Genomic DNA, 230,686 nt, shown 5'->3' with positions numbered 1-230,686 from the left:
AGAAGCCCAGGTTAGGTAGGAAGCCGCCCGCACTGCTGGAATACATAATGTAATAGCCGACCAACAGATACATGGTGCAGGCAATGGCAAACAGCGCAATATTTTTGGTTAGAATTTCAGCGGTGTTTTTCGAGCGGACCAAGCCTGCTTCTAACATCGAGAATCCGGCGGCCATCCACATGACGAGCACGCCGCAGATTAGAAAGTAGAACGTATCGAGCGCATAGCTCACATCAGCTAACTCATTCATAAGGTGTTCCCCGTTATACTATGAGAATTAGTCGTACCAGCCACCTTTACCACTCTTAAGCATTTGTCTTAATTAACTTTTAAATCATTATTTTATGTAATTAAGCTAACCACTTACGGTAGGTACTTGTGGCTGAACGTAAAACAAAGCCTGATAAGCCGTGGTTACACGGCATCCGCGCCGCGCTCACCAGTACGAATGCGGATCACGTCTTCTAATGGCGTAACAAACACTTTACCGTCACCAATCTTGCCGCTATTGGCCGCGCTGCAAATGGCATCCAGCACGCCTTCTAGGCGATCATCGTCGACGGCCACTTCAACTTTGACCTTGGGTAAAAAGTCGACCACGTACTCCGCGCCTCGATACAATTCGGTATGTCCTTTCTGGCGACCAAAGCCTTTCACTTCAGTCACCGTAATGCCCTGAACACCGTTGTCGGCTAATGCTTCACGGACATCGTCGAGCTTAAATGGCTTGATGATAGCGGTGATGAGTTTCATCCCGGATCTCCCCTGCTGGATAAGTCCTGCTAGATTAGTAGCGGCACAGCCGCCAGAATAAGCACCTGAACCGATAATGCGCATACTGTGCCAGATGCCTTTTTTTTACTAAAAATCAGCAATATAAACAGCCTCACTAAAGATTTATAAGGCTAGTTTTCTACAAATGTCTTCTCTGACCTCAGTCAACGCACCAAAAAAGAGCGTAAGCAAATATTGCCTGCTCTATTTCGATGCAAGACGGTGTTGAACAGGAAACGTATTCAACGCATGCGAATTCGCCCACTGTTGCGTATCCTTATGGGTAAGCCGTTTTTTATATGTGTTTATTACGTTAGTTATTAAGGAGAGAGCAGCTATGGCGCCTCAAGACCGCATCAGCCGACTGGCCCAGCAGATTGGTGACCGCTTACAGAATGCCTCCCAGGCACCTGAGGATATTCAAAAGGGCGTACAACAGGTGGTACGTGGTGCCTTTGATCGCCTGGAACTTGTCTCGCGAGAGGACTTCGATATTTTGATGGATGTACTGCAGCGCACGCGGTCACGCGTAGAGGCGTTGGAGCGTCAAGTCGCCCAACTTGAGGCCACTGTAGAGGCGTCCGCTGCTCCTACCAATACACCAGTAGAAGCAGAAGTGCCGCCGGTTCCGGCCCCTGAGCCAGAGGCCGATCCATCCACAGAGCAGAAAAACAAGCCTGTTTAACGCATAAGCCTCGTTAGCAGCAACAGCATAATGGCCTGTTGCTGCGTTTATAAGTCATTACTGTCCACTCTTATAAATACGAATCACTATCGTTGACTTTGTATTTCCCGGTGATACTCTCCGCCTTCTATCTCCTTATTGTTCGCGGATTATTCACCATGCAAGCTTTGTCTTCATCAACGCCTCCTTTTGCAATACGTGGGCTTATTAGTACCGGCCTGCTACTAAGTTTCTCCAATGGCGTATTCGCTCAAAACACAACGTCTGCACTAGCACCAAATACAAACAGCGATGAGACCATGGTGGTCGTGGGATCCCGCACTCCCACTCAGATCAGTCAAATTCCCGGTGCTGTTTGGGTAATCGACAAAGAGATGCTTCAACAACAGACCCGCAATGGTGCAGACCTAAAAACGGCACTTGGTCGACTAGTACCGGGGCTGGATCTGGCGCCGCAAGGACGCACCAATTATGGGCAAAATATGCGCGGCCGGGGTGTGCAGGTGCTTATTGATGGCGTTTCACTCAACAGCTCCCGCGGGCTATCACGTCAATTTGATGCCATTGATCCTTTCAATATTGAGCGAGTAGAAGTCCTTTCCGGCGCCAGCAGCCTCTATGGCGGCGGTGACCAGGAAATCTTTCCCGATATCGCCCAAACCGATCTGCAGGACAATCGCAGCATCGATGTAATGGGCAACCTCTCCTTCCAATTGACCGATGCACAGCGCTTGCAGCTCGTTCGCTATTGCTGATCACCATTCAAGGGTAAAGGAATGGCCATGGCGACACTTGGCGCTATAACACCCTATTGCGTTCCACTGACCACCCATGACCTGCTAGCCCTTGGTCAGCGCTTCGGGATTGATTATCGCTTTCCCGAAGCGTCTGGCCACTCATCTTACGTTGCCCGCGGGCGAGTGATGGAGGTCGAGGTAGCCCCCACACTACGGGTGACACACTCGGAACTTGACGTCTTACAACCTTACGCTTCCACCTCCCGGCGTGCTTCGCCGTGGTTTCTCAGTGTGATACTGGAGGGGTGCATTCAAGTAAGGCTTGGTCATCAATCGTTTCAGCTGCAGGCTGGCAACGCTTTCAGTGCGCACTTCAACGAGCAGAGCGGTCTTGACGTTTTCCAACCTGCGCCACAACGTTTACGTATCCTAAATGTGTCGTTTCTAGCACCTACCGCACCTTGCACTTTCTCCCCTATCAACGTTGCACTTCCAGCAAAACCAATGCTGCATACCTGGCAGGTACCTCAGCCGCTTCACCAAAGTCTAGAGGCGGCACTGGCTTCAAACGAATCAGCAGAGCGGCAGCGCCTGTTATGGCAAGGACTTGCATTTCAGTTGTTAGCCCATGGACTGCCTGATGAGTGTCTTGAGCGACACAGCGAAGAGAAAGCCGTCAGTTGCCCATCGGGCATTTCACATCGCGACCACCAATGCCTAGAACGCTTACGCCAGCAGTTAGCGGATTCCCCTCATCAGGATTATCGCCTGGCGCAGTTAGCCAAAGAGGCCGCCATGAGCTCCAGCAGTCTGCGCACTAAGTTCCAGCGCTGTTATGGCTGCTCAATATTTGACTATCTACGACGCTGCCGCCTGGAACACGCTAAGGCGTACTTACGCAACGGTTATAGCGTGCAGCAAGCCGCCCACGCCTGTGGTTACGGACATGCCACCAACTTTGCCACCGCTTTTAAGCGCGCCTTTGGCATCGCCCCTCATCAGCTTATTAAGAACCGCTAACAGCGCTGCGTTTAATACGTTTATAGCAAGTTCCCCTAATGCTGGCATGTTTGGCATTGCGCATATCTCTTTTGTCATTCGACATACCTTTCAATCGGCATTAAGCGCAATAATTCTCATTACACAACTAGCCCACTGTTTTTCCTTAGGTACTCTCGCCATGCTCGCTTTGAATCCCCGTTTCTTGCCCTCTACGCTCAGCATCGCTGTCCTCACGGTCATGGCAATACCATCGGCATACGCTCAACCAAGTACGCCGTTAGGCACGGTCACGGTGACGGCTCAACAGGCTGCAACCAAGATTGAAACGCCATTTATCGAAACGCCCCAGAGCGTATCCACGATTACCCGCGAGCAGATGGATAACCGCGGCGTGAGCACCGTGCAGCGAGCCACGGACTACACCCCGGGCGTCTACAGTAACCAAATTGGTGCCTCGAACCGCTTTGACTACTTGGTTTTACGCGGCTTTTCAGACGGCAGCTTAAGTAACACGTTCCTGGACGGCCTCAAAGTGATGGGCGATGCCAATTCGCATAGTTCGATGCGCATCGACCCGTGGTTTCTGGAAAGTATTGAAGTCGTCCGTGGCCCCGCCTCGGTTCTTTATGGGCGCGCCTCACCAGGCGGTGTAGCGGCCTTAAACAGTAAACGCCCCGAGTTTGAACCGGGCGGCGAGCTGCGCGTCAGGATAGGCAATAATAACCAGCGCAGTGCCGCGTTTGACCTCACCGGGCCGCTTGGCGCCGAGCAGCGGGTGGCCTTCCGCCTAACCGGTATTGCCAGCGCCGCGGATACCCAATTTGGTCCAGCAGAGGAAGAACGCTACGCCATTGCCCCGCGCCTCACCTGGGACATCACTGATGACACCAGTCTCACCATGGAGGCCTACCTTCAGGATGAACCGGAAGGCGGCTATCACTCCGGCGTTCCCTACGAAGGGGCAGTAGTCGCCCATAATGGGCGTAAAATCAGCAATAACTTCTTTGATGGCGAAGAGGATTACGATGCTTATGAGCGTACCCAACGCATGCTCGGATACGTCATTGAACATCGCTTTAACGATCAAGTAACCGGCCGTCAACGACTGCGCTATCTCAATTCGGACGTGGTACTTAATCAGGTCTACGGCTATGGCTGGACCTCACCGGCATCAGATGAACTTACCCGTTACTACTCGGGTAGCGAAGAGTCGCTTGACGCCTGGACCGTCGATAATCAGTTGGAAGCCCGGTTAAATAACGGTTTTATGGATCACACACTGCTGTTTGGGGTGGATTACCAGCAGCGGGAAAATGACGTATCGTGGCCATCAGGCGCCTTCCCAGCCATTGACGCCTTTGAGCCTGTTTATGGCAGCGCCCCCATTGCATTTTACGCGCCCGTACGTGAACGCCATGAGATCGACCAGACTGGGGTCTACCTGCAAGATCAGATAGCCCTCAATAACTGGCGTTTCACGCTAGGCGGCCGCTACGACTGGGTGAATATTGATAATACCAACCGCGATAGCGGTGACATTAGCTCTCTCAGCGATACTCAGTTCAGCGGTCGTGCGGGGGTGGTGTATTTATTCAATAACGGCATAGCACCCTACCTAAGCTACTCCACCGCCTTCACCCCCACCAGCTTTGTGGATGAGAGTGGCGACCTACTTCGTCCCATGGAAGGTGAGCAGTGGGAAACCGGCGTTAAATACCAGCCTAACGACAGCGACAGCCAATACAGCGCAGCCCTTTTCCACATAAGCCAGGAGAACGTGGCCACGAAAGAACAGCCCACCGACCCTTACCTCGCAGTGGGAGAAATCGAGTCCCAAGGGCTGGAGCTGGAAGCACAAACACGGTTGTCCGACACCCTGTCGCTGCAGGCAGGCTACAGCTTTACCGATATCACCTACGCCAAAAGCGACGACGGCAATCAGGGCAACAATGCGATTTATTCACCTCGCCATCAAGTGCAGCTATGGGGCCACTATGAGGCCAACGATGGCTGGCTAAACGGCGTGGATATGGGGGTCGGCGTACGCTACTACGGGGATATCGCTGCTGACCGCGCCAACACCGAAAGCGTGCCCGACTACACCCTGGTGGATGCCACCATCGGTTACGATCTAAGCCACCTCGGTGTTGAAGGCGTCGAAACACGCTTAAACGTGAACAACCTATTGGATAAAGACTACGTCGCCTCCTGCAACTCGCTGGAGTATTGCTACTTCGGTGCCGAACGCGGCGTGACCGCCAGCGTGCACTATCGCTTCTAAGCATCAACCCATGCTAACGCGCCCGGACAACCATGCCGGGCGTGTTTTACGTTATTCAGGTTTGCAAACAATAAATATTATCGTTTAAATACAGCTCTTATTTTCCTGGATGGCCTCTCATCAACATGCGCCACACCAATCTTATCTGTTTGCTCGCTCGCTGCGGGCTGCTCGTCGCTTGCTTGCTGCCTTTTAGCACGGCTCACGCCCAGTGGGCCACGGTGGACTGGACGATCGCCGAAACATTGCTGGCCATCGACGCACCGGTTAGCAGCGTTGCTCAACAGAGTGACTACCGCGCCTGGGTAGGCGAGCCACGCATCCCTGACCATACCGCCGACATGGGATTGCGCACCCAGCCGAATATGGAGCTGCTGGCCCAAGTATCCCCGGAACAAACGCTTATTTCACCGATGTTCATGAGCCTAATCCCCCGCCTTGAACAAATTGCTCCGGTGAGCACCTTTGCGCTCTATTCACAGGGCGCCGATACCTGGCAGGAAATGCTGAGCATAACGCGCCAACTGGGAGAGCTAACCCACCGTGAAGCCAAGGCCGAGGAATTAATCGACGAGACGCAGTCGCTAATGGCCGAACTACGCGGCCAATTTAGCCAAACCTCACCACTATTAATGGTGCAGTTTATGGATGCTCGCCACGTGCGTGTTTTTGGCGATAATAGCCTTTATAACGCCGTATTAGAGCAGCTTGAAGTTCCCAATGCCTGGGATCAACCCACAAACGCATGGGGGTTTTCTCTTGTGGGCATTGAAGCGTTAGCGCGCTATCCCGAGGCCACGCTGGTAATCGTAGACCCAATGCCCGCCGGCGTTGCAGAGCAGTTAGACACAAGCGGTTTATGGCAGCATTTACCCAGCGTTAAACATAATAATATGCTGCGCCTGCCCCCCGTATGGAGCTTTGGCGCCCTTCCTTCCGCCCAGCGCTTTGCCAGAGAACTGAGCGCAGCGCTTAAAAACGCCTCAACGGAGCGCATCCAGGCCAGTGACTAATGGTCATTAAAGCTACCAAAGCATTCTTAACTCAGGTAGGTTATTATCTTCGGTAAAGTAGCCTTAACTTATATTGGGCGCTAGGTTATTCCCATTAAGACAAGGGAGCGTAATGACGTTAGCTATTGTCGCCACGCGTGCAGGCGTAGGTTTAGATGCCCCGGCAGTGCATGTTGAGGTGCATCTGGCCAACGGTTTGCCTGGCCTAACGCTGGTTGGGTTGCCGGAAATGGCCGTGAAAGAGAGCCGCGAACGGGTACGCAGTGCCCTCGTCAATGCGGGCTTTGATTTTCCTAATACGCGACGAATTACCTTAAACCTTGCCCCCGCTGATCTGCCCAAAGAGGGCGGCCGTTTTGATCTTCCCATTGCCCTGGGGATTCTCGCGGCTTCTGGTCAAATCCCAGTCGACGCGCTGGAAGGTATGGAATGCGCCGGCGAGCTGGCGCTGGATGGTAAGCTTCGCGCGGTGCCAGGCATTCTCCCCTTTGCCCTGGCGACACGACGGGCCAAAAATTCTCTAATCATTCCCCGTGAGTGCGCCGATGAGGCCGCATTGGCGGGTGACTTACCGGTACTGCCTGCCGACACTCTTTGGCAAGTCGTCGCTCATCTGCTCGGTCAAGAAAAGATCCCCCCGCATAAGCTGAGCGCTTCGGTAAAAGCCGCCGCTCCGGTAGATGATCTCGCCGATGTCCGCGGTCAGCAGCAGGCACGGCGCGCGCTGGAAGTCGCGGCGGCTGGCGGGCATAACCTGATTTTTGCTGGACCGCCTGGCACGGGCAAAACCATGCTGGCTAGTCGTCTGGCAGGGATTTTACCCCCATTATCCGAAGAAGAGGCGTTGGAGGTAGCGGCCGTACGCTCCGTTTGCGGGCTACCGCTAGAAGCTGACTGGGGCAAGCGACCATTTCGCCATCCTCATCACAGCGCCAGCGCTGCTGCCTTGGTAGGCGGGGGTTCAAAACCCAAACCCGGCGAGATATCGCTTGCTCACCACGGCGTCCTTTTTTTAGATGAACTTCCTGAGTTCTCACGGCATGTGCTGGAGGTATTGCGCCAACCGCTTGAAACGGGAGAAATACATTTAGCCCGCGCCAGTCATGAGCGCCGCTATCCTGCTCGATTTCAATTGGTCGCGGCAATGAACCCATGCCCTTGCGGCCACTTGGGAGACCCGCGCCAGCGTTGTCAATGTACTGCTAGTCAAATCCAGCGTTATCAAGCACGGCTATCAGGGCCTCTGTTAGACCGCATTGATTTGCAGGTGGAAGTCCCGGCCCTGCCGCCAGAGCAGCTTACCGCGCAAACCCAGGGTGAGTCATCAGAGGCCGTACGCAAGCGCGTGATGGCCGCACGGGAGCGTCAGATGAGAAGGGGCGCACTCAACAGCCAATTGAGCGGTAAAGCGTTGGAAACCGCCTGTGCGCTTGATGATGAAGAGCGAGCCTGGTTGGCAGGTGTGCTCGAAAAACTCAAACTGTCCGCTCGCGCCTACCACCGTGTGCTGCGCGTAGCGCTGACGTTAGCCGACCTGCAGGGTGAGCCCAAGCCCACCCAGCCACACCTTATTGAAGCAATTGGCTATCGGCAGTTGGATCGGATGCTGAAGGGCGGGTAGAGGACAGCACTCGCGCCTTAGAGGATGTTTGAGAGGAGTAGCCCAGGCACGCCCACAGCGCAACACTCAACCCTAAAAAGCCACTAAAGCCTCGTAAATCCCTAAACATGGCCTGAGACAAACCAAAGTCGAAAAAGGCAATAACGACCATCAAGCCACCAATCGCCAAGAGGCGAACAGATATATCATCCGACATCTGCCATGCTTTTTTGGCAAATGCTGTAGCAAAGGCTACATACAGCAATAACAAACTGACCACGCCGAGCAAACCTCTTCGAGCGAGGGTGTCAATAATATCGCTATGCAGCTGGGGAACAATCATGCCTCGATCATAAGCTATCTCATAAGTTACCAGAGACTCCAACCTTTCTTGAACACCGCCCTCACCAATACCCAATAGAGGGTTCTCGATGAACATAACCCACCCTGCACGCCAAAACTCAAAGCGTGTGCCCAATGAGGTATCGGCATCATTATTGATAAAATATTGATAGATATCATCGAATATAGCCACCAAACGTACCCAGATGCCTGATGGGGGATAAGCGATAATCGCAATAACAAATAAAGCGATCAGCAACAGAGTTATATTACGCACTTTAGGGGCAATTAAATTGGTGGTAACCGATAACAGCAACGCCGTAAGAAATGGAATCGCTACCCAACCGCCGCGTGAGCCAGACAATAAAGATGCTAAAAAACCGAAAAAGGCAGCGCACACAGCTAACAGAACCAACCCATAAAAGTAATTTCTTCGTTGTTGTAAAAAATAAATTCCCGCCACTAGAGACAGTGCCCCCATCAGGAGAGATAAATTGCCAAATGGAATCGCATTGATGCCATTACTGGCTCTCCCTACACCAAGGACGACTCGCTCATATATTGCAATAATGCCCGAACTTAGCGCGCCACAGCATACTCCCCACCAAAGCCAATCAGGAGAAGGTGTAAATATACGCAAGGCCAGTAAAAAAAACGCTGCTAAAAAAGGCCAGAGATAAAGAGGATGAAAGCCATCGCGAGCCAGTAAGGGCAAACTGCCATCTGCCAGCACACTCCACCACCACACGCCCCCAAAAAACAGTAGCGCAGCCACCAGCTTGTAATCATCTCTAGTGAATACGCTAGGCGATAACTTATAGCTAACAAAAACGACGCATCCCATTAGCGCCGATATAAAGGCGGCTAACCCCCACCACCAATATGCTTCTGGAATGAGAATAAGCGTGGCAGTAAAGCCAAAAATAATCACGCCGTTCAAAAGCGAGAGAGTTCGACTGGCTCTCCCTTTCTGGATTATTTGAAGTTTATTCATTTACGATAAATCATGCTGATAGTACTTAGCCTGACGGCTAAACAAGTCATGATAGATGCCCTTTTGCTCAAATAGTGACTCATGAGTACCTGACTCTTTAATTTCACCATCATCCATCACGTAGATGTAGTCGGCTAAACGAATGGTCGACAGCCGGTGGCTAATGACCAAGGCAGAACGATGGTTGATGCGTTCACGAAAGTTTTCAAACAATTCAGATTCTGCCACCGGATCCATGGCACTGGTGGGTTCATCCAATATAACGATGTTAGACTTCAGCATAAACGCGCGAGCGAGCGCTATCTTCTGCCACTGACCGACACTAAGCTCTTTTCCATTATCAAATAGCCGTGTTAGCAGCGTGTCGTATTTATCGTCCATCTCTTCAATAAACGCCGCGGCGCCCGCATTTTCGGCTGCATGAGGCACCGTATGTTCGGCATCGGTGCCGTTGATATGACCAAAGCGAATATTTTCGTGCACTGACTCCGCATAGTGCGAGTAATCTTGAAAAATCACACTAAACAGCTGTCGATATTCGTCAATATCACAGTCTTGAGCATTAATACCATTAATCTGGACACTCCCTTGCGTCGGGTCGTAAAGCCGTGTCATTAGCTTTATCAGCGACGTCTTACCCGAACCATTAGCCCCGACCAAGGCGACTATTTGCCCAGGCTTTATTTCCATATTCACATGGTTAATAACGTTCTTTTGGGTGCCTGGATAGGCAAAACAGACGTTATCAAGCTTTAAATTGACCTCCTCAGAGTGAGCGATTTTTACAGGCTGCGTCGACCGAGGTACGGTGTGTCGCATATCCATAAACTCAAACAGCATGCCCATATATAAATGGTCTTCATACAGCTTGGAGAGCTGCTGAACAAGCTCTTGGCCCATGCTTTGTGCGCGCTGGAAGATCAATAGAAAGAGCACTAAATCGCCGACACTATTCTCACCTTGCGCGGTATTCCAGGCCAGATAACCAAGAGAGGTAAAGAATATGATTGATGCCAGCGCAGCAACGATGGATTCGACGGCAGTGCGCTTACGACTAATAGCCAGCTTTTCACCACGAATATCGTCTCGAATGTGCTTGTACTTATTTCTTAAAAAATTACCTAATTGATTAAGACGCAGCTCTTTAGCATGTATATCGGACGTCATGAGCCAGTCCAGATACCCGGCTCGCCGTTCCATTTGTGTTCGTCTACGCTGCCAGTCGTAAAGAATACGCGTAAAGTAAATTCTGGCGATAAGCGCAGGGATTATCGCAAACAAAATGATGGGTAGTAACAGCCAGTTAATCGTGGCTATCAAAACCACGATCGCTGCCAGCATCAAGGCATTTTTGCCCAGTAGCATTAAATTGCTGGCCACCTGTGCAGGGCGCTGGCTGCCGGACTGGCGAGCACGTTCTAGGGTATCGTGATAAAGCGGACTTTCGTAAAATGCCAAATCAACACTAATCGCGGTTTTTTGAACAATGTTATCGACATAGTCGGCTACCATCATCCCTTGTGTTTCCCGCGCAAAACCTGCAAGCGCCCTTGAAATCACATAGGCCAATGTCCCCAAGCCCGTCAGCACCACGTAATAAATGACCGAACTGACGTTCTCGGCTGCCTCTGGTTCAGCCAGCACGTTCGTGACGACATCGACCATGTGCTTTAAAAGATACAGCACCCCTAGCCCCGAAATAATTTCCAGCGCAATAAAAAAGGTACTTAACAGTGTCCACTTGCGGCTACTTTTCCAAGAGATGGATAGAATGCGCATCAGGGAAGAAAAAGATGCAAAAAACTTATCGGCGATCGCCATAAAATTAAAAACACTCCATTAATTAATGGTCTTTTTATGACCTAATCGAGCATACGCCTCATGAAAGGGGCGTATGCAGCAATAAATCCACTGCCATTGCCTTGTCAGTGGCCAAGCCGCGTAATTTTCATAAGTAGGGCGAAAGATACGTTTCCAACCCAGTAATCGCCATTGCCATATACGACCATTGGTTGTTTGCCAAGCGAATGAAAAATCAGGGGTGGGCTTCTTTCGACTCAGAGAGTGTTCAAACGCGACATCGCCATGCATGGCCAAGATCGACGTACGTACTAATTCTCGAGTATTGGGCGACAACGTCTCAATATCGCCGCGCATAGGAGCACTGAAATACGCCACCATTTCCAGACACGACCGAACCGTACTTCCCAAATGGTAACGATCAGCGCAAGCCAACGCCTCATCAAGATCAAACGAGGGATGGTTCATTATCGCGGTTATATCGACGATCCAGTGAAGGCGTGACCAGTAATGCTTGGTATGATGCCAGCATAAGTAGACAAAAAGTTCACTGATCGGCATTACCCACGTCTCGACTTGACTAACAGTCACAGGCTGACGTTTTTCAAGCATTCGCGTCGCTTTAAACACCGATCCGGTATTATCAATTTTGGTATGAAACTCGACAGCGACGTTACGAGGCGATAGCAGTGTAACTACTTTTTGGTGACTGGCTACAAACGCGACACTTTCATCGCTCGGCGTTAATGCTTTCGGATCGTGGGGTTGATAGCCATTATTTAAGGCATGTTGAAGAATTTTTGGTAAATCTTGCGGGGCAACCAGAATATCCACATCTCGACAAAGACGCTGGGCAGGCTCTGGATAGTATTGATACGCGAGCGAAGGCCCTTTAAAACAGAGGTGAGGGACATTGAGTGGTGATAACACATCCCTGACCACGTGCTTAAACTCAGCCGATATATTCAGATTATGTTGCAAAGCACGCAATGAGTAGAGCTTCATGACGTCGAGATAAGGGTCAGGAATACGATCTTTCCAATGGCGGCTAAGATGGCTGTGCACAATGGGCAATACAAAGCGCTCGGAAGCCTGGCGAGTAAATGTATCCCAGTTTTCAACGCGTGGGATCAATTCATCAATCGCCTGAATTTGCTCTTGGTTGAGCACCAATCTCGATAGAAGCAACAGTAGCTGGAAGCTCGGGTCCGCCATGAGGTGTTCAGGAGACTCAGACATCGTACGCTCATTTATAAGGTGAAATTTTACCGCCAAAGGAAGCAGTCAACGGTTTTACTACTGGCAACCACTAAGACAAAGGGCTAGCGGTGATGAGCCAGTTCGCTTCAACTGACACCTAACCATCAGTGATTTCATCTACTGATATCGATAGTATGCCTCGCCTATATCGCCTTTATGACAGCTTCCGTAACAATACAGGCTTAAATAGGTGATAGGCATAGTGCTGTTTCTCACCTAATTTGACTATTATCTTTACATTTAATGTTACCTTATGTAAACAGAATTCACATTTAGGTAAGGTACACCTCTACTTTCATTACCTTTGAATGAAAATAAGCACTGCTGAGCATCTCAACTGATCTGCTCTGGATGAGATCTTATAAAGGACGGCTAATTAATACTATGACGACATACACCCATCATCCCGATACACATTGCAATGCTGACGATATGTTTCATGTCGCGATGCCCTGGGAGATCCCTGCTTTTTCGCAGTCAGATGAACATGTGCCGGAAAAGGACCCCCACTTTCAGTTTGTTGACAGTGCCACCCGCGCCATACTGATGGGATTCGCCAAAAATCGTCGTGTTTATCTTTATGGCCCCCACGGAAGCGGCAAGTCATCGCATATTGAGCAAGTCGCCGCTAGGCTGAATTGGCCATGTATCCGTATCAATCTTGATGGTCATATTACCCGCGCGGACCTAATTGGCCGCGATATGGTGGTGATGCGTGATGGTAAGCAAGTGACAGAATTTGTTCCGGGCATGCTGGTATGGGCCATGCAACGACCCATCGCGCTAATTCTTGATGAGTACGACGCCGGGCGCCCCGATGTTATGTTTGTCATTCAACGGGTGCTTGAAACGCAAGGAAAGCTAACCTTGCTGGATCAAAATCAAGTCATTACTCCCCACCCCAGCTTCCGTCTCTTTGCAACGGCTAATACTGCGGGCCAAGGAGATGCATCAGGTCTCTATGTCGGCACTCAAGCCCTCAACCAGGCGCAGCTTGATCGCTGGCATGTCACGACTGAGCTTGGCTACATGGCCACTGAGGCAGAAACCCAGTTATTACAACGAAAATTTGACTCATTACCCGAACAGCAAGTTCAGCGCATGGTCACCTGTGCCAGCCTATTACGTCAGGCTTTTGAACAGGGCGACCTGACGACACTTATCTCACTGCGCACGTTGATTTCATGGGCAGAGAACAGCTTACTTTTGAACGACCCTCATGAAGCTATGCGTCTAAGCTTCTTTAACCGTTGTGACGAGGTAGAGCGTTCATTGGTTTCTGAAATCTATCAGCGCTGTTTTGATGTTGAGTTGGCATAAGGACACTGTCATGTCATCGCCCGCTAACAAGGAGCAAGCGCTTATTGAAGCGTGGACACGGACCTACGCCGCTGGCCGCATGACGTCATGGCCTTCGGCCAGCATTTTGCCGGTTTCCTCAACCGTCCGCGGCGGCGCGGATGCAATGGCCGCTTGGCGGCGCTGGCACGATCCCCGCCCGCTGGCTAACTTTACCCATGAAGAGCAAGCATGGTTCAGCCTGCTTGAACGTGCCCGAGTGGAAACGCTGGCCAGTCATGAACTACCGGGTATTGCGCACAATTTATCGAATCCTTTATCGATAGCGCCACCACGACAAGATATGGCGGCGCTTTATCACGCCGCCCGTCTTGCTTTTCAAGCTCGGCCTCTGCCCGACAATATGCTGTTGTCTTCGCCACAGGAACACTCGTCAAAAAGCGTATTAAAACGGGCCTGGGGTCAGTTATTAGGTCGTCAAGCAACACCTGCTCCCTCCCCTCCCCCCGTTAGCGACCATCAGCTTCGTGAGGTGCTGCAAAAAGCAGCTGAGTGTTTGCACGATAGCGGCGCCTTTGCATCCACCGTTGCCCCTCTGGTTGAGCAACTCGCGCTTTTCTATCAGACCAACCAACCTTCGCGGCCTCAAGCAAACGATCATATTCGCCTGCAGGACGAGGATATTGAAGAAGAAGAGTCTGATGATGCAAGTGAGACAAACACGGGCTTAGCGGAGGAGCTTGCAGAGCGTGATGATAAGAAACAGCAGTATGCGGTATTCTCCCGTCAATGGGATGAAACCCAGCCGGCCAGCTATTGGTTAAAAGAGGCAGATAAGGAAGCGTTTAAGCAGCTTCATCAGCTAGATCAACGGCGCATCAAACAACTGGCGCATCGCCTGCAACGCCGCCTCTTAGCTGCGAGCCAACGTCGCTGGCTATTCGATCAAGAAGACGGGCGGTTAGATAATCGGCGTTTGGCAAGGCTATTGGATGATAAACCTACCCAGCGTGTGTTTCGTATCGAACAGGCAGCCCCCATGCCCGCAGCCTGCGTCACATTGCTGGTTGACCAATCAGGCTCCATGGACATAAAACGCCGACAGATGGCGGCCATGGCAATCGAATTTGCTGTCCACACCTTGGAAATGTGCAAGATTCGTTGTGAAGTGCTGGGCTTCACCACCCGCTATACCGCTGACAATCCAGTGTTTAGGCGCTGGCAACAGCGCGGGCAACCCGAGCACCCAGGGCGCTTAAATGCATTGCAGCACATTATTTATAAAACCCCTGAGCAGCCATGGCGTCGAACCAGACACCATTTAAGCTTACTGCTACGTCAGATGCCGGGGCACGAAAACATTGATGGAGAAGCCCTCCACTGGGCAGCCAGTCGTCTCAGCCGTCAACCTGAACCACGCAAAATAATGTTGGTGATATCGGATGGCGCGCCCTACGACAAGGCTACCGCCCAGGCAAACGGGCGTGACTTCTTAGAACATCATCTACGACATATTATTGGTGATATTGAGAAAAGCCCGATCAGTCTAGCCGCGATTGGCACCGGCCAGAATGTCGCCCGTTTCTATCAAAACTCCGTCACCGTTCGTCGGCCTGACGCAGTGGCAGAAACGTTATTTGAACAGCTAGGTAACCTACTTGTGCCAGCGCAAATCAATGAGGGTTCATCATGAGTGCGATTGCAGGTCTTATCCATCTTGATGCTAGCGCCGTTGATCGTGACACGCTGCAGCGCATGCAGTCATTGTTAACACCCTATGGTCGCGATGCTCAGCATAGTTGGCACCAAAAAAATGCGGGTCTAACTCGCACGCTATTACGCACTACCCCCGAGGACAGCCTTGATCAGCAGCCGCTTTGGCGCGGGTCTGAAAAGCTGGCAATGGTATTCGATGGGCGTATTGATAATCGCGAAGAGCTTTTTGAAAAGCTCGGGATCAACGACGCGCAAGCAGCATTGATGCCGGATAGCGAACTGGTCTACCAAGCCTGCCAGCGCTGGGAGACAGACGCTCCGCAACAGCTACTCGGCGACTTCGCCCTCGCTTGCTGGCAGCCTCACAAGCAGCGTCTGTGGCTTTCCCGCGACCCCCTCGGCATGCGTCCCTTATATTGGTATCAGCGCCAGGATCTGTTGGCGTTTGCGACGATGCCCAAAGCGCTTTTTGCCATTCCTGGCTTTACAAAAGCGATCAGTGAAGAGCAACTGCACGACTATATATGCTTGATACCCCGTTCAGACTCAAAAACATTTTATAAAGATGTGTATCACGTTGAACCGGGTCAGGTCATTGTGTTTGAAAACGGTGAAAGGAGAACGCATTTTTACCATCGTTTTGATCCAAAACATGAGCTTCATCTTGATTCTGACGAAGCGTATGTTGAAGCGTTCCGGGAACAGCTCGACCAAGCGGTAAAGCGCCGTTTGCGTTCAAACGGTGCTATTGGCGCTGAACTTAGTTCCGGCTTAGACAGTTCAACCGTCACTGCTACTGCAGCATCACTCCTGGCTAAGCGTCAGCAGTCATTAGTGGCCTACACGGCAGTACCGCGCGAAGCCTTCAATGGACCGGTCCCTCGCGGCCGCCATGCCGATGAGTCAATAGGCGCCAAAGCGGTTGCTGATCGCTTTGCGAATATTGAGCATATTTTAGTGAGAACAGGCGATAAAACGCCGCTTGATGATTTGCAAGAGGTGGTAGAGCTACTTGATCGTGCGCCGCTCAACACTTGCAATATGGCGTGGTGGATAGCCATCCGACAAGAGGCCGAACAGCGAGGAGTCAAGGTGCTGTTAACCGGATCGATGGGGAATTTCAGTATCTCCTATGACGGCTACCCTTATTTGGCGCGGCTAGCTCGAACAGGCCGCTGGAAAACATTGTATAACGTCTATAAAGGACTGAAACAGCGTCAACGAAATATGCGCTGGCAAAACATGGTTCGGCCATGCCTTGCACCGCTCGTGCCCAATGTGGTCTGGAGGTTAAGGGAAGCCGCCCGTGGCAGGGCCTTTCGATTAAAAAATTACTCAGCGATCAAGCCAGACTGGTCAAAACAGATGGGCACCCAACAACGAGCCAAGCAGGCAGGTTACGACACCAGCTTTCAACCGGCGTGGCAAGGTCGCCAGCAGCGGATCCAAGCCATGCAAACAATGGAAAATGGTGACTATAACGCGTTGGCGAATACTTACGGTCTTGAAATGCGAGACCCTACTGCCGACGTGCGTTTGATTGAGTTTTGTTTAGCCGTTCCCGAATCCCAGTATGTAGGGGATGGGCACTTTAAATGGTTGCTCAGACGCCTTATGCAAGACAGCTTGCCACCGGAAATTCTGGAGGCCAAGACGCGGGGGTTACAGTCAGCCGACTGGTATGAACAAATAGATCGTTCACTTCCCCAAATAAGAGAAGAGCTGGAAAAGCTAAAAGCACACGACAGCGCTAATGACTATTTAGATATTGAGAGTTTGGAGAAAGCGCTGGACGAATGGCCTACTAATAGCGCGCGGGGCAGCCAAGAAGTAGAGCTTCGTTATCGTATTCGTATGCTACGCGGTTTATCAGTGGGACGTTTCATACGCTATGCTGATGAGCAAAATCAGTAATAAAAAGCAACAAACGACTATGGACGAGAAACAAACTATTACCTATATTGGATATGATTGCCAAAATCCGGCAATCTTTCAACTTAAGGAGATCAACATGTTACATATGGATCGCAAGCCCTATGACGCACCGGCACTACAAGAACTGGGTGCAATGAACGAAATTACTGAAAACGGCAGCCAGAACTTTGCTGATACTTTTCAAGGCCAAGATGGTACTGCGTTCGATATCGTTTCCTAATTCATTAGGAATGCTATATCGACAATAGCGAGCCGCATGTCACTTTAGTGACATGCGGTTAATTGACGCCACTCATTAGTCTAATCTCGCCATATAACGAATAATTGATCCTTGGTTACTTTAATGAACGCTGTTCATACGCTGCTTTCTGCTTAATTTATTTTCCCTCTCTCCCATCTGCCAGACCACCCCGCTTGCCCCACTTCACCTGTATTTTTCCAAAATGATACCTTGTAGGGCTCAATGCCGTTGCCCTAGAAAACCTTCCCCTCCCCCCCATGCCTCCCATTACTCTACAACCGGGCAACCGACCCGTTAATTCTTACCACTGATTCAGGATGTTATATCAGCTCAAGCTATTCAAGCTCAGCCGAATTGGTAGTAGCAGAATTCCCATAAAGATTAAAGTAAATGAAAGTAAACAAAAGGTGTGGACGTGTAACTAAACAGTTACTATAGTGTTGGTGTTGCCAAGGGTCTGGCAACCCTGCCATTAAAGGAGAGCTACATGTTACAAACAGAACGCAAATCATATGAAGCTCCTACTCTTCAAGAGCTAGGTGCCATGAACGACATTACCGAAGCTGGTGGTTTGCCCAATTCCGATACAGTTAACGGTAGAGACGGCACCGCATTTGCTCCAGGCTCTTGATTCAGGGTGCTGGTAATAACGACACCACGCCGCATGCCACTCTGTGGCATGCGGTGTTTTTGCGCTTATAAGAAAATTGCCAGAATGTTGTTTTCTAGCTGTTTGAAAGCGTGATTTTTGGTTACAATCATATACATAGTTCTTCATTCTAAAATTTGAAACCATTGCGATGACAACGATGACTCTCTCTTCCTCTACTTTGTTACAGCGCAACCCGGATATGGTCGCCGCTAACCTTGACGGCGACCTAGTCATGATGAATGAGAAATTAGGCCGCTATTACGGTATTTCCGGTGTAGGTGCCCGCGCCTGGGAATTGCTGGAAACACCAGCCAGTATTGATGATTTAGTGTCGTCAATTTGCCAGGAATATGACATTGATAGCGCTACTTGCCATCAAGATATCACTCGGTTTGCCCATGATCTGATGAAGGTCAACTTGATTGAGCCAGTCAACAAGGGCTAATGTGTTTAGCCGCTTGAAATCGTCTAACAACAAGGCGATGAGTTTTTTCCGCAAACCAGCTTTTACCAAAAGGTGGTTTGTACCTGTATGGCTACTGCTAGGTATTAGCCGACTGATGATTGTCACCCTTACCTTTCGGCGCTTGGCGCCCTATCTGGGTAAACCGGTCGGCCTATGCGCCTATACACATCTCTTGTCTTCTCAGCAAGAAGCTCAGGCGCTTCGTATTGCACGCGTTATTCGCGTAACAGCACGTTACTGTCCCTGGGTTGCCAATTGCTTTCCTCAAGCGATGACTGCGCGCCTGCTATTAGGCTTTTATCGTATCCCCTACTCTCTCTACTTTGGGCTTTGCCGAGACCCAGACACCAACGAGTTTAAAGCTCACGCCTGGGTAACGGCAGGCCGTATACCGGTGTCAGGTGGCCAAAGCTTTCATCTCTATACTATCGTCGGTTGCTATCTATAACCTTACTGCAAAGTAGCGAATATTAATAAATCTTGCCCATAAAAAAAGGCAGGCGAATCGTGCCTACCTTTAATGCCGATGAATGTTTATTTTAGCCTGTTACCTAACAAGAGAAAGAGGCATCAGCCTGGGCGTGTATTTCATCAAGCAACGGTTTTAAATTTTGATCCATATCGTCTAACGACCATGGCCGCCGAAAGCGGTAAACACGAATCTGCTGAGCCAAGCGAATGCATTCACGCATAAGCTGTTCATCAGTGTTGAACTCACTGCCCAGCTCAGGTCGGTAAATAGCCCCCATCACCGTTTTAAACGCCTCTACGCCCGATAGCTTCGTTAAACTAGCCGGCTCACCCTCTTCACAACGCTCCAATTGCACTAATGCATTTAAGCGATGAGCATCGTAGCGAACGCCCTTATTCATCATTAAGTGAAACTTATCTGCTCGCATCAAGTCACGTACGAGACCTTCTGTCCCTATACCCAACGCGGTTAACGCATCACGCCAGAGTTTTGCCCGAGCGGGGCCTGGATGAAGCAGCGGTTCCGCTTCGTCAGGCTTGATAACAGCCACATCATCCGTAATTAACGGCCATTGCTGAGTGTAGTGTAACCAAGCGCTCATGGTAGATTTACCCGCGCCTGAATGGCCAGTAAACGCCCATGCCCCTGCAGGTGTCTTGAGCGCGCTGACATGAAGGGGCAACCAATGGCGTTGATGCAACAGCGCCCCGAGCGCGCTACCTAGTAAAAACAGGCGGACATCGCCAGGATCAGCTACTGAATCAGCGCCTTGGGGCATACGGCGGTCAAGTAAAATGCGTTGCCCTTCTTCAACCCGATAGCGGGCAATGCCTTCGACGGTAATCTGACAGCGGTCATCACCAACTTCTAACCATTGCCTAAGCGACTTACCCTCTTCCAGCTTATCGACAACACCAGGCGTCGTGACGAATACATCGGGCTGTTCGCATGGTTCAATCTCAGGAAGTTCGGGCAACTCGAGCGTAGAGCAGATTTTAAGCCCATACGTCAGATAATAGTAACGCTGATTAATAGCGGGAAGGTTGCCCCTTCTTTCGCCTTGATCTGACAGACTATCATCCATGGTGTGGTTAGCACGTCTCTCAGCCATTATGTTTCCCTTGGTATGTCCTGATAAAACATTGTTACTACACTAATAAAGCATTGTTTTATATAAGAAGCCTACGATAAAACTATTTAAGCTCTAAAACAGTCGTTTATCAATGCAGTGCTTAATTTTAAATTAATGAGCAATAAAAAGCCTGCAGTTCCCTGAAAACCTGCAGGCTTTGAAAGCTTACGCTAAACTTTCCAAGCTGAGAAACATCAGCTCGGCAACTAATATCCAAAAAGTATGATTAGGAAAACTCAGGCTCAGGATGATGCCCCCAATCAGGCCTGCCGCCATGTTTTTTATAGAAATAGTGCTTCTTAATAGCAAAAAGCTTCTCAAAAAAATCAGGTGAAAAGAAAAACTCCGTTTTTTCTGCCATTGAGCCGATCTCTACTAACGCAGGACGCTCATATACTTTTCGCACTTGGATCTTTGCCATGTCTACGCTCCTTTTTGCTTTTTATTGCCTGGTTTGCTCAAAGTGCCAAGTAATGATGAGAAAACCATGCTACGTATAAAGTGACTGACTATTCAGCAAAGACAATTTTACATTTGGTTACCAAAAATTACTATAGAGAAAATAACAATTGCTATCCTAGTTCAGCTTTTTTCAGGATAGGCGCTAAATGATTATCCATATCCTCCAGGCTCCATGGGCGACAAAAACAATAGACGTGCATGGTCATGGCGAGCTTTTCGCATGCTTGCACTATCTGCTCAGGCGCCATGAACTCACGACCAAATTCGGAACGGTAAAGCGTATCCAGAAGTAAAATGACGGCCTCATCACCAAACACCTCGGTAAGCCGGGACCGACTACCGTCACCCCGTTCCAGCACAACTAAATGCTTAAGAGGGGCTAAAGGGGGCACTTCACTCGAGCCTGGTACAGGGATATGAAATTTATCGACACGGCTTAAATCTCGCTGCGCTCCGCTCATATCAATCTGCAGCGCTTCTAATGTCTCTTTCCACAGCTTGATTTTACGTGGGCCGGCATAGAGAAAGGGCTGGCTATCCTCAGGTTTTACCACCGCGACATCATCGGTCACTTGGGGCCATCCTCGACGGGTATTTAGCCATACTCCTAACGTTGATTTACCGGCACCTGAAGGGCCGGTAAACGCCCATAACTCTCCTGATGGTGCTTGAACAGCATTGATATGTAGAGGTAACCAGCCACGCTGATACGCCAAAACGCCAAGTGCACTGCCCAAGAGGTAAACACGAATGTCGGCTGGAGAAGCAGCAGACGCTATTGATTCGTTCACCCGGCGGTCAATAACAATACGCTGCCCTTGCTCTACGCGATAATTAGCAATGCCTTCAATCCACATCTGGCACTGGTCGTCTGCCATTTGTAGCCACCGATTTACCTGACGCCCCCCCGCCAAAGTATCATCGACATGCCCAGCGATAATTTCGATATCGGGATGGTCACAGGGAGCGATAGCAACCAGTTCGGGCAAGGGAATATGCGACACCAGCGAAAAACCATAAGTACTGTAAAAAAAACGCTCACGGGGATGTCCCTGTGTGCCTTGGCGTTGATCTTTTGGAGAGCCTGTAGAAGACATATCCAGTGCCGTTGCAGCAGGTGAAGGAGTACGGTCATCGCTCATTCAAATGACTACCTTATTTCAGTGAAACAGCGGAATATTTGAAGCAGCATTTCCGTTTTATTTCTAAAGTTTGGATTGCAAACATGGAAACTACGTATTAGCTAATAAGAGGCATCATTATCGAGATGATCAATAATATGTCGTAAATCCAGCAGTAGTGATATAAAAAGGCCTGCAGCTCGAACAACGCTGCAGACCTTAGGGTGCCTAAACTAGTTGGTTTCTCAGATATACTTAAAACAACCAGCTAGGATCGCCAAGCATCATTACTCGGCTTATGAATCAGGGCTAAATGGAGCGCCCCCTGGATTTGCATTTATGTTGGCATTGGGATTTGCTCTACCACCGCTTCGAGGGCCAAACGGGCCATTAAAACGATTGGTACCATTTTCAGTGATTTCAGATAATGAACCAATTTCTACCAGTATAGGACTTTCATACGCTTTACGCGTTTCGTTGACTGTCATGACTACGCTCCCTATTTTTTATTGATTGGTTTGCTCGAGAAGCCTAGCAAAAGCGCTGAAAAAATATGCCTGGTACTCGTGCTCAATTTGACACGTCTTTCTTTATACTTTGTTACTAAAAATCATACTACGACGCATGAAAAAAAGCATTATCTGAACACCGGGATTAAAGCCTCAAATCAGCCTGGCCATTGGGCAACACGTATTTTAAGTCATAAAGTACGTGTAGTGGTTTACCCCACTCACGCATGTCAGCAGCAGAAAGCTCTTTAAACTCGTCATGTGCCACCGCTAGAATCATCGCGTCATAGGCGCCAGCATCCGGCGCTTCTATGGGTGAAATACCATAGGCTTGTTCAGCTTCCTGCTTATCAACATGCGGATCATAAACATCTGTTTGTATGTCATATTCAGCCAGCTCAGCCAGAATATCGACTACTCGGGTATTACGCAGATCAGGGCAGTTTTCTTTAAACGTTAATCCCATTACCAAGACACGTGCTTTTTCAACGTGAATACGCTTTTTAATCATTTGCTTAATAAGCTGACTCGCCACATAGGCACCCATCCCATCATTGATCCGGCGCCCTGACAGAATCACTTCAGGGTGGTAACCCACCTGTTGCGCTTTATGGGTTAGGTAATAAGGGTCGACTCCAATACAATGCCCGCCTACCAGCCCTGGTCGGAAAGGAAGGAAATTCCACTTTGTTCCAGCTGCCGCCAATACCTCTTCGGTGTCGATACCAAGCCGATTAAAGATAACCGCCAGTTCATTAATCAGGGCAATATTGACATCACGCTGGGTATTTTCGATAACCTTAGCCGCTTCCGCGACACGGATACTGCTCGCTAAATGCGTGCCCGCGGTGATAACACGACGATAAAGAGCATCAACAAATTCAGCTGCTTCCTTGGTTGAACCAGACGTCACCTTTTTAATGGTGGTCACACGGTGCTCTTTATCACCTGGATTAATACGCTCTGGGCTGTAGCCTGCGTAGAAATCCTGGTTGTAAACCAACCCAGAAATACGTTCAATCACAGGAATACAGTCTTCTTCCGTCGCGCCGGGATAAACGGTGGATTCATAAATGACCACATCCCCTTGGCTTATTACCTGGCCTAGCGTCTCGCTAGCCTTAATGAGCGGGGTTAAATCGGGGCGGCGACTTTCATCAATCGGTGTAGGTACGGTAACAATGTAAACTGTGCACGCTCGAAGCGCTTCAAGATCACTGGAAAAACTAAGCTGAGTAGACTCTGCCAATAACGATGGCTCTACTTCCAAGGTTCGGTCAATTCCATCGTTCAATTCTGCAATGCGCTTTGCATTGATATCAAAACCGACGGTAGGCATCACCTTACCAAACTCCACCGCTAGCGGAAGACCTACATACCCTAGTCCGATGATTCCCAAACGAACGTTGTCCATGCTCAGCATTACGATGTCCCTTCTGATGTAGTGTTAATGTTAGTGCGATACCCGTTGGGATTTTGGCGTTGCCAACGCCACGTATCGGCCATCATGTCGTCTAATCCCCGCCGGGCCTGCCAACCAAGCTCAGCGTCGGCCTTGTTTGAATCCGCCCAGAAAGCATCCAGGTCACCTTCTCGACGCGGGGCAAACTGGTAAGGAATAGAACATTCGCTAATACGTTCAAAAGCTTCCACCATCTGAATGACGGAGAGCCCCTGCCCAGTGCCCAGGTTGTAAATGTGCGCACCCGACAACGTTAGGCGGTCCAATGCGCTGACGTGCCCCTCCGCCAGATCCATCACATGAAGATAATCCCTGATACACGTCCCATCGGTAGTGGCGTAGTCATTGCCGAAAATGGTCAATGATTCACGACGTCCTACCGCCACTTGGGCAATGTAAGGCATTAAATTATTGGGAATACCCTGCGGATCTTCTCCCAACCTACCCGATGGATGCGCTCCAATCGGGTTGAAGTAACGAAGCAGTGCCACCGACCAGCTTTGATCGCTTCGAACTACATCCTCAAGGATCTGCTCCACCATCGATTTAGAGGTTCCATAAGGATTAGCAGTACGACCACGCGGCATATTCTCTTGATAAGGCACTGGTGCGTCGGGGCCATACACTGTTGCCGATGAGCTGAATACCAAGCGAAACACCCCAGCCTGCTGCATGGCTTGGCATAGCGTCACGGTACCCGCTACGTTAGTGGCATAATAAGCTAATGGCTGTTCAACACTTTCACCGACCGCTTTTAGACCCGCGAAATGAATCACTGCGTGAATACTGTGCTCATTAAACAGCTGGTCAAGACAGGCGCGGTCACGGATATCGCCTTCGATAAAGGTTAAAGAGCGATCAGCAATTTCTTCTACACGGCGTAGGGACTCTTGCGAGGCGTTGCAGAGATTATCGAGCACCACCACATCGTGACCGGCTTCAAGCAGAGAGAGAGCCGTATGCGATCCAATATAGCCAGCGCCACCGGTAACCAAAACGTTCATAGTAACTTCCCGCTTACAGCATTATTTATTTAAAATCTGTTAACCCTGAAAAATACATTTTCAACTAGCACTTTAACCCTACCTTTAGCAGACGTACGCTGAGAGGTTGGAATAGCAAGCACACCAGGCCACAGCTTTTCGCATACAGCCAAGTGCATTTTGTCTTGAAGCCGGTCTTCAAAACTGGGGGTAAGAAAGTTATTCATGAGAATACGGTTATTCATGATAGCGGTAGCATCATGATAAATATCGTGATCTTGCATTCCTAAAGAGGCACAGCAGGCAGTCCTATGCTCCCAAAAGAACAGGTCGTAGTCATCATACCCTAAAGATGAAAACCCAAATTCCCCTTTACGCTTAAACTCCTCAAAATAATCATCAACCCGCTTTAGTAGATGACGAGGATAAAATGCTTTTTTATACAGGTTACTCATAGCGCGTGCGTCAAGCTCCGGAAAATTCTTGATACCAGAGCGCTTTGTGTACGTAGCTCGTCCCACTTCCGACGCCTCTCCCTTAACTTCCAGAGCGTCCTTGGGAAACCAATGTAGCAAGGCAACCAGCTTTTTAAACTCGGTTGCTTTATGCTTGCGTAGATAAGCCGAGCTTCTATCCAACACGCCAGCTAACTGATTAACCTCCTCAGAGGGCACGTTTTCAGTGTCTAACACATGGTGCTTAACACCGATTTTCTTAGCAAATTCGTGTACTTTATTGGCTTCAGCAGTTTCAACCTGATTGCCACAATAGGAGTAGGCCTCGATTTGCTGTCGCCAATCATGAAAAGCTGACAAACTGATACGGCTATCTTGTCCAAGAGAAAGGCTGACGCGTACGGGGCGACTAGCAACATAAAGTTCAGCCGTTTTCTTGAGGATATTGGCAGACTCAAGCACCACTTCTGTAAAAGTTCTACTGTCTTTATCCAGAGGTTCACGCGGGAATATTCGAACTCTTTTTTTCAACAAGGAACTTATATATACGTTCGCGCCTAATAACTCTATACCTATGAAAGGGCTCTTATAACCAGGCAAATGCTTTCGGCCTACGCTATAGAACCCAGAATCAATGATTTCTTGTACCTCACTATCCCTTTCACTTCCCACCGTCTCGGCCAATAGCTGAGAGTGAGAAGATAAATAGATAGAGTCATCCTGCTGGTAGAAATAAAGTGAAGCCAAGGCAGTTGCATCACACAGAGCACAAACAGCACCATTTTCAATAAACATCAGTCGAAAACGGCCTGTCAGCTGGTCTACGTAGTCAATTAACTCGGGTCGTAACCTGCCGTCTTCCAACATACCGACTTCGTTTGCAAGGAAGTGGTCGACGATGTCTTGCTCAAGCTCGCCCGTAAACGGATTAACAGCATTGCCTACCAACACAACAGCCCCAGTTTTATGAACGCTAGAGAAAACCGCTGCCTGGGGATGGTGCCGCAATATATAACCGTTGATTTCTTTTGTTGCCCACGTCTCAAGCTCATTCCATACAGGTGCTGATACATCGGCATGGCGGGGATATAGGGCAAAACCACGCGCAAAAAGCATATCGTTGATATTAAAAACGTTATTCATAGTCATCGTATATCCCTATCCATTAATAACCCGCCACTTGATCAACTAACGTGACCATGCGCTGCCCTTTTGAAAATGCATTATAATTATCAAGAAATACATGCAGTGCCCGCTCAAGGTAGTGCGGCGTGGTTCCGGACACATGCGGTGTAATCAACACATCGGTGCGATTCCACAAAGGGGATGTTGAAGGCAGCGGCTGTTGCTCAAATACATCTAACGCGGCGCCTTTTAGTATCCCAGCCTCAAGCGCCCTTAGCACTGCATTACCTTTCACTACTCCGCCACGTGAGATATCAATCAGTACCGCCCCAGGCTTAAGCTGATTCAAGAAGACATCGTCGACTAAGCCGCGGGTCGCTTCTGTGAGCGGCAGGCAACACACCAAAAAGTCGGTTTGCGTTAGTTCTGAAGCGATATGTTCGGGCTTTACCACTCGATCAATGCCGGCTACCGGACGTGGGGTGCGTTGAGTCCCCACCACCTGCATATCAAAAGCCTTCGCTCGTTTTGCAAGGCACTGTCCAATATGCCCAAGCCCTAATACTGTCAGTTGGCTACCGGTTAACTCCCCAAGCCAAGTACGCTCCCAACGTGCTTGCTTGGACTGGTCATGGAAGCGGCCGAACTGCTTGGAGAAGTGAAGCATTGCGCCAATAGCGTACTCGCTCATCGGCGCACCGTGGACGCCACTGCTCTTGGTCATCACTATGGAGGTTTTATCAAACTCCATTTCCCATATCTTTTCGACACCCGCCGAAAGGAAATGAATCCAGCGATAGTCGGCAAGCCGTGCTAAAGCATCAGGTAGCCACGGCAAGGTGGGCGTAATCACTACATCAAAGCTAGCATTACCGGGCACGGCCTCGATGCTATCGGCAAACACGATTTCCACCGACGGTAACGCCACCTGCAACGTATGGCTGACCAACGCTTGCTGCTGGGCAAGCACGTCAGGTTTCTGAAGATAGAGAATGCGTCGGATTGGCTCAGAAGATAGCAACATTAGGCACCTCCTTCGCGACGTCCCAATCGATAGGCACAGTCAGCAAGTTGTTCCTGGTTGGCCAGTAAAGAGGCCTCGTCAGCGCTATGCCAATACGCTTCGGCCTGGCGCAACTTGGCGATTTCCGCAGGAAAGTCGAGGGTTTCAAGCAAGGCCGACGATGTAGCAGCACCGGAATGAAAAGCCCGTGACAGGATGATCCACTGCGACCCCAGGCGCACATGTTCGCCCAGTACCGTTTCAGCGGGCAGCTCACCTTGCCCAATACGTGCAACGCCGCCAACTCCCCATGTCATCCCTGCTTGATTGAGCACGGCAGCAGTTGGATCTAATAAGCGCGCGGCCATGGGCTCGAATAAAAAGTTAAGCCCCAGACTAAGAGACAAGTCATTAAGGCCTATGTGTACTTCGTCATAGCCCGGCGTCAGCAAGTCCAACCAATCAGGTAATCGAACCAAGGAGGGGGCTGTTTCAGCAAGAAAAGTAACGGGCACCCGAACATTAACGATATCCAAAAACTTACCAACCTCTGCTCGAGAGGAAAACATTGGCAACATCAGCCGTTGCGCGCCATGCGCGATAGCACTGTCGACTTCTTGATGGGTCGAACCATGCAGGGGGTTAAGCCGCACCATTAACTCGGCTTGTTTCAAACGGCTAGCAACGGCGGCAATCTGTTCAAGTGAATGAGCCGCTTTATGCGTATCCAGGTGCCCCTGGCGTTCTGCCTTGCCCATCACCTCCTGGTCCATAAAGATACGGGATACACCTTGCTGCTCAATAAACGACGCAACGTCAGGGCTGGCGGTGATCATCATAAAGTTGAGCTTGCTCATCGCATCGCCTCCTCGACGTCACTATCACGGGGTGACTGTCCATTAAGACGGTCGCGATAGGTACGCCAGTTCAAGCCCGGTTCGCCGTAAATTCCGCTACCTGTCAACACGACCTTTACCGTCAACAACAAAATCTTGATATCAAACACCAGGCTTTGCCTATCCACATATTCAGCGTCATGAGCTAATTGCTGAAGCCAGCCCAGGCTACGCCGCCCTCTTACCTGGGCAAGCCCTGTTAATCCGGGGCGCACACTGAAGCGTTTTTTGTAACCAGGCGGTACCACTTCCGTCTGCTCCATGAGCACGGGACGAGGGCCAACGACGCTCATATCGCCTTTAAATATGTTGATCAATTGAGGGAGTTCATCAAGACTAGTAGCACGTATGAAGCGACCAGCACGCGTAATTCGCGGATCGTGACCGGCACTGACCACCTGTTCTTGATGCTGATCGACAGTACCAGGTTCACGATGTCCCATGGTGCGAAACTTGAATATTTGAAAAGGCTGTTGGCCACGTCCAGCACGCTGTTGCATAAAAAAGACCGGCCCCTTGCTATCCAGTTTTATCCACACCGCTACCAATAACAGCAAGGGCGACAATACGATCAAGCCGACACCGCTGGAGGCCATATCGAAAAGCCGTTTAATAGCGTTCTTCATACCAACTCCATTGCCTCAAGAATCACTTTATTCACCTTATGAACGTCGTAATGGCGCTCAACCAAGGTTCTGGATGCCTCGGCCATCTGCGGTATTAATTCGGGTTGATCGATAAATTTGCGCATCGCCTCAAGTAACGGCGCACTAGCACGCGGTTCTACCAAAAACCCGTTAACGCCCTCCTCCACTGTTTCCCGACAGCCAGGTGCATCACTGGTTATAATAGGGCGCCCCATGCTCATCGCTTCGAGCACTGAGCGTGGCGTACCCTCACGGTAGGAAGGCAACACAAACACCGAACACTGAGATATCCATGGGCGAACATCCGATACGCCACCAATAAACTCCACGCCGCCCTCTTGTTTCCAACGCTGCAGGTCAGCAGCAGAGCACGAGTGAGGTAAGCTGGCGTCATGCGGCCCTACCGCCATAAAACGCACCGACGGGTACTCCGTACGCAGTTGGCCAGCCGCCTCACAGAACTCAGCCACTCCCTTTTCGGTCAACAGACGCCCGATGAAAAGAAACGTTAATTCGTTTTCAGGCAGTGGCGTGGGGGGAAAGCGCTGTATATCCACACCAGAACCATAGGTGCGCACAGCCTTATCAGCATTATGTAGTATCCCTCGATCAGTGAACTCCTTTAGATCGTCAGGATTCTGGAAAAAGACTTTATGATTACAAGCAAGGCCAGTACGGTAGAGTAGCGACACCACCTTTTGTAGCCGGCGATTCCTGGCACTGTCAGTGGTAAATACATGGCCAAGACCAGTGATCATTGAATAAATACGCGGCACACCGGCGGCCTTGGCAGCGAGGCTGCCATAGACAACAGGCTTGATGGTATAACCGAAAACGACCTTAGGCTTAACCTGACGAATAAGACGATAAAATGCCCATAGCGTTTTCAGATCATGCACCGGATTAATACCGGTACGCCCCATTTCAATGGGATAAATAGTGATGTCTAACTCTTCCACTTCAGGAAGATAATCCGCTGTAGGTACGGCGGCAGCTACCGTTAATCCAGCACTCCGCATATCGTGTATCAAATCACCACGGTTGGCGATCAACGAGCGAGCATTGCCAGCAAGTATCAAGACGTCCAAGATTATTTCCTTGTTAAGCGAATTCGTAGACTTTTAAAAGATGAGGCGGCAAGAATAACGAATAAACCAAGCAACTTGGTCTTATGTCGAATCGCTGTGCCAATATTGTTAACACCCAGCGCAAACACAAATGTAATGGCGCCGAAGATGAACAACATTGCTAAGCATTCCTCTCTCTGTTTCAGCTCATTCCAGCCGCGATAGACACGCCAAGCCAAAAACCAGTAAAGGACCGATGAAATTAGACCTGTTACTTGTAGTGGACTTCTGATATCCCAAGGGAACGGGGAGAAGTGAAAATAAATGATACGGGCGGGTATCAACCAGGGTTGCGTAAAAGGGTTGCCTTGAGCAACAAAGCTCGGATAAGCAGAGCCCCCTGTGGCCTCTCCAGCAAATCGTTCCTCAATCGTATCAGTAATTCCTTCGTCAGACTCGCCGCCTAGTTCGACCCCCTTACCCAAGGAAATTCCGCCGCTAAATGCGATTATCCCTACTGAAAAAAATAGCATGCCGACAGCTAATAGCACTTTGCTTGCGTGTAATTTAGTGACAAAACGCTGACGATCTCTAACAAGGCTACGATAAAGAAAGTAAGCCAGATAAGCGGCGACGCCAAAAAAAGCAGCGACCCATCCAGGATGGAAAAGAACAGACACACCAAAGAGCAAACCGCCCCACACGAGGCCAAGGGGCGATTTTCCAGCGACCCAATGGATATAAAAATAAAGGCCCATTAGGAAAAACATGATGGCTATTTCTTCTCGCATAGCGAGAATTGAGTTGAACGCACCAAAGGGATAAAGCGCCATGATCATGGCGGCCCATATGGCGGTACGCTTACCCCAAAGTTGATAGCAGATAATAGCGGTTATCACGACAACCACATGGCCAAAAAAGAAACTGGTAGCAATTAAAAATAGTGATGATTCCCCTACCACCTTCTGGAAAAGCCCCCCGAGCCACGCATAATAACTGGAACTAAATAAAGGAATACTGTTAAAAATTTCATGCCACTCCATATTGGCATAATGCTGGGCATGACTAATAAATCGGGAACTATCAGCAGTGGCACCAGGAGGGCGAAAGACTCTCGTATAGTCTAGAACAAATAAAAACACACGAAACAAGTAGGCAAAGACTAAAGGCCATATTAACCAACGGTGTCGGTAACCCATCCAGAGGCAATAAACCGCACTAAGAACAAATAGAATTAAAACAAAGGAGATTTCAAACATGAGAGGACAACTGATTGGTCAAGCTTTTGTAAAGGTCAAGATGATTATCGACCGCATTATTTACTGTGTAATGAGCAGCATTATCAATAGCATTTTTATGAAATTTTATACGTAGCAACTCGCTCTCAATAAGTTGCTTAAGTTTCATTGTATAATCCTCGACCTCTACCTGAGCGACAAGGCCATTACCTACGCGTTCAACGATTTCCGAGCATCCGCCAACATCCGTAACGAGTACCGGCAAACCTGTTAGCGTTGCCTCGATCTGGACAATGGGCAAGCCCTCCCAAGCGGACGACATGATAAAAAGGTCGGAATCATGGAGCAATTGTTTAACGTTATTACTATTACCAATAAAATCTATTTTATTAGCAATATTTAGCTCCTCAACCATATGCTTTAATTTAGCACTTTGAGAACCTTCACCCGCGACAGTAAGTAAAAAGTCCATATTTCTAAGCTTAGAAACAGCATGAAAAAGCAACTGGTGATTTTTCTGAACTGACAGCGTACCCACAGATACTAATTTGAGAGGCTTATTAGAACTGTATTCTTGTTTGGGAATGATTCTGGCACTGTCTACGCCATTATCAATATGAACGACTCTTTTAGATGTCACCGTCTTCAAAAGCGTTACACAAGCATGACATATACCAACATAAGCTGATGTGCGTATATCTAAAAACTTATAAAAAAAAGGCTTAGCTTTTAGTTTAATATTATGATGAGTATAAACATGAGGGATACCAAATTGAAATAAAGCGAAAACAGCCCCATAGTAAAGGTGAGAGTGTATTATATCAGGTTTAAAACTACGGCAATAATGTAAAAGGCTAATTATTCCTTTCAAGAAATTTTTTCGACATGCATCCCCTAGAAAGCCATATTCAACTCCGTATTGGTCAAGCTCGGCAAGAAAAGATCTCTCAAACTCAGCATCACGACCAGATTCAGAGGCACGATCAAGTAGCACAACAAAAAGCGAATTTCCTTTTTCCGACATAGACTTGGACAGATCTTTTACATATATTTCCGCACCTCCAGCCGCTGCGGAAGAAATGATATGCATGATTCTCATCAATTACTCCAAAATTAAAACCTATTATGGTAAATATAGATGTCTTCTCATTCTATCTTCAATTAAAGCTATTTCCTTAGAATATTCAGTACAATTATACATTTTTACCTTAGAAGAAGCCTCAGAAAAGTTAAAACTATTAAAAGCGCTAGGCCTGCTTTTTAAACCAATAAAAGACTCCAGCCTTATCAACACCTCTTCAAAATTAAAGAATATATCTTCAAACCATACATCAACAATCTTACAATCACTGTCTTTATCTAGCATAGACAACATACGATCATACCTTGGTAAATACTCATTTATAAACGCTATGGAAGCTTCTTCAGGCTTCATAAGATGATAATTTTTCTTTTTCTTTCTTAAAAGATCAATAAACTGATCTCTTGGATCTCGCCTAACTACTATAAACTTCATATGATCAAATATTTCCGCTATTACATAACCATATTTTTCATCAAAAAGTAACCTTGGAGATACTAGTTGATCAATAATAATTTGATCGTCAGCATAACAGCAGCTTTCCAAGGATTTGATATATTTATTCATTATTTTTTTTATTTTTATTCTTCGTGAAGATGAATCAAGGCTATTCATATTAATAATAAGCCACTCTAGTTCTTTTAGCATATAACTAGAATATAAAGTAAAACCAGGCAACAACTTTTCATATGATCTTTTTCTTTGACGATTAACAGGAATTAAAGCACTGACGCCAAAAGGCAAACGTCTTAAGAAAGCTAAAAAAAATCGGCTTGTAACCGGGCTGCTTTCGCCAAATTCTATAAGGGACTTACTTACCTTTACAAATTCTTCTTTTTCAGGTGTTTCACCAAAATACAATTTAGAAGCAATATTATAAAGACCAGACTCACCTATGCGCAGCTCACCTTTTACTACTTTTACCTCATCTTCATAAGAAGAAAAAATATCAATCCATGGTGTAGAGCCAGTCGACACTGACCCTCCTATTGAAATAACCATTATTATTATCTCTCAAATTGACCATATAGCACCTTATATAAATATTACAATAAAAAGACAAATTAACCTTAGTAAATATTTATGAATCAAAATAGTAAAAAAGAATTAAAAAATAAAAATATTTGCAACACTAATCCCGTAGAAAAGTATTATTAAATTTGCGGTGTTATTAAAGCTTAAGAATTTGACCAAAACCACAGTGAGTCAAACATTGCAACTTTTACTAGAAAACAACTTTTTCATATAAGTCTTCTAGCTTTTTGATTTCCCTATTAGTAGAAAAACCTGCTGTTTCTATTTTTTCCCATGCATTACCTCTTTGTGAATTCATATGAGCATAATCAATTAATTCATTTTTAACGTAAAACAAGATAGCACTTACCCATTCATAGTAATTACTATTAGATACAGAAAATTGCTTGACGCTATTTTCATCAATTACTACTTCTTTTGTGATTTTATTCGAAATAAAACACGGTAGCCCACAAGCTTGAGCCTCCAACACGGCGTTGGGAAACCCTTCATAAAAACTAGGAAATATAAACATATCCATTGCTGAATATAGAGCTGGCATGTCTTCACGCTTACCAAGAAATAATACGTTATTCACCAAGCCTAATCTAGCAACTAAATTTATAACATTCTCCTTAAGACCACCATCACCAATTAAAAGTAGCTTTGTGTCTTCACCTGAATCTATCATTTTTTTCAATACATTTACTGCAAACTCTTGATTTTTTGCTGGTACAAAGGCACCGACGTTACCAAGTAAAAAAGTAGTATCATTAATGCCTAATTCTTCACGAAGAAGCCGTCTATTTTCACTTGAAAAACGAAATCTATTTAAATCGATACCGTTATTATAGACTATGAAATCGTCACCTTTACCAAATAGCCACTCCCCAGCAAGTTGACTTACAGAAATTTTAGTAACTCTATACCTTAATCGTTGAATGCGAATTTTATTGATTCTGTGTAGCCACTGTGTTAAATGTGAGCCAGCGGCTCCAGCATTCCTACTGTGGATAATCACTTTTACATTATTTCTTAAAGCAACTAGAACAGGCTCAATATAACTTAACGTATTCACATGAAAATGTAGCACATCAAAGTCATGCTCTTTAAATAACGCCTCAAGGTCCCTCTTATTTTTTTTAAAATTAATCCTTCGAGGTGTTATATTGTGAAAAACACACCCCATATCCGACAATTCTTTATAAAAGCAAGGCAATGACGTTGTAGAATTAATAAAAGAAAACTCGAATTTATCGGCATTGACACCAGTGGCTATTTTATGCAAGTAAGTCTCTATGCCTCCACGATTTAAACTTAATCCGAAATGTAAAACTTTAATTTTATGCTTATTCATAATAGCCAAATTAACCTATATAAATTTAGTGGAACCGACGAATTGCATCCTTAAATAAAATAAAAAACTATTACTTATGAATAACACTCTTTAACAGTATATTGAACCTAAAGTGCATCAAAATATGATTAATAATTTTCATTTATCTTATAAATAGGCTCATGCATTTATAAAATTATTTAGATATGACTTTTTTAACCAAGCCACGAGAAAAAGAAATATATTTTTGGACTTTGAACCAAGCGTGTTGCTTATAAAAGCTTACAGTAGATTCAGGAGTGAGATTGCTATAAAAATCAATAAGCTTACAAACTCCTTTTTGGACCTCATGATTTTCATTAAATAAGCTAACTACCCAATCACTATAAAGGCTCGGATTTTCCTTATGGTCTAAATAATTAAAGAAATCCTGTAACGCAGTTTCTGCATTAATACCATCAAAAACACTTAGTCTTGGAGAAAAATTTTTATAAAATGCCTTGTCATAGCTTTTAGGTGTTGTAAAACATGGAATTTCAGAACCTTTAAGAGGGAAGAAAACAAACTTACCATATGACATCCCCTCCATAAAACTTCTGCCCGTTCCGATCACCACATCTGAATAAGATATTAACTCAGCCGCTTCAATATAATATTCAGGAGTTACATATAGCTCTACACTTTTAATATCATCAACTAAAGACTTAATCTCATGGAAGACATCCTGGTCCTCCACATTGCCTACAATCGCTAAAAAAACACTCTTATCACCATATTTATCTTTAATCCTCTTAAGCAGTGTGATGCTTTGCTTAATACTTTCTTTATAAGCTTTCCCTATTCTTGCAATTCTTATTAACTTAATACAACTTTCACTACACTCTTCAAACGGATTTGTTCTTTTATTATGTTGTGATGGAGAAGGTGCTGTAACCCGATTTGCTATTAATGCAATTTTTTGAGGTTTGGCGATAACCCTCTTACGCAGTAAATCATAATCTTCCCCATGAAATACAACCATGTTTTTATACACTGGAGAATATGCTTTAAAACCAGAACCACCTGGCTTTGTAACCACCAAGGGAATATTAAATTCAGCAGCCATCTTGTTAGCAAATATTGCTGAATTATTATCATACGCATGAATGGTATCTGGCTGCGTTATTCCTGATATCTGTTTCGGCTTAAACTGATCAAGCTCATTAATGCTAAGCTTAATAAATATTATTTCCTTCTGATTTTTATATGCTTCCGGAAAAAAATCACCTATAACCAAAATCTTAAAGGGGAGAGGCATCTCTTTTGCTATATTCAAAAGAGAATAATAGTGTCCGCCACTACCTGTGTTAATTCCAGAAAAACATCCGATAATAAAAACTATCATATGCTCACATTTCACTCATTTGTTTTATCTATCTAAGATACTATCTATAGATACAACTTTCCCATCAGGGGTAACATAAAGGGCTTCAGGCTCCATATAATAGCCAGTACTGAGTTTAACCTTCTTACTGATCTCAGCGATTAGCTTTAAAACATCACTTGCGGTAGCGCCACCTGTATTTACTATAAAATTAGCATGCTGTGGTGAGACTTGTGCCCCCCCCTTCCTGATACCTTTAAAACCCAATTTTTCAATAGCCATACCAGGGGGGCCTATCTCAGAATACATGGCAGGGTTACTTTTAAACACCGAACCACAATTAGGTAGCTTACGTGGAAATTTCTGTCTCCGACTTGCTAGTATGCCAAGCATATTATGACGGATATCTGCACCTCTTCCTTTATCAAACATAAGCGTTACAGAAGTAATCGTTTCATCGTTTGATTGATATACCGAATGACGATAGGCAAAACGACATTCAACCGCCATTCGAAGCGTTATGTCGCCAGTAGGGCCTACGCTTTCGACACTTATAACATTACTGCCGATCCCTTTCCTCTGGCTGCCACCGTTCATGCACACTAGGCCGCCCAGCGTTCCTGGAATGCCACAAATATGTTCTCCACCAGTTAAGTCTGCCATCATCAACTGTCGCGCTAATATAGGCACCCATACACCCGCTTGCGCATATACCATATCGTTATCGATAGTGATGCGAGAGAGGTGATTACCTAGTTGAATACAAGGCGCGCGCAGTCCATCATCAGCAAACAGCAAATTGCTAGTTGAGCCAATAGTAAGGTGGTGAACATCATTACGATAGAACCAGCGACGTAAATCAGATAGCTGGCACGTAGAAGAAGGACGTATAATTAAATCTGCAATACCTCCAATACCCCATTGGCTCATTTGTGCGAGCGAAACCTTTTGATGCACTCCACCTGGGCAAATTTCATTTAACTCGGCAAGTCCAGCAGCACTTATTCGCTCCATTGCGCAATTACACCTAGTGATGCTAGTTTCTCTGGTAAATTATTATAACCCCTTAAAGCAAGTTCAACATCATTAACTTGACTTTCCCCTTTGGCACAAATTGCAGCCATGATTTGAGCCATACTACCCCGTAGATCAGTAGACTCAGCATTTGCTCCCTGAAGCTTATTAGGCCCGTGTACTATAATTTTACCCGACTGCGCGTTTATCGCATTAGGTGCGAATTTTTTAAGCTCTAACGCATATGCAACGCGTTCAGGGTAACGGTAATCAAATACAGTAGAGCGGCCATTAGCAAAGAGCCCTAAAAACGCATAAAACGACTGCATGTCAGATATAACACCAGGGTGAGTACCCGTTGCTAATTCAAAAGGCTGGATGCCATGCGGTCCAATACAGTTAGGAGACACCATTACAGTATTACTGTTTCTAAATAAATCTAAACCAGCATCACGCAAGTGGATTAGAGGTACTTCCATAGTTTCAAATGGCACGTTTTGTACTAAAACAGTGCCTCCTGTTACTGCAGCTAAAATAATCCATGTTAATGCTTCAATTCGGTCTGGCATAATATTGAATGAGGCACCACGCAGTAAACCTCCAGCACCCTGTACACGTATGTGACTACTACCTTCTTGTACTATATCCGCTCCCATTTCCCGTAAAAATAAAATTAAATCATTAACTTCGGGAGTTATATAAGCATTGCGAATTAACGTTTCTCCCTTAGCAACTGATGCACACATTAAAGCATTTTCAGTACCACCTACTGTAGAAATAGGAAAGTCAATTACTCCTCCTTTAAGCTCTCCTTCAACTAAAATATAATCAGCACACTCTTCTACTTTACAACCAAGCTGTTTCCACACCATCATATGCAGGTCATAACCGCGACTCCCTATTTTACAACCGCCAGGATAGGGTATTTTTACACTGTTTTTATGTATTAATGCACCTGCAGCAAGTAGGTAAGTTGTACGAATAGGAAGATCAAAATCTTTAATGCTATCTGTAGAAATTGTAGCAGCTGTAATTTCTAATTCAGAATTAGCAAAATCTTCTTTAATTTCAGCTCCCATCATCCGCATAAAACTAATTTTAGCTTTTACATCTTCCAACAACAAAGGGAAGTTACGCAATGTAACATTGCCTGATGATAGTAGTGCTGCAGCAAGCACACGTGTTGCACTGTTTTTTGCACCACTGACAGTAACCGTTCCATTAAGTACCTGTGGTCCTGATATAGCTACTTTCATTATCGGCAATCTCCTATATTAAAGTATTAAATTCGAATTAACGCCATCTTAAATATTAACTATATAGCCGTTTTATATATTTTAAAACACTAAAAATCATTAAATATTTGTTAAATAAAAATTAGTGCTTTATGCCTGTAGTATAATAGTTACTAAAACCTAACCTTCATATACCCATTTTTTGCCGAGCTCAAAATCAAATTCTTCCGGCTCAAAGCGCGCATATCCGTTATTTGGACATTCTGTAATTTCTCCAAAATAAATTTTTCCTTCTAACTCGTAGAGATCGACTCTAGAAAAATCAAAATGCTGACCAATTTTTTCTGCAACTTTAATCATTTCTTCAATTATGGGGTTTAATATATATGTATTATCGAGTTCCCCTTTATTATGCCTTCTTACTGGTAGCCTATTAAGGTCCCTATCAAAATGAGCATAAAGAGGCTCCTCATCTCGACCAGTTATTATTTGTACTAATTCAACCTGTCCATGAAAAACATAAAACTTATAATCTTCTAGAAGAGCATTGGCCTTTGTCGAATACATTTTTTCTACAATATACTCTCTATCCATTTGAGTAGCTGGCCAGACTAACCTTGCAGGAGCATAGGGCTGATTTTGCCATTTCATTAATTTATCTTTAACTAACTTCCAATTTTCTAACTGAGGATTTTTTATAAAAATATTCATACCGGAAGCCCATGCTGCCTTGATAACAACTGGTTCCTTTATTTTTTCAAAAACGAAATTTTCTACATCTTTTATAACATATAAAATAGGTATTAGATTCATCTCCTGATGTAAATTATTTTCGACTAACCAATCTCTTACTTTTAATTTATTAGTTACAATAGGCCAAACTGGGGATCTACAAAAAAGACGCCGATGTATTGACTTCTCATTAAATCGAATTGGGTTATTTAGATTTGGAACGTAACCTAATTGTACTGCCCCCTTTAGCTTAGTATATTTAAAATTACTTTCCTCCTCTTTTTCCAAAAATTTACTATAACTTTTATACCTCCCTGTCTTTTGTAAATAAGTTCTATACATTTTGAAGTATAATTTATATAAAATTTCCATCATATATTCTCTTGTTTAATTAATTACTGAATTCAACTTCAGCCTTTAGAATTTTTGCCACTCGTGCTATTACTCCTGTTTGAAAAATTAACATGGAAACCCCATATAATAGTACAAAGCTCTCAGGCGTGATATCAATTTGTTTTGCCATACTAATCAGTAAAATTATCATAGCAATTCTCAATACATTCCATAATAAAAATTCTTTTTGCCTATTAAAAACATTTACAAAAGCAGGCATAGGGACTGCGATAATAGTTGCTACTAAATAAACAGAAAGATATGAAGCAAATGTACCAGCTTGTACCCATTCAGAACCTAATATTGCAGGCAATAAGATAGGAGCCAACGTAAATACTGATATGCATGCTATCGTTGAAACCAAGAGGAGCTTTTTCGTTATGTCATTAAATACTTTTTGTATTTCTGTAGGATTATTTTTGCTAATACTTGCCAGCTCGCCGTAAGCTGCTTTTGTAAGTGCACCGCTAATAAAAGTGACAGGCATACTTACCAGCATCTTCGCGATTGCTAGTTGGCCAGCAACTGCCACACCAAAAAACGAAGCTACAAATAATAATGGCGCTTGTTGAGCAGCAATAAGAAGAAATTGAGAAGGCACACGAAAAAAAGGAAAACCACGATAATGCCATGCGCCTTTGCGCATACGTGACCAGCTTAAGTGTGTCCAGTTAGTCCTGAAGTCAGAGTGAAAATTACTAAATAATCTTGTAGATCCACCACCTTGAGCTAAGACTTGCCCTAAAAGTAAACCATAAGGTTTAAACGCTAATAAACCTAACAGTACTTTTGTTATGGAGCCTGTTAGACTCTGCAACACGTTTGTCTTCGCTATAATACGATAGTTTCTTTTTCTTGTAGCCCATAAGCTTAACATTTCGTAAATTGAAGCTCCCAAAACGCCAACTACAATTAGCCACCATAAAGTTGAAATCTCTTCCATAGAAAAATAGGATAAAATTTCTTCTCCAAATAACCACATTACTATTGAAGTTATCGATATGTTCAATAACATAAGCCCAACAGAAACAATAAGCATATTAAATGCAATACCATCATGGCGAGGCAATGGAAGCGATAAGCTATAGCGCAAAGTCATAATAGGGGTGAGCATAGCGACTACAGCAGTAAAAATGGCCAAGATACCAAAGTCTTCTGGCGCATATATTCTTGTTAAAATAGGAACGGCAATGATGCCAATCACTTTAGCAATACCACTGCCAAGTGCCATTGTTGCCATACCTCTAAAAACATTACTGGCTGAACCGCCGAAGCTTTTCTTAAGATATTTACGAGCTTTTTTAATAGGTTTAGACATTGTCTTATCTAACATTTTATTTGGCCAATAATGTTGCTGAAGACATTTCAGCTTGAGCACTTTAGTTTAATCAAAAATCATAAGTTTATTCTTAATCAAACTTGACGGAGATTGACTTAACTTCTAGTTAACACATCAAACTTAAAGAGCTGCTAATGTTTATTGTCAGATTTAAAAAAAACAATCTTAACTGTTAGCAGTATATATCTTATCCAGTGATACAACTCTCGTAGAGAACCTGGTTTTTTTGATAAAGCGTCTTGCCAAACATTTTTTGCTGAAGCTTCGTCGCCTTGTTCCATTAAGCGCTTTGCATAGGAAAGTTGAGCTCCTCGTTTTCTTATTTCAAGCTCATTGGCTGAAAAGTAGCCAAGCCTTTCCGCTTTTCGTAAAAATTTTAAATTATTTTCAAATGCTTTAGCCGGTTGCTGAGGTCGGGTTAACGAGCCAAGTCTGCTATTTTTTTCAAAACAGATAGTGACCTTTCCTTTACATTTTAATCCTTGTCGTAAAAGGCGGATGATAAGATCATAATCCTCATTATTAACAAGATTTTCATCAAATCCTTCAATAGCAACCAAGTGATGGGTTCGAAATAAAAAAGTATGCACTCCCCCTGCTACGCCGCGTTTACGACCTACTTTGCTAGTAGCGACACATCCATCTAAATTGCCGTAAGGATAAAGCTTACCAGTCGCGCGATCACGATGGGTTCCATATACTCCAAAATAATCATCCGTTAACGCATCCAGCGATCGCCACATGTTTTTTAAGTTATCGGATACCATATAATCGTCAGCGTCTAAAAATGTCACATACGGAGTTCTTACTAGCCTTAATCCTGTGTTTCGGGCAGATGAAGGACCTTTATTAATTTGTTTTAAATAGAGAATACGGGTAGAAAATTGATTACTTTTTTCAAATTCTCGGGCTATGTTCGAAGCATCACTGTTATGTGATCCATCATCTACAACAATTAGCACTTCAGGCGGAGCGGACTGTATCAATATAGAGGTCAGTGCTTCTCTCAGATAGTTACTATCATTATAGGTTGGAACAATAACTGTGATAGGTAAGCATTGTTCTGCTGTCATTTGATAAAACTTATAAGTTATTACATGAGTAATGTCAAAAGCTTAGGAAGTTTTAATGCTTTTGCTACTTTAGAAACATTCGTTCTTACCGTCTCGAATGCCACAAGCCCCATCACCTTAAACAACCAATCCTCAAAGTGAGTAAAATAACATGGTTGAATGCCTTTAGGCAGTTTTAGTAAAGTTTGACGGTAAGTGGTTAGTGCTTCATCTTTCAAGCCCAAACGCCATAGCTGTTGGCTGATTCTAACCTTATGATGAGCGATGGCTTCTATATGTGAGGCAGATAATGCATAGTCCTCTTCAATGCGCTCCAAAATTCTAATGATATTGTAGTACATATCAGCGCCCGCCTGTCGGCTTAGACTTTCATCATGGGTTCGGATATCCACGCCCACTTGACCGGTTGAAATAAATTCACGGGACCTATTTGCCAGTAATCTTAGATGTAAATCATACTCTTGCGCACAAGATAAATCTTCGCGGAAGCCACCGATAGCGAGCAGGTCAAAGCGATAGTGAAGTGGCCCAGGCGTTGGCGGCGAGCCATAAGCCAAGGCAGTGATGAAATCAAAACTAGGTTTATTCCAGAAGGCCGCTAGCTTTCCACCTGGCATTGCTGCGACATCACTAACAGGAATCGAGTGGCGGTTATTGACTAAATTGAGCTTACTTTCTATGCAATTGGGTCGCAGCACATCATCGGCATCCAACCATTGCACTCTTTCACCCTTGGCCACGTAGAGCCCTACGTTTCTGGCATGACAGGCGCCACGGTTATCCGTCTTTAGATAACGAATGCTATTCTTGTAGCATTCAATAACCTTACCGCTGGCATCAAGTGATCCATCATTGACGACGATCACTTCACAGTGTGGATACGTTTGTGCCAGGGCGCTTTCAATTGCTTCTGCTACGTATTTTTCTGCGTTGTAACAAGGAATTATTATCGAGACGAGTGGCAGCTTATGGCTCATTATATCCATTAAAGAGCTACTTGATCCATGTATGTCGAAGAACGCTTGGCAACCTGTAATACAATTAAAGTCAGCACGCTATAGGATACAATATTGACGATACTGAATAATGCAATGGCCACGATGGCACTGTCCCAAAGCAAAGCTCCAACCAACAAGGCTGAGAGTCTAACCACTGCACTGATAACCTCATGTAGCAGGAAGAAGCGTTCTAACCCCAGTACTGGAATGGCTGCCACGCTCGGTCTAGCGGCAAAACTCACTATTGTCCAGAGCGCTAGCCATTGAGTAAAGTTACCGGCTTGACGCCATTCACTCCCAAATGCCCATCCAAACAAACTAGGAGCTACTATGATCAAGCTGCCGAATAGCAAGACACCAATCGCCAGCAGAGCGAGTGTCGCATTGAATACCAGTCGCGGTATGCTTTCCCTCTCCATAGCGGCCTCATTAATGCGAGGATAAAGCACCGTGACGACAGAATGACCCACTAGCTTTGCTGGAGCTTCCAACACCATTCTACTAAGCGCATAAAAGCCCGCTGTTGACGCCCCGAATGACGCGGTAAGGATTACCAACGGCAAACCCTGCGAGGCGGCATTCAGTATCGATTGGGGAGTACGAAAAAAAACAAAATCTTTGTATCGAAAAGCTAGTTTTTGGTAGGTACTGAACGGTTTCAGTAAACGCACAGATCTAGTGCTAAAGGCAAAAGATGATACTTGTCTACTAAGCATGAATGCATGGAGACCACTGCCAAATGTAGTCACCAGAATCAGTACGCCTGCTTGTGGTATTACCATCCCTATTGCTACTTTAGCGCCGTTGACCAGAAGTGCCTGGACAACTCCAATTTTAGCTTTAAAAACAAATTTTTTTTTGCGAATTACCCATTGCATCATAGACGTTAAAAATGCGGATAAACCTATCGCAACCGGCAAGGCAAACATATAGGGAGCCATTGCTTCTAAGCCTATTAGAGCGACAAATGCCCCCCCCCAAAGCCATAACAAGCCAGCAATAAGAATGGCGTTTATTAATCCCAGTAAAATGGACAGCTGTACAAGACAGATTGCCTCATCGTCGTGCTTGGGTAGTACGATTGCCATCGGATAATTCAAAGCCGCTAGCGGTGCCGTGACTGCCAAAATAGCTAAAAATGTTCCTAAAATACCAAAGGCTTCAGGAGTATATAATCGTGTCACTAGTGGAGAAAAAACTAGGGAGATAGCCTGTGCTCCTGCAGTCCCCGATACCACTATCGCGACATTTCGAATAACACGATTATTGGTGAGTCGCTTAATGCTTCTCCACATGGCAGCCTTGCTTGACAATGTTTATACCTTAAACAACGCGTCTACCCACTGAATAGTAGGTGAATCCCTTACGTTGCATACGGCCAGGCTCATAGAGATTGCGCCCATCAAAAACAACGGGTTTGTTTAACTGTTGTTTAATCAGATCAAAATCCGGTGCGCGAAAGCTCTGCCATTCGGTCACGATAACGAGTGCATCTGCTTCTTTTAAGGCAGCTTCTTTGGTACCACACAATGACAGGTCGTCTCGGGTACCGTAAATGCGCTGGGTTTCTTCCATCGCTTCAGGGTCATATGCTTTGACCTGAGCTCCTGCACTCCATAATGCTTCCATTAGCACGCGACTCGGCGCTTCTCGCATATCATCGGTATTAGGCTTAAATGACAGTCCCCACAGCGCAAACGTTTTTCCTTCGAGCTGGCCTTCGAAGTGCTGGTGAATTTTCGCAAACAACGTCGTTTTCTGTTCCTGGTTACGTGCTTCAACAGCTTTAAGTAACGTGGCATCAAAATCAATGTTCCCTGCGGTACGGATCAGTGCTTGTACGTCTTTAGGGAAACATGAGCCGCCGTACCCTACGCCAGGATAAATGAAGTGATAGCCAATGCGTGGATCAGAACCGATTCCTTGGCGTACCATTTCAATATCTGCACCAAGCCGCTCGGCAAGATTGGCTATTTCATTCATAAAGCTAATCTTGGTGGCCAACATACAGTTAGCCGCATACTTGGTTAGCTCAGCGCTTCGTACGTCCATGACGATAACTTTGTCATGGTTACGATTAAATGGCGCATAGAGCTCACGCATCACTTCTATAGTGTCATTGTTCTCGGTGCCAATGATGATTCGATCTGGCCTTTGACAGTCAGCAACTGCGCTACCTTCTTTTAAGAACTCAGGATTAGACACCACATCAAATTTTAGCTCCTCTCGACCACGCTTGGCGAGGATTTCTGCAACTTTAGCTTTCACCTTATCGGCAGTCCCTACGGGCACTGTCGATTTATCAATGATAATCTGCTCACTCTGCATATGCTCGGCAATGGTTTGGGCTACCGACAGCACATATTTGAGATCAGCTGAGCCATCCTCATCTGGTGGTGTACCTACTGCAATAAACTGCACTTGGCTATGCTTGACGCCAGCTTCGGCGTCAGTAGTGAACTCTAGCCGACCCGCCGCATAGTTCTCTCGAACCAACGTTTCAAGGCCAGGTTCATAAATAGGAATTTCTCCCTGATTGAGACGCTCGACCTTCTTGGCATCCACATCAACACATACGACATGGTGACCCACATCAGCCAAAATGGCCCCCTGCACCAAACCTACATACCCTGTTCCAAACACAGTGACGTTCATGCCGCTCCTTACCTATTTCTTGTCTATCTCACTACTGCAACGATGCAGTATCTGGTCGCAATGGTCGTTACACCTGATAATAATCTCGATACCAAGCGACAAAGTTCGCTACGCCTTCTTTAACCGGTGTGGCGGGTTGGTAATCAACAGCACGTTTAAGCTCACTGCTATCAGCGTAGGTATCCGGCACATCCCCAGGCTGAAGCGGCAGTAAATCCTGCTTGGCAGGCTTATCTAGTGCTTCTTCAAGTGCTTCGATATAAGCACTCAACTTAACCGGGTTATTATTGCCAATATTGAAAAGGCGATAAGGAGCATTACTCGTTGCCGGATCGGGGTCATCGCTATTCCAGTCAGTATTAGACTCAGCGACTTGGTCGCTTGCTCGAATCACGCCTTCCACGATATCAGCTACATAGGTGAAATCACGAGTATGATTTCCATGGTTGAACACTGTAATCGGCTCATCCGCCAATATGCTTTTGGTAAACTTAAACAGCGCCATATCCGGGCGGCCCCAAGGGCCGTATACCGTAAAAAAGCGAAGACCGGTGGTGGGTAGTCCAAACAAGTGACTATAACTATGCGCCATCATTTCGTTGGCTTTTTTCGTGGCTGCGTAAAACTGAAGCGGGTGGTTAGCGCCATCATGCTCAGAGAAAGGCATGCGCGTATTAGCACCGTATACCGAGCTGGTGCTGGCATACGTTAAATGCGGCGTCTTAGCGTAACGGCAGGCTTCTAATATATTGGTAAAAGCAACAATATTGCTTTCCACATAGCTGTGCGGGTTTTCGATGGAATAGCGCACGCCAGCTTGCGCGGCCAAATGGATAACGCGATCAAACGAGTGTTCATTAAAACAAGCCGTAACCGCTGCTTGATTGGCCAGATTATCGCGGATAAAGTGAAACGATGAGCCTGTTTTTTGCGCAATGCTCTCTAACTGTTCAAGACGCCGCTCTTTAATATCAACATCGTAATAATCATTGACGCTATCGAAACCGACGACATCATCGCCTCTTTCTAATAAACGACTAACGGTGTGAAAACCAATAAATCCTGCGGCGCCGGTTACAAGAACCTTCATATCTATCTCCCTTTAAAAAGTGACTGATCTACTGATATTTGTAAGTACCGTAACCGTAGTAGCCCGACGCGCCACGTGAGGATATTTTCACGCCGTTCAAAATGGCACCTTGGATTTCAAGCCCGCTACCCTCCAGGCGCTTCTTAGCCATGCGTATTTCACGTACCGAGTTTTTATTAAACCTTGTAACCATTAGTGTGGTACCACAATGTTTTCCGGCGACACAGGCATCCGTCACTGCCAACACTGGTGGTGTATCAACAATCACCATATCGTACATTTCGCTTAGATCCTGGAGTGCTTGCTCAAACCCAGGTCGCATTAGCAGTTCAGAAGGGTTATTGGCGATGACCCCGCGTGTAATAACATCGTAGTGAGGGATGCCCGTTGGTTTGATAACGTCCTCAAGCGTGAGTTCTTCACTAAGAAGCTCGACCATACCGCCAGCACTCGGCTGACCGAAGGCGTGATGTAAATTACCTTTACGCAGATCCGCATCAATGATGAGGACTTTTTTGCCAGCCATCGCAGAGATAGCGCCAAGATTAACGCTGACAAAGCTTTTTCCCACTCCAGGGCTAGGGCCTGTCAACATAACGCGATTATTGCGACCGTCCATCATGGTAAAGTGAAGGCTAGTGCGTAAGCCCCTTAATGATTCAAGGGATAAATCCATTGGATCGCGTTGCGCTAACACCCCCCCGACCACACTTTTTGCTGTTTTTTTGCCACGCCGCTTGAGTAGCCGGTTGAGTTTATGCTGGGCCGAAGACTCAGGCACACTGGCATAGACGGTGAGGCCAACGCTTTCTACTTGCTCAGAAGATTCAATACCTCTTTTTAGCAGCTCTTTTAATAAGATATATCCGACAACCAGCAACAAACCTAAAATCGTATACAAGATAAAAATACGCGCTACATTTGGCGCAACTTTACCGCTGAGCACCGCATCATCAATAATTCGTATATTGCCGATGGTACCCGCACGAGCGACTTCTAACTCTTGTACTTTGTTGAGAATATTCACGTAGATTGCCTGCGTCACTTCTACTTCACGCGTACGTCTTAACACCTCTTGCTGGGCCGCCGGCAGCTCATTCACTCGGGCATTAAGCTCTTGCAGATCATTTTCAATCTGGCGCCGTTGGCGTAAGAGCGCTTGATAGTTAGGGTGGCTAGGCGTGAAGCGCTGTGCTAGTTCTGCTTCTTGAAACTCCAACTCATCAAGGCGAGTATCAAGCTCAATATAACGTTGGATAGCAGCTTGAGCCTCGCTACTAAGGTCAACACTGTCTAAGTTCGATCGATAGTCGTTTAAGTTTTGCTCCGCCAGATCCAATTGTTCCCGTAACTCAGGGGCTTGTTTTTGGAGAAACTCAAGACTTTGTTGTGCTTGTTCCGATTGACGCTCGATATTCTGCGTTAAGAAGGTTTGTGCTACGGCATCTAAGCTGCGGGTAATCTCACTTGGATTTTCCCCGTACATAAGAAGCCTGATCATGCCCGTGGTGGTGCCTGCCCCACCCACTTCCGCTACCTGTAATCGACTGCCTATACTGCGAATTGCCGATGGCATGCTTTGTCGAGTTAGCACGTACTGCGCACCTTCGGCGGCATCAAAACTTTCGATAGTAAGCTCAAGCTCTCCATCATAAAACACTTCAGGACGCCCTAACGTTCCGGTGAACACACGGTTATCGTCTTGCATTACGTAATAGGTGTCTTCAGGCCCTCTTTCAACAACGAAACTTTGGCCTCGAAGACTATCATCAGTGCTAAAACGAGCGACACTGATACTTTCATTGCCCCATACATGAGGATATCCCTCCATAAAGCCAGGGCGCGAAATACCTTTTCGCAAGACAAAGTCACCGATAAAAGGCAGCTCCACTGGTGACACAATAAAGTCACTGCCTACCCGCTCGACCACTTGGCCAAGTACCATGCGTGACTGCAGAATTTGCAACTCTGCCGACGTATTAAATTCACCGGTTCCTGTATTGGTGACATTTTCAACATTGCCCAATGGGCTAACGGTGTTGCGTCGTTCAACCTGCACCAAGGCATCGGCACGATAAATGGGAGTTGCCAACATACCGTGCAGAATACCAATTAAGGCAAACACTAATGTTATGCCGATAATGAGCCACTTTTTACGGAAAAGCGCACCAAACAGTCGGCTCAGGTCAATGGTGTCTTCCTGCGTACTATTTTGTGATGAGTCTGACATTGGCTCTATCGCTACACTCTCAGTCACACGCTATTTAAGCGTATGAATATGGTTAATTAAAAAGCTTTAAGTCGCCTACCACATGCTGTTTTTGCCGGTATTCGTAAGCTTTTCCCGCCAGGCTACACTCGCCGATTTAATCGTGTCGTATACAAGCTGACACACCTCATCGCTTCGCTGATAAGGGTCAGGTATGTCACGATCATTACTGGGCTTATCTGTTCGCCACATCCCAAACAGTAATGTTTTCCCTAACATTTCGGGCCATTTGCGAGCAATGACTTGTCTCTGCTTAGCGCTCATCACTAATACAAGATCGGCGTTAGCTAGTAAGTCGCGATCTATCGGCCGTGCCTGATGCTCGCTAAGATCATATCCATCTGCTTTTGCAAGCGCCGCGATACGTGGATCAGCACCACCTTTCCCAGCAGCGAGACCTGCCGACATCACTTCGATGTCGGCCAAACCCTGCTGCAATATAGCGGCGGCCACCGGGCTTCTGCAGATATTGCCGGTACACACTACCAGGATACGTTTGGTCATATTAAAGCAAGTCGTTTAGGCCATCACTGCTGCTGCCTAAGTCACCAGGGAGGTTAATAGAGGGCAAGAGAAGACTAATAACACGGTTCCAGCGGGCTATCGGAGCAGTCGTTACATAAACAATATCTTTAGGTTCTAGCTCAAAATTACTCGCCATTACCAAGGCAATTGCATTACTCACATCTAGCTGATACACCGTCGCGATTTTTTCAGCACTTGGCGCATTGCGGCGTAGTACAAAGATGCCGGAGGGCTCAGCGGTTTGTTCATTGATGCCGCCCGCGCGCGCTAGTGCATCGGTAAGTGATAAACGCTCACGATTCATACGCAGATTGCCGGGTGAGCGTACTTGGCCCAACATAGCGACACCTTGGTTATCAGCACTCGGCAGGTGTAATAAATCACCATCACGCAATAACCGATTTTGGCGCTGATCACCTTCACTTAGTAGCGAGAAAAGGGAAAGCTGCTCTTCTGTACCGTTGTGGAATAAATACATTTCATGCCAAAACGCATTTTCTGTCGGCCCACCGACTTCATTAATAGCATCCAAAACGGTCATCGGTACGTTAGTCACCGGGACTGAACCTGGCGAGGAAACGGCGCCAGTGACATGAAAGCGTTTAGAATTGAAAGCTGCGATAAACACATCTATTTGCGGTTCGGTAAGAAAGTCGGACAGCCCCCTAGTTAGCTGAACGCGAACCTCTTCGGTGGTTTTTCCTAATACATTCACGCGCCCGACAAACGGGTAAAAGATAGTGCCGTCAGAGCGAACGATGTTGCCAGCTTCCACAGCACTACGCTCACCACCGGTAGGAATGGTGAGCTCAGGGTGGTCGTAAACGACAACACTCAGCACGTCACCCACTCCTAACCTATATTCATAGTCGGTGATTTCGTTGCGCAACTCATCGGTAACAGGATGAACCCCTCGCGTTTGATCTTGCTGAGACGCCAATGACCTTATTAATTCAGGCGTAATAGGCTTGATATCGACAACTTGCATCAAGTCAGGTGATTCGGGAGCCTCGTAATCAATATCGCCTCCCGGCGCTAAGGAGCACCCTGTCATCAGCAGGGCAATTGAGGCCACAACCAGTAAGCGATAAATAGTTTGTTTTCTCATAATAGCGTCTACCTGAGCATGAGTTGAGCGGATGACCAAACCTGTTCATATCTCCTATGAATCAACTTTTAGTCCATTTTCTTACCGTGAGTGTTGAGCATTAAAGAAAGCTATTGCTTTTAGGCACGCTACCGCCCCGAGGTTTGAATGGCGCATCCTCGAGGCCAGTAGATTTAGTTCAATTTTTAATACCGCATGGGAGTGAAGCCCAGCGTCCACCGTTAACGTTTTATATTCAGATGAGGCATCACTCATCTAACGTGGCTTGATCACTTAGCCTACCGCCGGGGATAAACACCAACGGATTAACTCATTAAACATCCACTTAAAAGCACTAATGTTGTCGAGTGTTAGCACTGTCTATCAGTAGACTTGTGTTCTGAGCATTTCTCATGCTTTCCAATGGCGACGACGTCCTGGCATAAGAGTGTTGATGATCTTTTAAATGATTATCGCTTTTAGCCCCAGGTGACGCCGAGACATCAGGATGTGAAGCAACATGACTGAAAGGCTGAGTGACATGAGATTGCGTGGACTCGGAAAGCCAAAAGTGGTCCACAATATCGGACTGGGGGTGATAAGCCGTTGGTGCTGAAATGAGCAGGTCACGGATTTTTTTGGCATCCTGTTCTTTACAGGCTGCTTCCAGTTGCACCAGCAAAGGCTCAAGCGCCACCCAAGGCAGAAAGTCCTCTGAGGCGGTCATTATTCTGGGATGTCGGGTTTTCTCTGCACTATCCGTGGCGAGCAATTCTTCATAAAGCTTTTCACCGGGACGCAAACCAGTAAACCGGATGGCTATTTCGCCTTTTTTATCACCTGATATTTCGTTTTCACGAACCGCAGCTGTTTGCGCATCGTCCGGCACGGACATAAAGCGATAGCTCAGTCCGGAGAGCTTCACCATTCGAGTAGCAAGCTCTACTATCTTGACCGGTTTGCCCATATCTAAAACAAATACATCACCACCTGTTGCCATGCCGCTAGCTTGGATAACCAACTGTGCCGCTTCTGGGATGGTCATGAAATAACGAGTGATATCGGGATGGGTCACCGTAATAGGACCACCCTTTTCGATTTGGCGACGAAATAGCGGAACAACAGAGCCTGACGAACCCAGCACATTGCCAAATCGAACCATTGAAAAACGTGTATCTGTCTGTTCATCAGCGTATGCCTGACAGACTAGCTCCGCCATTCGCTTACTAGCCCCCATCACATTGGTAGGGCGAACAGCTTTGTCCGTAGAGACGAGCACAAAGGACTCGACTTGTTCCTTGATAGCGGCCTTGGCAACCTCCATCGTGCCAAACACATTATTTAGCACCCCTTCTGCCGGATTAAACTCAACCAGAGGCACATGCTTATAGGCAGCAGCATGATAAATAGTATCGATTTCAAACGTGCGAATCAGGCGCTCAATGACGTCGCCGTTGCGTACAGAGGCTAATGCAGGTTTCACTTCAACGCTGAGATGATCTTTCTCAATCAGTTGGGCAAGGTCCTGATCGATTTTATATAGCGAGTATTCGGAGGAGTCGACGATGATGAGCCGCTCTGGAAGCAGTCGAACAATTTGACGACACAGTTCACTGCCAATGGAGCCACCAGCTCCCGTCACCATGACTGATTTATGGGTAATATTGGCACCCATCAATGTCGGGTCAGGCGGCACCGGATCGCGTCCTAGCAGGTCTTCAACACGAACATCGCGTAGCTCATTGAACTTGGCCTTGCCAGACACCACATCGGCCATATCCGGTATGGTTTGCACCGGTATCGACAAAGGCTCGATAGATTCAATAATTTCCTGGCGGCGTGCTCGGGTGGCTTCAGGGATAGCCAATAAAAACTTTTCTACCCCAAAATTCTCGATCAACGTGGGTGTTGATTCGGGGCTATAAACCCTCAGCCCCTGTACGTGCGTCCCTTGCAGCAAAGGGGCATAATCCACAAACCCTACCGGCTCGTAGTCGCGCCCATGGCGTAGAGAAACCACCAATTGACGCCCTGCCGCACCCGCGCCATAGATAAGCACCCGTGTTTTTTGCAGCTGCTGACCGCGCTGATACATTAGTCGCAGCGCCAAGCGGATGCCGCCAATGGTAATAAACGCCAGCATGGTATAAATAAAAGGAACTGATCGAGGTACCGGCAGGTTAAGCGCCATGCTTACCACATATAGCGTTAACGCAGAGGCCAGCACCCCCGCACATAGCGCCTGCAATGCTTTAATGCCCATAAACCGCACAATTGAGTGATAAAACCCAAGGCGAATAAAAATAAACAGGCTAACAGGCACCATGACGGGCAACGCCAGCCACACTGAGTCGTTGGATAAAAACGCCAGGGAATCCAGCCGCAACAGCATTGCCAGCAAAAAACTGGCGACAATCAAGAAGGTATCAACCAAAAGCTGAATAAGTTGCTTCCGGCGTCTCGTGAGCCCGAATAGCGTTTTGATGACGAACATCATAGTGATTTCCCTGTCCCTGTATTGAACTCACCCGCAGCCTGCCAACGCATCATTGATGAACACTCATCACTGGCAAACACTCATAACACCATCAACCGGCCCTACGGTGCTTTCGTGTACAGGCAAGCCCTCCATCAACTGCACCGCTTAGCTGTTGCCTTCGTAAACATTCTTGACATCAGTTAACCGGTGAATTGTTGCAAAGCAATGATACGTAATCCCTACTTACATTACTAATTCGAAAAAAACCGTCCCGACATTTTCTCAATTTTAAAAATAGCCACAAAATCAAATAAAAACACTCACAATAACGTTATAATTGGCCTACTTTTATAATTCACTAAGCTGATGTACCTACTCTTTCAGTTACTTTTCTACACGTTTCTATCACGTTTCGCAACAATTCGTTTTTCTTTAGTATGAGAATGGGGGATAGCTACGCCCAAGCTGAGAAGCGTTCTTAAGCCTAAATCACCATCGCCCCTGTCTATCTCTCCGCGCAAAAAAAACCATAACTAATTGTATTAAAAACATTTATTAATCATGAGAGCGTTTCTCATCTTGTTTTAATGCCCTGTTAGGGCGCCAATGCAGGTACCTGCCTCTGCCGCAAGCATATCGAGACCTGCTTGCGACCATGAGAGAGTAACGATTCAACCATGAACCAACAGCGCCGCCCCGTGACATGTTTTTAATCACAGCTTATTTGGTGGAGCCACTATGCGATCAATAAAGGTATCTAAAGCGCTAAACAACACCTTACGGATTGGCTCAGCCTCATTGACCAAGTGGTGTCGCGCATCGGGATGGCGATGAATATCGGCATTAGGAAACTTTTCCGCCAGTACTACCAGATTCCACTCCCAGTCCACGGTTAAATCCTGCTCGCCCTGCAAAATCAAGGTGGGTACTTGGCTTGGGGGCTGGGCCAGTAAACGCGGCATCCAACGACGCATGGCAGTAATCCAGAGTACGCTTAAGCGTTCAGGCTGCAGCGGGTCATGTTCGCGTAAAAACTCAGTGAACTGCTCGTCGGTCGAGTTGGGCCGGTAATTGCGGGGTAATGCTTTTACAAAAGGGCTGGCAATTAAATGTAGCCAACTCGCCTGACTCCAGCGCCAGGGCCGCACTAACGGCGCCAACAGCACCAAGCCTGACCAACCAGCATCCTCGCGGCGTATGAGTGCGTCAGTGGCCAAAATAGCGCCGCCGGTACTTTGCCCTACTCCAAGCCATGGCTTTGGTGCCATGCCTTGACGCTCAAGGAGCGTCTGTAAATGGGTCAAACAATGCTGATAATCGTCAAAATCCTCTATTTCCGCCCGCGCTCCGCTTGAAAGCCCATGGCCGGGCAAGTCCCACAGCACAACCCGCCACCCCCTGGCCAGCATGTGTTGTAGCAAATGACGATATAACCCCATATGGTCAAAGTAACCATGGACGACAAAAGCAGTGCCTACCGGCAGAGGAGGACTCCACACTTGGCACCACAACGCAAAGCGTCCAGTATCAATAAAGCCTGCATACACTTCACTGGTATCGAGCAATAGCGTTGTTAAACCATAATGCTGAAAATACGCCTGCATAGCATCCGTTAGACTATCGCCGGGCAGCAGGCGGGTAAGGTAAGTCTCGTCGGAAGCGTGGCGAAACAAGCCTTCCAGATGTTGGAAATCACGCATCGTTGTTTCTCCATAACGCCATTTTCCGTTGGCCTAGACGCGACAGGTGAGCCGCGCCTCCATAATCCACTTCACAGCCATTCACATAGCTATTTACTTAGTCATTCACATAGTCATTTGGTCGAGCATTTTATCTCGATAAGGTCTACGCTGTTTACATGCCCGAGCAGGTGTGGAATTATTTTCCATAAATATATTTCAACCTGTCCGGGGCAACCATACCGCCTACGGGCAACCTCACAGGAGAATCTTTATGAGTGAGCGTATCACGCGCCACCGTTTGCAGGTGGCAGCCGACCTAGATCGTTTCATAAATGAGCAGGCGCTACCGGGCACTGGTGTTGATGAAAAGGCCTTTTGGGCCGGTGTGGATGCTTTATTTCATGATCTAGCGCCAAAAAATCGCCGCTTATTGGAAGAGCGCGATACATTGCAAGAACAGCTTGACAGCTGGCACCGAGAAAATCCTGGTCCTGTCACTGATATGCCTAAGTATCGCGCTTTCTTAAAGGAAGTAGGTTACTTAGCGCAAGCGCCGGCCAATGTGAAAGCAACGACCGCCAACGTAGACCGCGAAGTGGCTGTGCAGGCGGGACCGCAGCTGGTAGTCCCGGTTAGCAATGCCCGCTACGCCCTTAATGCCGCCAATGCACGCTGGGGCAGCCTGTATGACGCGCTGTACGGCACCGATGCGATCTCAGAAGAAGATGGCGCCGATAAAGGGACTAGTTTTAACCCCAAGCGCGGCGAAAAGGTCATTGCCTACGCGCGTGGCGTACTGGACCGCGCGGCCCCATTGGCTACCGGCTCCCACCGCGATGCAGTTAAATACGCGATTCGCGATGAGCACCTGGTGGTGACGCTTGATGGCGGCCGGGAAACCGGACTCAAGGATTCAGGCAAGCTCATTGGCTTTACTGGCGACACCTCTGCGCCTGAAACCATCCTGCTAGCTAATAACGGCTTGCACCTGGAAATCCAGATTGATGCCAGCCACGCCATTGGCAAGACTGATCCGGCAGGCGTGAAAGACGTAGTCGTGGAAGCCGCTCTCACCACCATTATGGACTGCGAAGACTCCGTCGCCGCGGTAGATGCCGAAGACAAGGTCGGTGTTTACAGCAACTGGCTTGGACTGATGAAAGGCGACCTGGAAGAAAGTATCGAGAAAGGCGACAAGACCTTTACCCGTAAGCTCAACGCTGACCGCACTTGGCAGACCACCGAAGGTGGCAAGATCACCCTGCCCGGCCGTTCGCTGATGTTCGTGCGCAACGTGGGGCACCTGATGACCACCCCGGCCATTCTGGATGCTGAGGGTAACGAGCTGCCTGAAGGAATTCTGGACGCCGTAGTGACGTCATTGCTTGCCCTGCATGACCTGAAAAAAGATGCCGACCAGCCTCGCAACTCGCGAACTGGCTCTGTGTATATCGTCAAGCCCAAAATGCACGGCCCTGCCGAAGTCGCCTTCGCCAACGAATTGTTTGGTCGCGTTGAGGATATTCTCGGCATGAGCCGCGACACGATTAAAATGGGCATCATGGACGAAGAGCGCCGTACTACCGTCAACCTCAAGGCATGTATTGCCGAGGCCTCTTCGCGTGTGGCATTTATTAATACCGGCTTCCTGGATCGTACGGGTGATGAAATGCATACCGCCATGGAAGCGGGTCCCATGGTGCGTAAAGGTGATATGAAAAGCGCTGACTGGATTCAGGCGTACGAGAAGAGCAATGTGCAGGTAGGCCTTGCTTGCGGCCTGCGTGGGCGCGCCCAGATTGGTAAAGGCATGTGGGCCATGCCTGACCTAATGCACAATATGTTGGAGCAGAAGATAGGGCATCCTAAAGCCGGTGCCAATACCGCCTGGGTTCCTTCACCCACAGCAGCAGCCCTACACGCGTTGCACTATCATCAGGTAGATGTCAGCGATGTTCAGCGCGAACTGGAAGCCCAGGGCGAACCGGACTTCCTAGATGACCTGTTAAGCGTGCCGGTGGCGGAAAACGCTAATTGGTCTGATGAAGAAATCCAGCAAGAATTGGACAACAATTGCCAGGGCATTCTCGGCTACGTAGTCCGCTGGGTAGAGCACGGCGTTGGCTGCTCCAAAGTGCCGGATATTCACGATGTAGGCCTGATGGAAGACCGCGCCACGCTGCGTATCTCCAGCCAGCACATCGCCAACTGGCTGCATCACGGCATTGTTGATGCACCACGCGTTGAAGAAACCCTCAAACGCATGGCCAAGGTGGTTGACGAACAAAACGCAGGCGATCCCACTTACACTGCGATGAGCAGTCACTTTGAGGACTCTACCGCGTTCAAGGCTGCCTCTGACCTGATCTTCAAAGGTCGCGTACAGCCCTCAGGCTACACCGAGCCGCTACTTCACGAGTGGCGTCAGGTGCATAAAGCCAAGTAAATTCGTTTCATGGTACAACTAGCCCCAAGGCATATGCCTTGGGGCTTTTTTATGAAGGATAACAACAATGACCGTCATGACTGTCGAACAGATCGAGCACTTCTTGGATGAAGTATTTCCCCAGCGAATGGGCAGAATTGAAAGCGTAGGTGAGATGTGTGCCACGATGCGCTTAACCGTAGGTTATGAGCACCTGCGCCCTGGCCCTAGGGTTTCCGGCCCCACGATGATGGGCTTTGCCGACGTGGCGCTATATGTGGCGATCCTGGCCCAGATAGGCCCTGAACCCATGGCGGTCACCAGCGATTTCAACTGCCACTTCCTACGCGCCGCCTCAGGCGATCACGATATTATCGCCCACGCCAAGCTGATTAAACTGGGCCGCCGGTTGGGCGTCGGTGAAGTGCAGGTGTTTTCCGCCGCTGATGATATCCGCCCGGTCGTTCACGTAACCGCTGGCTATGCGTTGCCGGCTGTTTAGCGACAGCTTGGCTAGTGTCAGAGAGCAACGATCCCCCCGCCTCTTGAACAGCAGGGGGGCTTCCTGCACCACCCGGTTGTCCTTAGTTATTGAGCGAGCACCCTAAGGCGGATTTAAATATGGCTCTCAATATCATTAACCCAGCTACCTTTAACCTAGCAGATGCCTTGGATCAGCCCGGCATGGCGTCGGGCTGGGTTGCTGGTGACGTTTGCCTAGGCTGCTTTGTCGTCATTTAAAAATGCAGCTTTAAGTAGCGCCTGGGTATAGGCGCTCTGTGGCTGGTCGAAAATCGCCTCGGTGCTGCCATCTTCCACGACACGGCCCTCTTTCATCACCAAAACGTGATCGGCCAGCGCGCGTACCACTGCGAGGTCGTGACTGATAAACAGGTAGGTGAGCCCATACTTTTGCTGCAGATCGCGCAGCAGGCGAATGACGCTCATCTGCACCGACCGGTCGAGCGCCGAGGTCGGCTCGTCGAGAAGCAAAAAGTCCGGCTTCAAGATCAACGCCCGGGCAATCGCGATACGCTGGCGTTGGCCGCCGGAAAACTCATGGGGGTAGCGCTTGCGCATCGCGGGATCAAGCGAGACTTCCTCGAGGGATTCGATCACCCGCTCCTCGCGCTCTTGGCGGCCAAGCTCGGGGAAATGAACCTTGAGCCCTTCGCTAATGATCTCGCCTACCGTCAAACGTGGCGACAGCGAGCCGAAGGGGTCCTGAAACACCACCTGCATACGTGAGCGCAGTGGACGCATCTGCGATTTATCAAAGCCAGTGATATCAGTATCTTCAAAGCGCAGCTGGCCCTCGCTTTTCAACAGCCGCAGCAACGCACGTCCCAGCGTGGACTTGCCGGACCCCGACTCGCCGACAATGCCTACAGTCTGACCACGACGCACATCGAGGCTGATACCGTGCACCGCCTGAAAGTATTCGTTTTTACCGAACAGGCGTTTGCGCACCGTAAAGCGCACCTTCATGTCGTCGGCCTGCAGGATCACCGGCGCGTCGTCGGCCACCGGCGCCTTGCGCCCGCTGGGCTCGGCGTCGAGCAGCATGCGCGTGTAGTCATGCTGGGGTGCTGTAAAAACCTCTTCGGTCGCCCCGCTCTCGACCAGTTCCCCCTGGCACATTACGCAGACCCGTTCGGCAAAACGGCGCACCAGACCCAAATCGTGGGTGATGAACAGAATCGCCATGCCGTACTGCTTTTGCAGGTCGCGCAGCAGATCAAGGATCTGCGCCTGAACGGTGACGTCGAGCGCCGTGGTGGGCTCATCGGCAATCAACAACCGCGGCTCGCAGGCCAGCGCCATGGCGATCATCACCCGCTGGCGCTGCCCGCCGGAAAGCTCGTGAGGATAGCTCGCTACACGCTTGGCCGGTTCAGGAATGCCCACCTGCTCCAGCAGTTCGACCACCCGGCTGCGCACGGCACTGCCGCTCATCTTGCGGTGTTTCTTGAGTACCTCGGCGATCTGGCGGCCAATCGGGTGGAGCGGATTGAGTGAAGTCATCGGCTCCTGAAAGATCATCGAGATATCATTGCCCAGCAGGGTGCGCATCCGCGCATTGGAGACCTCGACAAGGTTCTCCCCCTCAAAACGGATCGCCCCGGAGACCTTGGCCAGGCTCGGCAACAGCCGCATCAGCGCGGTGGAGGTAACCGACTTGCCCGAGCCCGACTCACCCACAAGCGCCAGGGTTTCGTTTTCGGCAATACTGAAGCTGACCCCTTTCACCGCCGAGACCGTGCCGTTGGGCAGTTCAAAATCCACTTTTAGATTATCGACTTCCAGTAGGACTTTCGACATTCTGGCCTCCTAGCGGGTGCGTGGGTCGAGGGCGTCGCGCAGCCCATCACCCAGAAAATTGAGACAAAACAGCGTCACGGCCAAGAAAAGCGCAGGAACGACCAGCATCCAGGGGGCACCTTGCATGTTGGACGTACCTTCACTGATCAGCACACCCCAACTGGTCAGCGGCTCCTGAACCCCCAGTCCCAAGAAGGACAAGAAGCTCTCGAGCAGAATCACCTTGGGCACCGTGAGCGTGACATAGATGATCACCGGGCCAATCGAGTTGGGAATCAAGTGGCGGGTAACGATCTTCGAGTCTTTCACCCCAAGTGCCTGGGAGGCCTCGACGAATTCGCGCCGCTTGAGCGCCAGGGTCTGTCCACGCACGATACGCGCCATGTCTAGCCACTCGACAGCGCCGATGGCAGCGTAGATCAGCAAAATATTGCGCCCCAGCACCACCATGAGCAGAATGACCAGAAACATGAAGGGCAGTGAATACATGATGTCCACAAAGCGCATCATGTAGTTATCCACGCGTCCGCCCAGGTAGCCAGCAATGGCGCCATAAAGCACTCCAATCACCAGGCTGACAAAGGTCGCTACCAGCGCGACCGAGAGCGAAATACGCCCGCCGTAAAGTGTTCGGGTCAACAGGTCGCGGCCGTTGGCGTCGGTGCCCAGCAGGTGAAAACCTTCGGTGGTGGGCGGCACGCCAAAGGCGCTCCAGTCCACTTCAGCAAGCCCCCAGGGCAGCAAAAACGGGCCTACGATACAGACCAGCGCAATCAGCGCCAGCAAAATGATACTGGCCATGGCGGCACGGTTCTGGCGCAGCCGACGCCAGGCTTCCTGCCCCAGGCTCTCGCCCTTGAGCGGCGCTTTGGGCGGGTTGGGGCCTTCGCCGCCAACACCATTCTCCGCCTGCTCTTCAGTGGCGTGATAAGTAGAAGTCATAACGCGCTCCGTTCAATCGTCATAGCGGATCTGGGGGTCAAATAGCGAATAGAGGAGATCGACGATCAGGTTCATCAAGACGATCAGTACCCCGTAGAACACCACCGTTCCCATCACCAGGGTGTAGTCCCGGTTGAGCGCGCCCTGAACAAAGTAGCGACCAATCCCTGGCAGGCCGAAGATCTGCTCGATCACCACCGAGCCGGTGATAATGCCGGCGATGGCAGGCCCGAGATAAGAAAGGATCGGCAGCATCGCCGGGCGCAGGGCATGGCGCATAATCACTTCGCGCTCGGTAAGTCCCTTGGCCCTGGCGGTGCGGATAAAGTGACTGCCCAGCACCTCGATCATCGAGGCGCGCATCATGCGGGCAATATAGGCAATCTGCTGGATCGCCAGCGCCACCACCGGAAGCACCAGGTTGGGCAAGGCACCGCCATTCCACCCCCCCACCGGCAGCCAGCCGAGAACGATGCCGAAAAACAGCGCCATCAGTGGCGCGATCACGAAGTTGGGCACCGCGATGCCGCCCAGCGCCACCCCCATGAGGGTGTAATCTAGCGCAGTATTGCGCTTCAAGGCAGCAAAGACCCCCATGGGAATACCCAGCAGCAACGCCAGCACGATCGCTAGCGCCCCAAGTTGAAGGCTGACCGGAAAGCCCTGGAGCAGCAGGTCGCTGACCGAAAAATCCTTGTAGACGAACGAAGGGCCGAAATCGCCCTGGGCCAGATTGCCCATATAGCGCAGGTACTGCTGCCACAGCGGCTCGTCCATGTGATAGGCGGCCATCAGGTTGGCCTCGATCTCGGGCGGCAGCTGGCGCTCGCCGTCGAAAGGTCCGCCCGGGGCCATGCGCATCAAGAAAAACGACAGCGTAATGACGATCAAAAGCGTCGGGATCGCCATGGCAAGGCGTTTGGCGATATAGGTCAGCATGCGTCTGCCTCTGCCCGTCCATAATGGCCAGCGAACGGCTGGTCAGGCTTAGCGTGTTGTGCCATCTCGGTGTCTACTCCTCGAGCGTGATATAACGAAGCGGGTGAACGTCCAGCGGCGTGTTGTGCCAACCGGAAACGCTAGGCGAGACCAGCGCCAAATTGACGTAGTCGTAAAGCGGCAGCAGCGCGTAGTCGTCGAGCAGCTGCTGCTGGGCATCAGTCAGCACGTCGGCGCGCTCTTCGACATCGAGAATAGCGTCGCTACGTGCAACCAGGGCGTCGTACTCGGCGTTCTCATAGCCTGTGCTGCGCGCCGCTGTACCGCCATTGCTAAACGCATTCAAAAAGTCGTAGGGGTCGTCGATGGTCGCGACCATGCCGTAGCGGGCCAGCTCAAAGTTACCCTCGTTAACGTTGGCATAGTGAGTGGCGGCTTCACTATTGTTGAGCGTTACCTCGACCCCCAGCGGTTGCCACATCGCGGCTATCGCCACGGCAATTCGACGGTGGTCATCCAGCGTATTGTAGCGCAGCTCGACCTCGAGCGGGTTATCCGGTCCATATCCCGCCTCAGTCAACAGTTGCCGGGCGCGCTCGAGGCGCTCATCCATGGGCATATCGGCAAAGGTCATTTCGCCTTGGGTACCGCCGGTGGTGGCCCGCGGCACGAACCAGTAGGAAGGAATCTGGCCCATCCCCAGCAACTGCTCGGTAATCACTTCGCGGCGGCTGGCGAGATTCAGCGCCTCGCGTACGCGCACGTCGCTGAAGGGGCTATCATCGGCCATGTTGAACATGTAGAAGTAGCTGGCCACCATCGGGCCTACCTGCAGCGCATCCGCCAGGTTCTCCTCGATCCACGCGAACTGCTGGCCGGGCACCCCGCTGTAGCTGATATCCAGCCCGCCCGCGCGGTAGCGGGTCAGCGCCGTATTGGCGTCCTCCAAGGGGTAGAAGATCGCCTCATCGAGGGCCACGCTATCAGCGGCGTAGTAGGCGGGATTTTTCGCCAGGGTGATATGGTCCTGGGGCTGCCACTGTGCAAGCATGAAGGGCCCGCTCACCGGCGTTTGCCCAGGCTCTATCCAGCGCTCGCCCTGCTCGGTCAGGTAGTGCTCGGGGAGCGGGGCGGCCTCGGGCATCGCCAGCGCCTGCATGAACCAGGCGGTGGGCTTTTCGAAATGGATGCGCAGGGTATGTTCATCCAGCACTTCAACGCCCAGACTCTCGGGCTCGGCCTCGCCGATATTGACAGCGCGCGCGCCTTCGATGGGGTAGTAGAGCTGGGCGTTATGAGCGGCTATTTCAGGCCGGAGCAGGCGACGCAGGCTATAAAGCGCATCATCGGCGGTAATCGGCTCTCCGTCGGACCACTGCGCCTCTTCGCGCAGATAGAGCGTCAGTGCATCGCCTGCCCCGCTCATTTCCCAGCGCTCAGCAAGGCCGGGTACCAGTTCACCTTCGGGGCCATAGCTTACCAGGGTTTCGAACATCTCACGGATGATGCGCGTCTCCCAGACGCCGCTGGAGCGCTGCGGGTCGAGCGTACCCGGCTCCGCGCCGTTATCGATACGCAGCGTCGCTGCCTGAGCGCCGAGGCTGGTAAGCGTCAACGCAGCGACACCGATGGCCACCGCCAAACGGGTTAAATGGGGCATAAGTCCTCCTACTTTCTGTTAGCGGCTCATCCTTTGGAACAAGCACGGCTTCGCCGCCCTTGTGGGGCATGGGCGATTAACATCGGAGTAATAGGGAGCTAAGCGCAAGGCTGGCCGCACCAGCCTTGCGCAGTGCGGTTACTCGTCGAAGCTGATCCAGCGCGACGGGTGATCGTCCTGGATATTGTTTTCCCAGCCGGAGATCGCCGGGTTCACCAGATTACGGCTGACGTAGAACATCAGCGGCGCCAGAGCGTTGTCTTCAAGGGCCAACTGCTCGGCCTGCTCGAGAATCGCCTGACGCTCATCAAGGTCCTGGGTCTGTGCCGCTTCATCCATCATGGCGTCGAACTCAGGATTGCTGTAGGCGCCGTAGTTGTTACCCACGCCACTTTGCAGCAGCACCAGGAAGTTCTCGGCGTCGTTATAGTCGGCAATCCAGCCGGCCCGGGCGATGTCGAAATCCCCCTCAGCGATGGACTGGTAGTGCACCGTCGCCTCGGAGTTGACCATCTCGACGTTGACGCCAAGCGGGCGCCACATGGCGGCAACCGCCACGGCAATGCGCTGGTGCTCATCGTTGGAGTTGTAGCGCAGGCGCAGGTTGAGCGGGTTATCCTGACTATAACCCGCCTCTTCCATCAGCTCTTTGGCTCGGGCCATGCGGTCATCAAAGGACTCGTCGGCAATCGCCATCGGCTGCTGCTCATAGTGGCTGGTGCCGGGCGGCACGAGCGAATACGCCGTTTCGAAGGTGCCCTTCATCAGCTGTTCGGTGATTACGTCGCGGCGAATAGCGAGGTTGAGCGCCTCGCGTACTCGTGCGTCGGTCGTCGGGTGGCCGTCGCGGTGATTGAACACGTAGTAGTAGGATCCCTGGTACGCGGCCATCTGGGTGGCATCGGGCAGGTTCTCCATGAGCCACTCATAGCGCTCGGAATTGTAATCTCGAATGATATCCAGTTCGCCGGCGCGAAAGCGCGAGATCGCCGCATTGCGGTCTTCAGTGGTGTGGAACACCACGCCATCCAGGCTTACGTCGTCCGCGTCGTAGTAGGTCGGGCTCTTCTCGGTGGTGATGGTGGACTGCGAAATCCACTCGACCGGATGGAAGGCGCCGTTGGAGGCGATATGATCCAGGTCGATCCAGCGTCGACCGTACTCCTCCACCAGGTGCGCGGGCTGCGGGTAGGCGGTGTAGTGGGTCAACAGCTGGGTGAAGTAGGGTGTCGGATGATTGAGTTCGACTTTCAGCGTGCGCCCATCATCAAGCGATTCCACCCCAAGCGCATCCAGCGGCGCTTCACCCTTGTTAACGGCCTCAGCATTGGCGATCGGGTAGAGCATGTAGGCGTATTTGGAAGCGTTGGCGGGGTTTAGTAACTGGCGCCAACCCACCACGAAGTCCTCAGCGGTGACCGGCTCGCCATCCGACCAAACCGCGCCTTCGCGCATCTGGAAGGTGTAAGTCAGGCCATCGTCGGAGATCTCGTAATCGGTTGCCATGCCCGGCAGAAGCTCGCCATCCGGTCCTTCTTTGAAGAGGCCTTCAAACACGTCCCTGAGCACCTGAGATTCCCAGACGCCCCCAGAGACTTGCGAGGTATCAAACGAGGCAAGCTCTCCCATAACGCCAATATCCAGTGTTTCAGCCTGTACCGACTGGCTTGCGAGTGCAGCAGACGCAATGAACACCGCTGTGGATAGTGCACGTTTGTGCACGCCGCTTACAAGACGCATAGTGATCTCCTAAAGATCTGATAAATAAGATTATCTGGTTGTTGTGATATCGATAGGCGTGCAATTGGAACAATTTATCAGTTGTTTTCACTGACTTTGTTTCTCTAAGATAGTATTTTTTTTTGTTAGCTGTCTAGCAATCAACTTAAAATAATTAAATGCGAATCTTAACAACATAGGTTAAATACGTAGCCATTAAACAACAAACAGGCTTTTTAAACTAAATCCCATTTTTTAAACGGGAAGATCCATGCCCCGCGATATTGGAAGGTGTATCAATGCCAGTCTCAAGCAGCATCTGAGGTAATACATGCTGTCCGCGCAGCTATCGGGCTACATTGAGCGGCTATTGCACGAGGGGTACCGGATGCATAAAGCCAAATAAAACCGCTTTATCGATGAGCAGTTTCAGACGATCACGATATTATCGCCCACGCCAAGCTGATTAAACTGGGCCGCCGGTTGGGTGTCGGTGAAGTGCAGGTGTTTTCAGTTGCTGATGACATGCGCCTACTGGCACACGTTACCGCAAGCTACACGCTGTCAGCCGCCTGGCGGCGGCTGACTTATAGTTTCGGTGGGGCGGTGAGCCGACCAACGGGATGCCTAGTAGGCTGCTTCTGGCTCGTAGTACTCTTCTACATTGTCGATGGTGATCAGATCAGCGTTAAGAATAAGTCGTGACGGCACGCCGTGGTACATATCGCCCAGATGCTCGCCTTTAACACCGTGTACCGCTAGCGCCATGGCAGAGGCAATCATGTTCGGCGGATAGGTAACAGTGCCTTTGACCATCGGGTGCTCATCACGAATCATTTCGATAACACGCTGCGAACCGCCACCGCCCACAATCAGTTGAATATCATCGCGGTTGTTTTCATCAACCGCCTGAAGGGCCGAGATCAATACGTCATCGTCACCCGCCCAAATGGCATCCACGTCGGGATTACTGCCCAGCAGGTCTTCCGTTACGCTAAGTGCCTGCTGTGGGTTCCAGTTGGTCGTTTGGGAGGCCAGAATATTGATGTCGGGGTAGTTTTCCATCACCCGGTTAAAGGCATCAACACGCTGGGTATTGATGGGAATGGGCGGACCTTCCAACACCAGAATATTACCCTCGCCACCCAACTCTTCAGCGATATAACGCGCGGCGTGATCGCCCAAGCCTGGATTATCCCCCGCAATAAAGACGTTTTGCGCAGGCGTTTCAAGCTCGCGGTCCACCACCACCGTATAGATGCCTTCATCGTAGGCTTCAGAAATAACCGCCTGAAGCGTGGCCGGGTCATGTGGAAGAATAACCAACGCATCCAGATCGCGAATCATCAAGTCTTCCACGTTAGAGACTTGGGCTGTCCCGGAGTTGGCGGAAAGGACGGTAAAGCTCACCTCCGGGTGCTTTTCACTGAGGTCGTCGGCGGCGAGCTGTGCCCACCATAACAGGCCTGCGGTCCAGCCGTGGTCAGCGGACGGCACGGTGACGCCAATATGGTAGTCGTCGGCCAGTGCCAGGCTGGACGTGCCCGCCATGGCCGTTACCAGCGCGGCAGTCTTGAAAAGGCGTGATAGTGTCATTGTTATTGCTCCCTTTCTTGCATCGTGGATGGACGAGCCAATCCCGCCCAATGTGATCGTCGGCCCTGTTTGGGCATAGCGACCGAAAAGACCGTTTTTAACGTCCGTTTTTACGAATCAGGCACGCTTGTACTGCAGCAGCACCGCCAGCAAAATGACGCCACCTTTGACCAGCCCCTGTAAATAAGGGGAAACACCGGTCAGGTTAAGCATATTGTTAATAATGCCTAGTATCAGCGCACCGATGACCGTGCCCCATATTGAGCCGCGCCCACCGGAAAGCGCCGTGCCTCCGATCACCACGGCGGCGATAGCATCCAGTTCATAAAAGTAACCTGCATCGCTCGGGCTGACCGAGTTGAGCCGCGAGGTCAGCATGATGGCGGAAAGCCCCACGCAAATGCCCGCAATCACAAAGGTGGAGAGCACAATGCGCTCAACCCGAATGCCCGAGTAGCGTGCTACCTGAGGATTAGCGCCCACCGCGCACACATGGCGCCCGTAAGGGGTATGAAACAGCAGCACATGAGCAATGATCGCTAGGCCAAAGAACACCAGTACGGGAATTGGAATGCCCAGAAAGTAACCACCGCCCACGCTTGAGAAGTGCGGATTGGGAGTAGAAACCACTGCCGCATCAGTGAAGTAAAGCGCCAGCGAGCGAAAGATCGACATACTGGCAAGCGTTACCACAAAAGCCGCTATGCGCCCCCGGGTGACTAACAAACCGTTGAATAGCCCTAACAGCCCGCCCGCAGCAATAGCAGCCAACAGGCCAAGCAGCACCGCCTGGACAGGGTCACTAATGCTATTAATGATGTACAGGATAACCACGCCCACGAGCGCCACCATCGACCCCACCGACAAGTCAATCCCGCCGGCGATAATCACGAAGGTCATGCCGATGGCGATAATGCCGGTATAGGAAACCTGGCGCATCACGTTGGAGATATTGCGGGTATCGAGAAAATACTCACTGGCGATGGATGACACCACGAACAGCAATATCAGCGCCACCAGCGGGGCCAGAATCGTCGCGTTAAGGGGCAGCCTGCGCAGACCTTGGCGTGCAACGCTTCCCATTGTCTTGGTATTAGGCGGTTGAGCCATCTTTATTCCCCACTTGTTCACGGTTGGCGTGCTGTCGTGCGCCAGCGGCATACAGCATTATTTGTTCTTCGTTGATATCGTCACCGTTAAGCTCGACGGCTATTTGCCCCTCGCGAATCACTAACACCCGATCCGCGATACCAATGACCTCTTCAAGCTCGGAGGAGATCACGATAACGGCTTTATTTTGTTCGGTAAGGTCGCGAATCAGGCGATAGATCTGCTGCTTGGCACTAATGTCGATGCCACGTGTAGGCTCATCGAGAATCAAAATATCGGGCTCAATATCCAGTAGCTTTGAGAAGTAGACTTTCTGCTGGTTGCCACCACTCAACAAGCTAACCGGTGCCGCCAGGTTGGACGCCTTGATCGATAGGCGTTGCTGATAGTGCTCTGCACGTCGACGCTCAGCGCGATGCTGAATAAAACCGCGTACATAGCGTTTCAGGCTAAGGGCGGTAATGTTCTGCATGACGTTAAACGAGAGAATCAGCCCTTTGCCCTGGCGGTCTTCCGACAGATACGCCAAGCCATGGGCGTGGGCTTCGTTGGGTGATCGAACATCTACAAGCTCACCATCGATAAATATCTCGCCCTGCTCTTTGCGGTGCAGCCCCATGATGGTTTCAGCAATTTCGGTGCGCCCCGCACCTACCAGCCCGGCAAGCCCCAGCACTTCGCCACGGCGCACTTCAAGGTTGATGTCCTTGAGCTGGTCTTTAAGGCTTAAGCCCCGCACCCGCAGCGCGGGTGGCGTATTGTCAGCACGTTGCGCGAGCTTCTCAGGATAAATTTGTGACAGCTCACGCCCGACCATTTTGCGCGCCATGTCCTCTTCATCAAGCGTCGCGGTCTCGCACAGCTCTACCTGCTGGCCGTCCCGTAAAATCAGCAGCCGGTCACACAGGTCTTTGACCTCTTTCAGCTTGTGAGAAATAAATAAAATCGTGACGCCCTTGGCGACCAGCGCACGCACCACCCTGAACAATACGGCTACTTCACGGTCGGTCAGCACCGTCGTTGGCTCATCCAGAATCAGCACTCGCGCGTCGTTAACCAGTACCCTGGCCACTTCTACCATCTGCTTTTGGGCAACGCTTAGCCGCTCAATGGGAAGCTCTGGGTCCAGGTCCACTTCTAATGAGCTGAGCAGTTCCTGGGTGCGCTTCCGCATCCCGGCGTGGTCAAGGAATCCGTTACGGCGTACTTCCTGCCCCAAGAAGACATTTTCATAGACGCGCAGCGTGGGGATTAAATTGAATTCCTGGGGGATCATCGCCACGCCGTGAAAACGCGCCGTGATCGGGTCTAACGCGCTGAATAGCTGGCCATTCAGGTGGATCGTGCCCACCGTTGGCGTGTAAATACCGCTGATGATCTTTAACAGCGTGGATTTTCCAGCGCCATTTTCCCCCAGAATGCCCAGCACCTCGCCCGGCATCACGGAAAGGGAAATATCATCCAGTACCTGAACGGGGCCGAATGTTTTACCTATTCGCTCAAGCTTTAAAATAGGCTCACTCATGGAGCGCCCCGGAAGTGGCTGACGCGTTACCCAGATGCAGCGGCGTCCAGCTGCCGGCCGTCTGGCTCGAGGTAATGGCGGCCGCAATAAAACGCATGCCATCCACGCCGTCTTCAATGCCGGGTAGCCAGGCGGGATACTCACCAGCCGTGTGCCCATCGGCTAACGCCTGGTACAGGTTGGCAAAGGCTTCAATGTAGCCCTCCGGATGCCCGCCCGGTACGCGAACGCCTTGACCAACACCTGCGCTTAGCCAGTCATCGCGCCGCGTTAAACGCTGGCTTGGTCCGTTAAGCGGCTTCAACCACAGCTCATTGGGCTGCTCCTGGGCCCATTGCAGGCTGGCCTTCTCGCCGATAACGCGAATGGTTAACGCGTTTTCGTAACCGGCGGCCGTTTGGCTTGCCCACAACATGCCTCGCGCCCCGCCGTTGAAGCGCAGCAGTGCCTGAACGTTATCGTCAAGCGCCCGGCCCGGTACGGCAGTCACCAACTCAGCGCTGACCTCACTGACACGTTGGCCGCTAATAAATTGAGCCAACTGAAAAGCATGTACGCCGATATCTCCCAGGCAGCCAGCAGCGCCCGCTTGTGCGGGATCCAGCCGCCAAGCGGCCTGGCGATTATCGGCTTCTGGAGGTTCGCTTAACCACTCCTGAATATATTCAACCTGCACGTGGCGAAGCTGCCCTAGCACGCCGCCTGCAATCAATTCACGGGCATGTTGCACCAGTGGATAACCCGCGTAGTTATGCATTAATACAAAGTGGCGAGCGCTTTTCTCAGCCGCTTGGGCCAACTGTTCGGCTTCCGCAACGCTGAGCGTCATGGGTTTTTCACACACCACGTGAAAGCCCGCTTCCAGGCTTGCCAGCGCCGCCGAGTGATGCAGGTGGTTGGGGGTCACAATCGCCACGACCTGAGCGCCATCTTCGCGGGCAGCTTCGCCTGCCAACAGCGCTGCGTAGTCGGCATAGCAGCGCTGCTCATCAATGCCTAGCTCGTTGGCAGTCGCCAGGTTGCGCTCGGCCTGGGATGAAAAAGCCCCGGCCACCAGCTCAAAGCGGTCGTCCAGGCGCGCCGCCATACGGTGCACACCACCAATAAAGGCGCCTTGGCCGCCGCCTATCATGGCGAGGCGAAGTCTGCGTGGCGTGTCGTTGGTTGTTGTCATTATCTAACCCCTGAGCGTGGTTTAGCCGAGACCCAGCAGCGTGCGATTAGCCTCACGATCCGTCCCGGCATCGGCAAAGTCATCAAACGCGCGGTCGGTCACCTGGATAATGTGCTCATTCACGAACGTGACGCCTTCCGCCGCGCCCTGCTCAGGATGCTTGAGCGCACACTCCCACTCGATGACCGCCCAGCCGTCAAAATCGTACTGGGCCAGTTTCGAGAACACCGCTTTGAAATCGACCTGCCCATCGCCCAGGGAGCGAAAGCGGCCTGCCCGCTCGACCCAAGAGGTGTAGCCGCCGTAAACGCCCTGCTGGGCGGTAGGATGAAACTCGGCATCCTTAACATGAAACATGCGGATATACGGGTGATAACGATCAAGAAAGGCAAGGTGATCAAGCTGTTGAAGCACCAAATGCGAAGGGTCATACAGCATGCAGCAGCGCGGGTGATGGTCCACGGCGGCTAAAAAACGCTCAAAGGTCGCGCCATCGTGCAGGTCTTCACCGGGATGAATTTCAAAACATAAATCCACGCCAGCGGCATCAAAGGCGTCCAGAATGGGCTGCCAGCGCTTGGCAAGCTCGGCGAACCCGTCTTCAACCAGCCCGGCCGGGCGCTGCGGCCAAGGATAAAGGAACGGCCAGAGCAGCGAGCCAGAGAACGTGGCATGCGCTTTCAAACCCAGATTGGCGCTGGCTTGGGCAGCAAGCTTTAGCTGCTCGACAGCCCAGGCCTGACGTGCGATAGGGTCGCCGTGCAGTTCAGGTGGGGCGAATCCATCAAACAGCCTGTCATAAACCGGATGCACGGCCACCAATTGGCCCTGCAGGTGAGTGGACAGTTCACAAATCTCTAGGCCATAACCCGCTAAAAGGGTCTGAATGTCCTGACAATACGCCTGGCTTTCCGCTGCCCGTTCAAGATCAAAAAACCGCTTATCCAGCGTGGGCATTTGAACCGCTTTAAAACCCAGGGTTGACGCCCAGCGGGCGATACTCTCCAAGCTATCAAAAGGGGGTTGATCGCCAATATACTGGGCGAGAAAGAGCGCAGGCCCTTTAAGGGTCTTCATCATCCACCTCATTTGTCTTGTTGTTGTAGCGTCAGCAATCAGCGTTGACATGACGATGTAATGGATTACATTCCAGCAGAGCAAAGAAAGGCGGTCAAGCTGAACCTAAAACACAAAGAAAAAAGGTAATATGCTGATTAAAATGATTTTACAGGGCGTAAAATGCCTGTCAGCCAGCTAATCTTTAGACTAAAGAATAAATAAAAGTCGTGTAATAAAGCTGCACATACTTACCAAACTAATCATAAAGTTAAGATTAACAGGGCGATTAAAATGGTCAGAGCATTATGTAATCATTTACATTTCAGGCCATAGCGCGCCAAAATCGAATTTAACCACCCGCTTATTACGGCACGTTTTCTCAGGATCACCGTTCAATGTTTACCCCCCAGTCAACGAGCAAACAGCCGCAAAGCGTGCCCACTATTAAGGATGTGGCTAAAGCGGCAGGCTGTTCGACGGCGACCGTGTCACGCGCCCTGGCAGCGCCTGAAAAAGTTAGCGATGCCACCCGGGAGCGGGTTAATCGGGCAATTACCCAGGTGGGCTACGCGCCCAATATCGCCGCGCGCAACTTACGACGCGCCGAGTCCAAAACCATTGTGGCGCTCTTGCCGGATATTTCTAACCCGTTCTTCTCCGAGATTATTAGCGGTATGGAAGACGTTGCCCATCAGGCGGGTTACCAGATACTGATTGGCGACTGCGAACACGATCCAGCGCGTGCGGAGGCCTATTTTCGGCTGCTTTCGACTAACCAAGCCGATGGCATTGTGCTGCTGACCTCAGAGGTTCCCAAAGCACTGGTCAGGCAGGCGCATGGTCAGACGGGCTTTCCGCTGGTCATGGCCTGTGAGTTTTTTAGCGATATTGACCTGCCATTAATTGCTATCGATAACCATCAGGCCAGTGTCCAGGCGGTTGATTATCTGGTGTCGTTAGGGCATCGGCGCATAGCCACACTTTCCGGCCCCACTAACAATCCTATCTGCCAGTCGCGAATACGGGGCTACCGCGATGCGCTTGCCTCCCATCAACTTAATGATGAAGCGCGCATCGTTGAGGGCAATTTCAGCTTTCGCTCTGGTTATCAGCAAGGGCTTGCGTTGCTGGAGGGGAAAACGCCCCGACCTACCGCGATCTTTTGCCATAGCGATGAGATGGCCGTTGGCGTGCTTAAAGCCGCCCGCCAGTTGGGAATAATCGTGCCCAACCAGCTGTCCGTGGTCGGCTTTGATAATATCGGATTGAGCGAATACTGCGACCCAGAGCTGACCACCATTAGTCAGCCGCGTAACGAAATCGGCCGACAGGCCATGCAGCTACTGCTTCACTTAATGCGCGGCGAACAGGCCATCCGGCAGCAAACGCTAAGCAGTCATCTGATCGTGCGTAAAAGCACCGGGCGGCTTCAAGACTAGCTCTTACAGTGTCGAACTAAAAACTCAGCTTTAAAATTCTGCTCTCAAGCCTCGGAGTTGAATAGTGGGCCAATTAGCGAAAGTAGCCGTAAAAAAGGCCCGGTGTCAGCACTCTGACCCGGACCCTATTCGCGCTAGCGTCCTATCTACGTATTACCCGGCAGGCAGTTGGTCGATCACTTTATCAAGGGTCATCGGGTAATCGCGTACCCGCACGCCGGAGGCGTTATAGATCGCGTTGGCGATGGCCGCCGCGACACCGCAGATCCCCAGCTCCCCGACGCCCTTGGCTTTTAACGGTGAGGATGCCGCATCGGAGGTATCCAGAAAGATCACCTCCTGCTCGGGTATATCGGCGTGGACCGCAATCTCGTAGCCCGCGAAGTCATGATTGACGAAGAAGCCACGCTCCGTATCCACGGCCATCCCCTCGGTCAAGGCAGCGCCTGCCCCCATGGTCATACCGCCCAGCACCTGGCTGCGTGCCGTGATTGGGTTTAAGATGCGCCCTGCATCGACCACCGCCAGCATACGCCGTAGGCGAGTTTCTCCGGTATAGGCATGCACAGCCACCTCGACAAAATGCGCCGCGAAGGTGCCAAGCTCCAGCTTGTCCTTGAAGTCGCCAAAGTTGATCGAGTCTTCCGCCACAATCTCTTCACCATTCGCCACGTCGGCCAATGCAATATCAGTATCGCCAGCCAGGACCCGCCCGTTTTCAAAGCGTGCCTCGTCAACGTTCAGTTGCTTGGTAATCTCTGCCTGTAAGGCCACGCAGGCGGCGTAGACACCTGCGGTGGAGCTGGTCGCGCCAAACTGCCCGCCTGAGCCAGAGGAGGCAGGGTAGGCGCTATTGCCAAGACGCATTTCTACATCCTGCATCTCCATTCCCATGGTTTCTGCCGCCGTCTGGGCCAGGATGGTATAGGAGCCGGTACCGATATCGGTCATGTCGGTTTCCACCACCAGACGCCCCTTCTGCAAGCGCACCCGTGCGCCCGAGGTCATGGTGGGCGCACCGCGGTAGGCTCCCGCCATCCCGTGGCCAATCAGCCATTGGCCTTCTCGCTGACCACCCGGCGTTACGTTACGCTCGGCCCAGCCGAAAGCCTCGGCACCTTTGCGCAAACACTCCACAAAGTGGCGGTCGCTGAAGGGTTTTGATGGCTCCCCAGGATTGACCTGAGTGTCGTTGAGGATCCTGAACTCGACCGGGTCCATACCCAGCTTCTCGGCCATTTCATCCATGGCGATTTCAAGTACTGCCAGTCCCGAGGCTTCGCCAGGGGCACGCATGTCTGCCGACTCAGGCAGGTGCATATCAATCGGGTGGTGCGCCACACGGCGATTTTCACCCGCATAAAAGCAGAGAGTTTGATTCACCGCATCTTCACCGCTACCGCCTGGCAGCGTATGCGAGACAGCCGCGTGATCGAAGGCGGTGATTTTGCCATCTGAACCGGCGGCAATGCGCAGCCGCTGAATCGTGCCGGAACGATGCGTGGCGTTGTTGAAGATCATCGGGCGCGGCAGAGCCACCTTGACCGGTCGGCCTGTCGCTCGCGATCCCAAGGCAGCCAGGACCGCATCGGCGCGCAGCCACAATTTACCGCCAAACCCGCCCCCCACATAGGGGCTTTCCAGCCGGATGGTATCGGCATCAATATTAAACGTGGTGGCAAGCGCCTGACGCGTCCACTCAACCATCTGGTTTGAGGTCCATAGCGTCATTTGCCCGCCATCGGACCAGTCAACGATAGAAGCGTGGGGCTCCATCATGGCATGGCTTTGCGAAGCCGTACGGTAGGTTTCGTCCAGGGTGACCGGTGCGGCGTCGAACGCTGCGTCAACATCGCCTACGTGGGCGATCGGCTCACCGGTATTCTGCAGGCGTTGCCAAGCGTCTTCCATATCAAATGTGCTGGGTATTTCTTCATAGCGCACCTCAATCAGAGACGCCGCGCCACGCGCCTGCTCCAGGGTATCGGCGACCACCACGGCAATGGCTTGATGGTAATGCTCGACCGTATCACCACCAAACAGCCGAGCAATATTACTCTTGGCACGGTTCAGCGGTTCAATATCCACGGTAGTGATGACTGCCGCAACGCCGGGCGCGGCGCGGGCAGCAGAGGCGTCCATATGGGTAATTTTCCCTCTGGCAATCGTTGCGCCTAGGGGGTAGCCCACCAGCTGGTTAGCCACGACATCGTGCCGCTCGTAAGCGTAAGGGGCATGGCCGGTTACTTTGAGAACGCCATCGATTCGTGCATGGGGCTTGCCGATAATGCGGGCGTGGTCGAACAGGTTGTCGTCAGTTGATTGGTTAAAATCCATGATTTACTCCTGAGCCAGCAGGGTGGCCAGCGTTCGCTCTGCCAGCGTCAACTTATAGGCGTTCTCTTGAGTGGGGCGGGCACCGTCAAGCAGGCGCGCCATCACCGCTTGCGCCCCGTCAGGAAGCGCCGCGTCGGCGTCATCGCGACGCCATGGCTTGGGCGCCACACCGCCCAGCGCAACGCGCCCCGTACCATCGGGTGCCTGAATCAACGCAACGGATACCAGTGCAAACGCATAAGACGCCCGATCACGCACTTTATAGTAGGCGTGGCGGCCCCCTACGGGGGGTGGCAGCAATACGGCGGTAATCATTTCGCCCGTTTCCAGGACGTTCTCAACGTTAGGGGTATCACCTGGCAACTGATAAAACTCATCCAACGTTAGGCGACGCGTATCCCCCGAGGGCGTGACGGTTTCCACTTCGGCATCCAGTACACGCAGGGCAACGGCCATGTCTGATGGATGAGTGGCAATGCACGCATCCGAGGTGCCGATAATGCCCAACTGCCGCGTGGTGGCGCCTTCTCCCAGTGCTCCGCAGCCGGTACCCGGCGCGCGTTTGTTGCAGGGCATGCCGGTATCGTAAAAGTAGGCACAGCGCGTGCGCTGGAGCAGATTCCCGCCCGTGGTGGCCTTGTTACGCAACTGCCCCGAGGCACCCGATACCAGCGCCCGGCTCAATACCGCGTAATCCTTGCGCACACGGGCGTCCGCCGAGAGCGCGGCGTTACTGACCAGCGCTCCAATGCGCAGGCCGCCCTCATCTGTCGGGGTAATGTCGTTAAGGCCCGTTCCCGATACATCTATAAGATGCTCGGGAATCTCGATTTCGTGCTTCATCAGGTCAAGCAGGTTAGTGCCGCCCGCAATAAACTTGGCGCCCGGCACTTCCGCCGCTCGCGCTGCAGCCTGGGCAGGGTCGCTTATGCGTTCATAGGAGAAAGCTTTCATGAGCGCGCCTCCGCCACCTGATGAATGGCCTTGAGAATGTTGGCGTAAGCGCCGCAGCGGCAGAGATTACCCGACATTCGCTCACGGATTTCCGCATCACTGATGTCGATAGGCGCGTTCAGATCTTGGGTAACATGGCTTGGTAGCCCCGCTTTGATCTCATCAAGCACCGCCTTGGCCGAGCAGATCTGTCCCGGCGTACAGTAGCCGCACTGGAACCCATCGTGATCGACAAAGGCTTGCTGCATAGGATCAAGCTGTTCGGCCTCGGCCAATCCTTCTATCGTCGAGATTTCATCGCCATCATGCATGACGGCAAGCGACAGACATGAGTTGATACGTACGCCGTTTACGGACACCGTGCAGGCGCCGCACTGACCGAGGTCACAGCCTTTCTTGGAGCCGGTGAGGTGAAGATGTTCACGCAGGGCATCCAGCAGCGTGGTGCGATTATCCAGCGTCAAGGTATGCTGTTCACCATTGACGATCAGTGAAAAAGTGGTGCTATCTGCGTTCACGGTCTTGGGTTGTCTTTCGACATTATTAGAGGAGTTCATCGTTATAGGCCTTCCTTGAGTGTTGCTATCACTTATTCGATGCAATAAGGCCTTTAGCATAGTCACAATTGTTGGAAACAGCCGAATCGCTACCCAAATCTTATAAAATCGTATGAACAAAAACGTTTCATCAGCGCTAGTTGGGCTACGCTAAGACACGTTAATCACGCAAGACAGGCAATGGATGCCGTTTGCTAACTATTGGAAATGTTTGAAATGCAGCATTTGGACGTGCAGGTTATCGAACAAGCGCTTACCTGGTCCCGACAGGGCGAAACCGTCTGGCTATGTACCGTGCTCGCCACCTTTGGCTCATCGCCTCGTGCTCCCGGTTCCTGGATGGTGGTCAACAGCAAGGGCAAGCACCTGGGCTCACTCTCCGGCGGCTGTGTGGAAGATGATTTTGTTCAACGCCTGGCCGAAGGGCAGTTTGAACAGGCCGCCAGCGTCATACGCTACGGCGATGCCAGCGATGACCGAGGCAGCCATATCATGCTGCCATGCGGCGGCATACTGGAAGTTCTCATTGAGAGGCTACCCGCCACGCCGGAGACACGGGAGCATTTGAGCACCCTAAAAGCCACGCTGGAAGGTCGACAGCGGCTGATGCGGAATGTGGATATCACGACCGGCCGACATTACTTCACCGACGATGCCACGCTGGGGCCGCGCGTGATCTGGCCCAATGAAGAAGGCGAGCCCAACGTGGTAAAAATGCGGCTCGCCCCGGCGCGGCGGTTAATCATTGCTGGCATTTCGCCCGTCTCCAGAGTATGCGCGTCGTTTGCCGTCACCTTAGGATTTGAGGTGATCGTCTGCGACCCCGACGAAACTGCCTGCCAGGAATTTAACGTTCCGGGCGTGGAGGTTAAGGCGCTGTTACCGTCTCAATACATCGCCGCCAATGGGTGCCATGACACCACGGCCATCGTGGCGCTCACCCACGACCCTCGTATTGACGACCTAGCGATGATGGAAGCAGTACGCACGCCGGCTTTTTATATTGGCGTGATGGGCTCAAAGCGCACCTCAACAGAGCGGGCAACGCGGCTGGTGCGTTCCGGCGGACTGAGTGACGCGGAGCTTGAACGCCTGCATATGCCGATTGGCCTGGCAATGGGAAGCAAGACACCGGCCGAAATAGCCCTCGCAGTGATAGCCGATATTGTACGCGTACTGCACGGCAAGGCACGAGATGAGCTCTGACACAGGCGATCAGGTGGTCGCCCTAGTGATGGCCGCTGGTTACTCACGGCGCTTTGGCGCAGACGATAAACGCCTGGCGCCCCTGGCCGATGGTCACTCGTTACTCACCGCCTCGGTCGCCAAGGCACGCCAAGCCTTTAACCAACTGCGGGTTGTCATTCGTGAGGACGATGACCCCAGCTTATTAGGCCTTGCAGACGACGTAGCGCTGATTCGCGTTCGTCACGCCCACCTTGGCCTAGGGGCAAGCATCGCCGAAGCGGTGGCTATCCTTAGCCGTGATCCAACGCTAAGCAACACCCACGCTGTGGCCATTCTGCTGGGCGATATGCCGTGGATAAAACCGGAGGGGCTAATCGCACTTCAGCAGCTGGCCACCCGCGATACCATTGTACGACCCTGCCACGCTGGCAAGCTGGGCCACCCGGTCATTTTCGGACGCATGCTGTGGCCCGACCTCGAAGCGCTAACTGGCGCCAGTGGCGCGCGGGAAGTTATTCGCCACCATGCCGCCCGGTATCACCAATATGACCTGCAGGACGTCGGTCTGTTCGGGGATGTCGATACGCCCGCCGACCTTTTGTAGAACTGAATGCCGCCATGAAAAGTATCAGTCACGGGCGGGCGCTCTGACCACACTCACGGCTAACGCCAGCCACCCCACCATTAGCAACAGCCCACCGATGGGCGTCACGATACCCACACTCAGTCCGGCCAGGGCCATCAGGTAAAGCGAGCCCGAAAAGCCCACCATGCCCAGCCCCCAAAGCGCTACGACCCAGCGCCAGCCAGGCAGGTTGAAGACCCGCTGGGCAATCAGCACACCGAATATCGCCAGCGTATGCCACGCCTGATAACGCACGCCGGTTTCCATCGCGCTCACCATGGCGGCGCTGGCACGCTCGGCAAGACCATGAGCCGCGTAGGCGCCAAGAATGACCATTAGCACGCCGGATAGCGCCACTCCACACCCGATTATTCGCTCTGCTCCCCGCATGCCTGCTCCTTTTCACTGGATGGATATTTCACCTGGCGGATAAGACTCGCCATACCTTGCACCGCCGGAAACCGCTACAATAGGGACACTTTATGGTATTTCGCTAGGGTTTACTCTCTACACTGCTTCTAGACTCTTTGGACGCTGTGTCTTTATAGACGCTATGTCTTTATAGACGCTGAGCCTTTATAGACGCTGAGCCTAACTAGAGCTTATGCCTCGATAGACGAGACCTTCTTATGCATATTCAACTCAATGGCGAGCCTTATACGCTAGACGCTGAGCTTACCGCCGCAGACCTGATCGAACGGTTGGGGCTGACCGGTCGGCGCGTGGCGGTAGAAATCAACGAAGAGATCGTACCGCGCAGCCAACTGGCCACCACCCGCCTGAGCCAAGATGATCAGGTGGAAGTCGTGCACGCCATCGGTGGTGGCTGAGCCGTAAGCTCTGCCTTCACCTCTGACACTGCCTATTTCACGCGCTTTATCCAGGATCCGCTATGACACTGCACACCGATACGCCGTTTACCATTGCCGGACGCGACTTCAGCTCTCGCCTGCTGGTGGGCACCGGTAAATACAAGGACTTCATTGAGACCGGCGAGGCGATTGCTGAAAGTGGCGCCGAGATTGTCACCTTCGCCGTACGGCGCACCAACCTTGGCCAGGACGCCGAAGCGCCCAACCTCCTCGATGTCATCTCGCCTTCGCGTTATACCCTGTTGCCCAATACGGCCGGCTGCTACACCGCCAAGGACGCCGTGCGCACCTGCCGCCTGGCCCGCGAGCTGCTGGATGGGCACAACCTCGTCAAGCTTGAAGTACTCGGCGACGACCACACTCTGTACCCCAATGTGATGGAAACCCTGAAAGCCGCCGAGACGCTTTTAGCCGATGGTTTTGATGTCATGGTGTACACCAGCGACGACCCGATTGTCGCCCGTGAACTGGAAGCCATGGGCTGCTGCGCCATCATGCCGCTGGGCTCGCTCATCGGCTCGGGTCATGGCATTCAGAACCCGCACAACGTGCGCCTGATCGTTGAGCAGAGCCGCGTGCCGGTACTTATCGACGCCGGTATCGGTACTGCCTCCGACGCCGCCATGGCGATGGAGCTTGGCTGCGATGGCGTATTGCTCAATAGTGCGATTGCCCACGCGCGTGAACCACTGCGCATGGCGCGCGCCATGAAAAGCGCCGTGGAAGCCGGCCGCGATGCATTTCTGGCTGGGCGCATGGCGCGCCGCCAGAGCGCTGACCCTTCATCCCCTTTTGCTGGCCGTATCAACGGTTGAGAGCTATGACTGACATTCAAAAACCCGATGAATCTTCCACCGGCCCTGAAGGACCGGACGCACCGCTGCACCGTCGGGGGATCAAAAGCTACGTGATTCGCGCCGGGCGTATGACCCAAGCGCAAACGCGTGGCCTGGAAGACGTATGGCCGCGCTTTGGGCTAACCATTGCCGACGGGCTACAGGACCTTGATGCGCTGTTTGGCCGCCAGGCACCGCGCGTGGTCGAGATCGGTTTTGGTATGGGCAATTCGCTGATCGAACAGGCACAAACCCACCCGGATACTGATTTCATCGGCATCGAGGTACACGCCCCAGGTGTTGGAAAACTGTTGGATGAAGTGGATAAGCGCGGGCTGACCAACCTGCGTATTTACAAGGAAGATGCGCTGGCGGTGCTGGAGCAGTGCCTGCCGGAAGGCTCAATCACCACCGTGCAGCTGTTTTTTCCCGATCCCTGGCCGAAGAAGAAACACCACAAGCGACGCATCGTTCAGCCAGCATTTGCAGAGCTGATTCGCACACGCCTGATGCCCGGCGGCACCTTTCATATGGCCACCGACTGGGAAGCGTACGCGGAGTGGATGGCCGAGGTAATGGAAGCTGCCCCCGGCTATGCCAATACTGCCGATTCGGAAACCGCGCCCTACGTGCCTCGCCCAGCGTTTCGCCCACTGACCAAGTTTGAAGCACGCGGTGAGAAGCTCGGCCACGGCGTCTGGGATCTGATTTACTGCCGGGAAGAATAGCCGCGTGGTTGAACACAGCCAGTTTTCAGACAGAGCTTAGCCCTGCGAGGCCTTCACTTGATGCAAGGTGCCTTGGCCGCTTTCGAAGGCATCGATATTGGCTAAGGTAGTCTCGGCAATATTGGTCAAGGCTTCGTGGGTAAAGAAGGCCTGATGGCCGGTGATAAGAACGTTATGGAAGGTCGTTAAGCGCATGAACTGATCATCGTCGATCACACCTTGGGAGAGATCTTCAAAGAATAATTGCTCTTCTTCCTCGTAAACATCCAGCCCCAGATGGCCTATTTTGCCGCTTTTCAGTCCAGCAATGACCGCTTGCGTATCGACCACCCTGCCACGACCGGTATTAATCAGCATCACGCCATCTTTCATCTGTGCGATGGCCTCGGCATCAATTAAATGATGAGTGTCAGGCGTCAGTGGGCAGTGAAGCGAGATAATATCCGCCTGGGCATATAGCGTGGTTAGCGGAACATACTCCACAAACGGCTTCGCCTGCGGATCAGGGAAAGGATCACTGGCGACGATACGACAACCAAAGCCGTGCATGATATCAGCAAAGATCAAGCCAATCTGGCCGGTCCCAATTACCCCCACGTTTTTTCCGTGTAGGTCGAATCCCAACAGGCCATTCAACGAAAAGTTTCCTTCGCGCACTCGGTTGTAAGCACGATAGGTCTGACGGTTGAGGCTTAGCAGCAAGGCCACCGCATGCTCTGCGACCGCGTAAGGAGAGTATGCCGGAACCCGTGCCACGGTGATGCCCAGTTGGTCAGCCGCCGTCAGATCAACATGATTAAAGCCCGCTGAGCGCAATGCCACTAACCGTGTTCCCCCGTCATGTAATTGCTGCAACACGGAGGCATCCAGACCGTCATTAACGAATGCGCATACCGCATCATACTGGGCGGCCAAGGGGGCAGTATCCTCGGTTAAACGCGCTTCGAAGAAGCTTAAGGTGTGTCGTTTATCCTTATTGGCGCGCTTAAAAAACGTACCGTCATAAGGCTTGGCACTAAATAAGGCGATGCGCATTGGCGTATCTCATCAGCGATGTCAGGAGCGTTCACTCAAACGTAGACGCCTAGCCGCTGCCAATCAATAGCGCTTGTTACCAGCCGCTAACCGGACAGGCAAACATCGCGTTCACTATCAACGCCGCTGACGCTGAGAGAAAGGCCAGTAGGAGAGAATATAGATGAAAAAGCAGCACGCGGAAAAAAGAAAGCCGCTCCAAAGGAGCGGCAAAAGACCGTGACTAGCAATGAGAGGGAGAAACCATGACAGGCAATAGGTAATGATGTTTTACCGAGTCTCTGTCTTGGTTGTCAGCGTCTCATCAAACGCTGACAATCACACTATAATAATTCTCATTTACCTCGTCAACACAAATACGAATATTTTTTATTATCGTTTAACGTTTGCGTTATCAGCTCACTAATCGCAGCCATAACGGAAGGGTCAGCATGGCCAGCAGGGTTTGCCCGGTAATAATGGCGGCCATTAACTCAGCGTCACCTCCCAATTGTCGAGCTAATATATATGCGGACGTAGCGGTGGGCAGCGCCGCAAACAGTAGCGCCACATCACGGCTGACGGGGTCCAGCTGTAACAACCAGGTAAATGCCAACACTAACGCTGGCATCAGCAGTAGTTTAATGCTCGTAGTGGCCAACACACCGCGGTCAACACGCAGCAACGCCGCAGGGCGCAGTGCCACCCCCACCGCTATCAGCCCCAGCGGCAACGCTGCACGCCCCAGTAACTCAACAGTATCGCGACTCCATCCCGGCAATCCCAGCCCAGAAAGGTTTAGGCCGATCCCCGCTAAGCAGGCCAGAATCAGTGGGTTTTTAATCAACGCGATGACACTTTTGCCCACACTGGCGCCACCTAATGTGCCCGCGGCCACAAAGCTTGCCACGCACATCACGTTAACCACCGGCACCATCAAGGCCACCGCGACCGCTGCGGTGGTCGTCCCCAAACTCCCATGTAATGCGGCAGCCCCAGCGACACCAACATAGGTGTTGAAGCGCACCGCACCCTGAAAAACGGAAGTAAATGCCGCGGGCGTCAGCTTTAACCAAGTGCGAAAACGCCATAACAGTAGGCCAAATAACGTCATTGCGCCCAGTAGCACCAAGGCTAAGCGCGTCACCGGCACTTGGCTCACATCGGCGCTGGCCAACGTAGCCACTAACATGGCAGGAAAGAGTACAAAATAGATCAGCCGCTCCATCTGCGGCCAAAAGGAGTCGCTGGGCCAGCGCCAGTAGCCGAGCATGGCGCCGAATAAAATCAATAAAAACAGCGGACCTAACGCACCGGTAATACTCTCCATGTGAGTCCTTTTATGCCTGCGACATCCCAGCACAGCGATATCGTCATGATTACTGTTACCATGGCGTTAACTCCCCGCCTTTGGGCTAGCGTAACGATTATTCTGCCATGAAGATGACTTTAAAACCTGGCCACTCATCAGGCTTTCCCGTGTTAAGGGTATTGATACTGGTCACTGGCTTAGCGCTGGCGGCCTGTGCATGGTACGCCTTTGCGCATTGGCTTCATCGTGACAGCGAGGTGACATGGTTCCCCCCCACCTCGTCCTGCAATCTGCATATTGCCCCCTGTTCCACCATGCTGGGCGATAAAGGCCGCGTCACCTTACACATTCAGACAAACGGGCGTATTGAGGCGTTAGAGATATTACCTCTGGACGTCAAAGTAGACGGTCTTAAAGCGACCCAAGTGGACATTGATTTTATTGGTCGCGATATGGACTTAGGGCTACACCGCTTTGCACTTACTGAGCAATCCCCCCACCATTTTCAAGGTCAGGGCCAAGTGGGAATTTGCACCCAGACCGTTATGCCGTGGCGAGCTCGTGTCATACTGAATACGGCAGAAGGAAAGATGGGCAGCTGGTTTGATTTTGATGTGATTCGGAGTTAGCGCACATGGCACGCAAATCGTTATGGTTGGGCGCGGGAGTAGTAGTGATATTGATCGTGACCATCGGTCTCTATCAGTTCGTGTTCGCCCGTCACGATGGTGAACCCGTGGGAGGCCCGCTCGAACTGCCATCCACGCAGGGCGACTTCTCATTAAGCCAATTAAAAGACGATCAACTCGCGATTTTGTCGTTTGGTTATACCTACTGCCCCGATGTGTGCCCCATGAATCAAGCCGTCAAACGCCAGGCCCTAGCTCAGCTTAAGAGTGAGCAGCGCGAACGTGTCATCCCGGTGATGGTTACCGTCGACCCTGAGCGCGATACTATCGAGCGTATGCGCGAGTACATGGCTTTTTTTGGCGATGAGTTTATCGGTGCGGTAGGCAATCAAGAACAGCTTGACGATGTCGCGTCGCGCTATGGCGTGATATGGAGAAAAGTCGAGGCACCTGAATCCGCCATGGCGTACACCATCGATCACAGCGCCTCGCTTTTTTTGGTTAACCGGGAGGGCGATATTCTGCAACGAGTGCTCTACTCACCGACCCCCCATGCGCTCGTGTCCGCCCTGGAGACGGAACTGAAGCGCATAAACTGACAAGAGTGAACTGAAAAACAACGCGCCCTGAAGGGCCGTAGGTTTACTTGGGCTCGGCCTCTAGCCGATCAAGCATGCCCATTAGCGCACCGATTTGAGTCCCCTCCCGTGTATCGTGTAGAGGACTTAACTGCCAGGTACTCTCGGCAAACCCCCACCAATCCCAACAGCCCTGTGGATTCGCCATACTGCTTTCTGCTTGTGGATAAAGCACGATTTGCTGATGTGTGGCCGCCCACTCATTTAAACCGCTGTAACGTACAAAAGCGTCACCAATGACCTCGGCGCTCATCTGGCAACCATGCAGCGCCAATGTGACGGGACATCCTCCTGCCTCACAGCCAGCCGGTATAAACACATAGCCAGTGTCGGCGATGCCCTTTGCCGCAAATGTTGACTGGTCGAACGTCGTTAACTCTCCCCCTTGCTCATCACGCTGCCCGTCAGCACGGATGGCTTGCCTATCGGGATAGAGCCATTCAAGCATCTGCCCAGCGATGTCGTCATCACAGGCCAACAGATGATTACCCCCTCCCTGCTGACAATCCCCCCACTCATGAGCGGCGGAGGTAGCGTCGTTCGACAACCTTACCGGCCAGCCATGCCCGGCATTATCACTGCGTGCAACGTGCAGCTGCTCTGGCGAGGCCAGCCACTGTTGCCACTGCTCCGCGAGCAAATCGCCTAGCAGCGGTGCCACCACCTCGTCTTTTTCACCATGCCAAAAGTAGGCTCGGAGCTTGCCAAGCGCGGCGGGGCTACCGACCTGCTCCAACGCCAGGTAATGCTGATAGCGCTTGTCCAATTCCGCTAATGAAGGCGCGCCACGACGCGTCATCATGCATTGGTTAAGCGCCAGGCTCAGCGCCCCCTGTGCACAACTCCACGGCCCTGCCGCCAGCACGCCCACGCCGCTGAATCGCTCGGGCCAGGCGACGGCCAGCTGCGTCGCCATATAACCACCCGATGATACCCCCACCACGCTTGCCTGATGGCTAGCGGCTGCTAATGCAGGTAACTCATCAGGCTCACTGGCTGTTTCGGCCTGGGCAAGGGGTGACCACAGACCCAATAAAACCAGCGCATAAGCTAATCGGTACGGCGAGGCGGAGGGGGCAGCTTTCATCATCGCTTATTCGACGCCTAGCAAATCGACACGGAAGGTAAGCACTTCATTAGGTCCAATCGGCCCTTGGCCCGTTTCGCCGTAGGCAATATCAGCAGGGATATACAGCATCCAGCTATCGCCGACGCTCATCATTTGCAGCGCTTCCTGCCAACCTTCGATGACCTGATTGGTTTGAAAACTGACAGATTCACCACGCTCAAAAGAGCTATCAAACACGGTGCCGTCTAACAGCATACCTTCGTAGTTAACTTCGACGGTATCTTCCGGGCCAGGCGATGCGCCATCACCCGATTCAAGCACCTCGTACTGAAGGCCTGAGTCCGTGACGGTCACGTCGTCGCGTTCGGCATTCTCGGCCAGAAACGCTTCGCCCGCGTCGAGGTTGTCCTGAGCCAGTTGTTCAGCTTCGGCGGCTCGCGCCTGCATTGATTGCTCTTGGAACGCCATCAATGCTTGGGTCATCTCTTCTTCACTAAGGGCCAGCTCGTTGTCTTCAAACACATCCCGCATGCCATCGTTAAATGCATCCAGGTCGAGGTCTTTGATATCCGCCTGCATGCTTTCACCTAACGTGACACCCAAGCTATAGGCCAAGCGCTGTTCATCCGTTTCTGGTTCAGCCGCAGCAAAAGGGGCAACCAGCAGTAGCCCCGTCAGGGCCGTGGTAGAGAGTAATTGTTTCATGAAACATCCTTTTATAACGGCGCCGAACGCCTATCTGTGTCACTCAAAGATTAACACCCACCGCCCCAAGCTGCATCTTTGGGACGGTGGGTGTTAATAAGACCACAGCATAAGCGAGAGGTTTAGCGTCTTAAACAACCAGCGTAGGACAGTGTGACGTGCCTGCTACACGCTGCGCGACGCTCCCCAACAGAGGGTTATTCTTTTCGCCGTTGGTCCCCTGAGCGCCAATCACAATAAGATCGCACTCTCGCTTTCGTGCAAAGCGCACAATAATACGTGAGGGACGCCCGCCTTTTACAAAAGCTCGCACGTAAGCGGTGTCTGCACCCAGCTCAACCGCATGGGATTTGGCATGCACGGCGATCTCTGTGGCGTACTCTTTCAGCGCGTCATCGGGAATATCCAACTGATTGGGCCGGACCATGGAGAGCGAAGCTTCCAATAGGCTATGGTGTTTGAACACACATAACAGATAAAGCTCAGCACCGGTTAGCATCTGTAGTCCCACTGCTTTTTCCAGCGCCTTCAAGGCGCCTTTTGATCCATCCACCGGGACTAATAGGCGATTAAACATTCGCGTACTCCTTGTGGCTGTTTAGCGGAAAGCAACGTCACGCAGGAACAGCGCAATTTGCGGGAACATGATCAGCAGAGCCGCCGCTAAAATAAGCATGAAAATAAACGGTGGTGTGCCTTTTATCACATCCCAGTAGGGGCGTTTGAATATCGCAATCGCGGTGAAAATATCGCAGCCAAAGGGCGGGGTGGCCGACCCGATCGCCACCTGCAGCGTAATCAAAATACCCACCAACACGGGGTCAAGCCCAGTAGCCTCAATCGCGGGGGTAAAGATCGGCGTCAGCACCAGAATGACCACAATCGGATCAACAAACATACAGGCAACGAAAAAAGCCACACAGATAGCGATTAGCACGCCAGTGGGCCCTGCTTCATTAACGCCCACCGCTTCCAATATCATCTGCGGAATTTGCGCAAACGAAATGATCCATGAGAAGCCATTACCCACCGCCACCAGGATAAATACCACGGCCGTAATCAGGCCAGTGGACTTAGCGATGGCGTAAATATCCTGCATCTTGAGCGAGCGGAAGACCACAAATTCCAGCAAAATGGCATACAGAACACACGCCGCAGCGGCTTCAGTCGGACTGAAAATACCGCCATAAATACCACCGACAATAATCACCGGAAAGCCGAGCGGCCAAAGGGCTAATTGGACGGCTTTGGCACGCTCTTTCCAGCTTGATTTTGGCTCTGTGGGTACGTCTTTAATAATCGCGTAGATGATGCAGTAAGCAGAAAACATACACAGGATCATTAACCCCGGCCCAATCCCCGCAATGAAAAGCTCACCGATTGACGTGCCGGAAATAACCCCGTAGATAATCATGCCGATACTCGGCGGGATCAAAAACGCAATGTCGCTGGCATTGATGATCAGCGCCAGCGAAAAGGAGTCGGAGTAGCCCGCTTTGAGCATTTTGGGACGCAACGGTGAACCTACCGCCACCACGGTCGCCTGGGTCGAGCCAGACACGGCCCCGAACAAGGTGCAAGAGGCCGCCGTACTCACCGCCAAGCCGCCCTTAATATGGCCTATAAACGACATCACCATATCTATCAAGCGGTTAGCCGATTGCCCGCGGGTCATGATATCGGCAGCAAGAATAAACATGGGCACGGCGATCAGCGAGGCCGGGCGGATACCCGCCATCATTTGCTGAATCAGCGTGTCCATCTGGCCGAAGCCGTTAAACATCATATAAAAGCCAATTACCGCAGCGGTAATCAGCGGAATCATCATTGGAAAGCCCAGCAGTAGCAGGGCAATCATGGTGGTGACCATTATTGTCGTCATGGCTGTTCCCCTAGGGTGCAATGCCCCGCGTTAGACTTCAGTTTCCGTGTCTTTGTAACCATCCACTACGCCCGTTGATAAATAGACATCATTGGACGTGAAGTTTTTAACCGCAGTCAGCAGATATTGAATACCGGTAATCAAAAAGCCCATCGGCACCCATAGGTAAATGATCCAGATTGGCAAGCCCAATGAGGGCAGCACTCGACCCTTGCTATAAAGGTCAAGAATATAAACAACGGAATAATAAAGAAGAAAAAACATCACTAACGAGGTGAACAGGGCTATACCGATCATCAATACTTTTCGCCCCCCTACCGGCAGGGCATCATAAATAGCCGACATACGTATATGACGGCCATGACGCGCAGCGTAACCAATACCCGCAAAGGTAATCATAATGATCAAAATGCGGTTTAATTCACCCGAAAACATGATGCTGTTGCCAAACACAAAGCGGGCAACCACGTTAATGACCGTATTCAGCGCCATTAGCAAAACACCCATCGCCAGTATCACGGCTTCTATTTTGCTAATTGCAGTGTCGATCAGACCTAGTGCTCCCGGCAAACCGGAGCGGTAATTCTTTTCCATCTCTTCATCGGTCATGGCCGGACTCCTTTTTAACGGCTCTTACTGGGTTAGCGCACAGCCATCAGCATAAACACTACTAGCGTACCGACATGTCGGAGGTGATGATTCAACGCTGGGTGTACGTAACCAAACAGTAACTGGGTGAACGCTCCCTCCGCATCCCCACCCCGCTAGCCGTACAACAAAAAAGGGGCAGCCTTTGCTGCCCCTGGGGTTATCACCTATCCCGCCAGTGTGGCGTCAAGGCGATTTATTAGCTTTCGTCAGTGACAGCTTCAAGGTCTGCTTTAAACTGCTCAAGCAGCTCTTTGCCATCTTCACCGGTCATTTCCAGGAAGGCTTCTTCAACCTGTGGAGCACGCTCACGGAAAGCCTGGATCTGCTCTTCATCCAGACGCGTGACGGTGACTTCGTCAGATGCCGCCTGGATCTTCTCTAGCGACGCTTCGGCCAAGCCTTTGATGTGCTCGATCGTATCATCGTAAGCCGCTTCCGAGGCTGCTTGGACTAGCTCTTGATCCTCTTCAGATAAGCCTTCGTAGAAGTCCTGATTGGCCATCATGGCAGTGGTGAACCAGCCATGCCCGGTAAACGTCAGGTGCGGCGATACTTCATAAAGACCGCCAGACTCGATCCAGAAAATCGGGTTTTCCTGACCATCGAGGATGCCGGTTTGCAGACCACCATACACCTCACCCCACGGCAGCGGTGTTGGCGTCGCGCCAAAGGCATCGTAGGTTTCGGTCAACAGCGGATTGGTCATGGTCCGAATTTTCTGGTTATTCAGACCTTCCGGCGTGGTGAATGGCTCATTGGTAGTAATGACCATTTCGCCTTCCGGGTACATTTGCAGCAGCTCTAAGCCTTGCTCGGCATAAAGCTCCGGGAACATTTCGTTGATGGCTTTACTTTCGTCGAAGAACTCCAGAACGGTCTCTTCGTCAGTCGGCAGCAGGTAAGGAATGAAGAAAATCTGTGCCTCGGGGATCAATGCACCGGTAAAGCCGGGTGACTGGTTCACAAACTGAAGAATGCCATTCTGAGTCTGCTCCATGATGTCGTCAGACTCACCCAACTCACCAAACCGGTATACCTGAATGGTGTGGTCGGAGTTTTCTTCGATATAGTCTTTAAAGGCGTGGGCAAAAACATCTTGAACGTCGCCTTCATACTCTTCGTGGGCGTAGCGCCAGTTATCCGCTTGCGCAACGGCCGTCATGCCCATCAGCAACGCACCCACACTGGCGGTGGTCACGAGCTTACTGGCGACAGACTTGGTAGATAAAGAACGAGTAGAAACGGATTTGCTTGCCTTCATGCGGTGTTCCCCTTGCAGTGGTAAGCGCGCTCTAGCTCTAGAGTGCGCAAGAACCTATTTAAGAAACCCAGCTCAGCTACGCGTTTTTCAACACGCTATGGTTATTCGCAAGCCATGATGGCTGACCGATCCATCAATGCCAGCCGATAGCGACTAGCAAGCAAGAGGCTGTTGTCCGAATGGTTATCAGTCATCTTATAAGCACCGACTTCAAATACACCCTTCTTGAACTCTCTTCTAAACGCTCTTCAAAGAAGCGGTGTTGAAGACCATCTTCGAACCCTCTATTACTGTTTGCTAACGAGTCGCTAGCGAGCCAATAACGCTAGGTATTTCAAAAACAGCTTAATTTCAGGCTAGCGCGCTCATTGATAGGGGTCAAGCTGGAAGGTAAGCGTTTGTAGCGCCTGGAGCGATGCGGATGGGCGTTTAAAGAGCCCCTCGGGCAGGCATTCCTGCTGTTCACCAAAAAGCTGAGTTAACAACCAGTTATCGACATTTGACGACATAACCCCAAGATTAATGACACGTTGCACGCCATTTTGCGACGCCCAAACCCATGTTTGCCAACGTTGAAGGTTCTCACGCTCGGCCATTAACTCTGCCTGTTTGATGGTATTGCGTAAGGCCGTCACGGTGTCACTTCCAACGGCCGACGCCTTTAAGTCGCGCCGCAATTTACGCAGCACGTCGGTCACCTGACGCTGCCACAGGCGCCGCTGATCACGCTCAGCAATCAGCGCATCAGGACGTGCCTGTAATCCGCCCGTGTAGAGCCAGCAATGAAATAGCAGCTCACAAACATCCAGCCCGGCCTCGTCTTGAAGTGTCAGGCACGCAGCCTCAACGCCAGGCTTCGCGTATAGCGTCAGAGCAAAATCCCATAACGGCCTCTGCTGAAGCCGCTGCAATCGGGTAGAATCAAGCGTAATAGGCTCTCGCATCGTATGACCCACTTTTTTCGGAGAAGGCATGATCGCACTGCGCCAAGTCGCCCTGCAACGCGGCACGCAAACGCTACTCGACAACGCGGACGTTACGCTTAATAACGGCGTGAAGGCCGGTATTATCGGGGCAAATGGCGCCGGTAAATCGAGCTTGTTCAAACTCCTGTTGGGCGAGCTTGCCCCGGATCAGGGCGATATCGAGATGAGCGGCGGCCAGCGTATCGCCCACATGGCCCAGGAAGTGGACGCCCTCGACCGGCCTATCCTCGAGTATGTGCTGGATGGCGACGTAGCGCTACGCCAGGCCGAAGCCGACTTGTTGGCCGCTCAGAACGCCGGAGAAGCCCACCGGGAGGCTGAACTACATGGGTTGATTGAAACCCTGGACGGCTATCGTGCGGCATCGCGTGCAGCACAATTGTTGGTTGGGCTAGGCTTCATGCAGGCAGACCTCAGCCGGCCACTCTCCGCGTTTTCCGGCGGATGGCGGATGCGCGTTAATCTCGCCCGCACTCTGTTTATGCCGTCAGACCTGTTGCTCCTTGATGAGCCAACCAACCACCTGGACCTCGATGCCCTGCTATGGCTTGAACAGTGGCTGACCCGCTACCCTGGCACGCTGTTACTGATCTCGCACGACCGCGACTTTCTGGACGCTGTGTGCGATCACATCGTGCATATGCATCATCAAACGCTGGAGCTTTACCGCGGCAATTACTCCCAGTTTGAGCGCACCCGCGCTGAAAAACTGGCCCTGCAGCAAGCTGAAGCCGCCAAACAGCAAGCACGCCGGGAAGAGATCGAGCGCTTTATCGCGCGTTTCAAAGCCCAGGCGACCAAGGCAAAGCAAGCGCAAAGCCGAGTCAAGATGCTGGAGCGTATGGAAGATATCGCCGTCGCCCACGTCGACTCACCTTTCCATTTCACGCTACCGGCTGCCGATAAAACCTCTCGCCCGCTACTGGTGTTGGATCAGGCACAGTTGGGCTATCCGGGCAGCAGTGGTGACGCAAGTGATAACAACGTCCAGCTCGACAAGGTCAACGTTACCTTGCTGCCCGGCAGCCGCATCGGCCTGCTTGGCCCCAACGGTGCGGGTAAGTCAACGCTGATCAAGTCGCTTACGGGCGAACTTGAGCTACTTAACGGTAAGCGTGTGCCCGGTGAGCATCTTGCGATTGGCTATTTCGCTCAGCATCAGCTGGAAGGGCTGGATGTCTCGTCAACGCCGTTTGTCCATGTCCAGCGCCTATCGCCCACCGCCAGTGACCAGGATATTCGTAATTTCCTGGGCGGCTTTGGCTTTAAAGGCGACGACGCCTTTGCCGCGGTGGCAAACTTTTCAGGCGGCGAAAAAGCCCGTCTAGCGCTGGCGCTGGTCGCTTGGCAAAAACCTAACTTGCTACTGCTGGATGAGCCCACCAACCACCTGGATCTGGAGATGCGCGAAGCACTGACCCAGGCGCTGGCCAGCTTCGAAGGCACGGTAATTCTGGTTTCTCACGACCGCCACCTGTTGCGCGCCACCGTCGATGAGTTCTGGCGAGTGGCGGACCATCGTGTTGAGCCCTTCGATGGGGATTTGGAAGACTACCGTGCGTGGTTAAAAGCACGCCTGGAAGATAGCCGCCGGGAGTCGCGTGGCGAAAAAAACGAGCGCCAGAGCCAGCAACCCAGCAGCGACAGCCGTGAAGCGCGCAAAGCTTCACGCAAGGCGGCCGCCGAGCTACGCGAAAAATTACGTCCGCTGAAAAAGCAGCGCGATCAGGCCGAAAAGGCCATGGAAAAAGCCCAACAGGAACTTGATAAGGTGGAACAAGACCTGGCTGACGCAGACCTCTATACCGACAGCGCCCGCAAAGCCGAACTGACCAAGACGCTGAGTCAACAAGCGGAGATCAAGGCACGCCTGGATGAGTCAGAACGGCAGTGGCTTAGCGCCGAAGAGGCGCTTGAGGCCATGGAAGCGGAGCTGCTTGCCAGCGAGGAAACGTCTCTTTAACACTGACAACACCGGGCTAGCTTTCTAATAAAAACGTGACCGGGCCATCGTTGATTAGCGCTACCTGCATATCGGCACCAAACTCACCGGTGGCCACCTGTGGCCAAGCAACGCGAGCTTGGCTAACCAGCAGATCAAACAGCGCTTCTCCCTGGTCCGGTGGCGCGGCGCTGGAGAAGCTGGGCCTTAGCCCCTTGCGGGTATCCGCCGCCAAGGTGAATTGAGAAACGAGCAGTAAGCCACCATTCACCTGCTGTAGATTCTGATTCATTTTGCCGTCTTGATCGCTAAAGACCCGGTAATGAAGCAATTTGTGGAGCAGCTTCTCCACGCTGGCCGTGTCATCCTGCTTCTCGACCCCTACCAATGCCAGAAGCCCGTGGTCGATACTACCCACCACATTGCCTTCCACCTCCACACTGGCGCGCTTGACGCGCTGTATCAATGCTTTCACTGCGCTCTCCTGGCTAACAAACGGCTAGTATCACCAGCGTGCATCACCCTCTCCGGCATAATTACCTCGCGTGGGAAAGTATCTAGACACAGTGACCAAGTATGCAAGCGTCAGCATGGCTTCAACCACCGGCTACCACCAGGCATGAAAGTGATGTACTGGCCCGCGTCCTTTACCAACGTTTAAGCGCACACTCGCCTCCAATGCCGCATGTAGCCAGCGTTTAGCATCACTAATCGCCGTTACTGGCGCATCAGCGCCTGCGTCCGCAGGCAACTTCGCCAGGCAAGCAGCAATCGCTGAGGAGAGCGCACAGCCAGTGCCATGCAAATTGTCGGTATCGATACGGGAGGCGGGTAGCCACTGTTGGGTATGCGGGGTTGCCAATAGGTCCGGGCAGGTGGCGCCGCGCAAATGGCCACCTTTCAGTACCACATAAGGGGCGCCCAACCGAGTCAGACCAGGCACCATGGCCTCCATATCATCTAAGCTCGTCGGCGATGATGAATCGAGCAACACGGCGGCTTCCGGCAAATTGGGCGTGATCACATCGGCGAGCGGCACCAGAATATCGCGGACGGCGCGAATACCTTCGCTATCGACCAGGATGTCGCCACTTTTAGCGACCATCACAGGATCGAGCACGATCCAACGGGGGCGACGCTGCCCCAGTACATCGGCGATCACTTCGGCGACTTCTCGGCTGGCCACCATGCCAATTTTGACCGCATCGAGTGCGACATCGTCCAGCAAGTGCTCCAACTGCTCGCGAATGGCCTGGGGAGCAACAGGATAAACCGCGGACACGCCACAGGTGTTCTGGGCAATCACCGCAGTAATCACGTTAGTCCCGTAAACACCGAGCGAGGAAAAGGTTTTTAAGTCGCCCTGCAGACCAGCGCCACCGGAAGGGTCGGAGCCAGCGATGGTCAGCACATTGCGAAGAGGGGTATCAGTAGACATGGTGCTCCTTACGGCAACGTCGTCATTGTGTGGTTAGGATACCCAAGCTGCGTTGCTTATGCTGCTTAAAACACCTATCGGTCAACGCAAAAACCGCCCGAAGGCGGCTCTTGTGTACGGGTTAGCTAAGCATAGCGGATTATTGAGCGGCATCGCCTTCCGGGTTACGGGCGTTGTAATAAGCCTGTTCGGAGATAGCGTGATAATCCTCGACCTTATCCTGGAATGCGCGATAGGAGTCGTAGATTCGTGTCGCCAGCTCGCTGGACGCAGCCAGCTCACCCACGACGTCAGCCGAATGTTCGCGAGCTTGCGCTAGTACATCGTCGGGAATCCGGCGCAGTTCTACATCGTGCTCATTGACCAGCGTTTCCAGAGCATCATTATTACGCGCCGTGTACTCATCCAGCACACTTTGATTCACATCACTAATCGCGGTACGCAGGATTGCCTGCAGGTCGGCCGGCAGCTCTGCCCACGCCTCTTCATTGACAATCGCTTCAAACATTACCGTCGGCTCGTGCCAGCCTGGGTAATAGTAGTAGTCGGCCGCTTGGTGAAGACCGAAGGCCAGGTCATTATAAGGGCCAATCCACTCGGTGGCGTCAATCGCTCCCGACTGCAGCGAGGTGAAAATTTCGCCCCCTGGCATGTTGACAATCGCCACCCCCATGCGGCTCATGACTTCGCCACCCAGGCCAGGCATGCGCATTTTTAAGCCGTCTAGATCATCAACCGAGTTAATCTCTTTGTTGTACCAGCCGCCCATCTGCACACCCGATGCGCCGGCCACCATCACATCCACGCCGAAATCATCATAAAGCTCGTTCCAAAGCTCCATACCGCCACCGTAGCTTAACCAGGCGTTCATCTCTTGAGCATTCATACCAAACGGTACGGCGGCAAAAAACTGTGCGGCGGGCGCTTTACCCTTCCAGTAATAGGAAGCGGAGTGACCAAGCTCAGCAGTACCATCAGAAACGGCGTCAAACACCTCAAACCCCGGCACCAGCTGCCCTGCGCCGAAGACTTCGATCGTCAGGCGACCCGCGGACATTTCATCGACCAGCTGAGACAACCGTTCCGGGCCCTGACCTACGCCGGGGAAATTTTTCGGCCAGGAAGTGACCATTTTCCAACGGAACTCTTCTTCTTGGGCCTGAGCCTGGTTATCAATGCTCGAAACAACCAACAGACTGGCAGAAAGAGCCGTCGTCATGGCGATGGCGACAGGTAATGTTTTGGCTTTCATGAAATAACCCTCTGGCTTCTATTATTACTGTTATTGGTAGGTCTTACACCGCCTAGCGACCTGCGCCAGGCGGTTTGTTACAAGCCATTTTTTTATTGGCAGCTTGGCTGCTTTGGTACTAGGTTGCCACTCCCTTGCGTTGATAGCAGCGGTGTTTTTCAACTCACCTTTCAACTCGTGCCGTTAGAACTGGGTCGGTAACCAGGTGGCCAGCTGGGGAATAAACGTCAGCAACAGCAACATCCCCAACTGCATCAGAATAAACGGAATCACACCGCGATAGATGGCCGAGGTAGGCACCGACGGAGGCGCTACACCGCGCAGATAAAACAGCGCAAAGCCGAACGGCGGTGTCAAAAATGAGGTTTGAAGATTAATCGCGATCATGATGCCCAACCAAATTGGATCAAGCCCCATCGCCAACAGAATAGGGCCTACGATCGGCACCACCACAAAGGTGATTTCAATGAAGTCGAGGATAAAGCCGAGCAGGAAGATCACCAGCATCACGATAATGGTCGCCCCGACGACGCCGCCAGGCATACCCTCAAACAGGTCGGTCACCATGTGTTCGCCGCCATAGGCACGAAAGACCAGCGAAAAAAGCGCCGCCCCAATCAGGATCAGAAACACCATGGTGGTGACATGGGTGGTCGAACGCAGCACCTCTTTTAGCGTCGCCCAATCTAACTGACGATAAGCCAACGCCAGCACCAACGCCCCAAATGCACCGACCGCGGACGCTTCGGTAGGCGTGGCAAAGCCACTAAGAATCGATCCCAGTACGGCGATAATCAAGACCACCGGTGGCACCAAGCCTTTGAGCAGCAATAGACCCAATCCAGAGGTATGCCCCAACTCGGCCATTAACTCTTCACGGTCGGCAGCGGGCGCCATGTGAGGACGTAACCACGCCACCAACGCAACATAGCTCATATACATTACGACCAAAATCAGGCCGGGTATCAATGCGCCCATAAACAGGTCGCCCACGGAGACCGTTTTGGGACTAAAAATTCCCATATCCAGCTGTGCTTGTTGATAGGCCGACGACAACACGTCACCCAACAATACGAGGGCAATGGAGGGCGGGATAATTTGCCCTAGCGTACCGGTGGCGCAAATGGTGCCTGTCGCTAGCGAGGTGCTGTAGCCACGCTTAAGCATGGTGGGCAGCGACATCAACCCCATCGTCACCACCGTTGCCCCTACAATGCCGGTAGACGCCGCCATCAACATTCCCACCAGCGTCACCGAAATACCCAAACCGCCGCGCAACGAACCAAACAATAGCGCCATGGCATCCAACAGTGTTTCCGCCACCTTGGATTTTTCCAGCAAGACCCCCATCAGTACAAAGAGCGGCACGGCCAACAAGGTCTGGTTGGTCATAATGCCGTATAGCCGATTGGGCAACGCGGCCAGATAGCCGCTGTCAAAATTGGCATTAATACCAATGGCTTCCAGCCCCATTCCCATGCCAGCAAATAGCAATGCCGTGCCCGCCAGCGAGAGCGCCACGGGGAAGCCGAACATCAAAACAATACAGATAGCAGCAAATAAAAAAAGCGGCATAAATTCCAGCATCAAACACGCTCCTCAAGATGACGGTCATCCGTACTGGGCGGCACTATTCGACCCGCCATCACATAGCCATTACGCACAATTTCAATCACGCCCTGCACTATCATTAGCAGGGCAAATAACGGAATGAGTGTTTTGAGTGCGTAAACAGCCGGGATGCCGCCATAGTCTGAAGAGGTTTCCAGAATGCGCCAGGAGTTAGAAACGTACCCCAGGCTAGAGGCAATAATGAAAACCATCACTGGCATTAACAGCGAGACGATACCGACGATATTGACTAAGGCCTGGCGGCGTGGCGACATCCCCCGATAGAAGATATCGACCCGCACGTGGCCATCGTGGCGAAGCGTATAGGCCGCCGCGAGCATAAAGAGGCTAGCGTGCATATACATCACTAGCTCTTGCATGAAGATGCTATTAACACTGAAGGCATAACGAAGCAGTACAATCGCGAACTGAATTAACATCATGATGATGATCAGCCACGCAAGGGTACGCCCGAACCACTCTGAAGCGCGGTCCAGCGCACCCATAAATCCTGGTAATTGTGTTGTGTCCGACATGGAAGTGTCTCGCGTAAAACGGCTAGGGGAGTCAGCGTCCCAGACAATAGCGCATATACGCAGACATTGCAGCGCTCTCACGCGGCAAGATAGGCTTGTTAGGCTAAACGCCCGACCGAATAGCCGCTAAACAAGCCTCAGGTAACGGTAAATCAACGGCAATCGGCAAATGATCCGAAAACAGATGATCCAATACCCGTACTTCTGACACCTCTAACGACTGCGACAACAGTATATGATCCAGGGCTTGGCGTGGCTGCCAGGAGGGATAACTAAGCAGGGGTTTAACGGGATGCAGTGGCAACGATGTACAAAAGCGCTCATGGGCATGCAGCTGATCAGGGCTACAGTTAAGATCCCCCATGACCACCACATGGCGCAGTGGCTGAATAATATCGCTCAAATAATTGAGCTGGCGTACCCGGCCCCGATGACTAAGCGCCAGATGAGCCACAAAGATATGCAGCGCCTCCGGCCCTTCTCCAAAGCGAGCATGGATCGCGCCACGGCCAGGCATCGCCCCCGGCAAGCGATGCTCTTCCACCTGGCTTGGCACCAGCCGTGATAATAACCCGTTGCTGTGCTGGGCAATTCGCCCCAGGTTACGGTTCAGCTGCTGCACATGGTGGGGAAATCCCGCTTTGGAAGCGAGATACTCCACTTGATTGATTCGGCTTGAACGAAAGCTACCGCCATCGACCTCTTGAAGCCCGACCACGTCAAACTTGCTCAGCACGTTACCTATTAAATCCAAACGTTGCTGGCGGCGCGGGTGCGGTAAGATATGCTGCCAACTACGCGTCAGGTAGTGATGGTACGCAGAGGTTTGGATGCCCACCTGTAGATTGAAGGTTAGCAACCTTAGATGGCCGTCTTTTAACAGCGACGAGCGAGTATCGCTTGCCGCTGTTTCATGGGGCTCTCTCGCTTCACGAAGCATCGTTATTCCGCGCGCTCTGTACGCACCTTCTCGATCAGCGCATCTGCCACTTTCGGCATGTTTTCCAGGCTACCAGCAGAGCTTGGCGACACGACGTAACGACCGTCAATTACCAACGCGGGCACCCCCATCAGCTTCATTTCACGCATCCGGTTATGGGCTTCATTAACGTTACTGCGCACACTAAAATCGGTTAATGCTTGCTTCGCTTCTTCCTCGCTGACGCCGTAGTTGGCGAAGAAAGCCGCAATCTCATCGGGCGTTGTCAGCGACTGTTTTTCTTGATGAATGGCATTAAAGAAGTCGGCGTGTAACTCTTCTTCGATGCCGAGCGACTCAGCGGCATAAAAGGCAGTCGCATGGGTGTTCCAATCACCGCCCATCGTGGCAGGCATTTTGTCTACACTAACGTCATCTTCCAGCGTCTCGTACCACTCATTTACCGGCGTCTGTAGGCGGTAGCAGTGGGGGCAGCCAAACCAAAACACTTCGGTCACTTCAATTTGCCCCTCATCGACGTGGGTCTCAACTGGTGAGTCAAGCAGCTCGTAGTGCTGGCCTTCAACGACCTCCTGAGCACTGACTACTGCAGAAAACCCAACGCCAGCCAGGGCGACCATTAGCGTTTTAAACATCGCGCGCGATTTAGACATTATGTAGATTTCTCCATGAGTAAGCGGACGTTATGACCGTGGATATAAAAGTGGGTTCCGTTCTATCACGATCACAGCTCTATTATCTACCGCGACTATTTATCACCGCTATCTGTCACCCCCCTCTATAGCAACTAGTGATCGTGACCATATCCCCCATTAAAGCAGCACTGGTAACGCGCAACGGGGGATAGGGTGTGCTGGCCGCCCTAGTGCAGGCCTAGCACATAGTTGGCCACGGCCTCCATGTCGCTGTCGCTCATTTTGGCGGCGATATCGCCCATGATGTTATTGGGGCTATTGTTACGATCGCCCGTCGCAAACGCCTGCAACGTTGACACGGTGTAAGCGACGTTCTGTCCAGAAAGTGCTGGATAAACGGCGCTGCCGATCCCCGCGCCAGTCGGCGTATGGCAGGCGGAACAGGCGGGAATGCCCTTTGCCATGTCGCCAGCGCGATAGAGCGCTTCACCGCGTGCTAATAACTCAGCATTGTCGGCGTCGGCTTGACCCAGACTAGCGTTTTGACGCGAGAAATGCGCCGCCACATCCCAGGCATCCTGATCAGAATAGTCATCGACGATCCCGGCCATTTGCGGCACGACGCGAACACCGTCGCGAATGTCCATCACCTGCTTGGCAAGGTAAGACATTTGCTGCCCCGCCAAATTAGGGAACGTCCCCACTGCACTGATACCTTGCTGTCCATGACAAGCAGCACAGACCTGAGCCATTTCTTGCCCGGCTGCCGGGTCAGCGTCAGCTTGATAGTTTGTTTGAGCGTGAACAGCGCCTACGGCGCCCATGGTAATTGCCAAGCTTGCCAGTAACTTTCTCATTGCTATTCCACTATGCCGTTTTATGTTTGACTGGTACGCACGCTGAGTGTCTTCCAGGCTCCACACATTACCAGGGCTAGCTCCGCCAAAAACGAACAACGTATCGCGCTGGTCGCTACCGGCTAGAACGCGATGGTACACTAGCGCCCCAGATCGCAGTTATAAACCATCTTCATTATAACGAATCACCCGAGTAGCGGGAATGTAAGCCTAGGCCTGCTTTAGCGGTAATTCGTCGCGGTTCGGCTAACTATCCTCTATTATCCGTCGCTACTCTACGCGCTACTGACCATAAATGATGATATGGCGAGCGCGCTTAGCTGACCGCTTTTATGTTCGTTTCTCCAGGATCCAGTCCATGTCTACCTCTCATGATAGCCCAGTCCCTCGGCTGAACTACCCCACCGCTCGCTTTACTATTAGCGCTCCGACCCTGGCGCTATGCCCGGATGATACAGGCGCAGAAGTGGCCTTTGCCGGGCGTTCAAACGCCGGAAAATCGAGTGCTATTAATGCGCTAACGCAACAAAACGCGTTGGCGCGCACCTCGCGTACGCCGGGCCGTACTCAGTTGATCAACTTTTTTAGCGTGATGAATGACACCTCGCTACGCCTGGTTGATCTACCAGGCTACGGGTACGCCAAAGTCCCCGAAGCGGTTAAATTAGAATGGCAAAAGCACTTAGCTGAGTATCTTCGTAATCGGTTTAGCCTACGCGGTTTAGTACTGCTAATGGATGTACGCCACCCGCTGACCGAATTTGACCAAATGATGCTCGAGTATGCTGATCAACGCGAAATGCCTGTGCATATTTTGCTGACCAAGGCCGATAAGCTTAAAAAAGGGCCTGCCAACGCCGCGTTGCAAAAAGTGCGCTCGCGCTTAAAAGAGTGGGAAGACCTGGTCTCGGTTCAGCTGTTCTCTTCTCTCAAGCGCGACGGCGTCGATACGCTGTCGCAGAAACTGAATCAATGGCTGTATACCCCGCCAGAATGACGCGTTTCTGCGCCGTCCTTGGCTATCCGCTCAATCACGTCAGGCAGCTCTTTGATATGCGCAATACGGTGTACTCGCGCTGGCAACGGCTGGCTCTCCGTTGAGGAAATCCATACGGCATGCATGCCTAGTTGCTGGGCGGGAAGTACATCTTCCTGCCAGGAATCACCCACGTGCATGGCGCACTCAGGGGCCACGTTTAAGCGAGATAGGGCGGCAAGAAAAGGCGTGGGATCAGGCTTGGGTGCCAGCAACTCGCCTGCTGCAATCGCGACGGGAAAATAAGCGGCCAACGGCTGTCGGCTCAAGTGAATATTGCCATTGGTAATCGCGGCCAGTCGATAACGCTGTGTTAAGGCGGCCAGTAAGCCTGCTGCCTCTGGGTGTGGGGTAACCTGTACCCGCAGCCGATGGAACTCGTTCATCGCCGCCGCCGCCCACATCAACGCCGCACTGCGTGGCAGGCCTTGCGCTTCCAGTTGAGCTTCCAGCGCGCGCAAACGCAGCCAGGTGAAGTCGCCTCGTCGCTCGGGCACCTCCTGGGCCAACTGCTGACGGCGCTGCAGGTAATCCTCCCTGCCAGCATCGTGCGTTAGCGCCAGCGCAGATTCCTGACGAGCCGCCCGCCAGACGTCAAGCGCCTCTCGCAGCCAGCGATAATGGCCTTCTTCTGTGCGCAGCATCACCCCATGGTTGTCCCATAGCGTGTCATCCAGATCGAAAGTAATGGCCTGCAGCGTGTTCATGGCTTGCTCCTGGGGCTATTTCTATGGTCGTTGGAGCCTCGTTTAGCTCGGGGGTGCGCTGCATCATAGCTGGTCGCAAGGTGCTGCCAATCAAGGCGCGTATAGATTTGAGTGGTCGACAGGTTGGCATGGCCTAACAATTCTTGCACCGCGCGCAGATCCTGACTCGACTCCAGTAGATGGCTGGCAAAGGAGTGCCGCAAGCGGTGAGGATGCAAATGTTCGGGTAACCCACGGCTAACTGACAGTTGTGCCAGGCGCTTTTGAATGGCTCGATGGCCCAATCGAGTACCACGCTGACCTATAAATAGCGCCTGCTCCTCAACTGGGGCTAATACGGAACGACAGCCCAGCCATTCGGCCAGGGCCTGATCGGCACGGCCCCCGACCGGTACTTGCCGCGGCTTACCGCCTTTACCAATCACCCTGACCTGACGGTTGTGCAAATCCCCCACGTCCAGCGCCGCCAGCTCCGCCAAGCGTAGGCCGCTTGAGTAAAACAGCTCAAGCATCGCCTGATCGCGGATGCTGAGCGGTGACCCATCGTGGGGAGTATCAAGAAAGCGCGCCAAGGCATCGACATCGACTGGCCGCGGCAGGTGGCTCGGCTGTTTAGGCGTGCGCAGCAACCCCACAGGGTTATCTACCAGTACACCTTGTTTGACAAGGTAGTCAGCAAAGCGCGATAGCGCCGCACGGCGCCGGGCAAGGCTACGGGGCGCTAAGCCGCGACTGCGCTCTGCTCCCAGAAAGGCCCGCAGTAGCGTCGTATCCAGCGCCGCCGGGTCGGTTACCTCGCGGCGTTCGGTAAACACGCATAGCGCGGCTAGATCATGCCGATAAGCAGCCACGGTGGCAGGGCTTGCGCGCCCCGCCAGCGCGGCTAGAAATGCCTCGACACGTGCGGCGATAGGACTCTCAGCCATGATCACCCAAGCGTACTAACAGGCGTGCAACGATATCGCCGAGATATTCGGTAAATAACGTATCCATGCTCGCGCGATAGGCATCGGGGCTGGGGCTTGCCAGCAGCAAATAGCCCAACGGATCGCCTGCAGAAAGACGAGAAATCGCACAAGAGCCGGCTTTGCGAGGCGCTTTCACATGGGGCAACAAGCACTTCCAATCGCTGACACTTAGCTTGACGCAGCGGCTGGTGCGGCCATCCAGTAGCGCGGCTAATCGCGTGCTGGCGTGCTGATCCAGTACATGGCGTGGGGGTTGAGGGGGCGTTGGCTCAGTGTCACTTAATGAAGCAGGGCACCATAACGCCATGGCGGGCGTATCAAAGCGCTCGCTCAGTTGGGTAGCCAGCGCTTGTGCCAGCGCATCGCGATCCGGCGCCTCCACCAACACTATCAACGTTTCACGCAGCCGACGATACTGGGACTCGTTATGGCGAGCCGTTTCTAGCAAGTGTTCCAGACGGCCCTCGGCGGTGTCAGCACGCTTGCGCAGATCTAACACCAGGCGTTCCAGCAGTGACACCGCCCCGTCGATATGCGGGTGGGGTACCTGCAGCTGTTGAAGCAACCCTTCGCGGCCGACGAAAAAATCGGGATGGCGCGCCAGCCAGAACGCCACTTGATCAGGATCGAGCGTTTTGCGGGGTTCGGGGGCTTGTGACATCGCCGTTCTCCTCGAATTAATTAAGTGCTACGCGTCCATCGAAGACACGTGTAGCTGGCCCCACCATCGTTAGCGCCCCTTCAGGGTCGGGCCATTCAATGCTGAGCTCTCCACCGAGCAAATGAACCTTCACGGGGCTTTTTAGCAGCCCCTGGCGAATCCCGCTGGCTACCGCGGCACAGGCACCGGTGCCGCAGGCAAGCGTTTCGCCGCTACCGCGCTCGTACACGCGCAGGCGAATTTCACTGGGCGAAAGTACCTGCATAAAGCCTACGTTAACACGCTTAGGAAAACGGGGATGCGCTTCTACCAACGGTCCCAGGCGTTCCACTGGGGCGCTATCAACGCTGTCGACTTGCAGCACCGCATGGGGGTTACCCATCGAGACCACGCCAATCTGTAGCGCTTCACCGTCGATGTCCAGGCGATGTAACGGCTGGTCGCCGGGGGCATCAAACGGTAGCGCATTAGGCGTAAACCGAGGGCAGCCCATATCGACCCTCACCATGCCATCAAGCTGCACGGTCAATACCAGCGGCCCACCCGCGGTTTCGACATGAATTTCGTGTTTATGGGTTAACCGTTGATCGCGCACAAAGCGGGCAAAACAGCGCGCTCCATTACCACAGTTTTCCACTTCACTGCCGTCGGCATTGTAAATACGGTAGCGAAAATCCATTTCTGGATCACGAGGTGGCTCAACCACTAACAGCTGGTCAAAACCAATCCCGAAGCGCCGGTCTGCCAAACGACGAATCTGGGGCTCCTCCAGCCGGGCACGCTGAGTGACCAGATCCACGACGACAAAGTCATTTCCCAAGCCATGCATTTTGGTGAAATGTAGAAGCATTAGCGCCCCCCTGCTTCAGGTAGCAGCGCTTCACCCGCCCACAGGCTGGCAACGGTCTCCCGCGCGCGCACCACGTGGCAGCGATCACCATCGACCATTAGTTCAGCAGCCCGAGGGCGGCTGTTGTAGTTCGAGGCCATCACAAAGCCGTAGGCTCCCGCCGAGCGCACCGCCAGCAAGTCGCCTTCGGCAATTGCCAGTTCGCGCTCTTTACCCAGAAAGTCACCGGTTTCACATACCGGCCCTACCACATCATAAAGTGCCGCTTCCCGCGCTTCACGGGTATCAACCGGAACAATTGCCTGCCACGCCTGATAGAGCGCCGGGCGAATCAAGTCGTTCATGGCCGCATCGACGATCGCGAAATTCTTGGTCTCGCCAGGCTTGAGAAACTCGACCCTGGTTAGCATAACGCCTGCATTGGCGGCAATAGAACGGCCTGGCTCGAATAGCAGCGTCAGCGAGTCACCGCCCTCCCAACGCGATAGCCGTGCCAATAGCTGGCTGGCGTAATCAAACGGCTGGGGCGGTTTTTCATCGCGATAGGGCACACCCAAACCGCCACCTAGGTCCAGGTGATCAATCTCGATACCTCGCTCGCGCAAGCGCTCCATCAATACCAGCAGCCGCTCCAGAGCATCTAGAAAGGGAGCTGTTTCAGTCAGCTGCGAACCGATATGGCAGTCAAGCCCCTTGACCTGGAGATGAGGCAGGCTCGCCGCCAATTCATACACCGCGAGGGCTTCATCGACCGGAATGCCAAACTTGTTGTCTTTCAAGCCTGTCGAAATATAGGGGTGGGTGCCCGCATCCACATCGGGATTGACGCGCAGCGAGACTGGGGCAATTTTGCCCTTCTCACCCGCAACACGATTCAAACGCTCAAGCTCTGGTCGTGATTCAACGTTAAAGCACTTAATGCCGACGTCCAATGCTCGGGCCATTTCATGGGCCTGCTTGGCAACGCCGGAAAACACCACCTTCGCCGGATCGCCGCCTGCGCTAAGCACGCGTTCAAGCTCGCCAATAGAGACAATGTCAAACCCAGCGCCAAGCTTTGCCAACAAACCCAACACCGCCAGGTTTGAGTTGGCTTTTACCGCGTAACAAATGAGGTGCGGATGGCTGCCCAGCGCTTCTGTATAGGCACGAAAATGGCGTTCAAATGTCGCCTTGGAGTAGACGTAGCAAGGCGTGCCGTACTCACTGGCAATGCGCGATAGCGGTACGTCTTCGCCATACAGCACACCGTCGCGATAGTTAAAATGATCCATGGTGCTTTTCCCTCTCCTGCGGCGGTCTATTCTGACGGCTGGCCAGGTTGCTCATTCGCGGATGCATCGTCCGGCATATATAGCGGCCCTTTTTGTCCGCAGCCTGCCAACCCAGTTAACAGCAACGCCGCAAGGGCAATAATAACGATCGCTTTCACGCGCCCGCCTTAAGCGCGCCTAACGCTTCGCGCGCACGCTGGGCGGCAGCTCGAACTTGGTTCGGCGCGGTGCCGCCGATATGATTACGCGCCGCCACGGAGCCTTCCAGAGTAAGCACCTCAAATACATCCTGCTCGATGGTGTCGGAGAACTGCTTGAGTTCATCAAGGCTCATTTCAGACAAATCTTTTTCGCTTTTGAGCCCATAGGCGACCGACTGACCGACGATTTCGTGGGCATCGCGGAACGCCACCCCTTTACGTACCAAGTAGTCGGCCAGATCGGTTGCGGTAGAGAATCCACGCCGCGCCGCTTCATACATACTGGCTTTTTTGGGTTCAATAGCGGGCACCATATCCGCAAACGCTTTTAAGCAGTCGCGCACCGTATCGACAGCATCGAAAAGCGGCTCTTTATCTTCTTGATTATCTTTGTTGTAGGCCAGCGGCTGTGACTTCATCAGCGTTAATAGCGCCATCAAGTGGCCATAAACACGGCCGGTTTTGCCCCGCACCAGCTCGGGTACGTCGGGGTTTTTCTTCTGCGGCATGATGGAAGAGCCGGTACAGAAGCGGTCGGGCAGATCAATAAAGTTGAACTGGGCACTCGTCCACAGCACGAGCTCTTCGCTCATGCGCGACAGGTGCATGAGGAGAATGCTGGCAAAACTAGTAAATTCAATCGCAAAATCACGGTCAGAGACGGCGTCTAAGGAGTTCTCCGCGGGGCGATCGAAGCCTAATAATTCAGCACTTACATGGCGGTCGATGGGGTATGTGGTACCCGCCAGCGCAGCCGCGCCCAGCGGCATCACGTTAACGCGTTTGCGGCAGTCCAGCAGGCGCTCGTGATCGCGAGCCAGCATCTCTTGCCAAGCCAGCAGATGGTGACCAAACGTGACCGGCTGGGCGGTTTGCAAATGGGTAAAGCCGGGCATAATGGTCTCGGCTTCACGATCAGCCAACTCAATCATGCCTTCACGCAGGCGTTTCAGCTCACCCTCAATCACATCGATTTCATCGCGCATGAATAGTCGGATATCGGTGGCGACTTGGTCGTTGCGCGAGCGCCCGGTATGGAGCTTTTTACCGGTCACGCCAATTTTTTCAGTCAGCCGTGCCTCGATGTTCATGTGCACATCTTCAAGCGGCACTGACCAGTTAAATTCACCGCGCTCGATCTCACCCTGTATGTCGTTCAGCCCATTGATAATGGCATCACGTTCGTCTTCGGTGAGAACGCCTACCCCTGCCAGCATGGTGGCGTGGGCAATAGAGCCCTGGATATCCTGGCGTGCCAGGCGCTGATCGAACGTAACGGACGCGGTGAAACGCGCGACAAAAGCATCGGTGGGCTCGCTAAAGCGACCGCCCCAAGACTGATTCGTAGCTTGGCTCATCGAAGTTATATCCTGCTGACAAAACATGAGTTGTTGCCGAAAGTGTACCAGAGTCGCCCCGGTCAGCGGCATGTCGTTTTTTAGTCTGGCAACGGCCAGGTGCGCGCCGTCGTGAAAGCAGGTGGTGCGGCTAAAAATGCCTGAAGGGCCGTCAATGGCATGGGACGCGCGAAGTAGTAACCCTGGAAATAGTCACAACGGCGCTGGGTTAGGTAGGCAAACTGCGCCGCCGTTTCAACGCCCTCGACCAACACCTCTAGGCCCATTTTTCCTGCCATGGCAACCACGCCATCAATAATCGCGGCATCGTGGCGGTCAGTAATCACATCACGCACAAACGAACGGTCAATTTTAATTTTATTAATCGGTAGTCGCTTTAGATAGCTGAGGCTGGAGAATCCGGTGCCAAAATCATCTAACGCGATATGCACATCCAAGTCGCGCAAGCGCTGAAGAGCCTGGATCGCAGGCTCTGCAATGTCCATCAGAATCCCTTCAGTAACCTCCAGCTCTAACAGCCCAGGCGTTAAACCGCTGCTCGTCAGCACCTGTTCAATGGAGCGAGTAAACCCTGGCCGTTGAAACTGCATCGGCGAAACATTCACCGCCATGCTGATCTGGCCAACGCCCATCGCGTTAAGCGTTCGCGCATCACGGCAAGCAGTGTTCAGCACCCACTCGCTGATAGGAATAATCTGACCGGTATCTTCAGCGAGGCGAATAAAATCAATGGGCGGAATATTGCCGCGCTCAGGGTGCTGCCAACGAATCAGCGCCTCGACTCCTACGACGCGGCCACTCGGCGCATGGATTTGTGGTTGATAATGAAGCTCAAACTGCTGCTGCTCAATGGCATGCTGAAGCGCATTACGCATGCTGACTCGCTCACTTACCTTGCGATTTAAGTCTTCAGTAAACCAATAGTAGGTGTTACGCCCTCGCCGTTTGGCTTTGTACATCGCCAAATCTGCCTGCTGGATGAGTTGGCGAGGGTTTTCCATACTGCCGTCGTTAATGGCAATCCCGATGCTCGCGGTAATTCGCAGCTCACTGCCGCGATAATGGTAGGGTGGCGAAAGCCCCTGAAGAACACGCTCCACCACTTGAACCGCATCGCTTTGATGCGCCAGATCCGGCAGCAGCACTACAAATTCATCGCTACCAAAGCGCGCGACGGTGTCCCAGGGGCGCAGTTCATTTTCCAATCGTTTGGCAACTTCCGTCAGCACGAAGTCGCCCACTTCATGCCCCAAGGTATCGTTAATCGGCTTGAAGTCGTCCAGATCAATAAACAGCACGGCGATATAACGCTGATAGCGACGCGCCACCACACACCCCTGCTCTAAACGCTGCCCCAGCAGTAGTCGGTTGGGCAATCCGGTTAGCGAGTCATGATGCGCATTATGGGTCAGTTGGGCCTGATATTCGCGCTGCTCTGTGATGTCGTTCTGAACACCGATAAAATGGGTAACATCGCCATTGCCGTCGCGCACGGGGGAAATATAAAGGTCATTCCAAAACAGCGCGCCGTCACTCCGATAGTTACGAATAACCACGTGTACTTCACGTTGCGCAACAACGCCTTCTCTTAGCTGAGTCAAGGTAACCGGGTCGGTCTCTTCTCCCTGCAAAAAGCGGCAGTTACGGCCCAATGCTTCATTCCGTGAGTAGCCGGTAATACGCTCAAAGGCGGCGTTGACGTAAACCATTGGCAGGTCATGACGCTGAGCATCGACAATGACGACCCCATTGGTGCTCGACTCAACGCTACGTTCCAGCAGCTTGAGCTGATGCTCGGTTGCTTTACGCTCATTAATGTCGCGAAAATAGACCGCCAGCCCTTCCGGCGACGGGTATACGTTCGCTTCAAGCCAAAGCCTTAGCCGCGGGTTGTAATCTTCAAAATGTATCGCTCGTTGCTCCTTAGCCGCACGCTGATACTCATATTCAAAGCGGCTGCCCACCGCCTCAGGAAAGCTCTGCCAAATATGCTGCCCTATCAGCTCCCCTTCCTTGCGCTGCAAAATGCGCTCTGCTTCGGGATTAACGTAGGTAAAATGCCACTGCTTATCCAAGGTAAAGAAGCCGTCGGTGATGCTGTCCAGCGTGATGGTGAGTCGTTGGGCAAGTCTCGCTAGGTTTTCACGCAGTTGTTTTTGTTCGGTAATATCTTGCGTGGCTCCCTGGACCTGAACAATATTGTTCGCGTCGTCGCGAACCGCCTTACCAATGACGCGCACCCAGCGATGCAGCCCTTGCCGAGTAATGAGCTCATACTCTTCGTCAAAGCTAATACCATGCTCGCTGCATGCCTTGAAGGCCGCGAGCAGGCGTTGCTGTGACTCGCAAGCATAGAAGGAGAACGCCTCATCAACACTTGGTTGAAAACCAGCAGGCATGCCGTGGATGTGACTAAGCTCATCCGACCAGGTAGGCCTACCGACCGCCATGTCTACATACCAACTACCGATCAGGGCAGCTTCACCGGCAATTTGAAATAGTTGCTGGTTGCGTAGCAATTGAGTCTCGGCTTTCTTGCGGCGCGTAACGACTCGGGCAATGACGTAAATCACCCCATCGCCGAAAGAAGGTGAAATTTCCAACCAGTGATGCTTGCCTGTTGCCGTAATAGCGCGCACTTCAAACGGAGTGACGTTTTCCCCCTGATGCATGCGCATGAGCGCATTCTCGATCACTGAATGATCAAGCGGATTGATGACCACGCCGCAAGGACGACCGAGGAGCGCTTCCTTCGGATACTCCAGCCGGGACACAAAAGCCGGATTGACCTGCAGCAGCGTGCCCTCAAAATCGATACAGCAGAACAGGTCCTGCGAAAGCAGGAAAAACTGATCAAGCTGGCAATGGGGTGTCACGGAGGCCATATACGTTCCTACACAACGGAAAAGACACTTTGCGAAAGGCCATAATTGGCCCGGTTATTTTTACTGTGACGCTCGGTGCTTTATGATGATAATTATCATAGTTTGACTCGCCGTGTCTGCGGTATAGGGAGAATAACGTGCTATCCATTACTAAACTGCGCATCGCCACGCGTAAAAGCCAGTTGGCCATGTGGCAGGCTGAGTACGTTCGTGACCTTCTGATGGCAGCTAACAGCGGCCTGGAGGTCGAGCTTGTTGCCCTGTCGACGAAGGGCGACAAGATACTTGATACACCCCTTTCAAAAATTGGTGGAAAAGGACTATTCGTTAAAGAGCTGGAAGATGCCATGCTTGATGGTCGCGCCGATATTGCCGTCCATTCCATGAAAGATGTCCCTATGCATTTTCCAGAGGGGTTGGGCTTATCCGTGATACTTGAAGGCGCGGATCCAACCGATGCGTTTGTCTCTAATCATTACTCTAGCATTGATGAGCTTCCAGAGGGGGCACGGATTGGCACAGCCAGCTTACGCCGTGGGCTACAAATGCGCGAAGCCCGCCCTGACCTGCAAATTCTCAATCTGCGCGGCAACGTACAGACACGACTTGCCAAGTTAGACGCTGGTGAGTTTGACGCCATTATTCTCGCCACCTCTGGCTTGAAGCGCTTAGGGCTGGATGAGCGAATTGCCCAGGCGCTTCCCCCGGAAGTGTGCTTGCCCGCCTGTGGCCAAGGCGCGCTCGGCATAGAGTGCCGCCTGCATGATCCTGACCTTATCGCGCTACTGGCCCCGCTGGATGACGCCGATACCGCCACACGCGTGCGGGCAGAGCGAGCCATGAACACACGCTTGGAAGGTGGTTGCCAAGTACCCATTGCTGGTCACGCGGTACTGGATACGGCTAATGAAACTATGTGGTTACGTGGCTTGGTGGGTAACCCCGACGGCACCCGCGTGCTACGCGCCGAAGGGAAAGGCTCGATACATGAGCCTGAAGCGCTGGGCATTCGTATTGCCGAAGAGCTCCTCGACCAAGGAGCGGGTGATATCTTAGCTGAGGTTTACGGTCGCGAAATATGACCAAGCCACCGGTACTGATCTGCCGCCCCGGCGAGCGTGGGGATGTGTTGGCCGAGGCGTTACGCCGCCAGGGCGAGTGCGTTGAGTCACTCAATGTGATGCAGCTTGAAGCGTTGCCGGAAGATCCGGTGATGCGACAAATATGGCTGAATATTGATCAGTACCATAAGATAATTGTTATTAGCCCTTTTGCTGGTGTTTGCTTAGCCGAAGCGCTGGATCGCTTTTGGCCTCAGTTACCCGTGGGTATTAGCTATTTCAGCGTTGGTCGCGCCACGGCTGCCACACTATATGAACAGCTAGGGGTACATGTGCACGTGCCATCACCCACCGCCGGCGAAGATACCAGCGAAGCGCTGCTGTCGCTTTCAGCGCTGCAGCAGTTAGAGCATCAACGTATTCTCTTGGTAGCAGGAGAGGGTGGCCGCCCATTATTGGCCGACACACTGGCAGAACGAGGCGCAGAGGTGACGCGCCTTGCGGTTTATCGGCGCAGGTTGGCACCTTTAACTCCGCCTCTTCAGGCCCGGCTGAGTTCAGGTAATTACCGGGCGTTGATCGTCACCAGCAGCGAACTTCTAGAACATCTGGCAAAATGGTGTCATCAGGCGGCCTTGAACCAACCGCTAATCGTTTCCAGTCGCCGTTTGGCTACACTGGCTGGCATACTCGGTTTTTGTGACTTAAAGGTGGCGTCCGGAGCAACGCCGACTGCGTTGATAGCGGCGTTGGAGGCCTGCGACCCACAGGATGCCGATGTCGATCAAGGAACTTACTAAAGGCTAGCGACAGATGAGCAAACAAGTAAACGATCAGGACGATGTAAAATCGACGTCCACTGATGCCTCTCAGGGCGTCCCTAACAGTACTGATAAGCCCACATCCACTCCCGATGCGACAGCGTCCAGCACGCCACCGAGTGCAACAACCTCTTCTCAAAGCGGTGCTAATGCCACTAAGGGGAGAAGTTCGCGTCGGCGCGGAAAAGGCACGCAGGCGACCAACACCTCGACCGCCAGCAGCGCCAATGCACATGTGCCCGACACGAGCACCGCCAACTCAAGGACTTCCGAGACCCGAGCTAGCGCTTCAGAACCGGCTAAAAACACCTCTGCCTCCTCTTCCACACCAGCTAAAGAGCGTGACAGCACTAGCACCAGCACCGCGCCCAGTGCTACCGCCGCTAGTCCTTCGCCAACGTCTAGCACGACCTCGACAAAACCGAACAGCGACAAGTCATCGTCGCACACAGGCACCACACCGCCCTCCGGCCACAAAGGCAGCGGCAATAGCAGCGGTAATGGAAATGGCAAGGGTGGCGGCAGCAAGGGCAGTGGCGTCGCAATCGCTCTGGTGATTATTCTGGCGGCTGCTCTAGCCTTGGTCGCGTGGCAGGGTTGGCAGCGTCTTGAGAGCCAGCAGCAGCGTCTTGATGAACTGGCGCAACAGACAGACAATACGGCCTCTCAACAGGCAGTCGACGAACTGGCCTCGCGCCTGGATAGCGGTGAAGAGGAACGTGACGTAGCGCTGCAAAGCGCACTCGACGAATTACGCAGTGAGTTTGAAAGTTATCGCAGTGATGTCGATGAGACATTGGGGCAAGTGCTTGATCAGCTATCTCAAGCGCAGGACACCGACGAGCGCGAATGGCTGCATGCTGAAGCTGCTTACCTACTACGTTTAGCCAACCAGCGCCTGCAGTTTGAAGGCGATGTTGAAGGTGCTGCTGCGCTGTTGCGCACCGCCGATGAACGGTTGGCAGAGGCCGACAACCCGGCGTTAACGCCCGTGCGCCAAGCAATTGCCAATGAGCTTGCAGCGCTTGATGCCGTACCACAGATTGATCGCACCGGCCTTTACTTGGCCCTTAACGCCCAGCAGGAGCGTATTTCTAACCTGCGCCTTTCACAAGAAATTGAAGCGCGCGCGGTTACCTCCGGCATCGAAGAGCCACCCACCGGCACCTTCCAGCGCCAGTTAGCGCGCTTCGGGGAAGAACTCAAAGACCTCGTCGTGATTCGTCACCACGATGAAGCGCTGGAAGGGCTCATGACGCCCGAGCAAGAGGCCTACCTGCGTCAAAGTATACGTTTAGTATTGGAACAGTCTCAGTTGGCGCTGCTCAACGAAGAGCCCAAGCTGTACGAGGCGAGCATCGACAAGGCACTACAGTTACTAAATGACTACTACGATACCTCTCGCGAAGCGACACAAAGCGTTATTACGCGTCTTCAAGAGCTTCAAGACGCGCAGGTAAAAGCGGAATTGCCGGATATCAGTGCTTCTCAGCAGGAGCTTGAGCGCTTTATCGACAACCGCTATGAGACGCGTGGCCAAAGCGGAGGTGATGCATGAGAAAACTTGTTCTCCTCATTGTCGCAGGGCTGGCCGTCGGGGCCCTGTTTGGGCACCTGATGATGTCGGTGCCCGGCTACTGGCTCGTTCGGGTAGGTGACTCATCCATACAAACCTCGTTCTGGTTTGGCCTGGTGCTGCTATTTGTGGCCTTTATTGTGCTGCATTTTGTACTGCGCTTACTTAGCGGCATTATTCGTCCTGTGGGGCGCTTTCGTAGCTGGAATAGCCGTGCGCGCAATCGGCGTGCCATGCAGCGCACCCAGCGCGGCTTGGTGGCCTTAACGGAAGGACGTTGGAAAAAAGCCGAAAAAACCTTGGCTAACGCTGCTGATGATTCCAGCACGCCGTTGGTCAACTACCTTTCCGCAGCGCTGGCGGCCCACTACCAAGGGCACCATACCAAATCCCAGGAGCATCTTAATCAAGCCCAACTAACCACTGAGGGTGCCGACACCGCAGTAGGCTTAATGCAGGCGCAAATGATGATTGAGCGCCAGCAGCCGGAAGAGGCATTGGCGATCCTTAATCGACTCGATAAAAAGCTCTCCAACCACCCTCAAGTACTCAAGCTACTCAAGCAAGTGCACTTGAGTGTTAACGACTGGGAAGGGCTACGGCGCTTAATTCCACGACTAGCGTCGCAAAAATTAATCACTCAGCAGGAGCGCGAGCAGCTAGAGTTCAAGGCCTACCGCGAGCTGATTATATTTGAAGCGCAAAACCCCAGCGATATCGAGCGAGTTCGTAGTCTTTGGGCCGATATGCCGGATTATCTACGCGGCAATACAGAGCTGATAGTGCTCTACGCCGAAGCGTTGATTCAAGCGAATGAAGAGCCCATTGCCGAGCGTTTGATAAATCATTCGCTGGATCATCATTGGGACGCTCGCTTGGTGACACGTTATGGCCTGCTGAATGTGGACGCGGGACGTCAACTCGTGAAAGCCGAAAAATGGCTTCAGGAGCGCCCCAATGATCCCGAGCTATTACTCGCGTGTGGTCGTCTATCCCTGCGCACAGGCAAGTGGGAAAAAGCCCAGGAATACTTTGAAGCTAGCCAACGCCAGCGTCCCAACGGTGTGGTATGTGCTGAGCTGGCCCGCCTTTATGCAAGCCTTGGCGAGCATAACAAGAGTCAGCTCTACTACCGACACAGCGTTGAAATGCTGGCCAAATCGCTGCCTTCATTACCCCAACCCAGCGACTCAAGCGACAGCGAAAGCCCCAAAAAAGTGGCTAAAAAGCGTAGTTAAGCAAACGCCGCTGCAACCCAAAAGGGTGCCCGTTGGGCACCCTTTTTAATGATATAGTCTATTAAAACAGCATTAAGACAGTAACGTAGTCAGAGTAGTTATTTCAGGCTTCTCTGGGGGCGGACAAGTCTGAGGTGCAGTGCCCACAACGAGTGGCTTTGATAGGTACGGTCATAAAACAGTAAGGGCACGCTTTCTCGACGGGGCTTTTGGGTGCTTCCACCTCTTCTCGCTTCAAGCGGTTGATGGCTCTCACCAACATGAACACGGCCAAGGCTACAATCGTAAAACTCACGACTGCATTTAAAAACAACCCAAGGTTGAGCGTCACAGCCCCTGCCGCCTGAGCCTCGGCGAGAGTAGCATAAGGCGCCGACACGCTCCCCTCACGCAACACGAAAAACAGCCGAGAGAAATCGATACCGCCTACCAATAGTCCAATCACAGGATTCATCACATCCCTGACCAAACTCTGCACAATCAGCGTGAAAGCGCCACCAATAATAATCCCCACCGCCATATCGACGACATTGCCTTTTACCGCAAACTCTCGAAATTCTTGAAAGAACTTTGCCATCTCTTCGCTATTCCTCACGTTACACTTTAACTGATACTGGGGGCTACGTTGCCAATAAAGAGCATGGGCGACGGTATCGCGAGGAGCAAGTCAAACCGTGAATGCAGGCATTATCGCACGCAGCCAAACCGTGATGCTCCCGCTCAAAACTTGAAATTAGCCGCACGCGCCTTAATCTAGTATCTCAGCAATCAAGTTTCAGGAGCGCGTAGCAACGTCTGTTTGAGCGACTTCATCTGGAATTTAAGCGCCAGCTAACCTATACCAATACGATGAAGCCTTAATGGTCGATCGCCTCGAACTGTTTGAATCGGTCGCAGAATCGGCTTACTTTACGTGGTTTTTCAAGTATCAGTCATAGCATGTCAATGAGGAAGCGCCTTAGGCGACAGCTAAGTAAGGTGCTTCCTCATTCACAACGTTATGTAACAACCCTGATAATTACTATTAAACAATAGAGTTTAACAATGTATAAGAAGTTACAGCGTTTCCTGTTTCCAGAAAAACCTTACTGGTACTTGATACACCGGGCTCAAACAGAGCCATCTTTAAGCTTGCAAACGTTAAAGCCGCTGCCTCACCTGGATCGTCACGCCAGCAGTCACTTTTACATTCAACCCAAATCAAGCACGCTGTTTAAGCTGGTACGGGATAAATACTCGCCTAAAGATGATTTTTGGCGCTGGCTGGGACGCGATATCATTGCCAAGCGTTTAGCGGGCTCCTTCGATGCGCATAAAGAATTTACCAGCCGCCGCATATTGGAACAGTTAGGGCAACACACGGTAGCTGTGCGCTGTTACGGGGTGGCGCTTAATTTTCTGAACCCTTTAGGCTCATTATATGCCATGGAGCATATGGGCAATTGTCTAACGGGTAGTACCTATTTTGAAACGCTGGATGAGGCCGGGCGCCATGCGTTTATCGATACACTGAGCTTACAGATAATCCAGCTCGCCAACGCAGGCTATTATCACCGCGACCTGCATCTTGATAATCTGTTAATCGATGAACAGCAACAATTGGTCTGGATTGACACGCACGTCAAGTCGCTGCCTACCTCCTCAAAAAAGCGCAAAGCACTATTGGAAAACGCCCTAGCTAATAGCCGCATCCCGACAGATACCTACCGCGAACAGCTCCGCAACAGGCTCGCTCCTTACTTTTAACCAACCAATAGTTACTCGTTGGCTTTGCTCTCAAACACATTCATATCCCCTTGGCGATACCATCACCTCCACCCAACCGACATGTATCAACATCGTGTTGACGGTCATGACCAAGGCAAGGATAAAATAGCGTAGTCGTTTATTCGGTACGACCTTGATAACCATTCGCTTCGTACTTTTAAATCGCGCCGCCAAGTAGGGTAGCAAACGCGCCAACACTTACTGCTTTCTTGAACTCCAATGGGCCACCGTCGTCGCCTAGTTTGCCTACAAAGAGACCTTAAAAAGCCACTGGTTATAAATAAATCTCTGCGGTAAAAGGCACCAACCGTCATTAGATAAATGTACAACTGTTCGCAATACGAACCTGATGGTAAGGTGATAACTCGGGTAACACAACGCGAGCTAGCGCTTAACCCGGCCGTCAATGGTCATGCTTAAACACCTTAGTTCGCGTAACGAACTTCGTGCGTTACTCTTTTATAACCGACCTTGAAAATTGGACCGTAAAACAATGCAGGAAGAAATGCTCAGCGAAGACAGTCGCGACTTTGTTACCGCACCTGCAAGTGGGTTAGAGGTGATACAGGCATTTGACCATGAGCATCCACGTATGACGTTGAGCGAAGTAGCCACGCGGACGGGGATGAACAGGGCAAAGGCTCGGCGATTCTTACTTACTCTTCATGCCCTAGGGTATGTGCGTAAACAACAGCGCTACTTTGAACTGGCGCCTCGAGTGCTTCAGCTCGGCTATGCCTTTTTGTCGGCCAATAACTACCGGGATGTCATTCAGCAACACCTGGAAGATATTACCGCTGAAACCGGAGAATCTTCATCGCTTGGGGTACTGGATGGCAACGATGTCATTTATGTTGCCCGCTCGGCGGCCAAGCATCGCTTGATGGCGATTACGCTATCGGTGGGCACCCGACTCCCTGCCGCACATACCTCCATGGGACGTATGCTACTGGCCCAGCTCAACGATACGGATCTTGATCATTTTTTATCATCGGTTGTGCTGGAGACCTACACCGATAAAACAGTGACTGACGTCGAAGAACTACGCCGCCAGATAATTCAAGCACGACAACAAGGCTATGCGATTTCCGACCAGGAGCTTGACTCCGGCTTGCGCTCCATTGCTGTTCCCGTTTATGACGCCAAACAACACTTAATGGGCGCAATCAATATTAGTACTAATGCTGCCCGGGTCGATCTTGATACGTTGATTCACTCATATTTGCCTGTTTTACAAAATAAAATAGCGCAAATACGGCGTCATATTAACTAATCTCCGCCATCACCGCCTCTAGCGCCGCCCGATAGCCTTGAACGCCCAATCCCGCAATCACGCCATCGGCACGCAGCGAGACATAGGAGTGGTGGCGGAAGGATTCGCGCTTGTGGACGTTAGATAAATGCACCTCAATCACTTTACCGTCAAAGGCATTGAGGGCATCCAGGATAGCCACTGAAGTATGCGTGTAGGCAGCCGGGTTAATAATAATGGCTTGGGTGCCATCTAAACGCGCGGCATGAATAGCATCAATCAATGCGCCTTCATGATTACTTTGCCAGCAGACGATGTCCCAACCGGCCATCACCGCTTTCTCTCGCAGCATGTTATTCACATCGTCTAATGTCGTGTAGCCATATATCTCTGGCTGGCGACTACCCAATAAGTTTAGATTCGGGCCATGAAGCACTAATACCTTTCCTTGACTCATACTTATCTTCACCTTGATGTAAGGGGACATGAAATGCTGTTCCTGCCCGTTCTATCACTTAACCCACCAACTGCGCCAGCGCCTGTTCAAGCGATGATTCCTGGCGCTGAGTATAAAGCTCGATCTCATCAATCACACGACTCCCCAAGGCCTGTTCAAACTGCTGTTGGCTGGCGCAATCCTGAGAATTAATGGGCATTACCTGCTAGTAGAGCTAATAGTAGCGCTATTAGTGACGAATGAATTGCACATTTCCCGCGCCTTGCTATATATAAAACCCATTTGATACAGACTATAAAACCAGCCTGGAGCAGGATGCCAAAACTGTTACATTAATGCCTTTATCTTATGCACGCAGGCTGGCTTCATGACACTTCCGCTATATCTAGGGTTGCCCATGTGGGCCAATCAGGACTGGCTAGGCAGCTTTTATCCGCGTCATGCCAAAACAGAGCTATTGAGTGATTACGCGGCGGTATTTTCGAGCGTTGAAGGCAATACCACGTTTTATAGCGGTATTCCAAAGCAGGAGACGGTTGCCGCCTGGGCAAGCCAAGCGCCCTCTCACTTTCGTTTTTGTTTTAAATTACCTGCCAGCGTCACCCACGACCAACGGCTAACGCGTTTAGAAGAGGCATGGGCATTTTTAGCCGCGCTTGCACCGCTTCACGACCGGCTTGGTCCGACCATGGTTCAATTACCAAGAGATTTTGGCCCTCAAGAGCTTCCGCAGCTTGAGGCACTGCTGGCTGCTTGGCCACGTCATTTACCTTGTGCAGTAGAGGTACGTCATCCTGATTTTTTCCTCAAAGGAGCCGCCGAAACTGCGCTTAACCGCCTGTTAATAACTTATTCGGCCAATCGAGTGATGCTCGATGTGCGTCCGGTCTTTTCCACTCCGGCAAATGGTCATATCGGCTTGGCCCATGCCCAGCAAGAAAAGCCGAAACTACCGCTACACGTGCTTTCCACGGCAAAATATCCGGTAATTCGCTTCATTGGCCATATTGACAAAACGATTAACAAGGACTACTTCTCGGCTTGGAAGGCGCGCTTAAAGCTGTGGATAAGTCAGGGGAAAACCCCTTTCTTATTTGTGCATACCGCTGATAACCGCGAGTCTCCCGAGATGGCACGTTTACTCTATAACGCGCTGGCGACCGAGGCTCAGTTACCTCCTTTTAACCGCTTTCCTGGTGAGAAGCAAAGCCAACTGTTTTAGTCGGCTTATTTAGACACGTTAACTGGCATGCTTGTGGTCGATCAGATAAATTGCGCTTACTTTTGGAAAAGTACGCTGGCAATAATTCGTTTTCCAAAACTTGCGTGGCTAATGCGTCACGCAGCGACTGACACACAACAATCGACTCAATGGGTGATATATGGCGAAGCTTGCACATGCGCAATGGTCATCGAAAATGACCTTTGTGCTAGCCGCCGCTGGTTCAGCGGTTGGCTTAGGGAATATCTGGAAATTCCCCTATATGGTGGGTGAAAGCGGTGGCGCTGCTTTCGTCTTTGTTTATTTACTGTGTATCGCGGTTATTGGCTTACCTATTCTGGTTTCAGAGTGGCTATTAGGGCGGCGCGGGCAGAAGAACCCCGCCAGCACCATGTCGGAGCTGGCCCGCACAGCTAATCAACCTGGCATTTGGGCCATTGTGGGCATCAGCGGCATTATCGGCGCTTTTTTGATTTTATCGTTTTATAGCGTGATTGGCGGCTGGTCTCTCTATTACACCGTCAACTCAGTCAGCGGTGCATTTAGTGGCCAAGACGCCGACGGGATTGGCGCCTTGTTTAATGGCATGCTGAGCAACCCAGGCTTGCTGCTGGTAGGCCACTCGGTCTTTATGTTGCTGGTCATTGGCATTGTCGCCCGTGGGGTCACCAAAGGTCTGGAAGGCGCTGTGCGCATTTTAATGCCGGTACTGGCGCTGCTGCTAGTGGTGCTGATCGGTTACGGCATGACGACTGGGCACTTTGGTGAAGCGTTGACGTATATGTTCAACCCGGACTGGAGCAAGCTGAGCGCCGATACCGTGTTAGCCGCGCTAGGCCACGCTTTCTTTACCCTGTCATTGGGTATGGGCATCATGATGGCCTATGGCTCTTATCTGGGCAAAGACATCAACCTGCTGCAAACCGCGCGCACGGTGATCATCATGGATACCGTCATCGCGTTGGGCGCCGGGTTAGCCATCTTCCCTATCGTGTTCGCTAATAACCTTGATCTCGCCTCGGGTCCTGGGCTGATTTTCGTCACCCTACCACTGGCGTTTGGCAATATCGATGGCGGCACCTTACTGGGTTTGATGTTCTTTTTGCTGTTGACGTTTGCGGCGCTCACGTCAGCCATATCACTGCTTGAACCTGTCGTGGAATTCGTCGAGGAACGTACGCCGTTAAGCCGCGTCATGGCTACTATCGTTGCCGGTGTAGGTGCTTGGCTACTGGGTATTGCAGCGCTGTTATCGTTCAACGTATGGAGCGAGCCACTGATGTTCGGGATGGGCGTATTTGATTTACTGGATACCCTAACCAGTAAAATAATGCTGCCGTTGACGGGGCTTGGTGCGATCCTCTTTACCGCCTGGTGTCTAGATCGCAAGAGTGTTGAAACCGAACTGAGGCTGTCAGCAACGGGCGTCAGCATGTGGAATATCATCGCGCGCTATGTAGCGCCCGCGGGCGTGATCGCGGTGTTTGTCACAGGGTTTATGTAAGGTCATCAAGCTATTCATGATAGCCCTGCTATTAGCAGGGCAGTGATGCCCTACTTGCTCGACCTTGGCCGTTTCAAGTGATTACTTGACGCTAATAAGCTAGTGCAATTCGCTCTCTTGCCGATCCTCATCAGGCAAGGGGGCGATATCCTGCGATAACTTCTGAAACTCCCGATGCAGCTCAATCCCCCGTCGCGCGCGTAAGCTGCGTTGGGCAGCGCTACGTTGGCGCTGAGCATGCTCAGCGACTTCCATACTCATAAAAATATCGAGCAATTCGCTTTTAACTGAGGTGATTCGTTCGATGTTTCTCATAATCGACGTTCCTCCAGATGAATATGCCTTCGTCCACCTGCATCCGTGACGACTGTTATGATGCAGTGCGGCACTTCATTTTTTACTATACCCTACTTGACAAAATGATGACCAATCTTAAAAAAAGCGCCTAACTGCCTGTAACGTTGTTTCCTACGGCGCTTTGCTTGCCCATTTAAGCCATCTGTCAGGCATACTGTGACAAATGCTAAACGCCGTATAACTTATAATGCTGCCATACCGCACTTGACCGTCATGAATCGCCAAGTGTGCTAGAAAGCCAAGGAGCTGAACGTGAGTCGCGCCCTGTTCGATGAAATGAGACGCCGCATGGAGCACTTTCGACGCTCCGAGCAAAAAGTGGCGCGGTTTGTGCTGCGCAATCCCGACGAAGTCATCCACATGCGAATTGTGGATTTGGCCACCGAAGCCAACGTCAGCGAACCCACCGTGGTGCGCTTTTGCCGCGCACTCGGCTGCAACGGCTTTCAGGATTTCAAACTACAGTTGGCGCAAATGCTGGCCAGCGGCAGTCAGTTTGCCCAGTTTTCGATGAACGACAGCGATTCAGTCGCTGAGTTTTCGCATAGCATTTTCGACTCAACGGTAGGCACCCTTTTATCAGTGCGCGACCGGCTCGATAACGACTCGTTGGGCCGCGCGGTGAACGCATTGGCGATGGCCAATCGCGTCGAATTTTATGGGTTTGGCGCCTCGGGGGCGGTCGCCTTCGATGCCCAACACAAGTTTTTCCGCCTCCAAATTTCCACCTCTGCCTACGCCGACCCGCATATGCAAAATATGTCAGCGGTCACCTTAAAGGAGGGCGATGTGGTGGTCGCGATTTCGCAAACCGGGCGTACCAAAGCATTGGTTGCGAGTGTGCGCTTGGCGCGGGAAGCGGGCGCAACGGTGATTGGTCTATGCCCCAGCGGCTCACCGCTCGCTGAAGAGGTCAGCCTGCCGCTCTATATCGATGTTCACGAAGACACCGAAATCTACACCCCGCTTAGCTCTCGCATTGCCCATCTGGTGCTCATCGATGTGCTTGCCGTTGGTGTCGCCAAAACCCGCGGCCCGAAACTCGCCGAACAGCTCAAAGCGGTGAAAAAGAGTCTTAATACGCTGCGCTTTCCCGAAGATAACTAATTGCCACCCCTGTATACACAGCCAGTTCGCTGGCTGTGCTAAACTAGCCGCCTATTTTTTGATCCGGCAGCGGCTACTATGGACGACGTCACGGCGATTCTCGATCAGCTCAACTCCGCCCAGCGCGAAGCAGTGAGCGCCCCCCAAGGTAACCTATTGGTACTCGCAGGCGCAGGGTCCGGTAAAACCCGTGTGCTGGTTCATCGCATTGCCTGGTTGATGCAGGCAGAAGGACTGTCTCCTTACGCACTGCTCGCGGTCACGTTTACCAATAAAGCCGCTAAAGAGATGCGTACCCGACTGGAAGCGCTGCTGAGCCTGTCGCTCAGGCATGTGTGGGTGGGCACCTTTCACTCAATTGCCCACCGCTTGCTGCGTACCCACTGGCAGGACGCCCGGCTGCCGCAACACTTCCAGATTATCGATTCCGACGATCAGCTACGCCTGGTCAAACGGCTGCTGAAGGATTACTCAATTGACGATGAGCGCTACCCGCCCCGTCAAGTGCAGCACTTTATTTCCGGCTGCAAAGAGGAAGGACTTCGCCCCCACCAGGTGAATGTCGATGGCGATGTCTACATGGGCCAAATGGTCGAGCTTTATGAGCGCTATCAGCTCACCTGCGAGCGTGGGGGGCTGGTCGATTTCGGCGAGCTTCTGCTCAGGAGCCTAGAGTTATTACGCGACAACCCGGCCTTGTTAAACCACTACCGCGAGCGCTTTGGCCACGTGCTGGTAGATGAGTTTCAGGATACTAATACGCTGCAATACGCATGGTTAAAACTGCTCACAGGTATGCAGACACCGATGACGGCGGTCGGCGATGACGACCAGTCAATTTATGGCTGGCGCGGCGCCAAAGTCGAAAATATCAGTCGCTTTGAGCAGGAATTCCCGCAAACGCATACCGTGCGGCTTGAGCAGAACTACCGTTCCACCAGCGCCATCCTGGAAGCTGCTAATACCCTGATAAGCCACAACAGTGAGCGAATGGGTAAAAATCTGTGGACCGATGGTATCGAGGGCGAACCGATCTCGATCTACGCCGGCTTTAATGACCTTGAAGAAGCACGCTATATCGTCGACACCATCAAAGAGAAAGTCGACGAAGGCTTCAATCGCCGCGATATTGCGATCCTCTACCGGTCCAATGCTCAGTCACGGCTGCTGGAAGAGACGCTGATTCGCCAAGGCATGCCTTACCGTATCTATGGCGGGCATCGCTTCTATGAGCGGCTGGAGATCAAGAACGCCTTGGCGTATCTACGCCTGATGCTTAATCGCGATGACGATGCCTCGCTTGAGCGGGTAATTAACGTTCCTACCCGCGGCATCGGCACCCGCACCGTGGAGATCGTTCGGCTGCGCGCTAGAGAGCAAAGCATTCCGCTCTGGCAGGCACTGCACGATGCGATCCACGACGGCACCTTGAAAGGCCGCGCAGCTAATGCGGTTCAGACCTTCGCCAACCTGATTGAGCAACTCGATAACGATGCCGCGGGCATGGCGCTGCACGAGATTATCGATCACGCCACGGTGAGTACGGGCTTGATTGAACACCATAAAAGCGAGCGTGGCGAGAAGGGCCAAGCACGGGTCGAGAACTTGGAGGAATTGGTTACCGCTGCCCGCGCCTTTACCCAAGGCGATGTTTTCGAAGCGCCCGAAGCGGGTGAAGGCATGGCAGCGCTTGAAGCATTTTTATCCGAAGCGGCGCTGAATGCTGGCGACCACGAAGCCGAAGAGTTCGAGGACAGCGTACAGCTAATGACGCTGCACTCCGCCAAAGGGCTGGAGTTTCCGGTGGTGTTTATTGCCGGTATTGAGGAAGGTCTGTTTCCGCACAAAATGTCTCTGGAAGAACCGGGCAGACTCGAAGAGGAACGTCGGCTATGTTACGTAGGCGTCACGCGCGCCATGCAGAAGCTCTACCTGACCCACGCTGAAACCCGACGTTTGCACGGCAAAGAGGTATTCCCTCGCCCCTCACGCTTTTTACGTGAACTGCCTCCCCATTTGCTTGAAGAAGTCCGCTTGCGCGGGCATATTTCACGTCCGGTGACCGCCTCGCGCACCTCGTTTGCCCAGCAGCGAGTCGAGAGCAGCGGCGACCTACCCAGCCTGCACGTGGGCCAAGGAGTGGAGCATCCGGTATTCGGCGAAGGGATTATCCTTAATGCGGAAGGCGAAGGTGCCCGCGCCCGTGTGCAGGTTAGTTTTGAAGGCGAAGGGGTCAAATGGCTGGTACTTGGCTTCGCCAAGCTGACGCCCCTGTAAACCGCTCTTTTAATCATTACTGACGCGCCCAGGCGCCTATGAGGCAGTATGAAACAACGCTTGAAACGCTTATTTCCCGAAGTCAGTCATGGTTGGCAATCACTAAGCGGCTATCAGCGTTTTGAACGCTTGGTATCCATGGTGCTGACACTCGCTATCGGTGGAGCGGTGCTGGTGGCCATGTACTACCTGGTCATTCACGTGATTCAGCTACTGTTTATTGAGAGCCGGGACCCTTTTGACTATCGCGTCTTTCAAGCGTTGTTCGACATGATCCTTACTGTCTTGATTGCCATGGAGTTCAACAACTCCATCATTCGTACCATGACTAGTGGTAAAGGCTTTATCCACGTAGAAATAGTCGTGCTCATTGCCATCATGGCGCTAGTACGTAAATTCATGGTACTCGACATGGAGGTCATTGATCCCTGGCAAATTGGCGCTCTATCAATGGCCGTACTGGCGTTAGGCGGCTGCTATTGGCTGGTACGTCATGGCAACAGCTTGAAAAATGCCGACGATGATTAATCAGGCTTGCGGGTTAAATTCGCTATACAGCATACTGATAAACAGCCATGGCGCACGCCGCGCCCTATAACAACAGCTTTATTTACGCTTGGAGTCTTGTTCACTATGCAACGCCGTCATTTCCTGAAAACCGCCAGCTTGGGCGTCGCCGGCGCAGCTGCCGCCCCCTTTGTCACGACCTCTAGTGTACGTGCCCAAGACACGTATACCTGGGATATGGTCACTTCATGGCCCAAAAACTTCCCTGCCCTGGGCACGGGTGCCAATGATTTTGCTCGCCGGGTAGAACAGCTCTCCAATGGTCGCATGAAGATCCGTGTGCATGGCGCCGGTGAACTGGTACCCGCTCTTGAAGTATTTGATGCGGTCGCCGCCGGTACGGCTGAGATGGGCCACTCCGCCTCTTACTACTGGCGCGGCAAAGTGGCCGCATCGCAGTTTTTTACCGCCGTTCCGTTTGGAATGACGACGACTGAAATGAATGCCTGGTTGTACCATGGCGGCGGCCAAGAGTTGTGGGATGAGATTTATGCCAACCACAACCTGAAGCCATTCCCGGTGGGTAATACCGGCGCGCAGATGGCGGGCTGGTTCAAGAAAGAGATCAACTCGTTAGACGATATGCAGGGCCTGAAGCTACGCCTGCCAGGTCTTGCGGGTGAGGCCATGAACGGTATTGGTGTTAGCACGGTTAACATGCCGGGATCGGAAATTTTCACCTCGCTGCAAACCGGCGCACTCGACGCCGCCGACTGGGTCGGGCCTTATAACGATATGGCATTTGGTCTCCATCAGGTAGCTGATTATTACTACACCTCCGCCTGGAACGAGCCCTCTGCCGTCCTGGAAGGCACTATTAATCTGGATGCCTGGAACTCATTGCCGGAAGACCTTCAAGACGTGATTCGCGAAGCCGCGCGTGCCTCTAACCTCGCAATGATCAGCGAGTTCGCGTTCCGTAACGCACAGGCACTGGAAACACTGGTTGACGAACATGGCGTTCAACTACGCACGTTCCCTGACGATGTGATGGAAGCGCTTTACACCTCATCACAGAACGCGATTCAACGTCAGGTCGAGAGCGATGAAGAGTCGCGCCGAGTGTATGAATCCTACTCTGCCTTCCAGCAACTCCTGCGCCCGTTCACCGATGTGAGTGAGTACGCGTATCTCAAGAACCGTGATCAAGTGGGCGCCTAACGAAGCGTTTGGTCATTGAGAGCCTTGGTCTTTAATAGCGTAAGGCGGGTACGGTAAGAACAGCAGATAAGAACGGCAGGTAAAAAAACAGCAACAGGGCGCAATGTGCGCCCTGTCGCGATGATTAACCTAACCCAGAAGCGGTAGGGTAGCTCGTTACGCCATTCTACTCGCTGTGCACGGCTCGAATGCGCCCATTATCGTCTAGCGCCACCATGACAAAGCGTGCCTCGGTCACTTTTTGACGCTCTTCTATTCGTTGCCCATGGGGCGGGCGTACCCAGACCTCTACGTCAATTTTAATTGAGCTATGGCCAATGTCCTGTACCTGGGTGTAGACGCTAACCATGGATCCCACCCGCACCGGGCTCAAGAAATCCATGGCCTCGATCGCTACCGTGGCCGTTCGGCCACCTGCTTCACGACAAGCGGCAAGCTCGGCTGCTTGATCCATCTGATTGACCAGCCAACCACCGGGAATATCGCCATAAAAATTGGTATCTTGCCGGGAAGCCAGTAACTTTAAAGTAAGCTGTCCTTGGGGTGCGGGTACGTCGTCCAAATCGGTTTCCAGAAGTGTCATGGGGTCGTCGCTTAGTCAGTTTATTGTTGTAAACATTGCCAATAGTCACGTTATCAATCGCCGTTGTTGCGTCGCAACACAGCTGAATGGATTCAGTTAACCATAAGAGGACGCTTGTTTGAATACTCTTTTCACCAATGAGCGCTCACCTGGCGCGCTAAAACGTGCCTTACTGGCCTTGTTACTGGCGTCTCTAATAGGGGTAACGCCCTTCTCCTGGGGGCAGTCAGGCGCAATGGACGGCACCTTGGGGGCAGTGGGCTCAGACACCATGGCAGGCTTAATGCTGCGCTGGGGCGAAGCCCTCACCAGCCGCTATCCTGAAGTGACGCTACAGTTTCAAGCAAGCGGTTCGGCCAGCGCCCCCACGGCCCTGGTCGCCGGGACTACCCGGCTAGGCCCCATGTCACGTCCCATGACCGCGGAAGAGCGCGGTAACTTTATTGACCGCTATGGCTACCCACCGCTGGAACTGAAGGTCGCCCGTGACGCACTGATTGTGGTTGTCCATCGCCACAATCCACTACGCGCGCTCACCCGGCAGCAAATTGATGCCATATTTTCCACGTCGCTTGCCTGTGGGGCTGAAGCAACGATAACGCGCTGGGATCACTTGCCCGCTACCGGCGATTGGCCCTTCGGCAGTATTGCCCTACATGGTCGTAACCTGGCATCGGGCACTCACGGCTTATTTCAAGAACGAGCCTTATGTGGCGGCCTATTCCGTCGCGATATCAGCGAACATCCCGGCTCTTCAGCAGTGATTGCCGCCGTCGGCGAATCCCCCAATGCCATGGGCTATGCTGGGTTCAACCACCTTAACCCTGCGGTACATGCTTTAAGCCTCTATGACAACCAAGGCATTGCGATACCGCCTGACGAGGCGGCCATACAAAACGGAGATTACCCGCTGTCGCGTTATCTCTACCTCTACGTTAACCTGCCGCCTGGCGAGCGCTTGCCGCCTGCAGAGCAGGCCCTACTCACGCTTATTATGTCTGAAGAAGGCCAGCAAATTGCCCGTGCTTCTGGTTTTGTGCCCTTATCGCCGAGTGTTTTAAACGCACAGCAGGTCTGGTAAGCGGCTGTCATTTAAATGTCATAAAACTCCTTTAGGTTAAGGAGACATTCTATGCTCATATTTCTCTACGTATGGATCTTTACCTGTTCTCCCACTTAGTGACCAGTCCGGTTTTACCATGATAGCGACATGACCCCACCTCGGTTAATTTCTTCTCGTCAGCCACTGCGCCTGCTGCAGGATCGTGTGGCCACCGGGCTAATCACCGCCGGCGGCGTAGGTGTGCTGCTTGCCATTCTCGCCATTGGCATCTTTTTAGTATGGGAAACCCTGCCGTTGTTGACGATGGGCGATAGCGCCGCTCTGGCGAAACTATCACCTCTTGCCTGGGGCACACTCAAAGCCGCTCTGGCCGCGCTGCTGTTTGCCATTCCGGTGGCCTTAGGGGCAGCGATTTACTCTGCACTGTTTATGTCCGCGCGGCTGCGGGCGCGTATCAAGCCTGCCTTAGAAATGATGGAGGCGATTCCTGGCGTCGTGGTGGGCTTCATTGCGGGCCTTATTTTAGCGCCTTGGGTTGAGCGCCATTTAACCAGTACGCTAATCATTATTATATGGCTGCCCATCAGTGCCGGTGTCGCCGGCTTACTCTGGCAAGTGGTTAACGCACGCCTACGCCGCCGTTTACCGTTATCCTGGGCGGGGCTTTGGCTTATTCCTTGGCTCGCATGCATGGTCGCGATAGCGCTATGGCTTGCCCCGTGGATAGAGCAACAGTGGTTAGGCGGCGACCTGCGCCAGCTACTCGACCAGCGGTTCGGAATGAATTACGCCACCCGTAACGCGCTGATTGTGGGCATCGCCATGGGGTTTGCCGTCATCCCTGGCATCTACTCGCTCGCCGAAGATGCGTTAGCCGATGTGCCGGCGACTCTCATAGAAGGTGCTCAAGCGCTGGGCGCCAGTCGCTGGCAAGCGCTTTGGAAAGTAGCATTAGCGGCAGCTGGCCCAGGTGTTTTTTCGGCAGTGATGATCGGTGCTGGCCGGGCAGTAGGCGAAACCATGATTGTGCTCATGGCCAGTGGCAATACTGCGCTATTTAGCGCCAGTCCTTTTGAAGGAATGCGTTCCATGGCCGCTGCGATCGCCATCGAACTACCCGAAGCCTCCCCTAACGGCCTAACCTATCACTTGCTGATTTTAGCCGCGCTGACGCTGTTTATGTTCACGTTTCTAGTTAACACGCTCGCCGAGGTCGTTCGCCAGCGCTTGCGCCGGCGTTACCGCCAGATCGGAGGCGTATAATGCCCCCTGCCCCGGTCAACGTCTCTTCGCGTCGCCCTCGTATGCGCTGGCTGGATAATTTATGGCCCTGGCTATGCGGCGCTAGTGTGGCGCTCTCTCTGCTCATGTTAGGCGCGTTGTTGGCGCTTCTGCTGGTGCGAGGACTAGGGCACTTTTGGCCCACGACGCTGGAAGAGGTCACCCTGAATTCGGGTGATCGCTTTGCTGGCTATTCTGTCCGCGAGGTAGCGCTACCGCTGGAAACAGGTAATGAACGCCTCTATTTTACCGGCAACCAGGATATTACAGGTACGCGTTGGCGATGGGTAACGCTAGCAGAGATTGCCGACCGCTCCCAACCCGCCGACTTGATTCGCGTGGACCGCACCCCCTGGGGCGATTTTATAGGTCGTTTAGAGGCCCTAGAACAATCGGGGCAACGCTGGGAGGGGGACGCTGCCTGGCAACGCTTAACGGCTCTTTTAACGCTACCCGCCAGTCAACGTGAGGAGAGTCAGCTACTGCTCTCCACCGTAAGCGGTCAAACCTTGCGTCAACCGCTTGCCAACGTCGTGAGCGCACAGGCGCCCAACGCGATGTCATGGTGGCAAAAAACATTTGTCTGGGGCGATGCCGTATGGCGCTTTCTTAGTGAAGGCCCGCGAGCAGCCAATACTGACGGCGGGGTGTGGCCAGCGATATTCGGCACGGTGCTCATGGTCATTTTGATGTCTGTTATCGTGACCCCCTTTGGCGTCTTAGCGGCCATTTATCTAAATGAAATCGCCCACCAAGGCCAACTGACTCGCTTGGTGCGCATTGGCGTACGCAATCTCGCGGGTGTCCCCTCGATTGTATACGGGGTATTTGGCCTGGGCGTATTTGTGTATGGGCTTGGCAGCTCGCTGGATGAATGGTTTTTTAGCGACACGCTACCCTCGCCCACCTTTGGCACCGGCGGCCTATTATGGGCGTCTCTAACCCTTGCGCTGCTCACCCTTCCGGTAGTGATTGTGGCCACAGAAGAAGGACTGGCACGTATTCCAGAGGCTCAGCGCGAAGGCGCGGTGGCACTCGGCGCTACTCGTCTAGAGATGCTCACGCGCATTGTGTTACCCATGGCGGCGCCCGCTATGCTGACGGGGGTTATTTTAGCGGTTGCCCGGGCAGCAGGCGAAGTGGCGCCGCTCATGCTGGTCGGGGTTGCCAAGCTAGCCCCACAAATGCCCATTGACGGCGATTTTCCTTATCTACATTTAGAGCGCAAGTTCATGCACCTTGGCTATCATTTATTTGATACCGCCTTTCACGGTGAAGATGTGCAGGCCGCTATCCCGCTGGTGTATGCCACGGCGCTGTTATTAGTGTTAATTGTGCTGGTGCTTAATCTAACTGCCATATTTCTGCGTCATTATCTTAGGCGTCAACGGGGAAACGAATGCTAGCATCATTACATTCTACAACTACCTCTCAGGCACCAGTGACGCACTTTTCGTCCGACAGCAGTTGCCTGAGCATTGATCATTTTAACCTCGCCTATGCGGGGAAAAAGGCGTTGCACGATTTAACCCTCAGTGTACCCCGGCACCGTGTAACGGCCTTTATCGGCCCGTCGGGCTGTGGTAAATCAACGCTACTCAGGGCTATTAACCGTTTGCATGACCTTAATGAATCGGTCACCCATAGCGGCAAAATAATGCTCGAAGGGCAAGCTATTTACGACCCGAAAATGAATGTGACGGAACTACGCCGGCGTGTCGGGATGGTGTTTCAAACCCCGAACCCGTTCCCCATGTCGATCTATGAAAACGTCGCCTTCGGTCTTCGTTTACAGCAGCGCCTCCCTAAACGCAAAAGAGACGATATTATCGAGTGGGCATTAACCTCAGCCGCCCTATGGGATGAAGTGAAAGATCGTCTGCATCGCTCCGCTTGGCAGCTTTCAGGTGGCCAACAGCAGCGCTTGGTTATTGCTCGTACCTTAGCCGTTCAACCCGACGTACTACTGCTCGACGAACCTGCGTCAGCACTAGACCCGATTTCCACACTCAAAATTGAAGATCTGATCCGCAACCTCAAGTCAGAGCTTACTCTGGTGCTGGTCACCCACAATATGCAACAAGCGGCACGTGTCTCTGATTACACCGCTTTTTTACATCAAGGCGAACTGGTTGAATACGGGCCTACCGATCAGGTCTTTACCAATCCCCGCTTACAACATACCGAAAACTACATTACCGGCCGCATGACCTAGGCCTTATCGACGCAAACGTCAGGAGTGCTCCATGGATATTACGAGCGATACCCACAGCCAGCATATCTCTCGCCAGTTCAACCAGGAGCTGGAAGAGCTGAAAACCCACCTGATGGCGATGGGCGGGCTGGTCGAAAAACAAGTGCAGGACGCCGTTCACTCCCTTTTGGAAGGCGATACTCATTTGGCCGAGCAAGTGCGCGACAATGATCGCCAGGTCAACGAGCTGCAGCTGCAAATTGACGATGAATGTACCCGTGTACTCGCCCGCCGCCAGCCGGCAGCATCCGATTTACGTTTGGTGCTTGCCGTTATCCGCGCCACATCGGACCTTGAGCGGATTGGTGATGAAGCCAGTAAAATCGCCCGAAACGCACTGTTACTGAGCGAAAGTACTAGCACTATTCGCGGCTTGGTGGAAGTACGCCACATCAGCGAACATGTGCGTAAAATGCTTCGCGACTCACTCACCGCCTTTGCCCGTTTTGATACTGACCTCGCTATGCAGGTAGTCCGCGAAGACGAACTGGTGGATGACGAGTACAGCAGTGCTATGCGGTCATTAATGACCTTTATGATGGAAGACTCGCGTTCAATCACTTCTGTACTCAGTATTATGTGGGTACTGCGTGCACTTGAGCGAGTCGGCGACCACGCTGACAACCTTGCCGAGTATGTGGTCTACCTCGTTAAAGGCTTGGATATACGCCATAGCGATACCGACAACCTGGCTCCTACAACGAAAAAGCCTTGACCTGATAAGAGTTTCCTCCTGCAATACGTCCAGGCTGCTTAACCGCCTGGACGTTTGGATTATTAGGAGCTCCCCCCAACATGCTGGATGCTGTCACTGCGCTAAGCCGAGGTACACGCTGTGTGTATCAATCCGGTATGCGTCGCTATGTTTTTCTGCCCATCTTGGTCAATCTTATTGTCTACGTGAGTATGCTCAGCGTAGTCCTCAATCGCTTCGATGGCTGGCTAGCTCATTGGATGGAGATGGTGCCGACCTGGCTTGATTGGCTATCGTGGCTCATCTGGCCGCTTTTTGTGATTAGTTTGATTGTGGTGGTGTTTTTCACTTTCACGCTGGTTACCAGCTTAATAGCCGCCCCGTTTTATGGTTTTTTGGCCGCTAAAGTTGAAACCTACACCACTGGACGTGAACCGCTTGATGACCGCAGCCTGAGCAAGTCTGCGATTGATGCCGTTGGCCGTGAGTTTGTTAAGCTCGGCTATATACTCCCACGGGCCGCGGCCCTGTTTGTGATTAGCTGGATACCAGGCCTGAATATAGTGGCCCCGCTGTTATGGGCACTTTTTTCAGCGTGGGTGATGGCCATCACCTATCTAGATTACCCCATGGACAATAACAAAGTATCGTTTGCCGATATGCGTCAACGACTCTCGAATCGTTGGTGGCAGAGCCTCACCTTTGGTGGATTAGTAACCCTTGTCACCTGGATACCACTGGCAAACTTATTTCTACTACCTGGTGCCGTAGCAGGCGCTGTATTGCTTTGGGATGATCACTACAGAGAAGCGGGCCGTATTATCCCCCATGCATGACAAGTCATTTTCCAAGCGCTTATCACCCAGGCCATAATGGTGGGCTACCTTTAATAGTTAACAACAAAAACCCGCTTTAGCGGGTTTTTGTTGCACTACCATACGGTTACATCGGCTATTCAATACATCGTTGATATCGGCGCGTTAAAAACGTTCTGTTAATACAGGTCATCATAAATCGGAAAGAATAGCTAAAAGAAGATGGGGTCGTTACAAAAAATCAGGCCCCGCATTCGCAGGGCCCAAGAACATAATATTAGACAATGACTAGCGCTAGCTTCCTTTCCTTTTGGGGGACTCCAACCTTGGAATATTACCCTGACTAACGCTCTGATTGTCGTTTGATTCGCTCCGTGAATCGATGTGCATCCTTGTCAACGTGACATGCAACTGCATGGTAAGCTCACCCACCAATCGTAACCCATGCAGCCAATATTGCAAGCATTTGTTACTGAATGTTTCGCACGCTGCGCATAAAGTTATTTTTTTGTGCTGCAAGCCTCTTGCATACCATACGGTATGCGTTGGCGCAGACTTAACAAAATGGAGTTGCACGAAAAGAACTGCCGCCTCGGCAAAAAAAGAAAAAACCTTAAAAATAAAAAGCTTATAACCTATTACATAATATCAAAATTAAACTTCAACGTGATTCAATGCTCAAAAAATCTGCCACTAATGGCACATAGGTTCGAAGAACAAAGCTTTACAGCAATGATGTTTACGCGCAGCAAGTTACGTTAGGCAATGTAACAATACTGGGCGATCAAGCAAGCAAAGCAAAGCAAAGAGAGAACGAGGAAAATACTGAAAGGGAGTGAAATAAAAGCAGACGACAAAAATTAGGCCCCAGCTGGGGCCTATTACTAGATAATGATAGGTAATATCTGACGCTAGCTTCCTCTCCGTGTGCGGGACTCCAACCTTGGAATTTACCCTGACTAGCGTTCTGATTGCCTATTGGTTCATCCGTGAACCTGAAAAAAGCATCCTGCCTTGCCAACTTCCTGTTGTAAGCTTCTTCATCCATTGAAGAAGCATGCATCAACCTAGTTGACTAATAATGTGACGTCCGCTGCTTCATATCACTTAAAAAAGAAATAAGAGCCACGTATAAGGCCAACATTTCCTATCTAGAATATTGCAGACAGCGTGCCAGCCCTCGCAAAAAATACAAAAATAAATTTAAAAACAATAGCTTATTAAATCAAAGTGGGTCATGAAAATACTGATTGAGACGGCAATAGGATATTGGTAACTGTGTAAAAATGGCACATGCGCAACCTTTTACCAATTATGCATGCCAATATTGCACGCTTTTAAACGCATGGTGCGTCAAGAAAATAAGCGTGCTGAGTTAAATAAGCCGAGAAACGGGAAAAACGCAGCGGAACAGCGCTCCCTTACCAGGGTGGGATTCTATCTGTAGCTGCGCATCGTGGCGTAATAACACGTGCTTTACGATGGCTAAACCTAAGCCGGTACCACCAGTGGCGGTGCTGCGCCCTTTATCAACGCGATAAAAACGCTCGGTCAAGCGGGGAATATGGACGGGGTCGATGCCTTCGCCGTTATCTTCAACCTCTATACTGCCACCAGATGTCAGGCTCGCCTTCCAGCGCAGGGTAATATGACTCCCTGCGGGGGTATAGCGAACGGCATTAAAGGCTAGATTGGAGACAGCACTACGGATTTCCTGCTCGCTACCTAGCAGGCGGACATCGCTGTCAAGCGCCACGGTGATGGTATGACGCTGATGTGACAAGGCTAACGCATCATTGCAAATACTTTGCAGCAAAGGTCCGAGCGGTAGCGGATGATGATCTTTGCCACCCTGATCAATCTCCAAGCGGGAAAGCAGCAGCAGGTCATTGACCAAATTTTGCATGCGCTGCGTCTGTTCCTGCATTTGTTGTATGCTTTTGCCTAACCGCGGAGGCAGTTGATCGGCAATATCGCTATAGGTTTCCAGATAACCTGACAAGACCGTTAACGGCGTGCGCAGCTCGTGGGAGACGTTGGCCACAAAATCACGCCGCATCTGCTCAAGGCGATGCAAGCGGGTAATATCCCGTGCCATTACCAGCCGTTCATCGTCACCGTACAAGGTAATTTGATACTGGAGGATGCAGCGCTCATCAATGGGCGATGTTAGCGTTAACGGTTCGCTATAGTTGCGCGCATTAAAATAGCTGATGAACCCTGGGTCGCGTAGTAGATTAGTAATGTGCTGGCCACGGTCATGAGCGGTTTGGAGTCCCAGCATCGTCGATGCGGCGCTGTTCCACCACTCCAGATCACCGTGCCGGTCAAGCATAACGACACTGTCGCGCATCGCTTCAGACGACTCTTGAATTCGCGCCAAGGTAGCGCGCAAGCGACTTTGGGTGATGCGCTGACTTTTCTGATAGCGGTATAAACGGTCAAAGAGCTCGCCCCACATCCCACGCGCTGCAGGAGGCTCATCATGTGGGTGAAGCGTTAGCCAAAGATAAAGCTGGCGCAGTTGCCGTAAATGATAAAAGAGGCATGCCGCCAACCCTGTCGCAAGGCCGAGTCCTGCCGAGCCCACTATCCAGCCTAAACACGTACCTAACGTGGCTAGCCACGCAATTCGCCAAAGTTCACGGCTCCACAGGTGCACATTTACACCCGCGCAGAGAAACGATAACCGGTACCCCGAACCGTCTGGATCAGGTTTTGGTGCACATCGCCTAATGCTTTACGCAAGCGACGAATATGCACATCGACCGTGCGCTCTTCAACGTAGACATTCCCCCCCCATACCTGGTCAAGAAGTTGGCTACGTGTATAAGCACGCTCTTGATGGGTCATAAAAAACTGCAGTAAACGGTACTCGGTAGGGCCCATTTCCAATGCTTTGCCATGGGCGCTTACCCGGTGGCTTACCGGATCAAGCAACAGGCCATTAATTTCGATAGGATCTTCAACGCCACGCGGAGTGGCACGCCGCAGCACTGCTTTTAGCCGCGCCACCAGTTCACGGGGTGAAAAAGGCTTGGTGATATAGTCATCGGCGCCCGCTTCCAGCCCCTGGATTTTATTATCCTCTTCGCCTTTAGCGGTGAGCATAATGATAGGAATTTCAGCGGTCGCTTCTTCACGCTTTAAGCGTCTGGCCAGCTCAATTCCGCTGGTACCCGGCATCATCCAATCGAGCAGCAATAAGTCAGGCTGGTGGTCAACGACCATGGCATGAGCGTCCTGGGCGTTGTCGGCTTCGAGCACGCGATAGTCAGCCATTTCCAGCGCAACCGCAATCATCTCACGGATCGACGCCTCGTCATCGACAATCAGAACGGTCTTGGCGGTCATACCAGAGCCTCACGGTGTACAAAGAAAGCTTGTTCAAAGAAAAGGTTCAAAGAAAACAGTTCAATGACATGTCAGTGACGATCACACCATGACTTGATGACATTTAGATGACAGTCGCCGACATCAGCCAACCACAGGCCACCAACTTAATGCAATCCCCGCAAACACCAGTAAGCCCGACCAATGATTATTAAGGAACGCCTGAAAGCAGGCATCGCGTTCACGATGGCGTATCAAACGCTGTTGGTGAATGAAGGTAGCCGCCATAGCAATCAGCCCTAACCAGAAAAAACCGCCTAACCCTACCTGCCAGCCAACCCATGCCAGCAATCCCAGTGTGGCCAATTGCAGTAAGCCGATGATCGCTCGATCCGCTGTACCAAACAGCACGGCTGTGGACTTAATGCCGATTTTGACATCATCATCGCGGTCAACCATGGCATATTGAGTATCGTAGGCCACGGTCCAGAGTACATTAGCGCCAAATAGCAGCCAGGCTTCCAGCGGCACATGGCCCAGCACGGCACCAAATGCCATGGGAATCGCCCATGAAAACGCCGCTCCCAGTACGACCTGTGGGAAATGGGTATAACGCTTCATAAAGGGGTAAGCAATCGCCAGTATGACGCCCCCCAACGAGAGCAGCACCGTAAACCAATTTGTCAGCAATACTAAAATAAACGCTATCGCCACCAAACCAAAAAACAAAAGCTGAGCCTCGGTTTCGCTTATACGACCAGTGGCGAGAGGACGATGCTTTGTGCGTTTTACATAGCCATCAACATGGCGGTCAGCATAATCATTGACGACACAGCCAGCCGCGCGCATCACATAAACGCCTGCTATAAAAATCAACAGCGTAGTGCGGCCAGGCACTCCATCCGCCGCTACCCAAAGCGCCCAAAGCGTAGGCCACATCAATAGCCATGTTCCAATCGGCCGATTCAATCGCATCAGCTGTATAAAATCTGTCACGCGAGCCAGTCCCTTTGGCCGCAACAGTGAACGATCCATGCCTACCTCACTAAAATTAGCATACAGTGGTTAGCCTAGCACGAAGGCAGCTTAAGCGCGTCGGCCATCGCACCCAAAAAATATTCCTGAATCAACAATGACAGCCCACCCTGCTGACCGCCGTGCTGAAAGACCGAGCGTCTGCCCCAGCTGCATGTCTCCCCGCTATCGTTTCCGCTAGCAAACCGCGGTGGTTGTGTCGTGACTTCCAAGGGCCCTCGGATCAAATCGGGCTGTCGAAATAACCAACTACCCAATGAGCGCTCACCCAAACGCTCCAAACGTTGCCCTTTGAGCTGCGCTAATGGGGCAACCGAACGCGCAACGACCCAGGGCGTCTCATCGACACATAGCGCTACTTCGCGCAGCCAAGCCAACCGTTTAGGGGCAATGCCCAATGCCTGAGCCTCATCCTGTCGCGGCCAGCCGATGTCTTGGCGCAGCAATCGCACTCGAAAACACCTATCACCACTAGCCGCCACTAAGCGGGCGGTAAGTGAATCGGTAGAGGCAACCCACTGCCACCAAGCGACACTCATTGCCGGACGGGCCGCTGCTACCGGCCGCCAACGCGGAAAAAGGGGAGCTTGCCACCGTACTGTGTTTACGTCTGGATTCATAGATCTGGATTCATAGAGTAATGTCAGTGTGTTAGACCATAAAGTAAGGCTGGAGACCAGCGTTGCTCCCCCTCCCATTCTGCCTCAACTGCCAACATGAAGGAGAGCATGCGATAGACGCTCATCACCTGGGATGAGGCTAGCGCAAGCCAGAGTAATTAATCCTCAAGGAAAGACTTCCATTCACTTGCCACGTTTGGCACTGCCATGAAAGAGATAAAAACCCAAGACAGCCAGGATGGCCCCAGTAAAATTGAAAACAATGTCAAGCAATGTGTTGTAGTAGCCACCGACCCCGTTATCTGGCACTAGCAACACGGCAACAAACTCGATAATTTCATTGACCGCACCTACGCCCAGCGCCGCCATCAGCGCGATAAAGCCAATAAGTAGGGGTGGGTGCTTCTGTCCCAAATAATTTCTCAATAAGTGAAGAAATAACAATGCGACGACGGCATAAAGGTAGGCATGCACGAATTGATCAAACTTGAGAATATAAAACTCCCCGCCGCCGTCAAAGAGGGTGACCATCCGCCATGTGTAGAGTACGCCATCGCCGGTTGGAACACTTCCTCCCATCATATGCAGCAATCCCCAGATAGAGATGCCCCACAAGAGGGAAGCTGGAATTCGGGTTTTATCGAGAGTTCCGTAAAGTAGGGCAAAAACAAACACGATTACCCCGATATAACCAATAAATTCAACATTAAAATTAACGATGAAATAGGCTGTAAACGCAGCAGTATACAAAGCCGTAAACGTAAGCACAGCCTTTTCGGAGAGCAAAAATTTCATCATCAACCAGCGTCTCCAAGGCGACAAAAACAGAGAAAATTAGTATAACATAATGCCTTTAAAGGCTTTTTTTCCAGTAACTCTTTTGGTGTTTGCATGCTCGCATCCTCCCACACGCAGGCAGCTTCAACGTCGCACGCTGAGCTAGTGATTATTGGCACTGGAATGGCCGGTGTAGGTCTGGCACGCGCGTTGCGGCGCCAGGGCGACCAACGCTCAATCACCATGATTAGCGCTGATAGTGGCGATGAGTACAGTAAACCACTACTTTCCACCGGCTTTGTTAAGCGTATCGAGCCTGACATGCTGGCCCAGCGTAGCGCCAGCGCGCTAGCCACCGACCTCAACGTACAGTTACTTCCCCACACCCATGTCACGCAGTTGGATGTAGGTAGCCAGCAGGTCCAGTGTAGCAATGGCGTGCGGCTTGGCTATAACGACATCGTTCTGGCCACTGGTGCCGCTCCACGGCAGCCATTTAGCCTTGATCCCTCGGTGGCCTCACGCTGCTTTACCATTAACGACTTGGACGAGTACCGCCAGTTTTATCAAGCATTAGGCCACAGCCCGGCAAAAGTGGCGATAATAGGGGCTGGGCTAGTCGGCTGTGAATTTGCCAACGATTTGCACGCCGGAGGCCATCACGTCGATGTGATCGCTCCTGAGGGCACCTTGCTCCCAAGGTTGCTGCCACCGCCTTTAGGGGTCGCCTTAAGCAATGCCTTTAGCGAAGCAGGAATCCAGCTCCACCTGGGTCGCTCGATTGACTCCATCGCGCTTACCAGCGATGACAACTTACATCTATGCCTCGCGAATGGCGACGCCGTCAACGCTGATATTGTGTTGATGGCTACTGGCCTCTCACCACGCTCTACACTTGCCGAGAGGGCCGGCTTAACGGTATCGGCAAGTGGTATAGCGGTTGACCGCCAGCTACGCACATCGCATCCGAATATCTACGCGTTAGGCGATGTCGCCTGTGTGAGCGGGGTTAACGCCATGTATGTCCAGCCTCTGCAGGCGAGTGCCAAGGCGCTAGCGGCCACCCTGTCGGGCACGCCCACTGACGTTAGTTTTGGCGCCTGGCCGGTGGTGGTAAAAACGCCGCTGCTACCCGTGGTGGCTTACCCCCCGATATCTCCCCCCGAGCGCTGGAGAATTGAAGGCGATGGGAGCGATATCAGCGCCCTAGCAGAAAATAAAGACGGACGTTTGATTGGTTTTGCGTTGACAGGCGGCTGCGTGAGAAGGAAAGTGGAGCTTTCCAGAGCAGCCCCTGCGCTGCTAGGCTGATGTTCGCCGCGTGCACGACTAGGCTTGAAACAGTAACCTACTCGGATGACGCATCCATCAATACTGCATTGCTTTACGTTGAAACGTTACTCAAGGGAGATACCTTATGCGCAAACCTGAACTCGCTGCTGCCATCGCTGAAAGTGCTGATCTATCCAAAGACAAGGCTGGCCAAGTACTCAATGTAATTCTTGATGAAATCACTAACAGCGCTGCGAAAGGCGAAGATGTCGCGTTGATTGGTTTTGGTACTTTCACCGTACGTGAGCGTGCAGCCCGTACCGGTAAAAACCCTCAAACCGGCGCTCCACTGCAAATTCCGGCTAGTAAAAATGTTGCCTTTAAACCAGGCAAAGCGCTTAAAGACGCGGTTTCCTAATGAAACTCAAGCTGACGCTGTGGCTGCTGGGCGTGATGCTCAAACGTGCCCTGCGCCGCAAGCCGCGCTTTCGTGAGCAATTAGAGCGTATGCGCGGTCTAGACTGGGGAATTGCCACGGAAGATCTAAGCATTGCTCGCCATTATCGGATGACGCCGAAAGGTATCAGTACCGGTAAAGGGTTACCTATTGACCTAGATCTTGAACTACGTTTCCGCGATCAGGAAACGGCGTTAAGCGTTCTTAAAAAACCAACCCAGCAAGCCTTTCTCGACGGTATGATGAGCGGCAACGTACGTTTAGTAGGTGATTCTGCCGATATGAATAAGCTACAAAAGTTACTCAAGTACATGTAGCAAAGCTCCATTGGCACCATGATTAACCGCCAACAAGGTAGAACAGCTACCGATGGACATCCCTCATCAACGCTTAGTGTATTTTCGCGTTACCCTTGAGTCTGGCTCAGTGCGCCGCGCAGCGGCGCGCTTAAACATTGCGCCTTCGGCAGTCAGCCGACAAATTTTACTATTGGAAGAAGCCCTGGGTGCTACCCTTATAGAGCGTCACCGGGGGGGTATTTCGTCTACCCAGGTAGGCGAGATGCTGCTTGCGTACTGCGAGCGTCGCGGCACCCTTGATGAAGATTTCATTGCCTCGCTTGAGGCATATCAACGCTTGGAAACCGGCCGGATATCTCTCACTGTCGGCGAAGGATTTGTGAGCGACCTAGTCGCCTCCCCCCTGCATGAATTCACCCAACTGTATGCGGGCATCCAACTCGATATTCATATCGCGGGCACCTCAGGTATTATTGAAGCCGTCGTTGATGATCATAGCCATATAGGTTTAATGTTTCATGAGCGAACCCATCCTCAGCTTCGCTTCTGGGCCTCCAGCCCGCAGCCACTGATGGCAATATTGTCGCCCAGCCACCCCCTCGCCAGCCATGCCGGTCCATTGACACTCACCCAGCTCAGCGACCAACCCATGGCCATGTGGGATCCTTCCCACGGGGTGCGTCAAATGATTGATCAAGCCTTTCAACAGGCGCGGATCGCCCCGCGCCTAGCAATGAACACTAACTCCATGGTGGTGTTGGCGCAGTACGTACGCAGCGGCATGGGTATTACCCTGTTACCCGCCTTTGCCGTCGCTCATGACCTTGAAATTGGTAGCCTGATCGCGCGCCCGGTTGACGATCCGCTTTTTCAGCGTTCCCAAGCCCATATGGTGACACGCGTAGGTCGCCAACAGCCCAAGGCCAGTATTCTGCTGCTGCGCCATTTACAACGCTGGATGCAAGCCTTCCGTAATCCTGAGTCGACCGTCAGTAATCAACCAACACCGCTACCGTAACCAAACGCCACACTCGCCTCCGGGGCCGTTTCCACCCAAACGCTTTGGGGCACCGTATATTCTCGCAGGCCATCCAAGCCACTGGAGCGACCAAAACCACTGTCGCCAAAGCCGCCAAATGGGGACATCACGCTGATCGCTTTGTAACTATTGATCCATACGGTTCCGGCTCGCAAGCGCCCCGCCACACGATGCGCTCGCGCAACATCCTGACTCCAGACGGCCCCAGCTAACCCAAAGCGGGTGTCATTGGCGAGCTGAATCGCCCCAGCTTCATCATCAAAGGCCATGGCGATCAGTACTGGACCAAATACCTCTTGTTGAGCAATCTCCATATCAGGGGTCACATCGACCAGCACGGTCGGAGCGATAAAGTAGCCCTGAGCTTCCTCTGGCAGCCCCACCGAGCGCTTAGCCCCCGTCAATACTCGTGCGCCTGCCGCCACTGCTGCTTCGATCATGCGAGTGACCTGCTCAAATTGACGGCGATTCTGCAGCGGGCCCATACGGGACGCTTCATCACTGGGCAAGCCCACCTCAATTTGCTCGGCGGCCCTGGCCAGACGAGTCGTGACGTCGTCAAAAACCGAGCGTTCAATAAGTAAGCGTGACCCTGCCACGCAGCTCTGTCCGGCGGCGGCAAAAATAGCGGCCTGGGCGCCTGCGACGGCTTCATCCAGCTTGGCATCGGCAAACACGATATTAGCCGACTTCCCCCCCAGCTCTAACACACTGGGCACTAAACGCCGTGCGCCCGCCTCGGCAATCATGCGGCCACTCTGGGGAGACCCTACAAATACCAGCTTACTGATGACGGGGTGATCGGTCAGCGCTGCACCAGTCGTTTTGCCCAGCCCGTTGACGATATTGATAAGCCCTTTAGGAAGGCCGCTATTTTCAAGTAGCTTCGCAATCACCACCGATGAGAACGGCGTCAGCTCAGAAGGCTTCAATACTACCGCATTGCCCGCCGCTATCGCCGGAGCCAGCTGCCAGGCGCAGGTAAACATCGGTGCGTTCCAGGGGGTAATTTGCCCCACGACGCCATAGGGCACATGACGCACATAGTTAAGATGAGAGGTAGGAACCGGAATCACTTCGCCATGCTGCTTGTCGCACCAGCCCGCGTAGTATTCAAACATCTCCCGCACTTTGCCAACCTCAGCCCGGCAGTCGCGGATTGGCTTACCAGCCACAACACTTTCCAACTGCGCCAGCGCCTCTTCATGACCCTCTAACCCACGTAGTGCCGCATGCATGCGACGTCCACGCTCGCTGGCAGTTAACGCCATCCACTCATGCTGTCCTTGCCAAGCCGCCTGAGCCGCACGTTCAATTAGCGCAGCGCCCGCGTCGCGATAGCTCAACAGCGTTTCCCCAGTGACCGGATTGATTAGGGTGATCACTTCTCCTTCGCCAGCTACTAAACCACCATCAATCCAGTTGCTTAACGGTGTTTCAGCGGCTAAACCGAAGTTTTCAAGCAGCTTTGCAAGCTGGTCACAGGCATGTTGACTAAGTGCGTTCATTCGTTGCTCTCCGCTTGCGTGGCGCACGCTAAGATCGGCGTGGTGATATGGTTAAAATCATCGCTATCGACGGGGTAATCGGTGTTTTCGTGCCAGGCATCGACAACCGCTTGCAACAGCGGCAAGGGGAGACCCAGTTGCTCAGCGGCCTCCCGTGCCAGACGCAGATCCTTACGCATCAAGCCAGTGGTAAAGCCTGAATCAAAGCGCTCACTCAGCACCCACTCGGGAAAATTCACCTCGCTTATCGCACTGCGTCCAGAGCCGCTGTTGATCCCCGCCAGGCAGGCGGCGGGGTCAACACCAGCTTTGGATGCCATCGCCACTGCCTCTGCCGTCGTCAGTAAATGTGCCGCGCAGAGATAATTATTAGCGAGTTTGACCACATGGCCGCTGCCAGCACCGCCCACATGGGTACGCTTGGCTGACATGGCTTCCAGCATGGGCGTAACGCGTTCGATAGTGCTTTCATCACCGCCTAACAACATACCCAACTTGCCGCTGGCCGCGCCTTTTGGACCACCGCTAACAGGAGCATCCAACCATTGAAGACCCGCCGCGACGACTTTTTCGGCCAGCTCTCGGCTAACGGCGGGGTCGCTGGTGGAAGTATCAACAATGACGCTGCCTTTCGGGGCCAGGGTGAGTAAGCCAGGAGACTGCTCAATAACCTCGCGAACGTGGGCGGACGTGGGCAATGACAGTAAGTAAACGTCACTTGTGGGCAGGGCATCAGGAGCAACGACGGCTAAGCCGAGCGCGTCGAGCCTTGAACGTGCGGCTTCAAATACATCGCTGCCGGTCACTGCAAATCCGGCGGCTTTAAGAGTGAGCGCCATATTGCCGCCCATCTGCCCCAGCCCAATGACCGTAATGGTTAAAGACATTCTAAAATCCCCTAAGCGCCTTTTGGGTAACCAGACGCTATGTTCGATGTTGATATTTGGCGTAGACGCTCCCCTACCCAGCAGGCATTAGAGAGCGAATAAGGCGAATTAAGTAACGATCTTGGGTTAAACGAGTAGCGCCCTTACCAGCTCTACCCAGTAGCGTGCTCCTAGCGGTAACAGCGCATCGTTGAAGTCATAGTGCGGGTTATGGAGCGAAGCAGAATCCTCACCGTTGCCCATCCAGATATACGCCCCTGGGCGCTCGGCAAGCAGGAACGAGAAATCTTCAGAGGCCATACTTGGCGGTGGATTGAGCCGAACGTTATCGCGACCCAGCAAACGCTCAAGCACCGCGGCGCAGTGCTGGGCGTGTTCAGGGGTGTTAATGGTGGCGGGATAACAACGCTGGTAATCCAAATCGACCGTTAAACCATGAAAATCAGCTAGGCTGGCAATGGCCTGCTTGAAGCGCGCTTCCAAATGCTCTTTTAGCGTCATATCAAAGCAGCGCAGCGTGCCGCGAAGCGCTACCTGCTCGGGAATCACATTGAAAGTATCGCCCGCGTTGATACTGGTAATACTCAGCACGGCAGATTTGTCCGGCGGCGTTTCGCGGCTCACCAACCCTTGCAATTGGCTAATCAGTTGGCAGCTCGCCAGCACCGTATCGACCCCTAGGTGCGGCATCGCCGCGTGGCAGCCTTTGCCGGTCAACGTTAGGCTGAAGATATCGAAGGCGGCCATCACATCCGTATCGTGCACCGCGGCAACACCTACCGGCAGCCCCGGCCAGTTGTGCAGGCCATACACAGCGTCCATAGGGAAGCGCTCAAATAACCCCTCTTCGACCATGACTCGGCCGCCACCTTCATTCTCTTCAGCGGGCTGAAAGATAAACACTACCCGGCCTTTGAACGCTGGCTGCTGCTTTAACGCCCAGGCGGCGCCTAATAGCATGGTGGTATGACCATCATGGCCGCAGGCGTGCATTTTGCCGGGCGTTTGAGACGCGTATGCCAACTGCGTCTCTTCGCGAATATCCAGGGCGTCGATATCGGCCCGTAGGCCAATGGTTTTACCTTTACCCTGTTCACCATCCAGGGTGGCTACCACACCGGTACCAGCAATCCCGGTGGTTACCTCAAAGCCCCACTCCGTCAGCAACTCGGCAATACGCGCACTGGTGCGGTGCTCCTCAAACGCAGTTTCAGGATGCTGGTGAAACTCGTGGCGCCACGCGTTTAATGTTTCGCTATTCGGTAAATTTACTAAGGCAGTCATCGCCCTCTCCTTAAAGCATGATATGGGCGACAACGGCAGAGCCGATAAACGTGCCGGTGAAGACCAGCAAGGCCACTATCACCAGTTTCCAGCCGGTTTGCTTAAACATGGCGAATTCACGCCCGGTAAGCGCCAGCCCAGCGTAAGCCAATACCGGCGTTACCACCGCCAGGAAGTCCACCTCCGCGAGACTAGTGATTATCCAACCATTACCCGGAAACAACGGTAACGTGGCAATAATGCTTATCAACGAGACCCACGCGACGCTGGGCAGGTAAAAAGGACACAGCCGGCCTATCACCAAACCAATGATAACCATGACATATAGAATCAACATGCCTGGAAGCGCATCTAACAACGGAGAACCGTTGACGATATTGCTAAACCACGCCGCGATACACACCGCTGCCAGTACCAGCGCGGTTTTACCAAGCTGGTTTTCCGGACGAAGCTCTTTAAGCGCTTCAGCGTCGAACTGATCGACCGTACTCTCATTAGCTTTCATGGCGAACCTCCTGGCGTGAACCTGTTAAGCGCTTATACATCCACTCGGTCACCGGTAACGCGATAAATAGTGAGATATACAGACCGGTAGCATAGGTAAGCAGGTTGCTGGCCCCTGCAAACGCAAGCAGCTCATCTTTCGAGCCAGGCACGACTTCAGCCAAGGCCGCCGAACACGCCGCTACCATACTGCCACTGCCCACCCCGCAGGCCATGGCCAGTGCACGAACATCAAGAATATCCAGCGACGCGATGTAACCCGCCATTAGCGCGAAGTAGAGCGTACCAAACATGGTACCCACCACATAAACCCCCATAATACCGATGCCCTCCGGGCTTCTTAGCCCATAACGGTCTGAAATAATGGCAATATTAGGTTCACGGGCGATAGAGTAGGTGGCGCCAATGGCTTCACGCCCCATTTTGAGAACTAAAACCGCAAAGGGCAGCGCGATCAGCATAGTGCCCAGATTGCCTAGTTCCTGGAGGATCAGCGCGGGGCCAGCAGCGATAATTTGCTCGATGGCGGGGCCAATAGTAGAGCCAAACTTGGCAATAAACGGCAAAATAGCAATCAAAATAATCGGGCCTGCCGCATCGCTGACCGGCCTGGGAATCACCTTACCCATGGCGGAGAAAAGATGAGGGTTGAACAGAACGCCAATCACAAAAGCGTAGAGCAGGGGAAGTAACAGCAGTGTCCCCGGGCCCAAGGGAATGCGTACAATGCCGATCCATTCGGCAAACATCGACGTCACAATCACAGTAAGGTGAAGGCGCCAGTTCAGCAAAAGTTTAAGATCCATCAGAGTGTCCCTGTTTTTTTTAGAGTGACTCCGAGTATCGAAAGGTTATCGTTTCAATCATAGGGCTTTAATGCACTATTTTTTAGAACACGTTTTAAAACACGCAACCGTTGAGAGCGAAGGTAGCGACATCTAACACCTACCTATTTATACTAAAGTCTAACAATTACCCATAAGAGCTTTTAATGCCTATTTCGCTGCCGCTTCGGCGCCTCTGGACTCTCGATAAGTTCGCCTACAGCCTACGCGTGTTTATAGCGTTCAGCGGAGCGCTGCTGTTCAGCGGCCTAATGGGGAATGTGGCGCTGGTGATCCCGCTTTTCCTGGGAATTATCGCCTGCGCGCTGTCTGAAACCGATGATAGCTGGCAAGGTCGCTTGCAAGCCCTGTTGGTAACGCTGATTTGCTTCACCTCGGCCTCGTTTATTGTGCAGTGGCTATTTCCATGGCCGTGGCTGTTTGTCATCGGACTGGGGATGTCATCCTTTACGCTGATCATGCTCGGTGCCATTGGCCAACGCTACGCCACGATTGCGTCGGGCACGCTGATACTGTCGATTTACTCGATGATCAACATTGAACAGCACGGTGGGGTGGATGAAGACGTGGCGGCCCGCCAACTGCTGCTCTTGGCCGGAGCCGTATGGTATGGGCTAATATCGGTAGTATGGTGCGCACTGTTTTCACGCCAGCCGGTCAAGCAGAGCATGGCACGGGTATACAAGGCGCTAGGCGAGTTCTTAATACTGAAATCAGCGCTTTTTGAGCCGGTACGCGGTGTTGATGTGGAAGCACGCCGGGTGGCATTAGCACGCCAGAACGGTAAGGTGGTCGATGCACTTAACCAAGCCAAGGAAATGATTTTCAGGCGCTTAGAGGGCCAGCGCGGCGACCGCAAGCTCAACCGCTACCTACGCATCTACTTTATCGCTCAGGATATTCACGAACGCGCTAGTTCCACCCACTACCCCTACAGCGCCCTCAGCAAAGCATTTTTCCATCATGATGTATTATTTCGCTGTCAGCGGCTGCTGGACCAGCAGGGCCGCGCCTGTCGTCAGTTGGCTAAATCGCTGCTGCTCAACCGTCCATTCGATCACCAGCAAAGTGAAGAAGCCCTGGCCGACCTGCACGCGTCTATCGACAACCTGCGTGACCACGGAAAACCTGAATGGCGTCCGCTGCTTTATCCGCTGAGCGCGTTAGCCGACAATCTGGCGACTCTGGAAAGCCAGCTCGCCAGTGCGCATAATCCCGATGCCAGCGAAGAACGCCGGGACAGTTCCCTGTATGATCGCTCCCCCTCGTCGCTGCTTGAAGCATGGAAACGGGTACGCCTTAACTTTACGCTTGGCTCTCCCACCTTTCGCCACGCCGTGCGGCTCTCTATCGCATTGATGATTGGCTACGGCCTCCTTCAGTGGATCGACCCGGAGCAGGGCTTTTGGATTCTGCTCACCACGCTGTTTGTATGCCGCCCCAACTTCGCCACCACCCGGCGGTTTCTGTCTCAACGGATTATTGGCACGGTGCTGGGTCTGGTGCTGGGCTGGGTGTCTATCAGCCTTTTTCCGCATCCGCTGGTGCAAAGCATGATCGCCGTCGCCGCGGGCGTTTCTTTCTTCGCTAATCGCGAAAAGCACTATGTGATCGCCACGGCGTCTATCACGCTATTGGTCTTATGTAGTTTCAATCAGGTAGGTGACGGCTTTAACCTTATCTTGCCGCGTCTATTCGACACCTTGATTGGCTCGCTCATCGCAGGGTTGGCCGTATTTTTCATTCTGCCCGACTGGCAGGGGCGCAGGCTGTACCGCGAGGCTGCCCATACCTTGAATAACCATCGCCGCTACCTGGAAGAGATTATTCATCAGTACGCAGCGGGCAAACAGGATGACTTGGCTTACCGGCTTGCGCGGCGCAACGCCCATAACGCTGACGCGGCGCTCTCTACTCTGCTCACGAATATGCTTCATGAACCGGGGCACTACCGTAAGCTGGATGCGGACAACGGACTACGCTTTCTGGTGTTATCCAACACTCTCCTTAGCCACCTTTCTGCGCTGGGTGCTCATCGTCACCAGTTAGCTGACGATGAAGACGACGCCACGCTGGTACCGGTGGCCAAACGTATCGATGAGTATTTGGGTCAGATCGCTGAACAACTCAATAAGCGCCAGCCGGTTAAGTCGCTAACGGATCAAGCCAATGAGTTATTAACCCAGCTTGATGCACAGAAGGGGGTGAGTTCAGATGAACAGGCCATGACTCCCTATCGCCCTATCCAGAGCCAGCTACGCTTGATCACGGCACAGTTACCACCGCTAGCTGAAGCCGCTAATCGATTGGTGGAGATTGACGCGTCCGTACCAAGCAGCGACACCGCTAACGCTTAACCACAACGCTCACACCTGCCCATAGCGCCCCGCCGCTTCGCCCAGCCAGCGGCGAACCAGCACGCTAGTGACGTTTTTTTCGCCTTGGAGCGTTTGCGCCAGGGCGCTCACCCGCTCCAACAGGTCTGCATCGCGCTCCAGGTCGGCAATTTTCATCTGGGCAAGGCCGGTTTGTCGGGTACCGAGCACTTCACCGGGGCCACGGATCTCCAGGTCTTTTTCGGCGATGCGAAAGCCATCGGTGGTTTCGCGCATGACGGCCAAACGCTGGCGTGAGCTTTTGGACAGCGGCGGATGATAAAGCAGCACGCAGAAGCTCTCCGTGCTGCCACGCCCTACCCGTCCGCGTAACTGGTGAAGCTGCGAAAGCCCTAGGCGCTCGGGGTTTTCGATAATCATCAGGCTGGCGTTGGGCACATCGACCCCCACTTCAATCACCGTGGTAGCCACCAGCAAATCCAGTTCGCCCGCTTTAAAGGCGGTCATTACCTCGGCTTTCTCGCTCGACTTCATGCGCCCATGAACCAAGCCTACGGCCAACTCGGGCAGCGCTACGGTCAACTCATCGCGGGTAACCTCGGCGGCCTGGCACTGCAACACCTCGGATTCATCAATCAGCGTACATACCCAGTACGCCTGGCGGCCTTCGCTGCAGGCGAGCCGAATGCGCTCTACCACTTCGGGGCGTCGCTCGTCGGGGACCACGACGGTTTTCACCGGCGTTCGGCCGGGCGGTAGTTCGTCGATCACCGAGACATCCAGATCCGCATAGGCGCTCATGGCCAGGGTGCGAGGGATCGGCGTCGCAGTCATGATTAGCTGGTGTGGCGTAAGGCCTCCCGCTTCGCCCTTCTCGCGTAGTGCCAAGCGCTGATGCACACCAAAACGATGCTGCTCATCGATGATCGCTAGCCCCAAACACTGAAAGTGCACATCATCCTGGAACAGCGCGTGGGTGCCCACCACCATGCGCGCACGTCCATCGGCAATCGCCGCCTTGGCATCCAGCCTCGCTTTACCCTTGAGCTTGCCTGCCAGCCACGCCACTTCGATACCCAGCGGCTCGAACCAGGCTTTAAATGAGCGATAGTGCTGCTCAGCAAGGATTTCCGTGGGCGCCATGATGGCTGCCTGGCAGTTACCCGCCAGGGCACTCAGAGCCGCCATGGCGGCTACCACGGTTTTACCCGAACCAACGTCGCCTTGGATTAGCCTCAACATGGGAGCCGGGCGGCCTAAGTCGTGGCTTATTTCTTCCAACACGCGCCGCTGGGCGCCGGTTAAGGCAAACGGCAGTTGAGCCAAAAAGCGTGCCTGCAGGCTTCGCCCGGAAGGCAAGGAGGACGCGCCATCCGCCTGTATACGCAGACGTACTTCGCGCAGGCTTAATTGATGGGCGAGCAACTCTTCTAGCGCCAGACGGCGGGTAGCCGGATGCTGACCGCTGGTTAACTGATCGATATTCACGTCGGGGGGCGGCTGGTGCAACAAGTGCAAACTGGCGTGAAGCCCCGGTAGTTGAAAGCGCTGAAGTAACGTATCGGGAATCACATCTGGCAAGGCGTGTGGGGCGTCATCCAATAGCCCAAGCGCTTGCTGGGCCAAGGCCCGCAGGCGTGGCTGATTCAGGCCCTCGGTGGTGGGATAAATAGGCGTGAAATATTCTTCCACCGGCGTTTCGCTGCCGCCACTAAGCCGGTATTCAGGGTGATAAATTTCTAAACCGGTGGCCCCAGCCCGCGCTTCACCAAAGGCCCGCACGGTGGCACCGGGGCGCAACTGCTGCTGTTGAGCAGGCGAGAAGTGGAAAAAGCGCAGGCTCAAGATACCGCTGGCATCGCGTAACCGTACCAGCAGGCTGCGGCGACGCCCCTTGACGACATCGCAGGCGGTGACCTCCCCCTCAATAACCGCTTCTTGCCCAGCGCGCAGTAACCCAATGGGCGTTAAGCGGGTACGATCCTGATAGCGCAGCGGCAGATGAAACAGTAGATCGCTGACACGCTCTACCCCCAGCCGACCAAGCTTTAATGCTAGCGCTTCGCCGACACCTTTCAGCGCGGTAACGGGGGCCAAGAGGTCACTCATGGGACGCTTTTCACGGCCTTGGTGGGCTGCTGACAGTGGCTGATCGCCTGAATCAGCGCCTCAATCGCTTTGGGCCGGGGGAAGCTGGCCCGCCAGGCAATCGCCACACTTCTGGACGGTGCCGGGTCCACAAAGGGACGGCTGGCCAACATGGCATTTTCATATTGGTTAGTACCTAACGCGGACTGCGGAAGCACTGTAATACCCAGCCGAGAGGCTACCATATGGCGAATGGTTTCCAGCGAGCCCCCTTCCGCGATTAGCGTGTTGTGAGGACTATTGAGCTTTTGGGTAATCGCCGGGCAGGCTTCCAGGATTTGATCACGGAAACAGTGGCCTTCGCCTAATAACAACAGCCGCTCTTCAAGTAGATCTTCTTTATTGATCGCATCGCGCGCCACCCAAGGGTGATTGGCGGGCATTAACACCTCAAAGGCTTCTTCATAAATCGTCTTGGTGACAACATCGGTCTCGGTAAACGGCAGTGCTACAATAATCACATCCAGCTCACCACTTCTTAGCTTGGCGCGCAGGGTGCCCGTCATCCCCTCTTCAATGTAAAGCGGCATCTGTGGCGCCGCCTTGGCAAGCTCGGGCACTAAATGGGGGAACAGGTAAGGCCCGATCGTGTAAATCGCCCCGATCCGCAACGGGTTAGCCAACTGATCTTTACCTGAACTTGCCAGCTCAAAAATTAGCGTGCTCTGCTCGAGCACCCGCTGCGCCTGGGCAACGATTTTTTCCCCGAGTGGCGTGACCTGTACCGTGGACTTGGAACGCTCAAATAGCGGCGTATCTAGCTCCTCTTCCAATTTCTTTACCGCGACGGAAAGCGTGGGCTGCGAGACGTGACAACGTTCTGCCGCACGACCAAAGTGGCGCTCCTGAGCGAGGGTTACGATGTAGCGAAGTTCTGTTAAAGTCATAGCGGTGCCAGTGGCATCCTCTCGTAGCAGCTCGTGACTAAATCATGACAGTCAGCGGGACGGAAAAGGACAAGCAAGCTCTGCCGACAGACGTCTCATCAGACAATGTCATATTTGGTAGAGACTTTGTATCTAATAGGGAATATTAATCAAGAGGAGTGTGCATGGTGAAGCTAACCATACTGATTATCGGCTGTGGCGATATAGGGATCAACCTTGGGCGCGAATTACTCAATGAAGGGCACCAGGTGATTGGCTTACGTCGCAACGTCGAGGCCTTAAAAGGCACCGGTATTAAACCGCTAAAACTGGACTTGAACGACCTCGAAGATGCCAATGCCGCCAGCCTTCCCCACGCCGACTATGTGGTATATACCGTCAGCGCCGACCGTTTCGAAGAGAGCGCGTATCAAAGCGCCTATCCCGACGGTCTAAAAAACGTGCTGAAAGTAATGGAACAGCACAAAAAACCGCCGCGGCGCATCTTCTTCGTTTCCTCCACCAGCGTTTATGGCCAGCAGGAAGGCGAAGCTGTTAACGAAGAGAGTCCTACGGAGTCGACCAGTTTTTCCGGCAACCTGATGTGCGACGCAGAACAGGCATTGATCAACCATACGCTGCCCGGCACCGTCATCCGTTTTTCCGGCATTTACGGCCCAGGCCGCGATCGGCTGATTCATCAAGTTGCCGAAGGCCGCGTTGCCGCGATCACTCCTGTGATTTACTCAAATCGCATTCATCGCGACGACTGCACCGGTATTATCGCTCATCTGATTCGCTATCAGGAAAGCGGCCAGACACCGTCTGACGTTTACCTGGGCAGCGATTGCGAGCCGGTCACCATGCATAACGTGATGATGTGGCTAGCAAAGCAGTTGAAAGTAGATGCAACAAATACCATGCAGTCGCCCTTGCGTCGCCGCACCAGCAAACGCTGCGATAACCAGCGCGTTCTCGACACTGGCTATCAGTTCCGTTTCCCCAGCTATCGCGAAGGCTATGCCCAGGTGCTGAAAGAGGGCGGTTTTCTAGAGGTCAACAAAGCCTAGACGCAATCGGTTTAGTCACCAATGACCATGACCGCTTCTGCTTCTACCTGACTACCTTTGGGGAGTGATTTCACGCCAACCGCCGCCCGTGCAGGGAAGGGAGCGTTAAAGAACTCCTCCATGACTTGGTTAACGATCGCAAAATTATCCAAGTCCACCAGGTATAGGTTCAACTTCACAATATCGCTTAGCGACCCCGCCGCCTCTTCACAGACTGCCTGCAGATTTGTGAAGACCTGGCGTGCCTGGGCTTCGAAATCCTCGGAAACAATCGCCATCGTGGCAGGGTCTAGCGGAATCTGTCCCGAAAGATAAACCGTGTTGCCCGCTTTAATCGCCTGTGAATATGGGCCAATCGCAGCGGGGGCCTTGCTGGTGTTGATAACAGCCTTATTGCTCATAGGTGGTGTCGCTCCTGTAGTGAGTAATACGTTGTAACTTGTATGTTGTAACTAATACGTTGTGAGTTATATGTTGGACGCTTGCCGCTCCCCCAATAGAAGCCACCGCCGACATCAGGTCAGCGTGTCGTCAATGAGGGAAATTAATTGGCGAGTCGAGTAATCTTGCCGACATTGGGAAGGTTGCGGATACGTTTGATAATCCGCGCCAGGTGGACACGCCCTTTTACTGACAGCGTCAAATTCACTGATGAAAGGCGTGCATCACGTTCTTCAATGCCAATCCGTTCGATATTGGCGTCGGCATCCGTCACCAGCCCGGCTAGTTCGGCAACCAGGCCTCGCCGGCTTTCAATTTCGATCCGCAGCGCAACCGGGAAGTCTTCATCAATGGTGTCCGACCACTCAAGCGCGAAGAGCTTATCGGGATCATTTTTATCCACCACGTTTTTACACTCAGCGCGATGAACCACTAAGCCTTTACCGATCGAAATATGACCCACCACCGGATCGCCGGGTAACGGATGACAGCAGCGCGCGAAGTTAATCACCATGCCTTCACTGCCACTGATCATGACCGCTTTGTTGCCATCACCAACGGCCGGATGCTCATAGCTATCACCGTGCGCTGCATCGACTAACCGTCGTGCGACCACGTGCGTCATGCGGTTGCCCAACCCCAACGACTCCAGGAGCGACTCTTCGGACGTCACATCCAGCTCCTTGAAAGCCCGCTGAATCACACTTTCATCCAACTCTTCCAGGCTGGTGTCGTAGGGCGCCAAGGCTTTATTAAGCAGCCGCCGTCCCAGCATCACCGCTTCGGTTTGCTGTTGATATTTAAGCGCATGACGAATCGCTGAGCGCGCCTTCGCCGTGGTCACAAAGTTAAGCCAGGCAAGATTGGGACGCGCGCCGGGAGCGGTAATGATTTCAAGCGTCTGACCACTCTCTAAACGCGTTGAAAGCGGTGCCAGATGGCGATCAATACGACAGGCGATGCAGTTATTACCAATATCGGTATGTACCGTGTAGGCGAAGTCAATCACGGTCGCTCCTTGGGGAAGCTCCATGATGTCGCCTTTAGGCGTAAATACGTAAATATCGTCGGGGAAAAGATCGTTTTTAACGTGTTCAATAAACTCTAATGAGTCGCCCGCATGGCGCTGCATTTCCAACAGGCCTTTTACCCAGGCCCGGGCCCGCGCGTGGCTTCCTTCAGCAATCGGATGGGTCGTTTGTCCGGCTTTATAAAGCCAATGGGCAGCAATCCCGTTATTGGCCATCGCTTCCATTTCACGAGTGCGTATTTGCACTTCAATGGGCATGCCACGAAAACCAAATAGTGTGGTGTGCAGGCTCTGGTAACCATTCGCCTTGGGAATCGCAATATAGTCCTTGAAACGCCCAGGGACGGGTTTATAGAGGTTATGTACCACGCCCAAAATGCGGTAGCAGCTGGCCACATCCTCAGCAATAATGCGAAACCCGAACACATCCATGATTTCAGCAAACGGCTTACGCTGGTCGCGCATTTTTTTATAGATCGACAGCAAATGCTTCTGGCGACCAATCACCGTGCCGTTAAGCTCGTCTTCGTCCAAACTTTTTTGCAGTGACTGCTGGATTTCGCGCATGGCGCTGCGGCGGTGGCCACGCGCATTGCCTACCGCCCGCTTAATGCGCTCCGCACGCATGGGATGAATCGCCTGAAAGGAAAGATCTTCAAGCTCCACACGAATGGTGTTAATCCCCAGACGACCCGCAATGCGGGCGTAGATCTCCAGGGTTTCCCGGGCAATGCGGCGTTTTTTATCCGGACGTAAGGCCCCCAGGGTGCGCATGTTATGCAGCCGGTCGGCCAACTTAACAATGATGACGCGGATATCGCGCGACATCGCCAGCACCATTTTCTGGAAGTTTTCTGCCTGGGCGACCGCTTTATCTTCGAAGGTGATTTGGGTCAGTTTGGAGACCCCGTCCACCAGCTCTGCCACTGGCTTACCAAACTGAGCCTCCAGCGCCTTTTTGGAGACACCGGTATCTTCAATAACGTCATGCAGCATGGCAGCCATCAGGCTTTGATGGTCCATGTGCATATTGGCAAGAATGTTCGCTACCGCTAAGGGGTGGGTAACGTAAGGCTCACCGGACCGCCGCCGCTGGCCATCATGAGCCTGCTCAGCATAGTAGAAGGCGCGCTTGACCTGCTGGATTTCATCCGGGGGTAAATAGCCGCCGAGTCGATCGGCCAGGTCATCAATGGTGAACATCTACCGCGCCTCTATCGGTGTCGTTGTAAATGTTAATCGTCGATATGAGTTGGTGCCATAGCGGGACGCGGACGCACAGCGGCTTCAACAGGCTCGTCCAGCACCGTGTGATCCACCAGGCCTGCTGCAATTTCACGCAGCGCCATTACCGTAGGCTTGTCGTTTTCCCAAGGCAGCAGCGCATCGCGTGAACCGCGAGCCAGTTGGCGCGCACGCTGGGTGGAAATCATCACCAGCTTGAAACGGTTTTCAACATGATCAAGACAATCTTCAACGGTTACGCGAGCCATGGGAGCCTTCCTGTTATGACGAAACCGGGCCGACGCCGTTAAAAAGCACGGTGCCGACCCAGTGAAAAAGAGTAGTGACCTGCTAGATTACTCGACCGCAGGCGCCTGTGACAAGAGCGCATCCAATAGCGGTGCATGACGCTCGCTCATCACCGGGCAGCTTAAGCGTCGACTGATCACCAGCGACTGTAGCTCCTGAAGGGCCGTCGTGAAGTCATCGTTCACCACCAGATAATCATATTCATGAAAATGTGACATTTCACTTACCGCATCGCGCATACGCCGGGCAATCACCGCATGCTCATCAGTGCCACGGCTGGCCAAGCGGCGTTCCAGCTCCTCACGCGAGGGCGGTAGAATAAAAATAGACACCGCATCCGGCATTTGCTTGCGCACTTGCTGAGCGCCCTGCCAGTCAATTTCCAGAATGACGTCCTGCCCGGCTGCCAACAATTGCTCTACCGCCTGGCGCGAGGTGCCGTAGTAATTATCAAAGACGTTGGCATACTCAAAAAACTCGCCACGCGCGATCATCGCTTCAAACTCGCCCACATGGGTAAAATGGTAATTCACACCATTCACTTCACCCTCGCGCTTGGCGCGGGTGGTGTGCGATACGGACACTTGGATTCCGTCGAGGCTTTCAATTAGCTCACGTACCAAGCTAGTCTTGCCAGCACCCGAGGGGGCAGAAACGATAAAAAGCGTACCTTGGGGCATGACGCGCGTTCCCTTCAGTTAGCAAAAATAAGTGGCGAAAATAACGCAAGTGACTGCAGCAGAGCAGCAAGGCTGCGCAGTATCGCATACCCATCGCTGCGACTGTAGCGTTGGCGATAACATACAGGGAGTTAGGCATGCGCAGTACGCTTTTTATCGTGGCATTGATCGCCCTCGGGGTTGCTCTACAAAAGGGCATCATCGAGATTCCCCGTCAGTGGGCGCCGTGGGCGCCGCTTCATATCGATGATCCGATTACGCCAGTGACTCAGTTTAAGCTAAATCGCCTAGCAGATGACCGTGAAGGTTGTTTAGCCGCCCTGGACACGGTACCAGAAGGCGAGCTGCGCTATACGCCGCTTGCGGATTACTCACCCACAGCGAGCTGCCCACTCACCAATATCGTGCGCATGCAGTCGAGTGGTGTTGCGTTTAATCAAAGCTTCGTGGCGTCTTGCCCCATGGCGTTAGCGTGGGTCATGTATGAGCGTCACGCGCTTCAACCCGCCGCCGAACAGATCATGGGCAGCCGAGTGAGCCAGGTTAACCACGTGGGCAGCTTTGCCTGTCGTAACGTATACGGTCGTGAAACGGGCAGGCGCAGTGAACATGCCACCGCCGAAGCACTGGATGTGGTGGGATTTCAGTTCGAGAACGGACAGCGAGTGACGCTTATTAATGACTGGAAAGATGAAGGCGAGGTCGGAGCGTTTTTACGCGCTGCGCGGGATGGTGCCTGCGACACCTTCGGCAATGTGCTGGGGCCTGAGTATAACGCCGCGCATGCCGATCATTTTCATATGGGCATGCGCGGCTTTGGTCTTTGTCGCTAAGCGTTATTGACCAGGCAAAGACCACATCTACTCAAGATTGAGATCTTCTTCATCCGTCGCGGCCCCTGTCGCCGCGCCCACGCCACCGCCAATAACCGCACCTTGGGTTACGCTACCGCCGGTTGCGGCAGCAGCACCCGCGCCAACGGCAGCACCCACACCGGCACCGCTAGCAGTACGCTCTCCAGTAGTAGAGCCGCAGCCCGCCAACCCGATCGTTAATGCGACTACCGCGCCAAGCGTCATTACACGTGCCGTCTTCAGTACCTGCGTATGCATCGTCATCTCCTTATGAATTGTTACCCTTACACACTAGAAAGAATTTACCATTATCGCCATGTTAATTATCACTGTTCGATAACGCTGTCGCGCTAAGCACATTGAACAGAGGGGCCGTGCGTGCGTTTTTCCAGCCAGCGTCCAGCGGCAAAGATCACCAGACCGCATAGCGCTAATCCAGCGCCAACAAGCCCCGTACTCGACCAGCTAAAGCCCGCGCTGATGGCCAACCCGGCAAGCCATGCGCCTAGTGCGTTGGCGCCGTTAAAGGCGGCATGGTTGAGCGAGGCCGCCATGGTTTGGGCATCTTCAGCGACATCCATCAAACGGGTTTGCAGCGAAGGCGCCAGGGCAATACTGGTGCCCACCAGGCCAACAAACAGCAGCCCCGTCCAGACATTATTCGCAGCAAAATAAAACAACCCCTGAACCACCCCGCACCACACCAAGATGCGTGGGATCGCCCGCATCAGGTTTTTGTCGGCCATGCGTCCACCGATCAAATTGCCGGCAATCGAGCCAATACCAAAAATCACCAGCACCAGCGGCCCCAACGCTTCGCTCATGCCCGCTTGTTGCGTCAAGGTGGGCATCACATAGCTAAAAATGGCGAACATGCCACCGCAGCCAATACAGGCCAGCGCTAACGTGACTAAAACGCGCTGCTTCAATAACGCGGAAAGCTCGCGTAGCGGGCTCGCCAAGGTATCCACCGGCTGAACCGGGACATGGAATCGAATCAACAGCGCAGTAAGCAACGCAATACCCCCGACCCCCACAAAGGCGATTTGCCAGCCAAATAGGTTGCCCGCCCAGGTGCCAAGAGGCGCCCCGACAAGGATTGCCACGGTCAAGCCCATCATCACTCTCGAAACGGCACGTGCCCGTTGATCTACCGGCACGGCGCCTGCCGCCACCAGAGCCGCAATGCCGAAATAGGCCCCATGGGGCAAGCCCGCAAGAAAGCGCAAGCCGACGAACGACCAGAAACCGGGCGCCATGGCGCTGGCAATATTGCCCACGGCAAATACCAGCATCAGGATAATTAACAGCATTCGCCGCGGCATACGGGCGGCTAACGAGGCAATGATCGGCGCCCCCACGACCACGCCCAGCGCATAGCTACTAATCGCGTAGCCCGCTTGAGGCACCGTTACCGCCAAATCACCCGCTACACGGTTCATCAACCCCATGATGACGAACTCGCTGGTGCCGATGCCAAAGCCACCGAGTGCCAAGACAAATTCGGCCACGCGCGGATTACGCGCCAGCCCTTGAGACGACGGTGCTGTCGAATCCTGCATGCTTATCTCCTCTGCGATACCGTCTGTGTGGGTATCTCGTTATGCGTCAAATGATCGCAGGATTAGACGAAAGTAGAAACATGCGGCATTAAAAAAGTTAGCGGACGAAGGAAGAGATGATACTCAAGAAGATGTCGTTGAAGGCGCCACTGACAGCCATCGTTCACGCAGCTCACGATTACGTGGCACCAAGCCTGTCTGCAGTCCCAAGGGTCGAAAAACCTGGTTAAGCAGCGCAAGCGTTGGGCTCGCTTTATCTGCTTCAAGATCCGAGAGCGAACGGCGGCTAATGCCAACCAGATCGGCATATTGTGTTTGCGACATGCCCAGCACATCGCGACGCAACTGGCGTAGCACCTGTCCCGAACTAACCTCTTCACGCATCAGTTCAGTCAGTAGCTCCATGAGCAGAGCCTCACGCTCAATGCTTGAGAGTTCCTTGCGTTTCATAAAAGCCCCCAGCGCTTTAGCTTATCGTCTAGATAGTCAAACCCAAGCGCTTTCGATGCTAATAGAGCCTGCGGGACACCGCGTGCTGAAAGCCGCTCTTTTAGCCCGACTAACTGTGCGCCCAACGCTTTTAACTCTTCCATCATCTGCTCGGGGGGTATATAGGTGTGTAAATTATTGGCAATGGCGAACCAGTCAAATTCACGTCCCTCTTCAAACGGCGTCCCCCAGGTAGTGGTACGAATGATACCGTCCGGGTCTGCCTTCATGGGCGCAAAATCAAAGATAGGCGCCAACCAGATTCCTTGGGGCGTTTTTAATAGCGCCGTATTGCGACCATGGTTATCACTGTTGGCAAAAGCGACATTGAGCAGGTCGCGTTTTACCCATTCACTGACAAAACGCGCTGTATCAAAATATCCTCCTCCCTCGCGAACGCGGTATTGCTGACTCAACTGCTTAACCAGCGTCTCAATGACCACAAAATGGTTCAAGAAGCTGCCGGGAGATTGCTCCATCACCGAATAAACCGACTCCAACCCATATAATGTGCGTCTTCCCTGTGAAAAACCCACATCAAACCGCGGCAACCAAAGCGATGGGGAGCGCTCGCCTTCGAGCAGGCGCATTGCTTGCGTGTCGATGGTCGTCATGCCTAATGAGGCAAGCTCATGATAGAAATGGTACTCGGCGCGAAGTATGTCGTTATCAAGTTGGGTGCGCTGGCCGCGGGGAAACTTCACCAGATAGTGCTGATCGGTATTGTAAGGATCGTCCTGATACGTATCGATCCATACCTGATCATCTGGCGTACAGCGCAGCAATAATTTAGGCGCTTCGCCGCCTGCCCCCGCTGCCCCGCCCCCTGCGGCACCCATCTGCTGCGCATAGGCAAGAAAGTCGCTGTCCCGATCCACGACATCACGTAAAGGAAAGCGTTGCTGCGCTAATGTGCTGCCTGCTGGACGCTTAGGAAGCGCCTCCTTGATACGCAGATTACCAACCGGCGCAATCGCCCCTTTCGCCAACAAGGCATAATCCTGTTCCGCTTCGGCAAGCGCCGCGATACCCAACTGTGTGACCCAATAACGGCGGCTGGCCCCAGCCGGCATAATGTCATCAAGAAAAGCGAACCAGCGAGGTGCTTGATGGGTATTCATCAGCTCAATGGGCAACCGCAGACTACAAGCATACTCGTCATCACGGTCTAGCCATTCAAGCGCATAGTTAATGAGATACCCTAGACGAGCAGGTCCGCAGCGGCCTTTCACTGGGTATTCAATCCACAACTCAGCAGCATCGTGCCATTGCCCCTGATGGAAAATTTGGACAGTCAACAACGTCGGGCTACCTTGAGTGAGTAGTTTAGTGCTCAAAATTATTGCTCAGGCAATAAAAATGTGAACTTTAATGCTCATAAATAAAGTGGCTATCAAGAAATGAGCAGCTTTTTACTCATTAATAGCAGAGGCGCCAATGCAGCCTGAACCGTCAGCCTATCAAACCATTCAAGATGCCATGGCGGCACTCGCCAAGGCCGACCCGGATATCGCCCGCGCACTGCCGCTAGTCGGCGTGCCCGCGCCCCGCGAACGTGACAGAGGCTTTGCGACGTTCTTCTCCACCATCGTTAGTCAACAGCTATCTGTTGAGGCGGCGCGCGCTATCATGGGGCGCGTCAATACCCTACTGCCCGAGTTACACGCTAAAGCGGTGATGGATGCTGAAGGTCAGGCGCTTCGCGATGCCGGACTTTCCTGGCGGAAGATAGAATACGCCAAGGGGCTGGCGGAAGCGGAGCTTGCCGGCACCTTCAGCGCCGATGGCCTTGAACATTTAAGTGATGAAGAAGTGATTACCGCGATCACTGCGCTCAGAGGCTTTGGCCGCTGGAGCGCTGAGATCTATCTGATGTTTTCGCTCAAGCGACCGAATGTTTTCCCCGCGGATGACCTTGCCCTGCGCGTGGCGCTGGGCCGCCTGAAGGGCATGGAGAACAAACCCACGCCCAAACAGGCGCGCCAGATGGTGGAACACTGGGCGCCATGGCGAAGCGTGGGGTCGCTGTTTCTATGGCACTACTATCGCGGCGAGCCGCTTTAAGCGTTCAGCCCGCCAAACTTGCCGGTTTGATAATCCTCGACCGCCTGCACAATCTCGTCGCGAGTGGTCATCACAAAGGGGCCGTGGGAGTAGACCGGCTCATCGATTACCTCGCCATGGCCAAACACCAGGCGCGCATCGCTTGAGGCTTCAATATCAAGTTGCTCTCCATCCCGATCCACCTCGATCAGATGGTGGGCCTTGGCGGGTTCGCCACCGACCATGACATCGCCGCTCACCACGTAGAGAAACACCTGACGCCCCGGTGCAACAGGCAACTGTTCGCGTGCGCCAGCAGGGAGGTTTACCGTCGACATGAAGATGCCGGTCAAGGTGTCGATGGGGCCAGCGCTATCCTGCCACTCTCCGGCAATCAGGTTCAGCTCACCGCCGCCCGGCAGCGCAAGGGCAGGAATGGCGTCCTGCTGTAGCCCTATGTAACGTGGCTCGGTCATTTTCAAGCGTGACGGCAGGTTGACCCACAGCTGCAGAATCTCCAGTGGGCCACCCTCGCGCAGAAACTCAGGCGGCGACACTTCAGCATGCACGATACCGCTGCCTGCGGTCATCCACTGCACGCCGCCCGCGTGAATCACGCTCTGGTGGCTGGCGCTATCAGCATGGGCAAGCGAGCCCTCCAGAATAAAGGTCACCGTCTCAAAGCCGCGATGTGGGTGAGGCCCAAAGGGCAACCCCTTGTTATTGGTGGGATAGCTCTGCGGGCCGTGGTGATTCAGAAACAAAAACGGGTCGAGCTGATCAAGCTCCGGCCCCGGCAGCGGGCGCCGTGTGATCAGGTCGCCGATATCGTCCCGCCGGGCCGGATGTTGGGCAATCACCTGGCGAGTAGATGAGGCAGTCGCTGACGACATAACAATCTCCTTTTGAAATTGCCTTCAGCTTAAAACCTGAGACAGACGATGTTGAGCGAATAATTTGCCTCGTTTTATTGAAGGAAATTGAGTTGAAAGAGGCTATCCGCATCAGACAAGAAGCGCATTAATTGCCGCCAACGCTTAACCGCCCCACCACCTCAAACGCATCATCCACTGGGCGCACCACGATCATCTCACCTGAGCCCACGCCGCCGCCCACCAACGCCGTGATATTCACCTGATGAGTGACCAACAATAAATTGCCCGGCCCCTGCCAGGCGGCAATCTGCTCTTGTGCAGTTGTGGTGATGGCCGCCTGATCAACGCGCCCGCGAAAGAACGAATCCAGCCAAGGGGTAGATTCTACAGTCCCCAGCGCCATCAGCTCAGCGGTATCCAGCGCACGGCACCAGCTTGATGAATACACCGCCGCGATGGGAATATCTCGTTCACGAAATGCACGACCAGCGGCTTGCGCCTGAGCGCGACCGGCGGCAGAAAGGTTGCGCTGAGTCTCACAGCGGCCACGCTCAAATCCCGGCGGATCACCAATACCAGGAGCCAGCGAGTGGCGCATAAGAATCACCAAACCACCTTCCTCAAGCGCTTGCCAGGTCGAGTCGTTCGCTTGGGTAGTGGTGGAGAATAGGCTCAATACAGCGAGCAACAGGGTTAAAGTAAAGTGACGTAGGATGGGCATGGGGTGGAATTCTCCATCAGAGGAACACAAACAGTATTTCTCACAATAGCTCATCGCACGGCTGGAGAATGGCTTTGATACCAACGGATATAGTAGTATCCAAAAACAGCCTAAAACAGCTAAAATAGATACAGCTGTATCTATCTCAGGAAAACCAACCTATGCCCTCTTTCCTGCTATTGGACGATTCCGACGTACAGCATGCCTTTGCAGCCCACCTACGGCATTTACGTGAACAGGCTAAATTATCGCGTGCGGCGTTGGCCGAACGTAGCAGTGTGCCCGCCCCCACTATCAAAAAATTTGAGCTCACCGGGCAAATCTCGTTTCGCCAGCTGCTGTTGCTCTGGCAGAGCCTTGATGATCTGTCGCGGCTACATGCGCTGACCCAGCACGACACGAAAAGCGCAAGCTTGCCTTCCTCGATCGATGAGGTACTCAAACATGGCTTTTAAGCCAACACAGCGGCTGAATGTAACGCGCACGCTATCAACCGGTGAACAGGTCGCTGCGGGCGTATTAGCGCAAAACCCCCAAGGGGTATTTTTTCAATACGCACAAGGCTATGAAGAAAGACATGGCAATCTATCGCCCTTTACGTTGCAGCCTGGCCTAGCGCTTCATCCTGCCCCGAAAACACCGCACCAGGGGCTTCACGGCGTGTTTGGCGACTGTTTACCCGATGGCTGGGGGCTATTGCTACAAGACCGAATATTCCGCCAGCATGGCATAGCGCCTACGCAGCTTACCGCCATGGATCGACTGGCGTTTGTGGGCCAGCGTGGCATGGGCGCACTGGCCTTCGAGCCAGAATCAGAGGCGGTGCCTTCACAAAGCGATAACGAAGATTTAGCGACGCTTGGGCTCCAAGCTCAGGCTGTTTTCGATGGGCAAACCGAAGACATACTGAGCGCCTTGGTCGCAGCAGGTAGCTCTGGCGGGGCAAGGCCAAAAGCGCAGCTTTTTATGCCTGCTGGCCAATTCAGCGAGTGCCGAACCAAAGCCCGGCCAGAGGATGACGCGTGGCTGGTCAAGTTTACCTCGCAACATTTACCTCTGGGTCACGAAGAAGGCCTCTGCGAAGCGGCATACCTGGCGTTGGCTAAAAAAGCAGGCCTCGGGCCGCCAGAGTGGCAGTTGTTGCGCATGCCGACACCACAGGGTGAGCGAGCCTGGTTGGCCATCAAACGGTTTGATTGGATTAATCAAAACCCTGCGGGGCGTCTACATATGCATAGCGCCTGTGGGCTGCTGGACGCCGATTTCCGAACGCCTAGCCTGGATTACGCCGACCTTATCAAAGCCAGTCGCCAGCTGTGTAAATCGCCCGCCGTTGGGCAACTACAGTTCCGCCGTGCGCTGTTTAATCTGTTTGCCTGTAATCAGGATGATCACAGTAAAAACTGGGCGTTCTTGCAGGATGATGTGGGGCAATGGAAAACAGCGCCTTTCTATGACGTAACGTTTAGCCCTCATCCTTTCGCAGAGCACGCCACCGCCTATGCAGGCTATGGTAAGCAGCCGCCGCTTAAAGCAATTCAGCAATTGGCAACGCATGCCGGTTTCTCGACCTGGAAACAGGCGCAGCCGCACGTTCAAGAGATAGTCGACGTTCTCAGTACCTTCTCTGACACAGCAAAAGATCTCGGTGTGAAAGCCAGCACGATTGAATTGATCACCCAGCGGTTGAATCAAGCTTGGCAGGAGAACAAGGGGCTATTGCCAGAAGTAGATTAGAACCACTACCTAGCGCCAACCTCAAAAGTAGGCTTAGCCAAGTACTCCCTATTTGATTAGTATGATTTTTATTTGTCGACAGCGATAAAGCCAAATTGCAAAGACGTGGAGAGCAAATGTAATGACATCGCCCAATCCTCCCACCAATTTTGGCTTTTTAGCTGAGCACGATGCGCTGTTTATAGAACTGGCCACTGCCGCCGAACACGCCTTCGTTAGCGACCCTAACACCACCTTGATCAAGCTGCGCCAGTTAGGGGAAGCGCTTGCACAACATTTGGCCGCCGTAGCCGGTGTAACGTTTGACGAGCAAACCAGCCAAACCGATCTGCTCTATCGCTTAAACCGCGAGCTGCACTTGGAACCTCAAGTAAAAGAGCTATTCCATACACTACGCATAGAGGGCAACAAAGCCACTCACCAATTTCGCACACGCCACAAAGAAGCTATGGATGGCCTGAAGCTAGCCCGCGAACTGGCTATCTGGTTCCACCGCTCACTTGGTAAGGCAGGCACCGCCTTCAAGCCCGGCCCTTTTGTACCGCCCGCCGACCCCAGCGCACAGCTGCGCCAGCTCCAGGGCGATATTGAAAAGCTCCGCCATGAGCTTCAACACGCTAATAAAGCGCTGGACAGTAGCCAGCAGCTTAGCCAGTTGGTCAAGCAAGAGAAGCAGGAGTTTGAGGCGCTGGCTTTGGCCATGGATGAAGAGTCCCGTGCTCTGGCAGCTCAGGCGCAAAGCCACGAACAGGCATTAATTCAGCAACAGCAAGCTTACGAAACCAAAATCCGCGCACTGCAAACTCAGCTCACCGCGCAGGGCGATAGTAGCGTAAGCCAACAGCGCCAGCAGGTAGCTAGCAAAACCAAAGCTGCCAGCAACACCTTGGCCCTTAGCGAAGAGCTAACACGCATACTGATCGACCAGCAGTTGAATGAAGCGGGCTGGGAAGCCGACAGCCAAGAGATTACTTATCAAAAAGGTGCTCGCCCCGAGAAGGGCACTTATCGAGCCATTGCCGAATGGCCCACGCCGTCAGCGCATCAAACTAATGGCCAAAAAGACCGGGCAGACTACGTGCTGTTTTGCGGCTTAACGCCTATTGCCGTGGTCGAGGCCAAAAAAGAGAATACCAATGTAGCGGGCAAGATTGACCAAGCCGAGCGCTACAGCAAAGGCCTAAGCATTGAGCCACCGATAGTAGGCGCCTGGGAGCTTACCGGACGAACCATTGCATGGCCTGCTGATGAAGAAGGGCACTTTAAAGTACCTTTTGTGTACTCATGCAACGGTCGCCCTTACCTCCCACAATTGGCTGAGCAGTCGGGCACGTGGTTTCGGGATGTAAGGGAGCCCAGCAACACCCGCCGCGCCTTACCCCGCTTTCATACCCCCGGCGGCCTATTAAACCTGCTGGAGCGAGACAGAGAAAACGCCGATAAGCTGCTTAAACAAGAGCCTTTTGGTTACCTCCGGTTAAGGGAGTACCAGCAAAACGCCATACTGGCTACCGAGCACGCTCTAGCCCACGGCACCCGTTCAGCGCTGCTGGCCATGGCCACCGGCACCGGTAAAACCCGCACTATCATCGGCCTGATGTACCGGTTTCTAAAAACCGAACGCTTTCACCGCATTTTGTTTCTGGTTGACCGCACCTCGCTTGGCGATCAAGCGATAGATGCCTTCAACGAGGCCCCGTTGGAACAGAACCAAACCCTGAGTAAGATCTACAATGTCGCAGAACTGGGCGATATGGCGGCAGAAGCTGAAACCCGCGTGCAGGTGGCTACCGTGCAGGCCATGGTGAAGCGCATCTTTGCCAGCGATACGCCGCCGCCGATTGACCAATTCGACTGCATTATTATCGACGAAGCCCACCGCGGCTACACGCTGGACCAAGAGATGACCGAAGGCGAGCTGGCCACTCGCGACGCTAGCCAGTATCTTTCCAGCTACCGCCGTGTGCTTGATTACTTTGATGCGGTCAAAATTGCGCTTACCGCCACCCCTGCCAAGCACACCAGCGAGATTTTCGGCAAACCGGTTTACACCTACTCCTACCGGGAAGCCGTTGCAGACGACTGGCTAATCGACCACGAGCCGCCTATCCGCTATGAAACCTTGCTGACCCAAGAAGGCATCCAGTTCGAGAAAGGTAAGCCCATTGAGGTGATCAACACCCAAACCGGCGAAGTGGATACCACGGAACTTGAAGACGAGCTGCGCTTCGATGTTGACGCCTTCAATCGCCAGGTCATCAACGAAAACTTCAACCGAGTGATCTGCGAACAGCTTGCCGAAGAGCTGGACCCGTTTGGAGACGAAAAAACACTGATTTTCTGCGCTACCGACCTTCACTCTGACATGGTCAAACGTCTGCTGGATGACGCCTTTAAAGCAAAATATAACGGCAACTACAACCAGGCCGCGGTGGCTAAAATTACTGGCAAAAGCGATAAGGTTGACCAACTGATCCGCCGCTATAAAAACGAGCGCTACCCTAATATCGCGATTACCGTTGACCTACTCACCACTGGCATTGATGTGCCGAAAATTTGTCATTTGGTGTTTATGCGCCAAGTGCGCTCGCGGATTCTTTTTGAACAAATGATTGGCCGCGCCACCCGCCGTTGCGATGAGATCGGCAAGACCGTGTTCACTATCTACGACCCGGTGGATATCTACGCCGCCCTAGCCGAAGTCAACACCATGAAACCCCTGGTGCGAGACCCCGATATCAGCCTTGAACAGCTGGTGAATGAGCTGGCCGATGAACAACAGTTGGAAAAGGCCCTGAATAGCCCCGGCGAGCAGCAGGGCGAAAACCAGGCTGATGTGGTGCTGAACCAGCTCAGTCAGAAAGTAATGCGCGTACTCCGCAAAGCTGAGACCAAGGCAGAGAAAAACCCCAAGCTCAAAGAAAAGCTAAATGACCTGCAAAGCTTGTGGGGTGTGGAGCCAAGCAAGCTTCATGAACATCTACATAAGCTAGGACCAAGGGAAGCATCCGCATTTCTTCGTCAACACAGCGGCCTGGTACACCAGTTAGCCCAGGTGAAGCACCTAGTGGGTAGCGAACGCATGCCGATAATTTCTGAGCACGACGATGAAATTCGCGAGCGCAGCCAAAGCTACGGCGTTCATAAACGCCCGGAAGACTACCTGGATAGCTTCGATGCGTTTATAAACGAGCAGATCAACCAGTCTGCCGCCCTAGCCGTAGTGGTTAACCACCCCCGCGACCTTACTCGCCAGCAGTTAAAAGACGTTAAAGTTTTGTTGGATAACCATGGCTACTCGGAAGCCAATCTGCAAAGTGCGGTGCGTAACTATACCAATCAGGATATCGCCGCCAGCATCATCGGCCATATCCGCCGCGCCGCCGTGGGCGAACCGTTAAAGCCATTTGAACAACGCGTAGCCGATGCTATGGATCGCCTCTATACCCAGCACGAATGGACACCCAACCAACGCAAGTGGCTGGGAAAACTGGCCAAGCAGCTCACCAAAGAAGTCATCCTCGACCGAGATACTGTCAACCAGCTGCCCGCTTTCCAAGGCGGCGCCAAGCAACTGGATAAAGTCCTCGGGGAGCAATTGGACAGCGTATTAGAAGAGCTGAATGAGGCGATGTGGCCACCCAAAAGTGCATGACGGCCCTATTTCGATTTTATAACTAGCCGACACATGCATAGAAAACCGGCTTTTCTTAACATGTGCTCGGTAACATGCAAAGATTTCGGCATTTTCTAACCATGTCAGCGCTTCAGTCTTTTTTATTGCCCTAGGAACCTCATGACCCACAACGACATCGTTCAAAAACTCTGGAATCTGTGTGACGTACTGCGTGATGACGGCATCAACTACTCCGATTACGTGACCGAGCTGGTGCTGCTGCTGTTTATAAAGATGGTGCATGAGAACACCGAAGCGGGCACCTTGAAAAAGCACCCGCTGCCGGAAGGCTGCCGCTGGACTGACCTTAATAATAAATCCGGTATTAACCTGCTGGACGACTACAAGCGCATTCTCCTCAGCCTCTCCAGTGGTCGCGATGGCACCGGCCGCTTGATTCACACCGACCCGCTGATCAGCGCCGTGTACGCCGATGCGCAAACCCGCCTGCGGGAGCCGCGCCACTTAGAGCAGATGATTAAAACCCTGGATCAGATTGACTGGTTTAGCGCGCAAAAAGATGGCCTGGGCGATTTATACGAAGGGTTGCTCGAAAAGAACGCCAGCGAAACCAAGTCCGGCGCGGGCCAGTACTTCACACCCCGTGCGCTGATCAATAGCATGGTGCGCTGCCTAAAGCCCCAGCACGGCGAACTCATTCAAGACCCAGCAGCGGGTACGGCAGGCTTCTTAACCGCTGCCGACCAGTACATCAAAGAGCACACTGATGAGCTAGCCGACCTATACGAACACGAGCAGCTATTTCAGCAAAACAAAGCGTTTGTAGGCATTGAACTAGTGCCCGGCACCCGCCGCCTAGCGCTGATGAACTGCCTGTTACACGGTATGGAAGGCGGCGATGAGGGTGTGGTTCTGTTAGGCAACGCCTTGGGCCTAGCGGGCGCCGGCCTGAAAAAGGCCGATGTGATTCTGGCCAACCCGCCCTTTGGTACCAGTAAGGGCGGTGACGCCAGCATCACCCGAGACGACCTGACATTCAAAACCGGCAACAAGCAGCTCGCCTTCTTGCAGCACATCTACCGCAACCTCAAGCCCGGTGGTCGCGCCGCCGTGGTGCTGCCAGATAACGTGCTGTTCGAGGCCGGTGTAGGGGCGGACGTGCGCCGTGACCTGATGGACAAATGCAACCTGCACACCATCCTGCGCCTGCCCACTGGCATCTTCTACGCCCAGGGCGTGAAGACCAATGTGCTGTTCTTCACCAAGGGAAGCGCGACGGATAAATATCAGGACACTGGTTGCACCGAGAACGTTTGGGTGTACGACCTTCGCACCAACATGCCGAGCTTTGGCAAGCGCACACCGTTTGGCGAACAGCACCTAAAACCGTTTGAAAAAGTGTTCGGAGATGATTCCAATGGCCAGAGCCCACGACAGGAAGGCGAGTGGTCGTTCAACGCTGAAGAGATCATGGTCGATACTGACGCCACTGAGGAAAATCAGAACGTCAGCGACGATCGCCTCGCCAAATCTCGCTGGCGCTGTTTCTCTCGCAAGTGGATTCGCGACACCAAAAGCGATTCGCTGGATATTAGCTGGCTCAAGGACAAGGACAGCATCGACGCGGCTGACCTGCCCGCGCCTGAGGTGCTGGCCGGAGAAGCGATGAGCGAGCTGACAGAAGCTCTTAGTGAGCTAGAAGCTTTGATCTCGGCCTTGGAGAGTGAGGCGTGACAGCAGCAAAAAACATACCAACAGGCTGGGTGCAGTGTTCACTGGCCGATGTCATTACGCTGAATCCAAAGAATGAAGCAAACGCCGAACAAGTGGCTGGATTCGTTCCCATGGCTTTGGCTCCTACCTGTTACCACGGCACTTTGCATTTTGAAGAGAAACTGTGGGGTGAAATTAAAAAATCTTATACCAATTTTGCAGATGGGGATGTCATATTCGCCAAAGTAACCCCTTGTTTCGAGAACGGCAAAGCTTCTGTTGTTAGTGGTATGCCTAATGGTATTGGAGCGGGCAGTTCAGAGTTTTACGTTCTCAGGCCTGCTAGCATAAATATTTCATCAACACTGATTTTTGCACTCATCAAAAGTCAGCCTTTTATGCAGCAGGGCGCGCAGAATATGACCGGGGCTGTAGGCCTGCGCCGAGTTCCACGTGCCTTTGTTGAAGCGTTTCCGATTGCGCTACCGCCTGTAGCAGAACAAAAAGTCATCGCCGATAAACTCGATTCCCTGCTGGCGCAGGTGGAAAACACCAAAGCCCGCCTGGAGCGCATTCCCGAGATTCTCAAACGCTTTCGTCAATCCGTGCTCGCCGCGGCGGTGAGTGGGCGGTTGACGAGGGAGTGGCGGTTAACTGGTCAAAATATAGAAATAACCGATAGATATTCTGTACCCAGTGACTGGACGCCAATTAAGCTGGATAAATTGAGCAACTTTGTTACAAGCGGGTCACGAGGTTGGGCAAAATATTACTCCGATGAAGGCTCACTATTTATTCGATCTCAAGATATAAACACAGATGAGCTCAATGTTTCTGATCCCTGTTACGTTAGCCTCCCAAATAATATAGAAGGCCAGCGGACTAAGGTTCAAGAGAGCGACCTACTATTAACGATTACTGGTGCGAATGTAACCAAGTGCGCACGAGTAAAAAAAGCTATAGATAACGCTTTTGTAAGTCAGCACGTTAGTCTCATTCGTCTGAAAGACCCCTCGATTGCATGCTTTGTAGAACTGGTACTAAAAGCTCCAAATGCTGGTCGACATCAGCTACTAAAAGCAGCCTACGGAGGAGGAAAACCAGGGCTAAATCTTCAAAACATTAAAAATGTAAGTTTAGCTCTACCAGAGCCTGACGAAATGGCAGCAGCTATTCGCCGAGTCGATCAGCTCTTTGCCTACGCTGACCGCATTGAGCAGCAGGTGAGTCAGGCCTTGACGCGAGTCAATAACCTCACCCAATCCATCCTCGCCAAGGCCTTTCGCGGCGAGCTGACCGCGCAGTGGCGGACACATAACCCGGAGCTGATCAGCGGCGAGAACAGCGCTAAAGCGCTGCTAGAACGCATCAAGGAAGAGCGCGCGACGCAGGCGCCGATCAAACGCACAAGGAAAAAGGCGACGGCATGAATTCTTCCATTTCATCAGCTACCACTCAGGCCGAGCGCATCCTGTCGTTCTGGCACAAGGTCGAGTTTTTCGAATCCGCCGAGCTCAAGAATATCGATCACGGCAAGGGCGCCATTCACTACCGCAGTGACGAGCTGCTGGAAACACCGAACTGTCTGCCGTGGTTGAACCCGGAGCAAGTTCGATGCGCCGGTAAGGATTATCGGCCCGAGAAAAACTACCGTTTTAGGCTCTACCTGGGCCTGTTCGCACGCAGTGAAATTTTCCGTATTGCACGTGACGCATATCCGGAAAAGACCGAGGCCTGGGTAGAGCGTAGCCGCGACGAGGGGCTGACCTGCTCGATGACGGTAGAGGTCGATGAAAACGGGATCGTGGACCGCGAGAGCTTTGCCATTTCCACAGCGCCGTGGATGCTGGGTGCGTTACAGCAGGGAGCGCTGGATGACGTCACGATCAAAGCGTTTGATGAAGCGACGGGTAGATTTCAGCAACGACTAAACACCATTCTGACGGTCGCGGATAACCTCAAGCGCGAACATGAGCTGCCGCTCAGGCTTACTACCTTTGAGCTGATTGAGATGCTCAAGGCAATCCAGGGATGGACAGCATTTGCTCCTCAGGACGAGGCAACAGCACTGGTCGTCCAACTGCTCAGGGGCAACGTTGAATCGGCAGAAGACAATGCTCATGCCACGCAGGAGTGGTCAGCGGTGGGCGCGCTTACCCCTCGGCTAAAATCCGCGCGTCACGATACATCCGAAGATCAGAAAACCACAGCGCCATTAGATGAAGAGCCACCTTCGATCAATGAGATTGCCATTCTCAATAGCTTCTTCATTCGCGACCTGGAAACGGTTATCGAGCAAGCCAAAACGAAAGGGCTGGCACCCGGCTCGCCGCTAGCGCGATATCTTCAGGGTAAGTGTGACCGCCACCCTGACCTGCTGCTACCCGAAGGCCGCTCGTTGCTCATGCGCAACCTGGCGTTAAACCGCATGCCAGCGGGGCGCTGGCCGGGCGAAGATGAGCAATCAATGAGTCTGATGCAGCAGTTTGCAATCAATACGCTCAATGAAACGCTTGCGGAAACCGGGCTCTACTCGGTCAACGGCCCGCCAGGCACCGGCAAGACGACAATGCTGCGCGATCTGGTAGCCCGCAACATGGTCAAGCGTGCCGAGGTGCTGGCTTCGCTATCTTCACCCAGTGCGGCATTCGGCGAAGACGTGCACGCCAATATCGATGATCAGCTGAAGCCCATCAAGACCCTCATCGATGATCAGCTGAAGCCCATCAAGACCCTCATTCCTGAGCTGACGGGGTTCGAGATGGTGGTCACGTCCAGCAACAATGCGGCGGTCGAGAACGTCACACAGGAACTGCCGCAATCTAAGGCGCTGGGCGCGGCCTACCATGACCTTGCTTATCTGAAGCCGGTGGGTCAGAAGCTCGCGGCCCAACACGACAAGCGGGACGACGGCAAACTGCATGTCGACGCGCTTACGCCGGGTAAGGAGTGCTGGGGGTTGATTGCCACATCGCTGGGCAAGAAAGGCAACCGCACTACGTTTGGCGAGCGGGTCTTCTTCAAGCCCATCAACCAGTGCGAAGCGCATGACGATGCAGAGCATTACTCAACGCTGGTTCCCGCGCTCAAGGCATTGGCGGAAGGCCGTGATGCGAAGCAGGATTTCCACTCGGCGCAGCGGGCTTTTAAGGAAGCTGAACGCCAGGTCGAAACGGTTCAAAAGGAGCTCAAGCGACTGCAGGATCTTCAGCGCTTGGAAACCCAAACCGCTGCAGCACGACGTCAGGCTGAGACCCACCGGGGTTTTGCTGCCCGTGTCGCACTCTGGAAAAGCAAACGGCAGGCGACAAAGGTACCTTTCTGGCCATTGAGTGAATACTTTAGGAACCGGGCGGTACTTCAGCAGATAAAACAGAGAGAACAACGTGCGACACAGCAGGCCGGAGTGAGCCAGCAGCGCCTTGCCTCAATGGAACGACGATTGGAAACAGAGCACCGCGAATGCGCACCTCTGAAAAAAAGCTACGCTGATGTTCTGCTGGCCGACGATGCACTGGACCTGGAAATACCGAAGGTACAGCGCACTTCCTTTGGCCATTGCCAAGCGCTGAACCAGGCCCGGGGACAACTGACGGCACGCGCTTTCGAGCTGCATCAAGCGTGGCTCGTTGCCGCTTATGCCGATAAGAAGAATAAGCTCTGGGCAACGGTCAATTCATTGATGACTCTTCTGAACGGCAGCATTGATGACCGTGAGGCGGCAAAAGCCCTCTGGCAGATGCTGTTCATGATAGTGCCGGTGGTGTCATCGACGTTCGCATCGGTATCCAACCAGTTTCGAGCGCTGAATGAAGGCGAGATTGGCTGGCTGTTTGTGGATGAAGCGGGCCAAGCATCGCCGCAACAGGCCGTCGGGGCGCTCTGGCGTGCTAAACGCGCTGTCATTGTGGGTGACCCGCTGCAGATCGAGCCGGTCTTCACCGTACCTGCCGGCTTGGTCGAGGCCATGGCCAAAGGCGAATTCGATCGTGACTGGTATAAATGGTCGCCTACCGTGTCATCCGTTCAGGTCGTCGCTGATCGCGCCAACCCCTACGGTACGAACGAGATATCCGATGAATTCTGGGTCGGCAGCCCGCTACGCGTTCACCGCCGCTGCGATGAACCGATGTTCAGCATTGCCAATCGCATTGCCTACAACGACAAGATGCTTCATGGGAATGCTGACTTAACGCCAGGCCCGGGAGATAGCCGCTGGTTCGACGTAGAAGGCAGTGTTCAGGGCAAACACTTCGTCCGCTCGCAGGCGGAGCAGGTAGTTCGCATGCTCAAGCCGCATATCGCAAAAACCGGCGAACCTCCGAGCGTCTATGTAATTTCACCCTTCAAGGCAGTGGCAAATGGTGTCAGGCAGCACCTCGAAAAGGAGCTACCCGCCTATGTTTTCGGCGGACGCGACAAACTGGGCGCTTGGCTGCGTGAACGGGTCGGGACGGTACATACCTTCCAAGGCAAGGAAGAGGACAACGTCATTTTTGTACTGGGCCTTTCAAAAGAGTCACCCGGTGCCGCCGATTGGGCCTCCAGCAAACCAAACTTGCTTAACGTTGCCCTGACACGGGCTAAAAAGCGCGTGTACGTAGTAGGCAGTACCGATATTTGGGCAGGCAAGAAGTACTTTTCCGATGCCAAGGAACTGCTCGCTCAAGAAAAAGCATAATCGCTCATTATGTTTCTCTATTGGGCGCTACATCTGGTGCTGCTAGACTCAGTTTCATAATGACTCGGTCCACCAAGATAGATACATAGGAAGGCCCCGTATGGCCAAGGCAAATATCAACACCCAGATGCTGACCTGGGCGCGCGAGCGCTCCGGCATTTCGGTGCCTGAATTTGCGCACAAGTGCGGAGTGCATGAAGAAAAACTGCTGGCCTGGGAGGCGGGTGAACAGCCCATTACTTTCCGTCAGGCAATGCAGTTTGCCGAAAAGTCCTATGTTCCTTTTGGCTACCTGTTTCTTACAGAGCCGCCCGAAGAAGCATTGCCTATTCCTGATCTTCGAACGCTGGAAGGCCAAGGCGTCAGTCGGCCGAGCGCTGAGCTTCTTGACTTGGTCAAACTGATGCTTCAGCGCCAGGAGTGGTACCGGGACTATTTGAAGCAGCACTTTGCCGAGCCCAACCCAAATGTTGGCCGCTTTACTGCCAACCACTCTGTTGATGACATCGTCGCTGATATGCGTTCTCAGCTAGGCGTTGGGGAGCATCCAAAGCGTGGCAAATGGGATGACTATTACCGCGATTTGACTCAGCGAATCGAAGCACTGGGTATTTTGGTTATGCGCCAAGGCAATCTTGGGCATCACACACGCCCTTTGCGAGTGGAGGAGTTTCGCGGGTTCGCCATTGTGGATGACTACGCACCTATTATCTTTGTTAATCATGGTGATGCATTAGGTGCGCGTTTGTTCACATTGATTCATGAGCTCTGCCATATCTGGATTGGTCAGTCTGGTATTTCTGACGGAAATACTAATACGCACCGCCAGCAAGAAGTGCTTTGCAATGCCGTCGCAGCAGAGTTTTTAGTACCAGAACGCGAGTTCAGCTCTCTTTGGCAACACGATTTAGCCCACTGGCAAGATAACTTACCTACGTTGGAAGCCCATTTTCATGTCAGCACCTGGGCATTGGCCCGCCGTGCGTTGACGCTCGATTTTATCTCTCAAGCGCAATACGGTCGCTATATTACCGATCAGCAAGCACTATATAAAATGCGTGAGCGCAGTGGAACACCTACTTATTTTCAGACCAAAAAATCTCAAATCAGCCAAAGCTTTTCCAAAGCGGTCGTGAATGAAGCACTTAGCGGTCAACTGATGTTACGCGATGCAAGCGCCCTGCTAGGCGGGGTCAAACCCAATAAGATGGAACGCTTCGCTAAGGAGCTGGGCATTTGAGATATCTACTGGACGCAAATACCTATATACAAGCGAAAAACCAGTATTACGGCATGGATATTTGCCCCGCTTATTGGGACTGGCTGGATAAGCAGTTTGCGCTAGGTACCATTGCCAGTGTCGATATGATTGGTCGCGAGCTTAAAGAAGGTAAGGATGAGTTGGCCGATTGGGCTCGGCAGCGGCCAGACCATTTCATCAGCAACGACGATGAGGGCACTCAATTACACTTTGCTGATATCGTGCAGTTCGTTATGGAAGGCGACTATAACCCTGGCAATCGTGACAATTTTTTGGCAAAAGCTGACCCGTGGATTATTGCCAAAGCCAAAGCGATTGGCGCCAGTGTGGTCACCCATGAAACTGTTGCAGCCGTTAATACACGTAAAGTTAAAGTCCCTAATATCTGCCAACAGTTTGAAGTGCCCTGCCTCAACACCTTTCGGTTTTTGCGTGAGCTAGAAGCTCGATTTGTTCTAGGTCAATGAGCCAGCCCACGCGGTTTAGGGCTGAGGTTATTCAAGGCAGTCACTGCCGTGAATATCTACTTTACCGCCTCACTCGATATTCTGAATCTGCTCTCTCATCTGCTCGATCAACACCTTCAACTCCACCGCACACCGCGTCGTCTCAGCCACCACGGATTTGGACGAGAGCGTGTTGGCTTCGCGGTTAAGCTCCTGCATCAGAAAATCCAGACGACGACCTTTAGGGCCTTTTTCTGAAAGCTGGTGGCTGACTTCTTCGATATGCGCGGCTAAGCGGTCGAGTTCTTCATCTACGTCAGCTTTTTGCGCCACCAGCACCAGTTCGGCTTCCAGGCGCTGGGGGTCGAGTTCGCTCTTGGCAACGTCCAAACGCTCCAGCAGTTGGGCGCGCTGGCGCTCTAGGATCTGTGGTAGCAGGCTGCGCACGGTGGCTACCTGCTCACTCACGGCGGTAAGCCGGGTAGTGATCATGTCGGCAAGCTTTTCGCCTTCTCTGCCGCGGGCGTCAATCAGTTCATCCAGCGCTTGGTCGAACAGCGCTTTAGCGGCCGTCTTGATGGCCTCCTGATCCAAGTGTTGGGTTTCCATCACGCCGGGCTGGTTGAGTAGCGCAAGCGTGGTGGGTGCGGATGCGCTGGGCACCTGCGCCTGAATGGCCGCTAACGCGTCGGCAATCTCTTTTAACCGCGCCGCATTCACCGTAGGAGCCTGGGCAGTATCAACACTTTCAAAGCGCACGCTGCATTCGATCTTGCCCCGTGCTAGGCGTTGGCGAAGCATCTCGCGCAGGGCGGGCTCCAGGTCGCGCAAACTTTCAGGCAGACGAAAGTGCGGCTCCAGGTAGCGCTGATTAACTGAGCGAATTTCGACCTGCAGGGTGCCGACGTCGGCAGCCTGCTCGGTGCGGGCAAAGGCGGTCATGCTATGTACGCGGCTGGAAGCGACCATGATTCATCCTGTTAGCAATAACGATTAAAAAAGCATTGCCAACAGTCTACCCGATAGGCCAATCAGCATGCGCTTAGACGTGTACAATAGACGGCTTTTCCCTGTAATACGTTTATTGTGAGAGGTGTTATTTGTGAGCAGTGCTAAGCGTCCTGACGTTGTTCGCCCCAGCGGTCGCGAAGCCGACCAGCTCCGTGAGATTCGCCTGACCCGCGACTTCACCCGCCATGCGGAAGGCTCCGTGCTGGTCGAGTTTGGCGATACCAAAGTACTCTGCAATGCGAGCGTAGAAGCCGGTGTGCCCCGTTGGCTGCGCGGTAAAAACCAGGGTTGGGTAACGGCTGAGTATGGCATGCTGCCCCGCGCCACCCACTCCCGCAGTGGCCGTGAAGCGACCCGCGGCAAGCAAGGCGGTCGTACATTGGAAATTCAGCGTTTGATTGGCCGTAGCTTGCGCGCTGCGGTGAACTTGAAGAAGCTGGGCGAATTCACCATTACCGTGGATTGCGATGTGATCCAGGCCGATGGCGGCACTCGCACCGCGGCCATTACCGGCGGCTGCGTGGCGCTTATTGATGCGATTCGCTATCTCCAGCGCGAGAAAAAGATCAAAGGCGATCCTTTCAAGCAACTGGTCAGCGCGATTTCCGTGGGCATTTATAAAGGCGTGCCGGTACTGGACCTGGATTACCCGGAAGATAGCAAAGCCGACACCGACCTCAACGTGGTGATGACCGAAAGCGGCGAGCTCATCGAGGTACAGGGCACCGCCGAGGCAGGCGCCTTTACCCGCGCCGAACTGAACAGCATGCTCGATTTAGCCGAGAAAGCTGGCGATTCACTACGCGACCATCAGCGCGAAGCGCTGGGTGTGCGTGGGTAGTAAAGACCTCAAGGCCTATGGCTAGGGAGTACCCAGCCATAGGCTTAGATGTTTACTTAACGGCGGTAACAACCAGTTCCAGAAGTACTCCCTCCCCGAGGTCTGCCACTCCTAATGTGGCTCGAGCGGGCATATGTTCTGCATCAAACCACTGCGTCCACTCATCGTTCATACCTTTCTTAAGGTTCAAGTCTGAGACATACGCAGTTGCGGTAACAATTCGCTTATTGTCCGTACCTGCTTCTGCCAAATACTTTTCCAATTTACCAAGCACTTGACGCGTCTGCCCTGCCATATCCAGAGTTAGGTCGTCTGCAACAATTCCGCCAAAGAAAACAAAGCCGTTCGCTTCTACTGCACGGTGCATAATGGGGGTTTGGATGTAACGTTGAATCATATTGCTCTCCTGTTTGCCATGATTGGCGTACGTTAACTCACCCTATGCTGGGCAAGTTGCTTGAAATCTTTGAATGGAAAAAGGAGCGATAGGGAGGGTTGGTTCTCGCTCCATGGCAAGGTCAGCGACTATTTCACCGGTAATAGGACCTAACTGGTAGCCGTGAGCTGAGAACCCAAACGCGTGTATAACATTGGCATGTTGGCTACTGGGCCCGATTACGGGTATTTGATCCTGCATGACGGCTTCAACCCCCGCCCAAGTCCGCATAATGCGGGCGTCTTGCATGAACGGAAACAGGCTGACGACGGTGTCGGCATTCTCCGCCAGTCCATCCAAGCGAGTGTCGGCCACATGGCGAACAGTATCCACGACACCCCGTACCCCGCCCCCGATTAACACCGTTCCATTCTCAAATTGTTTGAAAGAAAGGGGCCTCGACGTGGCGCCCACCACTGTTCCTAAAAACGGTGCTAAACGCTCAGTGATCATTAACATGGGAGCCTCAGCCGTAAGAGGAACAGGCTCCCCCAGTAAATCGCAAAGTTCTCCTGCCCATGCGCCAGCGCAATTGACAAGCAAGTCGGCCTCGAAATGCTCATTACCACTACTCAGATGCCAGCCATTGCCCCTAGGCTCTACGATGGTTATCTCAACACCTTCATGAAAGACAGCGCCTTGTCGTTCAGCCTCACGGCGCCAAGCCGTCACTGTTCGATAAGGGTTGGCAAAACCATCCCCATCGCAGGCGAGTCCTCCAGGACAATGGTGTGCCAAAGCAGGTAGACGCTTCTGTAGTTCCTCACGATTGATAAGCTTTTCATGGCGGAACCCTAGCCCTCGCACTTGGCGCTCACGGTCAGCAAGAAGAGCCATATCTTCATCGTTTTCTGCCACTTTAACCTGCCCTACAGGGCGAAAACCGCAGTCGTCACCGACAATATCGGTCATACACTGCCAGCGCTCCCAGGCCGCTATCGCTAACGGTATTTCTGCTGGATGGCGGCCCAGACGCCTCACGCCTCCGGCATTGACTCCCGATGCGTGTCGGCCGGCATAGGCCTTATCGATAATGGTAACCTTGTAGCCCTCGAGGCTAAGCTGTAGTGCTGCACTACAGCCATGAAAGCCCGCACCTACGATTACTACCCGCCGAGCCATTAGCCTTCCTCCGCCGCACTGGCGAGTTGGCCTAGCGTGACCGGTTTGAAGGGAGGACGTAAGCGGTAATAGCCTGTTTCTTCAACACTTTGATGGTTGGCATCCGCCAGAAGTTCGCTCACGGTAATACCGCACATACGACCTTGGCACGGTCCCATTCCACAACGAGTGAATGACTTCGTCTGGTTGGGCCCTCGGCAGCCCATCTCGGCCATACGTCTAATTTCACCCCCAGTTACCTCTTCGCAGCGGCAGGCTAACGTATTGTCATCAGGTAAACGCCACTGTTTTGCGGGTCGATACATAGCATCCAGGAAGGGCCTGATTGAGGTATCACGGAAAAGCGCCTTGCGGACCGACTGTGCCTGGGCGGAGGAGTTTGATAAGGTCGATTTACCTAGTGCAAGAGCCGCGCCCAACCCCGCCAACTGACCTTGCATGGCCGATGCCTTGGCGCCTACGATGCCACCACCATCCCCCGCTACTGCTATGCCTTCTATATCAGTATTCAGCCATTCGTCGAGGCTCGGTCGCCAAGCTAATTGTTGCTTGTCCCACTCATGGCGGCAGCCCACCGCTCGTGTGATTTGAGTGTTAGGGATAACACCTTGATGAAGCATCAAATTGGGCGTTTCCAATGTCTGCCAAATGTCCACGCCTTTTTGTTGCCAAGAGACTCGCTCCAACTGACCATCGCCCTCGGCACGCAGCGCGCTTACCCCTTTAATATGACGAATACCGGCACGGCGTAGCTCACGCAGTAACCCTATCCCCTTGAATAAAGTGCTGGTATTGCGTAAAGCGCCGGGTAGATATTTGAACGCAGCGCGATAATGATCAGGTGAGGTGGTATCAAGAATAGCGGCCACCTCGGTGCCGGCACGCAAATATTGAGCGGCTAACAACAAGAGTAATGGACCACAACCAGCCAATACGACAGGCGCTTCAGGTACTGCGCCAGCACTCTTGAGCAATATTTGACCACTACCAGCCGTCATGACACCGGGTAGCGTCCACCCCGGAATGGGCATCGGTCGCTCCATGGCCCCCGTCGCCAAAATAATATGACGCGCGCGAATCATTTCGGCCTTGTCGTCGTGCAACAGGCCAATCTCTCGTTGACGAGTCAGTTGCCATACGCTGGTGCCGGGTCGGTAGTCAATCCGAGTATCGGCAAGCCCTTTCACCAATGACTCACCCGACCAGTAATCGTCGCCAAGAATCCGACGATCACGCAACGGGGTGTGTTCTAAAGCTCGATAGATCTGACCTCCCGCGGCAGGCTGCTCATCAATTACCAACGGAGTGATACCGTGTTCGAGAGCGGTAGCTGCCGCCGCTAGGCCCGCCGGGCCAGCCCCGAGTATGACAAGATCGTGTGTGATCATAGGCTTAGTCTCCGGGCACCCTGTTGCATATGAACCTGCATTCCATCCCGTACCTCAACTTGGCAGGCCTGGACATTGGGATTGCCGTCAACTTCCACCAGGCACTCGAAGCACACGCCCATCATGCAGTAAGGGGCTCTTGGAGCATTACTAACCGGCGTGGTACGACAAATACTGATACCCGACGCAAGTAGTGCTGCAGCGAGGCTATCGCCAGGACGGGCCGTCACAACCTGGTCGCCAAAATGGAAAGTCACCACCGGATCAGTAGTGGTATCAAGCGGGGACAGGCGTTTGAACATGAAATCTCTCCGCAGTAAAAGGGCTAATTTCAGCAGGTGCTTCAGCGCCCGCAAACCAGGGCGCCAAACATTTCGCATGAGCAGCGGCTAACGTCACACCACTATGGCAGCAAGCAACAAACACGCCCGGATGGCTTTCGGAAGCCTGATAAAGAGGATAACCATCGGGGGTCATGACCCGTAAAGCTCCCCAACTGCGCACTACCCTTGTCGTAGCAAGTGCAGGCAGTGCGCGTACAGCACGCTGAGCGATTTGGGCAAGAATGGGGGTCTCGGTGCCATCATTGAAACCAACGTCTTCATGGGAATCGCCCATTAGCATCGAGCCTTCCCCTGTCTGACGCAGGTAAGTGGTAGGTAGATTCAGTAATGGCCGCATACGCTCGGTGACCAGGATTTCGCCTCGATTGGGCACGAGCGGTGCATCCAGCCCAACCTGAGGAGCCAGTTCACGATTCCCGAGCCCCGCCGCCAAAATAACGCGACCCGCCAAAATGGTTTCTTGGCCGCCCTCGATTATGTAACTCTCGCCATTACGACGAATACGTTTTACCCGGCCTACGGGTAATAAGCTGCCGCCATGGAAACCAACACCAGCCTGTAATGCGCGCAGTAAGTAGAGAGGATTAGCATGGCCATCCCAGCTCGACCATGAAGCACCTGTTACGCTTTCACCAATTTCGGGAATCAACTCACGTAACTGATCGTGATCCAGCATATTGAACTGGAATTGCTGGTTAGTGGCTCTAGCTAGCGCTTTAAGGTCGGCTTCGCGACTTGTCAGCTCCGCTTGGCTATAACAAAGATGTACTCCTCCAGGGTTGTGATGCTGAGTAGTAACTCCCGTCAGCTCAGCAAGTTCCTGAGAAAGGGCCGACCACAGGGAAGCTGAGCGCATGCTCCATTGGGAATAAAGAGGTATCTCCTGTCCTTTGCCCTGTACCCAAACCAAGCCGAAATTTCCGCGTGAGGCACGATAGGAAACATCGCCTTCATCGACGATACTGACTTGGTGGCCTTGGCTAGCCAACCCATAGGCAATCGCACTGCCGACGAGTCCCCCGCCGATGACGGCGAAATCACACTGCTGCATAGTTAGCTCCTTAGCCCTTGCCGATGAGAACTTTGTCGATGCCGTAGAGCCGGTCGAGCAACACCATGAATAGCACTGTCAACACGATCAATACGGTTGAAACCGAGGCAATCAACGGATCAACGGTATGAGCGATGTGGTTGTACATCTGAACGGGCAGCGTGGTAGTACTGGGAGAGGCTACAAAGATAGTCATGGATAATTCATCAAAGCTGGTCGTAAATGCCAGAATCCAGCCCCCCGCAACTCCAGGCAAAATCATCGGCATGGTGACACGCCGGAATGCCGTCCACTGGGAAGCCCCAAGCGATAAGGCGGCTTTTTCAGCACTACGATCCATGCCGAAAACTGATGCCATCACCAAACGCATGGTATAAGGCATAACAATAATGACGTGGGCTGCAATCAAGGCCCAGAAGCTACCGTAAATGCCGATCTGGGAGAAAAAGCTTAGGAATGCCACCCCAAGAACAACATGGGGAATCATCAGCGGCGATAGAAATAGCCCTACTAATGCATCACGCCCGCTAAATCGGTAACGCACGATAGCCAATGCGGCGGGTACTGAAAGCAAAGCCGAGAAGCTGGCAGCAGCTCCCCCTAAGTAGAGGCTGTTCCAGAAAGCACGGAGGAAAGCATGGTGTTCAAGGATGGCTGTGAACCAACGCAGCGAGAATCCATTTGTTGGGTAGGAAAGATAACCATTCGGTGTAAAGGCCACCAGCATTACCACCACCAAGGGAGCCAGAAGGAAAATAACAAACAGCGAGTGAAACGCCAGAGCGAGTTTACTATTACGTAGCATCGTGGTGACTCCTAACCCAAGGTGCGACGAAAACGCCGCTCCATCATGCGGTTGTAACTCATCACCACGACGACATTAGCCACTAGAAGAACAATGGCGATCGCAGCCCCCATGGGCCAATTCATGGTACTGAGATATTCATCGTAAGCGGCAGTTGCCGCCACCTTCAGACGACGTCCACCAATGATGGCTGGCGTCGCAAAAGCGCTGGCAGATAAGGCAAAGACGATCAAGCTGCCCGAAAGGATACCGGGTAGTACTTGTGGAATGACCACCCGACGGAAAACAGTGCCATGGCTAGCACCCAACGATAGGCCTGCATGCTCAACGGCCGGATCAAGCTTTTGCAGGGCGGCCCATACCGAAATGACCATTAACGGTACCAATACATGGACCAGGGCAAGAACGACACCGGTATGGGTGTACATCAAATTACCTGCACTGGCCTCGGCGATCCCAGTCATCTCAAGGAATTTACCCAATAAGCCGTTGCCTCCAATCAACAGCACCCAGCCAAGTGTTCGAACGACAACTGAAATCAGTAAAGGCGCCAAAGTGACGACTAGAAACAGCGAACGCCAAGGATTGCGCATGCGTGAAAGAATATAGGCTTCTGGCACACCAATGAGAATGCACAACAGGACGACCGCTATGCTAATGCCATAGGTACGCAGGAATATTTCATGAAAATAACTATCGCTCAGAACTTCACGATAATTCTCTAGACCAAATGAAGAAACGATGCCAACTGAATAATCAAAACTGTTGAAACTGAGTATCAACGTCATGATGAGAGGCATACCCAAAAGGGTGAGGAAGAAAATAGCGCCCGGGGCGCTCAACAACCAAGGCACCGGGGTGAGTAATCGCTTTCGGGGAGACAAAGGTGATAGTTGGGAAATAAGCTCAGCCATGTGCTTGCTCCCCCAAGACACGTACCGCACCTTCCTGCCAGCAAACTCCTACATCCTCTCCTACTGCTGCCCCTTGCGTACCCAAATTAGGCTGAGTGATCAATAACTCGCCAGCACTACTGTCTACTTGATACAACCAGTGATTTCCCAAAAATAGCCTTGTACGAACGCGTCCCTGTAATTGACCAGCAGCGTGCTGGGTCAGCTCCAATTTTTCCGGGCGGATCGAAAGCTGAATCTGATCTCCTTTAATATCGTCGGGAACAGCAACCAATAACTGGCAATCGCCAAGTTTTACTTGGGCCTGACCACCTTCACGATGACCTATATGGCAGGCAAACAGGTTGGTCTTACCAACAAAGGAAGAGACAAAATTATTCTTAGGGCTTTCGTAAGCTGTAAATGGTGCGTCTACCTGTACAACTTTGCCTTGATTCATCACTACAACACGATCACTAAGAGAAAGTGCTTCTGATTGGTCGTGAGTGACCATCAGAGTGGTAGTACCGACCTGCTGCTGAATATTGCGCAACTCGATCTGCATATTTTCTCTCAACTGCGCATCAAGATTGGAGAGCGGTTCATCAAGCAGTAATAACGGTGGTCGAATTACCAAGGCTCGTGCCAACGCGACCCGTTGGCGTTGCCCTCCTGATAGTTCGCGTGGGTAGCGATCCTCAAGATGATCAAGACGTACCAGCTCTAGTGCATCATTCACCTGCTGGCGACTTTCGCTGACAGGTACCTTGCGCATTTCCAGACCGAAACGAACATTTTCTGCCACAGTCATGTGAGGAAATAGGGCGTAGCTTTGGAATACGATACCAATGCCCCGTTGGTTAGGTTTGCAAGACGTAATGTCCTCTCCTTCCATTAGGATACGTCCGCGAGTAGGCTCAACGAAGCCTGCAATCATCTGTAAAGTGGTGGTCTTACCACAACCAGACGGGCCAAGTAGTGAGACAAACTCACCCTGATCAATATCGAGGGTAATATCTTGTGCGGCAAAATTACTGCCGTAGCGCTTGGTCAACGACTCTAAGCGAAGGAAGCTCATGACAGGACTCCTCCATACCCTTACCCAGCAATTGGGGTAAGGGTACGGTGACTTTTAGTGGGTATCAGCGAAGGTAATTGGTTAACTCGAATCTAGCGTTCGACCTGCCGATTCCAACGATTGGTCCACTCAAGCCGGTTGGGATTGATGGCATCCCAGTCCACCGTTACCAGTTGATCAACCTTGTCACCATAGGGGAGTATTTCTGCCAGCTCATCAGATAACTGAGCATCCCGCTGTGCGGGGCCCCAGCCTTGAGTGTCGGCCAATAATTCCTGCGATTCAGGCGCTAGCAGATGATCGATAAAAGCCTCGGCTAACTCGTGTTCCTCGCTTCCTTCAATGACGCAGGCAGCCACCATTAACGCGACAGCTCCCTCTTCTGGATATGCGAAGGCACCAGGGAAGCCTGTACTAGCCAGCGCACGTAAGCGTCCACTCCCCCAAACCGAGAGGGCTATTTCTTCATTCTGAAACAGTTCGGACATTTTACCTGCCGACGGTTCAAAGGAGAGGATGTTTGGTGCGACTTGGTCTCGCATGAAGTCGAAACCAGGGTCAATATCACTTTCGCTTCCCCCATTGAGACGCGCCGCCATCACTAAGGCATGAACGCCATAAGTATTACTTATGGAAGGAACGACTAGTTTATCGGCAAATTTTTCATCAGCCAGATCATTCCATGATGAGGGTGGTTGCCAGCCATTACGCTCAAACATCTCAGCATTGTAGGCAAAGCCGGAAGCAACCAGACCAATCCCAACGGCTTTGTTGTCAGGAAAATGGGCGATGTCGTAAACCTGCTCCAACATCTCGGTATCTTCTAGAGTCGAACAAAAACCAAGGTTAACGGCTTGGTACATGGGGCCGTCGTCCATGAGCACTACATCCAGTTCTTGGTCACCGCGTTGAGCTTGCAGTTTAGCCAAAGTGTCCGTGGAGTTTCCTGCTACATAGATAATCTCAGCATCATGTTTCTCAAGAAACGCTGGAATTATCTTTTCACGCATGGCCTGTTCGGTAGAACCCCCATAAGAACCCACATAAAGCGGTGCAGCGACAGCGGTGTTCATGCCAAGGAATATCAGCCCTGCCATAGCAGTTGTCTGACTAGTCATTTTTTTCATGTTTGCAGTGTCCTGTCATTGATGTCGGTGTTTTGCTTGTTGTTATCAATGGCCGCCACCGCTTCTGTTATGGTTAGAAAACGGTCAGAAGGCGTGGGCAGTGCGACCTTTTATGAAGCTAGCACCGCTTAAGGCATCAGGACTAATGCCTTTTGTTAGTCACTCTATTCACTAATGTTATGGATTAGCCGCAGCGGGGATTATCAAGCTGATTAGCCAGATAAACTTTTACTTCATCAATAAATTCCAAAACCAGTCTTGATGGAGGACGAAAAGCAGGTAGAACGGCACTGTAATGGAAAGGTATCTTGGGTGAAAAAGGACGTATAACTAGGCCACGCGAGGCATAGCTACCAGCGGTAATAGGATCTATTAATGAAACACCTGCACCCGACAAAACGAGTTCACAAGCAACGCTGGATAATTGAGTTTCGATGCGCATTCGCCGCTCAACACCAGCTTGATGGAAAACATGGTCGATAAGGGGTCTAACATCCTGTGTCTGACCTAATGAAACAAACGGCTCGCCTTCTAAATCACCTGCAGCAATCGTTTTCTGTTGCGCTAACCTATGCTCAGGCAACATTACTAAGCACAATTCACCGCAAGCAATAGGAAGTACGGTGACTGAGGGATCCTCAAAATGCATGCCTATTAAACCTGCATCACACTGCTGAGTTGCCACCCATTCTAATACTCTTTGCGAACTATGAGCTTGTAATGAGATCGTAATTCCTGGGTGGCGTGAGGAAAAAGAATGAATAATCGGAGGTAATGCGCTGAGTGCGAGAGCTGGCATGCAACTTAAAAAAAGCCTACCCGTTCGAAATTCTCTAATTTCTTTTGCAGTACCGGTAATTTTATCAAGCCCTACAAATGCCCTATCAACATCCTCATAAAGTGCTAAAGCTTCAGGGGTTGGAATTAATCGACCCTTGCTTCGCTGAAATAATGAGAACCCTACGTAATACTCCAGATCGTTTATCAATCGACTTACTGCAGGTTGCGAAACATGCAGCGTCTGCGCTGCCCTAGTAACGGTTTTATGTATCATCACCGCACGAAAGGCTTCTATCTGCCTAAGATTAATCATGCGCTACCTGTCCAATTCGAAAATACAGAGGCTTGTTTAAAATGTTCTCTAAACAGAATAATAAAGTCTTTTGCAAGTTTAGATATAGGCTGGTCTCGTGTTGTTAATAGCGCAAACTTTTCACTCAAGGGGGGCTCGAAGGGACGCAAGATCAATTCTTCTCCTTCGAAAGCTTTTGCGCTGATTGGATCGATAATAGCAATGCCAACACCTTGACGAACTAATCGAACAGCTTGAAGAGCAAGAGAAACCTCCAAATAACGCTTGGGTTTGATACAGCGAGTTTCCATGAGTTTTTCAAGATCAATTCGCAAAGGATCCTGCGGTTCAAAACTGATTAGTGTTTGGTTATTCAAATCATCTACTTCTATTATTTCACGCCCTGCCAAAGAATGGTCTTGGGGTAATGCACATAGGCTACTAAGGCTAAATACCTCGCTATCCACTCGATCATCGGCTTCAGCAGCAATAGCGAATCCCATATCACAGCGTTGTGTAATAACATCCTCAATGACTTGCTCCGAACGAAAAGTAGCCAGTTCAAGCCGTGCATCAGGGTGATGAGGGGCAAAAGCCGCAAGCACATCAGGTAAAAAAGTAATCCCCAACAAAGGCATTGCACTAATACGCAGTCCACCTACTTCTCTTCCGCTAATACGACGTGCAGTCTCACGGAGATGTTCTATCCCACTCCACATTCGCTGCACTTCACGATGAAATAGGCGCGCCTCGGGTGTCGGTACTAAACGCCCACGCACCCGCTCAAATAATGTAAACCCTACGTCGTGCTCTAATTGCTTGAGTAAACGCGTAACGCCGGGTTGGGCGATCAACATACGTCTGGCAGCGCCAGAAACAGTGCCGATTTCCATGACATGTTTGAAAGCAAGTATCTGGCGGTCTCGCAAATGAAGTGGGGGCATAGGCATAACTTTTATGTATGAAGTGAACAATCATTGGTATTGGATCGTATAGCCCAGCACTACCTATAGTCGAGAGACTATTATTTAAATGGCACTTGGCATGCGCTCTGACTTCTTAATCATTGGTGGCGGTGTAGTAGGCATGGCTGTTGTCTATGGGCTGCTGCGCGCAGGCCAAAAGGTCACGCTGCTGGATGCAGGAGATGATGTTCTGCGAGCATCGAGAGGTAACGCTGGACTCACTTGGGTACAGGGAAAAGGTTTGGGCATGCCGCGATATACCGAGTTAAGCCTGGCGGCGAGTAATGCTTGGCCAGCGTTTGCCGATGAACTCAGCGAACGAAGCGGGATTGATCTTGAGTATCATCGCCAAGGGGGTATCGATATCTGCTTTGATGCGGCAGAAGCCGCTGCGCGAATAAGCAGCTACAACGAATTACAGGCCTCATCACCCTACCTTTCACGCCATTTTCGATGGGAATATTTGGACCGCCAAGCGCTTTTGTCCCATCTGCCCGGGTTGGGCGAAAACATCCATGGCGGGACATGGTCTCCCCATGACGGGCACTGTAACCCATTGTTGCTGTTACGAGCTTTGTTGACGGGCAGCCGTCAGTTGGGGCTTAGCTATTACCCTGGATGCGCGGTAGAACACCTTTCACCAACCAAAGCAGGCTTCACGGCTACTACTCCTTTGGGTAACTTTTCAGCAGAACGCATTGTTGTTGCCGCTGGCCTGGGAGCTAAAGCCCTCTCTCCGTTGTTGGGCATGAGCGGAGAAGTTTTTCCTTTGAGAGGGCAAATTCTCGTAACAGAAAAAATGCCTCTAGTACCTCAGTTGCCCACCCCCCAGATACGCCAAACTAACAGTGGCAGTTACTTGATCGGTGACACTCAAGAGCATGCTGGCTTAAACCGCGATGCAACCACCGACATAATGGCATTGCTAGCAGCACGCGGTGTGCGCATTTACCCACATCTGAAAAATGCCAAGATAGTACGTGCTTGGGGAGCGTTAAGGGTCATGACGCCCGATGGCTTTCCGCTTTATGAATCATCAACCACCTACCCGGGCGCCTATAACCTCAACTGCCATAGTGGAATCAGTTTAGCCGCCTTTCATTCCAACGAGTTGGCTCAGGCATTATTACGTGACCAACTGAACTGTGAATTCAGTGAATTTTCAAGCACTCGCTTTAGTAAATAAGCCGCTTCAGTTTAACCAGACTAACTAATAAAAATTCACTGAGAGTACGACGCCTCACAACCATCGATAAAAAACCAAGAGGAATGCGAAATGCGTCAACCTGTCTACTGCTTGCTTTTCACTACACTATTGATCGGCAGTATCGCTCATGCCGACAACAAACCACTACGTATAGGAGTCGACCTGCCTTATACGCCCTATCAATATAAAGAGCCCGATGGCACTATCTCGGGGTTTGAAGTAGAACTCGTGAATGCCGCTTGTGAACGCATGCAGCGTGACTGCGAATGGGTTGAACAAGGTTGGGACGGGATAATCCCTGGCTTGATGGCGCGTAAATACGATTTTATCGCTTCAGCCATGAACATTACGGAAGAGCGCGCACGACAAGTTAGCTTTTCAGCTCCCTATTATCAGATACCCTCTGTTTGGGTGCAAAGCGTAAACAGCGAGTACGATCTAGACGGTGAATTGGCAGACATCTCAATTGGCGTACAGCAGGCAACCATCCAGGATGAATATGTAACAACCTACTATCCTGACGCTAATATTCATCGATATGGTGATTCAGGCTCCGTCGTAGCTGACATGCATGCAGGACGGCTTGATCTAGTTTTCACTGCTTACTCCCTTGCTCAAGAAACAATGCTCCAAGATGAGCGTTTTGAACAAACAGGTGAACTAATCACCGGTCCTGAATCGATTTATGGCCCAGGGATTGGTGCCGCATTCCGCCCACGAGATAAAGCGCTGATAGAAGAATTTAACAAGGCGATGCTAGAACTAAAAGAAGATGGAACCTTCGATAATATCTATAACGCCTATTTTAAAGATCAGTAGTCTATTCGTTATTTCTATTTTTTAGCCACAACGCAACAAGCCGACCCAAGGGTCGGCTTGTTGCTTATGGGTACTGCCTAGAAGACGGCGACGCGGGAAAAGTTCGCTAACTAGCGCTTAGAGCGCTAAGTCGTACTCAATGATCAGCGGTGCGAATTCAGAGAAGGTCGCATCGTAATCAATCCACGCGTCAACCACGTGGCGACGGAAGTTGGGGCCGACTAATTGATAGTCGATCCGCCAGCCTTCCTGACGTTCACGGGGCACATCTTGGTCAAGTTTCGGCCACCAGGTATATTCACCTGCATCGCGATTAATTTCGCGGAAGGTATCGATAAACCCAGTGGGGCCGAGCACTTGATCCATCCAGGCACGCTCTTCGGGGCGGAAACCTGAGGTCAACTGGTTGTCCGACCAATTAGCCAGATCGACAGTTTTATGGGCAATATTCCAGGTACCACAGAGGATGTATTCGCGGCGTTTACGCGACATCTTCGTCAGGTACTCCTGATATTGCTCCATAAATGACTGCTTGGCTTTTTGGTCACTTCCATCAGGCATCAGGAAAGAAACGATGCTGAAGCGTTCATAATCCGCCTGCAGAAAACGTCCTTCATGATCGCACTGTGGAAACCCCAGGCCATACATGATTGCCTTGGGAATTTTGCGGCAATAAAGCGCCACCCCAGAGAAACCATCTTCTTCTGCGTCCAGGAAGTAGCCTTCGTAGCCTTCCGGATAAAGAATATGGTCGCCCAGTTCAAAACTTTTTGCTTTGATGTTCTGCACACAGACCACGTCGACATCCTGCTGAGCCAGCCAGTCCAGGAAGCCACGGTCGACGGCATCACGAATACCGTTGACATTGATGCTGGCAATTTTCATAAATCGTCCCTTTAACGTCGCTGCTGTATGATACCCGACGTTTAGACGTTTGGGTAAAGACAGCGACTAAAACTTGCTATTGACCCCACTTTTATTGTTGCCTTGGTGCCGTTTGACACCTACTGCTTAATGAGGACCGCCGTGGCCACCACTCTACAACCCTACCAGCGCGATTTCATTGCCTTTGCCATTGAACAAGGCGTGCTTAAGTTTGGCGAGTTTACGCTTAAATCTGGCCGCGTTAGCCCCTACTTTTTTAATGCCGGGCTGTTTCAAACCGGGCGAGCACTGGCCAAGCTTGGGCGTTTCTATGCACAGGCCATTGTCGATAGCGGCCTGCAGGCCGATGTGCTGTTTGGTCCAGCCTATAAAGGCATCCCGCTAGCGGCCGTTACCGCCGCGGCGCTGGCGGATCATCACGACCAGGACATGCCCTACGCCTTTAACCGTAAAGAGGCTAAAACCCACGGCGAAGGCGGCAGCATTGTCGGCGCTCCGCTAGCCGGCGATATCCTGATTATCGACGATGTGATTACTGCAGGCACCGCCATTCGCGAAGTGATGGGCATCATCGAGCAGAACGGCGCCCGGGCAGGCGGCGTCATTATTGCCCTTGACCGCCAGGAGCGCGGCCAGGGCGAGCAGAGCGCGATCCAAGAAGTGCAGGCGCAGTACGCAATGCCGGTGGTCAGCATTGTGTCGCTTGAGCAAGTGCTCACGTATTTGGAAGAGCACGCTGGCGGCGAAATGCTGGCCTACGCCGAAGCGGTACGCGCCTACCGCGACCGCTACGGCATTGCCTCTTGATTAGACCTGCAAGGCGCCAGCAAAGCCTTGCTGGCGCCACGCTTCATAACTCACAATCGCCACCGCATTAGAAAGGTTCAGGCTACGATTATTGGGCTGCATCGGAAGGCGCAGTTTGTGCTCGGAGCTTAACGACTCGTGCACCTGGGATGAAAGCCCGCCTGTTTCTGACCCAAACAGCAGCACATCTCCCGGCGTAAAGGCCGCGTCACTGTAGGTGCGGGTTCCTTTGGTGGTAATCGCCCAGATGGTCCGCCCCTGCATTGCTTGCTGAAAAGCCGCAAAATTTGCATGCCGCGTCACGTTCGCCAGGTCACGGTAGTCCAGCCCGGCGCGGCGCAGCTTTTTCTCTTCCAGGTCGAAGCCAAGCGGTTCTATCAGATGTAATCGGCAGCCGTTATTGGCCACCAAGCGCATGATATTGCCCGTATTGGGCGCCATGCGCGGCTCAAAAAGTGCTACTTCAAACATCGACCTCTACCCTATTCATCGCCCTGTTCCTGGCCCTGTTCATCACCCTGAACACGCTTACTCAGGGTCGCTAATTGTTTGTGGCAACCGGTGCGCAAAATAGCGCTGAATGATCACCTTGTCACGCGCAACGCATCGTTATCAGCTTCTCCCCTCAGGACGGTAGGCTGTATGATAGGGTGTCACCGCTCGGCTTTTCCCTCACCTTAGGTTGTTCCTTCATGTCCAAGATCCTCCAGCGAGTTAATGGGCTGAACCCGCGTCAGCAGGAAGCTGTGCGCTACATAGACGGGCCTTGCCTGGTATTGGCAGGCGCAGGTTCCGGTAAAACCAGCGTTATCACCACTAAAATCGCCTATTTGGTACAAGAGTGTGGGATGAGCGCGCGCAAGATCGCTGCGGTAACGTTCACTAATAAAGCCGCCCGTGAGATGAAAGAGCGTGTCGGCCAAATGCTTCATGGTAAAGAGGGCCATGGATTAACGGTTTCTACGTTTCACACCCTGGGGCTGAATATTATTCGCGGTGAGCTTAAAACGCTGGGTTACAAGCCGGGTTTTTCGCTGTTCGACCCAGAAGATGCCAAGGCGCTTTTGCGCGATTTAATGAATAAAGACGCCCAGGTGGATGCCGAGCAAATCAACGCCGTGCAGAGCAAAATATCCACCTGGAAGAACGATTTAATACTGCCCAGCGACGCGCTCTCGTTTGCCGCCGATGACGATGAGCACTTTGCCGCTCGGGTGTACGAAGCCTACAACCGCCATTTAAAAGCCTATAACGCCGTCGATTTCGATGACCTTATCCTGCTGCCTGTGGTGCTGTTGAAAAATGATCAAGAAGCGCTGGACCGTTGGCGACGCAAGATCCACTACATGCTGGTGGATGAGTATCAGGACACCAACGTTTCCCAGTACCTGCTGGTGAAACTGTTAATGGCCGAGCGCTCGACCTTTACCGTGGTCGGCGACGACGACCAGTCGATCTACGCTTGGCGCGGTGCACGGCCAGAGAATCTGGTGACGCTAGGCGAGGATTTCCCGCGCTTAAAGGTAATCAAGCTGGAGCAGAACTACCGCTCGACCGGAACGATTCTGCGCGCAGCCAACACGCTGATTGCCAACAACCCCCACGTTTACGATAAAACCTTATGGTCGGAAATGGGCGATGGCGCGCCCATTCGTGTCATCGTGAATCGCCACGAAGAGGCAGAGTCTGAGCGGGTGGCCAGTGAAATGCTCACCCGTCGCATTAAAGAAAAAGCCGAATGGCGTGATTTTGCGGTGCTTTACCGGGGCAACTTTCAGGCGCGATTACTGGAGCTAAAGCTGCAGCACTATCAGATTCCCTACAAGCTGTCGGGCGGCACATCGTTTTTCTCGCGTAATGAAATTAAAGATGCCATGGCGTACCTGCGCCTGCTGATCAACCCTGCCGACGATAACGCTTTTTTGCGCATCGTGAACGTACCGCGCCGCGAAGTAGGGCCCGGTACGGTTGAAAAACTCGCTAACTACGCGACGGAACGCTCAATTTCACTGTTCGCGGCCTGCCATGAGCTTGGGTTGGAGCAGGTGCTGCCGACAAGGGCCGTGGAACGACTGTCACGCTTTACTCACTTTATCGACGGCGTGCGCAAGCGGATGGACCAGGGCGATGCGATTGCCGCCATACGCGATATGCTGCGCGACATGGATTACGAGGCGTGGCTCTACCAGAACGCCAGTGCGCCTACTGTTGCCGAGCGGCGTATGGCCAATGTGTGGATTCTTATTGATCAGTTGGAAAAATCGCTCAATCGGGACCCGGAAGACGATACCGCGTCAGAGGCAACCGAAACCGATAGCGTTGAAGCCGCTATTTCCCGCCTGGTTTTGCGCGATATTCTGGAACAGCAGGCCGAAGAGGATGATTCCGATCGCGTTCAGCTACTCACCATGCACGCCTCTAAAGGGCTTGAGTTTCCCCACGTCTATTTAATGGGCCTGGAAGAGGACCTGTTGCCCCACCGCAATGCCATTGAGATGGGTACCGTAGAGGAAGAGCGGCGGCTAGCCTACGTGGGAATTACCCGCGCACGACGCACGCTGACGTTAACTCTCGCGCGTCAACGCAAAGCCTATGGCGAACTGATGGACTGCCAGCCCAGCCGCTTTCTGGACGAGCTGCCGAGTGAGGACTTGGAGTGGGAGGGCCGTGCGGATAAGGAAGACCCCGATAAAAAACAGGCGCGGGGTAAAGATGCGATTGCCGGGCTGCGTTCTTTATTAGGCTAAAACGCGGCAGGAGTGAGCAAACGTGAGGTGCAAAGTGATCAGGATATCCACAGGCGCTTATAAAAAAACACCTGTGGATAAATCATCCTAAGGGCTCAAAGATCAGCCCTTAAACGACCACCATTACTGAGCTTGAGACACCATATAATCCACGACGGCGATGATTTCGTCATCAGAAGCACTGCTGCCACCGCGGGGCGGCATGACGCCCTTACCATTAAATACACTTTGGTATAATGCATCCATGCCCTGCTCGATGCGCGGCGCCCAGGCATCAGCATCACCTAATTTTGGCGCACCGGCGACACCTGCACCGTGGCAAGCAACACAGCCAGAGCTTGCATAAAGCGCCTCACCGTCTAAGTCGCTACCGCCACTTGCTGCTTCGTTTTCTGAGGTGTCTGCTTCGCTGGCCGCGGTATCGTTAGCAGCCATGGCCTGTTCAGGGGAAGCCTGCTGTGTCTGTTCAGAAGCAACCATTTCTTCGCTGGCGGCCTCTTCAGTTGCCGCCGTTTCTTCAGTTGCAGCTGTTTCTTCGGTAGCTGCCGTTTCTTCAGAAGCGGCCTCGTCGCCTTCGTCCAACGCAGGCACCTCCATTACCGGCTCCACCATATAAGCAACCGCTGCTTCCACTTCGTCATCAGACAGGCTGGGATTGCCCCCTTTCGCGGGCATAGCGCCAATACCGTTGATCGCGTGCTCTAGCAGCGTGGCAAAGCCTTGTTCAGTACGCGCGCTCCAGGCTTCCTGGTCGCCCCGGATGGGAGCACCTGCAGCACCCGTTTCATGGCAAGCCATACAGACATTATTGTAAATACCACCGCCATCGATAGCCCCACCACTGCTAGCGCTCGGCGCCGGTGCCGCTGCGGAACCACAATCCTGGCCTTGTAAACAGAGTTGCCCTACCGGTGCCAAACGCTCAGCAATCGCGTCACGTGCGGCGTTTTGAGCGTAAGCACTGGTTGTGCCCACCATGACGCTGAGGGCCGCTAGCCCACTCATAATCAGCTTAGCTTTCACTCTCACCACCTCTTAAGTATTGTCATCAAACGTTTGTGCTCAACCTCTGTACGGCAGGGCATTGTTTATTATTAATTTACCACCGAGACGCCAACACGCGCATATAAGTCAGTATAGCGGCAACATAAAGCGCAAGAAATGCTGCTAAGTCCGCCGATATTAATCACAGCAGTGTACTACTTCCTATGTTGGCAACGTATGACGCTTGTCATTTTCTTTCCATGCTAATAAATGCTGCTGCGCATAGCACACCAAACCAGCCTGTTGATAAAGCCGTTTGGCCGGTGTGTTAACGTCGTCCACCGACAGCATCATTTCCTGAGCCCCGGCCTGTTGCGCGAGCGCTAACGCTTTGTTTAGCAGCGAACGCCCTAACCCTTTGCCACGCCAAGCGGGTGTTAAACCCATTAACATTAACTCCCAACCACCTAGCGCTGGGCGATCAGCTAGCAGCAGTACGCCAATGACCTGACCATAATAGTGAACAACGTACCAATGCTTGGGTGCCTGCGGATCTTGCTGATAAAAACCGTCCAATAACTCGTCAACTGTCAGCATCTCACGAAGCCTAACACTATCTAACGCCTTCTCGCCTACGGCGGCCAACAGGTCGCGTTGGTGAGCTTGAGAAAGTTCGCTAAATGATTGCAAATCAAGCGGTTTCTCTTTATTCATCGCCAAACGCCGGTGAGTGCTTCCCGTTAAATGCTCAAGACAGACTAGGCGCTGCATGCCATGCTTAAGCAACAACGCTTCTAATACCGTTTCATGGGCTGAAAGTGCCACATGGCAAAGGCGAATAGCGTTTCTTTCCACCCACTGGTAGGCCGCGCTTAATAGTGCATCGGTGCGAGCATCCGCCCCATGAAGCGATTCCTGCGTCGTTGCTTGCACCCGCGTTCGGGGTAACCATAACTGTGCCATGCCGGAGGCTAACGGTTGTACCCAGATGGCGCCTATTAGCCGACCCGCCTCAACGCTTACCCACAGACCTTCCCAGCGTGCTTCTGGCTGGTTATACATTGCCTTTACAGCGCCACTCAGCGTAACTTGCAATTCAGGATTATGCGCTGCGTCAAGTTGTAGCAATGCCTCGCGGCGTTTATCTGGCGGGCAACGCATGACACACATTGTGTCTGAAGGGGATGGGTACGTCATGGCAGTTCAATCAAAGTAAGAGGTCCGAAGGGTCACTACGCGTGCTAGCTGACTATTTATCGCTGTTATCCTGACGGTCTCCGCTGCCCCACGCCACCTTTTTCAGTGCTGAGTGACCAGTAATAATAGTCGTGGCTGACCAATAGGAGGGACCATCCGTTATGCGGATATTATTAGTCGAGGATGATCCCAGCTTGGCCTCGGGCATTCGCCTGGCCTTAAAGCCCGAGCATTTCACGGTGGACCACCTTAGCGATGGCGTCAGCGCCTTAGCCTCATTAAAAGAAGGCGAGCCGTTTGATGCGGTCATTCTTGATTTGGGCCTCCCCCGTCTTGACGGGATAGAAGTGTTAGAAGCCGTACGCCGACAGGGCAATCGGGTGCCTATATTAGTGTTAACTGCGCGGGATGCTGTCGATGAGCGCATCGCGGGGCTGGACGCAGGTGCCGATGACTATTTAATCAAACCATTTGAAGTGGCTGAATTAAAAGCTCGCCTACGCGCCTTGTTACGACGCAGCAGCGACCAGGTCAACAGCTCGCTGGAGTGCCGGGGCATCCGCCTTGATCCGTTAACCATGCAGGTAAGTTACCTCGCTCAGCCCGTAGAGCTATCCCGCCGTGAACTCACGTTATTACAAGAGTTTATGAGCCATCCAGGGCGAGTGTTTACCCGCGATACGTTAACTCGCTTAGTGTATGGCTGGGATGAAGACGTTGAAAGCAATGCTATTGAGGTACATATACATCACCTACGTCGTAAATTCTTTCCTCAGCTGATTCGTACCTTACGTGGCATCGGTTATGTCATGGATAAAACGGATGAGGATGAACATTCATGACGTCCATTCGCCAACGCACGCTGGGGCTGGCGCTATGCGTATTCAGCGCCAGCATTTTAGTCATTGGCCTTGCCAGTTACCGTTATGCCGCCCATGAGATAGAGGCACTCTACGATGCCAGTTTGGCGCAAAATGCGCGTTTATTAGAAGGCGTATTACAGGCTCCGCTACCCGAAGCAGATCGTAAGGTGTTACTCGACAGCTTAGAAAGCACGCTACAGCGAGCCAGACAGTCAGACCAACGCTTTGCTGATCATCAATACGAGAGCAAATTAGCTTTTCAGCTATGGGAGGATGATCGGTTATTGCTGCGCTCTGCCAGTTCGCCTGACACTTCTCTTGCCCAGCAGCCCGTCGGCTATTCCACCTTCACCCTCGGAGAACAAGAATGGCGAGTGTATGTGCTTAACATTCCAAACTCATCAAACCGGGTGGTGGTGAGTGAACGAGAGGATGTGCGCGGCGAACTGATCCGAGCAGTGGCACTGCGCACCCTGATTCCCGATTTGATTGGTCTGCCGCTACTCGCCTTTCTACTATGGTGGTCAATTGGCTGGGGGCTCGCCCCGTTATCACGTATGGCCGAACAAATTCGCAACCGCGATCCCCAAAACTTGCTGCCCTTAACACTCACCCCTTTACCCCGCGAGTTAGGCACGATTGCTGGAGCGCTAAACCGGTTGTTAGAGCGAATTCGCCTCATGCGCGTGCGCGAAAAGCGCTTTATTGCCGATGCCGCCCATGAGTTACGTACCCCTTTAGCGGTACTCGACCTTCATGCCCAGAATGCCTTGACCGCCGATCACCTAGAAGATCGCCAAGAGGCGCTTAATCACTTACGCGGTGGCGTCGCACGGGCCACTCGCTTAGTGACCCAGCTTTTAACATTAGCCCGCCTGGAGCCTGAAGCAGCGTCACAACCTGAATATCGCCCAACTAATCTGCTTAGTGAAGTGCGTGAGATGCTGGCTAAACTTTCGCCACTGGCCGCCGAGCGTGAACAACCGCTGCAGCTAAATGCAGACGAGCAGGCCAATTGGCTCATTCTAGAAGAACCCGGTGCGATTGAAACCCTGGTACAAAATCTGGTCGGTAATGCCATTCAGCACTCTCCTATTCAGGGTGAAATCAGCATCACACTAACGGCGACCGACAGAGGCTTTCACTTAATAGTGGATGACCAGGGGCCAGGGATACCGCCCAATGAACGTAAAAAAGTGGTTGAACGATTCCAGCGCTCAGGCCCTAGCGCCGGTTCTGGCTTAGGCCTTTCCATTGTTGAGCGACTGGTTGCACGCCACAGCGGCACGCTGGAACTTGAGGCGTCGCCCAGCGGTGGGTTACGGGTCCGCATTGGCCTTCCACGCTCAAATGAACAAACACCTCAGCGTGACGACGTTTAGCGACGTAATCAGTAAATTTCATAGAACTCTTAAGGTTGCGATAAGAATTGCGTGCAATTGTGGAGGTGCATGGGGAGCCAGATATTAACGGCTCTCTTTTCTCCACATGGAGGTCCCTGATGAATCAAGTAACCTTTTCACCTAAGCTATTTGCTCAATTAAACACTATGCCGCTTCTGGCAATGCCTACGCCACGGCGGCTTCTACCCTCAAGTCCTGCCATGACGGTGCTTACCGATTTTTCACAAATCGTGCCTCAATCCGTCGATGCCGATACGCCTATCGACCAGGCGCACCTCAAGATGCGCTATGGCGGTGTGCGGCTTTTGTTTGTCATGGATAAACAGGCCCACTGCATAGGTATTGTGACCTCAAAAGAAGTGATTGGTACCCGGCGTATCAACTTGGCCATGCAACAGCGACACCTGACCCGTGAAGAAGTGACTGCCGAGATGGTGATGACCCCATGGCACAAGCTAAGCGCTATGCCGGTCGCGAAGCTGGCTTCACTGACGATTGAAGATCTCGTGTTGGCAATGGAAGCCGTTACCGATCAACATCTGTTGATCACCGAGCAAAACGACAATAATGCACTCAGGATTCGTGGTCTTATCTCAGCCAGCGACATACAGAATGCCGTAGGGAAAGAGATCAATCCGATGCCGATGGCGAAGAGCTTTGCCGATATTTGCCAAGTCATTACCGGACACGACCTGTAATACCCCACCGTTAATTGCCTTTATATAGCGGCTTTAATATAGCGAAACGCCCTTCATCGAGTCATCGGTGAAGGGCGTTCTAGTGTTTAAAGCAGGTAAGTGTTTGCCTAGCACGACTACTTAAAGTCGTGCTTTAAACCGTCATTAAAACATCCCAGCATTGATCCAAAGGTGCGCGGCAATACTACCGGCATAGCCCAATAAGATGGCTGGCATCCAACGCAGGTGAACGGCAAAGGTATAGATCCCGCGTGCCTGCCCCATCAGCGCAACCCCTGCTGCGGACCCCATTGAGAGCAAGCTGCCGCCTACCCCAGCGGTAAGGGTAATCAACAGCCAGTTACCCTCTGACATATCCGGGGCCATGGAAAGTACCGCAAACATGACCGGTATGTTATCCACCACCGCCGAGATAAGCCCCAGCACCACGTTAGCCCATATTGGGTTCCAACCACCGTAAAGGGTTTCGGAAAGCAGGCTGAGATAGCCCATGAAGCCAAGACCACCTACACAGAGTACGACCCCGTAGAAGAACAGCAGCGTATCCCACTCTGAACGCGCAATACGGCTGAAAATATCAAACGGCACCACGCTACCCAGTTGCTCCAGTTTTTTCCAATCGCCACGACGCGAATAGCGCTCACGCTTACGTTCAAGCGAGCGCGGCAAGCTACGGCGCAGGTAGTACCCGAAGAACTGCAACAGACCTAACCCAAACATCATGCCCATCGCTGGCGGCAAGTAGAGGATCGAGTGGCACAATACCGAGATTGCGACGGTGATTAAAAACAGCACGATAATCCGACGGGCACCACGCTTGAGCCAGACACTTTCTTTAAGTGACGCGGGCTGACGATTAACAATAAAGAAATTCATGATGATCGCAGGCACCATGAAATTCACAATGGCAGGAAGCAGTAACGCGAAGAAACCCTCGAAAGGCACTTGGCCTGCTTGCCAGACCATTAGTGTGGTGATATCGCCAAATGGGCTGAAAGCACCGCCAGCATTAGAGGCGACCACGACGTTCACGCAGCAAAGACTGATAAATTTATTATCACCCTCGGCCACTTTAAGCACTACCGCGCACATCAGCATGGCAGTGGTCATATTGTTGGCGATCGCGGAAATACCAAACGCCATGATGCCCGTAATCCAGAACAGGCTGCGGTAGCTAAACCCTTTACGCACTAGCCAAGAGCGCAGCGCGTCAAAAATACGTCGCTCCTCCATGGCGTTGATATACGTCATGGCTACCAGCAAAAACAGCAACAGTTCAGTGTATTCAAGCAGCGTTTCACGGAAGGCCGTTTCTGCCTCTTCGGGCATGCCTGCTTGTACATAGACCCAGGCGACGATGGCCCAGATAAGCCCTGCCGCGACCAAGACAGGTTTGGATTTACGCATGTGCAGTAGCTCTTCACTCATCACCAACGCATAGGCGAGTACGAAGATCACGACAGAAGAGATACCGGCAAGCGAGAGAGTAAGGTCTAACGGTCCGGCGGCAGCATAAGAGAGAGAAGGAACGAACAAAAGCGTGCAGACGAGCAACAGCCAAGCGACCCGGTTAGCATAGTGCCGGGTTGCAAGGACGTTTGGTGGTTTCATGGCGATGTTATCCAAGCAGAGGGGAGAAAGACCGCCACGATCATAAGCACACTAATGACATGCTGCAACGCAACGGCTGCGCATAAGATGCGACGTATTGCCGCATCTTGTAAAGCATTTTTTATTAGTTGTTCTACTTATAAAACTACATAAAAAGTTTAGCCGTTTCCTCAGAGCACTTTGGCGCTTTTTTTACGTCATTTAGTGAGGGAAGACGCCTTTGTGGGACGTAGCCAATCCTGCTTTTCGATCTGGCGGCCACGTGTCAGCACCAAGGCATCGTCGGTGACGTCTTCAGCAATGGTCGACCCTGCTGCTACGGTGGCACCTTTACCAACCGTGACGGGAGCTACCAAGGCGGTGTTAGAGCCAATAAAGGCGTCATCACCAATCTCGGTATGGTGCTTGTTAGCACCATCGTAGTTGCAGGTAATCGTGCCTGCGCCGACGTTGACGTCCCGCCCAAGCCGCGCGTCGCCTACATAGCTTAAATGGTTAATCTTGCTGCCCTCGCCCACTTCGGCATTTTTGGTTTCAACAAAATTGCCCACCTTGGCTTTAACGGCCAGTCGTGTACCAGGGCGTAGGCGTGCAAAGGGGCCGATCTGGTTAAGGCCTGCCGCTACGCAACCATCGATCACACTATGGGTATCGACCACGCTTTCCGCGCCGATAGTGCTATTTTTAATGACGCAATAAGGGCCTATACGTACGCCCTCGCCTAGCTCCACGTCGCCTTCAAACACACATCCCACATCAATAAAGACATCATGGCCGCAGGTTAAACGACCGCGTACATCCAGCCGGTCAGGGTCGGCAAGCGCTACCCCCTGCTCCATCAATTTATCGGCAAGCTGACGCTGATAAACGCGTTCCAAGCGAGCCATTTGGGCTCGGTTGTTCACGCCCTCGACTTCAACGGCGTGCTTGGGCTGGGCCGTGCAGACTTTGATACCTTCCGCGGCGGCCAGCGCGATCACATCGGTGAGATAGTATTCCCCCTGGGCATTGTCGGCGGAAAGCTGTGGTAGCCAGCGTTTTAGCTGGGCACTGGTCATGACCATGATGCCGGTGTTGCATTCGGTAATGGCAAGCTGGGCGCTGCTGGCATCTTTTTGCTCAACAATCGCCACCGCCTCGCCTGCGTCATTGCGCTCAATTCGCCCGTAGCCGGTGGGGTCATCTAGCGTTACCGTCAGCAGTCCCATGTGCTGTTCATCCACTTGCGCCAGCAGCTCACTAAGCGATTCGCGCTTTAACAGCGGTACGTCGCCATAAAGGATCAATACCTTGCCATTGCCCAGCTGTTCCAACGCTTGAGCAACGGCGTGCCCTGTCCCTTTCTGTTCAGTCTGCACAGCAAACGTCACGGCTTGGTCAGCCAGTGCGTTACGCAGTTGGTCGGCTCCATGACCGATGACCACCTGCGTGCGGGCAGGGTTCAGCATAGCGGCCGTATCCAGCACATGCTGCACCATAGGCTTTCCCGCTAACGGATGGAGTACCTTGGGGATGTGAGAACGCATACGCGTGCCTTTACCCGCCGCGAGAATGACGATATCCAGTTCTTGCATAGTTTATTCACCTGTTACGGGTTGGTCGGCGGGCGCCGGGGCTAGCGGTTGTTCAATGCCCAACTCATTAACCAGTGGTTCACCAAAATAACTAACAAACTCTGGCGAGGCGATACTTCGCCATTGCTCACCATCACGAACGAGCAAGAGCACCTTGAGATTATTCTCTGTCGCTAATTCCAACGCCTTTTGCCCCCCCACGACCATCAGCGCCGTTGCCCAGGCGTCAGCCCACGCGTTTGAAGGGTGGAGCACCGAGACCGATGCCAGTTGGTGGGTGACTGGACGCCCCGTACGCGGGTCAATGGTGTGGGAGAAACGCTGGCCGTCCGCTTCAAAATAATTGCGATAATCGCCAGAGGTGGCCACCGACATGCTCGCCAACGGAATAACGTGCTGAGCACGCTGCTGGCCATCTTCGGGCACTTCAATGCCGATCTGCCATGGCGTTTGGGCATCTTCATCGCGCAGGCCATGGGCAATCAATTCACCGCCTATATTGACGAGATAGTGCTCCATGCCCTGCTGTTCCAGGTACTCAGCCACACGATCAGTGCCGTGCCCTTTAGCCACCCCGGAAAGATCGACAAAGACATCCCGGGTGCGCCGCGCCTGCATTTGCTGGGTATCAACCTCAACGGCATCAAATCCCACCTGGGCAAGCCGGTCGGCGAGGACATCATCATTGGGTATCTCTTCAGGACGGGCGCCAGGGCCGAAACTCCATAAATTCACCAAGTCGCCCACGGTAATATCAAAAGCGCCGTGGCTTGCTTCGGCCACCGATTGGCTAATGGCCAAGACTTCAATAAGCTCATTGGAGAGTGGCTGCCACTGCTCAAGTGGTGCCTCATTGAAAGCAATTAATTCGCTGTCTTCGCGATAGGTCGACATCGCCTGATCAACGCTCTCAAGCTCCGCCTTGAAGCCCTCTTCCAACGCAAGCGACTCGCCCTGAGTAAGCGGATCCATAATGGTCACCTGATAAAAGGTGCCAAATATGTTGCCATTAAAGTGTACCGGTGGCTCTAGCGGACGATCACTCTCTGAGCAACCTGTCGCTCCCAGCATGACGCCTGACAGTGCGCCGATGATTAATAGCGTACTTCCCCACCTGCCTGTGTGACCATCACACTTTTTCATAGTTATCGTGCCTTAGATTCACAATTAGCTTGCGCTAGAAATAAAACCTTAAAAGTGAAAAAACCACAGCAGCCAGATGCCGAACAACACGCGATAAATAACGAAGGGCTGCATTCCCAATTTTTTAATAATGACCAGGAAGTAGTGTATGCATAAATACGCACTTACCCCTGATAACACCACTCCCGCCAGCATCGCTACCCAATCAATCGACTGCGTTGTTTGCATTAAGTCGATGGCTTCCAAGCCGCCCGCCAGCACAATCACGGGAATCGACAGTAAAAAAGAAAAACGCGCCGCCCCTTCTCGGCTCATTCCCACCATCAGTGCCGCCGTAATAGTGATCCCCGAGCGTGACGTACCCGGAATGAGCGCCAGCGCCTGGGCACCGCCAATGATGAGCGCGTCTTTTAAACCCAGTTGGTATTCACTACGCGTTCCCCGTTTACGCCAGTCGGCGTAGCCCAGCAAAAGCCCGAAGCCAATTAAACTGATACCAATAATCAGTGTAGAGCGCATGTAGTGGGAAATAACATCATGAAATATCAGTCCCACAATACCGACAGGAACGGTGGCCAGCGTTACCCAAAAAGCCAGTCGCGCATCCTCATTCACGCCCTTACCCGTCATTGCCCTGACGCTGCTGGCCACCATCTGCCAGATTTCCTTCCTAAAATAGATAATCACCGCAGAAAGGCTACCCAAATGAAGGGCGACATCAAAGGCTAACCCCTGGTCTGGCCAGTCAGTCAGCACGGGCACCAGAATTAAGTGTGCAGAACTTGAAACCGGTAAAAATTCCGAGATCCCCTGAACCACCGCTAACACCACCACCTGGAGCCAATCCATAAAAAATCCTGTCGTTAGTAACAATGTGAAGGTTTGTAATGGCGCTTAAGGATACACATCCGTTAATTCATTGTCCGCCATTGGTTTTACTGACATTACCACTGCTGACGCACAAAGAAGGCTTTTCACCCTTTGCGTGTCGTGGAAACTATAGAGGTTCATCAGGAGTGCGCTACAATAGGGGCCTATTGAATGCGTGCGCCCTAGTAAGGTACCCATGACTCAGACCATCGAAACGCCAGTGGTTCACGACCAAGGTCAGCTTAGCCAAGAGGCCAAGCGTGTTACCTACATAGGTGCATGGCTGGATACGCTGCTAAGCATCGTTAAAGTTACCGTTGGGTTTATGGTCGGCTCCGCGGCGCTGATTGCTGACGGCATTCACTCACTGTCTGATTTGGTGACGGACGGATTTGTACTGGCGGCTATCCACTACGGGCGCCAGGAACCCGATAAAGATCACCATTACGGTCATGGGCGTATTGAAACGCTGACGACGTTACTGCTGGGCAGCATCCTGATCTTCGTGGCGGGTGGTATTGCCTGGTCCAGCATTGATCGTCTACTTAGCGGAACCGAGGTAACGGCACCTGGCCTGCTGGCCATTGTCATTACGGTTATAGCGCTGATCAGTAAAGAGTGGATCTTTCGCTACACCATGCGGGTCGCCAAACGCGTAAAGTCAAAGTTACTCGAAGCCAATGCCTGGCACTCACGCAGCGATGCCTGGTCCACCGCCGTGGTACTGGTGGCGTTGATAGGCGCTCAGTTCGGGTTAGGCTGGCTGGATGCCGTGGCGGCTATCATCGTGGGGTTATTAGTCGGTAAAGTGGGCATGGACCTTCTCTGGGAATCCGCACGTGAGCTGGTGGATACGGCGCTGCCAATCGATGTACAAGGCCAGATGCACGATGTGGCCTGCAGTGTACCTGGGGTAGACAGTGTCCACGACCTGCGTACGCGCCAGTCGGCCGGTTGGGTAATGGTCGACCTGCATGTGGTGGTAGGGCCTAAAATTACCGTCTCGGAAGCTCACGAAATTGGTAATGAAGTCAGCCGCCGACTACGCCATGAATTCCCCGCGCTGACCGATGTGATTTTTCACGTTGACCCGGAAGACGACGCCGGCGCTGGGGACCCTAGCCGCTTCCCGGGGCTACCGTTACGCCCCGAAGTGGAAGCCGCGCTTGACGCGCGCTGGTATAAACATCCGGTATGGCGCACGCTCAACGAGCTACAGCTGCACTACCTGGACGAGAAAGTGTCGGTGTCGTTGATCATCGACGACGCTGTTCAACAGCCCCCTCAGTGCCTCGCTAGCCAGCTAAAAGCGCTGGCTAGCGATATCGAGTGGCTGGGGCATGTGGAAGTGCTGTTTATTACCAGGGCGGCTAGCAGCTCCATGCGCTAGTAGGCTCTGGGCGAAAACAGCCTGCGCTCGCCGACTGTTCAGTCAAAGCCTACTCTTTGATCCTTTCATTACGGTTAAGAGAGCAGCAGCGTGGCAATGCTGAAGTAAATCACCACTCCAGACGCATCGATCAGGGTCGTGACCAACGGCGCCGAGGCGGTCGCCGGGTCAACCTTGAAGCGCTCCAGCACAAACGGTAGGCACATCCCCAACAAACTACCAAACAGCACGATGGTCACCATGCTCAACGCGACGACCATGGCCAGCGCCTCTCCTCCGCGCATAATACCGATAGGCGTTACCGCAATCGCCATGGTGAGCCCTAATGACCCTGCCACCAGCAATTCTCGCCCCAGTAATTTACCCCAGTCTTTTACCCCCACATCTCCGGTCGCCATACCGCGTACCATCAAGGTAGCGGCCTGGGCCCCGGCGTTACCGCCACTGCCAATGAGCAACGGTAAAAAGAACACCAGTGCCACCTGCGCGGCGATGGTTTCTTCAAAGTAGGCAATCCCGGCGCCCGAAAAAAGATTGGCAAACACCAGCAGTACCAGCCAAGTGACGCGCTTACGGTAAAGGCTCCAAAGCGGTACACGGCTAACCCCATCTTCTAGTTGACCAATCGACATCCCTTTATGAAAATCCTCGGTGGCCTCGGATTCGGCGACGTCCATGGCGTCATCGTGGGTCACAATCCCTACCATACGATCATCGGCATCAATCACCGGCAGCGCCAGCAGGTCGTACTTCGCCACAATACGTGCCACATCTTCCTGGGCATTAGCGACGCGGGTGCTGATCACATCCTTGATCATGATGTCATCAACAATGGCGCCGGGGCGGGCCACCATCAACTGACGCAACGACATGGTACCGATCAGTTGGCCATCGCTATCCAAAATATACAGTTGGTAGACCGTTTCCGCATCAGGCGCCGTCTGGCGTACTCGCATCATCGCTTGTGACACCGTCATGCCACTGGCTATGGACACATAGTCAGAGGTCATGATGGCGCCAGCGGTACCTTCTTCGTAGCTTGCCAGCCGTTTTAGAGCTTCACGCTCGCGATGCGCCATACGTCGCAGCAGCGCTTCTCGACGGTCTTCACTGAGCAAATTAAACAAGTCGGCACGTTCATCCGACCCCATCTCTTCCAGCAGTTTGAGTACCTGGCTATCATCAAGCTCCCTGACCACTTGCAACTGACTCTCGCCAGGTAAATAGCCCAGCACATTAGCGGCCCGCTCAGCCGACAGGATGCTCAGTAACGAGAGCGCCGCGGGCAACTGCTCATCATCTTCTATCAACTCTTCCAGCACTTCACCGATATCCGCAGAGCGGGTTTCGGCCAAGCGCAAAGAGAGTACCGATTTACTGGGCGTGTCTTTGCCCAACTCATCGAGCAGCTCGACTTTTAATTCCTGCAGACTTTCATCATTCAGTGCCATGGCTCTCCCCTTTACGCTAACAATCGTCGTGCTGCCGACTTAACTGCACCATATTACCAGACACAAAAAACGCCCCTTAACCCTCGTTTACGGGGTTAAGGGGCGTTGGATACACGCCTAGCGTGTGGTCTTAGCCTTTGCCCGCCTTTTTACGCAACTGCTGGATGGTTCGCAGTTGAGCAACGGCTTCGGCAAGTTCAGCGGCAGCTCGGGTATAATCGAGCTCCGAAGACTTCTCGTTAAAGGCTTGCAGCGCTTGCTGTCGTGCTTCTTCGGCAGCGGCCTCATTAAGGTCGCTGGCACGCGATGCAGCATCGGCCAGAATCGTCACCACATCTGGCTGGACTTCCATGAAGCCACCCGAGACAAAGAAGTGCTCTTCCTTGCCACCATCGTGGATCACACGAACCGGACCCGGCTGCAGCTCGGTCAGCAGCGGAGCGTGACCCGGCAAAATACCCAGATCACCCACCTTGCCGGAAGCAATCACCTGCTCAACAGTGCCTGAGTAGATGGATGCTTCAGCGCTGACGATATTGCAAGTAAAGCTATTCGCCATAGCGAATCCCCCTAATGGACGGGATTACTTCTTCATCTGGTTGGCTTTCTCGACGGCTTCGTCGATGGAACCGACCATGTAGAAGGCCTGTTCCGGCATATCGTCGTAATCACCAGCCAGAATGCCCTGGAAGCCACTGATCGTGTCTTTCAATGAGACATACTTACCCGGAGAGCCGGTGAATACCTCAGCCACGAAGAACGGCTGCGACAAGAAGCGCTGGATTTTACGCGCCCGGGAAACGGCCTGCTTGTCTTCATCAGACAGCTCGTCCATGCCCAGAATGGCGATAATATCCTTGAGTTCCTTGTAACGCTGAAGAACGTTCTGTACACCACGAGCGGTGGCGTAGTGCTCTTCACCCACAACCAGCGGATCCAGCTGGCGAGAGGTAGAGTCCAACGGGTCAATCGCGGGGTAAATACCCAATTCAGCGATTGAACGCGCCAGTACCACGGTGGCGTCAAGGTGCGAAAAGGTGGTCGCCGGCGACGGGTCGGTCAAGTCATCCGCAGGTACGTAGACCGCCTGCACGGAGGTGATTGAACCGGTTTTGGTCGAGGTAATACGCTCCTGCAGAACGCCCATCTCTTCCGCTAGTGTCGGCTGGTAACCTACCGCAGACGGCATACGTCCGAGCAGGGCCGATACTTCGGTTCCCGCCAGGGTGTAACGGTAGATGTTATCGACGAACAATAGAACGTCACGGCCTTCATCACGGAATTTCTCAGCGATGGTCAAGCCAGTCAGTGCTACGCGCAGACGGTTTCCCGGCGGCTCGTTCATCTGACCATAGACCAGCGATACCTTATCGATAACGTTGGACTCGGTCATTTCGTGATAGAAGTCATTACCCTCACGCGTACGCTCACCAACACCAGCAAAGACTGAGTAGCCGCTGTGTTCGGTGGCGATGTTGCGGATAAGCTCCATCATGTTAACGGTTTTACCTACACCGGCGCCGCCGAACAGGCCGACTTTACCACCCTTGGCAAACGGGCAGACCAGGTCGATAACCTTGATGCCGGTTTCCAGTAGCTCGTTAGAGGCTGCCTGGTCGGCATAGCTCGGTGCTTTACGGTGGATCGGCATGCGTTCTTGCTCGCCAATCGGGCCCGCTTCGTCAATCGGCTCGCCGAGTACGTTCATGATTCGGCCCAGCGTTTCCTTACCTACCGGTACGGAAATAGCGGCACCTGTGCTGGTCGTTTCCATGCCACGCTTCAAGCCCTCAGTGGAGCCCATGGCAATGGTACGCACCACGCCGTCGCCCAGCTGCTGCTGGACTTCGAGGATAGTCTCAACATCGGAGACCTTCAGCGCGTCGTAGACCTTGGGCACAGAGTCCCGCGGAAACTCTACGTCAATCACCGCGCCGATGATTTGTACGATACGTCCGCTCATCTTGGTTCCTCTCTAAAACCTGCAAATGAAACCTGTCTGCCGGGAGCCGCTAGTTTTCGCAGGCTCCCTGGGCGTTATACGGCAGCAGCGCCGCCGACGATCTCAGAAATTTCCTGGGTAATGGCGGCCTGGCGGGCCTTGTTATACACCATCTCCAGATCGTCGATGAGGCCACCTGCGTTGTCAGTGGCGCTTTTCATAGCGATCATTCGGGCGGCTTGCTCGCACGCGCCGTTTTCCACTACCGCCTGATACACCTGCGATTCGATGAAGCGAACCAACAGGCTATCGAGCAACGCCTTGGCATCCGGTTCATACAGGTAGTCCCAGCTTCCGGGACGGGCGTTATCATCGTTTTGCTCAGCGTCTGCGCCCATATCAGGCGACAACGGAAGAAGCTGACGAACCACCGGCTTTTGCGTCATGGTATTGACAAACTCGTTGTATACCACGTAAAGCCGATCGACACGTCCTTCATCGTACGCTTCAAGCATGACCTTAATACTGCCAATCAACCCTTCAACGGTCGGCTTTTCGCCTAACCCGCTTTTGGCTGCAACCAAGTTACCGCCATAGTTGCGGAAGAAGTTGCTTGCCTTGGCACCAAGCGCACAAAAATCCTGCTCGGCACCCTGCTTTTTCCAACCAGCAGCGTCTTTCAGCAAAAGCTTGAAAAGGTTGTGGTTCAAGCCCCCGCAAAGCCCACGGTCAGTGGAGACCACAATATAACCGACGCGTTTCACCTCGCTACGCTCAACCATGTAGTCGTGCGTATATTCGGGGTTCGCATCGGCAAGGTGGCCGACCACATTACGAATCTGCTTAGCGTAAGGCTGACTAGCTCTCATCAGATCTTGCGCTTTACGCATTTTCGACGCAGCGACCATTTCCATGGCGCTGGTGATCTTCTGCGTATTTTTAATGCTCCCAATCTGGGTGCGTATCTCTTTTGCAGCTGCCATAGCGATCTACCCTTCGTTCGTGGCTCTCAGAAAGCATGCAAACCCGCCGGTGAAGGCGGGCCAGACATTACCAGCTCTGAGTCGCCTTGAACTTCTCGAGACCCGACTTCAAGCTGTCCTGGATCTCACCGTTGTAGTCACCGGTCTGATTGATCTTGTCGAGCAGATCAGCGTGTTCAGACTTCATGTAGTCGTGCAGAGCACGCTCAAAGTCCAACACATTGCTCACGTCGACATCATCCAGATAACCTTCGTTGGCGGCATAGAGTGACAACGCCATTTCAGCGACCGACATCGGCGAGTACTGGTTCTGCTTCATCAGCTCAGTGACACGTTGACCGTGTTCAAGCTGCTTACGCGTGGCTTCATCAAGGTCAGAAGCAAACTGCGAGAACGCCGCCAGTTCACGGTACTGAGCCAAGGCAAGACGAACACTACCGCCCAGCTTCTTGATGATCTTGGTTTGCGCCGAACCACCGACACGAGAAACCGACAGACCAGCGTTGATGGCCGGACGAATACCCGAGTTAAACAGGTTGGTTTCCAGGAAGATCTGACCATCGGTGATCGAGATCACGTTGGTCGGAACGAACGCAGACACGTCGCCACCCTGGGTTTCGATGATCGGCAACGCGGTCAAGGAACCGGTCTTGCCTTTCACTTCACCGTTGGTGAACTTCTCAACATAGTCCGCATTAACCCGAGCAGCACGCTCAAGCAGACGCGAGTGGAGATAGAACACGTCACCGGGATAGGCTTCACGACCCGGCGGACGACGCAGCAGCAGCGATACCTGACGGTAGGCCACGGCCTGCTTGGAAAGATCGTCATACACGATCAGCGAGTTCTCGCCGCGGTCGCGGAAGTATTCGCCCATGGTGCAGCCGGAATAGGCAGCCAGGAACTGCATCGGAGCCGGATCGGCAGCGCCGGCGGCGACAACGATGGTGTGCTCCATGGCGCCATGCTGTTCCAGCTTGCGTACGACGTTAGCGATGGTCGACTGCTTTTGACCAATGGCGACGTATACGCAGGTCACGCCTTTGCCTTTCTGGTTGATGATCGCATCAATGGCAATGGCGGACTTACCGATCTGACGGTCGCCGATGATCAACTCACGCTGACCACGACCGATCGGCACCATCGCGTCGATGGATTTCAAACCGGTTTGAATCGGCTCATCAACGGATTGGCGAGTAATAACGCCTGGCGCCACTTTTTCAACGGCGTCGGTCATCTTGGCGTTGATATCGCCCTTGCCATCGATGGGGTTCCCCAGCGCATCGACAACACGACCCACCAACTCTGGGCCTACCGGCACTTCCAGGATACGACCGGTACACTTGGCGGTCATGCCCTCTTCAAGCTGCAGATAGTCACCCAATACCACGGCACCTACGGAGTCGCGCTCCAGGTTAAGTACCATGCCAAAGATGCTGTTGGGGAATTCAATCATTTCACCAAACATCGCATCTTCGAGGCCGTGAATTTTCACGATACCGTCAGAAACGGTGACAATGGTGCCCTGATTATGGGCTTCAGATGCGACGTCAAGCTTTTCAATTCGCTGCTTGATGATGTCGCTGATCTCGGAAGGATTCAGTTGCTGCATGCCATGTCCCTCAGACTCAAGCGGTTAGCGCTTCGGAAAGGCGGTTCAATCGACCACGTACCGACCCGTCAATAACGGTGTCACCAGCACGCAGGATGACACCGCCGATAAGCGACTTGTCCACCTGAGTAGTAATAGAGATTTCGCGATTTAGACGTTTTTTAAGCGCGGTCGCCAGCTTCGTTTCTTGCTCACTATCCAGCTCGTAAGCAGACGTGACATTCACCTCGATACGCTGTTCATGCTCAGCACGCAGGTGCTCAAACTGTTCAGCGATGGAGGAAAGCCCCATCAAGCGGCCTTGTTCAGCCAAGGTAGCCAAAAAACGTTGTAAAGCGTCATCCTGTTGTTCTGGAATCAGCTCAACAAGCAGCGATACTTTTTGTTCGCTGGTCAATTTTGGGCTGCTTAGCCGATGGCGAACGACACTATCTGCTACCGCAAAACTTAAAAAACTCAGCGCTTGGGACCAGTTGTCCAGCGCCTCATTATCACGCGCGTATTCAAACGCTGCCTTAGCGTAAGGACGAGCGACGGTCAGTAATTCCGCCATGATTCACCTCCTTACAGTTCAGCAGCCAGCTCATCGAGTAACTTGCGATGGGCTTGTTCGTCGACCGAAGCTTCAAGAACACGCTCGGCACCCAAAACGGCGAGAGTAGAGACTTGGGCGCGAAGCTCGTCTTTTGCACGATTCACTTCTTGCTCAATCTCAGAACGTGCACTCGCTACAAGGCGTTCGCCTTCAGCGCGGGCCTGTTCGCGAGCCTCTTCAATCATCTGGGCAGAGCGCTTATTGGCCTGCTCTAGAATCTGAGAAGCTTGCTCCTTGCTTTCGCGCAGCGTCTGTTCCGCCCGTTCTTGAGCAAGCTCAAGATCACGGTTTGCACGGCTGGCTGCATCCAAGCCATCAGCAATTTTTTTCTGACGCTCATGAAGCGCGTTGCTGATCGGAGGCCACACATACTTTGTGCAAAACCAGACAAAGATCGCGAAGGCGATCGTTTGCCCGATTAGCGTCATGTTGATATTCACAGGAATGTACCTCTGACAAGTTCGTGGCAACCGGAGTGAAACAAAACCGAGCGTTTAGCGCTCGGCTGAGCTGTCATTAACCGGCAACAACGAAGATCAGGTACATAGCGATACCAACACCGATCATCGGAACGGCATCCAACAGACCTGCCATCAGGAAGGTTTTGGTTTGCAGTTGGTCGCCCAGTTCTGGTTGACGTGCAGTGGACTCCAACAGCTTACCACCCAAAATAGCGAAGCCAATGCCGGTACCTAGGGCGCCGAGACCGATCATGATCGAAGCGGCAATGTAGATAAGTTCCATGGTAATGCTCCTAGTTTTTCAAGTTAAAGGTCGAGGGTTGAGGTTAAGGGTTAATGTAACTCTAGTTAGTGATGCTCGTGCGCGTTACTCAGGTACACGACGGACAGCACCGTAAAGATAAAGGCCTGCAGAGTAACCACCAGGATGTGGAAGATCGCCCATGGCACGTCCAGCACCCAAATAGCCCAAAAAGGCAGCATGGCGATCAGAATAAAGATCACTTCGCCAGCAAACATGTTACCGAACAGACGCATGGCCAGACTAAAGGGTTTTACCAACAACGCGACAATTTCCAGCAGCAGGTTGAAAGGGATGAGTGCCCAGTGGTTGAACGGCGTCAACGAGAGCTCTTTGGCGAAACCACCCACCCCTTTGACTTTAAAGCTGTAATAAAGAATCAAACAAAATACACCCAGCGCCATGCCTAAGGTGACGTTAATATCGGTAGTCGGGACGATTTTCATGTAGTCGACGCCGAGCTTGGCGAATAACACCGGGAAAAAATCCACCGGAATTATCTTCAGCGTGTTCATCAGCAAAATCCACACGAACAGCGTCAAGGCCAGTGGTGCGATGAGCGGGTTGCGCCCGTAAAAGGCACTACGCACCAGAGTTTCAATAAACTCGAATACCATTTCAACGGCATTCTGCAAGCCGCTGGGCACCCCGGTGGTTGCTGCTTTACCGACTTTACGAAACAGCCAGATAAATAGCACGCCCATCGCGATGGACCAGCCCATGGAGTCTAGATGAATAGCCCAAAAACCCATTTCACGGGCTTCTTCAGCAGAGTGTGCCAGGGACCAGCCATTTTCGGGGTGGTTGCCAAAGGTCAAGTTCTGCAAGTGGTGCTGGATATAGTAAGTCGGTGAGACTTCGTTTCCTGCGGCCATGGACATGTCACCTCAATTAGTTGTGCAATTTTCTAGGCATTAGCGTTTTTTGGCATTAACCAAGGCGTAAGCCAATGCGTTAGAACAACCGCAACATAAGCATAAAAAAAGAAAGTGGGGTTTGAGGGAGGCACTGCGACGAACACCGTCACAAACAATGCTACCGTCAAACCAAACTTACCTGCTTCAGCACGAAACAAGCGCGTTGCCGCTTGCGATGTCCGAGTGGCGTGTAATACGCCCATGCGTTTAATAAAGAAGGCCTGGGGCAATAGCGCTACCAGCGCGCCTAGCAAAACCGAGATCACCCCCTCAACATCAGCGGCTAAATAGGCAGCTAGCATGCCAGCGCAGGTGATCATCAGTTGTGCGACCAAAAGCCTGACCACATAAGCTTTTCGACGCTGGGTTTCGTATCGCCGCGTAGTGCTTTGCATGAATACCCAGCCTCACTGATGAAAAATCAACCGCTCGGTAAACGTTTTACCCGTACGCCAAGCCAACCAGCACAAATATTGCGCGATTATAGGGAAGCGCTATCACACCTTCAACCGAAGTCGCACCGATTTTGTACGTTAATGAGCTTATTTGCGACCAAAGAGGGAAAACGTGCCAGCTTCTTACGCGATAATGAATAGCCTGCTATTTAATATGCATTAGGATGCCATCCAGCTCTTCAAGGCTGGTATAGCGTATGGTGACTTTACCCTTACCTTTTTGACCGTGGTCAATAGAGACAGGTGCGCCGAGCAGTTCGCCGAGCTGTGTTTCCAGTTTTGCCACGTCGGGCATTTTGGCTTGTCGGCTGGCTGCCTTAGCAGGCGTTTGGCTGGTCTGGACCTTTTTAACCAGCGCTTCGGTCGCGCGTACGGTCATATCGTTATTGACCACTTCGTGAGCTACCTGACGCTGCTGGGTACTGTTCAGCGTTAATAATGCGCGTGCGTGGCCCATATCCAGATCCCCGCGTTCGAGCAGGGTCTGTACTTCAGGGTCTAGCGCCAGCAGGCGCAGCAGGTTGGCTACCTGGGTACGGGACTTGCCTACCGCATCGGCAATTTGCTGCTGAGTCAGCGCAAATTCTTCTCCCAGGCGCTTGAGCGCCATGGCTTCTTCAATAGCGTTGAGATTTTCGCGCTGAATATTTTCAATGAGCGCTAACGCTAACGCGACTTCATCGCTGACGTCACGAATGACAGCGGGAATTACGTCCATCTCAGCGAGCTGGGCGGCACGCCAGCGGCGCTCACCGGCAATAATTTCATAGCGATTATCGCCGATCGGGCGCACGACGATAGGCTGCATGACGCCTTGAGCGCGAATCGAATCGGCAAGTTCTTCCAACGCTTCAGGCTGGATATCACGACGCGGCTGATATTTTCCGCGCGTTAACTGGCCTAACGGTAGCCGCTCGAGCCGATCTTCGGGGGTGGCTTCCGTGATACCAGGCGTGGTATCCGCCAAGGCAGTAGGCTTTCCGCTGGCAGTCAGTTCCAGGCTATCTCGGCGGCGGGCACCGGCACCAATCAGGGCATCCAGGCCACGTCCCAGCGCGGGTTTACGCGTCATTTGTTTTCCCTCATTTTTTACAGTGCCCGATGTTTGAAGTGAAAAGTGGCTACAGAGAAAGACGACGAATCATCTCTTTTGCCAACACACGATAGGCCTGACTGCCCCGGGAGAACCGGGCGTATTGAGTTACGGGCAAGCCATGGCTTGGGGCTTCAGCAACCTTTACATTACGGGGAATGGTGGTTTTTAACACCATGTCGCCAAAATAGTCACGTAACTGCTTGTCCACTTCCCGCGTCAAACTGGTGCGCTTGTCGTACATGGTGCGCAAAATACCTGCGATCGCCAGGTCTGGATTAACATTTTGTTTAATTTGCTCAACGGTATCGAGCAGCGCAGATAGTCCCTCCAGGGCATAAAACTCGCACTGCAGCGGTATCAGCACACTATCGGATGCCGTTAATGCGTTCACCGTGAGCATATTCAAGGACGGCGGACAGTCAATTAACACCACGTCATAGGTATCTGCGACAGAGGTCAACGCAGTGGTTAAGCAGCTTTCGCTTTTTTCGCGATCCAAGAGCTCCACTTCGGCAGCGGTAAGATCTCCATTTCCCGGCAGCACGTCATAGTTTACGGCCAGATCTTTGACAATGGTTTCAGCCGCCGTTGCTTCGCCCAGCAGCACATCCAGCACACTTTTAGTAAGCTCATGCTTATCGATACCACTACCCATACTGGCGTGACCTTGGGGGTCAAGATCCACCAGCAGAACGCGTCGGTCGAGTGCTGCAAGGCTGGCCGCCAGGTTAACGGCCGAGGTGGTCTTGCCCACGCCGCCTTTTTGGTTGGTCAGGGCAATGATCTGGCTCACTTACTCAACTCCTTCCTGGGGGGCAAAATCAACATTCAACTTTCAACATTTAGCTTTTAACACTCAAAACCAACAGCTGCCGCTGGGCCGTTTCAAAGGGCACTTCCAGCAGGTGACGTTGGTGTAAACAAATGCCCGGAGGCAGTTCACGAAGTTCTTCGTCGGCACCCGGCCCTTTCATCGCCAGCCATTGTCCCCCGGCCTTGGGTAGCTGTCGTGTCAGGGTGACAAAATCCACCAAGCTTGCAAAAGCCCGGGAGATTACTTGATCGAATGGCTGGTCACTGAACGTTTCGACTCGTGCCTGACTGGGGGTAACGTTCGTCAACCCTAACTCCATGACGGCCTGACGCTGGAAACGCACTTTCTTGCCGTTGCTATCAACCAAAGTAACCGCTAGTGCCGGGTCAAGAATGGCCAACACGATGCCCGGTAGACCTGGGCCTGCACCGACATCCAGCAGACGTGGCCCATGCACGAAGGACGCAACAGAGGCACTGTCCAACACATGGCGCGACACCATCGCCTCCACATCGCGCACCGCAGTGAGGTTATAAGCACGGTTCCACTTATGCAACAGTGCCACCAAGCCAAGCAGTTGTTCACGCTGACGCTCATCGACGACAATGCCCAACTGATCGAGCCCTTGATCTAAACGAGGGGCAACGCTTACCGGTAACTGCGCTAACAATGGTCTTAATTCACTCATCCGTTAACCACATCAGCCGCCGCTACCAAGCGACGCTTTTTCAGATGCACCAATAAGATAGAGATAGCCGCGGGGGTAACGCCTGAAATGCGGGCCGCATGCGCAAGCGTTTCTGGCCGCGCTTCAGCCAACTTTTGGCGAATTTCGATGGATAGCCCTTCTACCTTTGAATAATCCAATTCAGCGGGCAGCGGGGTAGCCTCGTGGCGTTTTAGCTTATCGATTTCATCCTGCTGACGACCGATATAGCCTTGATACTTGGCCTGGATCTGCACCTGTTCAGCAACTGCTGGATCGGTAACCAGCGTGCCTTCGATGCCGGGCAGATTGGCTAGATCGCTGTAACTGAGTTCTGGACGTTTTAGCAAATCGCTTAGCCGATATTCGCGTGATAGTGCTGATCCAGTTTTTTCAGCCACCTGTTCTGCCGCCTGACTGCCGGGCTGAATCCAAATAGTATCCAGACGCGCGCTCTCTTGCTCGATGGCCTCGCGTTTCTGGCTAAACGCTGTCCAGCGCGTGTCGTCAACGAGTCCCAGTTTGCGACCCGCTTCTGTCAAGCGCAGATCCGCATTGTCTTCACGCAGCAGCAGGCGGTATTCCGCACGGGAAGTAAACATGCGGTAGGGCTCTTTGGTGCCCATGGTAATCAGATCGTCAACCAGTACGCCGAGGTAAGCTTCATCACGACGTGGATACCAAGCGTCTTGTGATTGAGCGCGCCGCGCGGCATTCAGGCCGGCTAGCAGCCCCTGGGCGCCCGCTTCTTCGTAGCCGGTAGTGCCGTTGATTTGACCAGCAAAAAACAGGTTGTGGATAAATTTCGTTTCCAGCGAATGCTTTAGATCGCGTGGGTCAAAGAAATCGTACTCAATCGCGTAGCCAGGCCGCGTAATATGGGCATTTTCCAACCCTTTTATCGAGCGTACGACCTGGATTTGCACGTCAAACGGCAGCGAGGTCGAAATCCCGTTGGGATACAGCTCATGGGTATCCAAGCCTTCAGGTTCAATAAATACCTGGTGACTGGATTTGTCGGCAAAGCGATGCACCTTGTCTTCAATCGACGGGCAGTAGCGTGGTCCCACCCCTTCGATCACGCCAGAATACATCGGCGAGCGATCAAGGTTACCCAGGATCAGATCATGGGTCTGCTGGTTTGTATGGGCAATATGACAACTCACTTGCTGAGGGTGCATATCCCTAGACCCAAGGTAGGACATGACCGGCGTAGGCGTATCGCCCGGTTGCTCTTCCAACTGCGAAAAATCCACGCTTTTAGCATCAATGCGCGGCGGCGTACCGGTTTTTAAGCGATCAACGCGAAACGGAAGCGCACGCAGTCGTTCCGCCAAGGCATTGGAGGGCGGATCACCCGCTCGGCCACCCTTGCTTTGATCCATGCCAATGTGAATGACGCCGCCCAGGAATGTTCCCGTACACAACACCACGCTTTCGGCATGAAAGCGGATACCGGTTTCCGTCACCACGCCACGTACCGTGTCGTTATCCACTATCAGATCGCCAGCCGCCTGCTGGAAAATCGTCAAGTTGGGCTGGTTTTCCAGCATGCCTCGAATAGCAGCTTTGTAACGTACACGGTCTGCCTGGGCGCGGGTTGCTCTGACAGCAGGACCTTTGCGGGCATTGAGGACACGGAACTGAATGCCACCTAAATCCGTGGCAAGCCCCATGGCACCACCCAAGGCGTCAATTTCCTTGACCAAATGGCTTTTGCCGATACCGCCAATCGCGGGGTTACACGACATCTGGCCCAAGGTTTCGATGTTATGGGTGAGCAGCAGGGTCTGACAGCCCATACGAGCAGAGGCCAATGCGGCTTCGGTTCCCGCATGGCCACCGCCGATGACAATCACGTCAAAGCGGTCCGGATAATTCAAAAGACACCTCGTCTTGTGCCGGTGGGCACGCTGATGTGGCCGATGCAGTCAGTGTAGACAGAGCCACCATAGATCAATGAGCCGGCAAGTATAAACCCCCTGTGGGTAACCGTCAGGTTTTTCCACACCCGGATTCCTCAGAACCACACTATTAATAACAACATAAATATAAAATAAGAGAAGTTCTGTAAATGTTGTAACTACTAGTGTGGACAATTTCTGTGCATAAGCGATTTATTATTATTATTTTCAATGATTTGTATTGTTGGCTACTACATGTTTAAAGGCCGGACTGCCTGGGCAGAAGAGGTGTTGAGCCTGTGGACGAAATAGCCTGTTATCCACACGCGCAGTTTAACACGCCTTATCCACCGCTCAGTACCTGGGTTGTTACCGCACCTGTGAACAACCATTAAAATGGTTTCCATCTTTGCCAAGGGCCTGCCACGACAGGTGGTTACGGCTTGAATCCAAGGCGTAATAAAAATAATTATCCACAGGCAAAAAAAAGCCTGTCGTATCGACAGGCCAGTAAAAATGACGCTATTTGAGGGGGGGTAACGGGCTATTTAAGATTATCTAGATCATTTTTTAAGCAGTATCGCCTTATCTGAAAAGGCGTTTTGAGTACCTGTTATTAGTGTTTTAACACGCGTGCCAGGAAAGATTGGGTGCGTTCATGTTGGGGTGAATCGAACAGTTGCTCGGGCGGTCCCTGTTCGGTAATCGTGCCTTTATGAATATAGATAACGCGATCCGCTACCTCACGTGCAAAGCCCATTTCGTGGGTCACAATCACCATGGTCATGCCTTCTTTGGCAAGTTCGCGCATGGCATCAAGCACTTCACCGATCATCTCTGGATCAAGCGCCGAGGTGGGCTCGTCAAACAGCATCAGGCGAGGTTCCATCGCCAAGGCACGGGCTAGCGCTACCCGTTGCTGTTGTCCACCTGAGAGCTGGCTAGGGTACTTATCTGCCTGGTCGGCGATACCTACCCGCTCAAGCAAGCGCTTGGCGTTGCTGACGGCGCTGTCACGGCTTATGCCGCGAACCTTCATGGGCGCCAGCGTCACGTTGTCAATCACGCTGAGGTGGGGAAACAGATTAAACTGCTGGAACACCATGCCTACTTCGGTGCGAATAGTCTGTAACGCTTTGGTGCTTTTGCCATACGGCAGCAGTTCGTTGCCATCCACTTCCAGGCTGCCTGACTGAAACTCTTCCAAGCCGTTAATACAGCGAATAAGTGTCGATTTACCTGAACCACTGGCGCCGATCACCACCACCACTTCGCCAGGCACCACGGTAAGGTCTATATCACTCAGTACGTGCAGACTGCCAAAATGCTTATTGAGCTTCTGCATACGCACAATTGGATGTGTTGACGTGTTCATTGCGCGTGTCCTTATTGTCCGGCCAGGCCTCTGCGCTCAAGCTGGCGCAGGATGATGGAAAGAGTCCAGGTAATGGCGAGATACATCAAGGCCACCATGAAGTAGACCTCAAGCGCCGTGAAGGTCGTGGCGATATAAATCTGTCCCTGGCGCACTAGCTCACCAACGCCAATAACCGAGAAAAGGGAGGTATCTTTGATGCTGATAATGCCTTGGTTACCCAACGGCGGGATCATACGCCGAAACGCCTGAGGCCAGATAACGTAACGAAATGCCTGGGTACGTGAGAGACCCAGGGAGAGCGATGCTTCGCCTTGACCGCGCTCGATGGACTGAACACCGCCGCGTACGATTTCTGAAATATAGGCACCGGAGTTAACCGCGATGGCGGCAATACCGGCGACCAGGGCGTTGATGGGGCTACCTAACAGTTGCGGCAAGCCGTAAAAAATAAACAGTACCTGCACAAGAATAGGCGTGCCGCGAAATACTTCGACGTAAACGATGGCTGGCCAGCGTAGCCAACGTAAGCGGCTAATCCGCAATAGACCAAAGAAAATACCGATAAAAAAACCGATGGCGAGGCCGCCGAACGAAATGAGCAGCGTCCAGGGAATCCCCGGCAAAAGGTAGGGAATAGACCCAAACGCCGCCGACCAATCAAACTGAAAATTGACGTCCACGCGTAGACTCCTGAAAAAACAAAAAAGGCAGGTGAGAAAAAGCTGGTAAGCAACGCAGCAGGGCCGGGGGTTGTGGCCGCCCGGCCCTGTCATAGCGTTACGCTAGTAGGTGAGGCTTAATCTCACTCTTCGCTGGGAGCTTCACCAAACCATTTGGTGTAGATCCCATCGTAAGTGCCATCTTCTTTCATCGCGGCAAGCGCTTCATTGGTGGGCTCTACCCATTCGCTGCCTTTATGGAACACGATGCCATACTGTTGACCTTCATATAGGGGGCCAACCACTTTTGTACGGCCTTCTCCACGCGTTTGTGAGAAGTAGGCCACATTAGGGGCATCATAAAGGACGGCATCAACGTTGCGGCCTAACAGCGCCATGTACATATCAGCCGTGCCGGGGAAGGGGGTAATCTCAGCATCTTCACCTAGCTCCTGCTGTAAATAGTCAAAGCTGGTAGAGCCAATTTTGGTGCCAATGGTGAGATCTTGAAGGTCTTCTAATGTCTCGACGCTGTCATTGTCGGCGCGGACGATAATACGTAGACCCGAATCGTAGTAGGGGTCAGAAAAATCGACCACTTTAGCGCGTTCGTCGGTAATCGTGGTGCCTGCAATGGCGATTTCCTGGCTACCGGTTTGCACGGCGGGAATAATGCCCGAAAACTCCATCGTGGTGAGGTTGACTTCAAAACCTGCCCGTTCGGCGACTTCGTTGATGATATCCATATCGAAGCCGACCATTTCGCCGGTTTCCTGGTCCATCATTTCAAACGGCACAAAGCTTGGATCAGTGGCCACATTCACCGATGGCGTTTGCGCCATCGCAACGGTGGCGCTGCTCAAACTTAGAGCGAGAGCCAGTGTGGTTTTGGACAGGTTGAACGGTAGTGCTATTTTCATAAGTTTCCCCGTGCTTTATGTGGCAGTGGTGGCTTACAAAGCAGTTTATGCGCTTTGAAGCACCCTATAAGCCGTTATTGACCTATCAACCTTGGCGAGAAACCGCCGGGGCGTCAAGTCACAGGGAGCGTTATGGGCCAACGCTGTTTAGACCATAAAGGATGCACCACAGCCGCAGGTAGTCGTGGCATTAGGGTTTTGAACACGAAAACGTGCGCCTGCCAACCCCTCTTCATAATCGACCGTGGACCCTACCAGGTATTGATAAGAGAGCGGGTCTACCACTAATGAGGCGTTACCAAACTCAATGACGGTATCATCGTCGGCGACATTTTCGGCAAAGTCGAAGCCGTACTGAAAGCCTGAACAGCCGCCACCGGTAACGTAAACCCGTAGCTTTAAGGAAGGATTATTTTCTTCTGCGATCAGTGCATTAATACGTTTACGTGCACTATCGGACAGCAGTAATGGAGTAGGAACAAAAGCTTCTGCACCGCTCATGGGTACCTCCCGCGAGCTTAAAGAACGAATAAATCGGCATTGGGGGGTGATTATGGGTAATTCCCAGCAAATTGGTCAACTATTGAGTTGAGTTATCAAGCAGAGGGCAGCTCGCCGAGGAGGCGCTGTGAATCCTTCCATGGCCGCTACATTTAATAACCTCCTCTCTGAGCGGCCCTCTGCATGCTGGTTTTGGTGGGGTGTTCAAGGCATCAGCGCGGGGGCGGTGAGGCCGCTGTTCTCTTCAAACCCAAACATTAAATTAAGGTTTTGAATCGCTTGGCCCGAGGCACCTTTCACCAGGTTATCAATGACCGATAGCACGATCACCGTATTGCCATTGCTGGGGCGATGCACCGCCAGGCGGCAGGTATTGATACCTTTGACGCTACGCGTTTCAGGGTGGCTCCCTGGCGGCATGACATCAACAAAGGGCTCGTTGGCATAGCGCTGCTCGAACAGTGCCTGAAGATCATCCGCGTTGGTGGTGAGCTGGCTGTAAAGGGTCGCGTGAATACCGCGGATCATCGGCGTCAGGTGGGGAACAAATGTCAGCCCCACTGGGGTTGCCTGCATGTCGTTGAGGCCCTGGCGAATTTCCGGCAGGTGACGATGGCCCGAGGCGCCGTAAGCCTTGAACGATTCGCTGGCTTCGGCCAACAGAGACCCCACTTTGGCACCTCGGCCAGCACCGGTAACGCCCGATTTACAGTCAGCGATCAGTTGGCTTGGGTCAATTAGACCTGCTTCCAATAGCGGTAGATAGCCAAGCTGTACGGCTGTGGGATAGCACCCGGGGACGGCAATCAAGCGTGCGTCTTTAATTTTTTCTCTGTTCATTTCAGGCAAGCCGTATACCGCTTCTTCGAGCAGGCCTGGGGCGCCGTGTGCCTGGTCGTACCAGCGGCTCCACTCATCGGCGTCGCGGAGGCGAAAATCAGCTGACAGATCAATGACACGGGTGCCGTTATTGAGCAACTCACCCGCCAGGGCGTGAGCCACACCATGGGGAGTAGCAAAAAACACCGCATCCAGCTCACCCAACTGTCGAGCATCCGGCTCACTAAAGGCCAAGGTGTCGTAATGACCACGCAGATTAGGGTACATATCGCATACCTTGACGCCTGCTTCCGAGCGCGAGGTAATCGCGGCTACGTTGACGTGGGGGTGCTGGGCGAGTAACCGTAGTAATTCAACGCCGGTGTAACCGGTGCCGCCAACAATGCCGACCTTAATCACAAATCACTCCTTGCGGATGCGTATAACGGTTTTTGAACACATGTCCAGTGCGCTTTTAGGGTAGCTGATAACCATTATCAGGGTAGCAATAGCCTAAGCGGATTGCTGCGCGCTGTCGAAGCGTATCGAGCTATGGTACACAAGAGAATAAAGAGATCAGAATAGCTAGACCAGAAGAGTAAGACTAACAACAAGGAAGGTCGTTGTGGCGCTTTTTACCCGAGCGGATTTTACATTAGAACGTTTTCGTCGACAGTTAGCTAATGTCGATGCTCTCCCGCAACTCTGTTTGCTGGGTCTGGTATCGGGCGTTATTACCGGTGCCGTGATGGTGGCGTTTCGGCTGCTGCTGGAGGCGGGAGCTACGTTGTACATGGCGAATGGCGATCCTGAAGCATTTGAAAGCATAGCGCCTTGGTTGCGGGCGCTATTACCCATGGTGGCAGTGACGTTAGTCGGGGTATTGCTGTATCAACAAAAACCAGCAGCGCGCAAACTCGGTGTCGGTCATGTCATTGAGCGGCTCACCTACCATCAAGGCCGTTTTCCGTTGCGTAATTGGTTAAATCAGTGGTGGGTTGGGGTGATGGTCGTGCTTGGCGGTCTCTCTGCCGGACGTGAGGGGCCTGCTATTCATTTAGGCGCGGCGGCGGCTAGTGGGCTGGGCTTAAAAATGCGCCTACCTAATAACAGTCTGCGCGTGCTGGTGGCGTGCGGAACTGCAGCGGCTATTTCTGCCTCGTTTAATACGCCTATTGCCGGGGTGATCTTCGCCATGGAAGTGGTGATGATGGAGTACACCTTGATGAGCTTTATGCCGGTCATTCTGGCTTCCACCATGGGCGCGCTGGTAGCACAGCTGGCGTATGGCAATGAACCCGCCTTTAGCATTCCCGACGTCGCGCTCGACTCGATAATCAATCTGCCCTGGATTGTGCTCACAGGCTTGGTGATTGGTCTGCTGGCGGGGCTTTTTATACATATCTCCCGCAGCCAACACATACAGGCGTGGCCGCTTTGGCTGCGTTTGGGGTTAATAGGTGTCTGTACAGGGGCTGTTGCCTGGTGGTTTCCACAGGTTCAAGGGATCGGTTATGACAGCGTAGCGGCCGCTCTGAATAACCAGCTTGAAATCAAGGTGCTGCTGGCGCTGATGATTGTCAAACTGCTGCTGACGGCACTCACCGTGGCCGGCGGTGTACCGATCGGTATTATTGGCCCTGTGCTGGTCATCGGTGCAGCGACCGGCGCGCTGTTTGGCCTGTTGGGGGGCTGGCTATGGCCTGTCAAGGCAGCTGACCCTGGCATCTACGCCATGCTGGGCATGGCGGCAATGATGGGGGCCGTGCTGCAAGCGCCTCTTGCCGCGCTAATGGCGCTTTTGGAGTTAACCCATACGCCGAGTATCATGCTTCCAGGTATGTTGGCAGTGGTAGTGGCGTGTTTAACCTCGCGACAATTAACCGGCTGTGAAGGTTTTTTTGTTAGTTCGGTACGTTACGGTCTGCATCCCCTTCAACATCCGTTAATGCAGGCACTCTCACGGGTGTCGGTACCCGCGGTGATGGAACGTCAGTTGGTACGCACTGAGCGTATGATCACCCCTGATCGGGCGCGGATTTTATTAGAAACAAACCCGGTATGGCTTGTGGTTGAGCGCTCGAGTAAAGAAAAAACGGTGCTGGCGCTTAAAGCCGTTGAGCTAGCACGTTTGCTGCTTGAGCACGATCAGGCGCTGGAAGGTAATGCTCCGCCAGACGATGAGTTGATTGATCTGATGGAGATACCCGGGCAGCGATTAGAGCTGGCGCCTATTGGCTTACAGGCGACCCTTTCAGAAGCGTTTTTAAAGCTTCAGGATGATGCACTTGGAGCGCTGTATGTCGTACATGGCTATCGCCCAAACCAGCAGCGTATTTCAGGTATCATCACGCGTGGCGCTATCGAGCGTTATTATCACTACACTGATCCACGTGGTGCCGATATTCGTGATAGTGAAACGAAAGAGAAGGATTCATCAGTTTAAGGAGCGACAATGTACCTATGGGTGAAGGCCATACACTTAATAGCGGTGGTGACATGGTTTGCCGCGCTATTTTATTTACCCCGCCTGTATGTCTATCACGCGACCGCGCGGGATAACGGCGATGACCAAGCGATAGCGTATTTCAAGACCATGGAGCGTAAGCTTTACCGTGGCATCATGACGCCCTCGATGATTGCGGTGCTGCTGTTTGGCGGTTGGCTGCTTTACCTGGTACCTGAATGGTTTAGCCAGGGATGGATGCATGCCAAGCTTACGCTGGTAGTACTGCTGATTGCCTATCATCATGTCTGTTTGATCTATTTAAAGCAGTTTGCTCAAGACCGCTGTACCAAAGGACATGTTTTCTTCCGTTGGTTTAACGAAGCCCCGGTGATTGCGCTCGTTGCGATTATTATACTTGTCATTGTGAAGCCTTTTTGATGCGCCAACCGCTTCCTCCAGTTGTGTTGGTACTTGCAGGGCACGACCCGACGGGCGGTGCTGGGATAATCGCTGACAGCGAGGCTATCGCTGCCTGTGGTGGCTGGGCAGTCACTATCCCGACCGCGCTAACGGTACAGAATTGTCATGATGTCACCCGGGTGATGCCTGCGGATCCGGCGGCGATGCGTCAAATGGCCGAGGTCATCAGTGAGATGCAGGTGGCGGCCATTAAAATCGGTTTGCTCGCCGATGAGGCGACGCTGCGCGCCACCGAGCAGATAATTCGACGCTTTCCTGGTATTCCAGTCGTGGCAGATCCGGTCTTTACCGCCGGAGGGGGGGCTGAGTTATCCACACCCCATCTGCGCCAGCTGTTTGTTGATCGTTTACTGCCGCTTGTGGATATTTTGACGCCCAATCGTGCAGAGCTGACTAAGCTAACGCCGGATATCGTGACCTCTTTTGATGACACCGCTCGTGCAGTAGCGCTTATGTCCCAGGGGTGCCAGGCCATTCTGGTAACCGCTACCGATGAGCCGTTGCCAGGTAATGATCAACAGGTGGTGCATACGCTGCATTCACCGGACACTACGCGGCAATGGCAATGGCCGCGTTTACCAGAGCAATTTCATGGTTCTGGCTGTACGCTTGCCTCATCTATAGCCGCTCGCCTGGCGGTTGGTGAGCGATTACCAACCGCATGTGAGCAAGCTCAGCACTTTACCTGGCAAAGTCTGTCTCAAGGTTTTCAGCCGCCCAGCGGTCAGTGTTTACCTAATCGTATTTCAAAGGCGCTCCGTTTTTAATTCACTCGTCTGCTTGCCCTTTAATGAGAGGATGCCATGACCACATCAGCTGAATTGTTCGATCTTGCCAGCCGCCATATTCCAGGCGGTGTTAACTCTCCTGTGCGTGCTTTTAAAGGACTACATCGTCCGCCGGTCTTTATGGAGCGAGCCCAGGGTGCCTTTCTATTTGACGTTGAAGGTAATCGCTATGTTGATTATGTCGGCTCATGGGGGCCGATGATCACCGGTCACGCAGATCAGGATGTATTGGCGGCGGTGCGTGCGCGGTTAGATAATGGCTTGTCATTTGGTGCCCCCACCGCGGTGGAAACCACCATGGCTGATCTTATCTGCGACATGATTCCTTCCATGGACATGGTGCGCATGACCAGTTCGGGTACCGAGGCGACGATGTCAGCTATTCGCTTGGCGCGCGGCACGACTGGCCGCGATAAGATCGTCAAGTTTGAGGGTAACTACCATGGTCACTCGGACTCGCTGCTGGTGAAAGCCGGGTCGGGGGCGCTTACTCATGGTGAGCCCAGCTCGCCGGGCGTGCCCGCTTCGCTGGCTGAGCATACGATTACGCTGTCGTTTAATGATCCTGAAGGTGTTGAAGCGTGTTTCGCTGAAATCGGCGATCAGGTTGCCTGTATTATCGTCGAACCCGTTGCCGGTAATATGAACTGCATACCGCCGCAGCCAGGGTTTTTGGAAACCTTGCGGCGAGTCTGTAATGAGTACGGTAGCGTGCTGATTTTTGATGAAGTAATGACCGGCTTTCGGGTAGCGTTGGGAGGAGCTCAAGCCCATTATGACGTGACGCCGGACCTTACTTGCCTTGGTAAAATTGTCGGTGGTGGCATGCCGGTAGGGGCATTTGGCGGTAAGCGCGAAATTATGCAAAACATTTCGCCGATGGGGCCTATTTATCAAGCGGGCACGTTATCGGGTAATCCTTTGGCCATGGCAGCAGGCGTTGCGTTGTTGACTAAGCTTCAGGTACCAGGATTCCACGACGCCTTAACTCAGCGGGTCAACACCCTATGTAATGGTCTTCAAGAGCGTGCCAATGCCGCCCGCGTTCCGATGATGACGCAGTCAGCGGGAGGCATGTTTGGGCTATTCTTCACTTCTCAAAGCCGTGTGGATAACTTTGCTCAGGCCACGGCATGTAATCCGGATGCCTTCCGCCGTTTCTTCGGTGCGATGCTTGATCACGGTGTTTACTTGGCGCCTTCTGCCTATGAAGCAGGCTTTATGTCCAGTGCGCATACTCCAGAAGACATTCAGTTTACCTTAGACGCTGCAGAGAAAGCCTTTTCAGTAATGTAACGTCAAGTAATCTAAAGCCCGCTATACTGAACGAGAGCCGCTCACTACGAGCGGCTTTTGTGTTTATAGACCCTCAATAAACAGCAGCGGGTGGGGCAAGCGTCATACGTTTCATAAGCGGATTAACCCTATCGCCACTGCCAGTGGCGCAGTCGCCACCAAAGGAGCCATCGATGTCTCAGATTTATATCACTATGAGCGGTAGCGACGGGGCTATTTTTTCTGCTCATTGGCGGGTAACTCATAATGGTGAAACGACCGAGTACCACGAAGAAGAGGTTCGTGTGCCCGCACAGTTCAGCTACGAGGGCACTGCCCTGGAAGGAACGGTAACAATACTAAGTGATGGCGAGCGATTGGAGGTGGATATCCAAAAGGATGGCAATCGCTCGCACTCTTCTACCCAGGGGAAGGGAGGGACATTAACATTGATGATTAACTAGTTTACAAACTTAAGAGACAAAAGCCGCCCTTAACAAAGGGGGCTTCTAAAAAGCCATTTTCTTTTAAAGCGCTATTACCCATTGAATAGCATTTTATCCCTGTTTATTTCGATCGATTAACTATGAATGCTGGTGTGTTATTTTTCTTAAATATGCTTTGAAATAACTAGCGATGACGCTGAAGACTACGTGCAGTTTCAATATTGGGTAGGATGGGACCCAGGTTCTGGTGAATCCAATTGAGCGCTTGGATACGGTTATGTACATTGATTTTGCGAAAAATATTGTAAAGATGCGATTTAACGGT

214 protein-coding genes and 1 pseudogene (2 of these 215 cut by a window edge) are annotated in these 230,686 nt (G+C 52.5%); 73 read left to right on the top strand and 142 right to left on the bottom strand.

The window, feature by feature from the left end; translation table 11 throughout:
- A protein-coding gene (locus ACFFLD_RS15930) for an ammonium transporter (RefSeq protein WP_386042093.1) crosses the window boundary here: on the bottom strand, positions 1 to 250 show its start. 998 nt of this gene lie to the left of the window's left edge; 250 of the gene's 1,248 nt are visible here — the first part of the coding sequence; it begins with the start codon at positions 248 to 250; its stop codon lies off the left edge, out of view.
- A gap of 164 nt (positions 251 to 414) precedes the next feature.
- Positions 415 to 753: a P-II family nitrogen regulator gene (locus ACFFLD_RS15925; RefSeq protein ID WP_386042091.1), complete on the bottom strand. Its 339-nt coding sequence runs from the start codon at positions 751 to 753 to the stop codon at positions 415 to 417.
- Between the two features lie 358 nt (positions 754 to 1,111).
- Between ACFFLD_RS15925 and ACFFLD_RS15920 the strand changes: the two genes are divergently transcribed.
- The 6 genes and pseudogenes from ACFFLD_RS15920 (at position 1,112) to ACFFLD_RS15895 (ending at position 8,113) form a co-directional block, all read left to right on the top strand.
- A complete protein-coding gene (locus tag ACFFLD_RS15920) occupies positions 1,112 to 1,459 on the top strand; it encodes an accessory factor UbiK family protein (protein ID WP_386042089.1) in 348 nt (115 codons plus the stop codon).
- 158 nt (positions 1,460 to 1,617) lie between these two features.
- Positions 1,618 to 2,199: pseudogene (locus ACFFLD_RS15915) on the top strand (TonB-dependent receptor plug domain-containing protein); the annotation flags it as partial.
- Positions 2,200 to 2,241: 42 nt separating this feature from the next.
- On the top strand, positions 2,242 to 3,216 hold the full coding sequence (locus ACFFLD_RS15910; protein ID WP_386042087.1) for a helix-turn-helix transcriptional regulator: 975 nt from the start codon (positions 2,242 to 2,244) through the stop codon (positions 3,214 to 3,216).
- 160 nt (positions 3,217 to 3,376) lie between these two features.
- Positions 3,377 to 5,479, top strand: a complete 2,103-nt coding sequence (locus ACFFLD_RS15905) for a TonB-dependent siderophore receptor (RefSeq protein ID WP_386042085.1) — start codon at positions 3,377 to 3,379, stop codon at positions 5,477 to 5,479.
- A gap of 125 nt (positions 5,480 to 5,604) precedes the next feature.
- Positions 5,605 to 6,492, top strand: a complete 888-nt coding sequence (locus ACFFLD_RS15900) for an ABC transporter substrate-binding protein (protein ID WP_386042083.1) — start codon at positions 5,605 to 5,607, stop codon at positions 6,490 to 6,492.
- A gap of 112 nt (positions 6,493 to 6,604) precedes the next feature.
- Positions 6,605 to 8,113: a YifB family Mg chelatase-like AAA ATPase gene (locus ACFFLD_RS15895; RefSeq protein WP_386042081.1), complete on the top strand. Its 1,509-nt coding sequence runs from the start codon at positions 6,605 to 6,607 to the stop codon at positions 8,111 to 8,113.
- Here ACFFLD_RS15895 and ACFFLD_RS15890 read toward each other — a convergent pair.
- Genes ACFFLD_RS15890 through ACFFLD_RS15880 form a run of 3 tightly spaced genes read right to left on the bottom strand, consistent with a single transcriptional unit; the run spans position 8,061 to position 12,467 of the window.
- The gene (locus ACFFLD_RS15890; RefSeq protein ID WP_386042079.1) at positions 8,061 to 9,428 is read right to left on the bottom strand and encodes an O-antigen ligase family protein; all 1,368 of its coding nucleotides are present in this window, start codon (positions 9,426 to 9,428) and stop codon (positions 8,061 to 8,063) included. The two genes, ACFFLD_RS15895 and ACFFLD_RS15890, sit on opposite strands and share 53 nt — an antisense overlap.
- Positions 9,429 to 11,249, bottom strand: coding sequence for an ABC transporter ATP-binding protein (locus tag ACFFLD_RS15885; protein ID WP_386042077.1), 1,821 nt, complete (start codon positions 11,247 to 11,249; stop codon positions 9,429 to 9,431).
- 18 nt (positions 11,250 to 11,267) lie between these two features.
- Entirely contained in the window at positions 11,268 to 12,467 is a 1,200-nt protein-coding gene (locus ACFFLD_RS15880) for a nucleotidyltransferase domain-containing protein (protein ID WP_386042075.1), read from the bottom strand.
- A 405-nt stretch (positions 12,468 to 12,872) separates the two neighbouring features.
- Here ACFFLD_RS15880 and ACFFLD_RS15875 point away from each other — a divergent pair, with 405 nt between their 5' ends.
- From ACFFLD_RS15875 to ACFFLD_RS15845, 7 genes are all read left to right on the top strand, one after another.
- Positions 12,873 to 13,808 carry an AAA family ATPase gene (locus ACFFLD_RS15875; protein ID WP_386042073.1) on the top strand — a complete coding sequence of 312 codons (936 nt, stop codon included), beginning with the start codon at positions 12,873 to 12,875 and terminating at the stop codon, positions 13,806 to 13,808.
- 10 nt (positions 13,809 to 13,818) lie between these two features.
- A complete protein-coding gene (locus tag ACFFLD_RS15870; protein WP_386042071.1) occupies positions 13,819 to 15,480 on the top strand; it encodes a cobaltochelatase CobT-related protein in 1,662 nt (553 codons plus the stop codon).
- Positions 15,477 to 17,417: an asparagine synthetase B family protein gene (locus ACFFLD_RS15865; protein WP_386042068.1), complete on the top strand. Its 1,941-nt coding sequence runs from the start codon at positions 15,477 to 15,479 to the stop codon at positions 17,415 to 17,417. The genes ACFFLD_RS15870 and ACFFLD_RS15865 overlap by 4 nt, the downstream gene beginning before the upstream one ends.
- A gap of 97 nt (positions 17,418 to 17,514) precedes the next feature.
- On the top strand, positions 17,515 to 17,658 hold the full coding sequence (locus ACFFLD_RS15860; RefSeq protein WP_386042066.1) for a hypothetical protein: 144 nt from the start codon (positions 17,515 to 17,517) through the stop codon (positions 17,656 to 17,658).
- A gap of 508 nt (positions 17,659 to 18,166) precedes the next feature.
- Complete coding sequence (locus ACFFLD_RS15855; RefSeq protein WP_386042064.1) at positions 18,167 to 18,310, top strand: hypothetical protein; 144 nt, start codon at positions 18,167 to 18,169, stop codon at positions 18,308 to 18,310.
- Between the two features lie 169 nt (positions 18,311 to 18,479).
- Positions 18,480 to 18,776 carry a PqqD family peptide modification chaperone gene (locus tag ACFFLD_RS15850; protein ID WP_386042062.1) on the top strand — a complete coding sequence of 99 codons (297 nt, stop codon included), beginning with the start codon at positions 18,480 to 18,482 and terminating at the stop codon, positions 18,774 to 18,776.
- A 13-nt stretch (positions 18,777 to 18,789) separates the two neighbouring features.
- On the top strand, positions 18,790 to 19,245 hold the full coding sequence (locus tag ACFFLD_RS15845; RefSeq protein ID WP_386042060.1) for a lasso peptide biosynthesis B2 protein: 456 nt from the start codon (positions 18,790 to 18,792) through the stop codon (positions 19,243 to 19,245).
- Positions 19,246 to 19,348: 103 nt separating this feature from the next.
- On the opposite strand, the gene ACFFLD_RS15840 is transcribed toward ACFFLD_RS15845, so the two are convergent.
- From ACFFLD_RS15840 to ACFFLD_RS15695, 30 genes are all read right to left on the bottom strand, one after another.
- The gene (locus ACFFLD_RS15840) at positions 19,349 to 20,380 is read right to left on the bottom strand and encodes a hypothetical protein (RefSeq protein WP_386042058.1); all 1,032 of its coding nucleotides are present in this window, start codon (positions 20,378 to 20,380) and stop codon (positions 19,349 to 19,351) included.
- A gap of 247 nt (positions 20,381 to 20,627) precedes the next feature.
- Positions 20,628 to 20,822, bottom strand: coding sequence for a hypothetical protein (locus ACFFLD_RS15835; protein ID WP_386042056.1), 195 nt, complete (start codon positions 20,820 to 20,822; stop codon positions 20,628 to 20,630).
- A 151-nt stretch (positions 20,823 to 20,973) separates the two neighbouring features.
- Complete coding sequence (locus tag ACFFLD_RS15830; RefSeq protein WP_386042054.1) at positions 20,974 to 22,005, bottom strand: hypothetical protein; 1,032 nt, start codon at positions 22,003 to 22,005, stop codon at positions 20,974 to 20,976.
- 275 nt (positions 22,006 to 22,280) lie between these two features.
- Positions 22,281 to 22,472 (bottom strand): lasso RiPP family leader peptide-containing protein, encoded by a 192-nt coding sequence (locus ACFFLD_RS15825; RefSeq protein ID WP_386042052.1) that lies wholly within the window; start codon positions 22,470 to 22,472, stop codon positions 22,281 to 22,283.
- A gap of 166 nt (positions 22,473 to 22,638) precedes the next feature.
- On the bottom strand, positions 22,639 to 23,916 hold the full coding sequence (gene tviB, locus ACFFLD_RS15820) for a Vi polysaccharide biosynthesis UDP-N-acetylglucosamine C-6 dehydrogenase TviB (RefSeq protein ID WP_386042050.1): 1,278 nt from the start codon (positions 23,914 to 23,916) through the stop codon (positions 22,639 to 22,641).
- A complete protein-coding gene (gene galE / locus ACFFLD_RS15815) occupies positions 23,916 to 24,959 on the bottom strand; it encodes a UDP-glucose 4-epimerase GalE (RefSeq protein ID WP_386042048.1) in 1,044 nt (347 codons plus the stop codon). Before galE ends, tviB begins: the two co-directional genes overlap by 1 nt.
- Positions 24,960 to 24,988: 29 nt before the next feature.
- Positions 24,989 to 26,542, bottom strand: a complete 1,554-nt coding sequence (locus ACFFLD_RS15810) for a hypothetical protein (protein ID WP_386042046.1) — start codon at positions 26,540 to 26,542, stop codon at positions 24,989 to 24,991.
- A gap of 16 nt (positions 26,543 to 26,558) precedes the next feature.
- The gene (locus ACFFLD_RS15805) at positions 26,559 to 27,542 is read right to left on the bottom strand and encodes a D-2-hydroxyacid dehydrogenase (protein WP_386042044.1); all 984 of its coding nucleotides are present in this window, start codon (positions 27,540 to 27,542) and stop codon (positions 26,559 to 26,561) included.
- The gene (locus ACFFLD_RS15800; protein WP_386042042.1) at positions 27,542 to 28,378 is read right to left on the bottom strand and encodes a hypothetical protein; all 837 of its coding nucleotides are present in this window, start codon (positions 28,376 to 28,378) and stop codon (positions 27,542 to 27,544) included. The genes ACFFLD_RS15805 and ACFFLD_RS15800 overlap by 1 nt, the downstream gene beginning before the upstream one ends.
- The gene (locus ACFFLD_RS15795) at positions 28,375 to 29,043 is read right to left on the bottom strand and encodes a sugar transferase (RefSeq protein WP_386042040.1); all 669 of its coding nucleotides are present in this window, start codon (positions 29,041 to 29,043) and stop codon (positions 28,375 to 28,377) included. The genes ACFFLD_RS15800 and ACFFLD_RS15795 overlap by 4 nt, the downstream gene beginning before the upstream one ends.
- Complete coding sequence (locus ACFFLD_RS15790; RefSeq protein ID WP_386042038.1) at positions 29,040 to 30,152, bottom strand: glycosyltransferase family 4 protein; 1,113 nt, start codon at positions 30,150 to 30,152, stop codon at positions 29,040 to 29,042. Before ACFFLD_RS15790 ends, ACFFLD_RS15795 begins: the two co-directional genes overlap by 4 nt.
- Before the next feature lie 2 nt (positions 30,153 to 30,154).
- Positions 30,155 to 31,390 carry an ArnT family glycosyltransferase gene (locus ACFFLD_RS15785; protein WP_386042036.1) on the bottom strand — a complete coding sequence of 412 codons (1,236 nt, stop codon included), beginning with the start codon at positions 31,388 to 31,390 and terminating at the stop codon, positions 30,155 to 30,157.
- The gene (locus ACFFLD_RS15780; RefSeq protein ID WP_386042034.1) at positions 31,383 to 32,459 is read right to left on the bottom strand and encodes a glycosyltransferase; all 1,077 of its coding nucleotides are present in this window, start codon (positions 32,457 to 32,459) and stop codon (positions 31,383 to 31,385) included. Before ACFFLD_RS15780 ends, ACFFLD_RS15785 begins: the two co-directional genes overlap by 8 nt.
- A 33-nt stretch (positions 32,460 to 32,492) precedes the next feature.
- Entirely contained in the window at positions 32,493 to 33,428 is a 936-nt protein-coding gene (locus tag ACFFLD_RS15775; protein ID WP_386042032.1) for a sulfotransferase, read from the bottom strand.
- Positions 33,429 to 33,675: 247 nt separating this feature from the next.
- Complete coding sequence (locus ACFFLD_RS15770; RefSeq protein ID WP_386042030.1) at positions 33,676 to 34,821, bottom strand: glycosyltransferase; 1,146 nt, start codon at positions 34,819 to 34,821, stop codon at positions 33,676 to 33,678.
- 175 nt (positions 34,822 to 34,996) lie between these two features.
- On the bottom strand, positions 34,997 to 36,184 hold the full coding sequence (locus ACFFLD_RS15765; protein ID WP_386042028.1) for a hypothetical protein: 1,188 nt from the start codon (positions 36,182 to 36,184) through the stop codon (positions 34,997 to 34,999).
- 24 nt (positions 36,185 to 36,208) lie between these two features.
- Positions 36,209 to 37,177: a UDP-N-acetylmuramate dehydrogenase gene (gene murB / locus ACFFLD_RS15760; protein WP_386042026.1), complete on the bottom strand. Its 969-nt coding sequence runs from the start codon at positions 37,175 to 37,177 to the stop codon at positions 36,209 to 36,211.
- Positions 37,165 to 38,433, bottom strand: coding sequence for a UDP-N-acetylglucosamine 1-carboxyvinyltransferase (locus ACFFLD_RS15755; protein WP_386042024.1), 1,269 nt, complete (start codon positions 38,431 to 38,433; stop codon positions 37,165 to 37,167). Before ACFFLD_RS15755 ends, murB begins: the two co-directional genes overlap by 13 nt.
- Before the next feature lie 159 nt (positions 38,434 to 38,592).
- The gene (locus ACFFLD_RS15750) at positions 38,593 to 39,519 is read right to left on the bottom strand and encodes an ATP-grasp fold amidoligase family protein (protein ID WP_386042023.1); all 927 of its coding nucleotides are present in this window, start codon (positions 39,517 to 39,519) and stop codon (positions 38,593 to 38,595) included.
- 16 nt (positions 39,520 to 39,535) lie between these two features.
- A complete protein-coding gene (locus tag ACFFLD_RS15745) occupies positions 39,536 to 40,855 on the bottom strand; it encodes a lipopolysaccharide biosynthesis protein (protein ID WP_386042021.1) in 1,320 nt (439 codons plus the stop codon).
- A 152-nt stretch (positions 40,856 to 41,007) separates the two neighbouring features.
- Entirely contained in the window at positions 41,008 to 41,949 is a 942-nt protein-coding gene (locus ACFFLD_RS15740) for a glycosyltransferase family A protein (RefSeq protein WP_386042018.1), read from the bottom strand.
- 20 nt (positions 41,950 to 41,969) lie between these two features.
- Positions 41,970 to 42,926, bottom strand: a complete 957-nt coding sequence (locus ACFFLD_RS15735) for a glycosyltransferase family 2 protein (RefSeq protein ID WP_386042015.1) — start codon at positions 42,924 to 42,926, stop codon at positions 41,970 to 41,972.
- 8 nt (positions 42,927 to 42,934) lie between these two features.
- Positions 42,935 to 44,242 carry a lipopolysaccharide biosynthesis protein gene (locus tag ACFFLD_RS15730; protein WP_386042013.1) on the bottom strand — a complete coding sequence of 436 codons (1,308 nt, stop codon included), beginning with the start codon at positions 44,240 to 44,242 and terminating at the stop codon, positions 42,935 to 42,937.
- A gap of 28 nt (positions 44,243 to 44,270) precedes the next feature.
- A complete protein-coding gene (locus ACFFLD_RS15725) occupies positions 44,271 to 45,602 on the bottom strand; it encodes a UDP-glucose dehydrogenase family protein (RefSeq protein WP_386042011.1) in 1,332 nt (443 codons plus the stop codon).
- Between the two features lie 67 nt (positions 45,603 to 45,669).
- On the bottom strand, positions 45,670 to 46,692 hold the full coding sequence (locus tag ACFFLD_RS15720; RefSeq protein ID WP_386042008.1) for an NAD-dependent epimerase: 1,023 nt from the start codon (positions 46,690 to 46,692) through the stop codon (positions 45,670 to 45,672).
- 28 nt (positions 46,693 to 46,720) lie between these two features.
- Positions 46,721 to 48,922 carry a polysaccharide biosynthesis tyrosine autokinase gene (locus tag ACFFLD_RS15715; RefSeq protein WP_386042006.1) on the bottom strand — a complete coding sequence of 734 codons (2,202 nt, stop codon included), beginning with the start codon at positions 48,920 to 48,922 and terminating at the stop codon, positions 46,721 to 46,723.
- A gap of 75 nt (positions 48,923 to 48,997) precedes the next feature.
- On the bottom strand, positions 48,998 to 49,465 hold the full coding sequence (locus tag ACFFLD_RS15710; protein WP_386042004.1) for a low molecular weight protein-tyrosine-phosphatase: 468 nt from the start codon (positions 49,463 to 49,465) through the stop codon (positions 48,998 to 49,000).
- A gap of 1 nt (position 49,466) precedes the next feature.
- A complete protein-coding gene (locus ACFFLD_RS15705; protein ID WP_386042002.1) occupies positions 49,467 to 50,594 on the bottom strand; it encodes a polysaccharide export protein in 1,128 nt (375 codons plus the stop codon).
- Positions 50,595 to 50,928: 334 nt separating this feature from the next.
- Complete coding sequence (locus ACFFLD_RS15700) at positions 50,929 to 53,070, bottom strand: polysaccharide biosynthesis protein (RefSeq protein ID WP_386042000.1); 2,142 nt, start codon at positions 53,068 to 53,070, stop codon at positions 50,929 to 50,931.
- Positions 53,071 to 53,765: 695 nt separating this feature from the next.
- The gene (locus ACFFLD_RS15695; protein ID WP_386041998.1) at positions 53,766 to 54,752 is read right to left on the bottom strand and encodes an alpha/beta hydrolase; all 987 of its coding nucleotides are present in this window, start codon (positions 54,750 to 54,752) and stop codon (positions 53,766 to 53,768) included.
- A 253-nt stretch (positions 54,753 to 55,005) separates the two neighbouring features.
- Between ACFFLD_RS15695 and ACFFLD_RS15690 the strand changes: the two genes are divergently transcribed.
- Both ACFFLD_RS15690 and ACFFLD_RS15685 read left to right on the top strand, forming a co-directional pair.
- Positions 55,006 to 57,180, top strand: a complete 2,175-nt coding sequence (locus tag ACFFLD_RS15690) for a malate synthase G (RefSeq protein WP_386041996.1) — start codon at positions 55,006 to 55,008, stop codon at positions 57,178 to 57,180.
- A gap of 67 nt (positions 57,181 to 57,247) precedes the next feature.
- Entirely contained in the window at positions 57,248 to 57,661 is a 414-nt protein-coding gene (locus ACFFLD_RS15685; protein WP_386041994.1) for a PaaI family thioesterase, read from the top strand.
- 215 nt (positions 57,662 to 57,876) lie between these two features.
- Here the strand turns inward: ACFFLD_RS15685 and ACFFLD_RS15680 are convergent, their stop codons facing one another.
- From ACFFLD_RS15680 to ACFFLD_RS15635, 10 genes are all read right to left on the bottom strand, one after another.
- Positions 57,877 to 59,481, bottom strand: a complete 1,605-nt coding sequence (locus ACFFLD_RS15680; protein ID WP_386041992.1) for an ABC transporter ATP-binding protein — start codon at positions 59,479 to 59,481, stop codon at positions 57,877 to 57,879.
- Positions 59,482 to 59,490: 9 nt separating this feature from the next.
- Positions 59,491 to 60,423, bottom strand: coding sequence for an ABC transporter permease (locus ACFFLD_RS15675; protein WP_386041990.1), 933 nt, complete (start codon positions 60,421 to 60,423; stop codon positions 59,491 to 59,493).
- Positions 60,424 to 60,435: 12 nt separating this feature from the next.
- Positions 60,436 to 61,362, bottom strand: a complete 927-nt coding sequence (gene oppB / locus ACFFLD_RS15670) for an oligopeptide ABC transporter permease OppB (protein WP_386041988.1) — start codon at positions 61,360 to 61,362, stop codon at positions 60,436 to 60,438.
- 73 nt (positions 61,363 to 61,435) lie between these two features.
- Positions 61,436 to 63,022: a peptide ABC transporter substrate-binding protein gene (locus tag ACFFLD_RS15665; protein WP_386041986.1), complete on the bottom strand. Its 1,587-nt coding sequence runs from the start codon at positions 63,020 to 63,022 to the stop codon at positions 61,436 to 61,438.
- 138 nt (positions 63,023 to 63,160) lie between these two features.
- Positions 63,161 to 64,762 carry a peptide ABC transporter substrate-binding protein gene (locus tag ACFFLD_RS15660; RefSeq protein WP_386041984.1) on the bottom strand — a complete coding sequence of 534 codons (1,602 nt, stop codon included), beginning with the start codon at positions 64,760 to 64,762 and terminating at the stop codon, positions 63,161 to 63,163.
- A 606-nt stretch (positions 64,763 to 65,368) separates the two neighbouring features.
- Complete coding sequence (locus ACFFLD_RS15655) at positions 65,369 to 66,337, bottom strand: substrate-binding domain-containing protein (protein ID WP_386041982.1); 969 nt, start codon at positions 66,335 to 66,337, stop codon at positions 65,369 to 65,371.
- A 117-nt stretch (positions 66,338 to 66,454) separates the two neighbouring features.
- Complete coding sequence (locus tag ACFFLD_RS15650) at positions 66,455 to 67,447, bottom strand: ABC transporter permease (protein ID WP_386041980.1); 993 nt, start codon at positions 67,445 to 67,447, stop codon at positions 66,455 to 66,457.
- Positions 67,431 to 68,972: a sugar ABC transporter ATP-binding protein gene (locus ACFFLD_RS15645; protein WP_386041978.1), complete on the bottom strand. Its 1,542-nt coding sequence runs from the start codon at positions 68,970 to 68,972 to the stop codon at positions 67,431 to 67,433. The genes ACFFLD_RS15650 and ACFFLD_RS15645 overlap by 17 nt, the downstream gene beginning before the upstream one ends.
- Positions 68,965 to 70,146, bottom strand: a complete 1,182-nt coding sequence (locus ACFFLD_RS15640; protein ID WP_386041976.1) for a Gfo/Idh/MocA family protein — start codon at positions 70,144 to 70,146, stop codon at positions 68,965 to 68,967. Before ACFFLD_RS15640 ends, ACFFLD_RS15645 begins: the two co-directional genes overlap by 8 nt.
- Positions 70,147 to 70,167: 21 nt before the next feature.
- Complete coding sequence (locus tag ACFFLD_RS15635) at positions 70,168 to 71,223, bottom strand: sugar phosphate isomerase/epimerase family protein (RefSeq protein WP_386041974.1); 1,056 nt, start codon at positions 71,221 to 71,223, stop codon at positions 70,168 to 70,170.
- 377 nt (positions 71,224 to 71,600) lie between these two features.
- On the opposite strand from ACFFLD_RS15635, the gene ACFFLD_RS15630 reads away from it, so the two are divergent.
- Entirely contained in the window at positions 71,601 to 72,644 is a 1,044-nt protein-coding gene (locus ACFFLD_RS15630; RefSeq protein WP_386041972.1) for a LacI family DNA-binding transcriptional regulator, read from the top strand.
- Between the two features lie 153 nt (positions 72,645 to 72,797).
- On the opposite strand, the gene paoC is transcribed toward ACFFLD_RS15630, so the two are convergent.
- Genes paoC through ACFFLD_RS15615 form a run of 3 tightly spaced genes read right to left on the bottom strand, consistent with a single transcriptional unit; the run spans position 72,798 to position 76,492 of the window.
- The gene (paoC, locus tag ACFFLD_RS15625) at positions 72,798 to 74,981 is read right to left on the bottom strand and encodes an aldehyde oxidoreductase molybdenum-binding subunit PaoC (protein WP_386041970.1); all 2,184 of its coding nucleotides are present in this window, start codon (positions 74,979 to 74,981) and stop codon (positions 72,798 to 72,800) included.
- A gap of 3 nt (positions 74,982 to 74,984) precedes the next feature.
- Positions 74,985 to 75,935 carry an FAD binding domain-containing protein gene (locus ACFFLD_RS15620; RefSeq protein ID WP_386041968.1) on the bottom strand — a complete coding sequence of 317 codons (951 nt, stop codon included), beginning with the start codon at positions 75,933 to 75,935 and terminating at the stop codon, positions 74,985 to 74,987.
- Positions 75,932 to 76,492 carry a 2Fe-2S iron-sulfur cluster-binding protein gene (locus ACFFLD_RS15615; protein ID WP_386041966.1) on the bottom strand — a complete coding sequence of 187 codons (561 nt, stop codon included), beginning with the start codon at positions 76,490 to 76,492 and terminating at the stop codon, positions 75,932 to 75,934. The genes ACFFLD_RS15620 and ACFFLD_RS15615 overlap by 4 nt, the downstream gene beginning before the upstream one ends.
- Positions 76,493 to 76,708: 216 nt before the next feature.
- On the opposite strand from ACFFLD_RS15615, the gene ACFFLD_RS15610 reads away from it, so the two are divergent.
- Together ACFFLD_RS15610 and ACFFLD_RS15605 are read left to right on the top strand one after the other, a co-directional pair.
- Positions 76,709 to 77,698: an XdhC family protein gene (locus tag ACFFLD_RS15610; RefSeq protein WP_386041964.1), complete on the top strand. Its 990-nt coding sequence runs from the start codon at positions 76,709 to 76,711 to the stop codon at positions 77,696 to 77,698.
- Positions 77,688 to 78,284, top strand: a complete 597-nt coding sequence (locus tag ACFFLD_RS15605) for a nucleotidyltransferase family protein (RefSeq protein ID WP_386041962.1) — start codon at positions 77,688 to 77,690, stop codon at positions 78,282 to 78,284. The genes ACFFLD_RS15610 and ACFFLD_RS15605 overlap by 11 nt, the downstream gene beginning before the upstream one ends.
- Positions 78,285 to 78,308: 24 nt before the next feature.
- On the opposite strand, the gene ACFFLD_RS15600 is transcribed toward ACFFLD_RS15605, so the two are convergent.
- Complete coding sequence (locus ACFFLD_RS15600) at positions 78,309 to 78,695, bottom strand: DUF423 domain-containing protein (protein ID WP_386041960.1); 387 nt, start codon at positions 78,693 to 78,695, stop codon at positions 78,309 to 78,311.
- Between the two features lie 239 nt (positions 78,696 to 78,934).
- Between ACFFLD_RS15600 and thiS the strand changes: the two genes are divergently transcribed.
- From thiS to trmB, 3 genes are all read left to right on the top strand, one after another.
- Positions 78,935 to 79,135, top strand: coding sequence for a sulfur carrier protein ThiS (thiS, locus tag ACFFLD_RS15595; RefSeq protein ID WP_386041958.1), 201 nt, complete (start codon positions 78,935 to 78,937; stop codon positions 79,133 to 79,135).
- Positions 79,136 to 79,197: 62 nt separating this feature from the next.
- On the top strand, positions 79,198 to 79,992 hold the full coding sequence (locus tag ACFFLD_RS15590) for a thiazole synthase (protein WP_386041956.1): 795 nt from the start codon (positions 79,198 to 79,200) through the stop codon (positions 79,990 to 79,992).
- Positions 79,993 to 79,997: 5 nt separating this feature from the next.
- A complete protein-coding gene (gene trmB / locus ACFFLD_RS15585) occupies positions 79,998 to 80,741 on the top strand; it encodes a tRNA (guanosine(46)-N7)-methyltransferase TrmB (RefSeq protein ID WP_386041954.1) in 744 nt (247 codons plus the stop codon).
- Between the two features lie 36 nt (positions 80,742 to 80,777).
- Here trmB and ACFFLD_RS15580 read toward each other — a convergent pair whose 3' ends face one another.
- Together ACFFLD_RS15580 and ACFFLD_RS15575 are read right to left on the bottom strand one after the other, a co-directional pair.
- Positions 80,778 to 81,776: a 2-hydroxyacid dehydrogenase gene (locus ACFFLD_RS15580; protein WP_386041952.1), complete on the bottom strand. Its 999-nt coding sequence runs from the start codon at positions 81,774 to 81,776 to the stop codon at positions 80,778 to 80,780.
- Between the two features lie 394 nt (positions 81,777 to 82,170).
- A complete protein-coding gene (locus ACFFLD_RS15575) occupies positions 82,171 to 83,085 on the bottom strand; it encodes an AEC family transporter (RefSeq protein ID WP_386041950.1) in 915 nt (304 codons plus the stop codon).
- Between the two features lie 107 nt (positions 83,086 to 83,192).
- On the opposite strand from ACFFLD_RS15575, the gene ACFFLD_RS15570 reads away from it, so the two are divergent.
- Entirely contained in the window at positions 83,193 to 83,696 is a 504-nt protein-coding gene (locus ACFFLD_RS15570; RefSeq protein ID WP_386041948.1) for a hypothetical protein, read from the top strand.
- A gap of 5 nt (positions 83,697 to 83,701) precedes the next feature.
- Positions 83,702 to 84,295: an SCO family protein gene (locus ACFFLD_RS15565; RefSeq protein ID WP_386041946.1), complete on the top strand. Its 594-nt coding sequence runs from the start codon at positions 83,702 to 83,704 to the stop codon at positions 84,293 to 84,295.
- Positions 84,296 to 84,338: 43 nt separating this feature from the next.
- On the opposite strand, the gene ACFFLD_RS15560 is transcribed toward ACFFLD_RS15565, so the two are convergent.
- The 7 genes from ACFFLD_RS15560 to ACFFLD_RS15530 form a co-directional block, all read right to left on the bottom strand.
- Positions 84,339 to 85,424: a poly(3-hydroxybutyrate) depolymerase gene (locus tag ACFFLD_RS15560; RefSeq protein ID WP_386041944.1), complete on the bottom strand. Its 1,086-nt coding sequence runs from the start codon at positions 85,422 to 85,424 to the stop codon at positions 84,339 to 84,341.
- Between the two features lie 3 nt (positions 85,425 to 85,427).
- Positions 85,428 to 86,108: an FKBP-type peptidyl-prolyl cis-trans isomerase N-terminal domain-containing protein gene (locus ACFFLD_RS15555; protein WP_386041942.1), complete on the bottom strand. Its 681-nt coding sequence runs from the start codon at positions 86,106 to 86,108 to the stop codon at positions 85,428 to 85,430.
- A gap of 130 nt (positions 86,109 to 86,238) precedes the next feature.
- The gene (locus ACFFLD_RS15550) at positions 86,239 to 86,685 is read right to left on the bottom strand and encodes a universal stress protein (protein ID WP_386041940.1); all 447 of its coding nucleotides are present in this window, start codon (positions 86,683 to 86,685) and stop codon (positions 86,239 to 86,241) included.
- A gap of 21 nt (positions 86,686 to 86,706) precedes the next feature.
- Positions 86,707 to 87,990 carry a TRAP transporter large permease gene (locus ACFFLD_RS15545; RefSeq protein WP_386041938.1) on the bottom strand — a complete coding sequence of 428 codons (1,284 nt, stop codon included), beginning with the start codon at positions 87,988 to 87,990 and terminating at the stop codon, positions 86,707 to 86,709.
- Positions 87,991 to 88,020: 30 nt separating this feature from the next.
- The gene (locus ACFFLD_RS15540) at positions 88,021 to 88,599 is read right to left on the bottom strand and encodes a TRAP transporter small permease (RefSeq protein WP_386041936.1); all 579 of its coding nucleotides are present in this window, start codon (positions 88,597 to 88,599) and stop codon (positions 88,021 to 88,023) included.
- Positions 88,600 to 88,837: 238 nt separating this feature from the next.
- Complete coding sequence (locus ACFFLD_RS15535) at positions 88,838 to 89,902, bottom strand: TRAP transporter substrate-binding protein (RefSeq protein WP_386041934.1); 1,065 nt, start codon at positions 89,900 to 89,902, stop codon at positions 88,838 to 88,840.
- A gap of 365 nt (positions 89,903 to 90,267) precedes the next feature.
- Positions 90,268 to 90,846 (bottom strand): TIGR02444 family protein, encoded by a 579-nt coding sequence (locus ACFFLD_RS15530; protein WP_386041932.1) that lies wholly within the window; start codon positions 90,844 to 90,846, stop codon positions 90,268 to 90,270.
- Positions 90,847 to 90,874: 28 nt separating this feature from the next.
- On the opposite strand from ACFFLD_RS15530, the gene ACFFLD_RS15525 reads away from it, so the two are divergent.
- The gene (locus tag ACFFLD_RS15525; RefSeq protein ID WP_386041930.1) at positions 90,875 to 92,851 is read left to right on the top strand and encodes an ABC-F family ATP-binding cassette domain-containing protein; all 1,977 of its coding nucleotides are present in this window, start codon (positions 90,875 to 90,877) and stop codon (positions 92,849 to 92,851) included.
- Between the two features lie 16 nt (positions 92,852 to 92,867).
- Here the strand turns inward: ACFFLD_RS15525 and dtd are convergent, their stop codons facing one another.
- From dtd to ACFFLD_RS15485, 8 genes are all read right to left on the bottom strand, one after another.
- Positions 92,868 to 93,305 carry a D-aminoacyl-tRNA deacylase gene (gene dtd, locus ACFFLD_RS15520; protein ID WP_386041928.1) on the bottom strand — a complete coding sequence of 146 codons (438 nt, stop codon included), beginning with the start codon at positions 93,303 to 93,305 and terminating at the stop codon, positions 92,868 to 92,870.
- Positions 93,306 to 93,437: 132 nt separating this feature from the next.
- Positions 93,438 to 94,268: a bifunctional hydroxymethylpyrimidine kinase/phosphomethylpyrimidine kinase gene (gene thiD, locus ACFFLD_RS15515; RefSeq protein WP_386041926.1), complete on the bottom strand. Its 831-nt coding sequence runs from the start codon at positions 94,266 to 94,268 to the stop codon at positions 93,438 to 93,440.
- A 139-nt stretch (positions 94,269 to 94,407) separates the two neighbouring features.
- Entirely contained in the window at positions 94,408 to 95,520 is a 1,113-nt protein-coding gene (locus tag ACFFLD_RS15510) for a TRAP transporter substrate-binding protein (RefSeq protein ID WP_386041924.1), read from the bottom strand.
- Positions 95,521 to 95,703: 183 nt separating this feature from the next.
- Positions 95,704 to 97,107: a TRAP transporter large permease gene (locus ACFFLD_RS15505; RefSeq protein ID WP_386041922.1), complete on the bottom strand. Its 1,404-nt coding sequence runs from the start codon at positions 97,105 to 97,107 to the stop codon at positions 95,704 to 95,706.
- Positions 97,107 to 97,667, bottom strand: coding sequence for a TRAP transporter small permease subunit (locus tag ACFFLD_RS15500; RefSeq protein WP_386041920.1), 561 nt, complete (start codon positions 97,665 to 97,667; stop codon positions 97,107 to 97,109). Before ACFFLD_RS15500 ends, ACFFLD_RS15505 begins: the two co-directional genes overlap by 1 nt.
- Before the next feature lie 103 nt (positions 97,668 to 97,770).
- Positions 97,771 to 98,607: an endonuclease/exonuclease/phosphatase family protein gene (locus tag ACFFLD_RS15495; protein ID WP_386041918.1), complete on the bottom strand. Its 837-nt coding sequence runs from the start codon at positions 98,605 to 98,607 to the stop codon at positions 97,771 to 97,773.
- Positions 98,608 to 98,609: 2 nt separating this feature from the next.
- On the bottom strand, positions 98,610 to 99,242 hold the full coding sequence (locus tag ACFFLD_RS15490) for a thiol:disulfide interchange protein DsbA/DsbL (RefSeq protein WP_386042865.1): 633 nt from the start codon (positions 99,240 to 99,242) through the stop codon (positions 98,610 to 98,612).
- A 227-nt stretch (positions 99,243 to 99,469) separates the two neighbouring features.
- Positions 99,470 to 100,099, bottom strand: a complete 630-nt coding sequence (locus tag ACFFLD_RS15485) for a c-type cytochrome (RefSeq protein ID WP_386041916.1) — start codon at positions 100,097 to 100,099, stop codon at positions 99,470 to 99,472.
- 358 nt (positions 100,100 to 100,457) lie between these two features.
- On the opposite strand from ACFFLD_RS15485, the gene yihA reads away from it, so the two are divergent.
- Positions 100,458 to 101,096: a ribosome biogenesis GTP-binding protein YihA/YsxC gene (gene yihA, locus ACFFLD_RS15480; RefSeq protein WP_386041914.1), complete on the top strand. Its 639-nt coding sequence runs from the start codon at positions 100,458 to 100,460 to the stop codon at positions 101,094 to 101,096.
- Here the strand turns inward: yihA and ACFFLD_RS15475 are convergent.
- The 8 genes from ACFFLD_RS15475 to ACFFLD_RS15440 all read right to left on the bottom strand — a co-directional run bounded on the left by ACFFLD_RS15475 (position 101,069) and on the right by ACFFLD_RS15440 (position 110,038).
- Positions 101,069 to 101,842: an HAD family hydrolase gene (locus tag ACFFLD_RS15475; RefSeq protein WP_386041912.1), complete on the bottom strand. Its 774-nt coding sequence runs from the start codon at positions 101,840 to 101,842 to the stop codon at positions 101,069 to 101,071. The genes yihA and ACFFLD_RS15475 overlap by 28 nt on opposite strands.
- The gene (locus ACFFLD_RS15470) at positions 101,839 to 102,768 is read right to left on the bottom strand and encodes a tyrosine recombinase XerC (protein WP_386041910.1); all 930 of its coding nucleotides are present in this window, start codon (positions 102,766 to 102,768) and stop codon (positions 101,839 to 101,841) included. Before ACFFLD_RS15470 ends, ACFFLD_RS15475 begins: the two co-directional genes overlap by 4 nt.
- Positions 102,761 to 103,471, bottom strand: coding sequence for a DUF484 family protein (locus ACFFLD_RS15465; RefSeq protein WP_386041908.1), 711 nt, complete (start codon positions 103,469 to 103,471; stop codon positions 102,761 to 102,763). Before ACFFLD_RS15465 ends, ACFFLD_RS15470 begins: the two co-directional genes overlap by 8 nt.
- Before the next feature lie 16 nt (positions 103,472 to 103,487).
- Complete coding sequence (gene dapF / locus ACFFLD_RS15460; RefSeq protein ID WP_386041905.1) at positions 103,488 to 104,321, bottom strand: diaminopimelate epimerase; 834 nt, start codon at positions 104,319 to 104,321, stop codon at positions 103,488 to 103,490.
- Complete coding sequence (lysA, locus tag ACFFLD_RS15455) at positions 104,321 to 105,595, bottom strand: diaminopimelate decarboxylase (RefSeq protein ID WP_386041903.1); 1,275 nt, start codon at positions 105,593 to 105,595, stop codon at positions 104,321 to 104,323. The genes dapF and lysA overlap by 1 nt, the downstream gene beginning before the upstream one ends.
- A gap of 26 nt (positions 105,596 to 105,621) precedes the next feature.
- Entirely contained in the window at positions 105,622 to 105,753 is a 132-nt protein-coding gene (gene lptM, locus ACFFLD_RS15450; RefSeq protein ID WP_446753359.1) for an LPS translocon maturation chaperone LptM, read from the bottom strand.
- Entirely contained in the window at positions 105,750 to 107,153 is a 1,404-nt protein-coding gene (gene argH, locus ACFFLD_RS15445; RefSeq protein WP_386041899.1) for an argininosuccinate lyase, read from the bottom strand. The genes lptM and argH overlap by 4 nt, the downstream gene beginning before the upstream one ends.
- 80 nt (positions 107,154 to 107,233) lie before the next feature.
- A complete protein-coding gene (locus ACFFLD_RS15440) occupies positions 107,234 to 110,038 on the bottom strand; it encodes an EAL domain-containing protein (RefSeq protein WP_386041897.1) in 2,805 nt (934 codons plus the stop codon).
- 137 nt (positions 110,039 to 110,175) lie between these two features.
- Between ACFFLD_RS15440 and hemC the strand changes: the two genes are divergently transcribed.
- Both hemC and ACFFLD_RS15430 read left to right on the top strand, forming a co-directional pair.
- Complete coding sequence (gene hemC, locus ACFFLD_RS15435) at positions 110,176 to 111,120, top strand: hydroxymethylbilane synthase (RefSeq protein ID WP_386041895.1); 945 nt, start codon at positions 110,176 to 110,178, stop codon at positions 111,118 to 111,120.
- The gene (locus ACFFLD_RS15430; RefSeq protein ID WP_386041892.1) at positions 111,117 to 111,899 is read left to right on the top strand and encodes a uroporphyrinogen-III synthase; all 783 of its coding nucleotides are present in this window, start codon (positions 111,117 to 111,119) and stop codon (positions 111,897 to 111,899) included. Before hemC ends, ACFFLD_RS15430 begins: the two co-directional genes overlap by 4 nt.
- Before the next feature lie 156 nt (positions 111,900 to 112,055).
- On the opposite strand, the gene ACFFLD_RS15425 is transcribed toward ACFFLD_RS15430, so the two are convergent.
- Positions 112,056 to 112,433: a hypothetical protein gene (locus ACFFLD_RS15425; RefSeq protein ID WP_386041890.1), complete on the bottom strand. Its 378-nt coding sequence runs from the start codon at positions 112,431 to 112,433 to the stop codon at positions 112,056 to 112,058.
- Between the two features lie 40 nt (positions 112,434 to 112,473).
- Here ACFFLD_RS15425 and ACFFLD_RS15420 point away from each other — a divergent pair, with 40 nt between their 5' ends.
- Together ACFFLD_RS15420 and ACFFLD_RS15415 are read left to right on the top strand one after the other, a co-directional pair.
- Entirely contained in the window at positions 112,474 to 113,478 is a 1,005-nt protein-coding gene (locus ACFFLD_RS15420) for a uroporphyrinogen-III C-methyltransferase (RefSeq protein ID WP_386041888.1), read from the top strand.
- Complete coding sequence (locus ACFFLD_RS15415; RefSeq protein WP_386041886.1) at positions 113,475 to 114,734, top strand: heme biosynthesis HemY N-terminal domain-containing protein; 1,260 nt, start codon at positions 113,475 to 113,477, stop codon at positions 114,732 to 114,734. The genes ACFFLD_RS15420 and ACFFLD_RS15415 overlap by 4 nt, the downstream gene beginning before the upstream one ends.
- 103 nt (positions 114,735 to 114,837) lie before the next feature.
- Here the strand turns inward: ACFFLD_RS15415 and mscL are convergent, their stop codons facing one another.
- Entirely contained in the window at positions 114,838 to 115,311 is a 474-nt protein-coding gene (gene mscL, locus ACFFLD_RS15410; protein WP_386041884.1) for a large-conductance mechanosensitive channel protein MscL, read from the bottom strand.
- 467 nt (positions 115,312 to 115,778) lie between these two features.
- On the opposite strand from mscL, the gene ACFFLD_RS15405 reads away from it, so the two are divergent.
- Together ACFFLD_RS15405 and ACFFLD_RS15400 are read left to right on the top strand one after the other, a co-directional pair.
- Entirely contained in the window at positions 115,779 to 116,480 is a 702-nt protein-coding gene (locus ACFFLD_RS15405; RefSeq protein ID WP_386041882.1) for a hypothetical protein, read from the top strand.
- Positions 116,481 to 116,994: 514 nt separating this feature from the next.
- A complete protein-coding gene (locus ACFFLD_RS15400) occupies positions 116,995 to 117,774 on the top strand; it encodes an IclR family transcriptional regulator domain-containing protein (RefSeq protein WP_386041879.1) in 780 nt (259 codons plus the stop codon).
- On the opposite strand, the gene aroQ is transcribed toward ACFFLD_RS15400, so the two are convergent.
- Positions 117,767 to 118,210, bottom strand: a complete 444-nt coding sequence (gene aroQ, locus ACFFLD_RS15395) for a type II 3-dehydroquinate dehydratase (RefSeq protein ID WP_386041877.1) — start codon at positions 118,208 to 118,210, stop codon at positions 117,767 to 117,769. The two genes, ACFFLD_RS15400 and aroQ, sit on opposite strands and share 8 nt — an antisense overlap.
- A gap of 58 nt (positions 118,211 to 118,268) precedes the next feature.
- On the bottom strand, positions 118,269 to 118,409 hold the full coding sequence (locus tag ACFFLD_RS15390; RefSeq protein WP_386041875.1) for a hypothetical protein: 141 nt from the start codon (positions 118,407 to 118,409) through the stop codon (positions 118,269 to 118,271).
- 168 nt (positions 118,410 to 118,577) lie between these two features.
- Between ACFFLD_RS15390 and ACFFLD_RS15385 the strand changes: the two genes are divergently transcribed.
- Both ACFFLD_RS15385 and ACFFLD_RS15380 read left to right on the top strand, forming a co-directional pair.
- Positions 118,578 to 119,432 (top strand): DUF72 domain-containing protein, encoded by an 855-nt coding sequence (locus tag ACFFLD_RS15385; RefSeq protein WP_386041873.1) that lies wholly within the window; start codon positions 118,578 to 118,580, stop codon positions 119,430 to 119,432.
- Positions 119,433 to 119,592: 160 nt separating this feature from the next.
- On the top strand, positions 119,593 to 120,936 hold the full coding sequence (locus ACFFLD_RS15380; RefSeq protein ID WP_386041871.1) for a sodium-dependent transporter: 1,344 nt from the start codon (positions 119,593 to 119,595) through the stop codon (positions 120,934 to 120,936).
- A 99-nt stretch (positions 120,937 to 121,035) separates the two neighbouring features.
- On the opposite strand, the gene ACFFLD_RS15375 is transcribed toward ACFFLD_RS15380, so the two are convergent.
- Entirely contained in the window at positions 121,036 to 121,251 is a 216-nt protein-coding gene (locus ACFFLD_RS15375) for a PA3496 family putative envelope integrity protein (protein WP_386041868.1), read from the bottom strand.
- Between the two features lie 294 nt (positions 121,252 to 121,545).
- On the opposite strand from ACFFLD_RS15375, the gene hexR reads away from it, so the two are divergent.
- From hexR to ACFFLD_RS15355, 4 genes are all read left to right on the top strand, one after another.
- Positions 121,546 to 122,400 (top strand): transcriptional regulator HexR, encoded by an 855-nt coding sequence (hexR, locus tag ACFFLD_RS15370; protein ID WP_386041866.1) that lies wholly within the window; start codon positions 121,546 to 121,548, stop codon positions 122,398 to 122,400.
- A 78-nt stretch (positions 122,401 to 122,478) separates the two neighbouring features.
- Complete coding sequence (gene uvrD / locus ACFFLD_RS15365; protein ID WP_386041864.1) at positions 122,479 to 124,677, top strand: DNA helicase II; 2,199 nt, start codon at positions 122,479 to 122,481, stop codon at positions 124,675 to 124,677.
- A gap of 48 nt (positions 124,678 to 124,725) precedes the next feature.
- Positions 124,726 to 125,205: a phosphate-starvation-inducible PsiE family protein gene (locus ACFFLD_RS15360; protein WP_386041862.1), complete on the top strand. Its 480-nt coding sequence runs from the start codon at positions 124,726 to 124,728 to the stop codon at positions 125,203 to 125,205.
- A 105-nt stretch (positions 125,206 to 125,310) separates the two neighbouring features.
- On the top strand, positions 125,311 to 126,405 hold the full coding sequence (locus ACFFLD_RS15355) for a TRAP transporter substrate-binding protein (protein ID WP_386041860.1): 1,095 nt from the start codon (positions 125,311 to 125,313) through the stop codon (positions 126,403 to 126,405).
- A gap of 166 nt (positions 126,406 to 126,571) precedes the next feature.
- On the opposite strand, the gene ACFFLD_RS15350 is transcribed toward ACFFLD_RS15355, so the two are convergent.
- A complete protein-coding gene (locus ACFFLD_RS15350) occupies positions 126,572 to 126,988 on the bottom strand; it encodes an acyl-CoA thioesterase (RefSeq protein ID WP_386041858.1) in 417 nt (138 codons plus the stop codon).
- 235 nt (positions 126,989 to 127,223) lie between these two features.
- Here ACFFLD_RS15350 and ACFFLD_RS15345 point away from each other — a divergent pair, with 235 nt between their 5' ends.
- From ACFFLD_RS15345 to cysZ, 6 genes are all read left to right on the top strand, one after another.
- Positions 127,224 to 128,069, top strand: coding sequence for a PstS family phosphate ABC transporter substrate-binding protein (locus ACFFLD_RS15345; RefSeq protein ID WP_386042861.1), 846 nt, complete (start codon positions 127,224 to 127,226; stop codon positions 128,067 to 128,069).
- Between the two features lie 129 nt (positions 128,070 to 128,198).
- A complete protein-coding gene (locus ACFFLD_RS15340; protein WP_386041855.1) occupies positions 128,199 to 129,314 on the top strand; it encodes an ABC transporter permease subunit in 1,116 nt (371 codons plus the stop codon).
- Entirely contained in the window at positions 129,314 to 130,738 is a 1,425-nt protein-coding gene (gene pstA / locus ACFFLD_RS15335; protein ID WP_386041853.1) for a phosphate ABC transporter permease PstA, read from the top strand. The genes ACFFLD_RS15340 and pstA overlap by 1 nt, the downstream gene beginning before the upstream one ends.
- A complete protein-coding gene (pstB, locus tag ACFFLD_RS15330; protein WP_386041851.1) occupies positions 130,732 to 131,547 on the top strand; it encodes a phosphate ABC transporter ATP-binding protein PstB in 816 nt (271 codons plus the stop codon). Before pstA ends, pstB begins: the two co-directional genes overlap by 7 nt.
- 31 nt (positions 131,548 to 131,578) lie before the next feature.
- Positions 131,579 to 132,301 (top strand): phosphate signaling complex protein PhoU, encoded by a 723-nt coding sequence (gene phoU / locus ACFFLD_RS15325; RefSeq protein WP_386041849.1) that lies wholly within the window; start codon positions 131,579 to 131,581, stop codon positions 132,299 to 132,301.
- Positions 132,302 to 132,381: 80 nt separating this feature from the next.
- Positions 132,382 to 133,116 (top strand): sulfate transporter CysZ, encoded by a 735-nt coding sequence (cysZ, locus tag ACFFLD_RS15320; protein ID WP_386041847.1) that lies wholly within the window; start codon positions 132,382 to 132,384, stop codon positions 133,114 to 133,116.
- 1,354 nt (positions 133,117 to 134,470) lie between these two features.
- Here cysZ and phoR read toward each other — a convergent pair.
- From phoR to ACFFLD_RS15295, 5 genes are all read right to left on the bottom strand, one after another.
- On the bottom strand, positions 134,471 to 135,757 hold the full coding sequence (gene phoR, locus ACFFLD_RS15315) for a phosphate regulon sensor histidine kinase PhoR (RefSeq protein WP_386041845.1): 1,287 nt from the start codon (positions 135,755 to 135,757) through the stop codon (positions 134,471 to 134,473).
- A gap of 2 nt (positions 135,758 to 135,759) precedes the next feature.
- Entirely contained in the window at positions 135,760 to 136,449 is a 690-nt protein-coding gene (phoB, locus tag ACFFLD_RS15310) for a phosphate regulon transcriptional regulator PhoB (protein WP_007112280.1), read from the bottom strand.
- Between the two features lie 123 nt (positions 136,450 to 136,572).
- Complete coding sequence (gene ubiA / locus ACFFLD_RS15305) at positions 136,573 to 137,463, bottom strand: 4-hydroxybenzoate octaprenyltransferase (RefSeq protein WP_386041843.1); 891 nt, start codon at positions 137,461 to 137,463, stop codon at positions 136,573 to 136,575.
- Positions 137,464 to 137,498: 35 nt separating this feature from the next.
- Positions 137,499 to 138,083, bottom strand: a complete 585-nt coding sequence (locus ACFFLD_RS15300) for a chorismate--pyruvate lyase family protein (RefSeq protein ID WP_386041841.1) — start codon at positions 138,081 to 138,083, stop codon at positions 137,499 to 137,501.
- Positions 138,084 to 138,266: 183 nt separating this feature from the next.
- On the bottom strand, positions 138,267 to 138,881 hold the full coding sequence (locus ACFFLD_RS15295) for a DUF2238 domain-containing protein (protein ID WP_386041839.1): 615 nt from the start codon (positions 138,879 to 138,881) through the stop codon (positions 138,267 to 138,269).
- A gap of 93 nt (positions 138,882 to 138,974) precedes the next feature.
- Between ACFFLD_RS15295 and ACFFLD_RS15290 the strand changes: the two genes are divergently transcribed.
- From ACFFLD_RS15290 to ACFFLD_RS15275, 4 genes are all read left to right on the top strand, one after another.
- The gene (locus ACFFLD_RS15290; protein WP_386041837.1) at positions 138,975 to 140,171 is read left to right on the top strand and encodes an NAD(P)/FAD-dependent oxidoreductase; all 1,197 of its coding nucleotides are present in this window, start codon (positions 138,975 to 138,977) and stop codon (positions 140,169 to 140,171) included.
- A 106-nt stretch (positions 140,172 to 140,277) separates the two neighbouring features.
- Positions 140,278 to 140,550 carry an HU family DNA-binding protein gene (locus ACFFLD_RS15285; RefSeq protein WP_386041835.1) on the top strand — a complete coding sequence of 91 codons (273 nt, stop codon included), beginning with the start codon at positions 140,278 to 140,280 and terminating at the stop codon, positions 140,548 to 140,550.
- On the top strand, positions 140,550 to 140,906 hold the full coding sequence (locus ACFFLD_RS15280; RefSeq protein WP_386041833.1) for a hypothetical protein: 357 nt from the start codon (positions 140,550 to 140,552) through the stop codon (positions 140,904 to 140,906). Before ACFFLD_RS15285 ends, ACFFLD_RS15280 begins: the two co-directional genes overlap by 1 nt.
- Before the next feature lie 52 nt (positions 140,907 to 140,958).
- Positions 140,959 to 141,906, top strand: coding sequence for a LysR family transcriptional regulator (locus ACFFLD_RS15275; RefSeq protein ID WP_386041831.1), 948 nt, complete (start codon positions 140,959 to 140,961; stop codon positions 141,904 to 141,906).
- Here the strand turns inward: ACFFLD_RS15275 and ACFFLD_RS15270 are convergent.
- The 5 genes from ACFFLD_RS15270 to ACFFLD_RS15250 all read right to left on the bottom strand — a co-directional run bounded on the left by ACFFLD_RS15270 (position 141,885) and on the right by ACFFLD_RS15250 (position 146,916).
- On the bottom strand, positions 141,885 to 143,435 hold the full coding sequence (locus tag ACFFLD_RS15270) for an aldehyde dehydrogenase family protein (protein WP_386041829.1): 1,551 nt from the start codon (positions 143,433 to 143,435) through the stop codon (positions 141,885 to 141,887). The genes ACFFLD_RS15275 and ACFFLD_RS15270 overlap by 22 nt on opposite strands.
- Positions 143,432 to 144,370 carry an NAD(P)-dependent oxidoreductase gene (locus tag ACFFLD_RS15265; protein ID WP_386042859.1) on the bottom strand — a complete coding sequence of 313 codons (939 nt, stop codon included), beginning with the start codon at positions 144,368 to 144,370 and terminating at the stop codon, positions 143,432 to 143,434. Before ACFFLD_RS15265 ends, ACFFLD_RS15270 begins: the two co-directional genes overlap by 4 nt.
- Before the next feature lie 78 nt (positions 144,371 to 144,448).
- Positions 144,449 to 145,606 (bottom strand): M20 aminoacylase family protein, encoded by a 1,158-nt coding sequence (locus ACFFLD_RS15260; RefSeq protein WP_386041827.1) that lies wholly within the window; start codon positions 145,604 to 145,606, stop codon positions 144,449 to 144,451.
- Between the two features lie 10 nt (positions 145,607 to 145,616).
- Complete coding sequence (locus ACFFLD_RS15255; protein WP_386041824.1) at positions 145,617 to 146,111, bottom strand: hypothetical protein; 495 nt, start codon at positions 146,109 to 146,111, stop codon at positions 145,617 to 145,619.
- Positions 146,101 to 146,916: a DUF3100 domain-containing protein gene (locus tag ACFFLD_RS15250; RefSeq protein ID WP_386041822.1), complete on the bottom strand. Its 816-nt coding sequence runs from the start codon at positions 146,914 to 146,916 to the stop codon at positions 146,101 to 146,103. Before ACFFLD_RS15250 ends, ACFFLD_RS15255 begins: the two co-directional genes overlap by 11 nt.
- A 185-nt stretch (positions 146,917 to 147,101) precedes the next feature.
- Between ACFFLD_RS15250 and yccS the strand changes: the two genes are divergently transcribed.
- The gene (gene yccS, locus ACFFLD_RS15245) at positions 147,102 to 149,312 is read left to right on the top strand and encodes a YccS family putative transporter (protein WP_386041820.1); all 2,211 of its coding nucleotides are present in this window, start codon (positions 147,102 to 147,104) and stop codon (positions 149,310 to 149,312) included.
- A 9-nt stretch (positions 149,313 to 149,321) separates the two neighbouring features.
- Here yccS and recG read toward each other — a convergent pair whose 3' ends face one another.
- Positions 149,322 to 151,400, bottom strand: a complete 2,079-nt coding sequence (gene recG, locus ACFFLD_RS15240; RefSeq protein ID WP_386041818.1) for an ATP-dependent DNA helicase RecG — start codon at positions 151,398 to 151,400, stop codon at positions 149,322 to 149,324.
- Positions 151,397 to 152,326, bottom strand: coding sequence for a hydrogen peroxide-inducible genes activator (locus ACFFLD_RS15235; protein ID WP_386041816.1), 930 nt, complete (start codon positions 152,324 to 152,326; stop codon positions 151,397 to 151,399). The genes recG and ACFFLD_RS15235 overlap by 4 nt, the downstream gene beginning before the upstream one ends.
- Positions 152,327 to 152,493: 167 nt before the next feature.
- On the opposite strand from ACFFLD_RS15235, the gene ACFFLD_RS15230 reads away from it, so the two are divergent.
- The gene (locus tag ACFFLD_RS15230) at positions 152,494 to 153,375 is read left to right on the top strand and encodes an SDR family oxidoreductase (protein ID WP_386042857.1); all 882 of its coding nucleotides are present in this window, start codon (positions 152,494 to 152,496) and stop codon (positions 153,373 to 153,375) included.
- Between the two features lie 11 nt (positions 153,376 to 153,386).
- Here ACFFLD_RS15230 and ACFFLD_RS15225 read toward each other — a convergent pair whose 3' ends face one another.
- The 4 genes from ACFFLD_RS15225 to gmk all read right to left on the bottom strand — a co-directional run bounded on the left by ACFFLD_RS15225 (position 153,387) and on the right by gmk (position 157,059).
- Positions 153,387 to 153,776, bottom strand: a complete 390-nt coding sequence (locus ACFFLD_RS15225; RefSeq protein ID WP_386041814.1) for a RidA family protein — start codon at positions 153,774 to 153,776, stop codon at positions 153,387 to 153,389.
- A 143-nt stretch (positions 153,777 to 153,919) separates the two neighbouring features.
- Positions 153,920 to 156,049, bottom strand: a complete 2,130-nt coding sequence (locus tag ACFFLD_RS15220; protein ID WP_386041811.1) for a RelA/SpoT family protein — start codon at positions 156,047 to 156,049, stop codon at positions 153,920 to 153,922.
- Between the two features lie 32 nt (positions 156,050 to 156,081).
- On the bottom strand, positions 156,082 to 156,339 hold the full coding sequence (gene rpoZ / locus ACFFLD_RS15215) for a DNA-directed RNA polymerase subunit omega (RefSeq protein WP_071694803.1): 258 nt from the start codon (positions 156,337 to 156,339) through the stop codon (positions 156,082 to 156,084).
- Between the two features lie 87 nt (positions 156,340 to 156,426).
- Positions 156,427 to 157,059 carry a guanylate kinase gene (gmk, locus tag ACFFLD_RS15210; RefSeq protein ID WP_386041809.1) on the bottom strand — a complete coding sequence of 211 codons (633 nt, stop codon included), beginning with the start codon at positions 157,057 to 157,059 and terminating at the stop codon, positions 156,427 to 156,429.
- Between the two features lie 137 nt (positions 157,060 to 157,196).
- Here gmk and ACFFLD_RS15205 point away from each other — a divergent pair, with 137 nt between their 5' ends.
- A complete protein-coding gene (locus tag ACFFLD_RS15205; RefSeq protein ID WP_386041807.1) occupies positions 157,197 to 157,892 on the top strand; it encodes an extensin-like domain-containing protein in 696 nt (231 codons plus the stop codon).
- Between the two features lie 27 nt (positions 157,893 to 157,919).
- On the opposite strand, the gene ACFFLD_RS15200 is transcribed toward ACFFLD_RS15205, so the two are convergent.
- The 4 genes from ACFFLD_RS15200 to ACFFLD_RS15185 all read right to left on the bottom strand — a co-directional run bounded on the left by ACFFLD_RS15200 (position 157,920) and on the right by ACFFLD_RS15185 (position 161,265).
- Complete coding sequence (locus tag ACFFLD_RS15200) at positions 157,920 to 158,171, bottom strand: hypothetical protein (protein ID WP_386041805.1); 252 nt, start codon at positions 158,169 to 158,171, stop codon at positions 157,920 to 157,922.
- 92 nt (positions 158,172 to 158,263) lie between these two features.
- Positions 158,264 to 159,475 (bottom strand): MFS transporter, encoded by a 1,212-nt coding sequence (locus ACFFLD_RS15195; RefSeq protein ID WP_386041804.1) that lies wholly within the window; start codon positions 159,473 to 159,475, stop codon positions 158,264 to 158,266.
- A 123-nt stretch (positions 159,476 to 159,598) separates the two neighbouring features.
- Complete coding sequence (locus ACFFLD_RS15190) at positions 159,599 to 159,925, bottom strand: helix-turn-helix transcriptional regulator (protein ID WP_386041802.1); 327 nt, start codon at positions 159,923 to 159,925, stop codon at positions 159,599 to 159,601.
- A complete protein-coding gene (locus ACFFLD_RS15185; RefSeq protein WP_386042855.1) occupies positions 159,922 to 161,265 on the bottom strand; it encodes a type II toxin-antitoxin system HipA family toxin in 1,344 nt (447 codons plus the stop codon). The genes ACFFLD_RS15190 and ACFFLD_RS15185 overlap by 4 nt, the downstream gene beginning before the upstream one ends.
- Before the next feature lie 136 nt (positions 161,266 to 161,401).
- Between ACFFLD_RS15185 and ACFFLD_RS15180 the strand changes: the two genes are divergently transcribed.
- Entirely contained in the window at positions 161,402 to 162,028 is a 627-nt protein-coding gene (locus tag ACFFLD_RS15180; RefSeq protein ID WP_386041800.1) for a DNA-3-methyladenine glycosylase family protein, read from the top strand.
- Here the strand turns inward: ACFFLD_RS15180 and ACFFLD_RS15175 are convergent.
- Both ACFFLD_RS15175 and ACFFLD_RS15170 read right to left on the bottom strand, forming a co-directional pair.
- Positions 162,025 to 162,900 carry a pirin family protein gene (locus ACFFLD_RS15175; RefSeq protein WP_386041798.1) on the bottom strand — a complete coding sequence of 292 codons (876 nt, stop codon included), beginning with the start codon at positions 162,898 to 162,900 and terminating at the stop codon, positions 162,025 to 162,027. The two genes, ACFFLD_RS15180 and ACFFLD_RS15175, sit on opposite strands and share 4 nt — an antisense overlap.
- 127 nt (positions 162,901 to 163,027) lie before the next feature.
- On the bottom strand, positions 163,028 to 163,603 hold the full coding sequence (locus tag ACFFLD_RS15170) for a histidine phosphatase family protein (RefSeq protein ID WP_386041796.1): 576 nt from the start codon (positions 163,601 to 163,603) through the stop codon (positions 163,028 to 163,030).
- 161 nt (positions 163,604 to 163,764) lie between these two features.
- Here ACFFLD_RS15170 and ACFFLD_RS15165 point away from each other — a divergent pair, with 161 nt between their 5' ends.
- The 8 genes from ACFFLD_RS15165 (at position 163,765) to ACFFLD_RS15130 (ending at position 177,099) form a co-directional block, all read left to right on the top strand.
- On the top strand, positions 163,765 to 164,058 hold the full coding sequence (locus ACFFLD_RS15165) for a helix-turn-helix domain-containing protein (protein ID WP_386041794.1): 294 nt from the start codon (positions 163,765 to 163,767) through the stop codon (positions 164,056 to 164,058).
- On the top strand, positions 164,048 to 165,340 hold the full coding sequence (locus ACFFLD_RS15160) for a type II toxin-antitoxin system HipA family toxin (RefSeq protein WP_386041792.1): 1,293 nt from the start codon (positions 164,048 to 164,050) through the stop codon (positions 165,338 to 165,340). Before ACFFLD_RS15165 ends, ACFFLD_RS15160 begins: the two co-directional genes overlap by 11 nt.
- Before the next feature lie 121 nt (positions 165,341 to 165,461).
- A complete protein-coding gene (hsdR, locus tag ACFFLD_RS15155; protein ID WP_386041790.1) occupies positions 165,462 to 168,995 on the top strand; it encodes a type I restriction-modification system endonuclease in 3,534 nt (1,177 codons plus the stop codon).
- Between the two features lie 141 nt (positions 168,996 to 169,136).
- A complete protein-coding gene (locus ACFFLD_RS15150; protein WP_386041788.1) occupies positions 169,137 to 170,711 on the top strand; it encodes a class I SAM-dependent DNA methyltransferase in 1,575 nt (524 codons plus the stop codon).
- Positions 170,708 to 172,120, top strand: a complete 1,413-nt coding sequence (locus ACFFLD_RS15145) for a restriction endonuclease subunit S (RefSeq protein ID WP_386041786.1) — start codon at positions 170,708 to 170,710, stop codon at positions 172,118 to 172,120. Before ACFFLD_RS15150 ends, ACFFLD_RS15145 begins: the two co-directional genes overlap by 4 nt.
- Positions 172,117 to 175,371 (top strand): AAA domain-containing protein, encoded by a 3,255-nt coding sequence (locus tag ACFFLD_RS15140; protein ID WP_386041784.1) that lies wholly within the window; start codon positions 172,117 to 172,119, stop codon positions 175,369 to 175,371. Before ACFFLD_RS15145 ends, ACFFLD_RS15140 begins: the two co-directional genes overlap by 4 nt.
- Positions 175,372 to 175,471: 100 nt before the next feature.
- Entirely contained in the window at positions 175,472 to 176,611 is a 1,140-nt protein-coding gene (locus tag ACFFLD_RS15135) for an ImmA/IrrE family metallo-endopeptidase (RefSeq protein WP_386041782.1), read from the top strand.
- Entirely contained in the window at positions 176,608 to 177,099 is a 492-nt protein-coding gene (locus ACFFLD_RS15130) for a DUF4411 family protein (protein ID WP_386041780.1), read from the top strand. The genes ACFFLD_RS15135 and ACFFLD_RS15130 overlap by 4 nt, the downstream gene beginning before the upstream one ends.
- 69 nt (positions 177,100 to 177,168) lie before the next feature.
- Here ACFFLD_RS15130 and ACFFLD_RS15125 read toward each other — a convergent pair whose 3' ends face one another.
- Positions 177,169 to 178,047, bottom strand: coding sequence for a YicC/YloC family endoribonuclease (locus tag ACFFLD_RS15125; RefSeq protein WP_386041778.1), 879 nt, complete (start codon positions 178,045 to 178,047; stop codon positions 177,169 to 177,171).
- A gap of 133 nt (positions 178,048 to 178,180) precedes the next feature.
- Between ACFFLD_RS15125 and rph the strand changes: the two genes are divergently transcribed.
- On the top strand, positions 178,181 to 178,930 hold the full coding sequence (gene rph / locus ACFFLD_RS15120; RefSeq protein WP_386041776.1) for a ribonuclease PH: 750 nt from the start codon (positions 178,181 to 178,183) through the stop codon (positions 178,928 to 178,930).
- A gap of 52 nt (positions 178,931 to 178,982) precedes the next feature.
- Here the strand turns inward: rph and ACFFLD_RS15115 are convergent, their stop codons facing one another.
- The 11 genes from ACFFLD_RS15115 to ACFFLD_RS15065 form a co-directional block, all read right to left on the bottom strand.
- Positions 178,983 to 179,327, bottom strand: a complete 345-nt coding sequence (locus ACFFLD_RS15115) for a RidA family protein (protein WP_386041774.1) — start codon at positions 179,325 to 179,327, stop codon at positions 178,983 to 178,985.
- A 42-nt stretch (positions 179,328 to 179,369) separates the two neighbouring features.
- The gene (locus ACFFLD_RS15110) at positions 179,370 to 180,488 is read right to left on the bottom strand and encodes an NAD(P)/FAD-dependent oxidoreductase (RefSeq protein WP_386041772.1); all 1,119 of its coding nucleotides are present in this window, start codon (positions 180,486 to 180,488) and stop codon (positions 179,370 to 179,372) included.
- Positions 180,488 to 181,876 (bottom strand): FAD-dependent oxidoreductase, encoded by a 1,389-nt coding sequence (locus tag ACFFLD_RS15105; RefSeq protein WP_386041770.1) that lies wholly within the window; start codon positions 181,874 to 181,876, stop codon positions 180,488 to 180,490. The genes ACFFLD_RS15110 and ACFFLD_RS15105 overlap by 1 nt, the downstream gene beginning before the upstream one ends.
- On the bottom strand, positions 181,873 to 182,178 hold the full coding sequence (locus ACFFLD_RS15100) for a (2Fe-2S)-binding protein (RefSeq protein WP_386041768.1): 306 nt from the start codon (positions 182,176 to 182,178) through the stop codon (positions 181,873 to 181,875). The genes ACFFLD_RS15105 and ACFFLD_RS15100 overlap by 4 nt, the downstream gene beginning before the upstream one ends.
- On the bottom strand, positions 182,153 to 183,271 hold the full coding sequence (locus tag ACFFLD_RS15095; RefSeq protein WP_386041766.1) for an NAD(P)/FAD-dependent oxidoreductase: 1,119 nt from the start codon (positions 183,269 to 183,271) through the stop codon (positions 182,153 to 182,155). Before ACFFLD_RS15095 ends, ACFFLD_RS15100 begins: the two co-directional genes overlap by 26 nt.
- A gap of 10 nt (positions 183,272 to 183,281) precedes the next feature.
- Positions 183,282 to 184,076 carry an ABC transporter permease gene (locus ACFFLD_RS15090; RefSeq protein ID WP_386041764.1) on the bottom strand — a complete coding sequence of 265 codons (795 nt, stop codon included), beginning with the start codon at positions 184,074 to 184,076 and terminating at the stop codon, positions 183,282 to 183,284.
- Between the two features lie 11 nt (positions 184,077 to 184,087).
- Complete coding sequence (locus tag ACFFLD_RS15085) at positions 184,088 to 184,990, bottom strand: ABC transporter permease (protein ID WP_386041762.1); 903 nt, start codon at positions 184,988 to 184,990, stop codon at positions 184,088 to 184,090.
- The gene (locus ACFFLD_RS15080) at positions 184,983 to 186,047 is read right to left on the bottom strand and encodes an ABC transporter ATP-binding protein (RefSeq protein WP_386041760.1); all 1,065 of its coding nucleotides are present in this window, start codon (positions 186,045 to 186,047) and stop codon (positions 184,983 to 184,985) included. Before ACFFLD_RS15080 ends, ACFFLD_RS15085 begins: the two co-directional genes overlap by 8 nt.
- A gap of 92 nt (positions 186,048 to 186,139) precedes the next feature.
- Positions 186,140 to 187,174 carry an ABC transporter substrate-binding protein gene (locus ACFFLD_RS15075; RefSeq protein ID WP_386041758.1) on the bottom strand — a complete coding sequence of 345 codons (1,035 nt, stop codon included), beginning with the start codon at positions 187,172 to 187,174 and terminating at the stop codon, positions 186,140 to 186,142.
- Positions 187,175 to 187,358: 184 nt separating this feature from the next.
- On the bottom strand, positions 187,359 to 188,267 hold the full coding sequence (locus ACFFLD_RS15070; RefSeq protein ID WP_386041756.1) for a LysR substrate-binding domain-containing protein: 909 nt from the start codon (positions 188,265 to 188,267) through the stop codon (positions 187,359 to 187,361).
- Positions 188,264 to 189,190, bottom strand: a complete 927-nt coding sequence (locus tag ACFFLD_RS15065) for a LysR substrate-binding domain-containing protein (RefSeq protein ID WP_386041753.1) — start codon at positions 189,188 to 189,190, stop codon at positions 188,264 to 188,266. The genes ACFFLD_RS15070 and ACFFLD_RS15065 overlap by 4 nt, the downstream gene beginning before the upstream one ends.
- A gap of 100 nt (positions 189,191 to 189,290) precedes the next feature.
- On the opposite strand from ACFFLD_RS15065, the gene ACFFLD_RS15060 reads away from it, so the two are divergent.
- Positions 189,291 to 190,397: an NAD(P)/FAD-dependent oxidoreductase gene (locus ACFFLD_RS15060; protein WP_386041751.1), complete on the top strand. Its 1,107-nt coding sequence runs from the start codon at positions 189,291 to 189,293 to the stop codon at positions 190,395 to 190,397.
- 90 nt (positions 190,398 to 190,487) lie between these two features.
- Positions 190,488 to 191,237, top strand: coding sequence for a transporter substrate-binding domain-containing protein (locus ACFFLD_RS15055; protein WP_386041749.1), 750 nt, complete (start codon positions 190,488 to 190,490; stop codon positions 191,235 to 191,237).
- A gap of 117 nt (positions 191,238 to 191,354) precedes the next feature.
- On the opposite strand, the gene ACFFLD_RS15050 is transcribed toward ACFFLD_RS15055, so the two are convergent.
- Positions 191,355 to 192,122: an exodeoxyribonuclease III gene (locus tag ACFFLD_RS15050; RefSeq protein ID WP_386041747.1), complete on the bottom strand. Its 768-nt coding sequence runs from the start codon at positions 192,120 to 192,122 to the stop codon at positions 191,355 to 191,357.
- Positions 192,123 to 192,263: 141 nt separating this feature from the next.
- On the opposite strand from ACFFLD_RS15050, the gene pyrE reads away from it, so the two are divergent.
- Positions 192,264 to 192,929: an orotate phosphoribosyltransferase gene (pyrE, locus tag ACFFLD_RS15045; protein WP_386041745.1), complete on the top strand. Its 666-nt coding sequence runs from the start codon at positions 192,264 to 192,266 to the stop codon at positions 192,927 to 192,929.
- Here pyrE and ACFFLD_RS15040 read toward each other — a convergent pair whose 3' ends face one another.
- On the bottom strand, positions 192,930 to 193,400 hold the full coding sequence (locus tag ACFFLD_RS15040; protein ID WP_386041743.1) for a tRNA (cytidine(34)-2'-O)-methyltransferase: 471 nt from the start codon (positions 193,398 to 193,400) through the stop codon (positions 192,930 to 192,932).
- A 221-nt stretch (positions 193,401 to 193,621) separates the two neighbouring features.
- On the opposite strand from ACFFLD_RS15040, the gene rep reads away from it, so the two are divergent.
- Positions 193,622 to 195,676, top strand: coding sequence for a DNA helicase Rep (rep, locus tag ACFFLD_RS15035; RefSeq protein ID WP_386041741.1), 2,055 nt, complete (start codon positions 193,622 to 193,624; stop codon positions 195,674 to 195,676).
- Positions 195,677 to 195,799: 123 nt separating this feature from the next.
- Here rep and ACFFLD_RS15030 read toward each other — a convergent pair whose 3' ends face one another.
- Both ACFFLD_RS15030 and ACFFLD_RS15025 read right to left on the bottom strand, forming a co-directional pair.
- Positions 195,800 to 196,699, bottom strand: coding sequence for a c-type cytochrome (locus ACFFLD_RS15030; protein WP_386041739.1), 900 nt, complete (start codon positions 196,697 to 196,699; stop codon positions 195,800 to 195,802).
- A gap of 183 nt (positions 196,700 to 196,882) precedes the next feature.
- Positions 196,883 to 197,857 (bottom strand): GNAT family N-acetyltransferase, encoded by a 975-nt coding sequence (locus tag ACFFLD_RS15025; RefSeq protein WP_386041737.1) that lies wholly within the window; start codon positions 197,855 to 197,857, stop codon positions 196,883 to 196,885.
- Positions 197,858 to 198,018: 161 nt separating this feature from the next.
- Here ACFFLD_RS15025 and ACFFLD_RS15020 point away from each other — a divergent pair, with 161 nt between their 5' ends.
- From ACFFLD_RS15020 to ACFFLD_RS15010, 3 genes are all read left to right on the top strand, one after another.
- Entirely contained in the window at positions 198,019 to 198,699 is a 681-nt protein-coding gene (locus tag ACFFLD_RS15020; RefSeq protein ID WP_386041735.1) for a response regulator, read from the top strand.
- Complete coding sequence (locus tag ACFFLD_RS15015; RefSeq protein WP_386041733.1) at positions 198,696 to 200,102, top strand: ATP-binding protein; 1,407 nt, start codon at positions 198,696 to 198,698, stop codon at positions 200,100 to 200,102. Before ACFFLD_RS15020 ends, ACFFLD_RS15015 begins: the two co-directional genes overlap by 4 nt.
- 119 nt (positions 200,103 to 200,221) lie before the next feature.
- The gene (locus ACFFLD_RS15010; RefSeq protein WP_386041731.1) at positions 200,222 to 200,821 is read left to right on the top strand and encodes a CBS domain-containing protein; all 600 of its coding nucleotides are present in this window, start codon (positions 200,222 to 200,224) and stop codon (positions 200,819 to 200,821) included.
- A gap of 144 nt (positions 200,822 to 200,965) precedes the next feature.
- Here ACFFLD_RS15010 and nhaD read toward each other — a convergent pair whose 3' ends face one another.
- The 4 genes from nhaD to ACFFLD_RS14990 form a co-directional block, all read right to left on the bottom strand.
- Complete coding sequence (gene nhaD, locus ACFFLD_RS15005) at positions 200,966 to 202,432, bottom strand: sodium:proton antiporter NhaD (protein ID WP_386041728.1); 1,467 nt, start codon at positions 202,430 to 202,432, stop codon at positions 200,966 to 200,968.
- Positions 202,433 to 202,629: 197 nt separating this feature from the next.
- Positions 202,630 to 204,006 carry a bifunctional UDP-N-acetylglucosamine diphosphorylase/glucosamine-1-phosphate N-acetyltransferase GlmU gene (gene glmU / locus ACFFLD_RS15000; RefSeq protein WP_386041726.1) on the bottom strand — a complete coding sequence of 459 codons (1,377 nt, stop codon included), beginning with the start codon at positions 204,004 to 204,006 and terminating at the stop codon, positions 202,630 to 202,632.
- A gap of 3 nt (positions 204,007 to 204,009) precedes the next feature.
- Entirely contained in the window at positions 204,010 to 205,149 is a 1,140-nt protein-coding gene (locus ACFFLD_RS14995; protein WP_386041724.1) for an FAD:protein FMN transferase, read from the bottom strand.
- Positions 205,150 to 205,197: 48 nt separating this feature from the next.
- Positions 205,198 to 205,998, bottom strand: coding sequence for an undecaprenyl-diphosphate phosphatase (locus tag ACFFLD_RS14990; RefSeq protein WP_386041722.1), 801 nt, complete (start codon positions 205,996 to 205,998; stop codon positions 205,198 to 205,200).
- A gap of 217 nt (positions 205,999 to 206,215) precedes the next feature.
- Between ACFFLD_RS14990 and ACFFLD_RS14985 the strand changes: the two genes are divergently transcribed.
- The gene (locus ACFFLD_RS14985; protein ID WP_386041720.1) at positions 206,216 to 207,409 is read left to right on the top strand and encodes a cation diffusion facilitator family transporter; all 1,194 of its coding nucleotides are present in this window, start codon (positions 206,216 to 206,218) and stop codon (positions 207,407 to 207,409) included.
- A gap of 74 nt (positions 207,410 to 207,483) precedes the next feature.
- Here the strand turns inward: ACFFLD_RS14985 and mgtE are convergent, their stop codons facing one another.
- The 19 genes from mgtE to argC form a co-directional block, all read right to left on the bottom strand.
- Positions 207,484 to 208,860, bottom strand: coding sequence for a magnesium transporter (gene mgtE, locus ACFFLD_RS14980; RefSeq protein ID WP_386041718.1), 1,377 nt, complete (start codon positions 208,858 to 208,860; stop codon positions 207,484 to 207,486).
- A 130-nt stretch (positions 208,861 to 208,990) separates the two neighbouring features.
- Positions 208,991 to 209,419, bottom strand: a complete 429-nt coding sequence (locus ACFFLD_RS14975) for a F0F1 ATP synthase subunit epsilon (RefSeq protein WP_386041716.1) — start codon at positions 209,417 to 209,419, stop codon at positions 208,991 to 208,993.
- 24 nt (positions 209,420 to 209,443) lie between these two features.
- The gene (gene atpD / locus ACFFLD_RS14970) at positions 209,444 to 210,823 is read right to left on the bottom strand and encodes a F0F1 ATP synthase subunit beta (protein ID WP_386041714.1); all 1,380 of its coding nucleotides are present in this window, start codon (positions 210,821 to 210,823) and stop codon (positions 209,444 to 209,446) included.
- 74 nt (positions 210,824 to 210,897) lie between these two features.
- Positions 210,898 to 211,785: a F0F1 ATP synthase subunit gamma gene (atpG, locus tag ACFFLD_RS14965; RefSeq protein ID WP_386041712.1), complete on the bottom strand. Its 888-nt coding sequence runs from the start codon at positions 211,783 to 211,785 to the stop codon at positions 210,898 to 210,900.
- A gap of 67 nt (positions 211,786 to 211,852) precedes the next feature.
- Positions 211,853 to 213,397: a F0F1 ATP synthase subunit alpha gene (gene atpA, locus ACFFLD_RS14960; RefSeq protein ID WP_386041709.1), complete on the bottom strand. Its 1,545-nt coding sequence runs from the start codon at positions 213,395 to 213,397 to the stop codon at positions 211,853 to 211,855.
- Between the two features lie 16 nt (positions 213,398 to 213,413).
- A complete protein-coding gene (locus tag ACFFLD_RS14955; protein ID WP_386041707.1) occupies positions 213,414 to 213,950 on the bottom strand; it encodes a F0F1 ATP synthase subunit delta in 537 nt (178 codons plus the stop codon).
- Between the two features lie 11 nt (positions 213,951 to 213,961).
- The gene (locus ACFFLD_RS14950) at positions 213,962 to 214,432 is read right to left on the bottom strand and encodes a F0F1 ATP synthase subunit B (RefSeq protein WP_386041705.1); all 471 of its coding nucleotides are present in this window, start codon (positions 214,430 to 214,432) and stop codon (positions 213,962 to 213,964) included.
- A 76-nt stretch (positions 214,433 to 214,508) separates the two neighbouring features.
- Positions 214,509 to 214,736 carry a F0F1 ATP synthase subunit C gene (atpE, locus tag ACFFLD_RS14945; protein ID WP_022521051.1) on the bottom strand — a complete coding sequence of 76 codons (228 nt, stop codon included), beginning with the start codon at positions 214,734 to 214,736 and terminating at the stop codon, positions 214,509 to 214,511.
- 65 nt (positions 214,737 to 214,801) lie between these two features.
- Positions 214,802 to 215,629, bottom strand: a complete 828-nt coding sequence (gene atpB / locus ACFFLD_RS14940) for a F0F1 ATP synthase subunit A (RefSeq protein WP_386041703.1) — start codon at positions 215,627 to 215,629, stop codon at positions 214,802 to 214,804.
- Positions 215,630 to 215,661: 32 nt separating this feature from the next.
- Positions 215,662 to 216,066, bottom strand: coding sequence for an ATP synthase subunit I (locus ACFFLD_RS14935; RefSeq protein ID WP_386041701.1), 405 nt, complete (start codon positions 216,064 to 216,066; stop codon positions 215,662 to 215,664).
- Positions 216,067 to 216,271: 205 nt separating this feature from the next.
- Positions 216,272 to 217,198: a ParB/RepB/Spo0J family partition protein gene (locus ACFFLD_RS14930; RefSeq protein ID WP_386041699.1), complete on the bottom strand. Its 927-nt coding sequence runs from the start codon at positions 217,196 to 217,198 to the stop codon at positions 216,272 to 216,274.
- 49 nt (positions 217,199 to 217,247) lie between these two features.
- Complete coding sequence (locus ACFFLD_RS14925) at positions 217,248 to 218,015, bottom strand: ParA family protein (RefSeq protein ID WP_386041697.1); 768 nt, start codon at positions 218,013 to 218,015, stop codon at positions 217,248 to 217,250.
- 49 nt (positions 218,016 to 218,064) lie between these two features.
- On the bottom strand, positions 218,065 to 218,724 hold the full coding sequence (gene rsmG / locus ACFFLD_RS14920) for a 16S rRNA (guanine(527)-N(7))-methyltransferase RsmG (RefSeq protein ID WP_386041695.1): 660 nt from the start codon (positions 218,722 to 218,724) through the stop codon (positions 218,065 to 218,067).
- Positions 218,721 to 220,625, bottom strand: a complete 1,905-nt coding sequence (mnmG, locus tag ACFFLD_RS14915; RefSeq protein WP_386041693.1) for a tRNA uridine-5-carboxymethylaminomethyl(34) synthesis enzyme MnmG — start codon at positions 220,623 to 220,625, stop codon at positions 218,721 to 218,723. The genes rsmG and mnmG overlap by 4 nt, the downstream gene beginning before the upstream one ends.
- A gap of 637 nt (positions 220,626 to 221,262) precedes the next feature.
- Entirely contained in the window at positions 221,263 to 222,021 is a 759-nt protein-coding gene (locus ACFFLD_RS14910; protein WP_386041691.1) for an amino acid ABC transporter ATP-binding protein, read from the bottom strand.
- Between the two features lie 11 nt (positions 222,022 to 222,032).
- Positions 222,033 to 222,704, bottom strand: coding sequence for an amino acid ABC transporter permease (locus ACFFLD_RS14905; RefSeq protein WP_007112208.1), 672 nt, complete (start codon positions 222,702 to 222,704; stop codon positions 222,033 to 222,035).
- Between the two features lie 122 nt (positions 222,705 to 222,826).
- On the bottom strand, positions 222,827 to 223,603 hold the full coding sequence (locus ACFFLD_RS14900) for a transporter substrate-binding domain-containing protein (RefSeq protein WP_386041690.1): 777 nt from the start codon (positions 223,601 to 223,603) through the stop codon (positions 222,827 to 222,829).
- A 147-nt stretch (positions 223,604 to 223,750) separates the two neighbouring features.
- Complete coding sequence (gene erpA, locus ACFFLD_RS14895) at positions 223,751 to 224,104, bottom strand: iron-sulfur cluster insertion protein ErpA (protein ID WP_386041688.1); 354 nt, start codon at positions 224,102 to 224,104, stop codon at positions 223,751 to 223,753.
- A gap of 204 nt (positions 224,105 to 224,308) precedes the next feature.
- On the bottom strand, positions 224,309 to 225,343 hold the full coding sequence (gene argC, locus ACFFLD_RS14890; RefSeq protein ID WP_386041686.1) for an N-acetyl-gamma-glutamyl-phosphate reductase: 1,035 nt from the start codon (positions 225,341 to 225,343) through the stop codon (positions 224,309 to 224,311).
- Positions 225,344 to 225,548: 205 nt separating this feature from the next.
- Between argC and ACFFLD_RS14885 the strand changes: the two genes are divergently transcribed.
- The 5 genes from ACFFLD_RS14885 to ACFFLD_RS14865 all read left to right on the top strand — a co-directional run bounded on the left by ACFFLD_RS14885 (position 225,549) and on the right by ACFFLD_RS14865 (position 230,379).
- Complete coding sequence (locus tag ACFFLD_RS14885) at positions 225,549 to 227,369, top strand: chloride channel protein (protein ID WP_386041684.1); 1,821 nt, start codon at positions 225,549 to 225,551, stop codon at positions 227,367 to 227,369.
- A gap of 9 nt (positions 227,370 to 227,378) precedes the next feature.
- Positions 227,379 to 227,810: a protoporphyrinogen oxidase HemJ gene (gene hemJ / locus ACFFLD_RS14880; protein ID WP_386041682.1), complete on the top strand. Its 432-nt coding sequence runs from the start codon at positions 227,379 to 227,381 to the stop codon at positions 227,808 to 227,810.
- Positions 227,810 to 228,619: a bifunctional hydroxymethylpyrimidine kinase/phosphomethylpyrimidine kinase gene (gene thiD / locus ACFFLD_RS14875; RefSeq protein WP_386041680.1), complete on the top strand. Its 810-nt coding sequence runs from the start codon at positions 227,810 to 227,812 to the stop codon at positions 228,617 to 228,619. Before hemJ ends, thiD (ACFFLD_RS14875) begins: the two co-directional genes overlap by 1 nt.
- A 36-nt stretch (positions 228,620 to 228,655) precedes the next feature.
- On the top strand, positions 228,656 to 229,936 hold the full coding sequence (gene hemL / locus ACFFLD_RS14870; RefSeq protein WP_386041678.1) for a glutamate-1-semialdehyde 2,1-aminomutase: 1,281 nt from the start codon (positions 228,656 to 228,658) through the stop codon (positions 229,934 to 229,936).
- Positions 229,937 to 230,109: 173 nt separating this feature from the next.
- A complete protein-coding gene (locus ACFFLD_RS14865) occupies positions 230,110 to 230,379 on the top strand; it encodes a hypothetical protein (protein ID WP_386041676.1) in 270 nt (89 codons plus the stop codon).
- Between the two features lie 166 nt (positions 230,380 to 230,545).
- On the opposite strand, the gene ACFFLD_RS14860 is transcribed toward ACFFLD_RS14865, so the two are convergent.
- Positions 230,546 to 230,686 carry the 3' portion of a LuxR C-terminal-related transcriptional regulator gene (locus ACFFLD_RS14860; RefSeq protein WP_386041674.1) on the bottom strand. It continues 552 nt past the right edge of the window, so only the last 141 of its 693 coding nucleotides appear in the window; its start codon lies beyond the right edge, outside the window; it ends in the stop codon at positions 230,546 to 230,548.

Origin of the sequence: Vreelandella sulfidaeris, from assembly GCF_042429665.1 — a bacterium.
Taxonomy (GTDB): Bacteria; Pseudomonadota; Gammaproteobacteria; order Pseudomonadales; family Halomonadaceae; genus Vreelandella.
Note: the sequence above shows the minus strand (reverse complement) of the source record. Positions and strands in the feature narration are given on the sequence as shown.

What these genes read in the sequence shown, in the direction of transcription:
- ACFFLD_RS15710 (WP_386042004.1), bottom strand. Translation starts at nt 49,465, where the DNA reads ATGACCAAACGTATCCTGGTAGTGTGTACCGGCAATATCTGCAGAAGC.
- ACFFLD_RS14985 (WP_386041720.1), top strand. Translation starts at nt 206,216, where the DNA reads ATGACTCAGACCATCGAAACGCCAGTGGTTCACGACCAAGGTCAGCTT.
- ACFFLD_RS15255 (WP_386041824.1), bottom strand. Translation starts at nt 146,111, where the DNA reads ATGAAAGCTAATGAGAGTACGGTCGATCAGTTCGACGCTGAAGCGCTT.
- ACFFLD_RS15835 (WP_386042056.1), bottom strand. Translation starts at nt 20,822, where the DNA reads ATGGCAAAGATCCAAGTGCGAAAAGTATATGAGCGTCCTGCGTTAGTA.
- ACFFLD_RS15290 (WP_386041837.1), top strand. Translation starts at nt 138,975, where the DNA reads ATGCTCGCATCCTCCCACACGCAGGCAGCTTCAACGTCGCACGCTGAG.
- ACFFLD_RS15280 (WP_386041833.1), top strand. Translation starts at nt 140,550, where the DNA reads ATGAAACTCAAGCTGACGCTGTGGCTGCTGGGCGTGATGCTCAAACGT.
- rsmG (WP_386041695.1), bottom strand. Translation starts at nt 218,724, where the DNA reads ATGAGTGAATTAAGACCATTGTTAGCGCAGTTACCGGTAAGCGTTGCC.
- ACFFLD_RS14865 (WP_386041676.1), top strand. Translation starts at nt 230,110, where the DNA reads ATGTCTCAGATTTATATCACTATGAGCGGTAGCGACGGGGCTATTTTT.
- ACFFLD_RS15920 (WP_386042089.1), top strand. Translation starts at nt 1,112, where the DNA reads ATGGCGCCTCAAGACCGCATCAGCCGACTGGCCCAGCAGATTGGTGAC.
- ACFFLD_RS15620 (WP_386041968.1), bottom strand. Translation starts at nt 75,935, where the DNA reads ATGAAAGCTTTCTCCTATGAACGCATAAGCGACCCTGCCCAGGCTGCA.
- ACFFLD_RS15785 (WP_386042036.1), bottom strand. Translation starts at nt 31,390, where the DNA reads ATGTTTGAAATCTCCTTTGTTTTAATTCTATTTGTTCTTAGTGCGGTT.
- ACFFLD_RS15430 (WP_386041892.1), top strand. Translation starts at nt 111,117, where the DNA reads ATGACCAAGCCACCGGTACTGATCTGCCGCCCCGGCGAGCGTGGGGAT.
- nhaD (WP_386041728.1), bottom strand. Translation starts at nt 202,432, where the DNA reads ATGAAACCACCAAACGTCCTTGCAACCCGGCACTATGCTAACCGGGTC.
- ACFFLD_RS15910 (WP_386042087.1), top strand. Translation starts at nt 2,242, where the DNA reads ATGGCGACACTTGGCGCTATAACACCCTATTGCGTTCCACTGACCACC.
- ACFFLD_RS15610 (WP_386041964.1), top strand. Translation starts at nt 76,709, where the DNA reads ATGCAGCATTTGGACGTGCAGGTTATCGAACAAGCGCTTACCTGGTCC.
- ACFFLD_RS15645 (WP_386041978.1), bottom strand. Translation starts at nt 68,972, where the DNA reads ATGAGTGAGCCTATTTTAAAGCTTGAGCGAATAGGTAAAACATTCGGC.
- atpB (WP_386041703.1), bottom strand. Translation starts at nt 215,629, where the DNA reads ATGGCCGCAGGAAACGAAGTCTCACCGACTTACTATATCCAGCACCAC.
- ACFFLD_RS15375 (WP_386041868.1), bottom strand. Translation starts at nt 121,251, where the DNA reads ATGAGAAACATCGAACGAATCACCTCAGTTAAAAGCGAATTGCTCGAT.
- ACFFLD_RS15500 (WP_386041920.1), bottom strand. Translation starts at nt 97,667, where the DNA reads ATGTCGGACACAACACAATTACCAGGATTTATGGGTGCGCTGGACCGC.
- ACFFLD_RS15740 (WP_386042018.1), bottom strand. Translation starts at nt 41,949, where the DNA reads ATGACAGCAGAACAATGCTTACCTATCACAGTTATTGTTCCAACCTAT.
- ACFFLD_RS15015 (WP_386041733.1), top strand. Translation starts at nt 198,696, where the DNA reads ATGACGTCCATTCGCCAACGCACGCTGGGGCTGGCGCTATGCGTATTC.
- ACFFLD_RS15140 (WP_386041784.1), top strand. Translation starts at nt 172,117, where the DNA reads ATGAATTCTTCCATTTCATCAGCTACCACTCAGGCCGAGCGCATCCTG.
- ACFFLD_RS15730 (WP_386042013.1), bottom strand. Translation starts at nt 44,242, where the DNA reads ATGTGGAGAAGCATTAAGCGACTCACCAATAATCGTGTTATTCGAAAT.
- ACFFLD_RS15675 (WP_386041990.1), bottom strand. Translation starts at nt 60,423, where the DNA reads ATGACTTCTACTTATCACGCCACTGAAGAGCAGGCGGAGAATGGTGTT.
- pstB (WP_386041851.1), top strand. Translation starts at nt 130,732, where the DNA reads ATGCTAGCATCATTACATTCTACAACTACCTCTCAGGCACCAGTGACG.
- ACFFLD_RS15020 (WP_386041735.1), top strand. Translation starts at nt 198,019, where the DNA reads ATGCGGATATTATTAGTCGAGGATGATCCCAGCTTGGCCTCGGGCATT.
- atpE (WP_022521051.1), bottom strand. Translation starts at nt 214,736, where the DNA reads ATGGAACTTATCTACATTGCCGCTTCGATCATGATCGGTCTCGGCGCC.
- ACFFLD_RS15725 (WP_386042011.1), bottom strand. Translation starts at nt 45,602, where the DNA reads ATGAACGTCACTGTGTTTGGAACAGGGTATGTAGGTTTGGTGCAGGGG.
- ACFFLD_RS15385 (WP_386041873.1), top strand. Translation starts at nt 118,578, where the DNA reads ATGACACTTCCGCTATATCTAGGGTTGCCCATGTGGGCCAATCAGGAC.
- ACFFLD_RS15405 (WP_386041882.1), top strand. Translation starts at nt 115,779, where the DNA reads ATGTATAAGAAGTTACAGCGTTTCCTGTTTCCAGAAAAACCTTACTGG.
- ACFFLD_RS15640 (WP_386041976.1), bottom strand. Translation starts at nt 70,146, where the DNA reads ATGACAACAACCAACGACACGCCACGCAGACTTCGCCTCGCCATGATA.
- ACFFLD_RS15780 (WP_386042034.1), bottom strand. Translation starts at nt 32,459, where the DNA reads ATGCATATCATTTCTTCCGCAGCGGCTGGAGGTGCGGAAATATATGTA.
- hemL (WP_386041678.1), top strand. Translation starts at nt 228,656, where the DNA reads ATGACCACATCAGCTGAATTGTTCGATCTTGCCAGCCGCCATATTCCA.
- ACFFLD_RS15135 (WP_386041782.1), top strand. Translation starts at nt 175,472, where the DNA reads ATGGCCAAGGCAAATATCAACACCCAGATGCTGACCTGGGCGCGCGAG.
- phoB (WP_007112280.1), bottom strand. Translation starts at nt 136,449, where the DNA reads ATGACCGCCAAGACCGTTCTGATTGTCGATGACGAGGCGTCGATCCGT.
- ACFFLD_RS15200 (WP_386041805.1), bottom strand. Translation starts at nt 158,171, where the DNA reads ATGCATACGCAGGTACTGAAGACGGCACGTGTAATGACGCTTGGCGCG.
- phoU (WP_386041849.1), top strand. Translation starts at nt 131,579, where the DNA reads ATGGATATTACGAGCGATACCCACAGCCAGCATATCTCTCGCCAGTTC.
- ACFFLD_RS15840 (WP_386042058.1), bottom strand. Translation starts at nt 20,380, where the DNA reads ATGGCTGAGAGACGTGCTAACCACACCATGGATGATAGTCTGTCAGAT.
- ACFFLD_RS15010 (WP_386041731.1), top strand. Translation starts at nt 200,222, where the DNA reads ATGAATCAAGTAACCTTTTCACCTAAGCTATTTGCTCAATTAAACACT.
- ACFFLD_RS15550 (WP_386041940.1), bottom strand. Translation starts at nt 86,685, where the DNA reads ATGTTTAATCGCCTATTAGTCCCGGTGGATGGATCAAAAGGCGCCTTG.
- ACFFLD_RS15895 (WP_386042081.1), top strand. Translation starts at nt 6,605, where the DNA reads ATGACGTTAGCTATTGTCGCCACGCGTGCAGGCGTAGGTTTAGATGCC.
- ACFFLD_RS15535 (WP_386041934.1), bottom strand. Translation starts at nt 89,902, where the DNA reads ATGAAGGCAAGCAAATCCGTTTCTACTCGTTCTTTATCTACCAAGTCT.
- ACFFLD_RS15360 (WP_386041862.1), top strand. Translation starts at nt 124,726, where the DNA reads ATGAAACAACGCTTGAAACGCTTATTTCCCGAAGTCAGTCATGGTTGG.
- ACFFLD_RS15225 (WP_386041814.1), bottom strand. Translation starts at nt 153,776, where the DNA reads ATGAGCAATAAGGCTGTTATCAACACCAGCAAGGCCCCCGCTGCGATT.
- ACFFLD_RS15340 (WP_386041855.1), top strand. Translation starts at nt 128,199, where the DNA reads ATGACCCCACCTCGGTTAATTTCTTCTCGTCAGCCACTGCGCCTGCTG.
- ACFFLD_RS15275 (WP_386041831.1), top strand. Translation starts at nt 140,959, where the DNA reads ATGGACATCCCTCATCAACGCTTAGTGTATTTTCGCGTTACCCTTGAG.
- ACFFLD_RS15655 (WP_386041982.1), bottom strand. Translation starts at nt 66,337, where the DNA reads ATGACACTATCACGCCTTTTCAAGACTGCCGCGCTGGTAACGGCCATG.
- ACFFLD_RS15615 (WP_386041966.1), bottom strand. Translation starts at nt 76,492, where the DNA reads ATGAACTCCTCTAATAATGTCGAAAGACAACCCAAGACCGTGAACGCA.
- uvrD (WP_386041864.1), top strand. Translation starts at nt 122,479, where the DNA reads ATGGACGACGTCACGGCGATTCTCGATCAGCTCAACTCCGCCCAGCGC.
- galE (WP_386042048.1), bottom strand. Translation starts at nt 24,959, where the DNA reads ATGAACGTTTTGGTTACCGGTGGCGCTGGCTATATTGGATCGCATACG.
- ACFFLD_RS14995 (WP_386041724.1), bottom strand. Translation starts at nt 205,149, where the DNA reads ATGAAAAAGTGTGATGGTCACACAGGCAGGTGGGGAAGTACGCTATTA.
- tviB (WP_386042050.1), bottom strand. Translation starts at nt 23,916, where the DNA reads ATGCTGAGCATGGACAACGTTCGTTTGGGAATCATCGGACTAGGGTAT.
- ACFFLD_RS15345 (WP_386042861.1), top strand. Translation starts at nt 127,224, where the DNA reads ATGGACGGCACCTTGGGGGCAGTGGGCTCAGACACCATGGCAGGCTTA.
- ACFFLD_RS15205 (WP_386041807.1), top strand. Translation starts at nt 157,197, where the DNA reads ATGCGCAGTACGCTTTTTATCGTGGCATTGATCGCCCTCGGGGTTGCT.
- rpoZ (WP_071694803.1), bottom strand. Translation starts at nt 156,339, where the DNA reads ATGGCTCGCGTAACCGTTGAAGATTGTCTTGATCATGTTGAAAACCGT.
- ACFFLD_RS15770 (WP_386042030.1), bottom strand. Translation starts at nt 34,821, where the DNA reads ATGAATAAGCATAAAATTAAAGTTTTACATTTCGGATTAAGTTTAAAT.
- ACFFLD_RS14900 (WP_386041690.1), bottom strand. Translation starts at nt 223,603, where the DNA reads ATGAAAATAGCACTACCGTTCAACCTGTCCAAAACCACACTGGCTCTC.
- ACFFLD_RS15600 (WP_386041960.1), bottom strand. Translation starts at nt 78,695, where the DNA reads ATGCGGGGAGCAGAGCGAATAATCGGGTGTGGAGTGGCGCTATCCGGC.
- ACFFLD_RS15095 (WP_386041766.1), bottom strand. Translation starts at nt 183,271, where the DNA reads ATGCAGCAGTGTGATTTCGCCGTCATCGGCGGGGGACTCGTCGGCAGT.
- ACFFLD_RS15540 (WP_386041936.1), bottom strand. Translation starts at nt 88,599, where the DNA reads ATGACCGATGAAGAGATGGAAAAGAATTACCGCTCCGGTTTGCCGGGA.
- ACFFLD_RS14935 (WP_386041701.1), bottom strand. Translation starts at nt 216,066, where the DNA reads ATGCAAAGCACTACGCGGCGATACGAAACCCAGCGTCGAAAAGCTTAT.
- ACFFLD_RS15490 (WP_386042865.1), bottom strand. Translation starts at nt 99,242, where the DNA reads ATGTTTAAAACGCTAATGGTCGCCCTGGCTGGCGTTGGGTTTTCTGCA.
- ACFFLD_RS15885 (WP_386042077.1), bottom strand. Translation starts at nt 11,249, where the DNA reads ATGGCGATCGCCGATAAGTTTTTTGCATCTTTTTCTTCCCTGATGCGC.
- ACFFLD_RS15680 (WP_386041992.1), bottom strand. Translation starts at nt 59,481, where the DNA reads ATGTCGAAAGTCCTACTGGAAGTCGATAATCTAAAAGTGGATTTTGAA.
- ACFFLD_RS15440 (WP_386041897.1), bottom strand. Translation starts at nt 110,038, where the DNA reads ATGGCCTCCGTGACACCCCATTGCCAGCTTGATCAGTTTTTCCTGCTT.
- ACFFLD_RS15025 (WP_386041737.1), bottom strand. Translation starts at nt 197,857, where the DNA reads ATGACGTACCCATCCCCTTCAGACACAATGTGTGTCATGCGTTGCCCG.
- recG (WP_386041818.1), bottom strand. Translation starts at nt 151,400, where the DNA reads ATGAGTGACCTCTTGGCCCCCGTTACCGCGCTGAAAGGTGTCGGCGAA.
- ACFFLD_RS15745 (WP_386042021.1), bottom strand. Translation starts at nt 40,855, where the DNA reads ATGTCTAAACCTATTAAAAAAGCTCGTAAATATCTTAAGAAAAGCTTC.
- hsdR (WP_386041790.1), top strand. Translation starts at nt 165,462, where the DNA reads ATGACATCGCCCAATCCTCCCACCAATTTTGGCTTTTTAGCTGAGCAC.
- ACFFLD_RS15400 (WP_386041879.1), top strand. Translation starts at nt 116,995, where the DNA reads ATGCAGGAAGAAATGCTCAGCGAAGACAGTCGCGACTTTGTTACCGCA.
- oppB (WP_386041988.1), bottom strand. Translation starts at nt 61,362, where the DNA reads ATGCTGACCTATATCGCCAAACGCCTTGCCATGGCGATCCCGACGCTT.
- ACFFLD_RS15605 (WP_386041962.1), top strand. Translation starts at nt 77,688, where the DNA reads ATGAGCTCTGACACAGGCGATCAGGTGGTCGCCCTAGTGATGGCCGCT.
- ACFFLD_RS15765 (WP_386042028.1), bottom strand. Translation starts at nt 36,184, where the DNA reads ATGATAGTTTTTATTATCGGATGTTTTTCTGGAATTAACACAGGTAGT.
- ACFFLD_RS15390 (WP_386041875.1), bottom strand. Translation starts at nt 118,409, where the DNA reads ATGCCCATTAATTCTCAGGATTGCGCCAGCCAACAGCAGTTTGAACAG.
- ACFFLD_RS15475 (WP_386041912.1), bottom strand. Translation starts at nt 101,842, where the DNA reads ATGAACACGCTGCAGGCCATTACTTTCGATCTGGATGACACGCTATGG.
- gmk (WP_386041809.1), bottom strand. Translation starts at nt 157,059, where the DNA reads ATGCCCCAAGGTACGCTTTTTATCGTTTCTGCCCCCTCGGGTGCTGGC.
- ACFFLD_RS15070 (WP_386041756.1), bottom strand. Translation starts at nt 188,267, where the DNA reads ATGATTAATCTTAGGCAGATAGAAGCCTTTCGTGCGGTGATGATACAT.
- thiS (WP_386041958.1), top strand. Translation starts at nt 78,935, where the DNA reads ATGCATATTCAACTCAATGGCGAGCCTTATACGCTAGACGCTGAGCTT.
- ACFFLD_RS15565 (WP_386041946.1), top strand. Translation starts at nt 83,702, where the DNA reads ATGGCACGCAAATCGTTATGGTTGGGCGCGGGAGTAGTAGTGATATTG.
- ACFFLD_RS15880 (WP_386042075.1), bottom strand. Translation starts at nt 12,467, where the DNA reads ATGTCTGAGTCTCCTGAACACCTCATGGCGGACCCGAGCTTCCAGCTA.
- atpD (WP_386041714.1), bottom strand. Translation starts at nt 210,823, where the DNA reads ATGAGCGGACGTATCGTACAAATCATCGGCGCGGTGATTGACGTAGAG.
- ACFFLD_RS15690 (WP_386041996.1), top strand. Translation starts at nt 55,006, where the DNA reads ATGAGTGAGCGTATCACGCGCCACCGTTTGCAGGTGGCAGCCGACCTA.
- ACFFLD_RS15530 (WP_386041932.1), bottom strand. Translation starts at nt 90,846, where the DNA reads ATGCGAGAGCCTATTACGCTTGATTCTACCCGATTGCAGCGGCTTCAG.
- ACFFLD_RS15900 (WP_386042083.1), top strand. Translation starts at nt 5,605, where the DNA reads ATGCGCCACACCAATCTTATCTGTTTGCTCGCTCGCTGCGGGCTGCTC.
- ACFFLD_RS15865 (WP_386042068.1), top strand. Translation starts at nt 15,477, where the DNA reads ATGAGTGCGATTGCAGGTCTTATCCATCTTGATGCTAGCGCCGTTGAT.
- ACFFLD_RS15355 (WP_386041860.1), top strand. Translation starts at nt 125,311, where the DNA reads ATGCAACGCCGTCATTTCCTGAAAACCGCCAGCTTGGGCGTCGCCGGC.
- ACFFLD_RS15125 (WP_386041778.1), bottom strand. Translation starts at nt 178,047, where the DNA reads ATGGTCGCTTCCAGCCGCGTACATAGCATGACCGCCTTTGCCCGCACC.
- ACFFLD_RS15795 (WP_386042040.1), bottom strand. Translation starts at nt 29,043, where the DNA reads ATGAAGAACGCTATTAAACGGCTTTTCGATATGGCCTCCAGCGGTGTC.
- aroQ (WP_386041877.1), bottom strand. Translation starts at nt 118,210, where the DNA reads ATGAGTCAAGGAAAGGTATTAGTGCTTCATGGCCCGAATCTAAACTTA.
- ACFFLD_RS15660 (WP_386041984.1), bottom strand. Translation starts at nt 64,762, where the DNA reads ATGCGTCTTGTAAGCGGCGTGCACAAACGTGCACTATCCACAGCGGTG.
- ACFFLD_RS15735 (WP_386042015.1), bottom strand. Translation starts at nt 42,926, where the DNA reads ATGAGCCATAAGCTGCCACTCGTCTCGATAATAATTCCTTGTTACAAC.
- ACFFLD_RS15295 (WP_386041839.1), bottom strand. Translation starts at nt 138,881, where the DNA reads ATGATGAAATTTTTGCTCTCCGAAAAGGCTGTGCTTACGTTTACGGCT.
- erpA (WP_386041688.1), bottom strand. Translation starts at nt 224,104, where the DNA reads ATGAGCGGTGCAGAAGCTTTTGTTCCTACTCCATTACTGCTGTCCGAT.
- ACFFLD_RS15510 (WP_386041924.1), bottom strand. Translation starts at nt 95,520, where the DNA reads ATGAAAGCCAAAACATTACCTGTCGCCATCGCCATGACGACGGCTCTT.
- ACFFLD_RS15650 (WP_386041980.1), bottom strand. Translation starts at nt 67,447, where the DNA reads ATGGCTCAACCGCCTAATACCAAGACAATGGGAAGCGTTGCACGCCAA.
- ACFFLD_RS14975 (WP_386041716.1), bottom strand. Translation starts at nt 209,419, where the DNA reads ATGGCGAATAGCTTTACTTGCAATATCGTCAGCGCTGAAGCATCCATC.
- ACFFLD_RS15630 (WP_386041972.1), top strand. Translation starts at nt 71,601, where the DNA reads ATGTTTACCCCCCAGTCAACGAGCAAACAGCCGCAAAGCGTGCCCACT.
- ACFFLD_RS15040 (WP_386041743.1), bottom strand. Translation starts at nt 193,400, where the DNA reads ATGTTTGAAGTAGCACTTTTTGAGCCGCGCATGGCGCCCAATACGGGC.
- ACFFLD_RS15100 (WP_386041768.1), bottom strand. Translation starts at nt 182,178, where the DNA reads ATGTTCAAACGCCTGTCCCCGCTTGATACCACTACTGATCCGGTGGTG.
- ACFFLD_RS15485 (WP_386041916.1), bottom strand. Translation starts at nt 100,099, where the DNA reads ATGAGAAAGTTACTGGCAAGCTTGGCAATTACCATGGGCGCCGTAGGC.
- atpA (WP_386041709.1), bottom strand. Translation starts at nt 213,397, where the DNA reads ATGCAGCAACTGAATCCTTCCGAGATCAGCGACATCATCAAGCAGCGA.
- ACFFLD_RS15720 (WP_386042008.1), bottom strand. Translation starts at nt 46,692, where the DNA reads ATGAAGGTTCTTGTAACCGGCGCCGCAGGATTTATTGGTTTTCACACC.
- ACFFLD_RS15560 (WP_386041944.1), bottom strand. Translation starts at nt 85,424, where the DNA reads ATGATGAAAGCTGCCCCCTCCGCCTCGCCGTACCGATTAGCTTATGCG.
- ACFFLD_RS15180 (WP_386041800.1), top strand. Translation starts at nt 161,402, where the DNA reads ATGCAGCCTGAACCGTCAGCCTATCAAACCATTCAAGATGCCATGGCG.
- ACFFLD_RS15075 (WP_386041758.1), bottom strand. Translation starts at nt 187,174, where the DNA reads ATGAAAAAAATGACTAGTCAGACAACTGCTATGGCAGGGCTGATATTC.
- ACFFLD_RS15525 (WP_386041930.1), top strand. Translation starts at nt 90,875, where the DNA reads ATGATCGCACTGCGCCAAGTCGCCCTGCAACGCGGCACGCAAACGCTA.
- ACFFLD_RS15235 (WP_386041816.1), bottom strand. Translation starts at nt 152,326, where the DNA reads ATGACTTTAACAGAACTTCGCTACATCGTAACCCTCGCTCAGGAGCGC.
- glmU (WP_386041726.1), bottom strand. Translation starts at nt 204,006, where the DNA reads ATGCAAGAACTGGATATCGTCATTCTCGCGGCGGGTAAAGGCACGCGT.
- mgtE (WP_386041718.1), bottom strand. Translation starts at nt 208,860, where the DNA reads ATGGCACTGAATGATGAAAGTCTGCAGGAATTAAAAGTCGAGCTGCTC.
- ACFFLD_RS15055 (WP_386041749.1), top strand. Translation starts at nt 190,488, where the DNA reads ATGCGTCAACCTGTCTACTGCTTGCTTTTCACTACACTATTGATCGGC.
- dapF (WP_386041905.1), bottom strand. Translation starts at nt 104,321, where the DNA reads ATGCTTCTACATTTCACCAAAATGCATGGCTTGGGAAATGACTTTGTC.
- ubiA (WP_386041843.1), bottom strand. Translation starts at nt 137,463, where the DNA reads ATGGATCGTTCACTGTTGCGGCCAAAGGGACTGGCTCGCGTGACAGAT.
- ACFFLD_RS15855 (WP_386042064.1), top strand. Translation starts at nt 18,167, where the DNA reads ATGTTACAAACAGAACGCAAATCATATGAAGCTCCTACTCTTCAAGAG.
- argH (WP_386041899.1), bottom strand. Translation starts at nt 107,153, where the DNA reads ATGAGCCAAGCTACGAATCAGTCTTGGGGCGGTCGCTTTAGCGAGCCC.
- ACFFLD_RS15170 (WP_386041796.1), bottom strand. Translation starts at nt 163,603, where the DNA reads ATGCCCATCCTACGTCACTTTACTTTAACCCTGTTGCTCGCTGTATTG.
- ACFFLD_RS15870 (WP_386042071.1), top strand. Translation starts at nt 13,819, where the DNA reads ATGTCATCGCCCGCTAACAAGGAGCAAGCGCTTATTGAAGCGTGGACA.
- hemJ (WP_386041682.1), top strand. Translation starts at nt 227,379, where the DNA reads ATGTACCTATGGGTGAAGGCCATACACTTAATAGCGGTGGTGACATGG.
- yccS (WP_386041820.1), top strand. Translation starts at nt 147,102, where the DNA reads ATGCCTATTTCGCTGCCGCTTCGGCGCCTCTGGACTCTCGATAAGTTC.
- ACFFLD_RS15350 (WP_386041858.1), bottom strand. Translation starts at nt 126,988, where the DNA reads ATGACACTTCTGGAAACCGATTTGGACGACGTACCCGCACCCCAAGGA.
- ACFFLD_RS15495 (WP_386041918.1), bottom strand. Translation starts at nt 98,607, where the DNA reads ATGCTTCGTGAAGCGAGAGAGCCCCATGAAACAGCGGCAAGCGATACT.
- ACFFLD_RS15465 (WP_386041908.1), bottom strand. Translation starts at nt 103,471, where the DNA reads ATGTCACAAGCCCCCGAACCCCGCAAAACGCTCGATCCTGATCAAGTG.
- murB (WP_386042026.1), bottom strand. Translation starts at nt 37,177, where the DNA reads ATGGAGCGAATAAGTGCTGCTGGACTTGCCGAGTTAAATGAAATTTGC.
- ACFFLD_RS15830 (WP_386042054.1), bottom strand. Translation starts at nt 22,005, where the DNA reads ATGAGCGATGACCGTACTCCTTCACCTGCTGCAACGGCACTGGATATG.
- thiD (WP_386041680.1), top strand. Translation starts at nt 227,810, where the DNA reads ATGCGCCAACCGCTTCCTCCAGTTGTGTTGGTACTTGCAGGGCACGAC.
- ACFFLD_RS15800 (WP_386042042.1), bottom strand. Translation starts at nt 28,378, where the DNA reads ATGAGCAAGCTCAACTTTATGATGATCACCGCCAGCCCTGACGTTGCG.
- thiD (WP_386041926.1), bottom strand. Translation starts at nt 94,268, where the DNA reads ATGTCTACTGATACCCCTCTTCGCAATGTGCTGACCATCGCTGGCTCC.
- ACFFLD_RS15665 (WP_386041986.1), bottom strand. Translation starts at nt 63,022, where the DNA reads ATGCCCCATTTAACCCGTTTGGCGGTGGCCATCGGTGTCGCTGCGTTG.
- ACFFLD_RS15545 (WP_386041938.1), bottom strand. Translation starts at nt 87,990, where the DNA reads ATGACGACAATAATGGTCACCACCATGATTGCCCTGCTACTGCTGGGC.
- ACFFLD_RS15825 (WP_386042052.1), bottom strand. Translation starts at nt 22,472, where the DNA reads ATGACAGTCAACGAAACGCGTAAAGCGTATGAAAGTCCTATACTGGTA.
- lysA (WP_386041903.1), bottom strand. Translation starts at nt 105,595, where the DNA reads ATGGATCATTTTAACTATCGCGACGGTGTGCTGTATGGCGAAGACGTA.
- ACFFLD_RS15505 (WP_386041922.1), bottom strand. Translation starts at nt 97,107, where the DNA reads ATGCTGGAATTTATGCCGCTTTTTTTATTTGCTGCTATCTGTATTGTT.
- ACFFLD_RS14910 (WP_386041691.1), bottom strand. Translation starts at nt 222,021, where the DNA reads ATGAACACGTCAACACATCCAATTGTGCGTATGCAGAAGCTCAATAAG.
- ACFFLD_RS15415 (WP_386041886.1), top strand. Translation starts at nt 113,475, where the DNA reads ATGAGAAAACTTGTTCTCCTCATTGTCGCAGGGCTGGCCGTCGGGGCC.
- ACFFLD_RS15190 (WP_386041802.1), bottom strand. Translation starts at nt 159,925, where the DNA reads ATGAAACGCAAGGAACTCTCAAGCATTGAGCGTGAGGCTCTGCTCATG.
- ACFFLD_RS14990 (WP_386041722.1), bottom strand. Translation starts at nt 205,998, where the DNA reads ATGGATTGGCTCCAGGTGGTGGTGTTAGCGGTGGTTCAGGGGATCTCG.
- ACFFLD_RS15750 (WP_386042023.1), bottom strand. Translation starts at nt 39,519, where the DNA reads ATGATGGAAATTTTATATAAATTATACTTCAAAATGTATAGAACTTAT.
- ACFFLD_RS15160 (WP_386041792.1), top strand. Translation starts at nt 164,048, where the DNA reads ATGGCTTTTAAGCCAACACAGCGGCTGAATGTAACGCGCACGCTATCA.
- ACFFLD_RS15705 (WP_386042002.1), bottom strand. Translation starts at nt 50,594, where the DNA reads ATGAGAAAACAAACTATTTATCGCTTACTGGTTGTGGCCTCAATTGCC.
- ACFFLD_RS15090 (WP_386041764.1), bottom strand. Translation starts at nt 184,076, where the DNA reads ATGCTACGTAATAGTAAACTCGCTCTGGCGTTTCACTCGCTGTTTGTT.
- ACFFLD_RS15695 (WP_386041998.1), bottom strand. Translation starts at nt 54,752, where the DNA reads ATGCGTGATTTCCAACATCTGGAAGGCTTGTTTCGCCACGCTTCCGAC.
- ACFFLD_RS15110 (WP_386041772.1), bottom strand. Translation starts at nt 180,488, where the DNA reads ATGGCTCGGCGGGTAGTAATCGTAGGTGCGGGCTTTCATGGCTGTAGT.
- ACFFLD_RS15060 (WP_386041751.1), top strand. Translation starts at nt 189,291, where the DNA reads ATGCGCTCTGACTTCTTAATCATTGGTGGCGGTGTAGTAGGCATGGCT.
- ACFFLD_RS15105 (WP_386041770.1), bottom strand. Translation starts at nt 181,876, where the DNA reads ATGATCACACACGATCTTGTCATACTCGGGGCTGGCCCGGCGGGCCTA.
- ACFFLD_RS15860 (WP_386042066.1), top strand. Translation starts at nt 17,515, where the DNA reads ATGTTACATATGGATCGCAAGCCCTATGACGCACCGGCACTACAAGAA.
- ACFFLD_RS15285 (WP_386041835.1), top strand. Translation starts at nt 140,278, where the DNA reads ATGCGCAAACCTGAACTCGCTGCTGCCATCGCTGAAAGTGCTGATCTA.
- ACFFLD_RS15250 (WP_386041822.1), bottom strand. Translation starts at nt 146,916, where the DNA reads ATGGATCTTAAACTTTTGCTGAACTGGCGCCTTCACCTTACTGTGATT.
- ACFFLD_RS15755 (WP_386042024.1), bottom strand. Translation starts at nt 38,433, where the DNA reads ATGAAAGTAGCTATATCAGGACCACAGGTACTTAATGGAACGGTTACT.
- ACFFLD_RS15905 (WP_386042085.1), top strand. Translation starts at nt 3,377, where the DNA reads ATGCTCGCTTTGAATCCCCGTTTCTTGCCCTCTACGCTCAGCATCGCT.
- atpG (WP_386041712.1), bottom strand. Translation starts at nt 211,785, where the DNA reads ATGGCAGCTGCAAAAGAGATACGCACCCAGATTGGGAGCATTAAAAAT.
- ACFFLD_RS15875 (WP_386042073.1), top strand. Translation starts at nt 12,873, where the DNA reads ATGACGACATACACCCATCATCCCGATACACATTGCAATGCTGACGAT.
- ACFFLD_RS15470 (WP_386041910.1), bottom strand. Translation starts at nt 102,768, where the DNA reads ATGGCTGAGAGTCCTATCGCCGCACGTGTCGAGGCATTTCTAGCCGCG.
- paoC (WP_386041970.1), bottom strand. Translation starts at nt 74,981, where the DNA reads ATGGATTTTAACCAATCAACTGACGACAACCTGTTCGACCACGCCCGC.
- trmB (WP_386041954.1), top strand. Translation starts at nt 79,998, where the DNA reads ATGACTGACATTCAAAAACCCGATGAATCTTCCACCGGCCCTGAAGGA.
- cysZ (WP_386041847.1), top strand. Translation starts at nt 132,382, where the DNA reads ATGCTGGATGCTGTCACTGCGCTAAGCCGAGGTACACGCTGTGTGTAT.
- ACFFLD_RS15220 (WP_386041811.1), bottom strand. Translation starts at nt 156,049, where the DNA reads ATGTTCACCATTGATGACCTGGCCGATCGACTCGGCGGCTATTTACCC.
- ACFFLD_RS15165 (WP_386041794.1), top strand. Translation starts at nt 163,765, where the DNA reads ATGCCCTCTTTCCTGCTATTGGACGATTCCGACGTACAGCATGCCTTT.
- ACFFLD_RS15260 (WP_386041827.1), bottom strand. Translation starts at nt 145,606, where the DNA reads ATGACTGCCTTAGTAAATTTACCGAATAGCGAAACATTAAACGCGTGG.
- ACFFLD_RS14930 (WP_386041699.1), bottom strand. Translation starts at nt 217,198, where the DNA reads ATGACGCGTAAACCCGCGCTGGGACGTGGCCTGGATGCCCTGATTGGT.
- ACFFLD_RS14955 (WP_386041707.1), bottom strand. Translation starts at nt 213,950, where the DNA reads ATGGCGGAATTACTGACCGTCGCTCGTCCTTACGCTAAGGCAGCGTTT.
- ACFFLD_RS15270 (WP_386041829.1), bottom strand. Translation starts at nt 143,435, where the DNA reads ATGAACGCACTTAGTCAACATGCCTGTGACCAGCTTGCAAAGCTGCTT.
- ACFFLD_RS15590 (WP_386041956.1), top strand. Translation starts at nt 79,198, where the DNA reads ATGACACTGCACACCGATACGCCGTTTACCATTGCCGGACGCGACTTC.
- ACFFLD_RS15380 (WP_386041871.1), top strand. Translation starts at nt 119,593, where the DNA reads ATGGCGAAGCTTGCACATGCGCAATGGTCATCGAAAATGACCTTTGTG.
- ACFFLD_RS15805 (WP_386042044.1), bottom strand. Translation starts at nt 27,542, where the DNA reads ATGTTGCTATCTTCTGAGCCAATCCGACGCATTCTCTATCTTCAGAAA.
- rep (WP_386041741.1), top strand. Translation starts at nt 193,622, where the DNA reads ATGTCCAAGATCCTCCAGCGAGTTAATGGGCTGAACCCGCGTCAGCAG.
- ACFFLD_RS15575 (WP_386041950.1), bottom strand. Translation starts at nt 83,085, where the DNA reads ATGGAGAGTATTACCGGTGCGTTAGGTCCGCTGTTTTTATTGATTTTA.
- ACFFLD_RS15570 (WP_386041948.1), top strand. Translation starts at nt 83,193, where the DNA reads ATGAAGATGACTTTAAAACCTGGCCACTCATCAGGCTTTCCCGTGTTA.
- ACFFLD_RS15810 (WP_386042046.1), bottom strand. Translation starts at nt 26,542, where the DNA reads ATGACTATGAATAACGTTTTTAATATCAACGATATGCTTTTTGCGCGT.
- ACFFLD_RS15715 (WP_386042006.1), bottom strand. Translation starts at nt 48,922, where the DNA reads ATGTCAGACTCATCACAAAATAGTACGCAGGAAGACACCATTGACCTG.
- ACFFLD_RS15635 (WP_386041974.1), bottom strand. Translation starts at nt 71,223, where the DNA reads ATGAAGACCCTTAAAGGGCCTGCGCTCTTTCTCGCCCAGTATATTGGC.
- ACFFLD_RS15890 (WP_386042079.1), bottom strand. Translation starts at nt 9,428, where the DNA reads ATGAATAAACTTCAAATAATCCAGAAAGGGAGAGCCAGTCGAACTCTC.
- ACFFLD_RS15300 (WP_386041841.1), bottom strand. Translation starts at nt 138,083, where the DNA reads ATGAATCCAGACGTAAACACAGTACGGTGGCAAGCTCCCCTTTTTCCG.
- pstA (WP_386041853.1), top strand. Translation starts at nt 129,314, where the DNA reads ATGCCCCCTGCCCCGGTCAACGTCTCTTCGCGTCGCCCTCGTATGCGC.
- ACFFLD_RS15685 (WP_386041994.1), top strand. Translation starts at nt 57,248, where the DNA reads ATGACCGTCATGACTGTCGAACAGATCGAGCACTTCTTGGATGAAGTA.
- yihA (WP_386041914.1), top strand. Translation starts at nt 100,458, where the DNA reads ATGTCTACCTCTCATGATAGCCCAGTCCCTCGGCTGAACTACCCCACC.
- ACFFLD_RS15050 (WP_386041747.1), bottom strand. Translation starts at nt 192,122, where the DNA reads ATGAAAATTGCCAGCATCAATGTCAACGGTATTCGTGATGCCGTCGAC.
- ACFFLD_RS15580 (WP_386041952.1), bottom strand. Translation starts at nt 81,776, where the DNA reads ATGCGCATCGCCTTATTTAGTGCCAAGCCTTATGACGGTACGTTTTTT.
- ACFFLD_RS15850 (WP_386042062.1), top strand. Translation starts at nt 18,480, where the DNA reads ATGACAACGATGACTCTCTCTTCCTCTACTTTGTTACAGCGCAACCCG.
- ACFFLD_RS15700 (WP_386042000.1), bottom strand. Translation starts at nt 53,070, where the DNA reads ATGATGTTCGTCATCAAAACGCTATTCGGGCTCACGAGACGCCGGAAG.
- ACFFLD_RS15080 (WP_386041760.1), bottom strand. Translation starts at nt 186,047, where the DNA reads ATGAGCTTCCTTCGCTTAGAGTCGTTGACCAAGCGCTACGGCAGTAAT.
- ACFFLD_RS15115 (WP_386041774.1), bottom strand. Translation starts at nt 179,327, where the DNA reads ATGATTCAACGTTACATCCAAACCCCCATTATGCACCGTGCAGTAGAA.
- ACFFLD_RS15555 (WP_386041942.1), bottom strand. Translation starts at nt 86,108, where the DNA reads ATGAAACAATTACTCTCTACCACGGCCCTGACGGGGCTACTGCTGGTT.
- ACFFLD_RS15150 (WP_386041788.1), top strand. Translation starts at nt 169,137, where the DNA reads ATGACCCACAACGACATCGTTCAAAAACTCTGGAATCTGTGTGACGTA.
- ACFFLD_RS15175 (WP_386041798.1), bottom strand. Translation starts at nt 162,900, where the DNA reads ATGTCGTCAGCGACTGCCTCATCTACTCGCCAGGTGATTGCCCAACAT.
- ACFFLD_RS15195 (WP_386041804.1), bottom strand. Translation starts at nt 159,475, where the DNA reads ATGCAGGATTCGACAGCACCGTCGTCTCAAGGGCTGGCGCGTAATCCG.
- ACFFLD_RS15085 (WP_386041762.1), bottom strand. Translation starts at nt 184,990, where the DNA reads ATGGCTGAGCTTATTTCCCAACTATCACCTTTGTCTCCCCGAAAGCGA.
- ACFFLD_RS15925 (WP_386042091.1), bottom strand. Translation starts at nt 753, where the DNA reads ATGAAACTCATCACCGCTATCATCAAGCCATTTAAGCTCGACGATGTC.
- ACFFLD_RS15065 (WP_386041753.1), bottom strand. Translation starts at nt 189,190, where the DNA reads ATGCCCCCACTTCATTTGCGAGACCGCCAGATACTTGCTTTCAAACAT.
- mscL (WP_386041884.1), bottom strand. Translation starts at nt 115,311, where the DNA reads ATGGCAAAGTTCTTTCAAGAATTTCGAGAGTTTGCGGTAAAAGGCAAT.